Source organism: Sphingomonas donggukensis (assembly GCF_023674425.1).
In the GTDB taxonomy this organism is placed as follows: Bacteria; Pseudomonadota; Alphaproteobacteria; order Sphingomonadales; family Sphingomonadaceae; genus Sphingomonas; species Sphingomonas donggukensis.
This window is the reverse complement of the sequence record NZ_CP098401.1, coordinates 2,388,946-2,612,110: the sequence shown is the minus strand read 5'-3', so window position 1 is coordinate 2,612,110 and position 223,165 is coordinate 2,388,946. Positions and strand designations below refer to the sequence as shown.

The window sequence follows — 223,165 nt, the reverse complement described above, 5'->3', positions numbered from 1 at the left end:
GCCTCGAACAGCTTCAACAGCTGCTGGCGGGCGGCGCCCTCGTTCCAGTCCTTGTCGGTGTCGATCGAACGCAGCAGCGTTTCCGCCGCGGCATCGCGGTCGCCCGCCGCCATCTGGCCGCCGGCCAGCTCCATCGCGGAGGCATGGTCGTCGGGATCGCCGGCGACTTTTGCGGCGAGGCCCGACAGGTCGGCGACCGGGGTCGCGCTGCGGGCGAGATCGAGTGCCGAGCGAGCGCGGGCGACCTCGGGCGCCTTGGCGGCGTCCTCCGGCATCGCGGCGAGCGCCGCCTCGGCCTCGTCGAGGCGGTCGAGCGCCACGAGCGCACGGGCGCGACCGGCGGCGATGACCGCGTGGTCGGGCGCCATCTCGGCCAACTGGTCGTAGATCGACAGCGCCCGCGTCGCGTCGCCCTCGCCCAGCACCTGCTCGGCCATCGCGATCAGCGGCTCCAGCTCGGCTTCCTGCGCGGCGTCGTCGCTCTGGATCGGCAGCTGCTTCAACAGCTGGTCGAGCATCGCCTTCAGCTGCGATTCGGTGCGCGCGCTGGTCAGGTCGGCGGCGAGCTGGCCTTGGAACATCGCATAGACGGTCGGGATCGAGCGGACCTGAAACTGCGCGGCGATGAACTTGTTGGCGTCGACGTCGATCTTGACGAGCTTCACGCCCTTCGACGCATAATCCTCGGCGACCTTTTCGAGCACGGGGCCGAGCGCCTTGCACGGCCCGCACCACTCCGCCCAGAAATCGATGATGACGAGGTGGGTCATCGACGGATCGACGACATCGCGGCGGAAGGTTTCGACGGCGTCCTTGTCGTCGGGCGAAAGACCTAGCGTGGCCAAGACATGCTCCTGTACGCGGTGGGAATGCGAGTGCCCCACCATGTGGGCGCGCCGGGCGCACACGCCAAGTGTTTTCGCCGCGCGCCGGAAACGGGGTTGCGGGGGGTGGGAACCGCTGCTAATGGCCCGCCTCCACCCGCCCGGACCAAGTGTTCGGGCAACGCCAGAGCGGGCGTAGCTCAGGGGTAGAGCACAACCTTGCCAAGGTTGGGGTCGAGGGTTCGAATCCCTTCGCCCGCTCCAGTCGCCGCCAGGATTTGGCGGCGCCAAATCCTGTCTTGATCGGCGGCGACGGCCGGCACCGCTTGCGGTGACCGACGGCATGGCTTTGACATGCCGCGAACCCTCGAGTTCTTTTGTTGGCGCTCCGCCCTGCCGGGCTGCGCGGGTGGTTCGAATCCCTTCGCCCGCTCCAGGTCTTCGCCGAAAATCGGCGAAGACGATTTACGACATCGCGAAGACCTCGGCCGGCGGCGCATCGTGCTGACCGACGACGCGGCTTTGCCGCGGCGCTGCGCCTTGGGCATGTGCTTCGACTGCGCTCAGCACGAGCGGGTTAAGGGATAGGCGTCGCTTCGCCTCCTCACTCCCACTCCCCCAGCCTGAACGGCATGGCACACCCCAAGACGGAACCCTTTCCCCCCTCGCCACTTTGACTCCCGCGTCGCCACACAGGAGTCCGCCCATGCCCGCCCGCGCTTATTGGCAAGGCCAGATCCGGCTCGCGCTCGTGTCGATTCCGGTCGAGATCTATTCGGCGACCAAGTCGGGCGCGAGCGTCGCCTTCCGGCAGATCCACGAGCCGTCGGGCAAGCCGATCCATTACGAGAAGGTCGTCGACGGCATCGGCCCGGTCGACCGCGACGAGATCATGAAGGGGTTCGAATATGAGAAGGGCGAGTACGTCCTGCTCGACGAGGACGAGATCGCGGGCGTCAAGCTGGAGAGCAAGAAGACGCTGGAGCTGACCCAGTTCGTCGACGTCGGCGAGGTCGATGCGATCTACTACGACAAGCCCTATTACGTGGTGCCCGCCGACGATCTGGCCGAGGAAGCCTTCATCGTGCTGCGCGAGGCGATGCGGCGGGCGAAGAAGGTGGGGCTGGGCCAGCTGGCGATGCGGGGCCGCGAATATGTCATCAGCCTGAAGCCATGCGGGCGCGGCATGGTGCTGGAAACGCTGCGCTATGCCGACGAAGTCAATGCCGCCGCGAGCTATTTCCGCGACATTCCCGATGCCAAGCCCGATGCCGATTTGCTCGATCTGGCGACGACGCTGATCGACAAGAAATCGGGCAAGTTCGATGCGCGTGAGTTCCACGACCGCTATGTCGACGCGCTGAAGGACCTGATCGACCGCAAGCGCAAGTCGAAGTCGGGGAAGGTGTCGCTCGACAAGGACGATGCCCCGGCGAAGGGATCGAACGTGGTCGATCTGATGGCGGCGCTGAAGAAGTCGCTCGACAAGCCGGCGGCGAAACCGGCGGCGGCCAAGAAGGCTCCGGCGAAGAAGCGCGCCTGAGATGGCGAAAGCCGATCCGCTCGCGACGTACAACGCCAAGCGCGATTTCGCGAAGACGCGCGAGCCGAAGGGCGCGCGGGGGACTGCAGCTGGCCACAGCTTCATGGTCCAGAAGCATGACGCGACCCGGTTGCACTGGGATTTGCGGCTGGAGATGGATGGGGTGCTGAAGAGCTGGGCGGTGACGCGGGGCCCGAGCCTTGACCCACAGGACAAGCGGCTGGCGGTGCGGACCGAGGATCACCCGATGTCATATGCGACGTTCGAGGGGACGATCCCCAAGGGCGAATATGGCGGCGGCACAGTGATGTTGTGGGATCGCGGCACGTGGGAAGCCGTCGGCGGCAAGGATCCGGCGAAGATGATTCGTGAGGGGCACGTCCACGTCATCCTGCACGGTGAGCGGATGCAGGGCGAATGGCTGCTGGTACGGATGAAGCCGCGCGCCGGTGAAAGCCGAGACAACTGGCTGCTGAAGAAAGTCGATGATGCCCATGCCGGCGCGTCGGGCGGGCTGGTCGATACCGCACTGACCAGCGTGGCGAGCGGGCGGACGATGGCCGAGATCGCTGGTGGTGGCGACGCGGTGCGGCATTCGGATGCGAAGAAGGCGAAGGGCGCGCCCGCGCCCAGGGCGAAACGCGCCGCAAAGCCGGCACGCGGCACGCTGCCGAAGTTTCGCGACGTTCAGCTTGCGACGTTGGTCGATGCGGTGCCGGCGGGGTCGGGTTGGCTGCATGAGGTGAAATACGACGGCTACCGCGCGACGATCGCGGTGGGCGGGGGCAAGGTGCGGGCGTACACGCGCACCGGACTCGACTGGACGGAACGGTTCGGGCCGGTGGTAGCGGCGATCGCCGAGCTTAGACTGCCGGCGTGCCTGATCGATGGCGAGGTGGTGGCGCTGGATGCGGAGGGACGCCCGAGCTTTTCGGCGTTGCAGGCGGCGTTGAAGGACGGTCGCGACCTCCAGTATTTTGCCTTCGACCTGCTGAGCCAAGGCGGCGACGACCTGACTGCGCTGCCCAATGTCGAGCGCAAGGCGCGGTTGCAGGCGCTGCTCGCCGGGGCCGCGCCGCCCATTCACTATGCCGAGCATATCGTCGCGAACGGCGAGGGGCTGTTCGATCAACTCTGCCGCGAGGGATATGAGGGGATCATATCGAAACGCGCCGACGTGCCCTATCGCGGCACGCGCAGCCGCAGCTGGCTGAAGACCAAATGCACGCGGCGGCAGGAATTCGTGATCGTCGGATTTGTCGAGAGCGACAAGAAGGGTCGCGACCTGCGCTCTCTGGTGGTCGGCGTGAATGATGGCGGGCGGCTGCGCTATGCGGGGCGGGTCGGAACGGGCTTCGATGCCGACACCCGCGACATGCTGATGGCGAAGCTGAAGCCGATCGCGCGCAAAGCCGCGCCGGTCGATTATGTGCCGCGGGCTTCGGCGCGCGGGGTGACTTGGGTGAAGCCGGTGCTGGTGGCGGAGGTCGCCTTTGCCGAGTTCACCGCGGACAATGTCATCCGGCACGCAAGTTTCCTGGGGCTGCGTGAGGACAAGCCGGCGGGCGAGGTCGTGCCCGAGCGCGCGGCGAAACCGGTCGATGAGAAGCCGTTCGGGGTCACGATCAGCCATCCCGAGCGCGTCGTGTTTCCCGCGTCGGGCACGACCAAGGGCGAACTTGCGACCTATTATGCGCAGGTCGCCGAGCCGATGCTGACGTGGCTCGGCAACCGCCCGGTCAGCCTGGTCCGGTGCCCGCAGGGGCGCGGCAAGCACTGTTTCTTCCAGAAGCACGACGGCGGCAATTTCGGCGGCAAGGTGGGGTCGGTCGCGATCCGCGAAAAGGACGGCGGGAGCGAGGATTATCTGGTCGTCGACAGCGGCGAGGCGATCGTGACGTGCGTGCAGATGGGGACGATCGAATTCCACGGCTGGGGTGCGCCGGCCGACGATGTTGAGCATCCCGACCGCATGGTGTTCGACCTCGATCCCGACGAGGGGCTGGGGTTCGACGCGGTGCGCAAGGCGGCGGTGCAGTTGAAGGACTTGCTCGGCGAGCTGGGGCTCGTCAGCTTCGCGATGGCGTCTGGGGGCAAGGGCGTTCACGTCGTCGTGCCGCTCGATCAATCGCGCGACTGGGTGGCGGTGAAGGACTTCGCCGACCGCTTCTCACGCGCGGTGGCGCAGGCGCATCCCGATCGCTTCACCGCCAACATGCGCAAGAGCGAGCGCAAGGGGCGCATCTTCCTCGACTGGCTGCGCAACCAGCGTGGATCGACCGCGGTGCTGCCCTATTCGGTGCGCGCGCGGGAAGCGGCGACGGTGGCGGTGCCGATCACTTGGGAGGAACTGGATACGCTGGAGACGGCGCATCCGTACACGGTGGCGGACGTCGCGGTTCTGTTTGAGCGCGCGGCGGGCAGGGAGCTGGCCGGGTGGGGTGTCGCCGATCAGGCGCTACCCGATCTTTGATGGGCCGAACCGCGCCACCAGCGCATAGCGGTCACCGGGAAAAATCTGCGTCACCTGCGTGATCGGCTGGCCGCCCGCCCATGTCTCGCGGGCGATGCGCAGGCAGGCGGTGCCGCGCGGGATGCCGAGCGCGCGGGCGTCGGTGGCGGTGGCGGGGACGGCGTCGATGCGGTGGCTGGCCTCGCTCCACGGCACATGCGCGAGCAGCCACGATCCGGGGGAGTCGCGTTCGAACCCTTCGTCGGCAGCGGCGGGGACGGCGGCGAGCGCGATGGTGCGGCGTTCGACCGCGAAGGGATCGCCGCCGGCGAGGTGGACGCCCTCGAGATGCAGCGTATCGCCGTGCAGTTCGCGACGAGTGAGGCGCCAGGCATAATCCTCGCCGCGGTCGGCGACGATGCGGGCGATGTCGGGGACGGCGAGTGCGGCCTGTTCGAGGCGGGGGTGGGCGACGAAACTGCCGGCCTTGCGGCGGCGCTCGACCAGGCCCGCGGCGACGAGTGCGGCCATCGCCTTGCCCGCGGTGGCGCGCGCACAACCATAGTCGGCGGCGATCGCCTGTTCATTGGGCAGGCGGTGGCCGGGGCGCCAGTCCCCCGCCCTGATCCGCGCGGAATAATCAGCGACGATGCGCCGCGACGGCGTCACGCGATGAGACGCGCGAGCGTGGCGCGGTAGCGCGCACGGATCGCATCGCCGCCGACATGCCGCCCGTCCGCGACGCGCTGCACCCCGCCCCGCCACACGCCGTCGATGGCGCCGCGGCTGGCGAAGACCCAGCGATCGAGCGCGTCGTCGCCCGCGCCCGCCAGCGTTTCCGGGTCGGCCAACGTCACGAAATCGGCGGAGTTGCCGGGGGCGATGCCGGCGGCATGCTGCAACGCCTGCGCGCCGCCGGCGAGCGTCCGCGCGAACAGTGCCGCGCCGACCGAGGTTTCGGTTTCGTCGGCCAGCACCGCGCGGCGGCGGTGGGCCAGGCGCTGGGCATATTCCATCATGCGCAACTCGCCCGCAGCGTCGATGCAGATGTTCGAATCGGTGCCGATGGCGATGCGGCCCTGCGCCAGGCGGTACGTTTCCGCGGGGAAGATGCCGTCGCCCAGATTCGCCTCGGTCACCGGGCACAGCCCCGCGACCGCGCCGCTCTCCGCCAGCGCGCGCGTTTCGGCGTCGGTCATGTGGGTGGCGTGGATCAGGCACCAGCGCGCGTCGACATCGGCGTTGGCGAGCAGCCATTCGACCGGCCGCGCGCCGCTGTGCGCGACGCTGGCGGCGACTTCCTTCACCTGTTCGGCGGCGTGGATGTGGACCGGGCCAGTGCCGGCCAGCGGCAGGATCGCGGTGAGTTCGTCGGCAGTCACTGCGCGCAGCGAATGCGGCGCGATTCCCAGGTTCGCGTCGGCGGGCAGCAGCGCGCGGCTCGCCTCGACCAGCGCCACGAAACCGTCCACGTCGGACACGAACCGGCGCTGGCCGTGGACCGGTGCCACCCCGCCGAAATCGCTGTGCGCGTAGAAGACGGGGAGCAACGTCAGGCCGATGCCGCTCTCGCCCGCCGCCGCGACGATCGCCGCCGCCATTGCCGCGGGGTCGGCATAGCGGCGCCCGTCGGTGTCGTTGTGCAGATAGTGGAACTCGCCGACACGGGTGAAGCCGGTTTCCAGCATCTCGACGTATGCAAGCGCGGTAATTGCGGCGACGTCGTCGGGGGTCAGCCGGTCGAGGAAGCGGTACATGACCTCTCGCCACGACCAGAAATCGTCGTCCGGGCGACCGCGGCGTTCGGACAGGCCGGCCATGCCGCGCTGGAAGCCGTGGCTGTGGACGTTGGGCAGGCCCGGAATGGCGAGGGCGTGCCGCTGGTCGCCGGGAGCGGACTCGACGCCCACCGTCACGCTGCCGAACCGCGCGCCGTCGATCGTGACGCGAACGCCGCGCGCCCAGCCTGTGGGCAGCCAGGCCCGATCGAACCAGAATTGCGTCATCGGCGGCTCCCCTTCGATTATTATGTCTAGACATAATCAGGGGCGTGGGCAAGATTGCCGGCATGGATCGGCTGTGGACCAACGCGCGACTCGCGACGATGACGGGGAGCGGCCTGGGGCTTGTCGAGGACGGCTGCGTCGCGGCGATCGGCGAGCGCATCGCCTATGCCGGGCCGCGCGTGGGCGGTCCCCCGAGCGCCGGCGAGGTCATCGATTGCGGCGGCGCGTGGATCACGCCGGGGCTGATCGACTGCCACACTCATCTGGTCCACGGCGGCGACCGCGCGCAGGAATTCGAGCTGCGGCTGGCGGGCGCGTCCTATGAGGAAATCGCGCGCGCCGGCGGCGGCATCCTGTCGACCGTCACCGCGACCCGGGCGGCGTCCGAGGACGAACTGGTCGCGAGCGCGCTACCGCGGCTCGACGCGCTGATCGCCGAGGGCGTCACGACGGTCGAGATCAAGTCGGGCTATGGCCTGACCCCCGAGCATGAGGCGAAGATGCTGCGCGCGGGCCGCGCGCTGGCGGATGTGCGGCGAGTGTCGGTGGCGACGACCTATCTCGGCGCGCATGCGGTGCCGCCGGGGGTGGATGTGGACGCCTATATCGACGAGGTCTGCGCGCAGATCGCGCCGCTGGCCGCCGCGGGCCTTGCCGATGCGGTCGATGCGTTCTGCGAAGGCATCGGCTTTTCGCGCGCGCAGGTGGTGCGGGTGTTCGAGGCGGCGCGCGCTGCGGGGCTGCCGATCAAGCTCCATGCCGAGCAACTCTCGAACCTGCACGGCGCACAAGCCGCGGCGGAGATGGGGGCGCTGTCGGCCGATCACCTAGAATATCTCGACGCCGATGGCATTGCGGCGATGGCGGCGGCGGGCACGGTCGCGGTGCTGTTGCCCGGTGCCTATTATTTCGTGCGCGAGACGAAGCTGCCGCCGGTCGATGCCCTGCGCGCGGCGGGCGTCCCCATCGCGATTGCGACCGACTGCAATCCCGGTACGTCGCCGCTGACGTCGCTGCTGCTGGCGATGAACATGGGCGCCACGCTGTTCCGGCTGACGGTGGACGAGTGCCTGGCGGGCGTCACGCGAGAGGCGGCGCGGGCGCTCGGGCGGCTCGACAGCATCGGCACGCTGGAGGCGGGCAAATATTGCGACCTGGCGATCTGGGACGTCGAGCGGCCGGCGGAGCTGGTCTATCGCATGGGCCTGAACCCGATCCGGTCGCGCATCTGGAGAGGCGAATGACACCCGGCACCATGACGCTCGGCGACTGGCGCGGCATCTATCGTGGGGGCGCGATCGCGCTGCCCGAGGATGCGTTCGAAGCGGTCGAGCGGAGTGCCGCTGCGGTCACCGCGATCCTGTCGCGCGATGCGGCGGTGTACGGGATCAACACCGGCTTCGGAAAGCTGGCGAGCGTGCGGATCGGCGACGACGATCTCGCCACGCTCCAGCGCAACATCGTGCTGAGCCACGCCGCCGGCGTCGGCGCCCCCACCCCGCGCGCGATCGTGCGGCTGATGATGGCGCTGAAGGTCGCGAGCCTGGCGCAGGGGTTTTCGGGGGTGCAGGTGGCGACCGTCCGGCTGCTGCTCGACATGCTGGAAGGCGACCTGCTGCCGGTGGTGCCGGCGAAGGGATCGGTGGGTGCGAGCGGCGACCTCGCCCCCCTCGCCCACATGGCCGCGGCGATGATCGGCGTGGGGGAGATCGATCACGCCGGCACGCGCAAGCCCGCCGCACAGGCATTGTCGGACGCGGGGCTGGCACCGCTGACGCTGGGGCCGAAAGAGGGGCTGGCGCTGCTGAACGGCACGCAATTTTCCTGTGCGTGGGCGCTGGCACAGCTATTCGAGGTCGAGGCGCTGTTCCGCTCTGCGCTGGTGACCGGCGCGCTGGCGACCGAGGCAGCGAAGGGGTCCGACACGCCGTTCGACGCGCGCATCCATGTGCTGCGCCAGCACCGCGGGCAGCAGGAAGTGGCGGCGGCGCTGCGCGGACTGATGGCCGGATCGGCGATTCGCGCCAGCCATGCCGAGGGCGACGAGCGGGTGCAGGATCCATACTGCCTGCGCTGCCAGCCGCAGGTGATGGGCGCGTGCCTGGACCTGCTGCGCCAGGCCGGCGCGACGCTGGAGACCGAGGCGAACGGCGTTACCGACAACCCGCTGATCTTTGCGGACACGGGCGAGGCGTTGTCGGGCGGCAATTTCCATGCCGAGCCGGTCGCGTTCGCCGCCGACATGATCGCGCTGGCGATCTGCGAGATCGGGTCGATCGCGGAGCGCCGCATCGCGATGCTGGTCGATCCGGTACTGTCGGGGCTGCCGGCGTTCCTGACGCCGAAGCCGGGGCTGAATTCGGGCTTCATGATTCCGCAGGTGACAGCGGCTGCGCTGTGTTCGGAGAACAAGCAGCGCGCGCACCCCGCCAGCATCGATTCGATCCCGACCAGCGCCAATCAGGAGGATCATGTGTCGATGGCGGCACACGGTTCGCGGCGGCTGGAAGCGATGGCGCGCAACCTGCGCGATATCGTCGCGATCGAATGGCTGATGGCGGCGCAGGGCTGCGACATGCACGCGCCGATGGCGTCGGGGGCGGGGCTGGAGGCGGCGCGCGCCGCATTGCGCGAAGCGGTGCCGTTCCTGGAGGAGGACCGCCACATGCACCCCGATCTGGTCGCGGCATCGCGGCTGGTCGCCGACGGCGCGCTGACCCGCGTCGCCGATTTGCCGGGGTTGACGTGAACGACTGGCTGCGCGTCACGCGCGGCGATACGCCGCTGATCGTGTCGATGCCGCATGTCGGCACGCGCATTCCGGCGCCGTTCGACGCGGGCCTGATCGATCCGCACGCGGCGACGCGCGATGCCGACTGGCATATCGACCGCCTCTATGTCTTCGCCGCCGAGACGGGCGCGACGCTGATCGCGACCGATATCTCGCGGACCGTCATCGACCTGAACCGCGATCCCGCGGAGGTGTCGCTCTATCCGGGGCAGGCGACGACGGGGCTGGTGCCGACGACGCATTTCGACGGCTCGCCGCTGTACCGCGCGGGCGCCGAGCCGACCGACGTCGCGGCGCGGCGGGCGTCGTATTACGATCCCTATCATGCGGCGCTGAGCGAGGAGATCGCCCGGCTGCGCGCGGCGCACCCCGCGATCGTGCTGTACGACGCGCACTCGATCCTGAGCCGTGTCCCGCGTCTGTTCGAGGGCGAATTGCCCCAGTTCAACATCGGCACCAATTCCGGCGCGTCGTGCGCGCCCGCGCTGGCCGACGCGGTGTTCGACGCCTGCCCCGAACCGAAGGTGCGCGACGGACGCTTCAAGGGCGGGTGGATCACGCGCAACTACGGCGCGCCTGCGCGCGGCGTCCACGCCATCCAGATGGAGCTCGCCATCCGCGGCTATGCCGACGAGAGCGCGCCCGAGGTGTGGGACGCGGCCCGCGCCGCGCCGATGCAGGCGACGCTGCGCACCATCCTGTCCGCCGCACTCGATTTCGCGAAGGGTTGCCCATGAACCGCCTCGACAACAGCCGCCGCATCGCCAGCCCGCACGGCGCCGCGCTCACCTGCAAGAGCTGGCAGACCGAAGCCGCGCTCAGGATGCTGATGAACAACCTCGACGACGCGGTTGCCGAGAATCCGCAGGAGCTGGTCGTATACGGCGGCATCGGGCGAGCGGCGCGCGACTGGGCGAGCTACGACCGCATCGTCGAGACGCTGCGTCGCCTCGAGGACGACGAGACGCTGCTGGTGCAGTCGGGCAAGCCGGTCGGCGTGTTCCGCACCCACGCCGACGCCCCGCGCGTGCTGATCGCGAATTCGAACCTGGTGCCGAAATGGGCCGACTGGGCGCATTTCCACGAATTGGATGCCAAGGGGCTGATGATGTACGGCCAGATGACGGCCGGATCATGGATCTACATCGGCAGCCAGGGGATCGTGCAGGGCACGTACGAGACCTTCGTCGAGATGGCGCGCCAGCATTATGGCGGCGACTGGGCGGGGCGCTGGATCCTGACCGCGGGGCTGGGCGGCATGGGCGGCGCGCAGCCGCTCGCCGCAACGATGGCCGGGGCATCGTGTCTGGCGGTCGAATGCCAGCCGAGCCGCATCGCGATGCGGCTGGAGACCGGCTATCTCGACCGCGCGACCGACGATCTGGACGAGGCGCTGGAAATCGTCACGCGGGCAACCGCCCCGATCTCGGTCGGCCTGCTCGGCAATGCCGCCAACGTCTATCCCGAACTCGTCCGCCGCGGCGTGCGGCCGGGCGCGGTCACCGACCAGACGAGCGCGCACGACACGATCAACGGCTATCTGCCGCAGGGATGGAGCGTCGACCGCTGGCTGGCCGAGCGCACCGCCAACCCCGCCGTGGTCGATGCCGCCGCGCGCGCGTCGATCGCTACGCACGTGCGCGCGATGCTCGATTTCCACGCGGCGGGCGTGCCGACGGTCGATTACGGCAACAACATCCGCCAGGTCGCGAAGGACGAGGGCGTCGCCGACGCCTTCGCCTTTCCCGGCTTCGTCCCCGCCTATATCCGCCCGCTGTTCTGCCGCGGGATCGGGCCGTTCCGCTGGGCGGCGCTGTCGGGCGATCCCGAGGATATCTCGAAGACCGATGCCAAGGTGAAGGAACTGCTTCCGGACGACGCGCACCTCCACCGCTGGCTCGACATGGCGGGGGAGCGCATCCGCTTTCAGGGGCTGCCGGCGCGGATCTGCTGGGTGGGGCTGGGCGACCGCCACCGGCTGGGGCTCGCGTTCAACGCGATGGTCGCGTCGGGCGAGCTGAAGGCGCCGATCGTGATCGGGCGCGACCACCTCGATTCCGGATCGGTCGCGTCGCCCAACCGCGAGACCGAGGCGATGCTCGACGGCAGCGACGCGGTGAGCGACTGGCCGCTCTTGAACGCGCTGCTCAACACCGCCAGCGGCGCGACTTGGGTGTCGCTCCACCACGGCGGTGGCGTCGGCATGGGATATTCGCAGCATTCAGGCGTGGTGATCGTCGCCGACGGCACCGAGGCAGCGGCGCGCCGGCTGGAGCGCGTGCTGTGGAACGATCCCGCGACCGGCGTGATGCGCCACGCCGACGCCGGCTATGCCATCGCGGCGGATGCGGCGCGGGCGAACGGGCTGGATTTGCCGAGCCTTAGCTGACGCCCTCCAGCGCCAGCAGATATCGCTTGGCATCAAGGCCGCCCGCAAACCCGGTCAGCGCGCCGCTCGCGCCGATGACGCGGTGGCAGGGAGCGACGATCGAGATCGGGTTGCGCCCGTTGGCCGCGCCGACCGCGCGGGTCGCGGTCGGGCGTCCGATCGCGCGGGCGACCTCACCGTAGCTGCGTGTCGTGCCGTGAGGGATCGCGCACAGCGCGGCCCACACCGCCTTCTGGAATTCGGTGCCGCGAAAGCTGAGCGGCAGGTCGAACGCGGTGCGCGTTCCCGCGAAATACTCGGCCAGCTGTCGCGCCGCTTCCACCAGCACCGGGTGGTCGGCATCCTCGACCAGCGGCCCGAGCGGCACGCGGCGCGGATCGTCGTTTTCCCACAGGATCGCGACCAGCCCGGTGTCGTCGGCGACCAGGGTCAGTTTGCCCACCGGCGAGGCGATGCGCGCGTAGCGATCGGTCAAAATCCGTCTCCTTCGCCGGCAGCACTAGCGCACGGATAACCGTCGCGCGTCCCGCGGATTGCGCTCAATCAGCCCCGAGCATCTCATCGACCCACGCCGGCACCAGCGCGCTCGCCGGACCCATCTGACTTTCGTGAAACCAGACGCTACCCTCCGACGGATCGAGGTTCAGCTCCAGCGTGCGCGCGCCGTGGTAGCGCGCCGTCCGCACGAAACCGGCGGCGGGATAGACCGCGCCCGACGTGCCGATCGACACGAACAGGTCGGCCCGCGCCAGCGCCGCGTCGATCGCGTCCATCGCGTACGGCATCTCCCCGAAGAACACGATGTCGGGCCGCAGCGCCGCGGTGCCGCACGCCGCGCAGACGCTGCCCGGTGGCAGCGGCCCGTCCCATGCCGCCCGCTCCCCACACGCCGCACACAGTGCCGAGCGCAGTTCGCCGTGCATGTGCAGCATCCGCGTCGCGCCCGCACGTTCGTGCAGATCGTCGACGTTCTGCGTCACGATCAGCAGCTCGCCCGGCCATTCCGCATCCAGCCGCGCCAGCGCGACATGCGCGGCATTGGGCGCAACCGTATCGAGCGCCGCCCGCCGCAGGTCGTAGAAGCGGTGGACCAGCGCCGCATCCCGCGCGAGCGCCTCTGGAGTGCAGATGTCCTCGACCCTCTCCCCCTCCCACAGCCCGCCGGGGCCACGAAAGGTGGCGGGGCCGCTTTCGGCGGAGATGCCGGCGCCGGTCAGGACGACGATGTTGCGACTGTCGTGCATCGCCGCACCTTACGCGGCGCCCGCGATTCTGCCAGAGAGGCGGGCATGACCAGTATCGGCATCTACGGCAGCCGCGGGCGGATGGGGCAGGCGATCGTCGCGGAATTGGGCGAGCTCGGCGCGCGCCATGCCGGCGGGGCGGATGCCGAGGACGATCCGGCGATCGTTGCCGCTGCCGCCGACGTGCTGGTCGATTTCTCCTCGCCCGCGGCGCTCGACGCGCACCTGACCGCCGCCCGCGCCGCGCATACCCCGATCGTCATCGGCACCACCGGCCTCACCGAAGCGCAGCACGCGCTGATCGACGCCGCCGCCGCCGACATCGCGGTGCTCCAGACCGGCAATACCTCGCTCGGCGTCACCCTGCTCGCGCAGCTGGTGCGCGAGGCGGCGGCGCGGCTCGACACCGACTGGGACATCGAGATCGTCGAGATGCACCACCGTCACAAGGTCGATGCGCCGTCGGGCACCGCGCTGCTGCTGGGCGCCGCCGCCGCCGACGGGCGTGGTGCCACGCTTGCCGATGCGGCGGTCCACGACCGCGCGGGCGTCACCGGTGCGCGCGCGGAGGGCACGATCGGCTTCGCATCGCTACGCGGCGGATCGGTGACCGGTGACCACAGCGTGATCTTCGCGGGCGAGGGCGAGCGCATCGAGCTGACCCACCGCGCCGACAGCCGCGCGATCTTCGCGCGCGGGGCGGTCCGCGCCGCGCTGTGGCTGGCGACGCAGCCGCCGGGACGCTATGAAATGCGGCAGGTGCTCGGGCTTTGAAGAAGGCGGACATCGTCGAATTCTTCGCGCGGCTGGCGGCGGACGATCCGCATCCGGTGACCGAGCTCGAATCGGTCAACGCCTTCACATTGCTCGTCGCGGTCGTGCTGTCGGCGCAGATGACCGACGCCGGCGTGAACAAGGCGACGCGCGCGCTGTTCGCGATCGCCGATACGCCCGCGAAGATGGCGGCGCTGGGGCTCGCGACGATCCGCGAGCACCTCGCGACGATCAACTTCAACAACACCAAGGCGAAGAACGTGCTGGCGCTGAGCGAGGCGCTGGTCCGCGACCACGGCGGCGAGGTGCCGCGCACCCGCGAGGCGCTGGAGGCGCTGCCCGGCGTCGGGCGCAAGACCGCCAACGTCGTGCTGAATTCCGCGTTCGGGGAGGAGACGTTCGCGGTCGACACGCACATCTTTCGCGTCTGCAACCGCACCGGCCTGGCCAAGGGCAAGGACGTGCTGGCGGTCGAGACGAAGCTGGAGAGGGCGGTGCCCCAGCCGTTCCGCCTGCACGCGCATCACTGGCTGATCCTGCACGGCCGCTACACCTGCAAGGCGCGCAAGCCCGAATGCTGGCGCTGCGTCGAGGTCGACCTGTGCGCGTTCAAGCCCAAGACCCCGGCCCCGCCGCCACCCAAACCCGCCCGCTAAGGGGCTGGCGCCGCGCCCGAGCCGCTGCTAGGCACAGCCCCGCGCCGGCACCCGTAGCTCAGCTGGATAGAGCGCTGCCCTCCGAAGGCAGAGGCCACAGGTTCGAATCCTGTCGGGTGCGCCAATCGCCGATGAAATTGCCAAACTTGTCTTCGGACGGCGCCCGACCGGCGACGCGTTACTCACCGCGACTGCTGCCGCCCGGCCAGCGGGCGAGCGTCTCGCCGGTGGCGGCATTCTCGATCGCGATTTCGTCGAAGGTCGCGGTCAGCAGGCAGATCGGGCGCTGGTCGGGTCCGCCGGGCTGGCGGCATCGAGCGGCACCGCCGGGCACGTCGGCCAGCTGCCCCGTCAGGCGGACGCGGAAGCCCTTCTCCGCGCGCACCGCATCGGGTGCGGTTCGCACCACCGCGACGTAGGGGGCACCGTCGCGCCGGTCCTGCCGCGCCCCGCCCGACCGGAACATCTGCCCGATCGCCAGCGACTGGCCCGCGAGCGTGACCGGCTCGATCCCCTCTGCCGCTGCCGGCGCAGCGGCGGTGGGACAGGCTTCCGAACCCGTCCACGGTCGCGGCACCCAGAAGCCCTCGACCGCCTCGATGTCGGCGGGCGGCGCGTCGCCGAGCCACTCCTGCGGCGCCCAGCGCGTCGATGCGACCTGAAGCCGCAGCGCGCCGCGCTCCGCATCGTAGCGCCAGCCCGTGCCGGTCGCGTCCGCATCCCCCAACGGGCCCCCGCACCCGAACGGCAGCGCGATCGAGAAGCGGCGACCTGTCACCCGCGCTGTATCGGACGCGAGCGGTCGACCGCTCGCGGTGGCATCGGCGGCGGCGGACGCGAACGCGAGCAGTCCGGCGCGATCCAGCCGCGCGGGCGTCGCCGGCGACGGCACGGGTTCGGGTAAAGGCGCGGTGGCGACGGTGGCGCTCGGCGCCGGAGCCGGCGCGACCGACCCGCGTCCCGCCACGAATCCCGCACCCCCGACCGCCAGCACGGCAAGCGCGCCGCCGGCCAGGGCGAGGCGGCTGGTGCGAGGCGTCGGTTCCTTCATGGACACCGCATAGCAAGGTCCGGCAAGAGGTTCACCATGACAATGCTCCTGCCCCTCCGCACCGGGCGTCACGGGTGACCGCGGACCAGATTCTGACGCTGGCAGTGCTGATCGCGGTCGTAGCGGCGCTGATCTGGGACCGGGTGCGTTCGGATGTGGTGGCGCTGTCCGGTGCGGCGGTGCTGCTGGTCACCGGCGTCGTCCGGCCGGTCGAGGTGCAGGGCGCCTTCGCCAGCCCCGCGATCATCGCCCTCGCCTCGCTGTTCGTCATCGCCTACGCGCTCGAACTGTCGGGATTGCTCGACCGCGCGATCACCGGGGCGGTCGCGATGTGCAGGCGGCTGGGTGCTGCCGGGCTCTGGCTGATGCTCGGCGCGATCGGGTGCCTGTCCTGCTTCCTGAACAGCACGCCGATCGTCGTGCTCGGCGCGCCGGTGGTGCGCGACGTCGCGACCGCGCTCCGGCTGCCGCCCAAGCGGTATCTGATGCCGCTGTCCTATATCACCGTGCTGACCGGCTGCTGCACGCTGATCGGCACGTCGACCAACCTGCTCGTCGACGACATGGCCCGGATCGCCGGCCAGCCGCGCTTCGGCATCTTCGAGATCACGCCGGTCGGGCTGCCGATGGCGCTGGTCGGCGGGCTCTACCTCTTCCTGTTCAGCGGCAAGCTGATGAAGCAAAGCCTGGCCGAGCCCGACGCGCCGCGCGGCGGCGACATCCAGGTCGACAGCGCGCAGGTGGGCGACGCCGAGCTCTTCGCCGAGCAGCGCGCGTTCAACCCCCGCCACGCAGCCATCGCCGCGGCGGTCTTCGTCGGTGCGATCGCCGCGGCGGCGCTGAACGTCGCGCCGATCGCCGCGACGGCATTTGCCGGGGCGGTGCTGCTGATCCTGCTGCGCGTCATCACCCCGGACGAGGCTTACGGCGGTTTGCGCCCGCAGATCCTGATCCTGATCGCTGGGATGGTCGTGATCGGGATCGCGATGGAGGAAAGCAAGCTGGCCGGCATGGCAACCGAGGCGCTGATCGGATCGCTGAACGGCGTCGGCCCGCTCGCCGCGCTGATCGTGCTGTATCTGGTGACGATGGTGCTGACCGAGCTGCTGTCGAACGCCACGGTTGCGGTCCTGATGACGCCGATCGCCGTTGCGCTGGCCGAGAGCCTGGGTGTCAGCGCCCGCCCGTTCCTGGTCGCCGTGATGATGGCCGGCAGCGCCGCCTTCGCCACGCCTTTCGGCTACCAGACGAACGTTATCGTCTATCAGATGGCCGGCTATCGCTACATGGACTTCGTGCGCGTCGGCCTGCCGCTCAACCTGATTACCTTCGCAGTCGCGGTCGCGGCGATCCGGATAGTCTTCCCCTTCTGACGCGCGCGCCATGCCTTCCGGGCCTAGCAGCTCATAAATCGCGGGCCAGTCGGCCCGCCCCTAGGCGCAAGGGCTCGATGCGCCTATCATGGGGGTTTCGACGCTTTCTCCAGGACTCGCGACCATGCTCGACACTCCCCAGGCCCAGGTTCCGCTGCTCGACATGGGCACGCAAGGGACCGACCCCGCCGGCTTTGCCAAGGCGCTCGGCACGTCGTTCGAGCGGTTCGGCTTTGCGATGGTGTCGAACCACGGCGTGCCCGACGCCATCGTCGAGCGCGCGTGGGCGATGACCAAGGCGTTCTTCGGCCTGCCCGAGGATCAGAAGCGCGCCTATTTCCAGGCCGGCGGCGGCGGGGCGCGCGGCTATACGCCGTTCAAGACCGAGATCGCCAAGGGTGCGACGCACGTCGACCTGAAGGAATTCTGGCACGTGGGGCGCGAACTGGCGCGCGGCCACCGGTTCGAGAAGGAGATGGCCCCCAACGTCTGGCCCGATCAGCCCGAGGGATTCAAGGAGACGTTCCTGGCGCTGTTCAAGGCGCTGGACGACGCAGGTCTGCGCCTGCTGTCGGCGATCGCGGTGCATCTAGGGCTCGAGCCGAACTGGTTCGAACATGCTGTGGACGACGGCAATTCGGTGCTGCGCCTGCTCCATTATCCGCCGGTCCCCGCCGATGCCCCCGAAGTGCGCGCCGGCGCGCATGAGGACATCAACCTGATCACCCTGCTGCTCGGGGCCGAGGAAGCGGGCCTCGAACTGCTCGAGAAGAATGGCAGCTGGCTGCCGGTGAAGCCGCCCGCGGGCGCGATGGTCGTCAATGTCGGCGACATGCTGCAGCGGCTGACCAACCACGTCCTGCCCTCCACCACCCACCGCGTCGTCAACCCGGCGCCCGAGCGACGTGGTTTCTCGCGCTATTCGATGCCCTATTTCCTTCACCCCGCGCCCGATTTCATGATCGCGACGCTGCCCGGCACGATCACCGCGGACAATCCCAACCGCTACGAAACGCCGATCAGCAGCCACGATTACCTGCACGAGCGGCTGGTCGAGATCGGGCTCATCAAGAAGTAGAAATCCTTCGTCGCCCCGGCCTTGTGCCGGGGTCCACTCCTCCGCTAGCGCAACGCCCGTCGATGGGTGGACCCCGGCACAAGGCCGGGTGACGGAGGTAACATGGTCGAGCCGTTACGAATTGCGCTTGCCGGGCTCGGCACCGTTGGCGGCGGGGTCGTCCGGCTGCTCGACACCAACCGCGACCTGATCGAACGCCGCGCCGGTCGCGCGATCGAGATCGTCGCGGTGTCGGCGCGCGATCGCACCAAGGACCGCGGCATCGACCTGTCGCGGTTCGACTGGACCGACGATACCAGCGCGCTCGCCCATCACCCCCGCGCCGACGTGGTGGTCGAGCTGATCGGCGGATCGGACGGCCCCGCCCTCACCCTCGCCCGTGCGACGCTGTCCGCGGGCAAGGCATTCGTGACCGCCAACAAGGCGATGCTGGCGCACCACGGGCTGGAGCTGGCGCAGGCCGCCGAGGCGTCGGGCGTGGCACTGAAGTTCGAGGCTGCGGTCGCGGGCGGCGTGCCGGTGGTGAAGGGCCTGCGCGAGGGCGCGGCGGCCAACGCCATCGACCGGGTGTACGGCATCCTGAACGGCACATGCAATTTCACCCTGTCGAAGATGGAGGCCGAGAACCGCGACTTCGCCGAGGTGCTGGCCGAGGCGCAGGCGCTGGGCTTTGCCGAGGCAGACCCCAGTTTCGACATCGACGGCATCGACGCCGCGCACAAATTGTCGATCCTGGCGAGCCTGGCCTTCGGTACGCAGCCGGCGTTCGGCGACGTCGCGATCACCGGCATCCGCCACGTGCTGGGCGCCGACATCGCCGAGGCGGCGGCGCTGGGGTACCGCGTGCGGCTGGTGGGCGTCGCGGAGGCGGGGGCGAGCGGGCTGTTCCAGCGCGTTCACCCGCATCTGGTGCCGATCGACCACCCGCTGGCGCACACGACGGGGTCGCTCAACGCGGTCGTCGCCGATGGCAATTTCGTCGGGCGGCTCTTCTTCCAGGGGCGCGGGGCGGGCGACGGACCAACCGCCAGCGCAGTCGTCGCCGACCTGATCGACATCGCCCGCGGCGAATATGGCGCCCCCTATGCGATGCCCGCCGCCGCCCTGACCAGGCCCGCCACCGCCGATGCCGGCGATCGCCGCAGCCGCGCCTACCTGCGCTTCGCCGTGGTCGACAAGGTCGGCGTGCTGGCCGAGATCGCCGCGGCGATGCGCGATGCCGGTGTGTCGATCGAAAGCCTGATCCAGCGCGGCGCCAGCCCCGACGGCCATGTCTTGGTCGCAATCGTCACCCATGAGGGCCCCGAACGCTGCGTCGCCGCCGCGCTCGAAAAGCTTCGCGGATCGCAAAGTCTGGCCGGCGAGCCGATGTGGATGCACATCCTCGCCTGAGCGTGTGTCAGGGCAACTCCATTGACCAGATCTTGCGGCCCTTGCGCGGACACACGGGCGCACCCATCACCCCGCATTCGCGCCAGCGCTGCGTGAGTGCCGCCGACTTCGCATCGGTCGCCTGCTCCGCCGGATCGACGGCTCGGAAACGGTAGCGATCCTGTGCAAGCGGGCGACACGCCTCGCCGGTGCAGACCGACGCCGTACGCACCACCGGCGCAGGGATCGTGGTGGCGAGTGGCAGCGCGACAAGTTGCAGAAGCATCATCATCGACGGCATCGTATGATCCTCGCCTGTTTCCCCAGCGCCTTAACGTGCTCCGCCCGCACGAGTTGCACGCGCCGCCGTCAGTCGAGGACAATCGGTTCGCGCTTGCCGGGATGCTTGCGTTTCGCCGCGTAGCCGATCTCGTCGACCAGCGTCTTGCCGATCGCGAGCAGATTGATGCCGCCGCTCATGCAGCCGCGCGGCGGACATGGGGGTGCGGCGTTGTCCAGCGCGGCGCGCGGATCGCCTGCCGGCTGGCGCGGACGGGCGGGCGGTTCGCGCTCTTCCGGCAGCGGCAGGCGCTGGAGCATCTCGGGCGCGCAGACCACTATCTCGCCGTCGCGACCGACGGGACAGGGGCCGGCGAGCACCGACCATCGCTGCGGCGCGGGCCCTGCGGCGGCGGCCTGGAGCAGCGCGAGTGCCAACGCGATCACGGCGCCAGCTTGCGCGTCTTCACCTGCGTGCCGCCCGCGCCGCTGGTCATCGTCACCCCGACGAACCCGCAATTGGCGAGGAACGCCGCCATGCCGCATGCGGGCGGGTGCTGATCGAGCAGCCGGTCGCGTTCCAGCGGCACCGAATCGCGCTCGGCGGGCAGGACGAAGCTGATGCGGTAGCGCCGGTCTGCCTGCCGCCGGCCGCACACGGTGATGTCGGCGCTGTCGGGACTGGAGCGGCACGGCACCTCGGCGCGGGTCAGGGCGCGCGCGGTGGCGACGGCATCCTGCGGGGCGGCGAGCATCAGCATCAGCGCGAGCATGGCCGCAGCATGATCCCGCCGCGGCGCGGGCGCAAGCCCCGCCCCGCGACCCTCGACAAGGCGCGGCCACCCCCCTATCGCCCCGGCAAAACAGACTTAGGGGATTCCGGATGACCGACACCGCCAGCAAGGTCCTGGACCGCGTCCTCGTGCTCGAGATGGTGCGCGTGACCGAAGCCGCCGCGATCGCCGCGGCCAAGCTGGTCGGGCGCGGCGACGAGAAAGCCGCCGACGCCGCTGCGGTCGAGGCGATGCGCGCGGCGCTGAACGAGCTGGCGATGGACGGCACCGTGGTGATCGGCGAGGGCGAGCGCGACGAAGCGCCGATGCTGTTCATCGGCGAAAAGGTCGGCTCCGCGATCGGCTCGGGTCCGAAGATCGACATCGCGCTCGACCCGCTGGAGGGCACGACGATCACCGCCAAGGCCGGACCGAACGCGCTCGCCGTGCTGGCGATCGCCGAGGAAGGCGAACTGCTGAACGCGCCCGACGTGTACATGGAAAAGCTGGCGGTCGGCCCCGGCTATCCCGACGGCGTCATCGACCTGGCGAAGTCGCCGACCGAGAACATCCACGCCATCGCCGCCGCCAAGGGCGTCGAACCGCACGAGATCATCGCCTGTGTCCTCGACCGCCCGCGCCACGAGGCGCTGGTCGCCGAGCTGCGCGCGATCGGGTGCGGAGTGATGCTGATCGGCGACGGCGACGTTGCGGGCGTCATCGCGACGACCGATCCCGACACGACCGTTGACGTGTACATGGGGTCGGGCGGCGCGCCGGAGGGCGTGCTGGCCTGCGCGGCGCTCAGGTGCATCGGCGGGCAGTTCAAGGGCCGGCTGCTGTTCCGCAACGACGCCGAGCGTGGGCGCGCGGCGAAATGGGGGGTCACCGACCTCGACCGGATCTACGACCTGACCGATCTCGCCAAGGGCGACTGCATCTTCGCTGCGACCGGCGTCACCGACGGATCGCTTCTGGCCGGTGTGAAGCGCAAGGCTGGCAAGATGACCACCGAGAGCGTGGTGATGCGCGCATCGTCGGGCACGGTGCGCTGGGTGAAGGGCGAGCACCGGCTGGGGTGAGTCGCGGCGTTCGGCGCGGCGTCGAAAGTTCCGCGAAACGGCGTGATGTCGGAAACTTCGGTGCGCTCCGGCAACGGTGCTGGAGAGCATCGTCGCAGGCGCCGGGTCGGTCATCGTCGAGGTTGTGGCAAATCCTAGCCGTGTAGGACAGCGTGCTGATCCTCCCCTGCGAGGGGAGGATCAAACTAGTTTTTGAGCCGCCACCCGCTTTTGAAGATCCACGCGATCACTCCCAAACACAGGCCCATGAACCCCGCGGTGAAGCCCAGGCTCCACGCGATGCTGACGTCCCCCTGGCCGAAGAAACTCCAGCGGAAACCGCTGACGAGGTACACGACCGGGTTGAACAGGCTGACCGTGCGCCACGGTTCGGGCAGCATGGAGATCGAGTAGAATGCACCGCCGAGGAAGGTCAGCGGGGTAATCAGCAGCGCCGGCACGAAGTTCAGCTGTTCGAACCCCTTCGCCCACACCCCGATGATGAAGCCGAACAGGCTGAACGCGACCGACGTCAGGATCAGGAACGCGACCATCGCAAGCGGGTGTTCGATGCGCAGATCGACGAAGAACGCCGAGGTGCCGAGGATAATGAGCCCCAGCACCACCGACTTGGTCGCGGCGGCGCCGACATAGCCGATCACCATTTCGAATGGCGAGACGGGGGCCGACAGCAGTTCGTAGATCGTGCCGGTGAACTTCGGGAAGTAGATGCCGATCGAGGCGTTGCCGATACTGTTCGTCAGCAGCGCGAGCATGATGAGCCCCGGCACGATGAAGCTGCCGTAGCCGACGCCATCGACCGACTGCATCCGGCTGCCGATCGCGCCGCCGAACACGATGAAATACAGGCTGGTGGTGATGACCGGCGTCACCAGGCTCTGCCACAGGGTGCGCAGCGCGCGCGCCATTTCGAAGCGATAGATCGCCCAGACGCCGTGGGTGTTCATGGTCACTTTCCCCGTTTGTTTCGAGCGTAGTCGAGAAACGCTTGCGCGCCGCCCGCGACGGTATCTCGACTTCGCTCGAAACGAACGGAATTGCGTGCAGCAGGCCCGCTCACGCGGCCACTCCTTTCGTCTTCACCAGGTCGACGAAGATGTCCTCGAGGCTCGACTTCGACGTCTCCAGATCCTTGAAGCCGATCCCGAGTTCGGCGAGCTTGCGCAGGAGCGAGGGGATGCCGGTGCGTTCGGCCTGCGCGTCGAATACGTAGCGCAGCGTGTGGCCGTCGTTCTCCAGCGTCAGGTGCCATTCGACAAGCTCGGCGGGCACAGCGTCCATCGGGTCGGTCAGCGCGATATCCATCTCGCGCTTGCCGAGCTTCTTCATCAGCGCGGTCTTCTCCTCGACCAGCAGCAGCTTGCCGCCGTTGATGACGCCGACGCGGTCGGCCATTTCCTCGGCCTCCTCGATATAGTGCGTGGTCAGGATGATCGTCACGCCGCGTTCGCGCAGCGACCCGATCAGCTTCCACATGTCGCGGCGCAGCGACACATCGACCCCCGCGGTCGGCTCGTCGAGGAACAGCAGGTCGGGCTCGTGGCTCAGCGCCTTCGCGATCAGCACGCGGCGCTTCATGCCGCCCGACAATTCCATGATCTTCGCGTCGCGCTTGTCCCACAGCGACAGGTCTTTCAGCAGCTGCTCGAGGTATGCGTCGTGTCCCGACCGCCCGAACAGCCGGCGCGAGAAGCGCACCGTCGCCATCACCGTTTCGAACATGTCGACCGACAGTTCCTGCGGCACCAGCCCGATCATCGCGCGGGCCGGCTTGTAGTCGGCGATCGCATCGTGTCCGCCGACGGTGATCGTGCCCGACGACGGCGTGACGATGCCGCACACGACCGAGATCAGCGTGGTCTTGCCCGCCCCATTGGGACCGAGCAGCGCGAAGATCTCTCCGCGGCGGATGTCGAGATCGACCGCGTCGAGCGCGCGCTGGCCGGAGCCGTAGGTCTTGGACACGCCGCGAACGGCGAGGATGGTATCGGACATGGCGGCCCCCTTGTGCCGCCGCAAGCTAGGGTGCGTGACCGCCGCTCACAAGGTCGGGAGCCGAGGTCAGCGCGCGGCGCGCGCCGCCGCCACCGCCTTTTGCAGGGCATCGTGCCCGACCGCGCCCGACAGGATACGGTCGCCGATCACCCAGGCGGGCGTGCCCGTCATGCCGAGCGCGCGCGCCATGTCGAGGTTGCGGGACAATTCGGTCGCGACCGCGGGCGACGCGATGGCGGTACGGGCGCGGGCGAGGTCGAGGCCTGCCGCATTCGCGGCCTGCGCGATGCTCGCCGCATTGGGACGCCCGGCGGCGAAGAGCGCGGTGTGGAACGGCATATACTTGCCCTGCTCGGCGGCGGCGAGCGCCCAGGCGGCGGCGTCGCGGCTCTCCGCGCTCAGGATCGGCAGTTCGCGGTACACGACGCGGACCTTCGCATCCTCACCCACCAGCTTCGCCAAATCGGGCAGGCTCGCGCGGCAGAAGCCGCAGGCATAGTCCATATAGGTGACGATGGTGACGTCGCCCGCCGGGTTGCCCCCTACCGCACCGGGGAAGGGCGTGGTGACCGCGGCGCGGTTGGCCGCGACCAGCTTGCCGGTTTCGCGCTCCTGCAAGACCTGGATCGCTTCGGGAATCACTTCGGGATGCGCCATCAGATAGCCGCGGACGTCGCCCGCCGCGGGCGCCGGGCGCAGCGCCTGCCCGGCGAGCACCACCGCGCCGCCGATCGCTCCTGCCGCCAGCAGCAGGAGCGCGAGAATCCACGGGCGCAACGTCATCGGCGGTTCTTCCGGTCCTTTTCCATCTCGGTCTGCGAGACGAGGTAGATGTCCTGCGCGCGAATCCAGTCCGCACTGCCCTTAGGCAGGCCCGCCATCGCCGCGCGCGACGAGACCAGCGCGGTGCGCGAATCGCCGGTCAGATTGGCCCGCTCGGCGGTGGCGAGCGCGGTGCGGGGCTCGTCGCCCTTGCGTTCATAGACGGTGCCGAGCTGGGTCCAGCCCCACGGATTGTCGTCGTCACGCTGCACCGCCAGCCGCAGGACGCGCTCGGCTTCGGGCAGATTGGCCGGATCGTCGGTCGCGAGCAGCGCGTGGCCGAAGGTGGTGGCGATCAGCGGCGACGAGCGCGAGCCCTCGGTCGCGCGGCGCAATGGACCGAGCGCCGCCTTCGGATCGCCGCCCTCCATCAGGATCTGGCCCTGAAGCTCGAGGATATAGGGGTCGGTCGGCAGCGCCTTCACCAGCGCCGCCGTCTCGACCGCGGCCTGATCGGGATAGCCCGACAGGTGATAGGCATAGGCGCGGGCGTAATGCGCGGGCACCGACTGGTCGGTCGGCGGATATTTGACGAGCGTCGCGCGCGGTTCGTTGACGTAGCCGCGCAGCTTCGCCTGCACGCGCTTGAAACGCGCCTCGATGCCGCTGTCGGCCGCCTTCGCGAACGACGGCGAGGCGCGGGTCACCTGGTCGAGCGCCGCGAGGCGCTCGGCGGTCAGCGGGTGGGTGCGGTCGTAGCTGCCCTCGTTCTGGGCGACACCGTAGCGATATTCCAGGTTCTGGAGCTTCTTGAAGAAGCTGAGCATGCCGCGGCCGGTGATGCCGGCGGTGGCGAGATAGCGCGCGCCCGCCGCATCGGCGCTCGATTCCTGGACGCGGGTGAAGGCGAGCAGCTTGCCGAGCGCGGCGCGCTGGCCGGCGGCGAGGATGCCTGCCCCGGCCTCGCCCGCCCCCGCGGCGATCGCCGCGACGCCGAGCACGAGGCTGAGGATCGAGACGCCCATCGCCCCGCTATAGCCGGCGTCCTGCAACGGGATGTGGCCGTTGGCGATATGCCCGACCTCGTGCGCGATGACGCCCTGGACTTCGTTGGCGTTGTCGGCGGCGTCGATCAGCCCGGAATGGACATAGACGATCTGCCCGCCCGCGACGAAGGCGTTGATGCTGGGATCGTTGATGACGACGACGCGGACGTTCGCGGGCGACAGCCCGGCGGCGACGATGATGTCGCGCGACATGTCGTGGAGCAGCGATTCGGTTTCGGCATCGCGCAGGATCGATTGCGCCGTCGCCGGCTGGACGGCGAGCATCGCGACCGCCGCGAGGGCCGCAACCAGCCTGGTCGTCAGCCGTCGCATCGTTTCGAACCCGCGCATCGCCATCATCGCTTCCCTGTCCAGCCGCGACTGAACCGCGGCTGAAGCGGCCGCTCCCCGTGACCGCACGGGGAGCGGCGCGGCATCATGCGCCGAACGTGCGCTGCCACCAGCCGCGGCGCGGGGTGCCGTCGGCATCGTCCCCGCCGTCCGGGCCGGCAGCGTCGTCGACCGGCGCGGCGCCGTCGGCGGCACCGTCCACCGCGACCGCCTCGGTGGTCGCGACGTCGTCGGCGATCGGGGCGACCGGATCGGCCTTCTTGCGGCTGGTCCGACGACGCGGCTTGGGTGCGTCCTCGGCGGCGTCGGCCTCGGGCGCAGCCTCGGCGACCGGCGCGGCCTCGACAGCTTCGACCGGCGCCGCGGCCTTGCGGCGCGAACGCTTGGGCTTCTCGACGGGCGCGTCCTCGGCGGGTGCCTCGACCTCGGCGACCGGAGCCGGAGCCTCGTCCGCCACCGGCTTGCGGCGGCGCGAGCGGCGCGGCTTGGGCGCTTCGGCTTCGGGCTCGGCCTCGACCACTTCGACGTCCGGTTCGGAAACGTCCTCGACAGGTGCCTCGGCGTCGGCGATCACCTCGCCCCCACCCTCGCGGCGGCCGCCACGACGGCCACGACGGCGACGGCGGCGCGGTTCGCCGCCCTCGTCGGTGCGCGGAGCGGTCGGCGCGTCGCCGGTATCGACCGGCTCGTCCTCGGCGGCATCACCCTCGACCGGTTCGCCGGACGCATCGTCGTTCGACGGCGCCGCCTGATCCTCGTCACGCCCACGACCACGACGGCCACGACGACGGCGGCGACCGCGGCCACGACCGCTGCCTTCCTCGCCCTCTTCGCGCTCGCGGCGGGGACGGCGCTCGCGCGGTTCGTCCTCGGCCTCGGTCTCCTCCTCGACCTCTTCCTCGTCCTCGTCCTCGGGCAGGTCGTCGTCGAAGTCCTGCATCGGCGCGTCGAAGCGCGGGGCGTGCGCGGGCGGCGGGCCCGACGCCTCGACCGACATGCGCGCGCCCTCGACCTCGCCATCGGACAACACCTCGACGCGGACGCCGTAGCGGTCCTCGATCTCTGCCAGTTCGGCGCGCTTGTTGTTGAGCAGGTAGAAGGCCGCTTCCTGGCTGGCGCGCAGCGTGATCTGCGAGCCGCGACCGCGGGCGGCCTCGTCCTCGATCAGGCGCAGCGCGCTCAAGCCCGCCGACGATGCGGTGCGAACCAGGCCGGTGCCCTCGCAATGCGGGCACTGGCGGGTCGATGCCTCCAGCACGCCGGTGCGCAGGCGCTGGCGGCTCATTTCCATCAGGCCGAACGACGAGATGCGACCGACCTGGATGCGGGCGCGATCGTCCTTCAGCGCCTCCTTCATCGCCTTCTCGACCTTTCGGACGTTCGATCCGTGATCCATGTCGATGAAGTCGATGACGACCAGGCCCGCCATGTCGCGCAGGCGCAGCTGGCGCGCGATTTCCTGCGCAGCCTCAAGATTGGTCGCGGTCGCGGTCTGCTCGATCGAATGCTCGCGGGTCGAGCGCCCTGAGTTGATGTCGATCGACACCAGCGCCTCGGTCGGATTGATGACCAGATAGCCGCCCGATTTCAGCTGGACGACCGGATGGTACATCGCCGCCAGCTGGTCCTCGACATGCGCGCGCTGGAACAGCGGCACGGGGTCGCTGTAATGCTTCACGCGGCGCGCGTGGCTGGGCATCAGGAGCTTCATGAACTCCTTGGCCTGGCGGTATCCGGCCTCGCCCTCGACGATGACCTCGTCGATTTCCTTGTTGTAGATGTCGCGGATCGCGCGCTTCATCAGGTCGCTGTCGCCATAGACGAGCGCGGGGGCCGCCGACTTCAGCGTTTCCTCGCGGATGCCGTCCCACAGACGCGCGAGATAGTCGAAGTCGCGCTTGATCTCGGTCTTGGTGCGCTGAAGCCCGGCGGTGCGGACGATGCAGCCCATCGACGGCGGCAGCGTCAGGTCGGCCATGATCGACTTCAGCCGCTTGCGGTCGCCCGCGTTGCTGATCTTGCGCGAAATCCCGCCGCCATGCGCGGTGTTGGGCATCAGCACGCAGTAGCGCCCGGCGAGCGACAGGTACGTCGTCAGCGCCGCACCCTTGTTGCCGCGCTCTTCCTTCACGACCTGGACCAGCAGCACCTGGCGGCGGCGGATCACGTCCTGGATCTTGTAGCGGCGGCGCAGGTTCATGCGGCGCTCGCGCAAATCCTCGACCGCAGCATCGTCATGCCCGCCGCCGCGCCGCTTGCGCCGCGGCGAATCCTCGCCGGTGCTCACTTCCTCGTCGTGCGACTCGTCGTCGTCATGGTCGTCGGACGCATGATCGCCCTCGCCCTCATGCTCGTCGTCGTGATCCTCGTCGCCGTCATGCTCGGCGCGCAGCGCGGCCTCCTCGGCGGCGTGCTCGGCCTCCTCGCGCAGCAGCGCGTCGCGATCCTCCTTGGGGATCTGGTAGTAATCGGGGTGGATTTCGCTGAACGCCAGGAAGCCGTGGCGATTGCCGCCGTAATCGATGAACGCGGCCTGGAGCGACGGCTCCACGCGCGTCACCTTGGCCAGATAGATGTTGCCCTTGAGCTGCTTGCGCTCGGCGGACTCGAAGTCAAATTCCTCGATTCGATTTCCGTTGACGACGGCGACGCGGGTTTCTTCCCGGTGGCGTGCGTCGATCAGCATACGCATGGTCATGTAATGGTCTCCGGGCGCGCGCCGGCCCGCCCGAAGGGGCCGTCGCGCGCGATGATGTCGTCCGCGGCCCACCCGAAGGTCGGGCAGGTGCGGCAAGGACGTGAAGGTGGAAAAGTGCGTCTGCTGGCATGGCACGCCCGGAGGCTTGGTCCTGAGCGACCGCACCGCGCACGGTACCGCCGGCGGCGGTTTCGTGGAGGCGGAGCGGGATATGCCTCATGTCAGCATCAACCTGGACTGGCGCACGTCGCTTTCGGTTCGGCGACGGCGGATTCGAACGTTCGGCATAGGGGACCAGCGCCTGGCTGCCCCCTGCCGACATTTCCGTGCCTAGCACCGGGATGACAACGCGGCAACAGGCGCCCCGTGCACGCCGTCCCAGTCCGTCGGCCCCGCCCCCGTCGGCAAGGGCTTGCCGGGGTTGCCGGCAATAACATGCCGAACGGCAAATTAACCCTGACTCTGAACCGCGATTTGACCCCCGGCTGGCTAGGCCGTGGTCATCACGAGGGTGAGGGACACGCGGGGATATGGATTTTGGCTGGACCGTCGCCACGGCGACGCGGCATAGCATCAGGGTGTTCGCCGCCCTTGCCCTCATCGCCGGCTGGCTGTCGGGCGTGCCGAGCTGGGCCGGCACGATCCGCGGCATTCACGTGTCATCGAACAGCATCACCCTGACGTTCGACGGTCGCGTCGCCGATGCGTCGAGCTTCGTGCTGAACACGCCGCGCCGCATCGCCATCGACGTCGCCGGGGCGACACCCGGCGGTCATGCGACCACCGGCGAAATGGTCGCCGGCGTCCGCCAGGCCGCGAGCGCCGGCGGCGCGCGCATCGTCCTCGACCTCGCCACGCCGGCGATCGTGACCGAGGGCAGCTTCGCCGCCGACGGCCGCACGCTGACGCTGGCGCTCAGCCCGGTCGACGATGCCCGCTTCGAGCGTGCCGCCGCCGAGGGGCGGATGAGCTTCCTGCCGCCCTTCAGCTACGCCGCGACGCCGGTGCGCCAGGGCTACGGCGTCGCGGTGGCGGTGCCCGCGGTCGCGCGCCGGCTGAAGCTGCCGCACATCGACGGCCCGGCCGGTCGCCCGCTGGTGGTGATCGACGCCGGCCACGGCGGGCACGACCCCGGCGCGCTGTCGCCGGACGGGTCGCTGCAGGAAAAGGATCTGACGCTGAAGGTCGCGCAGGCGATCCGCGACGACCTGATCGCGTCGGGCCGGGTGCGCGTGGCGCTGACCCGCGACGACGACCGCTATCTGATCCACCGCGAGCGGTTCGAGGTCGCGCGGCAGCTGGGCGCGCAGCTGTTCATCTCGATCCACTGCGACAGCGCGGGCAATGTCGATGCGACCGGCGCCACCGCCTATACCCTGTCCGAGATCGCGTCCGACAAGGAAGCGGCGCGCCTTGCCGCGCGCGAGAACAAGGCCGACATCATCGCCGGCATGAACCTGGGCGATGCGCCCGCCGACATCTCGTCGATCCTGATCGACCTGACGCAGCGCGAGACGATGAACACGTCGGCCAGCTTCGCGCGGCTGCTGGGGCGCGAGGCCAAGCCGCTGATGCCGACCAAGGCGGCGTTCCACCGCATGGCGTCGTTGTTGGTGCTGAAGGCGCCCGACATGCCCTCGATCCTGTTCGAAACCGGCTATATCTCGAATCAGCGCGACGCCGACTTCCTGAATTCGCGCGAGGGCCGCGAGAAGGTCGCCGAAAGCGTGCGGCGGGCCGTGGACGTCCATTTCGCGACGCGCATGGCCGGGCGCAGCGGCGGGAGCGTCGAGACGGCGCTTCGGTAAGGGGGCAAATGGTTCAGAGAAGGCGCGAAGGCGCGAAGGAAGAGTGAAGGATTCACGCGGAGGCGCAGAGGCGCAGACGCGCGAAAAAGCCCGGTGCGCTGCGCCCTGATCTTGAAAGCGATGAACGCCTGCGGCGCCTCTCGCGAGTGATCTCCGCGTCTCTGCGCCTCCGCAAGAACAATTTCCTTCGCTTCTTCGCGCCTTCGCGCCTTCTCTGAACCGTTTTCCCTTCCCCCGCCCCCCCCAATCGCACCGCTTCGCCGTCGCACCTTCCCCCACCGCCCGCGCCCCGCTAGAACGCCCGCGCGATGCCAGAAACCGACACGCCTGACCTGCGGCTGCGCCTGCAGCGCGAGCCCCGCAGCGAACCGGGTCGATTCGCCCGCGCCTGGCAGAGGCGCTGGGTGCGGATCGTCGCCTATCTTGCCGCGATCGGCCTCGGCGGCATCCTGATCCTGTGGATCCTCGTGTCGCGCGACCTGCCCTCGGTCGACAAGCTGCGCGCCTACGAGCCGCCGCTGCCGACGAACGTCCGCGGCGGCGACGGCACGCCGATCCACAGCTATGCCCGGCTGCGCCGCGTCGAGCTGAGTTACCCCGAGTACCCGCCGCTGCTGGTGAAGGCGTTTCTGGCCGCCGAGGATCGCACCTTCTTCGAGCATCACGGCGTCGACTATCCGGGCATCGCGTCGGCCATCCTCATCAACCTGAAGAGCGACAAGCGCCCGGTCGGCGCGTCGACGATCACGCAGCAGGTCGCGAAGAACCTGCTCGTGGGCAATCAGGTCAGCTATATCCGCAAGGCGCGCGAGGCGGTGCTCGCCTACAAGATCGAGGATGCGCTGACCAAGCAGCAGATCTTGGAGCTGTACCTCAACCAGATCGAGCTGGGCCGGAATGCCGCGGGCGTCGAGGCCGCGTCCCACGCCTATTTCGACAAGGAGCTCGACGAACTGTCGCTGGCGCAGCTCGCCTATATCGCGATCCTGCCCAAGGGGCCGTCGAACTACAGCCCCGAGCGCAACTACGACCGCGCGATCAAGCGCCGCAATTTCGTGCTGAGCGAAATGCTGCGCAACGATTTCATCACCCAGGCGCAATATCAGGGCGCGATCACCCAGCCGCTCGGCACCGTAGCGCGGCGCGCGCCCAAGATGGAGCGCAACGCCGGCTATTTCGTCGAGGAAGTGCGCCGCCAGCTGCTCGACCGCTTCGGCGAAACCGACAAGGCGGGGCCGTACAGCGTCTATTCGGGCGGGCTGTGGGTGCGGACATCGTTCGATCCGCGGCTGCAGGGCTATGCGCAGGATGCCTTGCGCGAAGGGCTGCTGCGCTACGACGGCGGGCGCGGCTGGTCGGGGCCGATCCGGCACCTCGACGATATCACGCCCGACCGCTGGTTGCAGCCGCTGCTCGATACCAACATCGGCCTCGATTATTCGAACTGGCGCGCCGGCATCGTCATCGCCAAGGACGGCGATACCGCGACGCTGGGATTTGCCGATGGCACCACCGGGCCGCTGCCGCGCTATGCCGCGCAGATGCCGGTGCGCGGCGTCGGCGGCACCGCCTTCCCCGCGCTGAAGGTCGGCGACATCCTGGCGGTTGCGGAAAACGGCAACAGCTATGCGCTGCGCAGCATCCCGCGGGTGTCGGGCGCGTTCGTGGTCGAGGAACCCAGCACTGGGCGTGTGCTCGCCATGCAGGGCGGGTTCGACAGCCGGCTCGGCAGCTTCAACCGCGCGACGCAGGCGATGCGCCAGCCGGGATCGACCATCAAGCCGATCGTCTATTCCGCCGCGCTCGGCACCGGCATGACGCCGGCGTCGATCGTCGTCGATGGGCCGTTCTGCGTCTATCAGGGCGCGCGGCTCGGCAACAAATGCTTCCGCAACTTCGGCAACATGCGCGCAGCCGGCCCGCACACGATGCGCTGGGGCATCGAACAGTCGCGCAACCTGATGACGGTCCGGACCGCCGCCACCGTCGGGATGCCGAACGTCGTCGACTATATCCAGCGGCTGGGTGTCTCGTCCACAAAGCTGCCGCCCTACCTCTCCTATGCGCTGGGCGCGGGCGAGACGACGGTTTCGCGGATGGTCAACGCGTACGCGATGCTGGTCAACCACGGGCGCCAGATGAGCCCCACGCTGATCGACTATGTCCAGGATCGCCGCGGGAAAGTGATCTGGCCGGCGAACTGGCGCGCGTGCGACCGCTGCAACGCGCGCGACTGGGACGGCCAGGCAATGCCGCGTCCGACCCAACGCTGGCGCCAGGCGATCGACGCGATGACCGCCTACCAGATGGTCCACATCACCGAAGGCGTGATCCAGCGCGGCACCGCGACCGTGCTGCGCGATCTCGGCCGCCCGATCATGGGCAAGACCGGTACCACCACCGGCCCGACCGACGTGTGGTTCGTCGGCGGCACCCCGCAGATGGTCGGCGGCCTCTACATCGGGTTCGATTCGCCGCGCAATCTGGGCGGCGCGGTGCAGGGCGGCACGTTCGCCGCGCCGATCTTCAAGTCGTTCGCGGTCAAGGCATTCAAGGATCTGCCCGTTCTCCCCTTCCGCGCGCCGCCGGGCATCCGCATGGTCCGCATCGACCGCGCGAGCGGGCGCCCGGTGTTCGGCACATTCCCGACCGACAGCGATCCCAAGGCGGGCGTGATCTGGGAAGCGTTCAAGCCGGCGAGCGAGCCGCGCCGGACGCGCCGCGGGACCGAGGATGCGCTGCCCAAGGCGACCGCGACCAGCGCCGCCCGCCCGACCGAGCGCCCCCGCGACAGCGATTTCTTGCAGCGAGAGGGCGGAATCTACTAGGCCGCCTGGAGTCGCGGACGCCCCCGCCCCAATTCAATTCTGGAGTTGCCCCATGCGCGCCGAAGCGCAGGCCCATGTCGATACGATCAACGACGCGCTCGCGCTGCTGCGCCGGTTCCTCAATTGGGACCAGGCGCTCAGGCGGCTCGACGAGCTGAACGCTCGTGTCGAGGATCAGGCGCTGTGGAACGATCCGAAGGCCGCGCAGGAGGTGATGCGCGAGCGCCGCCGCCTGGACGAAGCGATCACCGCCACCCGCGCGATCGAAAGCGAACTCAGCGACACCGTCGAACTGATCGAGATGGCCGAGGCCGAAGGCGACACCGAGATGGAGGCCGAGGCGGTCGCCAGCCTGGGTGCGCTCGCCAAGCGTGCCGATACCGACAAGGTGAAGGCGCTGCTGGCCGGCGAGGCCGACGCCAACGACACCTATGTCGAGATCAATTCGGGCGCCGGCGGCACCGAAAGCCAGGACTGGGCCGGCATGCTGCAACGCATGTACACCCGCTGGGCCGAGCGCCACGGCATGAAGGTCGAGCTGATCGACTATCACGCCGGCGAACAGGCGGGGATCAAGTCGGCGACGCTGCTGCTGAAGGGCGAGAACGCCTACGGCTATGCCAAGACCGAAAGCGGCGTCCACCGCCTGGTCCGTATCAGCCCCTATGACAGCGCCGCGCGCCGCCACACCAGCTTTTCGAGCGTGTGGGTCTATCCGGTGATCGACGACAATATCGAGGTCGAGGTCAACGACGGCGACCTGCGCATCGACACCTATCGTGCATCGGGCGCCGGCGGGCAGCACATCAACACCACCGATTCGGCGGTGCGCATCACCCATCTGCCGACCGGCATCGTCGTGCAGTGCCAGAACCAGCGCAGCCAGCACAAGAACAAGGCGGAGGCCTACAACCAGCTCCGCGCGCGGCTGTACGAGCGCGAGTTGCAGATCCGCGAGCAGGCCGCGAACGCGGAGAACGCTGCCAAGACCGACATCGGCTGGGGCCACCAGATCCGCAGCTACGTCCTCCAGCCGTATCAGCTGGTGAAGGACCTGCGCACCGGCGTCACCTCGACCGCGCCGTCCGACGTGCTCGACGGCGACCTCGATCCGTTCATGGCCGCGGCGCTGTCGCAGCGCGTGACCGGCGAGGCGGTCGAGGTGGAGGACGTCGATTGATCCGTCGCGCCGGCCTGTTTGCTGTCGCTATCGCCACGACGCTCGCGGCGTGCAGCGGCGCGCCGGTGAAGCTGACCAACACGCAGGACGAGCCCGAATTCCCCGCCGCCGACCGCCCGGTCGCGCGGATCGTATCGTCGCGCTGGTCGACCGAGGAAGCCCGCGACCGGCTGAACGAGGCCGAGGAAGTGATGAACCGCGCGCGCATCGCGCCGGGCATGACGATCGCCGATATCGGTGCGGGCGAGGGCTATTATACCATCCGCATGGCCGCGCGCGTCGGCGCGAAGGGCCGGGTGCTGGCCGAGGATATCGTGCCCGAGGTCCGCGACGCGCTCGCCAGCCGCGTCGCGCGCGAGCGGTTGCAGAACGTGAGCGTGCGGCTGGGCGAGCCCGACGATCCGAAGCTGCCCGGCAACAGTTTCGACCGGGTGATGATGGTCCACATGTACCACGAGATCGCCGAGCCCTATGCGTTCCTGTGGCACCTGCGCCCGTCGGTGAAGGCGGGCGGCGTGGTCGTGGTGGTCGACGCCGACCGCACGACGCAGAACCACGGCACCCCGCCAGCGCTGCTCGAATGCGAATTCGCCGCGGTCGGGTACGAGCGGATCGACCAGCAGGATATGCCGTCGGCGGGCGGCTACATCGCGCTCTTTCGCCCGGTCGGCGCGCGGCCCGCACCCGAGAAGATCATCCCCTGCCGCGCGGCATCGAGCGTCGGGACTTGACGCCGAGAGCTAGAGCGCCCGCATCACCTCCGCCGCGATGGTCAGGCTGCGCTGGCGGGCGGACTGGTCGTAGATCGAACTCGTCAGAATGATCTCGTCTGCGCCGGTGCGCGCGATGAACGCAGCGATGCCGCGCGCTACCGTCTCCGGCGATCCGATCGCGGTGCATTCGAGCACCTGGTCGAGCATCGCCGCAGCCTGCGGGGGCAGCGTCTCTCGGTAGCCGGGCAGCGGCGGCGGCAGCTTGATGCCTGTGCCGGTCGTGCGGATCGCGACGAATGCCTGCTGCTGCGACGTCGCGAGCACCTCGGCCTCCGCGTCGGTGTCGGCGGCGATCACGTTGAACGCAGGCATGAAATGCGGCTTTTCGAGCACGTTCGAGGGCCTGAAATCGCGCTTGTAGATCATCGCCGCGGCATCGAGCGCGGCGGGCGCGAAATGCGAGGCGAAGGCGTACGGTAGCCCGAGCATCGCCGCGAGCTGCGCACCGTAGGTGCTCGACCCCAGGATCCACAGCGCGACATCGGCGCCCCCGCCCGGCGTCGCGTGGATGCCGGTCTGGCCGTCGTCGGCGAACAGGCTCTGCAATTCCAGCACGTCCTGCGGGAAGGCATCGGCGCTGGTTTCGAGCGTCCGGCGCAGCGCGCGGGCGACGCGCTGGTCCGATCCCGGCGCGCGGCCCAGCCCCAGGTCGATGCGCCCAGGATACAGCGCGTCGAGTGTCCCGAACTGCTCGGCAATGACCATCGGCGCATGGTTGGGCAGCATGATGCCGCCCGCACCGACGCGCATCCGGCTGGTCGCGGCGGCGAGGTGCCCGATGACGACCGACGTGGCAGCGCTGGCGATGCCGGGCATGCCGTGATGCTCGGCGACCCAGTAGCGGGTGAAGCCCAACGCCTCGGCATGCGCGGCGAGCGTCGCGGCATCGGCGAGCGCCTGGGACACGGTGCCGCCGTCGAGGACGGGGACGAGATCGAGGAAGGAATAGGGGATCATGGCCGGGGATGTAGGAAGCCCGGCGGCGTTCGCGAGGGTGGCGCTGGTTTGCGGGCGCCAACAAATCCTTCGCCTTTGCGCCGCCGTCGCTCTAATCGCCCGCGCATGCTCGCCGCGCTTGCCCATATCGACGCCTGGGTCTTCGACATGGACAATACGCTGTACCCGGCGTCGGCGAACCTGTTCGCGCCGGTCGAGCGGCGGATGACCGATTATATCGTGCGGCTGACCGGCCTTGCCGAGCCCGAGGCCGCCGCGCTGCGCGAGGGATATTTCCTCGAACACGGCACGACGCTTGCCGGACTGATGGCGGCGCACGGCGTCGATCCGCACGACTTCCTCGATTATGTCCACGACGTCGAGATGGACGTGCTGGAGGAGAATGCGCCCCTCGCCGCGCTGATCGCCAAGCTACCCGGCCGCAAGCTGGTCTTCACCAACGGCGACCTGCCCTATGCCGAGCGCGTGCTGGGTCGGCTCGGCCTCGGTGACAGTTTCGAGGGCGTCCACGACATCCACGCGATGGCGCTGCAGCCCAAGCCCGCCGCGTCCGCCTATGCGGGGCTCTGCGCCGCCTACGGCATCGACCCGGCGCGCAGCCTGTTCGCCGACGACATGGCGCGCAACCTGGCGCCGGCCAAGGTGATCGGCATGACGACGCTGTGGATCGACAACGGATCGCAGCAGGAAAACTCCGTACTGCGCCCGGATGGCGCGCACGCCTTCATCGATTATACGACCGCCGACCTGACCGGCTGGCTCGCCGAGATATTGGGAGACACAGTGTGACCGACCTGCAATCGACCATCGATACCGCCTGGGAGGATCGCGCGACGCTGAGCCCCGCGACGACGGGCGCGGTTCGCGATGCGGTGAACGACGCGCTCGCCGGGCTTGATGCCGGCACGCTGCGGGTCGCCGAGCCGGACGGCGACACGTGGCGCGTCAACCAGTGGCTGAAGAAGGCGGTGCTGCTGTCGTTCCGCCTGAACGACAATGCGGTGATGGCGGGCGCCAAGGGCGGAATCGGCTTCGACAAGGTGCCGCTGAAATTCGCCGACTGGGACGAGGCGGCATTCCGTACGGCGGGGTTCCGCGCGGTGCCCGGCGCCGTCGTCCGCCGCGGCGCCTATGTCGCCAAGGGCTGCGTGCTGATGCCGAGCTTCGTCAACATCGGCGCGTATGTCGGTGAAGGCACGATGATCGATACCTGGGCGACCGTCGGCAGCTGTGCGCAGATCGGTGCGGGCGTGCACATCTCGGGCGGGGCCGGCATCGGCGGCGTGCTCGAGCCGCTGCAGGCCGATCCGGTCATCATCGGCGACGGCGCCTTCATCGGCGCACGCGCCGAAGTGGCGGAGGGCGTGCGCGTCGGCGAGGGCGCGGTGCTGTCGATGGGCGTGTACCTCGGCGCCTCGACCCGCATCATCGACCGCGCGTCCGGCAAGGAATATCGCGGCGAAGTGCCGCCCTATTCGGTAGTCGTGTCGGGCAGCGCACCGTCGGCGACCAACCCGAACGGCCCGGCGCTGTATTGCGCGGTGATCGTGAAGACGGTGGACGCGCAGACGCGGAGCAAGACCGGGATCAACGAATTGCTGAGGGACTGAGGGCGGCGCGCGATAATCGAGGATCACGGCAATCTGAGGGCTGCTTCCACGCCGATCGCGCACTCTCCACCGTCATGCCAGCGAAGGCTGGCATCTCGTGCGGTGGCGCATATCATCGCCCCATGCGCGGCGGGTGGCTCTACATCATGACGAATAGGCGTGGCGGTGTGTTGTACGCCGGGGTCACAGCAAACCTCGCGGCACGGATCGACCAGCATCGCTCTGACCGCGGTTCGGCCTTTTGCCGGCAATACGGCTTGCATCGCCTCGTCTTTGCAGAGCGTTTCGCCACGATCGAGGAGGCAATCGCGCGCGAAAAACAGGTCAAGGCTTGGCGTCGGGCGTGGAAGATAGCGCTGATCGAGCAGGCCAATCCCGACTGCGCCGATCTGTTCGAGCGGATCGTGTGACGGGCTTGAGACCCCAGCCTTCGCTGGGGTGACGGATCGGGGAGGCGATGGTCCGCACCCCCGCGGGGTCGCCGCTAGTCCTGCTCCACCCTAGCCACCCCCAGCCGCGGAATGTCGATCGCCGGGCACCTATCCATCACCACCTGCAACCCAGCCGCCTCGGCGCGGACGGCGGCGGCTTCGTTGACGACGCCCAGCTGCATCCACACCGCCTTCGCGCCGATCGCGATCGCCTCGTCCACCGCGTCGCCGGCGGCTTCGCTGCGGCGGAAGATGTCGACGATGTCGATCGGGTCACCCAGTTGCGCCAGCTCGCGGAATACGAATTCGCCGTGGACATGCTCGCCGGTGATCTGCGGGTTGACCGGGATCACACGGTAGCCGTGGTCCTGCAGATGCTTCATCACGCCGTAGCTCGGGCGGTTCGGGCGGTCTGACGCGCCGACGACGGCGATGGTGCGCGCGCCTTCCAGCAGCGCCTTGATATCCTCGTCGCGGGTCAGCGGCATCTCTATCCTCCGTGCGCAGCCAGCCACGCATCGAGCCGGCCCGCCACCGCATCGAACGCCGCGGCCCCCTCGCCGTTCCCGGCGGCGGGCGGCGTGCCGGCATCGGAGGCGAGGCGCACCGCGATGCTGAGCGGCACGCGCCCGAGGAAATCGATGCCGAGCTCCCGCGCCGCGGCTTCCGCCCCGCCCGACCCGAACGGATCGGACACTTCGCCGCAATGCGGGCAGGCGTAGCCCGCCATGTTCTCGACCAGCCCGACGATCGGCACCCCCGCCTTGTTGAACAGGTCGATCGCGCGGCGCGCGTCGATCAGCGCCAGGTCCTGCGGGGTAGAGACGATGACGGCGCCGGCGGGCCGATATTTCTGCACCATCGTCAGCTGGACGTCGCCGGTGCCGGGCGGCAGGTCGAGCAGGATCGGATCGACGCCGTCCCAATGTCCGTCAATCATCTGGCCCAGCGCATTGGCGACCATCGGCCCGCGCCACGCTATCGCCTGGTCCTGCGGCACCAGCATCCCCATCGACAGGATCGGTACGCCGGCGGGCGTCATCACCGGGATCATCCGGCTGTCGCGCGCGGCGGGTTTCTGGTCCTCGACCGCGAACAGCCGCGGCTGCGACGGGCCGTAGATATCGGCATCGACCAGCCCGGCCCTGCGCCCGCGGCGGGTGAGCGCGACCGCGAGATTGGCAGACAGCGTCGACTTACCCACCCCGCCCTTGCCGCTGGCGATCGCGATCAGCCGCTTCTGCGCGCGCTGGCTGGTGCGGGCGACGCGGACCTCGCTGACGCCGCTCGCCAGTGCCGCGGCGCGCGCCGCAGCCTCGCGCGCGTCGGCCTCCGCCGCTGTCAGGCCGGTCACGTCGAGGATGATGCTGGCGCGGCCATCGGCCACGCGCGCAGTGGCGCCGGGGGGCAGGGTGTCGATCATCGGCGCGATTTAGGGGGATCGGCGGCGCTCGCCACTGTTTTTCGCCGGTAAGACACCTATAAAGGTCGCATGAGATGGATGGACGGATGGCGCTCGCGCGCGGGCGCAGTCTTCAACGAACCGCCGAAGAGCCCGTGGGGCGGGAAACCCGGCGGCGGGGGAAGCGGCGGCTCGGGTAGCGGCGGCGGCTCCGGTGGCGGGGGCAACGACGGCCCGCGCAACCCCTGGGCCTTCCCGCCCGAGGGCGGTCGTCCGCGCCACGGCACGTCGAGCACGCTCGATGAGCTGCTGAAGCGCGCCAAGCGTGGCGGCGGCCCCAATTTCACCGGCGGTTCGGGCTTTCCCGGCGGCGGGGCGGGCATGGGCAAGCTGTGGGCGATCGGCATCGCGCTGATCGTGGCGCTGTGGGTCGTCTTCACCAGCTTCCATTCGATCAGCCCGCAGGAACGCGGCGTCGTCACCTTCTTCGGCAAATATTCGGGCACGCTGGAGCCGGGCATCCGCCCGACCCTGCCCGCGCCGTTCAACCAGGTGACGGTCGAGGATGTGCAAAACATCCGCGAGGAGAATTTCCCGGCCAGCGGCACGGGCGAGAATCTGATGCTGACCCGCGACCAGAATATCGTCGACCTGGCCTATTCGGTGCGCTGGAACATCGCGAACCTTCAGGACTATGTGTTCCAGATCAAGCTGCCCAAGGAAACCGTCCGCGCCGCCGCCGAAAGCGCGATGCGCGAGGTCGTGTCGTCGGTGACGCTCGACCAGGCGCTGGGTGTCGGGCGCACAGTGATCGAGGCGCGCGTGCAGGAGCGGCTGCAGCAATTGCTCGACGATTATAATTCGGGCGTCCGCATCCAGGGCGTCGCCATCAGCAAGGCCGATCCGCCGGCGCAGGTGAACGACGATTTCAAGGCGGTGTCGGCGGCGCAGCAGCAGGCGCAGGCCGACCTGAACAACGCCCGCGCCTATGCCCAGCAGGTGCTGGCACGCGCGCAGGGCGAATCGGCGCAGTTCGACAAGATGTACGAGCAGTACAAGCTCGCGCCCGAGGTGACGCGCCGCCGCATGTATTACGAGACGATGGAGCAGGTTCTGGCGAAATCGAACAAGACGATCGTCGAGGCGCCGGGCGTGACGCCGTACCTGCCGCTGCCCGATGCGGCGCGGCGCACGCTGCCCGAGCCGTCGGGCACGACGCCGCCCGCGGTGCAGCAGGCCCAGCCTGCCGCGGGAGGCGCACAATGATCGCGTGGCGCAACCCGATGACCGCGGGCATCCTGGCGCTCGCCGGGCTGATCGTGCTGGCCAGCACCTTCACCATCGTGCCGGAGACGCGGCAGGCGGTGATCCTGCGGTTCGAGCAGCCGGTCGGTCGCCCGATCAACGGCTGGGCCCCGGGGCAGCAGTTCGGCAACACCGGCGCCGGGCTGATCGCCAAGATTCCGTTCGTCGACAAGATCGTGTGGGTCGACAAGCGCGTGCTGGACGTCGATCTCGACAATCAGCAGGTGCTCTCCACCGACCAGCTGCGCCTGCAGGTCGATGCGTTTGCGCGGTTCCGCATCGTCGATCCGCTGAAAATGGTCATCACCGCCCGGACCGAGGACGGCGTGATCGCCGCGCTCCAGCCGCTGTTCTCGTCGTCGCTGCGCGCCGAACTCGGCAAGCGCGACTTCGCGGTGCTGCTGAGCCCCGAGCGCGGCGAGGTGATGGACAACATCCAGAACCGCCTGCAGCGCCTAGCCAGCCAGTACGGCGTCCAGATCGTCGATGTGCGCATCAAGCATGCCGACCTGCCCGACGGCACCCCGCTCGAATCGGCGCTGAACCGCATGCGCACCGCGCGCCAGCAGCAGGCGCTGACCATTCGCGCGCAAGGGCAGAAGGCGGCGCAGATCGTCCGCGCCGATGCCGATGCCAACGCATCGCGCATCTATGCCGACGCGTTCGGAAAGGATCCGTCCTTCTACGACTTCTACCGGTCGATGCAGTCGTATCGCTACACCTTCGGCGCCGATGGCGGCGCGGATGCGGGTCGCGGCGGCACGTCGATCATCCTCAGCCCGCAGAACGGCTATCTGCGCAATTTCCAGGGGCGGTAGCGCACGCCCCCACGAAACTGTCGAACCATTCATCTTCAGTCAGCGTTCAGCATGGGGGACGGCATAAGGACCCTGCCGAACCCCGCGACAGCTTGAGAGGACAAACCTGACCGTGCGTTACGCCTACGCCCTTACCGCCGCCCTCCTCCTCGGCGGCACCGCCGCATCAATGGCGCTGCAGCCGCCCGCCGGCGCGCAGGTCGCCCAGAACGAACCCGGCACCATCACCGCGAGCGCGCCGCGCGCCGGCGCGCCGATGAGTTTCGCCGACATGGTCGCAAAGCTCCAGCCCGCGGTCGTCAACATCTCGACCACGCAGCGCGTGACGCTGAACCAGCAGCAGAATCCGTTCGCGGGCACGCCGTTCGGCGACCTGTTCGGCTTCGGCCAGGGCCAGGGCGGCGCGCAGGGCGGTGCTCCGGTCACGCGCGAGGCGCAGTCGCTGGGGTCGGGCTTCCTGATTTCCGCCGACGGCTATGTCGTCACTAACAACCACGTCGTGTCGGCGGGCGGCGGCGAGCGTCCGGGCCAGCGCGGTATCGGGTCGGCGGTGGTCGAATCGATCACGGTCACGCTGCCCGATCGTCGCGAATTCAAGGCACGGCTGATCGGACGCGATCCCGCGTCGGACCTGGCACTCCTGAAGATCGACGGCGCCAACCTGCCGTTCGTCCGCTTCGGCGATTCGGCGGCGACGCGCGTCGGCGACTGGGTGGTCGCGATCGGCAACCCGTTCGGCCTGGGCTCGACGGTGACCGCGGGCATCGTGTCCGCCGTCCACCGCATCACCGCGGGCGGCGGCGCCGGCGATCGCTTCATCCAGACCGATGCCTCGATCAACCAGGGCAATTCGGGCGGGCCGATGTTCGACCTGAACGGCAACGTCATCGGCATCAATTCGCAGATCTTCTCGCCCACCGGCGGCAATGTCGGCATCGGCTTTGCGATCCCCGCGGAGGAAGCCAAGCCCGTCATCGACACGCTGATGAAGGGTCGCAGCGTCGCGCGCGGCTACCTTGGCGTCGGCATCCAGTCGCTCGACGACGGCATTGCCTCCGCTCTGGGCCTGCCCAAGAACCGCGGTGAGCTGATCAGCCGCGTCGAAGCTGCCGGCCCCGCCGAGAAGGCCGGGCTGAAGCAGGGCGACGTCGTGGTGAAGGTCGGTGGCCGGGACGTGACGCCCGACACCACGCTCAGCTACCTCGTCGCCAACCAGGCGCCGGGCAGCCGCGTGCCGCTGTCGGTGATCCGCGACGGCAAGCCGCTGACGCTGACCGCGACCGTCGGCACGCGTCCGTCCGAGGAGCAGCTGGCGCAGATCGGCGGCGGTCAGGACGAGGACGGCCTGCCCGACCAGAACCAGCCGACCCAGCCGGCCGCCAACCCGCTTGGCGTGCAGGTCGTGCCGCTGACGCCGCAGATTGCGCGGTCGCAGGGCTTCGACGCCACCGTCCGCGGCGTCATCATCGCGCAGGTCGATCCGTCGAGCGACGCCGCGCAGAAGGGCCTGCAGCGCGCCGACGTGATCTCCTCGGTCGATCGCACCCCGGTGACGACGCCTGCGGAACTGGCCGCGGCATTGAGCGCGGCCCGCGCCGCCAAGCGCGATACCGTGCTGCTGTACTTCCAGCGTGCCAAGCGCGGCGGCCTCTACGTCGCGGTGAAGCTCAAGTAGGATTGAGCCGCCTCGCCAATCCGCTATCCCGGTCGCCTGACAGCGAGAGGGATAGCGGATGGCCGACTCGATCTTCATTGGCGCCAGCGGCGATGGCACCCGCCAGGAACTGGTCCTCAAGCGCGCCAATCGTCACGGGCTGATCGCCGGAGCCACCGGCACCGGCAAGACCGTCACGCTCCAGGGCATCGTCGAGGGTTTCTCGCGCGAAGGCGTGCCGTGCTTCGTCGCCGATGTGAAAGGCGACCTCTCCGGCCTCGCCATGGCCGGCTCGCCGCAGGCCAAGACCCACGAAATCTTTGCCGCGCGCGCTGCCGAGATCGGCATGACCGACTGGGCCTATGCCGATACCCCGACCCAGTTCTGGGACCTGTTCGGCGCGCAGGGCCACCCGATCCGCACCACCGTCAGCGAGATGGGGCCGCTGCTGCTCAGCCGCCTGCTCGACCTGAACGAAGTGCAGGAAGGCGTGCTCAACATCGCCTTCCACGTCGCCGACAAGGAGGGTCTGCTGATCCTCGACCTCGACGATTTGCAGGCGATGCTCGCCGAATGCGCCAACCGCGCCGACGAACTGACCGTGACCTACGGCAACGTCAGCAAGGCGAGCGTCGGCACGATCCAGCGGTCGCTGCTGCAACTGCGCTCACAAGGCGGCGAGCATTTCTTCGGCGAACCCGCGCTCGACATCCACGACTTCATCGGCGTGGATGATAAAGGCCGCGGCATCGTCAACATCCTCGCCGCCGACAAGCTGATGGCGAGCCCCAAGCTCTACTCGACGTTTCTGCTGTGGCTGCTGTCCGAACTGTTCGAGACGCTCCCCGAGGTTGGCGACCCCGACAAGCCCAAGCTCGTGTTTTTCTTCGACGAGGCGCATTTGCTGTTCAACGACACGCCCAAGGCGCTGCTCGAAAAGGTCGAGCAGGTCGTCCGCCTGATCCGGTCGAAGGGCGTCGGCGTGTATTTCATCACGCAGAACCCGATCGACATTCCCGATACGGTCGCCGCGCAGCTGAACAACCGGGTGCAGCACAAGCTCAACGCCTTCACCCCGCGCGATCAGCAGGCGGTGCGCAGCGCGGCGGAGACGTTCCGCGCCAACCCCGGCGTCGATGTCGCGACCGCGATCACCGAGCTGAAGGTCGGCGAGGCTCTGGTGTCGCTGCTCCAGCCCGACGGCGCGCCTGCCCCCGTCGAGCGCACGCTCATCAAGCCGCCGTCGAGCCGCGTCGGTCCGGTCACCCCGGTCGAGCGCGGGGTGCTGATCCAGACCGATGCGATCGGCACCAAATACGACACGCTGGTCGACCGCGAATCGGCGGAGGAACTGCTCGCCGCCAAGTCGAACGAAGCCGCCGCCGCCGCCGCCGAGGCCAAGGCCGCGGGCGATGCCGACAAGGCCGCCGCCGCGCAGGCGAAGCTGGATGCGCAGGCCGCGAAACAAGCCGAACGCGACCGGCTGGCCGCCCAGCGCGAGGCCGACCGCGACGCGCGCTTGCAGGCGCAGGCGCAGCGTGCAGCCGAACGCGAGGCCGCCAATTCGCCGTGGAACAAGGCGATCACATCGGCCACCCGATCGGCCAGCTCGACCGTCGGGCGGACGATCGCGAACGAAGTGACGAAGGCAGTGCTGGGCGGATCGTCGCGCAGCCGTTCGTCGTCGGGCGGCGGCCTGCTCGGTGGGCTGGTGCGCGGCGTGCTCGGGGGCTTGTTCAAGGGCTAGCGATTTGGCGCGACTCGGGGCGCCGTGGTAGTCATCGCGGGTGCGAAACGCTTCGGGAGACGCCCCGTGTCGCGCCCGCTCTACCTGCTCTACGCCGCCGCCGCTTACGCGGTGTTCTTCGCGACGTTCCTATACCTGATCGCGTTCGTCGGCAATATTCCGGTCGTGCCGCGAACGGTGGACGTCGGCCCGGCGCTGCCCGCCGGTTCCGCGCTCGCCATCGACCTCGGCCTGATCGCGCTGTTCGGTATCCAGCACAGCGTGATGGCGCGCGCCGGGTTCAAGGCGTGGTGGACGCGCACCGTGCCCGCCCCGATCGAGCGCAGCACCTATGTGCTTTTCGCCAGCATTGCGCTGATCCTGCTGTTCGCGCTGTGGCACCCGATCGCAGGCACGGTGTGGGCGGTGTCGGGCATTCCCGCGGTGCTGGTTTGGGTCGTGTTCGCCAGCGGCTGGGGCATCGTGCTGCTGACCACCTTTCTGCTGGATCATTTCGAGCTGTTCGGGCTGTCGCAGGTGTTCCACCACTGGCGCGGGTCGCACGCCCCCACACCGCAATTGCGCCAGCCGCTGTTCTACAAGCTCGTCCGTCATCCGCTCTACAGCGGCTTCTTCCTCGCCTTCTGGGCGACGCCGGTGATGAGCGTCGGGCATCTGGTGCTGGCGCTCGGCATGTCGGCGTACATGCTGGTCGCGATCACCTATGAGGAGCGCGACCTGGTCCGGCTGTTCGGGCAGGATTACGAGGCCTATCGCCGCCGCGTCGGCAAGCTGGCGCCGCGCATCCGACGCGCGTAGATCGGTGGCCCGACTGACGAGAGGCCGTGCCGATGAATGCTCCCACCAAGGACTGGACCGCCGCCGGCGCCGCCGAGCTGGATGACGTGATTGCGCTGCGCCGCGCGATCCACGCCGATCCCGAGATCGGGCTGCATTGCCCGCGCACCACCGCCAAACTCCGCGCCGCGCTGGAGGGGCTGCCGCTCGAGATCTACGAATCGACCTCGACCACCGGCTTCGTCGCGATCCTGCGCGGGGGTGCGGGGGGCGCCGGCGACAATGGCCGCACGGTATTGTTGCGCGGCGACATGGACGCACTGCCGCTGCCCGAGGAAACCGGGCTCGACTTCGCCAGCAAAACGCCCGGCGCGATGCACGCCTGCGGCCATGACAGCCATTCGGCGATGCTGGTCGGCGCGGCACGGGCGCTGTGTGCGCGGCGCGAGACGTTGCCGGGAACGGTCGTCTTCATGTTCCAGCCGGGCGAGGAGGGCTATCACGGCGCGCGCTTCATGATCGAGGACGGCCTGATCGACGTCGCCCGCCCCGACGCGGCGTTCGCGCTGCACATTTCGCCCAACATGCCCGCGGGCATGGTCGTCAGCCGCGCGGGGCCGCTGCTCGCCTCGACCGATGCGCTCAACATTATTGTCCACGGCAAGGGCGGGCACGCCGCGATGCCGCACGAATGCGTCGATCCGATTCCCGTCGCGTGCGAGATCGTAACCGCGCTCAATGCCTTCGTCGCGCGGACAATCGCGGTCACCGACCCGGCGGTGCTGTCGATCACGAAGATCGCGGCGGGCTCCGCCTACAATATCGTGCCAGGCGAAGTGACGATGCTCGGCACGCTGCGCACGCTGTCGCCCGAGACGCGCGAGAAGGCGCGCGCCGGGCTGACCCGCGTGGCGACGCACGTCGCACTCGCCCACGGCTGCATGGCCGAGGTCCGCATCGACGAGGGCTATCCGGTGACGATGAACGACCCGCGCGCGATCCAACTGGTGCGCGACATCGCCGAGGACATGGACGAGGGCGGCTGGCGGACGATGCCCGCGCCGATGATGGGCGGCGAGGATTTCAGCTATGTCCTGCGCGAGATACCCGGTGCGATGGCGTTCATCGGCGTGGCGCCCGAGGGGACCGACCCCGACACCAACCCGCCGCTCCACAACACGAAGATGACGATTGACGAAAGCGTGATGGCGAAGGGCATCGCGATGCACTGCGCGGTCGCGGCGCGGGTGCTGGAGAGCGGGCTGCCAGGGTAGCCGGCGTTTGCGCGCAGGCGGGAATCCAGAGCCACGGGCGGCGCGTATGTTGCCCTGGGCTCCCGCCAGCGCGGGAGCACGGTGATCAGTCGGTCGGTGCGGCGGTCCGTCTGCGCTGACGATCAAGCACCCTCCCAACCCCTCCGTTCGTTTCGAGCGCAGTCGAGAAACAGGTCGCAGCACCACAATCCGTTTCTCGACTACGCTCGAAACGAACGGGGTTAGGAATACTGCGCTCGCGCGCGACGATCACCCCGCCCCAAACACCGCTGTTGGTTTGCCGCGTTCGATGCGCTAGGCGCGCCGTCATGGCGCTGGTGGGCATCATCATGGGTTCGACGTCCGACTGGGACACGATGCGCCATGCCGCGGAGGTGCTCGACACGCTGGGCGTCGCGTATGAGACGAAGGTCGTCTCCGCGCACCGCACCCCGCAGCGCCTGTACGACTATGCGACCGGAGCCGCCGACCGCGGGTTGAAGGTCGTGATCGCGGGCGCGGGCGGGGCGGCGCATCTGCCGGGCATGGCGGCGGCGATGACGCACCTGCCGGTGCTCGGCGTGCCGGTCGAATCCAAGGCGCTGAAGGGCATGGACAGCCTGCTGTCGATCGCCCAGATGCCCGGCGGCATTCCCGTGGGCACGCTCGCAATCGGCAAGTCGGGCGCGATCAACGCCGGGCTGCTGGCCGCCGCGATCCTCGCCACCGCCGACGCGGCGCTCGAGGCGCGGCTGATCGCGTGGCGAGAGCGCCAGACCGACGGCGTGGCGGACGCGCCGAACTGATGCCGCGGCTCCCAAACCCCGTTCGGGCTGAGCTTGTCGAAGCCCTGCCCTTCTTAACGGTGGCCAGGTTATGACCGTCCCCCTGCCCCCCGGTTCGACCATTGGCATCCTCGGCTCGGGTCAGCTCGGGCGGATGCTCGCGGTGGCCGCGGCGCAGCTTGGCTATCGCACCCACATCTACGCGCCCGAAACCGGCCCGGCCAACGACGTCTCGCCGCTGATGACGCGCGCGCGCTACGACGACGCCGGGGCGCTCGCCGCGTTCGCGCGCGCGGTCGACGTCGTGACCTATGAGTTCGAGAATGTCGCCTTCGCCCCGATCGCGGCGCTCAGCCCCATCGTGCCGGTCCGCCCTCCGGCGCTCAGTCTCGCCACCGCGCAGGACCGGGTGAACGAGAAGGGCTTCGTGGAGGGCTTGGGCGGGCGCACCGCGCCGTGGCGCGCGGTCACGTCGCTCGCGGAACTGGAAGAGGCGATCGCCGCGGTCGGCTGGCCGGCGATCCTGAAGACCTCACGCTTCGGTTATGACGGGCACGGACAGGCGCGCATCACCGCGCCCGATCAGGCGACCGCGGCGTGGGAGTCGATCGGCGCGGCCCCGGCGATCCTGGAGGGGTTCGTCACCTTCGACCATGAATTCTCGATCGTGCTGGCGCGCGGCGTGGACGGCACGATCGTCAGCTATCCGCCGCCGCTGAACGTCCACAGGGACGGCATCCTGGCCACCTCAACCATCCCTGCGCCCGCCGAGGTCGCGGCGTGCTGGACCGAGGCCGCGACGCTCGCCGGCCGCGTCGCCGACGCGCTCGGCCATGTCGGGGTGCTGACGCTGGAGTTCTTCGTCACCGCGGACGGCCCGGTGTTCAACGAAATGGCACCCCGCGTCCATAATTCGGGCCACTGGACGATCGAGGGCGCCGTCACCAGCCAGTTCGAAAACCACATCCGCGCGATCTGCGGCCTTCCGCTCGGCTCGACCGACGTGACAGGCTCGGGCGTGGAAATGGAAAACCTGATCGGCGAAGACGCCGCGCGCTGGCCGCAAATCCTGGCCGAGCCGGAAGCCCACCTGCACCTCTACGGCAAGCACGAGGTCCGCGCCGGCCGCAAGATGGGGCATGTGACGCGGGTGCGGCGGTAGGGGTTTCGTCTGGAGTTGGGTGGATAGCCATCCGTCCAGTCTAGAAGGCTCGCGCAGGTTTAGATGGCACGGGCAAGTCAGTAGGTGCGCACATCATATCTACCCTGACGTGCCGCAATTCATTTGGCCGACTGGACTGAAAATACCACACTCCGTGGCCTGTTAAGCGGTCAAGCTTCAGGCTCCATTGCCATTGCAAGACGTCGCTTTTTGGCTGCCAGAAAAGGTCAACTGTAGTGTCAGTGAACGTCGCAATGCAGCTTGCGTCATCGCACATCTGATCGCGCTTGCTCAGCGGCGCGAGCCATCTCCAAACGCGCTTCTTATCATCGTCGATGATGAAAATTTGGTCTGGAGCTAGTTCGGACTTTACCGATGGCTCACTTCTCGGTGAAGCATTAAAGGTGGTGCTCTCACCCTTACATTTCACCGCGATCTCGCTTGCTACCGCTGATGAGGAAAGGCCTATAGAAACCACGGTGAGCAGCGTGCGAAACATATCACACCTTAATGTGCCCCCCCCTTTAGGTCAATTGTCCCGCCAAAGATGGAAGTTTACCTAGTGGGGCATTAGCCGCCATCGCCGTAAGCATCCCTATTGAAAAAGGACGCGCCCTCTCGGACGCGCCCTTTCGCGATTCATTACAGCCGGAAACTCAGGCCCGCGTCCCCGTCATCGGGAAGCTGCCGAAGGCACCCGCGGTCACCTGGCCGTCGAGGGCGTCGCCGTTCACCGTCGCTTCGGCGGTCAGGGTCATCGGCATCGGCACGGTGATGTCGAGGCTCCAGGTCAGCTTGTCGCCATCGACCTTGCCGTTCTTGATCTCGGTCGTGCCCATCGCGCCCGAATACTGGCCGGCGAAGGTGTCGCCGCTGCTCGCGATCGTCAGCGTCGCCTTCTGGTCGCCCATCGGCGAGCGCGTCACGGTGTCCCAGGTGCCGTCGATATTTGCCATGTCGCGTCTCTCCTACTTCCGCGCCGGCGCCGTGGCGGGCGTGGTTGCCACCGGGGCCGCTGCGGGGGTCGCAGGGGTCGCCGGGGCTGCGCCGACCACCTCGACAGGGATGCCCAGCGTGTCAAGCTGCGGCTTCACCTTCGCCGCGTCGCCGACGACGATCCACGTCAGCACCTTCGGATTGATCGCGGCGCGCGCGGCGGCATCCATCGTCGCAGGCGTCATCGCGCGGTAGCGGGCGGGCAGCTTCACGTAATAATCGTCCGGGCGCCCGAACTGTTCGATCCGCATCAGCGCGCCCATCAGGTCGCTGCCCGTCTCGAAACTGCCCGGCAGCGACAGCACCGAACTGCGGATCGCGCGGCCCGCCTCGTCCTGCGTGGTGCCGCTGGTGCCGAGCCAGCTGGTCAGGTCCTTGCGCGCCTCGGCGATCGCCGGGCCGGTCTTGTCGGTCTGGACCGGCGCGATGACCATGAAGGGCATGCGATCCTTCACCGTCTGCACCGAAGTGCCGGCGTAATAGGCCCAGCCCTTGGTCTCGCGCAGGTTGCTGATCAGGCGCGAGGTCGCCGATCCGCCGATGACGTCGTTGGCGGTGGTGAGCGCCAGCGGATCGTCGCTGCCCTTCACCGGCAGCACTTCGCCGCCGATAATCATCGACTGCGGGCTCTGCGGCTTGTCGATCAGGACGATCTTCTCACCCGTCACCGCGGTCGGCGCGGCGAACGCCTTCACGCCCTTGGGGCTGGCGGCGGCCTTCCAGGTGCCGAAGCGGCTTTCGAGCAGCGGCTTCATCTCGGCGAGCGACGTGTCGCCGACGACGAAGATCGTGCCGTTGTCGGGGCGGATCCACTTGGCGTGGAAAGCGACGAGGTCGTCGCGGGTCACCGCCTTCGTCCCCTGCGGCGTGCCCGATCCGGTGAAGGGAATGCCGTAGGGATGCTGGCTGCCGTAGATCATCGGCGGCAGCATCCTGAGCGCGATCGATTGCGGCTGCGTCATTTCCGCAGCGATCCGCGCCATCTGCGTCGCGCGCAGCCGCTCGACCTCGGCGGGCGCGAAGGCGGGATTGCGGACGATGTCGGCGAACAGGTCGAGCGACGGCGCGAGGTTCGATTTGAGCGCCGACAGGCTGACCGCAGTATTGTCCATCCCGCCCGACGCCTGGATCGTCGCGCCCAGCCGCTCCTCGTCCTCGGCGATCTGCGCGGAGCTGCGCGTCGTCGTGCCCTCATCCAACATCGACACCATCAGCGCGTGGGTGCCGAGCTTGGCATGGTCGTCGGCGGCGTTGCCCGCGTCGAAGCCGACCGCGACGCGCACCACCGGCACCGTCGTCCGCTTGGCGAACACCACCTTCATCCCGTTCGACAGCGTGGTGCGCTCGATCGCGGGAAACTGCAGGTCGGCGACCTGGCCGACCGCGGGCTGCTGGCGCGTGGCGGTGGCGGGCGGCGTGGTCGATGCCGGCGCGGTCACCGCCTTCGCCTCGACCGCCGCGGTGTCGTTGCCGGCCAGCGCCTGATCGGCGGCGGAGCGCTCGCCCGGCTCCAGCGTCAGCTTGAACACCGGGCGCCCGAGCCACTTGCGCGCGACCGCGAGCACGCTGGCGGGCGTCGCCGACGCGATGGTCTGCAGGTCGCGCTTATATTCGGCCGGGTCGTTCGAATAGACCGCGCCTTCGGCCAGCGCGACCGCCTTGCCGCCGAAGCCGCCGACCTGTTCCAGCCCCTTCACGCGCGCGGCCAGCGCCGTCGTCGCCGCGCGGCGCACTTCGTCCGCGGTCGGCCCGTCCTTCAGGAACTGGGCGATGATCTCGTCCATTCGCTTGCCGACCAGCGCGGCGTCCACGCCCGGCTTCACCCGCGCGTTGATCTCGACGAACGACAGATTCTCCTGCTGTTGCAGGTTCGCGCTGACGCCGACCGCGACCGCTTCCTTGCGGACCAGCGCGTCGTACAGCCGCGAGCTGCCCAGCCCACCGATGATGTCGAGCGCGAGGTCGAGCGTGTTGCTTTCCTGGTCGACCGCACCCGGCGCGGTCCATTCGCGCGACAGGCGGGTCTGGGCGACGCGATCCTTCATCACCTTCTCGACCGGGGCGGCGAGCGTCGGGATCGGCACGGCGGGGCGCGTCGTCACCGGACCCTTGGGGATGTCGCCGAAGAATTTCGTGACCTTGGTCTTGGCGGTCGCGAGGTCGATGTCGCCGGCCAGCACCAGCACCGCATTGTTCGGGCCGTAATGCTCGCGGAACCAGTTCTTGACGTCCTCGAGGCTCGCCGAGTTGAGGTCGGCCATCGATCCGATCGTCGAGTGGCGATACGGATGCCCCTCGGGCAGCAGCGCGGCGAGCTCGGCATATTCGACCAGGCCGCCCGGCTCGTTCTCGCCCATGCGCTTCTCGTTCTGGACGACGCCGCGCTGGTTATCGAGCTTTTCCTGCGTCACCGCGCCGAGCAGATGCCCCATGCGGTCGCTTTCGAGGAACAGGATCCGGTCGAGCGCGCCGGTGGGCACGGTCTGGAAATAGTTGGTGCGATCGAACCAGGTCGTGCCGTTCCAGTCGGTCGCGCCGATTTCCTCCAGCCGCCCGAAGAACGCGCCCGGTGCATTTTCCGACCCGTAGAACATCATGTGTTCGAACAGATGCGCGAAGCCCGTCTTGCCCCTCGGCTCGTTCTTCGATCCGATGTGATACCAGATCGACGCGGCCACCACCGGCGCCTTGCGGTCGGTGTGGACGATGACGCGCAGGCCATTGGGCAGCGTGAACGTCTCGTACGGGATGTTGACCTGCGCGACGAGGCTCTGGAGCGACGGGCCGGACGCGGGCGCCTGCGCATGGGCGGGCGCAGCGAGCGCGAGCATCGACGTGGCGGTGGCGAGGCCGAGAGTGCGGATCATGGGGGTCAGGTTCCATCGCGAGAGGAGGATGGGGACCAGCGTACACAGCAGCTCCGCTCCCGCGCAAGCACGGGCGATGCAGTTCGCATCCGCCGGCTTGCGCCCGGCAGGTCTTTCACCGAAACCCTTCGCAAAAGGGGAGAGTTTCCATGCGCCGTATCGCCACCATCCTGCTTGCCGCCACCGCAGTACCCGCCGCCGCCCAGACCGCAGCGCCCGCCCCGGTCATCCGCCCCGAGGAAATGCGCGCCCATGTCGCTTTCCTGGCCGACGACCTGCTGGAGGGGCGCGATGCGGGAACCCGCGGCTATGACATCGCGGCGAAATATGTCGCCAGCCGCTTCGACGGCTTCGGGCTGAAACCGGGCGGCGACGCCGGCGGCTGGTATCAGTCGATCGCCTTCCAGAAGGCGCGGCTCGATCCCACCAAACCCGCCGCACTCACCATCGGCGGGCGCCGGTTCGACAATGGCGGCGACGTTGCGATCCTGCCCGACGGGCGCTTCCAGGACCAGCGGCTGAGCGCGGACGCGGTCTTCGTCGGCTACGGCATCGACGCGGCGGCACAAGGCTTCGACGATTATCGCGGGCTCGACGTGCGCGGCAAGTTCGTCGTCGTGCTGCCGGGCGTCCCGACCGGCACACCGAGCGAAATCGGCGCCAGCCTGTCGGCGGAGAAGGCCAAGATGGCCGAGCGCCGCGGCGCGATCGGCATCCTGACGCTGCCGACGCCGACGATGCTGAAGCAATTCCCTTGGGAGCGCGCGCGTGCCTCAGTCGGCGCCGCCCGCCAGCGCGTGGTCGAGCCCGATGGGACCGTCCGCCTGCCCGCGCCGGGGATCAAGGCCAGCGCCTATGTCCACGGCCCCGCCGCCGACGCGCTGTTCGCCGGCAGCGGGACGACCCCGGCCAAGGTCTTCGCCGCCGCTGCAAAGAAGAACGCGCGCCCGCGCGGCTTCGCGCTGGTCCCGGCGCTGGAACTCGCCCAGTCGAGCCTGGTCGAAAAATCGCGCAGCCCCAACGTCGTCGGCGTGTTGCCGGGCAGCGACCCGAAACTGCGCGACGAATATGTCCTGCTGACCGCGCACCTCGACCACAATGGCGTCAACCCGGCGGCCAAGGGCGAGGACAAGGTCTTCAACGGCGCGATGGACAATGCCGCCGGCGTTGCGACCATGCTGGAGGCGGCGCGCGCCTTCGTCGCCAGTGGACAGGCGCCCAGGCGCAGCGTGATGTTCGTCGCGCTGACGTCGGAGGAGGACGGCCTGCTCGGCTCCGACTATCTCGCGCGCCATCCCGCGGTGCCGCGCGGCGCCAGCGTCGTCGCCGACGTCAACCTCGACATGCCGGTGCTGCTCTACAAGCTGGACGACGTGGTCGCGTTCGGCGCCGAGCATTCGACCGTCGGCGAAGCGGTCGCGCGCGCGGCGGCCAGGACCGGCATCGCGCTGTCGCCCGATTTCATGCCCGAGGAAAACGTCTTCGTGCGGTCGGACCACTACAGCTTCGTGAAGCAGGGCGTGCCGTCGGTCATGCTCGCGACCGGATCGAAGAACGACGGCGCGCGCATCTTCAAGGAGTTCCTGGGCAAGACCTACCACACCCCCGCCGATCAGCCCTCGCTGCCGTTCGACTGGGTGTCCGCGGCGAAGTTCGCGACCGTGAACTACGAGGTCGCGCGCGATCTGGCCGACGCGCCCGAACGCCCGCGCTGGTACGTCGGCAGCCCGTTCGGCGAGCAGTTCGCCAAGGACCAGCCGAAAGCCGTGCGGCCCAAGTGAGCCCCTTGTGTTGCCCAAAAGCAACACCATCTTCGCCGGTGACACGCACAGGATGGCCCCATGAACCTCGAGAAATTCACCGACCGCGCCCGCGGCTTCCTCCAGTCGGCACAGACCGTCGCGATCCGCATGAACCACCAGCAGATCGCGCCGGAGCATCTGCTGAAGGCGCTGCTGGAGGATGAGCAGGGCATGGCCGCCGGGCTGATCGGCGCGGCGGGCGGCGATGCGAAGCGCGCGGTCAGCGAAACCGACCTCGCGCTCAGCAAGATCCCGGCGGTCAGCGGCAGCGGGGCGCAGACGACCCCCGGCCTCAATAACGACGCCGTTCGCGTGCTCGACCAGGCCGAACAGATCGCGGGCAAGGCCGGCGACAGCTTCGTCACCGTCGAGCGCCTGCTGGTCGCGCTCGCGCTGTCGCTCAACACCCCCGCCGGTCGGGCGCTCAAGACCGCAGGCGCGACGCCCGAGGCGCTCAACACCGCGATCAACGCGACGCGCAAGGGTCGCACCGCCGACACCGCCGGCGCCGAGGACCGCTACGACGCGCTCAAGAAATTCGCGCGCGACCTGACCCAGGCCGCGCGCGACGGCAAGCTCGACCCCGTGATCGGCCGCGACGAGGAAATCCGCCGCACCATCCAGATTCTGGCGCGCCGCACCAAGAACAATCCCGTGCTGATCGGCGAGCCCGGCGTCGGCAAGACCGCGATCGCCGAAGGCCTCGCGCTGCGCATCGCCAATGGCGACGTGCCCGACACGCTGAAGGACCGCCGCCTGATGGCGCTCGACATGGGGTCGCTCATCGCCGGTGCGAAATACCGCGGTGAGTTCGAGGAGCGGCTGAAGGGCGTGCTCGACGAAGTGCGCGCCGCCGAGGGCGAGGTCGTGTTGTTCATCGACGAGATGCACACGCTGGTCGGCGCAGGGAAAACCGATGGCGCGATGGACGCATCGAACCTGCTGAAGCCCGCGCTCGCCCGCGGCGAACTCCACTGCATCGGCGCCACCACGCTCGACGAATATCGCAAGTATGTCGAGAAAGACCCCGCGCTGCAGCGGCGGTTCCAGCCGGTCTATGCCGACGAGCCGACCGTCGAGGACACCATCTCGATCCTGCGTGGCCTCAAGGAAAAATACGAGCTCCACCACGGCGTCCGCATCACCGACGGCGCGATCGTCGCCGCCGCGACGCTCTCCAACCGCTACATCACCGACCGCTTCCTGCCCGACAAGGCGATCGACCTGATGGACGAGGCGGCGTCACGCATCCGGATGGAAGTGGAATCGAAGCCCGAGGAGATCGAGACTCTCGACCGCCGCATCATCCAGCTGAAGATCGAGCGCGAGGCGCTGAAGCGCGAAAGCGACCAGGCGTCCCGCGACCGGCTGGCGACGCTGGAGGGCGAGCTCGTCAATCTCGAGGAGCAGTCCGGCGGCCTGACCGCGCGCTGGCAGGGCGAAAAGGACAAGATCGCGGGCGAGGCAAAGATCAAGGAACAGCTGGAGGCGGCGAAGCTGGAGCTCGAGCAGGCGCAGCGGGCCGGTGACCTCGCGAAGATGTCGGAGCTTTCCTACGGCACGATTCCCGCGCTCACCAAACAGCTCGAGGACGCGCAAGGTCAGACCGGTGCGGCGATGCTGCGCGAGGAAGTGACCGCCGACGACATCGCCGGCGTGGTCGGGCGCTGGACCGGCATCCCGGTCGAACGCATGCTGACCGGCGAGCGCGAGAAACTGCTCAAGATGGAGGAGACCATCGGCAAGCGCGTGATCGGCCAGGCCGATGCGGTCCGCGCCGTCGCCACCGCCGTCCGTCGCAGCCGCGCAGGGTTGCAGGATCCGAACCGCCCCCTGGGCAGCTTCCTGTTCCTCGGGCCGACCGGCGTCGGCAAGACCGAGCTGACCAAGGCGCTCGCCGAATTCCTGTTCGACGATTCCAGTGCGATGGTCCGCATCGACATGAGCGAGTTCATGGAAAAGCACACCGTCGCCCGGCTGATCGGTGCGCCGCCGGGCTATGTCGGTTACGAGGAAGGCGGCGTGCTGACCGAGGCTGTCCGCCGCCGCCCCTATCAGGTGGTGTTGTTCGACGAGGTCGAGAAGGCGCACGCCGATGTGTTCAACGTGCTGCTCCAGGTATTGGACGACGGGCGGCTGACCGACGGCCAGGGCCGCACGGTCGATTTTTCGAACACGCTCATCATCCTCACCAGCAACCTCGGCAGCCAGTATCTGGCGTCGCTGGGCGACGGCGAGGATGTGGCAAGCGTCGAGCCCCAGGTGATGGACGTGGTGCGCGCCCACTTCCGCCCCGAATTCCTCAACCGGCTGGATGAAATCATCCTGTTCCACCGGCTGGCCGCGGAGCACATGGCCCCGATCGTCGACATCCAGGTCGCTCGCCTCGGCAAGCTGCTCGCCGACCGCAAGGTGACCGTGACCCTCACTGACGCCGCCAAGGCGTGGCTCGGCCGCGTCGGCTACGACCCCGTGTACGGCGCGCGTCCGTTGAAGCGCGCGGTGCAGAGGTATCTGCAAGACCCGCTGGCCGACCTGATCCTCCGCGGCGAAGTCCGCGACGGCGCGACGGTGACGGTGGACGAGGGCGACGGGAAGCTGGCGCTGGGCGTGGGGTAGCCCTCAGTCGATCGTCCCGCCCGCCGCGCGATAGGCGTCGATGAAGGGCTGGAGATGGGCGCGGTAGGGCTCGGCGGCACCGATGGCATCGCGGCTGATCGGCTGGCGAACCTGCGCAACGCTGGCCGTCGTGACGGCACGCGCGCTTTCGTGCGGGCGCAGCTGCTGCGGCTCCAGATCGAGTCCGCAGTGCGCGACGATGCGGCGGACCTCGGTGTCCGGGTCCGAGACGAGGTCGGCATAGTGCACGGGTAGAATCTGTTCGGGGCGCAATTGCATCCAGTGCGCGAACAGTCGGTCTTCGTCGGCCATCTGTCGCCCGATCGCGGCGAGATCGAACGTCCAGGCGAGATCCTCGATGAAATATGTGCGAAAGATCGACCACGCCGTGTCGAGCGGATCTCGGCGTAGCCAGACCACCGGGACATCGGGAAGCAACGTCGCGACCAGCCCCATGAAGCGGCTGATCTGCAACGTCTTGTCGACGATCCGGCCGGAACCGGGAAAGCGTTCGTCGATAAGGTGATCGTAGAGCGCAACGAGCGCATCACCCTGACCGCGTGCCAGCGCCTGGCGGACGGCATCATACCCGACACCCCCGATCTCCCGCCCCAACACGGCAAGCCGGCCCAGTTCCTCGCCGCCCTGCACCGCGCTGTGACTGACGAGGATCTGCTCTACCAGCGTGGTACCCGAACGCGGCAGTCCCGAAACGATGATCGGGCGGACGCTGCGAGTCCCAGGCGTAGCCAGGGCATCCAGGCTCTCTCCAGTCCAGCCGTCGATGGCCGCGGCGGTTGCCGCCCGTTCCGTGGCCTCTGCAGGGGGGCGCGTCGCACGCACCGCAGCCGCACCTTCGAAAAACGCCGCGAATGCCGCATCGTGGTCGCCGACCTCATCGAGGGCCTTGCCGACCGCATAGTGATAGGCGCCGCGCTCGATCGGCGCTGCTCCGGCCATCGCGTGCCTCGCCTCGAGCATCGCGGTGCGATCCGCGTCCTCGACCCTGCCAGCCATGGCCAGAGACAGCCAGGCCTGGCCCGAACCCGGAGACGTCGCGACGGCGCGGCGAAGGTGTCGCTTGGCGGCGTCGAACTGGCCGAGATTGGTCGCAAGCGTCCCGGAAATATAGGCGTTGCCGACCGGATCGGGGACATCATCGGGCAGGCTCGCCATGATCGCCTGCGCTTCGGCCAACAAACCGGTCCGTGCGTAGGTTGCCGCCTGCTCGAAGCGTCCGAGCGCGCTGTTGCCGGTTTCGGCTGCCAGAATATCGGCTGCGGCCCTGGCGAGCGTGAGCTCGCCGTTGCGCAGCAGGACGAAAATGATCGAGCGCCACTGGCCGCGAAGCGGTGCGCGCGCGGCGACGAGACCGCGACATGCGGTATTTATGGCGGCCCGGTCCTGGCGTTCGAGGGCCGCCTTCAGCTGGGCGATCAGTGTCGGAACATCGGGCATCAATCGGCCTTTCACATCGCCGCCAAGGCGCACCGTTGCAGGCAAGAAAAGGGGGCGGTGCCGACCGGCACCACCCCCAGAAGTGTCAAACGCGTTTCTGTCGAAATCGACTTAGCGCGCGGCTTCACCGAAACGCAGACCCAGCGTGAACCGGACGAAGCGCGGCGGCTGGTAGCTGAGCGGCTGTGCATAGCGCGTGTTGAGCGTGCCGTCCGCGTTCTCGCCAAACTCGTTGTAATCGAGCTTCGACTTGAAGTTGAACACGTTGAACACGTCAACGCCGATGAAGCTGCCCGGGAACTGGGCGATATCGTACTGGACGGCGACGTCGATCTGCTTGCGCCAGTCGCTCTTGAACGCGCTGCCGCGCGGCACGAGGACGCTGGCACCGGTCTTCGAGAACTGCGGCTGCTTACAATAGTAGCTCGCGTTGGCGTAGGCCGCTGCAAATGCATCGGTCGGATGCACGCCGTAGCACGAGAAGCTGCGCGGGCTTTCGAACAGCATGTTCGCGCCGACACGGAAGCTGTTGAACAGCTGATAGGTCCCGTACAGCTTGAACGAGTGCTTACGCTGGTTCGGGTTATCGCCGTACGCGCCGTCGAGCAGACCCGGCTGATCGAAGTCCTGCGTCAGGCCGGCGTCGGTCTGACCGTTGTCCGACTTGACCGCACCCTCGTAGTTACCACGCAGACGGGTATACGCATACGAGCCGCCGACGCCCCAACCGTTCTTGTACGGGCGGTTGAACTGGAACTGAACGGTGTCGTAGTTGCGCGTCGCCTTCGGGTAACCGAGATCGGCGGCCTTCAGCGTGACGACCTGGCACTGACGGGCGTCCGCCGCGCAATCGCCATCGAGACGAACGGTGATGTCCGAACCCGGGTTCGCCAGCACATACTGGTGGAAGCCCGAGAAGGTGCTGGCGCAGCCGGCGATACCGTTGGCCGTGCAATACTTCAGCACCGCAGCATCGATCGCCACGTCGTCCAGGGTACGACCCAGGCGACGGTTGATGTAGGTGACGTTGAAGTCCCAGTCACCCAGCCGCTGCTGCGCGCCGATCGTCCACTCGTCGGTGTAGCTCGGCTGCAGCGACGCCGACACCAGCGTGTCCGTCGGGCCCTGGATACCATCGCTGAAGATGGTGCGGCAGGTCAGGGCGTTGGCATCCGGACCGACCGACGGGCAGCGGTTGGTACTGCCGGCGACCGGCGTTGTCAGACCGACGATGTTGCCATTTGCGTCGAACTGCAGGCCGTTGACCAGGCCCTTCGAGTCGAAATTCGCCGAGCTGACACCGGCCGGATAGGCGAAACGCTGCTCGTAATAAAGCTCGGCGCCGCCCAGACGGATGTTGGTGTTGGTCGCAACCGGGAAGAAGTAGCGGCTCCAGCTGCCACGAATCGTGGTGCGCTTGTCGCCGAAGACGTCGAACGACGCACCCAGGCGCGGGCCCCACTGATCGCCAGACTTGAAGTAGGTGTCGCCGTTCAGCGCATCGTTCGAGAAGCGGTCGTTGCGGACGCCGAGCTGCAGGTTCAGACGCTCGTTGAGCAGCGACCAGCTATCCTGGATGTAGAACGATTCGTTCTGGCTCTTCCAGGTACCGACGTTCTGATACAGGCGGCGACGGACGTAGCCTGCGGTCAGCAGGTACGCGTAGTTGCCGGCATAGCGCGTGTCGGTGGTCGAGCTGAGATCTTCACGCTCGTAACCGGCACGGAAGTGATGGGTGCCAAGCAGGTTGACGTACACGTCGGCGTCGGCACGATAGAACTTGCGGACGTCGGTGTCGGTCGAGTTGGCGGTGCTGAAGCCGCGCGCGGTGGTGGTGATACCGGTGCGCGTGCTCTGCACCAGCGAAATCAGCGGCGACGAAGCAGCCGCCTGGTCGTCGTGGCTTTCGCCATAGGCCGCCGACAGCGTCAGCCACGGCGTGAACTGGCCGGTGTAGGTGCCGACGAAATTGTCGCCGCCAGCCTTCTGGATCAGCGAGCCCTGCGGCGCACCGATCGCCAGCGAGCCTACCGGCGTGATGCTGTTGCCGTTCGGATTCACCGACGCCGCGAAGTCGTCATACTGCGTTATCGCCGTACGCGCGTTGCGGAAATAAGTACCCTCCAGGCGGTGCCCGTCGGCGATGATGAAGTCGAGCTTGCCGCCGAAGAACGGCGAGTTCTGCGTCGTCGTCAGGCGCTGGCTGGTGCTGATGCTGCTGTCCTGCACCTTGCTGTAGTTCGGGTTGTACAGCGCGTAGAAGAACAGGCGATCCTTGATGATCGGGCCGCTGACGTAGAAGTTGGTCTCGATGGCCTGCGAATAATCGTTGCGGTTGTACGCCGCATAGGTGTCCGGCGAATCGTCACGCAGCGCGTCGGGCGCGAAGGTGACCAGCGCACCGGCCTTAAACGAGTTCGAACCCGACTTCGTCGTCGCGGTCGTGAAACCGCCGAGCGCACGACCGAATTCGGCCGGAATGCCGAACAGCTTGACGTCGAGCGACTGGTAGAACTCGATCGGCGGGTTGTTCGAGCCCAGGAAGTTGCGGAAGTTCGTGACGTTCAGGCCGTTCACGTAATAGGCGTTCTCGGCGACGGTCGCACCGCCGATCGAGGCCAGGTTGCCGAACGCGGTGTCGCCCTGCGACGCACCCGGCGACAGCAGGATCAGCGCGGTCTGGTTACGCGCGATCGGGGTGGTGTTCAGCAGCTCGCTGACGTCGCCGATGGTCAGACCGCCGGTGTTGCTGGCGAAGTCGTTGACGCGCTCGACCGAGCCGACGACGACGATTTCATCGCCGTCTGCCGAAGCGGTGCTGGCGGGAGCGGCGCTCGCCCGGAAGGTGTAGGCGGTGTTCTGAGCCGGGTTGACGGCAACCGTCTGGTTGACGACTTCCTCACCCGATGCGGTCGCGACCGTCACGTTGTACGAGCCGGGCGGCAGCGCCTGCACGCGGAAGCTGCCGTTGTCGTTGGTGCTGACCGTGCGGGTGAAGCCCTGCGCGGTCGAACGCACGGTCACGCTTGCGCCGACGAGCGGAGCGCCGTTCGCGTCAAGCGCGGTACCGACGAGCGCGCCGGTATTGAAATCCTGAGCCGAGGCCGGGGTCGCGAGGACCGCGCCGGTCGTCAGGCCCGCGCCGAGCAGCGCGAGCGCCTGCAGTGCTGCGCCGCCGCGCAGTGCCTTGCGCTTGAAAATGGAGTTGCTGGTCACGAAATCTTCCCTCGCATTTGGCCTGTCTTCGACGCGTCGCCGCATCGCCCCTTGGCCGTTTGAACGCCACAGCACGCGCGCAATGTGCGCGTGGTGACATGTGCACCGGATGAGCCGCCGTTCATTGGGTGTAAAGCTACCAATCGCGGCATGCCGCGGCTTTTCGCGGGCCTGTAGCGAAAATGCCACAGAAGTCTGCTTCGGATCGCCCAAATATGCTGCGTTGCAGCGGTGAAACCGGTTACCGCTGATACATTATTTCAGCGGTGCGGAGAAAACGCCGTCAACCGCCCCCCATCGCCCCCGCCAGCAGCAGCGGGTCGAGTCGGGCGCCGCGCCACTTCATCCCCCAGTGCAGGTGCGGGCCGGTGGCCCGGCCGGTGCTGCCGACGTAGCCGATCACGTCGCCCTGGCGCACGCGCTGGCCGGGGCGGACGGCGATGCGCGAGAGGTGCAGGAAGGCGCTGTTCAGCCCCATGCCGTGGTCGAGCATCAGCAGATTTCCCTCCAGCGTGAAGGGGTGGTCGGCGGCGAGGATGACGACGCCGTCGGCGGGCGCGACGATCGGCGCACCGGCGGGTTTCGCGACGTCGACGCCCGAGTGATAGGCGCCGGGCTCCCCCTTGTAGATGCGCTGCGCACCGAACAGGCCGGAGATGCGGCCCGTCGCCGGCCAGACGAACCGCTGGCGCCAGCCGTCGACGGCGTTGTCCTGCGCACGGGCGCCGTTGATCTGCGCCAGTTCGGGCGGACGCAACCGCACGAATTCGGCGTCGGGCTGCGGCTGCTTTGGCAACGTGTCGAGCCGCTCGATCCGCCAGGCGCGGGGGGACACCGCCAGCGCCTCGACCACGCTCGATCCGTCGCTGCGGGTCGCGACCAGCCGCGCGGCGGGCGCGGCGTCACGGTCGAAGGCGATCAGGAAACGCCCGTCGCGTGCCACGACGACGTCTTGCCCATCCAGCCTCAGCCGCACGGTGCCGGTCGGGGCGGTGCCGAGCACCACGCCGCCCTGCGTCATCGCGCCCTCGAGGACGAAGCGCGCCGGCGGCAGGGGCTCGGGCTGCGTCATCGGCAGCGGCGCAACCGCGCCTACCGCGACCGGCTGGGCATCGCCCACGCACGCCGTAAGCAGCCCCATGACGGCGACGACGATTCCCCGCCTCGCCCCGCGCATCATCGCGGTGCCATCGCCTCGCTGGCCAATTGCGCGGTGGCATAGGGCGCCTGGGCGGCGACGTCCCAGTAGCGCAGCACGTCGAGCGGAATGCGCGAGCCCGAGGCCGCACAGACGACATGGTCGCCCGCGGCCAGCACGCGAAAGCCGTTGGCCATGTAGTGCAGCCGCGCCGGGCGGTCGGAATTGGACATCAGCATCGCTCGCGCACTCTCGTCTTTTACAGCAGGCTCGGCTGCTCGGGCGGCTCCGCATAAGCCTTGCCGGTCCCGCGCTCAAGCCGGGCGGGCACCGCGCCGTCGCGGAAGGTGATAGTCAGCGCGCCTGCCGCACGCGCGTCCGCGGCGCTGGCGACGACGCGGCCCGTCGCCCGCGCCTCGACGCGCGCATAGCCCCGGTCGAGCGGCTTGTCGGGATCGACGCTTTCCAGCAGCCGCCCGAGATCGCCCAGCCGTGTGCGAGCCGCGGCCAGCCGCGCGTCGAGAATCGCCGGGCGCAGCGCCCCGCCCGCGCGGTCGAGATCACGCCGCCCCGCCGCCAGCCGCCGTTCGAGCGCGAGGCCGAGGCGCGCAGTCAGATCGTCGGCGCGCTGGCGCTGCGGCCCCAGGATCGCATCGCGCCGCGGCAGCACCCGCACCAGCGCCGCCAGCCGCTCCGCCCCGCGTTCGTGATAGCGCCGCGCGCAGCGTTCGGTTCGCAGCGACAGTGCGGCGATATTCGACTGCAGCTCGGCCTTCACCGGTACCGCGAATTCCGCGGCTGCGGTGGGCGTCGGCGCGCGTACATCGGCGGCGAAGTCGCACAGGCTGGTGTCGGTTTCGTGCCCCACCGCCGAGATGATCGGGATGGTGCAGTCCGCGACCGCGCGGACGACGGCCTCCTCGTTGAAGGCCCACAGATCCTCGATCGAGCCGCCGCCGCGGGCGACGATGACCAGATCGGGCCGGGGCACCGGCCCGCCGGGAACGATCGCATCGAACCCGCGCACCGCCGCCGCGATCTCCGCCGCCGCGCCCGCACCCTGCACCTTCACCGGCCAGACAAGCACGTGACAGGGGCAGCGATCCTCCAAGCGGTGGAGGATGTCGCGGATGACCGCGCCGGTCGGCGAGGTGACGACGCCGATGACGCGCGGCAAATAGGGAATGTCCTTCTTGCGCTCGCGGTCGAACAGCCCCTCACCGGCAAGCTTCGCCTTCAGCTTTTCGAGCAGCGCCATCAGCGCGCCTTCGCCGGCCAGCTCCATCCGGTCGATCACGATCTGGTATTTCGACCGCCCCGGATAGGTCGTCAGCTTGCCGGTCGCGATCACCTCGACCCCGTCGGCGGGGGCGAATTGCAGCGCGGAGGCGGAGCCGCGCCAGATGACCGCGTCGATCACCGCGCCGTCGTCCTTCAGCGCCAGATAGGCATGGCCCGAGGCCGCACGCTTCCACCCCGAAATCTCGCCGCGGATGCGGACGTGGCCGAATTCGCCCTCGACCACGCGCTTCAATTTCGCCGACAGCTCGGTCACCGACATATCGGGTGCGTTGCTGCCCGGCGCCGGCTCGGCTACCAGCCGGCTCGCCGTGAAATCGTCTGCAAAAGGGTCGGCCATGAACGTCCTGATACTGGGCTCGGGTGGCCGCGAACATGCGCTGGCGTGGAAGCTGGCGCAATCGCCGCGCCTCACCAAATTGTTCGCAGCGCCCGGAAATCCGGGCATCGCAGCCCATGCGACCTGCGTCGATCTGAACATCGCCGATCACCGCGCGGTCGTCGATTTCTGCCGGCGCGAACATATCGGCTTCGTCGTGATCGGCCCGGAAAAGCCGCTGGTCGATGGCCTCGCCGACAATCTGCGCGCGTGCCGGATCGGCGTGTTCGGCCCCGGCAAGGTCGCCGCGCAGCTCGAGGGGTCGAAGGGCTTCACCAAAGATCTTTGCGCGCGCGAGACCATCCCGACCGCGCACTACGAGCGGGTCCATGCCCTCGACGGTGCGCGCGCGGTCGTCGGCGAATTCGGGCTGCCGGTGGTCATCAAAGCCGACGGGCTGGCCGCGGGCAAGGGCGTGACGATCGCCACCACCGCGGCGGAAGCCGACGCCGCGCTGGTCGCGCTGTTCGACGGCCACGGCGGCGAGGCGGTGATCGAGGAATTCCTGCAAGGCGAGGAAGCGAGCCTGTTCGTGCTGAGCGACGGCACACACCTGCTCCCGTTCGGCAGCGCGCAGGACCACAAGCGCGTGGGCGAGGGCGACACCGGCCCCAACACCGGCGGGATGGGCGCGTACAGCCCGGCGCGGGTGCTGACCCCCGAACTGGAGGCGCGCGCGATCGACGAGATCGTCCGCCCGACCATCGCGGCGATGGCGCGGATCGGTCACCCGTTCCAGGGCGTGCTGTACGCCGGGCTGATGCTGACCGCCGAGGGGCCGAAGCTGATCGAATACAACGCCCGCTTCGGCGACCCCGAATGCGAAGTGCTGATGCCGCGGCTGGAGAGCGACCTGCTCGACCTGCTGATCGCCACCGACGACGGGACGCTGGGGACGCGCACCGCGACGTGGCGCGACGACACCGCGCTGACGGTGGTGATGGCGGCGCGCGGTTATCCCGGCACGCCTGAGGCCCGCGGCGCGATCGCGGGAATCGACGCGGCGGAGGCGGCGGGCGGTATCGTCTTCCAGGCCGGCACCGCGGGCGCGGGCGACGCGCTGGTCGCCAGTGGCGGGCGCGTGCTGGCGGTGACGGCGCTCGGACAGGACGTCGCCGCGGCGCAGGCCGCCGCCTACGCCGCGGTCGACGCCATCGATTTTCCGACCGGTTTCTGCCGCCGCGACATCGGCTGGCGCGCGGTGGCGCGCGAGCGCGGCTAGACGGCGGCAGGGACGCCGCTATCCTTGGCCGCTCCAGTTTCAGGAGCGTTCACGATGGGCACCACTTCGACCGACCACGGCGTGCAGGCCTATGCCTGGGTGACGCCGGCCACGCTGATCGCGATCGCGGTGTTCGCGGTGCTGGTCATCGCCGCGATCATCTGGGGCGCGCGGCTGAAGGCGCAGCGCAAGGCCGCCGAAGTCGAATTGCGCGACGAGGCCGAGGCGATCGTCGCGAACACGCCAGTCGATGACACCGCGCCGACCGAAGTGCTGGTGGTGCCCCCGCCTCCGGTCGCCCCCGCCCCGCCGCCACTGGCTGCGAGCGAGACGCCCGCGACATACGAACCCGCGCCAGTGGCTACGCCCGCTCCGTCCGCGAGCCCTTCCGCAACCGGCGCGGACGATCTGACATTGCTGAAGGGTGTAGGCCCGAAGCTCGCGGCGCGGCTGGCCGAACTCGGCGTCACCCGCTTTGCACAGGTTGCGGCACTTTCGTCGGCGGAGGCCGATGCCCTCGACGCGCAGCTCGGCACGTTCCGCGGGCGGCTGACGCGCGATCGCTGGATCGATCAGGCCGCCTATCTGGCAAAGGACGACCGCAAGGGGTTCGAGGCGGAATTCGGCAAGCTGTAAGGCGCGAAAGCTGCGCGGTCAGTCGATCCGGCTGACCAGCAGCTTGTCGATCTTGCGCCCGTCCATGTCGACGATCTCGAAGCGCCACCCCTGCGTCTCGAACCATTCGCCCTCGACCGGCAGGCGCTTCAGCACCGCCAGCGCAAGGCCGGCGACCGTCGCGTAGTCGCGGTCGCCGTCGAGATCGAGGTCGAGCCGGTCGGCCAGCGCATCCGCCGCCATCTGGCCCGACACCAGCAGCGACCCGTCCTCACGCACCGTCACCGCGGCTTCCTCACCCTCGGCCACGTCGGACACGAAGTCGCCGGCGATGGCGGCGAGCAGGTTGGCGGGCGTCACCACCCCTTCGAAATGGCCGTATTCGTCGTGGACCAGGCCCATCGGCACCTCGGCGCGGCGCAGGCTGACGAGCGCGTCCATCGCGTCGAGCTGGTCGGGCAGCACCGGCGCGCTGCGCATCAGCGTGCGCAGGTCGAGCGGCTGGCCCCGGACCAGTGCCTCGACGATGTCGCGCGCCTGCACCACGCCGATGACGGCATCGACCGAGCCTTCGGCAACCGGCAGGCGGCTGTGTGGCGTCTCGAGCAGTTTCGCGCGCAACCCCGCCTCGTCCAGCCCGACGTCGAGCCATTCGATATCGGTGCGCGGGGTCATCACTTCCCGCACCGGGCGATCGGCCAGCCGCACCACGCCCGAGATGATCGTGCGCTCATGCTCCTCGATCACGCCCGACTTCGACGCCTCGGCGACGATCAGGTGCAGTTCCTCCGCGGTCACCTGGTTTTCCGATTCGCGGTTGAGGCCGATCAGCTTGAAGATCAGCGCGCTCGACGAATCGAGCAACCACACGATCGGCGCCGTAATCCGAGACAGCCACAGCATCGGCACCGCCATGATCGCGGCGATCGGTTCGGGACTGCGCAAGGCGAACTGCTTGGGAACCAGCTCGCCGACGATCAGCGAGGCATAGGTGGTCAGTCCTATGACGATCGCGAAGCCGACGGTTTCCGCCGTGGCGTGCGCCAGCCCGAGCATCTCCAGCCGCGCCGCGGTCGGGCTGCCGAGGCTCGCGCCCGAATAGGCACCGGCGATGATGCCGATCAGGGTGATGCCGATCTGGACCGTCGACAGGAACTTGCCGGGATCGGACGCCAGCAGGATCGCGGTGCCGGCGCCGGGCTTGCCGACCTTCGCCATCGCCTCCAGCCGGGCTTTCCGCGCCGACACGATCGCAAGCTCGCTCATCGCGAACACGCCGTTCAGCGCGACGAGCGCCAGGATGATCGCGACGTCGATCCAGGGAAAGGGGGGAAGCGCGGTCATGGCGAGTGGCCAGCCATATGCGGTATCCTTGCGGTTGCACAACCGTCTCTACAGGCGATGTTCAGTGCGCAGGTGGAACAAGCACGCCCGAGCGCGTGTTTGGGGGCGCGACATCAAAGGGAGTTTGAAGACCATGATCCGTTCGAAACTGCTGCTGGCCGCAGCGCTTGGCGCGACCGCGCTGACCAGCGCGTGCGTCACCGACCCGGAAACCGGTGAGCGCAAGATTTCCAAGACCGCGATCGGCGGTCTGGGCGGTGCGGTCGGCGGCTATCTGCTCGGCGACCTCGTCGGCGGGCGCCGCGACCGGACCGAGAAGATCGTCGGCGCCGGCATCGGCGCGCTCGCGGGTGCGGGCATCGGCGCGTACATGGACAAGCAGGAGCGCGACCTGCGCGCCCGCACCGCCGGCACCGACGTCCAGGTGATCCGCCAGGGCGACGACCTGGTGCTCAACATGCCGTCGGGCATCACCTTCGGCTACGACAGTTCGAACGTGCAGCCGCAGTTTCAGCCGACGCTGAACCAGGTCGCGCAGGTGCTGAGCCAGTACAACCAGACCTATGTCGACGTGTACGGGCACACCGATTCGACGGGTGCCGACGCCTATAACCAGAGCCTGTCGGAGCGGCGCGCGGCGTCGGTCGCCGACTATCTGGCGGGGCGCGGGGTGATTCGCGAGCGGCTCGGCACGCGCGGCTATGGCGAAACCCAGCCGGTCGCATCGAACGCCACCGAGGACGGCCGCGCCGCCAACCGCCGCGTCGAGATCAAGATCGTCCCGATCACCCAAGGGGCATAACTACTCCTCCCCGGCACGGGGAGGTGGCGCGCGAAGCGCGACGGAGGGGGCGGGCCGCAAGCGTTTCCTGTGCGCCCCGCCCCCTCCACCAGCTTTGCTGGTCCCCCTCCCCGTGCCGGAGGAATTTTATCGCCGCGCCGCGAAGAATTCCCGCAGCATCGCGCCTGCCGCGCCCGCGCCGATACCGGCGTACACCTCTGGCCGGTGGTGGCAGGTCGGCTGGGCGAAGAACCGCGGACCGTGCTCGACCGCGCCACCCTTCGCGTCGCTGGCGCCGTAATACAGCCGGGCGATCCGGGCGTGGCTGATCGCCCCGGCGCACATCGCGCAGGGCTCCAGCGTCACCCACAGGTCGCAGTCCTCCAGCCGTTCGCGGCCCAGCACCTCGGCCGCGGCGCGAATCGCCAGCATCTCGGCATGGGCGGTCGGATCGTTGAGCGCGCGCGGGGCATTGGCCGATGTCGCCATCACCTCGCCCGCCAGCGTCACCACCGCCCCGACCGGCACTTCGCCCGCCGCCGCCGCCTCGCGGGCGGCGGAGAGCGCGAGGCGCATTGGTTCGGGAAGCGGGAACATGTCAGGCGACTAGGGGCAACCGCCGCGCCCGCGCAAGTCGGTCACACGTCGGCGCGCAGCACGATCCACAGCGCGAAGATCAGGCCGGGCACGAAGCCGATCAGCGTCAGGATCACCGCGATCCAGAATTCCTGTCCCAGCCCCCGCTTCAGAAACACGCCGAGCGGGGGCAGCAGGATCGCGGCAATCACCTGGAGAAAGGTCACTGCGCGGTGGCCGCGTTGTCCGCCTTCGTCACTTCGATCTTCGGCACGGCCACCGTCTTGTTGACGGTACCGACGTCGATCGTGCCGACATCGACCTTGGGCGCGGTGCCCGACTGGACGCTGACCCTGGGCAGGCTGCCGCCGCCGATCGACACCATGCCGAGCGACATCAGCACGATCAGGACGATGGCCGCGAGGCCGATGAGGACGAGCAAGGCGCGCATGGATGAAAACTCCCCGGACTGTTTTATGACGAGCCGCTTTTTTCGAATCGTTCGCGTAATCAAACGTCGCAGGCTTGCGGTAGGTTGCATGCGTCTGCGGTGAATCGGTTGACGCCGGACGCCTGGTTGGGTAGGGGCGCGACCTTTCCGGGGTTCTTTGGACCCCAAGAAACTCAGGATTGCATCATGTCGCGCATTTGCGAGCTGACCGGCAAGGGCCGGCAGGTGGGTAACAATGTTTCCCACGCCAACAACAAGACCAAGCGCACGTTCCTGCCCAACCTGCAGAACGTCACGCTGATCTCGGACGCGCTGGGTTCCAGCGTGCGCCTGCGCGTATCGACCCACGGCCTGCGCTCGGTCGAGCATAACGGCGGCCTCGACAACTGGCTGATGAAGACCAGCGACGACGACCTGTCGCTGCGCGCGCGTCGCCTGAAGCGCGACGTCCGCAAGAAGCTGGCGGAGACGCAGGCGGCGTAACGCCGCTTTCGCGACCGTCTTTCCTCGCGAATCGAACGAAACGCCGCGCTGGCCCCAAGTCAGCGCGGCGTTTCGTTCGTCCGCGCGTCGTCCAGCCGGAATTTCAACAGCAGCGTGCGCTGGAAGAGGCTGGGGGCATTGTCGTCACTGACCAGCCACAGGATCGTCGCCCCGCCCTCGCGCGTCACCGCCACCCCTTCGAAATTGTCGTGGATCAGCGGGGCTGCGAGGCGCGCGACCTCTCGCCCGGTCACCAGCGCCCCGGGCCGAACCGCACGCGCGTCGACCAGCGACACCGTCGCGGTGAAGCCGTCGCGAATCGTCGCCGCGCGGTGCAGCACCACCAGCCGCCCGTCGGGCAATTCCGCCGCATCGGTCACGCGGTATCCCGGCGGCGCGCGGTAGCGGAAGGCGAAGGCCCGTGCGCCACCAAGCGTCGGATCGCGGTCGAACGCTACGGCCTGCGTGCCCCCGCCCTTCGCCCGCGCGCTTTCGGCGAACACCAGGAAGCGTCCGTCGCGCAGGCGCACCAGCGCCTCGGCCCCGCCATTGTCGGGCCAGTGCCGCATCGGCGCGGGACGCGCGCTGCGCTCTACGCGGGCGAAGCCGGGAGCGTAGCGCCAGATCGCGTCGGCGCGCTCGAACCCCACCCAGACCCGCCCGCTCGCCGGATCGACCGCCATGCTTTCCGAATCGCGGTCCTCCTTCTTCCATCCGACGCCCGGCCCCGCCGGCAGCGCGGCGAATCGATAGTCGTGCGGGCGCAGGTCGCCCCCCATGCGAAAGCCGAAGGTCAGTCCGCCGTCGCTCAACAGGTCGAATCGGTCGCCCGTCACCGTCAGCGCCGAAAAGCCGCCGAACGCCGGATCGCGGCTCGAGAAATGCAGGCCGCCGAGGAAGGTGAGCGCCCCGACGCGGCGCACCGCGGGATCGTCGGCCAGCGTCACGCGCGCGACCGTAACGCCCGGCGTACCGTCGTACAGGGCCAGGCGCGGCTCCCCCGACCAGCCGGGGACGAGCATCAGCACCAGCAGGACGATCAGCAACGCGCGCATCGCGCTGCGTCATAGCCGCGCCCGCGCCCCAGCAAAGCGGTTTCGCTGAACGAACGATAACAGACGCATTCAGCATCGGGCCAATGCCCGGGGCCTAGACCGTCTCTTGTCGAGGGCGGCTGATTCGCACCCGCGCCGAACGAAACGAAGTCGAAGGAGACGTTACATGTTCAAGAAACTGACGATCGCCGGCGCTGCGTTCGCACTGGGTGCGACCGCGCTGATCCCCGTCGCTCCGGCGATGGCCCAGCGGTACGACCGCGGCTATTCGCAGTACGATCAGGGCTATGGCTACAACGGCTATAACCGCGGCTACCGCGGGCAGGACCGCCGCTACTACAACAACCGCCGCAACTATAACGGCTGCAAGGACGGCGACGGCGGCACCGTGATCGGCGCGATCGCCGGCGGTCTGGCCGGCCATGAGCTCGCAGGGCGCCGCGGCGACCGGACGCTCGGCGTGATCCTGGGCGGTGCGCTTGGCGCAGTCGCCGGGCGCGCGATCGACCGGGCGGACCCGCCGCAGGGTTGCCGCCGCAGCCGCTAACCGCGCGGCCTTAACTTTTCACGAGATTCCCCGCCGTGTTGCGTATCGGCTGGGAGCGTTCCCCGGGTGGCGTATCGGGGGCATGGGCCGGTTCTGAAAGGAACCGGCCCATGTTTGTTGGCGCGAAGGTGCGTCGGCGAAGCGACGGCACCGATGCGCAGCATCGCGCCGACCGGCCGGCGGGCGAAGCCCGACCGACGACGCGGGCTTTGCCCGCGGCGCGCGATGGCAGCGGGACTTAGCCCACCGTTCGTGCTGAGCGAAGTCGAAGCACGTGCCGCACGCGGGGCGCTGCTACCAAGGCCCCGCCGCGGGCAAAGCCCGCGTCGTCGGACGGGCCTTTGGCCCGCCGGCCGTGCCGGGCGCTGCGCGGCCGAGCCGCGCACCGGGGCGAACGCCGTCGCCCCTGCGCCCGTCAGTACATATGCTGCCCGCCGTTGATCGACAGCGTCGAGCCCGTCACGAACCCACCCTCCTCCGAGCACAGAAACGCAACCCCGCGCGCGATCTCGCTCGCCTGGCCCAGGCGCCCGACCGGAATCTTCGCGACGATCTTTTCCAGCACGTCCGCCGGCACCGCTGCGACCATGTCGGTGTCGATATAGCCGGGCGCGATCGCGTTGACGGTCACGCCGGCCTTTGCGCCTTCCTGAGCCAGCGCCTTGGTGAAGCCGTGGATGCCGCTCTTCGCCGCGGCGTAGTTGACCTGGCCGTATTGCCCGGCCTGGCCGTTGATCGAGCCGATGTTGACGATCCGCCCCCATTTGCGCTCGCGCATGCCGGGGAAGGTCGCCTTCGCCATGTTGAAGCACCCGCCGAGGTTGGTGCGCATCACGTCGTCCCACATCTCGTAGGTCATTTTCAGGATGGTGCCGTCGCGGGTGATGCCGGCGTTGTTGACCACGACATCGACCGGGCCGAGCTCGGCGGCGACCTTCGCGCAGCCGTCCTGGCAGGCCTGGAAGTCGCCAACGTCCCATTTGTAGGCGGCGATGCCGGTGCGGTCGGTGAATTCCTTCGCCCGCTCGTCGTTGCCGGCGTAGTTGGCGGCGACCGTGAAGCCCAGATCCTCCAGTGCAAGGCTGATCGCCTCGCCGATGCCGCGCGTTCCACCTGTGACGATCGCTACCCGTGCCATGCATCGCTCTCCCAGAATTAATGTACGTTACGCTAGGGAACGTCCACCCAGCCCGCAAGCTCCCGTCCGATGATGCTGCGCAGCATTGCGATCCCGTTGTCGCTGGCATTCAGGCACGGGATGTAGGCAAAATGGGTGCCGCCCGCTCCCTCGAAGCTTTCGCGCCCGCGGATCTGAAGTTCCTCCAGTGTCTCGAGGCAGTCGGCGGAAAAGCCCGGCGCCAGGATCGCGACCTTCTTCACGCCGGTGGCGGGCAGCGCCTCCAGCGTCGTGTCGGTCGCCGGCTCCAGCCACTTCGCGCGCCCGAACCGCGACTGGAAGGTGACGACCAGCTCGCGGCCCAGCGCCTCGCCAAGCAACCGCGCGGTCTTGCGGCAGTGGCAGTGATACGGATCGCCCATCTCCAGCGTCCGCTGCGGCATGCCGTGGAAGCTGGTCAGGATCGCATCGGGCACGAAATCGAGCGCGGCCAGCCCCGCTTCGACCGACGCCTTCAGCGCAGCGATATACGCCGGGTCGTCGTGATACGGCGGCAGCGTGCGGATGGCGGGTTGCCAGCGCATCGCGGCCAGCGCCTCGAACGCCTTGTCGTTGGCGGTCGCGGTCGTTGCTGCGCAATATTGCGGGTAGAGCGGCGCCAGCAGGATACGCTCGCACCCGGCATCCTTCAGCGCAGCGATGCGGTCCGCGATCGATGGGTTACCGTAGCGCATTGCCCAGTCGACCATCACCCCCGGCCCGAACGCCCCCTGCAGGCTGCGATGCTGCGCCTTGGTGATCGCGGCGAGCGGCGAGCCCTCCTCGCTCCACACCAGGCCGTAAGCGTGCGCCGACTTGGCGGGCCGCGTGGTCAGCACGATGCCGCGCAGGATCGGCTGCCACAGGATCTGCGGAATCTCGACGACGCGGCGGTCGGACAGGAATTCGCCGAGGTAGCGCTTCACCGATTTCGCATCGGGCGCATCGGGCGTGCCGAGGTTGATGAGCAGCACGCCCACCTTCCGCGGCGGGATAGGCGGATGCTCGGCCGGGGTCATAGGGGCAGTGTCCTGAGGCGGCGTCCAGAGGACGCGAAGATGGCGTTGGCGAGCGCGGGCGCGACGACGGGCACGCCCAGTTCGCTCGCGCCGCCGGGGTCGGCCTTGCTTTCGATGATCTCGACGGTGATGTCGGGCGTGGTGGACAGGCGCGGCAGGCCAAGATCGCGGAAGCCGCGCACGTCGGGGATGCCGTTCGCAAAGCCGGTCGCCGCGCCGATTGCGGCGGCCATGCCGAAGATCAGACCGCCCTCGATCGCCTGGCGGACCAGGTCGGGATTGATCGTGCGCCCGACGTCGACCGCGGCGACCATGCGGTCGATCCGCGGCACCGCGCCGTCGCCCATCCCGCCCTCGACCATCAGCGCGATGTAGCTGCCGCGCATGGCATGGGCGGCAATGCCCTGCCCGCTGCCGGCGACGCCGCCCTGCCATCCGCCGAGCGCGGCGACCGTCGACAGGCACCGCGCGAGCCGCGGCGCGCCGCCAAGCATCGCGATGCGGTACGACACCGGCTCCGCGCCCGCGGCATGGGCGAGTTCGTCGAGGAAGCATTCGGTGAAGAAGCACGTCGCCGCATGCGCGCCCGACCGCCACCAGCCGCTCAGGCTGCCGATGTCGGCGGCGTGGTGATCGACCGCCCAATTGGCCAACCGGTACGGCGGCGCGGCGCCATCGACCGCGACCGCATCGCTGTCGCCCTTCAGCCACGGCCCCGACCCGGTCAGCCGCGTGCGCAGCTCCGCGCCCAGCGCCGGGGTGACGATCGCGGCGTGCCAGCCCTGGATCACCCCGCCAGCGGTCTTGGCGGTCATCCGAGCGATCGCGGGCGGGCGCACCGGCGTCTGGATCAGGCTTTCGGAGCGCGACCATGTCAGCTGCACAGGTCGCTTCAGCTGCGTCGTCAGCAGCGCGGCCTGTTCGGCGACACGCACTTCCAGATTGGCGCCGAACGACCCGCCCGCCATCAGCGGATGCAGCACGACCGCGCTTTCCGGGACGCCCGCCGCGCGGGCGGCGGCGGCGCGGGCGAGGCCGGGGGCTTGCGTCGCGACCCACAGGATCAGCTTGCCGTCCTCGAAACTCGCGGTCGCGGTGACGGGCTCGATGGCGGCATGGACGCCGGGTGCTACACGGTACTCCGCGCGCACCACGCCCGCCCCGGTCACCGTCGCGGCAATGTCCCCCGACCCCGCGACGCGCGCGCCCGACGCGGCCAGCGCATCGGCCAGCGCGCGATCGATGCTGGCGGTCGTGACCGGCGGCGCGGCGCTCTCGAATCGCGGGTCCAGCACGGCCAGCGCGCGGTTCGCCGCCCACCACGTCGTGCCGATCGCGGCGATCCAACCCGGATTCTCGACCAGCGCGACCATCCCCGAAACCGCCTCCGCCGCCTTGCGGTCCAGCCCCACCAGCCGGTTGCCCCCTGCCGGCCCCTGCCGCAGGCTGGCGAAGACCATGCCGGGCAGGCGAATGTCGCCGGCGAAATTGACCGATCCGTCGACCTTTGCCGGCGCATCGAGCCGCGGCGCGGGCGTGCCGGTCAGCCGGCCGACATCCCCGATCCTGAGCGTCGGCGTCGCCGGCAGGCTCTCGCGCGCCGCCGCCGCCGCCAGTTCGCCGAAGCGGGCGCGGTTCTGGGCTAGGATCACGAAGCCGCCCTCGGTCCGGCACGCCTGCCAGTCGCCGCCCCAGCGCGCGACCGCCGCCTTGCACAGCAGCGCGCGTGTCCCGGCGGCGGCACGGCGCAGCGGGCCTTCGAACATCCGCACCGACGACGATCCGCCGGTCAGCATCGGCGCATGACCCGGCAGAGCGCGCGCGATCGCATCGCCCGCGCCGAACACCGCCTCCGCCGCCAGCGGATTGGCGTACAGCACCGCCACCGGTGCCGCTTCGACCCCGACGGTGCGCCAGTCGGCCCCCATCTCGTCGGCGACAATCTGCGGCAGCGCGGTATAGACGCCCTGGCCATGTTCGCACTGCGGCACCGCGACGACGATGTGGCCGTCCGCGCCGATCTTGATCCACCCGCCGAACGCGGTCTCGCCGTCCGCCACCGGCAGGCCGGCGACATCACCCTCGGGCCACAGGCTCCACGCGACGACCAGCCCCACGCCGACGCCCCCGACCATCAGCGCGCGGCGGCTTATCTGCATGGGTGGCGCTTCGATCGCATGCCGCTCGCTCTATCGCGCGCCGACGCGCCTCGCTAGAGGTTGCCCCAACGCATTCACCGGGGACGATCATCTTGCTGCTGCCCATGCTCGCCGACGCCGCCGGCCATATTCGCTACGATCAGCTCGGCATTGGCCCCGTCGCGCTCGACCTCGGCGTGTTCACGCTCAAATGGTATTCGCTGGGCTATATCGCCGGCATCATGCTCGGCTGGTGGTACCTGCTGAAGCTGATCGACCAGCCCGGCAGCCCGATGGCGCGGCGCCATGCCGACGACATGGTGTTCTACGCGACGCTCGGCATCATCCTCGGCGGGCGGATCGGCTATGTCCTGTTCTACGCGCCGCAGATGCTGCTCAATCCGCTGTCGGTGCTGAAGCTGTGGGACGGCGGCATGTCGTTCCACGGCGGGGTCATCGGCACCAGCATCGCGATCATCTTTATGGCGCGCAAGCACGGGCTGAACTGGCTGCGCATCCATGATTACGTCGCGTGCTGCACGCCGTTCGGCCTCGGCCTCGTCCGCCTCGCCAATTTCGCCAACGGGGAGCTGTGGGGCAAGCCAACCGACGTCGCCTGGGGCGTGGTGTTCAACCGCACCGTCGCCTTCGGCGCCGAGCCCGCACGCCACCCGAGCCAGCTGTACGAGGCGCTGCTCGAAGGGCCGGTGCTCTTCGCGATCCTGTGGTTCCTGTTCTGGCGCACCGACGCGCGCTACCAGCCGGGCAAGCTCGTCGGCACGTTCATCCTGGCCTATGGGTGTTTCCGCTTCTTCGTGGAATTCTTCCGCGAGCCTGACGCGCAGTTCGCCGGCACGTTCCTCGCGACGACGATCCACATGGGGCAGATCCTGTGCCTGCCGATGATCCTCGGCGGTCTGTACCTGATCGCCACCGCCAAGCGCCGCCGCGTCCGCGTCGAGCCGATCGCCGGCGGACCGAGCGTTGCGTGAGCGACCGTTCGTTTCGAGCGAAGTCGAGAAACATGACCCGGGCGCCACGACAGGTTTCTCGACTTCGCTCGAAACGAACGGAGGGGAAGTGATGACCGACACCCTCCTCCCCGAACGCCTCGCCCGAGCGATCACGCTGGGCGGCGCGATCCCGCTGTCGCAGTACATGGGGGCCGCGAACACGCATTATTACGCGACCCGCGATCCGCTCGGCGCCCGCGGTGACTTCACCACGGCGCCCGAGATTTCGCAGATGTTCGGCGAGCTGATCGGCGCGTGGATCGCCGACCTGTGGGACCGCGCCGGCCGGCCGAAGCTGGATTACGTCGAGCTCGGCCCCGGTCGCGGCACGCTCGCCGCCGATGCGGTGCGGGCGATGGCGGGCGCGGGGCTGACGCCGGCGCTCCATTTCGTCGAGAATTCGCCGGTGCTGCGCGCGGCGCAGGCTGAACGTCACCCGGACGCGGAGTGGTGCATGGACCTGGTCGGCCTGCCCGACGATGCGCCGTTCGTCGCGGTCGCCAACGAATTCTTCGACGCGCTGCCGATCCGCCAGCTGGTGAAGACGGTCGAGGGCTGGCGCGAGCGGCTCGTCGCCTGTCAGGACACGCTGTTCCTGCCGGTCGTCGGCAACACCATCTTCGATCCGATCATTCCCGAAGATTTGCGCGACGCCGCCGACGGATCGATCATCGAAACCTCTCCGGCCAGTGTCGCGATCGTGCGCGAACTGGTCCGCCGCGTGGTGGCACAGGGCGGCGCGGCACTCATTGTCGATTATGGTTATGAAGGCCCGGCGATCGGCGACACATTGCAGGCCGTGCGCGGCCATGCCGTCGCCAATCCGTTCGAGGATCCGGGCGAGGCCGACCTGACCGCGCACGTCGACTTCGCGACCTTGGCGGAGGCAGCACGGGCCGAGGGCGCGGTGGTCCACGGACCCGTCGCCCAAGGCGCGTTCCTCCGCGCACTCGGCATCGACGCGCGTGCGGCGACGCTCAGCGCAAAGGGCGGCAAGGACGTGCTGGTCGCCGCCAAGCGGCTGATCGACGACGGCCAGATGGGCGACCTGTTCGGCGTCGTTGCGATCACCCATCCCGACTGGCCGGTCCCGGCGGGGTTCGCATGATCGCCTACCGCGACGCGATGCCCGGCGACGGCCCAGAACTCTCGGCGATGGCGCAGCGGTGCTTCACCGACACGTTCGGCAGCCTGTACCGCGCCTCCGACCTCGCCGCGTTCCTCGATCGCGCGTTCGGGGCCGACGGCTTGCCGAGCCAGATCGGCGCGCCCGATTTCGCGATCCGGCTGGCGACCGACGATGGTCGCATCGTCGGCTTTGCGAAGGTCGGCCCCAATGCGCTGCCCTTTCCCCAGGCCGAGGACGCCAACGCGGTCGAGCTCTACCAGCTGTACGTATTGGGCGGTTATCAGGGCGAAGGCGTCGGCCCCGCGCTGATGGACTGGGCGATCGCCGAGGCCCGCACCCGCGCCGCGGATACGCTGGCGCTGTCGGTCTACGTCGACAACCACCGCGCGCAGGCGTTCTATCGACGCTACGGCTTCGTCGATGTCGGGCGGTTCGACTTCCCGGTCGGCGAGCATGTTGACGAGGATCGGCTGATGGTGCTGGCGTTGTGAGCACGCTTCCCCCTCCACCGTTCGTGCTGAGCCTGTCGAAGCACGTGCTCCAGGCGGCGCGTCCGGTACATGTGCTTCGACAGGCTCAGCACGAACGGAAGGGCTTGTGATTCCCGCTCCGCTCACCGCCCCAGCCCTCGCCGGTATCCCGCACGGCTTCCTCGGGCGCACCGGGGGCGTATCGACCGGCGCCTACGCCAGCCTCAACACCGGCATCGGCTCGCACGACGATCCCGCACTGGTCGCCGAGAACCGCCGCCGCGCGGTCGAGGCGGTGGTGCCGGGCGCGCGGCTTGTCGGGCTGTACCAGGTCCACGGCGCCGACTGCGTGACGGTGCTGGAGCCGTTCGCCGACGGCATCCGCCCGCAGGCGGATGCGCTGGTCACCGATCGCCCCGGCCTCGCGCTCGGCATCCTCACCGCGGACTGTGCGCCGGTGCTGTTCGCCGATCCTGCCGCGGGCGTGATCGGCGCCGCCCACGCCGGGTGGAAGGGCGCGCTCGCCGGGGTCACCGACACGACTTTGCTGGCGATGGAGGCACTGGGCGCCCGGCGCGACCGCATCGTCGCCGCGATCGGGCCGTGCATCGCGCAGGGAAGCTACGAGGTCGACGCCGCCTTCCGCGCGCGCTTCATCGCGGATCAGGCCGAGGCCGACCGCTTCTTCGCCGATGGCGCCGCTGGCCACGCGCATTTCGACCTGCCCGGCTATGTCGCCCACCGCCTCGCCCGCGGGGGCGTGCGCACCGTCGCCATCACCGGCGCGGACACCTATGCCGACGAAGCGCGTTTCTTCAGCTATCGCCGCGCCACGCACCGCGGCGAAGGCGATGCCGGACGCCAGATCAGCATCATCGGCCTCGGCTGACCGCGTCGTGCCACCGAACTGGTTTCGTTTGCGACGATCCGGTAGAGCGCGCGCAACGCTTTCCACGGAGACGACCCCATGACCGACAATACCGAAGCCGACGTCACCGGCGCCCCCGCCCCGCAAGGCAAAGGCGACACCGGCCCCAAGACGATCGGCGGGCGCAAGCTGAAGCCCTCCACGCTGATGATGGGCCACGGCTACGACCCGATGCTGTCGGAAGGGTCGCTGAAACCCCCGATCTTCCTGACCTCGACCTTCGTCTTCCCCAACGCCGCCGCCGGCAAGCGCCATTTCGAGGGCGTGACCGGCAAGCGACCCGGCGGGGCCGAGGGGCTGGTCTATTCGCGCTTCAACGGCCCGAATCAGGAAATCCTCGAAGACCGGCTGGCACTGTGGGAGGAGGCCGAGGACGCTCTCGCCTTCTCGTCCGGCATGTCGGCGATCGCGACGCTGTTCCTGGCGATGGTCAAGCCCGGCGACACCATCGTCCATTCCGGCCCGCTCTATGCCGCGACCGAGACGCTGATCGGCCGCATCCTCGGCAAGTTCGGGATCAAGTGGCTCGACTTCCCCGCCGGCGCGACCCGCGAGGAAATCGACGCGGTGATGACCAAGGCGCGCGAGAGTGGCGACGTCGCGCTCGTCTATCTCGAAAGCCCGGCCAACCCCACCAACGCGCTGGTCGATGTCGAGGCGGTCGCGGCATCGCGCGACGCGATTTTCGCCGACCTCGACGTGAAGCCGCCGATCGCGATCGACAACACCTTCCTTGGGCCGCTGTGGGCGCAGCCGATGCGGCAGGGCGCCGACATCGTCGTCTATTCGCTGACCAAATATGCCGGCGGACACAGCGATCTGGTCGCGGGCGGCGTGCTGGGATCGAAGGCGCAGATCAACACGATTCGGCTGATGCGCAACACCATCGGCACGATCTGCGACCCCAACACCGCGTGGATGCTGCTCCGCAGTCTCGAAACGCTGGAGCTGCGCATGACGCGCGCGGGCGAGAATGCGGCGAAGGTCTGCGATTTCCTGAACGCGCATCCGAAGGTCGACCGCGTCGGCTATCTCGGCTTCCTCGATCAGCAGGGCGACGCGCGCCAGGCCGACATCTACCGCCGCAATTGCCTGGGCGCGGGCAGCACATTCTCGCTGTACCTGAAGGGCGGCGAGACCGAGGCATTCGCGTTCCTCGACAACCTCAAGATCGCGAAGCTCGCGGTCAGCCTCGGCGGGACCGAGACGCTCGCCTCGCACCCGGCCGGCATGACCCATCTGTCGGTGCCGCAGGAGCGCAAGGACGCGCTTGGCATCACCGACAGCCTGGTCCGAATCTCGATCGGGGTCGAGGATGCCGACGATCTGATCGCCGATTTCGAAGCGGCACTCGACGCGATCTGAGCGGGTACGTGACCGACATCGATCCCGCTGCGGGTCTGGGCCCGGTCGCCGATGGCGTCTGGCTGCCCCGATACCGCGCGGGTCGATGCAGGGACTGGACGATCGACCTCGTCACCCTCGCCGGCACGCGCGGCTATTGGGGGGAGACGTTCGCGCTGGCCGACACCGCGGTGCTCACCGGCCCGAGCCAAGGCGGGCGCGAGACGTGGATGTCGATCGTGCCGATGGAGATCGAAAGCCAGCAGATCGGCATCGCCGCGAGCTATGGCCACACCGTCGTCATGGGGCTCGGCATGGGGTGGTGCGCGGGCAGCGTGGCGCTGCGCGAGCGCGTGACGCAGGTGACCGTGATCGAACGCGACCCCGCGGTCATCGCGCTGATCGCCGACCTCGCGCTGTTCGATCAGCTGCCGGCGCACTGCCGCGACAAGATCACCGTGGTCGAGGCCGACGCGCTGGAGTGGCGCCCCGACACACCGGTCGACAGCCTGCAGGCGGATTTCTGGGCGAAGCTGCTCGAACCGCAGAAATGGGACGACGTGCGCCGCATCCAGGCGAATGTGCGCGCGGAGTCGCTCTATTTCTGGGGTCAGGAACTGGAGCTGTGGCGGCTCATATGCCGCGGCGGCGGGGCGGTTCCGTCCACATTGTCGCGCGATGTCCTCGACCGTGCCGTCGCCGACACGGGTCTGCCGATCGTGCTGGGCGACGACCGTGCACTACCCGAGAAGATCGTCGCCGCCGCGCGGTGGTGGGCACCGCGCGACGACGACTGGTATCGCTGATCAGGCGAGATCGCGCAGCTTCGGCTCGCGGTCGTAGAAGCGCCGCGCCGCGGCCTTGACGAAATCCTTGCCGAGCCCGGTGACGCCTTCGTCGGGCTCGACGCCGGCCTTGTCGAGCAGCGCCTGCGCGCCGTCACTCGCGCCGATCGCCTTCAAGTGACCGAAAGCATCCATCACGAAGCCGACTGCGGCGCCCTGTTTCGCCAGCATCGCCGCCGCGTCCGCCGACAGCACGATCGCCACCGCGTCGAACAGTTGCGACGGCGTGCCGGCGAGCTGGCCGTCGGCTTTCCTCACGGAGCCGTCCGACAATTTCGCGCCACCGACCTTGGGCGCGATCACGACCGCCTTGGCCTTCGCGCCCTCAATCGCCTTCACGACCGATGCGAGTTCGCCCGCGTCGGTGCCGTCGGCGATAAGGACGCCGACCGCGCGACCCTCCAGCGTCGGCTTCATGTTCTTGTGGATCGACAGTGCGTCGGACGGCGCCATGTCGACCGGCGCCTTGGCTGCCTTGGCCTTCGCCGGCAGATCGATGCCGAGTCCGGCGGCGACGCGCTTCGCCAGATCCTCGTCGACGTTGCGCAGATTGGCGACCATCCGCGGCGGCACCTGGTCGAGCACGCCGACCTTCGACAGTTCGAACACGAACGACGACGCGATGTGCGCCTGCTCATGCGCGTCCTGCGAGCGGTAGAACAGCCGTGCCTGGCTGTAATGGTCGGCGAAGGTGTCCGCGCGGATACGCAGCTTGTCGCCCTGCTCGTCCGGCCCGGTAGCGGCGTTTGCCGTTGCGAACCCCCTGGGCGCCTCGCGCGGGCCTCCCTCCTCGCCATGTTCGGCCAGGCTGTTCGGCTCGTAATTGGCGCGGCCCTTGGGCACCATCGTCTGCATCATCCCGTCGCGCTGCATGTTCGCGAACGGGCAGCGCGGCGCGTTGATCGGGATCTGGTGGAAGTTGGTCGTCCCCAGCCGCGACTTCTGCGTGTCCATATAGCTGAACAGCCGCCCCTGCAGCAGCGGATCGTTCGAGAAGTCGATGCCCGGCGGAATATTGGTCGGCAGGAACGCGACCTGTTCGGTTTCCGCAAAGAAATTGTCCGGATTGCGGTTGAGCGTCAGCGTGCCAATGATCCGCACGGGCACGTCGTCCTCCGGGATCAGCTTGGTCGCGTCGAGCACGTCATAGGGCTGCGCGTTCGCGAAATCCTCGTCGAACACCTGGATGCCCAGATCCCACTGCGGGAAGTCGCCGCTGTCGATCGCCTCCCACAGGTCGCGGCGGTGATAGTCGTTGTCGGCCGCCTGCAGCTTCAGCGCCTCGTCCCAGATTGTCGACTGGATCCCCAGCCGCGGCTTCCAGTGGAATTTCACGAAGCTGGCTTGGCCGGCCTCGTTCACCAGCTTGAAGGTGTGGACGCCGAACCCCTCCATCATGCGCAGCGATCGCGGGAGCGTGCGGTCGGACATCGCCCACATCAGCATGTGCGTCGTCTCGGGCATCAGCGACGCCCAGTCCCAGAAGGTATCGTGCGCGCTGCCCGCCTGGGGATAGGCGCGGTCGGCCTCCATCTTCACCGCGTGGACCAGGTCGGGGAATTTGATTGCGTCCTGGATGAAGAACACCGGGATGTTGTTGCCAACCAGATCCCAGTTGCCTTCCTTCGTATAGAATTTGACCGCGAAGCCGCGCACGTCACGCGGCGTATCGACCGACCCGGCACCGCCCGCGACCGTCGAGAAGCGGACGAACGTCTCGGTCTTCTCGCCCTTTTTGAACACCGCGGCCTTCGACAGGTCGGAGATGTCGGCGGTCGCCTCGAACACGCCGTGCGCGCCCGATCCGCGGGCGTGGACGATCCGCTCCGGAATGCGCTCGTGGTCGAAGTGGAAGATCTTTTCGCGGAGAACGAAATCCTCGAGCAAAGTCGGGCCGCGCGCGCCGCTCTTCAGGCTGTTCTGGTTGTCGCTGATCGGAACGCCGTGGTTCGTCGTCAGCACCGGCGTATCGCCGCCGGCCTGCTGATGGGTCTCGCCGCCGTTGCCGGGATTGCGCGTGTCGGTCATGTCATGGCCCCTCGTTGAGTCGCACCCCCAACGAGCCGCCGTGCGACAAGTGCCGCGGCTAGATTTCGATCAATACGATCGTATCCGGCGATCAGCCGTCGCCGGCCCGCTCGATATCGGCGCCGACGCCCTGCAGCTTTTCCTCCAGCCGCTCGTACCCGCGGTCGAGGTGATAGACGCGGGCGACGCTCGTCTCGCCCTCGGCGGCGAGCCCCGCGATGATGAGGCTCATCGATGCGCGCAGGTCGGTCGCCATCACCGGCGCGCCTGCCAGCCGGTCGACACCGCGCACCACCGCGGTGCGGCCCGACACATGGATGTCGGCGCCCATCCGCGCGAGCTCGGGCACGTGCATGTAACGGTTTTCGAAGATCGTCTCGGTCAGCATGCTGGCGCCGTCGGCCTTGCAGAGCATGGCCATGAACTGCGCCTGCATGTCGGTGGCGAAGCCGGGGAAGGGGGCGGTCGACAGCTCGATCGGCTTCAGCTTCCCGTCCGAGGCGATGCGGATCGCGTCGCGCTTTTCCTCGACGGTCACGCCCGCGTCCTCCAGCGCCGACAGAGTCGCGCGCATGTCGGCGGCGCACGCGCCCACCAGCTCGACGTCGCCGCCGGTGATCGCCGCCGCGCAGGCATAGCTGCCCGCCTCGATCCGGTCGGCCATCACCGCATAGGTCGCGCCGTGCAGCCGATCGCGCCCCTCGATCGTCAGCGTTTCCGTGCCGATGCCGTCGATCGACGCGCCCATCGCCACCAGCAGGCGGCACAGGTCGACGATTTCCGGCTCGCGCGCGGCATTTTCCAGCACGCTGGTGCCGCCTGCGGTCGCCGCGGCCATCAGCGCATTCTCGGTCGCGCCGACCGACACCACCGGAAAGCGGTAATGCCCGCCCGGCAGCCGCCGCACGCCGTTCGTCGTCGGTGCCGTCGCCTTGACGTACCCCGCGGTCATCTCGAGCTCGGCGCCCAGCGCCTCCAGCACTTTCAGATGCAGGTCGATCGGGCGGTTGCCGATCGCGCAGCCGCCGGGCAGCGACACCCGCGCCTCACCCATCCGCGCCAGGATCGGCCCCAGCACCAGGATCGACGCGCGCATCTTGCGGACGATATCGTACGGCGCCTCGGTCGAGGTCAGGCGCCCCGCGCGCACCGTCATCACCCGCCCGAAATCTTCAGGACGCGTACCCTCGATCGCGGTCGACGCGCCCAACTGGTTCAGCAGATGCCCGAAGCCGTCGACGTCGGCCAGCCGCGGCAGGTTCCTGAGCGTCAGCGGCTCGTCGGTCAGCAGCGCGCACGGCATCAGCGTCAGCGCGGAATTCTTCGCGCCCGAAATCGCGATGCGGCCCTTCAAAGCGTTGCCGCCGCGGATGAGAATACGGTCCATGTCCGGGCTTCTACCCGGCGCATCGCGGCACGCCAAGCGTTCGCGCTTTGTTACGCGCCTTGATCGACTTTAATGCATGGAATCCAGCGCCCTGCTTTGCATCGCGGGGTACGGGGGGAAAGCGTCACGTGGTTGCGAGTTGTTTCGCCGAGTTGCTGGGCGAGCGCGTCGATCTGACGGCAGGCGAAGTCGCGGCCCTCGCGCGGCTGGAGGAGCGCACCCGCGAGGTGCGCCGCGGCGCCATCCTCCAGCGCGAGAACGAACCCTGCGGCGAGCTGTTCGTCCTGCGCCGCGGGCTGATGATGAGCTATGTCCTGCTCGACGACGGCAGCCGCCAGATCCTGCGCTTCCTGTTTCCCGGCGACCTGATCGGCGTGCCCGGCATGATCTATCGCGACAGTCCGGAGGCACTGGCCGCGCTGACCGACTGCACCGTCTGCCCGTTCGAAAAGACGATGCTGAGCCAGCTGTTCGAGGAACATCCCCGCCTGGCCGCTTTGGTCATGGCGCTTAACCAGGTCGAGCGTGTCGCGCTGACCGACCGGCTGGCCGCCCTCGGGCGGACATCGGCCAAGGCGCGGGTGGCGGCGCTGCTGCTCGACATGCGCAACCGCCTGCGCTTCGCCGACAAGGCGATCGGCGACACCTTCACGCTGGGCCTGACGCAGGAGGAGGTCGGCGACGCGACCGGCCTGACCGCGGTCCACGTCAACCGGATGCTGCGTCAGCTCGAGGAAGGTGGCCTGATCCGCCGCGAGGCCGGGCGCTGCACGATCCTCGACGAACGCGCCCTGCGCCGTGCCGCAAACTACGTCGACCGCTACGAGCGGCTGGAACTCGGCTGGCTGCCGACGGCGCGGTGATGCCCTGACTCCGGTCGTTTCGAGCGTAGTCGAGAAACTGCTTCGGACACTCCGATCGGCGAGCCCACCTTCACTTCAGCAGCTTCGGCCCCTCGCGCCCCAGCATCTCGCGGACCTTACCGGCGAACAGCGACAGCATCGGCGGCAGCATCACCGCCAGATGCGCCTTGTCCTCCAGCACATCGACGGTCGCATGCGCCTTCTGCCCCAGCGCGCTGACGGTGAAGCTCAGCCGATCGCCTTCCCAGCGGTTGTCGGTCACGCTGCCGCCGGGGATATAGCTTTCCAGCTTGCCGATCCCCGCGGCGATCTTCGTCTTCGCCGCCTCGCGGCCCAGCTTGTGGGGGATATCGACTTCGACGGGATCGGTCATGAATCTGCCTTTTTCTCGGTCGCGAACAGCATCGCGTCGTCGCCGAACGCCTTGAACTCCAGGGCGTTGCCGCTGGGATCGCAAAAGAACATCGTCGCCTGCTCGCCCGCCTGCCCCTTGAAGCGGACGTGCGGCGCGATCCCGAACGCGACGCCCGCCGCCTCGACGCGCGCGGCCAGCGCCTCCCAGTCGGCCATCGTCAGCACGACTCCGAAATGCGGGACCGGCACGTGGTGCCCATCGACCGCGTTGGTTACCGCAACGGCCCGCGCCGCAGGGTCGAGGTGGGCGACGATCTGATGCCCGTAGAAATCGAAGTCGATCCACTGTTCCGACGACCGCCCCTCTGCGCACCCCAGCACGTGGCCGTAGAATTGGCGGGCGGCGTCTAGGTCGTGGACCGGGAAGGCGAGGTGGAACGGGCGGAGCGTCATGCTCTGCTCATACACTTGCGATGGGGCGGGCGGAAGAAGGGGTTCAGAGAAGGCGCTACGGCGCGAAGAGAAGGTGGATTCGCGCGGAGGCGCGGATGCGCGGAGATGTCGCTCATGAACCGCCGGAGGCTTCTCAATCTGGCAGGTCAAGGGCGCTACGCGCCGTCAGAACGCCGAACCCTCCACGTGAAAATCTTCTTCGCGCCTTTGCGCCTTCCCTGAACGATTTCCTTCCTTCCCCGAACCGCCCCCGATCCGCTACGGCCAGGGCAGATGCGCGTCCTCCTCCCCATCCTCCTCGGTGCCGCCGCCGCGACCGGGTTCGCTCCGCTCGAGCTGTTGCCGCTGACGCTGCTCGCCTTCGCCTGGTGGCTGAAGCTGGTCCACGACGCACCGACGCTGCGCCGGGCGCTCGCCTCCGGATGGCTGTTCGGGCTTGGCCACTTCACGATCAACAACAACTGGATCCAGCACGCCTTCGATTTCCAGGACCGGATGCCGCCGGTGCTCGGCTATGGCGCGGTGGTCGGGCTGGCGCTCTACCTCGCGGTCTATCCGATGCTCGCCGCCGGCCTCGCGTGGCGGCTCGCGAGCCAGCGCGCGGTGGGGGCGAGCGGCGGCATCGGCGCGCCGTTCGTGCTCGTGGCGGGCGCGGCGTGGATCGCCACCGAATATCTGCGCGCGACGATGTTTACCGGTTACGCCTGGAACCCGCTCGGCACCGCGTGGCTGGCGTGGCCCGGCATCGCCCATGCCGCGCGCTTCGTCGGCACCTACGCGCTGTCGGGCCTGCTGGTGGTGAGCGCCGGTGCGCTCGTCCTGCTCTACGCGCGACGCTGGGCAGTGCCGGCGGGCGTGGCGGCGACGCTCACCCTGTGCGTCGCCCTCGATGCCGCTCGCCCGCCGCTCGTCGCCGTGACGAGCGCCAACACCCCGCGCGTCCGCGTCGTCCAGCCCAACACGGCGCAGCAGATCGAGGTCACGTCCGAGCATGCCCGCGGCGTCCTGCGCACGCTCGCCGCGCTGTCGGGCCGCCCCGGCCCCGCCCCGCGACTGGTGGTCTGGCCGGAGGGCTCGGTCGATCCCTATGTCGAGGACGGCTATCCGCCCGAATGGTATTACCGCGGATCGTCGCTCGCGACGCGGTCCACCGTCGCCCGCGCGCTCGGCCCGCGCGATACCGCGTTGATCGGCGGCACCGCGCTCAATTTCGATTCGCGCGGCGAGCTTGCCAGCGCCGGCAACAGTGTCTTCGCAATCGACGCGTCGGCGCGGATCGGCGGACGCTACGACAAGGCGCATCTGGTCCCCTACGGCGAGTATCTGCCGATGCGGCCGCTGCTCGGGCCGCTCGGCCTGTCGCGGCTGGTCGCGGGCGATGTCGATTTCCGCCCCGGCCCCGGCCCGGCCACCATCGACGTGCCGGGGTTCGGCCGCATTGGCTTGCAGATCTGTTACGAGATCATCTTCTCCGGCCAGGTCGTCGATCGCGCGCACCGCCCCGCGCTGCTGTTCAACCCGTCGAACGACGCGTGGTTCGGCGACTGGGGCCCGCCCCAGCACCTCGCCCAGGCGCGGATGCGCGCGATCGAGGAAGGGCTGCCGATCGTGCGCGCGACCCCCGACGGCATCTCCGCGATCATCGCCGCCGACGGGCGCATCCTGGCGCACGTGCCGCGCCACGTCGCCGGCGCGGTCGAGATGCCGGTGCCGCCGGCCTATCCTCCGACGATCTTCGCGCGCGCGGGCAACTGGATGGCGCTTGCCGCGGCGCTGCTGCTGCTCGGGCTGGCGCTCGTCGCCCGCCGCCGTTGACGATTGGGCGGGGGCCGCCTATCTGCATGATATAAGGAAAGCTTTATATCAGGGCATGGCAACGGCCCGCCGGCTTTCCCTCGGCACTCATTTCTCTGAGGAATCCCATGCGTTCCAATTACCTCTTCACGTCCGAATCGGTTTCGGAAGGCCATCCCGACAAGGTCTCCGACCAGATTTCCGACGCCATCGTCGATCTGTTCCTGTCCAAGGATCCCGAAGCGCGCATCGCGTGCGAGACGCTGACCACCACCCAGCTGGTCGTGCTGGCCGGGGAAATCCGCGGGCGCGGCATCATGGACGAGAGCGGCAACTGGGCGCCGGGCGTGCGTGAGGAGGTCGAGGCGACCGTCCGCGAGACCGTGAAGCGCATCGGTTACGAGCAGGACGGCTTCCACTGGGAAACGCTGCGCTTCGAGAATAATCTGCACCCGCAGTCGGCGCACATCGCGCAGGGCGTGGACGCGAGCGGCAACAAGGACGAGGGCGCCGGCGATCAGGGCATCATGTTCGGCTTCGCCTGCGACGAGACGCCCGACCTGATGCCGGCGACGCTCTACTACAGCCACAAGATCCTCGAGCGGATGGCCGCCGATCGCCACTCGGGCGCAGCCCCCTTCCTCGAGCCCGACACCAAGAGCCAGGTGACGCTGCGCTTCGAGAACGGCAAGCCCGCCGCCGCAACCGCGATCGTCGTCTCGACCCAGCACGGCAAGGGCTATGACGAGGGCGACAAAGAAGCCGAGCTCCACGCCTATGTGAAGTCGGTGGTCGCCGACGTGCTGCCCGCCGACCTGCTGGGTGACGAGACCGTCTATCACATCAACCCGACCGGCAGCTTCGAGATCGGCGGGCCGGACGGCGACGCCGGGCTGACCGGCCGCAAGATCATCGTCGACACCTACGGCGGTGCCGCCCCGCACGGCGGCGGCGCGTTTTCGGGCAAGGATCCGACGAAGGTCGATCGCTCGGCGGCGTACATCACCCGCTATCTGGCGAAGAACATCGTCGCCGCCGGCCTCGCCACGCGCTGCACGATCCAGCTCGCCTATGCGATCGGCGTGTCGAAGCCCTTGTCGCTCTACGTCGACACCCACGGCACCGGCACCGTCGGCGACGACGCGATCGAGGCGGCGATCGGTCGCATCGAGAAGCTCGGCAACCTGACCCCGCGCGGCATCCGCACGCACCTGGGCCTCAACAAGCCGATCTACGCGAAGACCGCCGCCTACGGACATTTCGGCCGCAAGGCAGAGGGCGATCATTTCCCGTGGGAGCGCACCGACCTGGCCGACGACCTGAAGGCCGCGCTGGCGTAACGCCGGCTCCGAATCGGCGATGAGCCCCGTCGCGGAATCGTCCGCGGCGGGGCTTTTCTTTGGCGGTCCACCGAACACTGCGCATGTACAACCGCAGTCCTGCGTCAGAATTGTACATTCATGGCACCGCTCACGCACGCAAGTCGCGATTCACGATTGCTTAAGGCATCGCCCCCCGGCATGTTGCCGAATGCAAAACTCGCCAACAGCGCGAGATCTACGACAGGGAGAAGACGCGTGTTCAACATCCATGACGCACCCCAGACGTCCGCCACTTCGGCCGATCGCAAGGTCTGGACGGCCCCGCAGGTCGTGAAGATTCGCGCCGGCGATGCTGAGCTCGGCGCCAATCCCGTGATCCCCGAGGGCCAGTTCGGAAAGGGTAGCTGAACCTCAGGTTTTCGGCATGTTTCGGACCGCCGCCGATTGTTGGCGGTCTCTTACAATTCGATCACCGTCGCTGACGATCGATCGCGGGAGCACGTGAGGCGGGGTAGCAGCAAGGCCACCGGCCTTTGCGCGCGCGACCTGCTGGCCGGCGATTCACGGTCCCTCTTGGCGTATCGACGATGACGAGCCTAGCCGCCTGCCTGCGCCCGGGCGATGCCGCGTCGGCGGAGCGCCTGTTGGGCGCGATGCTTGTTGCACAACAGGCCGCCGCGACGCGCGAATCGGCAGTGGAAGGCGCGTTCGCCGCCGCGGCTGCGGTCGTGCCGCTTCTGGCCGGCGGCGATCGCTCCGCCCTTGGCACGTCGCCCTGCGGTCGCTGGCTCGTCGCGATCGACGCGCGACTGACGAACCGGCAGACGTTGGCGGCGACGCTTGGCGTCACCTCGACCAGCGGCCGCGAACTCGTGCTCGGCGCCTTCACGCGCTGGGGCAGCGAGGCACCGTCGCGACTGTCGGGCAATTTCGCGATCATCGCCTGGGATCGCGACGCCCACCGCTTGCACCTGATCCGCGATCCGCTGGGGCAGCGCCCGCTGTTCTTTCGCGCCGTCGCCGGGGGCTATGCCGCAGCGTCGATGCCCGCGGGACTGGCGGCGCCGTTCGGTGACCCGCTCCGTCCCGACCCGGGCAGGCTCTGTCGCCTGCTCAACCATCGCATGGAGCTGGACGATGCCAGCCACTACGCGGGCATCCTGCGCGTGCGGCCCGGGGAGATCGTCACGCTCGCCGGCGACGCGCCACCCCGCGCGCGCCTGTATTGGCGACCGGATACCGACCCCGACAGCCGACTGACGACCCGCGACTGCGCCGACGCCTTTGCCGGGTTGCTGCCGATCGCGGTGGCCGACCAAGTCGATCGCGGACGTGCTGTCGGCGCTCATCTGAGTGCGGGGCTCGACAGTTCCGCGGTGACCGCGCTCGCCGCGCGGGCGACCGATGCCCGCATCCTCGCCATAACCGCGGCGCCGGCCGACGGTGCGCCTATCACCGCGCCGCGCGGTCGGCTGGTCGACGAATCGCCGCTCGCCCGCCTGGTCACTGCAGGCGGGCGCGTCGATCATCATTGCATCGCCGGCGGCGATGGCTTCGCCAGTTTGCTCGACAATGCGCACGCGGCCCTCGCACAGCCCATGCCCTCGCCGCAGAATTACGGCTGGGTCGCCGCAAGTTTCGACCTGCTGCGCGCGCACGACATCGCCGTCGTCCTGATCGGTCAGGCCGGCAATTTCACTTTCAGCCGCGATGGTCAGCCGGGCCTGCGCGAATTGCTGCGCGCCGGACGATGGGGCGGCGTGCTGCGCCGGCTGCTCGATCCAGCGCAGATCGGCGCGCGGCTGGCGCAGGTGCAGCAGCGCCTGGCGTCGCGCGGCAGCGAAGCGGATCGCGCGGCCCGCTGGACGTTGGCACGCACGATCATCGACGATCCGGCCACGCCACTGGCGCCGCCCGAGCATAGTCTCGCCATCCTTCAAGGCATGGACCCGGGCGCGTTGTTGCGCAGCTTCTTCACGCGGTGGGGTATCGACATGCGCGATCCAACCGCCGACCAGCGACTGGTGGAATTGGCGCTGCGCATCCCGACGTCGGCGCTGCGCAGCGGATCGCTCGACCGCGCGCCTGCGCGTCTGTCGCTTGGTGGGATCGTGCCCGATGCGGTGCGCCTCAATCGTCGCCGCGGCTACCAGTCATCCGACTGGCTCGACCGGATGACGCGGGAACGGTCGCTGATCGCGCAGGAAGTGGCGGCGCTCGGTCGATCGGCGGTCGCGCAAGACATCATCGACGTGCCGCGGCTGCGGCGCCTCGTCGAGGATTGGCCCACCGACATGCGCTACACCCCCGATGTCGAGCGCGTGTACCGCCACGTCGTGCCGCAAGCGATCACGATCGCGGGCTGGGCACGGCGCGTCGCCGGGGAGTAGGCGCCCGCAGAGCGGATCGACCGGCGCCGGTGAGCAGTATGAGGCCCTGCTCGGCTCAGGAGGCCATGCCGAACCGCTTGTTCCTGATCCGGAAGTGGCGGTCGAGGTGCATGTCGACCGCGACGCTGGCGAGATACTGCTGCGCGCTCGTGCGAGTGCTGCCACCATCGCCATCCAGCGACACCGTCGGGGGACCGAGCCGCAGCCGCTCGGCGATGGTCGCGCCGGTCGGCGCGCCATCGGTCGCGCGGGCGATGAGACGCTTGGCCTCCGCCACGCGAGCCAACCCTTCGTCGATGCCAACCTCGCCCGCGGTGACCCGACGCAGCAGGGCGCAGCGAAAGCTTCGGCAGATGCCGAAGCGCGTCTCGTAGATCGAGCAACCGGCATCGGTGAGAAGCGGGCAGGGCAGGTGGAACGCCGGCCCGCCCTCCGGCGTCGTGGTGCTGCTCGGTGCGCGATCGGTTTCGGACGGCTCGAGCTTCGCATGGGTGAACAGCGCGCCGTTGCAGCACAGCCCGCATTCGACGCACAGTCGGGCAGCATCGTCGGGTTGCCCTGAATCCTCATCCGGCACGGCATTGTCCTGTCGTCGCATGAGCCGCGGCGTCGCCCGGCGGCTGTGCAGCTTTCGGGCCGAGCCTAGGCGAGTTTCGTCGGCTTTGCATGCCTGTTGTGGTGGCAGCCGGCCATACCTCCGACAGCCACCGACCGCGCGTGTGAAGGTTCGGCAGTCACATGGCGGAGACCAAGCCGGGCGAACAGGCCCTGCGCCGTTCCCGAGAATCGACGATGTGCGGGCGGTCGCGTTATCGGTGGCGAAGACTCACGCTTGGCCGCGAAATAGCAGGCGCCCGTCCCTCAAATGAAAACGCCACCCGCGCAGGTTCTGCACAGGTGGCGCTTTCGCACGTTGATCTGCCGCGCACCCCTTGCCCGACGAGCAGGCTCGGCCGGGCGCGGGCGACGCGTCCTTACATCACGACGTCGCTGGCGACGATCGGCGCCTGGCTGACGAACAGCGTGTGGCCGTCGAAGACCGACACGTCCGGCGTCACGAACATGCTCGGGCTCATGAACGCGCTCGTGTTCGGCGCCGTCAGGCCGATGAAGTCGTTGGCCGTCAGCGCATGGTCGCTGGTGACCAGGATCGACAGGTCGGCCTGGCCGTCGCCGGTGGTTTCCGCTTCGACCAGATAGTTGCCGCTGCCCTGGTCGGTCACGCGTACCTGGTTGGCGGCGGTGAACCCGCCGCTGACGTAGGTGAACGTCGCGATGCCGCTCAGGTCGATGTGATCTCCGTTCGAGAAATCGAAGATGTGATCCTGCGACGTCGCGGTCGAGTCGGACACCAGCAGATAGCCGAACGTGTCGTTGCCCGCACCGCCGCGGAGCTGGTCGGCGCCGCCGTTGCCGTAGATCACATCGTCACCGGCGCCGCCGAACACCGTGTCGCCACGGGCACCCATGCGGATCTGGTCGTTGCCGGCGCCCGAGAAGACGGTGACGGCAGCGTTGGTTTCGGCGGTATCGTTGAAGATCAGCGATTCCCCCGCGCCGAGCGTGTTGGCGCTCACCGCGAAGTTGGCACCCGCCGCGACGTTCGCATCGCTCATGGTGATGTTGTAGGTGTAGGCGGTCGAACCGCCCGACAGCAGGACGAGGTTCTCGATCGAGAAGAACTGCCCGGCGCCGATGGTCCCGGAGAAGCTGCCCCTGAAGGCGACCTGGTCGAAGTTGCCACCCTGGCCGTCGATCACGTCGCCGGTCCCGAACGCACCCGCCCCGAAGAAGAAGGCATCACTCTGCTGACCGCCGGTGACGACATCGGTTCCGAGGCCGCCATAGTACACGATCGCGCCATCGCTTTCGGCGCGTGCGTCGAAGAAGACGCTCTCTGCCGCGGTCAGGGAGTTGGCGTTCACCGACAGGGTCTGGCCGGCGGCGATGTTCGCGTCGTCGGTGCGGATGTTGTAATAGTAGGAATTGCCCGCGACGTCGCCGAAGCTGGTGTTGCTGCCCGAGAGCAGGAAGATGCTTTCGACGCCGGTCAGGCTGGTCGCGCTGAGCGCCAGGTTAAAGTAGTTCCCCTGAAGGCCGAGCTGGTCGAAGCTGCCGACGCCGCCATTGACCTTGTCGTCGCGGGTGAACTGGCTGCCGAAGAAGAAAGCGTCGTCACCGCCATTGCCGTTCACGGTGTCGTTGCCACCCTGCGACAGGTTGAAGAAATCCGCCGTCTCGGAACCGATGATGACGTTGTCTGCGCTGTTGCCGCTCAGATTGCCGCCGGTGGTGCCGATGTAGGTCAGGTTCTCGAAATTGGCCTGAAGCGTATAGTTCGTCAGCGTGGTGATGACGGTGTCGGTCCCCTCGTTCGCCTGTTCCGTCACCGTATCACCGGTCGAATCGACATAGTAAGTGTCGTCGCCAGCGCCGCCAGTCATGGCGTCGTCGCCGGTGCCGCCGTCGAGGACGTCGTTGCCGTTCCCGCCGATCAGCGTGTCGTTGCCGGCCAGGCCGAACAGCGTGTCGTTGCCGTCACCACCGTTCAGCGTGTCCGCCTTCGACGCGCCGGTCAGCGTCTCGTTGAGCGCGCCGATACCGGTCAGGTTGAGCTGGCCGACCATGCCGTCGAAGTTGAACTCGGTGAAGCCGCCCGTGTAGGTGCCCTGGAGCACGGCGATCGTGACGAAGGTGTTGGTCACACCGGCTGCACCGTCGCGATCGACCTGCAGCAGGATGTCGGTCCCCGACTGCACCAGACGCATATGGCCGCTGTCGAACAGGTCGGAATTGACGCCACCGGTCGCCAGATTGATGAAATTGGTGGTGTTGATGTAGCTCGTCGCCGCGGTCGCGTTGCGCAGTTCGAACCGGTCACCCAGGTTACCGACCGTGAAATCGCGGACGATGTTGGCGCGCGCCGTGGTGGTCGCCGCCGCACCGGTCCCGGCGAGCCAGATGACGTCCTGGCCCGTACCGGTGGTGATATCGTGGTCATTGAACCCGGCGCCGCCGAGCGTGCTGATGCTCAGCACGTCGTTGCCGTTGCCTAGATCGACGACTGCCGCATCGACGCCCGTGAGGACGACGCGGTCGTTTCCGGCGCCGCCGCTGACGACCACGTTGTCGAGCGCGCGGGTGCCGGCACGGCCCGGAAGGGCATAGGCAGCGCCCGAGGACAGGCCGTCAGGATCGGTAGTCGTGGTCGTCACCGTCCCAGAGACGAGCTGGATGATATCGTCACCATCGCCGCCATCCATCAGGATATTGGTCGCCACATCTGCAGCGGCACGGGTCACCAGTATGCTGTCGTTCCCGCCGTAGCCATAGAGCGCGTCGGTCTGGCTGAAGGCCGTCGCCGCCGGGTTCACGGCGTTGTCAATGAGCAGGTTGAAGTCATCGTTGCCGCGCAGCGTGTCGCCGAACTGCGAACCGGTGATGTATTCGATATCGGTCAGGGTATCGATGCCTTCTCCGCCCGTGTCCTGCGCCGTGGTGATGCGCAGGTCGACATTCACACCGGCCGTGGCGTTGACGTAGGTAACGGTGTCGAGCCCCTCACCACCCCGGAGGATGTCGTTGCCGGCGCCGCCCGACAGCGTGTCGTTGCCGTACCAGCCGTCGAGAACGTCATCGCCAGCGCCGCCGATCAGCGTGTCGAGATAACCGGTACCGCGAACGACGTCGTTGCCCGAGCCGCCGCGGAAGATCACGCGCTCGATGCTCGTGAACGACCCATATGCTGCGCCGCCCATCGTGATCGCGCTGTTGCCCGCCACATTGGCGAGGTCGAAAGCGATGCCGCCGGTCTGGTCGGTATAATAGGCATAGGCGGTGTCCGTACCCTCGCCGCCGTCGAACACGTCCGCGCCGCCGCCGTCGTTGGTATAGACCGTGGAGAGGCCCGCGACCGTGCCGTTGGCCAGGCCACCGACGAGGATGTCGTCGCCGTCGCCGCCGCGCAGGATGTCGGCGCCGAGGCCGCCGACCAGGCTGTCGTTACCGGCGCCGCCCTCCAGCACATCGTTGCCGTCGGCCATGCCCGCGGTCGCGCTGAAGGTGTTAACATAGTCGCCGAAGATCACGTCGTTGCCAGCGCCGCCGATGAGCGTGTCGCCGAGGCCGCGGCCGATCAGGAAGTCGGCCGCCGCGCCGCCGACCAGACGGTTGGCCGTCGTGTCGCCGCCGGTCAGCGTGTTCGCCGCGGTCAGCGATCCGACGACATTCTCGATGCCCGACAGAATGTCGCCGCCCGTCGACGCTGCCTGCGCAGTCGTGGTGTTCAGGTTGACCGTCAGCGCGGCGGTGATGTTCGTGTAGTCGACCGTGTCGGACCCGGCGCCACCATTATAGGTGTCCGCCCCGCCGCCGTCGAAGAAGATGTTGTCGTTGCCGTCGCCGGTAATGGTATCCGCGCCCGAACCGGTGCGCACGTTTTCGAACCCGACGAGCGTGTCGTTGCCATAACCGGTCGCCTGCGCGGCCAGGATGGACAGGTTGACGGTCGCGCCGATCGTGCCGCGGTACGACACGGTGTCGTTGCCGGCGCCGCCGTCGAGGACGTCGTCGCCGAGCCCGCCGTCGATGACGTTGTCGTTGGCGTCACCGGTCAGCGTGTCGTTGCCGTCGCCGCCCGTCAGGTTTTCGATGCTGCGCAGCACCGCGACCTGCTGGCCGCCGACGCTGGCGCTGCCGTCCAGGGCACCCGCGAGCGTCGCGGTGACGCCGGCGGTGAAGCCCGCGAAGGACGCCGTGTCGGATCCGGCGCCGCCGTCGAGCAGGTCGACGTTGCCGATCGCATTGGCGCCCGGATTAAGCGTGTCGTCGCCCGCACCGCCGGTCAGGATATTCTCGCCCGAGTTACCGGTCAGCGTGTCGGCGAAGGCCGAGCCCAGCAGGTTCTCGAACCCGCTCAGCGTGTCGTTGCCGGTGACGCCGGTGTTCTGCGCGGCACCCTGCAGTGCCAGGCTGACGGTCACGCCCGCGCTGGCGCCCGCATAGGATGCGGTGTCGTTGCCGAAGCCGCCGACCAGCGTGTCGTTGCCGAGACCGCCTTCGATGACGTTGTTGTTCGCGTCACCCGTCAGCGTGTCGTTGTACTGCGAACCGACCAGATTCTCGATGCCGGTCAGCGTGTCGGTGCCGGCCGCCCCGGTGTTCTGCGCCGATCCCTGCTGGTTCAGGTTGACGGTGACGCCGGTCGCCGAATTGCTGAACGCGGTCGCGAACGACGCGGTGTCGTTGCCGTTGCCGCCGATGAGCGTGTCGTTGCCGAGCGTGCCCATCAGGAAGTCGTTGCCCTCACCGCCGTCGGCGGTGACACTGCTGCTGTTGATCGCGGTGAAGGGCGCGGTGTTGACCGTGGCGCTGCTCAGCGAGATGTTGAGCGTGTAGGTCGTGCCCGCGTCCAGGGGATCGGCGAAATTGCCGTTCGCCGCGGTCCAGCGACCGACCCGGATGTAATAGGTGCCAGCGGTGGCGAACGTGTAGGTCAGATAGGAGTTGCCCGTCTGGCTACCCGCGTCGGCGGTGCTGTCGTCGTTCTGCGCCAGCAGCTGGCCGTTCGAATCGACCAGTTCGATCCAGGTGTCGATGCTGCTGAAGTCGATGTCGAAGATCGCGGTCGAACCGGCCGCCACGTCGAGACGGTAATATTCCAGCCCGCCGCCGGTCGCCGTCGCATTGACCTGCGCATGCGGCACGGTGGTCGAATTGGTGACGTTGGAGTCGGCCGCGAGCGTATAGGCATTGCGCGCCTGGGGATTGATCGCCGATCCCGCCGAGAGGTTCGATTCGGACTGCGCCTTGGTGATGATCGCGCTGTTCACGACGGTGAAGCCGCCGCCGATCAGCCGGTCGTCGCCCGCGCCGCCCGACAGCACGTCGGCACCGCCGACGCCACCGCTCAGCGTGTTGTTCTGGCTGTTGCCGGTCAGCGTGTCGTTGCCGACCGTGCCCTGGATGTTTTCGATGCTGCGCAGCGTGTCGGTTTCGCCGTCATGCGTGACGATGACGTCGGCGCCGGTGTCGTTCAGCGTGGCATTGATGCCGGTCGTGCCGGTGAAGATCACCGTGTCGCTGCCCGCGCCGCCGTCGAGGATGTTGTTGGCGCTGTTGCCGATGAAGATGTCGTTGCCGGCACCGCCCTTCACATTCTCGATCAGCGAGCGCGCGTCGTTGTTGTAGAGCAGCGACATGGCGATGTTGCCGGGCGCCAGGTTCGTCAGGCCCTGATAGGCCAGGTTGTTGGCCAGCTGTGCCTGGTCGAAGGTCGAGAATTCGCCCGGACGCAGGTCGACCGTGACGCCGTTCGCATAGTTGCTGACGTCGATCGTGTCGTTGCCGCCGCCATCCCAGACGGTGAGGAAGATCTTGTTGCCGGACGGCGCACCCTGGCCGACGCCGTTGATGAACATCTCACCGGTCGTCAGGCTGAACGTATAGACGCTGTCGCCGGAATTGGTGTTGAAGTTGGCGCCGTAGAGATACTGGAGCGCAGCCAGATCATACTGCATGTACGTCTGCGGCTGGTTGACCTTCTCGCCGGCGAAGTTGCTGTTGGTGAACGGGGCCGGCGTGTAGGTCATCAGCGACCACGCCTGGCCGTCGCGATCGGGCGTCAGCGACTGGGTACCGTACTGCGGGAAGGTGCCGAAATAGAACGACAGGTCGCTGTTCGTGTAATCTTGGTGCCCGTGCTTCAGCCCCATCGTGTGGCCGATCTCGTGCATCATGGTGGCGTAGCCCCACGTACCCTTCACCGCGAGGTCGTAATAGGGCTGGTTGGTGCGGCCGAACCAGATGTCCCCTGCCGCACTCTGCTTGTCGGACGGGAAGCCGCCATAGGCCGAGCCGACCTCGGAATCCGCCGTCTGCGAGATGCGGATGTTGGCGTGGACCGTATCGGTTTCGGTAATCTCGGTGAAGGTCAGTCCGGTCGCCGCCGAAAGCTGGGCGAATGCCGCGCGCGCCGCCGCCTGCTGCTGCGTACCGAGATCGATGTGGTAGTTGCTGACGCCGTTGGTGAGCGGGGTGGAGCCGTTGTAGTTCGAGCCCGAGGTCGGGAAGCTGTAGGTGAGGTTGGTCGTGCCCCACTTCGAACCGATCAGGATCGCATCGACGTTGCGGATGCCCGTGAAGAAATGGCTACCGTCGGGATTGGTGCCGAGCGGCAGGACCACGCCGATCGGACCGGACTGCGGATTCGCAGCCGTCGGATCGACGCCCTTCTGCGCCGCGCTGTCCTCTCCGTTCGCATTGGCGCCTTCGCGCATGCCCTGGCACAATGCGCAGCCGCAGCCCTCGACGACCGTGACGTGGGCGATGTCGGACAATCCGTCGGTCGTGCCGACGCCCCACTCGCCGCCGTTCAGTTCCTGCGCCGGCGCATCGCCGGTCGTCAGGTCGCCGCCCGAGGAAACACCGATGCCCGGCTCGCTGATGCCGACCTCGAACTTGGGACCACCGGTTTCGACGTCGGAAACTACATTGCCGGATTCGGAATTGCTCATCGGTGATCCCCCCAAAGACTGTGTTGCCACATCGTCGTTGCCGCGATGCCCACTCGGACACACCGATTCTGTCGGATGCCGGTGACAATTTGTTCATATATTCATGGATTTCCAACGCTGGCAAGCACTTGATTCGCAGCGCGTATCCCGTGCTTGGGACGGCAGCGTACCGCGACGGGACGAAGCCATAAGACGTCGAGCCGCTGCGATCCCAATGGCTTGCGCCGTCCGGGCGACGTGCTTGCCGCACGCCCGGGCGTGACAGCGCCCTTCGTTTATCGTATCGCTTGGCGGTGTTCAGGCGTCCAAATAGAGCGATGGAACATCCGGCGCTGGCAGCCCTGGCGCTCGCACCTCTGGCGACACTAGCCGCCTGTACTCCTGCACCCGCGGACACCCCGATGCGCAATCACGCCCCCGCTTCTACTTCCGATGTTCAGGCCGCGGCGCCGAACGAGAACGAACCTGCGGGCCGCAGCCCGCAGGCGGCGCAGGGTCCGATCGTCGAGCCCGTCTCCGCCGCCGGGATCGCCGCACCGGTCACGCCCCCGTCCGCCACGCCCGCGCCTCCCACACCTGCGTCGCCCACGCCCGCCGATCTCGGCCGCCGCATCCTGTCGACTGCCTTCGTCCGGGTGGGGCCGGGCGGCCATCTGACCATCGCGCACCGCGACGGCACCACGCACGTGCTACGCGACGTCGTGATAGGCCCGAAGGACTATTGCGGCACGCGCCTCGACGGCCACGCCCCCGGCGCACGCTATTGCGGCGCCTACGCCGACGTCACAGCCGCCCGGCCAGGCGACGCGCCCGTCGGCGCCGCCCCGATCGATGCGGCCAACCCCCGATAGACACGCGCCCGCGCACGCCGCGCGCAGGCCGGGATCATGGATGACCGAAAAGGTGGCGGAGCGGGAGGGATTCGAACCCTCGATACGCTTTTGACGTATACTCACTTTCCAGGCGAGCGCCTTCGACCACTCGGCCACCGCTCCGCATGCTTGGAAGGCTGCGACCTAAGGGGTGGCGGGCGGTTCGGCAAGTCGATTGCGCATGTCGCGCGCGCATGTAACCTTGCGCGCCATGCTGAACGCCCTTTTGCCGCTGTTGCTCGCGCAGGCCGCGCCTGCCGCCGCCCCGCCGCCCAAGCCCTATGATGCGACCCCTGCCGACTGGAAGGCGATCCCCGACGACGAAGTGCTGATCTTCACGCTCGCCAACGGGCGGCGCGTCGTGGTGCGGCTGGCGGCGCGCTATACGCCGGTCCACGTCGCCAACATCCGCGCGATCGCCCGCGCCAAATGGTGGGACGGCGAGACCGTGTACCGCGTGCAGGACAATTATGTCGCGCAATGGGGCGACGCGACCGAGAAGAAGCCGCTGCCGCCCGGCGTCGTCGCCAATCCGCCCGCCGAATATGTCTGGCCGCGCTTCGATGCGGTAGCGACGCTGACCAAGCCCGATCCCTATGCGACCAAGGCCGGCTACAGCCGCGACGGCTGGCCGATCGCCACCAACGGGCGCGAGGCGTGGATCCCGCATTGCTACGGCATGGTCGGCGTCGCGCGCGACCTGGCGCCCTCGACCGGCAGCGGCGGCGACCTGTACGCGAACATCGGCCACGCCCCCCGGCACCTCGACCGCAACATCGCGATCGTCGGGCGCGTGATCGAGGGGATCGACGCGCTGTCGACGCTGCCGCGCGGGACTGGCGGCGGCCTGGGGCTGTACGAAGACCCCAAGCAATACGTCCCCATCGCGACCGCGCGGCTGGCGAGCGACCTGCCCGCCGCCGAGCGCCCGCGCTACCAGTATCGCGACACCACCAACGCCCGCTTCAAGCTGTGGATCGCCGCGCGCGAGAACCGCGAGCCGCCGTTCTTCACGGTGCCGGCGGGTGGCGCGGACATCTGCAACGCGCTGCCGCCGGTGCGCAAGGCGCCGTAGGGGGGGGCTTAGCTTTTCCCCCCTCCGTTCGTTTCGAGCGTAGTCGAGAAACCGTATGCTGCGCGTGCGGCCTGTTTCTCGACTACGCTCGAAACGAACGGATCTGGGAAGTGCGCGCGCTTGCGGCGTCCAAGCGGACGGTATCAACTCATCCGTGTGTGCTAGCGAAGTCGAAGCACATGTCCCGGGGCACAGCGGTCTTTGGAGGTGCTTCGACTTCGCTCGGCACGAACGGCGTGGGCGTCACGCCTATCCGATCGACCCCTTACCGCCCGACCCAGTCCGCGACTTCCGCCGCGACCTGGTTCGCGCCCTGGTTGAGCGCGACGCCGACCGCGTTTGGCAGCACCGCGGCCACCGGCACGCGCGCTTCGAAGCGGCGCTTTTCGAGCGCGCCGCCGCTGGTGCGGATGATGGCGGCGTCGAAGGTCACCACCGCGCTCGACGTGGCGGCATCGACACCGAAGCTGCGCAATTCGCCGTTCAGCGTCGCGCCCGGATCGCCCATCATCCGGCTGCCGATGACGACGCGGCCGGTGCGCGCGGTGACGGCGTCGGACAGCAGCCGCGCGAACAGGCGGTTCGGCGGTTCGACCCACTGCGCATCCTTCAGATAGGCGACACTGGTGTCGGTCGCGCGGACGGGCACGCGCAGCGAGGCGATTTCCTGCGGCACCGTCGGCACGGCGATCGTGATCGTGCCCGCGCCCGGCGCACGTTGCGTCGTGCCCGCGGCGATCGGCGTCGCGCTGCTGAGCGTCAGCAGCGAGGGCGGCGGCTTTGCACCGAAGCTGATGCAGCCCGACAGCGGCAGGGCGACGGCGGCGGTCAGGGCCAGCGAGAGCGCGGGGCGCAGGGTCATGGGATGCCTCATGGATTGGCCTTATTTCTTGGGTTCGTAGTCGGGCAGCTTGGGCGACCCGATCAGCGAAGACGCGCCGCCCTGGTTCACCTTCTCGGCCACGTCGGCGAGTGCTGCCGACATCACACGCAGGTCCTTCACCAGCTGGTTCACCTCGGGCAGCGTCTGGCGGGTGAAGCCCTTCACTGCGGGCTTCGCGTCGGTGATGACCTCGTTCAGCGACTCCATGCTTTTCTGCGCGGAGCCGATCGCCTTGTTGAGGTTCTGCATCGCCGGCTTGAAGTCCGACGTCATCGTCGCGTTGGTGGTGTCGGCGAGATTGCCGATCTGCTGCGCGGCGATGCCCGCCTTTTGCAGCGTCTCGCGCGTTTCGGCGAGCGTCGCGGCGATCTCCGGCCCGCGATCGGCGAGCGCGGTCGACAGGCGCTCGGTGTTGGCGAGGATGCCGGCGATCGAATCCTGATTGCGCTTGGAGAGCAGTTCGCTCAGCCGCTCGGTGAGCGTCGAAATCCGCTCGAGCAGCTGCGGCGCAGAGCTGAGCAGTGCGCCCAGACCACCGGCCTTGGGCGGGATGATCGGCACGCCGAACGGACACGCGCGCTGCGGGTCGGGCACGTCGCAGGTGATCGGGGGCGCATTCTTGATCGCGCCATCGAGCTGCACCGTGCTGGTGCCGGTGAAGCTGCCCTGCACGGTCGCGGTGGTGCCTTGGAGAACCGGCGTTTCCGGCTTCACGCTGACGCGCACGCGCACCAGCGAGGGATCGGGCTTGAACAGCGCGATGTCCTTCACCTGGCCGACGGGCACGCCCGAGAAGGCGACGATCGACCCCTTGTTCAAACCGTCGACCGACTGTTTGAAGAAGATGTCATATTCCTTGTCGTCGGCGACGCCGAAACGCGACAGCCACACCGTGAACAGCGCGAGCACCAGCAGCAGGATCAGCACGACGGCGCCGACAAGGACGTGATTGGACCGGGTTTCCATGTGCTTACCTCACCGCCCCTGCGGGCCTGTCGTCTGTGGTGTCGGCGCCGGCGGGGCGCGCATGTGTCTGGTCGGGCGCGGGGGTCTCGGCCTCGCCGCGCTCCTTGCTGGCGGTGGCGGCGCGACCGCGCGGGCCGTTGAAATATTCCTGGATCCACGGATGGTCGAGCGCGAGCAGCTCGGGGATCGTGCCGACCGCGATCACCTTCTTGTCGGCCAGCACCGCCACGCGGTCGCAGATGGCGTAGAGCGTGTCGAGGTCGTGGGTGATGAGGAACACGGTCAGCCCCATCGTCTTCTGGAGCGAACGGGTCAGCTCGTCGAAGGCCGCCGCGCCGATCGGGTCGAGGCCGGCGGTCGGCTCGTCGAGGAACAGCAGTTCGGGATCGAGCGCGAGCGCGCGGGCGAGGCCGGCGCGCTTCTTCATGCCGCCCGACAGTTCGGAGGGGTATTTCGGCCCGGCCTCGGGCGGCAGGCCGGTCATCACCACCTTGTACGCCGCGATCTGGCCCATCAGCACGGGATCGAGATCAGGGTAGAATTCGCGCAAGGGCACCTGAATGTTCTCGGCGACGGTCAGCGTCGAGAACAGCGCGCCCCCCTGAAACAGCACGCCCCAGCGCTTGCGGACCTTCACCGCCTCGGCGGCTTCCTCGTCGGTGTCGGCATCGCCGAACACGCGCACGGTGCCGGCATCGGGCGTCTGCAACCCGATGATCGAGCGCATCAGCACCGACTTGCCGGTACCCGACCCGCCGACCACGCCCAGGATTTCGCCGCGCCGAACCTCCAGGTCGAGATTCTCGTGAACCACCTGATCGCCGAAGCTGTTCTTCAGCCCGGTGACCTTGATGATCGCCTCGTCGCGGCGGCGGTTGCCGGCGGCCATCAGTTCCACCCGATCCAGGTGAAGAACACCGCGAAGAACGCGTCGAGCACGATCACGAGGAAGATCGCCTGGACGACCGCGGCAGTGGTGCGCGACCCGACCTGTTCGGCGTCGCCCTCCACCTGCATGCCCTGGAAGCAGCCGGCGACCGCGATGATCGCGCCGAACACCGGCGCCTTCACCAGCCCGACGTACAGGTCGGTGATCGGCACGACTTCGCGGATGCGCTGGATGAAAGTGACCGGTGGGATATCGAGGCTGATCCAGCAGAGCAGCCCGCCGCCGATGATCGCGATCAGCGAGGCGTAGAAGCCGAGCAGCGGCATCAGCACGATGGCCGCCAATGTGCGCGGCACGACCAGCGCCTCCATCGGCGACACGCCGATCGTGCGCATCGCGTCGATTTCCTCGGTCAGCTTCATTGTGCCAAGCTGCGCCGCGAACGCCGACCCCGATCGCCCGGCGACCATGATCGCGGTCATCAGCACGCCGAGTTCGCGGAGCGTAATGCGTCCGATCAGGTTGATCGTGAACACCTCCGCGCCGAACTGGCGCAGCTGCACCGCGCCCTGCTGCGCGATGACGATGCCGATCAGGAAACTCATCAGTCCGATGATGCCGAGCGCGGAGACGCCGACCACCTCGAACCGCTGGACCACCGCGTTGAAGCGGAACTTGCTGTCGCCGCTGAACAGGCTGCGGATGACGGTGCCGAACGCCAGCACGGTCGCGCCGAAGAAACCGAGCAGGCCCTTGAGCGTCTGCCCGGCGGTGACCGTGGCATCGCCGATCTCGTCGAGCACGCGGAAGAACGACGGAAGCGGCTTCGGCGTGACCGCGGCGGGCTCGTCGGCGGCGCTCACCTGCTCCATCAGATGCCGGCGGTCGTCGTCTAGTCCCGAAATGCGGGCGCCGCGCGCCTCGGCGAAGCGATGGATGACCCAGGCGCCGACGGTGTCCATGCTGTCGATCGTCGACAGGTCGATCGCCTGCGCATCGCCCACCCCGTCGAGCCGGTCGGGCATGTCGCGCAGGTTGGCCAGCGTCAGCCGCCCGGAAAAGCGCAGCGTACCATTGTCCTCGGTAAAGTCGGCATCGGCGCTCATCGTCGGCCCTCATCCCCGATTCCCGCTGGCGCGGCAAGCGCCGTCATGCGTACAGACACATGATGCCGACGCGTATCGCCATCTACGACATGGATAAAACCATCACCCGCACGCCGACGTGGACGCCGTTCCTGGCGTTCGCGATGCGCCGGCGCGCGCGCTGGCGGCTCGCGCTGCTGCCGTGGGCGGCGCTGGCCGGCACCGCCTATGTCCTGAAGCTGATCGATCGCGCCAGGCTGAAACAGACCACGCAGAAATGGCTGCTGGGTGGGTCGCTTGCCGCCGATCACGTCGCCTCGGTCACCGCCGCCTTTGCCGATCACATCGTCGCCACCGGCGTGCTCGATGCCGCCCGCGCGCGCATCGCCGCCGATCGTGCCGACGGGTGCCGGCTGGTGATGGCGACCGCCTCCTACGCCTTCTACGCGCGCGCGATCGCCGAGCGGCTGGGCTTCGACGACGTCATCGCGACCGAAAGCGAGCATGACCCGGCAGGCGCGCTCACCCACCGCATCGCCGGGGAGAATGTGTACGGCGCGGCGAAACTGCGCGCGGTGAAGGCGTGGATGGCGCAGCAGCGGCTGGACCGCGGCGACGCGCACATCCGCTTCTACAGCGATCACGTCTCCGACGCGCCGGTGATGGAGTGGGCGGACGAGGCGTTCGCGGTCAACGCGCACGGGCCGCTCAAGACGCTGGCGCGGCGGAGAGGCTGGCCGATCCTCGACTGGCGGGGCGACGCCTGAATCGTCACGAGCAACGCGACTGCGCGTGGCTCTGCGGATCGGTGTGGTGGCGGCCCGGCGACCGCGCACGATCGCCCTCACAGAACCGTTCCGACGGTGTGGATCACCACGCCGACCAGCCCGCCGACCAACGTGCCGTTCACGCGGATATATTGCAGGTCGCGCCCGACCGTATTCTCCAGCCGCGTCGTCAGCGTATCAGCATCCCAGCCGCGGATCGTGTCGCTGACCAGCCGGACGATGCCGTCACCGTAATCCGACGCCGCGCCGACCGCCGCGCGTCGCACGAAGCGGTTGATGGTGCGAGCAAGCCGCGGATCGTCCTGGAGCGACGTGCCGAGCTGGCGCAGCGCCTCGCCCAGCTTGCCCGCCATCAGCTTTTCCGGATCCTGCGCCGCCTTCAACAGACTGGTGCGGATATTCTCCCACACCCCCTGCCACCAGTCGCCGAGCGCCGGGTTCGCAAGCATGTCGTTCTTGAACGCCTCCAGCTTGGCGCGCACCGGCGTATCGTGCTGCAGGTCGATGGCCAGCGTCGCCAGCCCCTCCTCGGCCTTGGCGCGCAAGGGGTGCTCGGGGTCGTTCGCCATCTCCAGCATCAGCTTGTAGATGCCGTCGAGGATCGCGTTCCCCAGATTCTCGTCGAGCCCGGTCCAGCGCAGCACGCTGCCGGCCTTGCTGCTGATCATGTCGCGCAGGATCGGTTCGTTCGCCTCCACCGTCCGCCCGGCCCAGCGCACCACCGCGTCGATCAGCGGCACGTGGCGGTTCTCGGCGATCGCGGCGTGCAGGCCCTTGCCGATCAGCGGCGCGACCTGAAGCTGGCGGAGCTGCGACGACAGGCCGGCGCGGACCATCCCGCCCAGCCGCTCCTGATCGAGCGATTCGAGCATGTCGACGGCGAGACGAGATGCCCCGCGCCGCAGCCGCCCCTGCCCGATGCCCGATGGGTTGGCGAGCCAGCGCCCGGCGGCACCCGCAACGTCGATCCGCCCCATCCTCCGCGCGACCACGCGCGGAATCAGGAAATTGTCGCGCAGGAACTGGGCGAGCGTCGTCGCGATTCGATCCTTGTTACGCGGGATGATCGCGGTGTGCGGGATCGGCAGGCCGAGCGGGTGGCGGAACAGCGCGGTGACCGCGAACCAGTCGGCCAGGCCGCCGACCATCGCCGCCTCGGCAAAGGCGCGGACGAAACCGACCCACGGATACGCCGCCTCCTGCGACCGCGACACGCCGTACACGACCGCCATCACCACCAGCAGGCCGGTGGCGACGATGCGCATACGCCGCAGCGCAGGAGGGATCGCGCCTCCGTTGGCGAGAGGCAGGGCGGATGCTGTCATCCCTGCGACAATCCCCGAACCGCGGGTTTGTTCAAGGGGCGCGGCGAAAGCGCGAGGGGGCGGGGAGCCAAAGACAAGCGGGTTGCGCACTCACCCATTGAAACCGGTGCTCCCGCGCAGGCGGGAGCCCAGGGCCAAGAACGCTTTGACCGGTAACTCTGGGCTCCCGCCTGCGCGGGAGCACAACTCGTGCACATGTCCGGGCGCGCCGTTCCGCGCCGCGCCAACCACGCGCTTCCTCAGGGTAAGAGTCCCCCAGCCCCTATTCCGCCGGTTGCGGGTCGTCGCCCGGACGGTGCCCGATCCGCGCCGGACCGCGACCCAGTTGCGGTTGGTCGGGTCCGGCGCCGTCGAGCACCGGCTGGCCATCGTCGCCGGGACGATAGGTCAGCAGACGGCGCCCGAGCTTCGGCCCCATCCAGCGTTCGATCCCGACCGCCAGGCTGAAGCTCGCCGGCACGATCAGCAGCGTCAGGATCGTCGACAGGATCAGCCCGCCGATCACCACCACGCTCATCGGCTGGCGGAACGATCCGTCGCCCGACAACGACAGCGCGGTCGGGATCATGCCCGCGACCATCGCCACCGTCGTCATCACGATCGGCTGTGCGCGCTTGTGCCCGGCGTCGATGATCGCATCGACCGGGTGCACGCCCTTTTCCATTTCCTCCAGCGCGAAATCGATCAGCAGGATCGAGTTCTTGGCGACGATGCCGAGCAGCATCAGGATGCCGATATACACCGACAGCGAGATCGGCATGCCGCAGATCCAGAGCGCGATCAGCCCGCCCAGGGGCGCCAGCAGCAGCGAGCCCATGTTGACGAACGGCGGCATCACGCGGCGGTAGAGCAGCACCAGCACCGAGAAGACGAGGAAGATACCCGCCAGCACCGCGCCGACGAAGTTCTGGATCATCTCCGCCTGCTGCTTCGATTCGCCCAGTTTCAGCTCGTTCACCCCGACCGGCAGGTTCTGCATCGCCGGCAGCGCGCGGATCTTCTTCATCGCCTCGCCCGATACTTCGCCGGGAGCGAGATCGGCGCCGATGGTGATGCGGCGCTGCTGGTTCGATCGCTCGATCTTGGTCGGGCCGGCACCAAAGCCGATGTCGGCGACGACCTTCAGCGGGATCGACCCGCCGGTCGAGGTCTGCACGGGCAGGTTCTCGATCGTCGACAGTTTCTGCCGCGCGCTCTGGTCGAGCGCGACGCGGATCGGAATCTGGCGGTCGGAAAGCGAAAAGCGCGCCGAATTCTGGTCGATGTCGCCCAGCGTCGCGATGCGGATCGCCGACGACAGCGCGCTGGTCGTCACGCCGAGCGATGCGGCGAGATCGAGCCGGGGCCGGATCGTGATCTCGGGACGTTGCAGATCGCCGGTGATCAGCGGGCTGCGGATCGTCGGCAGCGCGCGCATCCCGTCGACGATCGCGACCGCGGCCTTGTTCAGCGCGACCGGGTCGCTGCCGCCCAGGGTAATCGTCAGGGCACGGCCCGATCCGCCGCCCCAGCCGCCGGCGCGGAACGACACGCGGGCATCGGGGATCGCCGACAATTGCGGCCCGATCGCGCGCTGGAACTCATAGCTTTTCTGCGCGCGGTCGTCCTTCAGCTGCGCGGTGACGCGGCCCTGGCCGACGAAGGCGCGGGTATAGACCGCCGCCACATCGCTCTGGCGGCGCAGCACGTCGGCGGTGCGCTGTACCACCGCCTCGGTCTGTTGCAGCGTCGATCCCGGCACCAGTTCGACGATCGCGGTGACCGAATCATTGTCTTCCTCGGGCAGGAAGGTGTTGGGCAGCACCATGAACATCAGCACGGTCGCGACCAGCGACACGATGCCGCCGACCACCGCCGACCAGCGATGCATCAGCGTCCAGCGCAGGATGCCCATGTAGCGGTCCATCAGCCAGCCCTCGCCGTGGCTGGCATGGCCCTTCGCCTTCAGGAAATAGGCGGCGATCATCGGGGTGAGCAGGCGCGCTACCGCGAGGCTCATCAGCACCGCGGCGACGACGGTCAGGCCGAAGTTCTTGAAGAACTGCCCCGACACGCCCGGCATCAGGCCGACGGGCAGGAACACCGCGACGATCGACATGGTCGTGGCGAGCACCGCGACCCCGATTTCGTCCGCCGCGTCGATCGATGCCTGGTAGGCCGATTTGCCCATGCGCATGTGGCGGACGATATTCTCGATCTCCACGATCGCATCGTCGACCAGCACGCCCGCGACCAGACTCAGCGCGAGCAAAGTCATCTGGTTGAGGTCGAAGCCGAGCAACTCCATGAACCAGAAGCTCGGGATCGCCGACAGCGGGATCGCGAGCGCCGAGATGAACGTCGCGCGCCAGTCGCGCAGGAACAGGAACACGACGAGCACCGCGAGCACCGCGCCCTCGATCATGGCGTCGATGGCGACGTGATACTGGGTCTCGGCGTATTTCGAATAGTTGAACAGCAGGTGGAACTGGACCTGTGGGTTGCGCTTCTGGAGCGCGTCGAGCTTGGCCTGCGCTTCCTTGTACACCGTGACGTCCGACGCGCCTTTCGCGCGCTGGAAATCGAAGCTGAGCACTTGGTGCCCCTCCGACGTCGAAAGCGACCGCTGCTCGGCATAGAGGTCGCGCACGTTGGCGACATCGGCCAGCCGCACCGATCGCCCACCGACCGAAATCTGCGTCTGGCCGAGCGTGTAGGCGTCCTGCGCATTGCCGAGCACGCGCACCGACTGTTCGGACCCCGCGATTTCGGCGCGACCGCCGGCGGCGTTCAGATTGACCTGGCGCAGCGCCTGGTTGACCTGGCTCGCGGTCAGCCCCTGCGCCTGCAGCTTCAGCGGGTCGAGGATGACGCGGATCTCGCGATCGACGCCGCCGTTGCGGTCGACCGTCGCCATGCCGGGCACCGCCAGCAGTTCCTTGGTCACCGTGTTGTCGATGTACCAGCTCAGCTCCTCCAGCGTCATCGACGTGGTCGATGCGGTGAAGCTCGCGACATCGTTGCCGCTGGTGTTGATGCGCCCGATCTGCGGCTCGAGAATGCCGTCGGGCAGGTCGCCGCGGATCTGCTGAATGGCGTCGCGAATGTCGTTGACGGTGCGGTCGATCGGGGTGCCGAGGTCGAGCTGGACGACGGTCTGCGAATTGCCCTCGGTAACGGTCGAGTTGATCTCGTCGATGCCCTGCAGCGATCGCACCGCAGCCTCGACGCGCTGGGTGATCTGCCCCTCCAGCTCGGTCGGCGCGGCGCCCGGCTGGCTGATCGAGATATAGGCGACCGGGAAATCGATATCCGGCTGGTTGTTCACGTCCATCCGCATGAAGCTGACCAGCCCCATCACGGTCAGGAACAGGAACAGGACGATCGGCGGAACCGGGTTGCGGATCGCCCAGGCCGAGATGTTGCGGAAGCCCATGTCAGCGCGCCTTCTTGAGTTCCGGCTTCACCGTCTGCCCGGGGTTGAGGAAGGCGCCGGCCGACAGCACCACCCGTTCGGTCCCGTCGAGCCCGCCGGCGATCGAGACGCCCGCGTCCGACACTTCGCCGACGCGGACGTCGCGGCGCACCGCCTTGTTCGCGCCGTCGACGATATACACGAAGTTACCCTTGCCGTCGCTCAGCACCGCCGATTCGGGGAGCAGCGGCGCCTGGCTGCCGCCGACGTTGATGCTGGCGCTGGCGAAGCCGCCGGGACGCAGCGCAGGGCTATAGCTGAGCGCGATGCGGGCGATGCCCTGGCGCGACTGCGGGTCGATGATCGGCGACACCTGCCACACCTGTCCGGTGAAGCCCTGCGTCGCGCCGACCGGCGTGACCTGCGCCTGGACGCCGGTGTGGACGCGAGCGAGATCGGTTTCGGCGAGCTGCGCGCGCATTTCCATCTGGCCGCCCATCGCGACGCGGAACAGCATGCCGTTGCCGGCACTCACGATCTGCCCCGGCTCGACGCCGCGGGTCAGCACCAGCCCCTCGGCGGGTGAGCGGATGTCGAGGCGACCGTTGCGTGCCCGCGTCTCGGCCAGCTGCGCCTGTGCGACGCGGACCCGCGCCGTCGTCTGCGCCAGCGTCGCCTCGCGCCGCTGTACGTCCGCCTTCGAGATGAAACCGCGATCGACCAGCTGGCGCGCGCGGTCGAGCTCGGCCTTCGCCAGATCGGCATCGGCCTGCGCGACGCGGATGCTCGCCGCCTGACTCTCGGCAGTCTGCGTCTGGACCGAGCGGTCGATGGTGGCGAGCACCTGCCCCGCCTTCACCCAGCTGCCCGGTTCGACCAGCACGCGGGTCACCATGCCGCCTTCGCCGGCGATGCCGACCGGCATCTCGCGCCGCGCCGCGATCGTGCCCGTACCGGTGACGATGGTCGCGACCGCCGAGCGGCCCGGAACCATGACCGACACGACCGGCACCTGCTGCGCGCCCTTCGCCCCGACGGCACCGGTCTTGGCCGCGGCACCGTCGCTGCCGCCGCGCATGACCATGATTGCCGCCACGACCACGACCAGCGCGACGACGACCGCGCCGACGATGATCCACTTGCGACGTTTCGAGGCGACCTCGCCCTCGATCAGATATGCGCTGTCCCCGGTCATCCTGCTCTCGTAGTTCATGGTTCGCACCCCCGGTCTTCGCCCCCCGGGACGCGCCGTCGATGCTGTATTATCCGAATAACTCACCAACCTCAAGCGTTGAGAAACGGCTGGTGTCCGAAGGTTGCCGGATCATTGCCAGCCTTTGCCGCCCGCGCCAAGGTCACGGGCAGCGAACTGCCGCTTCGCGCGCGTGAAGCGCAGGCGGGAAACCGCCGCGCAACTCGACGACGCCCGAAGCGGCAGGCGAGATCGGGAACGCATAGCCACGCGTTCATCCGCCGTTGCCCTGCCGCCGCTACACCCCCACGGCATGACCAACCGGGAGACACGCATGATCCGCCACCTGACCGCCACCGCCCTCGCGCTGGCGCCCTTCGTCACGCCGCTGTCCGCCGCCGCACAGGTCGCGACCGTGCCGCCGGTGATGATCGACGGCACGCTGCTCGACGTGTCGGCGACGGGCGTATCCACGCGCACGCCCGACATCGCGACGATTCGCGCGGGCGTGGTGACGCAGTCCGCGACCGCCGCCGCGGCGCTGTCGGCCAATGCCGATCGCATGGCGGGGGTGCTTGCGGCGCTGAAATCCGCAGGGGTCGAGGCGCGCGACATCCAGACCTCGACCATCTCGCTGCAGCCGCAGTACCGCTATACCGAGGGGCAGGCGCCGGCGATCACCGGATATCAGGCGTCGAACACCGTTTCGGTGCGCTTCCGCGACATCGCGCGCAGCGGTCGCATCCTAGACACGCTGGTGAAGCAGGGCGCGAACCAGATCGAGGGACCGGCGCTGTCGATCGACAAGGCCGATGCCGCGACCGACGAGGCTCGGGTCGATGCGGTGGCGAAGGCGCGGGCGCGCGCCGAACTCTATGCGAAGGCCGCCGGCCTGCGTGTCGACCGCATCGTCTCGATCGGCGAATCGGGCGATTCCTTCCCCCAGCCGCCGATGCCGGTGATGATGATGCGCGCCGAAAAGGCCTCCGCCGACACCGCGGTCGCCGCAGGCGAGCAGGACGTGAAAGTGACGATCGCCGTCCGCTTCCTGTTGAAATGACGCAAAAAAGGGACCGCGCGATACAGTCGCGCGGCCCCTTCCTTGTTCTCAACCGCCCGGCGTCAGCCGAGCCGGGCGATCAGCGGACCGAACCGCGACGCACCAGGTTGACGATCGCCAGCAGCACGATCGCGCCGATGAGCGAGTAGAGGAAGCTCATCACGGTAATGCCGTTGTTGATGTTCGCACCGGTCACGAACCCTGCGATCACCGCGCCCACGATGCCGACGACGACGTTCAGGATGATGCCCTGCTGCCCGTCGGTGCGCATGATGATGCTTGCGAGCCAGCCGACCACGCCGCCAACCACCAGCCAGATGATGATACCCATGTCCAATCCCTCCGTTACATCCGGCCCTTTCCGGATTGCGTAGGTGCATGACTCGCAAGAGGGGGATTTTGTTCCGGGCGCGTTTTGATGTTTTCGCATATGAAACGGCCCGCCTCCCTGGGGGAGACGGGCCGTTCCTGCGGTCGACACCAGGGGAGAAGTGTTGGCGCCGATCTGGTTGCCGTTCGCGCGGCGTCAGTATTTCTGCTGGCGCTCGTACAGCGAACGATAATGCTGGATGCGGGTGACGCGCAGGCCGGGCATGCCCGACCGGTCGATCGCGCGCTGCCACCCGGCGAATTCCTCCGCGGTCAGGCCGTAGCGGTCGCACACCTCGTCGACGCTCAGCAGCCCGCCGTTCACCGCCGCGACGACTTCTGCCTTGCGCCGCACGACCCAGCGGGTCGTCTCGGGCGGGGGCAGCGTGTCCAGCGTCAGCGGCTCGCCGAGCGGGCCGATGACTTTCGCGGGACGGATTTTCTGGTTCTCGATCATTCGTACCTCGATGCGGAGCCGGGGGTCTCCGAAAACTCTAACCCTGTGTAACGACCGTTAGTGCGGGAGCTTGAACATCGTCTCAAACCACGCGGTAAACGGGCGCTTCATTCCTGTTGCCAGCGCGTTAGCGCCTGTGCCGTCGCGGCATCGAACGCCCCCGCACGGGGCGCCAGGCGCGCATGCGCCGATGCGCCGCGCGACAGCAAAGCCTGGACCCGTGCCGTCGGGCTTGCCGCCTGGCGGCTGACGACGCCGACCAGCAGCACCGCCAGCTCGACCGGCAGCACCGTGACGTGCGTGCCGAGCGACCGGGCGAAATTCTGGCTGCGGGCGAAACTCAGGTCCAAACCGACTCACTCGAACGACATGACGGGAGGGCGGGTGTGCGCCGCCAGTGCTGAAGGGCGCGTAAAGGCGCCCGGATTTTTGCGTCGCGGCGCCGGCGGCGCTATGGCGCGCGGCATGACCGACAGCATCGATTTCCAGCTGCCCGAGCCGGTGGCCGCGCGCCGCATCGTCGTGGCGATGTCGGGCGGGGTCGATTCGTCGGTGGTCGCGGCGCTCGCCACGCGCACCGGCGCGGAAGTGATCGGCATCACGCTGCAGCTCTACGATCACGGCGAGGCGGTCGGGCGTGCCGGTGCGTGCTGCGCGGGGCGCGACATCCGCGACGCGCGCGCGGTGTGCGACACGCTCGGCATCGCGCATTACGTGTTCGACCATGCCTCCTCGTTCCGCGAGCAGGTGATCGAGGATTTTGCCGACGAATATCTCGCCGGCCGCACGCCGATCCCGTGCGTGAAGTGCAACATGGGGCCGAAGTTCACCGACCTGTTCGCGCTCGCCCGCGATCTCGGCGCCGATTGCCTCGCCACCGGTCACTATGTCCGCCGCGTCGTCGGCGCGGACGGCGCGGAGCTGCACCGCGCGCATGATCCCGCGCGCGACCAGAGCTATTTCCTGTTCGCGACCACGCGTGCGCAGCTCGACTATCTGCGCTTCCCCCTGGGCGACCTGCCCAAGGCCCGCGTGCGCGAAATCGCCGCCGAACTGGGGCTCGGGGTCGCCGCCAAGCCCGACAGCCAGGACATCTGCTTCGTGCCCGCCGGCAATTACGCCGACGTGGTGCGCAAGGTTCGGCCCGAGGCGGCGACGTCGGGCGCGATCGTCGACGAGGGCGGCCGCGTGCTCGGCACCCACCGCGGGCTGATCCACTATACCGTCGGCCAGCGCCGCGGGCTCGACATCGGCGGCGGGCATGATCCGATGTACGTCGTGCGATTGGACGCAGCGACCCAGTCGGTGGTGGTGGGGCCGAAGGCGGCGCTCGCGGTCGATGCCGCGCGGCTGACCGAGATCAACTGGCTCGGCGGCGCGTTCGCCGGCCCGCTCACCGCCAAGGTGCGCAGCCTCGCCAAGCCGGTCCCCGCCCGTCTGGACGGCGACCGGCTGGTGTTCGACGCCCCCGAATATGGCGTCGCGCCGGGGCAGGCCGCGGTACTCTACGCCGGCGACCGCGTGCTCGGTGGCGGCTGGATCGCGGAAACGGAGCGCGCACGGGTGGCGGAGGCAGCCTGAAATCCTCCCCGGCACGGGGAGGGGGACCGCGCAGCGGTGGAGGGGGCGGGCCGCAAGCGGATCGCTCGCGGATACCCCCCTCCGTCAGCGCTGCGCGCTGCCACCTCCCCGCGAGCGGGGAGGAATTCAGAACGAAAACACTCCCTCGATCACCGTCACGCACCCGCCGCGCAGCACCACCCTGTCACCCGCCAGCGTACATCCGACATGCCCGCCGCGCGCGCTCGCCTGGTATGCGGCGAAGCTCGTCTTCCCCAGTTTCTCCGCCCAATACGGCACCATCACCGCATGCGCCGATCCGGTCACCGGGTCTTCGGGTATGTCGAAATAGTCGGTGAACACGCGGCTGACGACGTCGGTGGTGTCGCCGCGCGCCGACACGATCAGCACAAACGGCCCCAGCGCCTTGACCGCGCGACCATCGGGCGCGGCGGCGCGCACTGCGGCCTCGTCCTTCACGATCACCAGCGCATAACCCTTGTCGTGCCACAGCGTCTCGACCGGCTCGACCCCCAGCGCCGCGACGATCTCGGGCATCGCCTTGGGCACCGGTGCCCACGCCGGCAGTTCCATCGCATAGCCGTCGCCGTCACGGGCGACTTCCAGCACGCCGGCCTGCCGCGTGCGGAACGCGACCCGGTCGATCGAGGGGTCCGCCGACAACAGGAAATGGCCGCTCGCCAGCGTCGCATGACCGCATAGCGCGACCTCCGCGGCGGGGGTGAACCAGCGGAGTTCCCAGTCGCCCTCGCCCTGCTCCCCGCCGACGACGAACGCGGTTTCGGACAGGTTGTTCTCCTCGGCGATCCGCTGCAGCGTCGGATCGGGCAACCAGGAATGCAGCGGCATCACCGCCGCCGGATTGCCCTCGAATGGCGCGCGCGCGAACGCATCAATCTGCGCGAAAGGTATCTTCACATCCGTTTCCCGAACCAGTGCGGCGTCACGTCGGCCTCGACCAGCGGATTGTCGGTATCGACATGCCCCTCCGGATCGAGGTGGATCAGCACCTCGACCTTTGGATACGCACCCCGCAGCGCGCGCTCGACGCCCTCGACGATGTCGTGGGCCTGCCCCACCGTCAGATCGCGCGCGACTTCCATGTGAAACTGCGCGAAATCATGCGTGCCGGCGCGCCGGGTGCGGAAGTCATGGATGCCCTTCAGGCCCGGCTGGCGCGCGGCGACCTCGATGAAGCGGTTGCGCTCGGGCTCGGGCCATTCCTTGTCCATCAGCTGGTCGATCGCATTCGAAGACGCCTTGAACGCTCCCCACAACAGCCACAGCGCGATCGCGATGCCGAACACCGGGTCGGCGCCAGTGAGCCCGAAATACTGGTCGAGCGCCAGCGCGGCGATGACCGCCAGATTCAGCAGCACGTCGGACTGATAGTGGACGTTGTCGGCCATGATCGCGACCGATCCGGTCTGGCGGATGATGCGGCGCTGGTACCAGAGCAGGATCGCGGTCGCGCCGATCGCGATCATCGACACGCCGATGCCGAACGCGGCGTCCTCGGCGCGCGACGGGTTGGCGAAGCGATCGATCGCGCGCCACGCGATGCCGATCGCGGACGCGGTGATGAGGCCGACCTGGAACAGCGCCGCCAGCGCCTCTGCCTTGCCGTGGCCGAAGCGGTGGTCGTGGTCGGCGGGCTCGCCGGCGAGCTTCACGCCGTACAGCGTGACGAGGCTGGCGAGCAGGTCGAGCCCGGTGTCCGCCAGCGACCCCAGCATCGCCACCGATCCGGTATGCCACGCGGCAAACGCCTTCAGTGCCAGCAGGAATGTCGCCATCGCGACGCTGAACAGCGCCGCGCGGATGGCGAGCGGGATGATCCGCCGGCGTTCGCTTTCGGTCATCATGGGTACAGCAGTCCTTCGTCCCAGCCGCCATCGGTGCGCGTGAACAGTCGCCGGTGGTGCAGGCGTCCCGGGCGGTCCTCCCACAGCTCGATGGCGGAGGGCGCGACGCGGTAGCCGCCCCAGTGCGGCGGGCGTGGCACGTCGCCCGGAAACCGCGCCTCGACCTCGGTATAGCGCGCCTCGAACGTCGCGCGATCGTCGAGCGGTCGCGACTGGTCCGACGCCCAGGCGCCGACCTGCGACGCCCGGCTGCGGGTCGCGAAATAGGCGTCCGATTCGGCATCGGTCACGCGGGTAACCGGGCCTTCGATGCGGACCTGACGGCGCAGCGACTTCCAGTGGAACAGCAGCGCGGCATGGCGGTTTGCGGCGAGTTCCCCCGCCTTGCGACTCTCACGGTTGGTGTAGAATACGAAGCCGCGATCGTCGTGGCCCTTCAGCAGCACCATCCGCACCGAAGGCTGGCCGTCTGCGTCCACGGTGGCGAGCGCCATCGCGTTCGGATCATTGGGTTCGCTCCGCCCGGCGTCGGCAAGCCAGGCGTCGAAGATGGCAATGGGATCGTCGGCCATCCCCGCGCCTTAGCGCCATCGTCTGCGAAGTGCGAGCGGGGGGTTTGCGCAGGGTTCGGAAGTGAAAGCGTTCAGAGAAGGCGCAAAGGCGCGAAGAAGCGCGGGTCCCCGCGGAGACGCGGGAAGGGGGCGGGGCCGTGCGCAGCGCCTTGATCATCGTCGATGCCGAAGCGCCTTCGGCGTCCCCGATCGCAACACCTCCGCGCCTCCGCGCGCGCGCATCTTCCTTCTATCTTCGCGCCTTCGCCTCCCCTGAACCGCCTTCCTTCTCTGCCTATTCGACCCAATCCAGCCCGATATCGCGGTACAGCCCGCGGTCTTCCTGCCACTTCGGGTTGACCTTGATGTGCAGGTACAGATGCACCGGCACCCCCAGCAGCTCCTTCAGCTGGGCGCGCGATTTCGCGCCGATTTCCTTGATGCGCGCACCGCCCTTGCCCAGCACGATCGCGCGCTGGGTGTCGCGGGCGACCAGGATCTGCTGGTGGATTTCGACCGATCCGTCGTCGCGCTCGGTATATTTCTCGGTCTCAACCGCGCTGTCGTAGGGCAGCTCGGCATGGAGCTGCAGGTACAGCTGCTCGCGCGTCACCTCGGCGGCGAGCATGCGGTCGGTCATGTCGGCGACCTGGTCATCGGGGAAATGCCATGGCCCCACCGGCATCTTTGCCGCCAGCGCCGCCTTCAGCTCGGGCACGCCGTCACCGGTCGTGGCGCTGATGAAATAGGTGTCGTCGAAGGCGAGCAGGTCGTTCAGCTTCTGCGCGGTCGCCAGCAGGCGCGGCTTGTCGGCGATGTCGACCTTGTTGAGGATCAGCAGCTTGGGCTCCTTGCGGTGCTTCAGCGACTCGATAATCTCGGTAACCTTGGCGGCGACTCCGCCCTTGCCGTCGATCACCAGCGCGATCAGGTCCGCCCCCTCGGTCCCGCCCCACGCCGCCTGCACCATCGCCCTGTCGAGACGGCGTTTCGGCTCGAAGATGCCCGGCGTATCGACCAGCAACAGCTGCGTCGCGCCCTCCACTGCGATCCCCATCAGGCGGGCGCGGGTCGTCTGCGCCTTGGGGCTGACGATCGCGACCTTCTGACCGACGAGCGCGTTCACGAGCGTCGACTTGCCCGCGTTCGGCGCCCCGACGACGGCGATCAGGCCGCAGGATTGGTCTGTCACTTCTGTAATTCCTTGAGCAGGGCGGTGGCCGCCGCGGTTTCCGCCTGATGCTTCGATGAGCCCTCGCCGGTCGCCTCGGCGAGCTTGCCGACCGACACCTTCACCGTGAAGCGCGGGGCGTGGTGGGGGCCGGAGCGGTCTACGATCTCGTAGGCCGGGGGGCGGCGGTTGTGGGCGGCGGCCCATTCCTGGAGGGCGGATTTGGGATGCTGCGGCGCGCGGGCCTGGTGGTCGATGCGGCCTGCCCAGTGCGCGCGGACGAAATCGCGTGCGGCCTCGGCTCCCGCGTCGAGGTACAGCGCGCCGATCAGCGCCTCCATCACGTCGCCGAGCACATTGTCGCTGTTGGCCGCGCCATCGTCGCGGGCCTGCTTGCCGAGGCGCAGGTACGGCACGACGCCCAGCTCGCGCGCGACCTCTGCACACACCGCGCCGGTCACCAGCGCGTTCAGCCGCTTCGACAATTGCCCCTCGGCCTCCTTCGGGAACCGCGCGTACAGCCATTCGGCGACGGCGAGGCCCAGCACCCGGTCGCCCAAGAATTCCAGCCGCTCATAAGTCTCGGTCGCCTGGCTGCCGTGGGTCAGCGCGCGGTCGAACAGCGCGCGGTCGGCGGGGTCGCGCCCGAGCGTGGCGCGCAGCCACGCGTCGAGATCGCCGGCGGGCCCGCCGCTCAGAAACCTTCCCCGATGCGGTTCCAGCGCGCGGCGGAGAACCACGTCCACGGCTTCACCCACTGCGCATTGCCGTCGGTCGACCAGAAGCCGACGATCGCCTTGCCCTCGACGTTGATGATCGGGACGAGGCCGATCGCGCCGCCGTCCATCGCCGGGAAGCGGCTGTCGGCGGAGGCATCGCGGTTGTCGCCCATCAGGAACAGATGATCCGCGGGCACGGTGAAGACTTCGGTATCGTCGGTCTGCGGATCGTATCCGCGGTCGAGCACCGCGTAACTGCGCCCGCCCGGCAGCGTCTCGCGGTACTGCTGGTAGCGGCACACCGGCTTGCCCGCGACGACGTCCTGGAAACGCGCGTCGCAGCCGTAGTTGGGCGTCACCGGAATGACGAAATCGGCGACGCGCTGCTTAGGAATCGCCTTGCCGTTCAGGAACAGCTGGCCGGCGCGCATCTGGATGGTGTCGCCCGGCACGCCGATCACGCGCTTGATATAGTCGGAATTGGCTGACGGCGGCGCCTTGAACACCACCACGTCGCCGCGCGCGGGCGTCGAGGGGAAGATGCGCCCCGGAATCAGCGGCAGGCTCCACGGCAGCGAATGCTTCGAATAGCCGTAGTTCCATTTCGAGATGAACAGATAATCCCCGATCAACAGCCGCGGCAGCATCGATTCGCTGGGAATCGAAAACGGCGAGAAGAAGAAGCTGCGGAAGATGAACACCACGATCGCCAGCTTCGCGAGGAAGGAAAGCGTATCGCGCAGTTCCGATTTCGGCTTCGCGCGCGTGCCGTCGGAGGTCGTGACCTGGTCTGCCATATCCGCGTCCTGTGGCGGAGCGCCTTGCGCGTCAAGCGTTGAGGGGTAGAGGCAGGCATCCCGCACGGAGAATGACGATGACGGACTGGTCCACGGTCGATGCGCTCGACCCACCGAAGCTGACGACACTGTTCGAGCGCGATCCCGGTCGCGTCGCCGCGTTTTCGGTCGATGTCGCGGGCATCCATTTCGATTTCTCCAAGACCCATCTCGACGCCGCCGGCCTCGCCGCGTTCGAGGGGCTGGCGAAGTCGGCCAATCTGGCGGCGAAGCGCGACGCCCTGTTCGCAGGCGAGCCGGTCAACACCAGCGAAGGCCGCGCCGTGACCCATGTCGCCGAGCGTGGCGAGGGCAGCGAGGAGGATTCGGCGCACGCGGCCATGCTCCACGCCCGGATGCGCGCGCTGATCGACGCGATCGAGGGCGAGGCGCTGGGGCCGGTGCGCCACATCCTCCACATCGGCATCGGCGGATCGGCGCTCGGTCCCGACCTGCTGGTCGACGCGCTTGGCCGCGATGCCGATCGCTACGATGTCGCGGTCGTCTCCAACGTCGACGGCGTCGCGCTGGAGGAGGTGTTCGACGCGTTCGATCCGCACGCGACCATCGTCGTCATCGCGTCGAAGACCTTCACCACGACCGAGACGATGCTGAATGCCGACAGCGCGCTCGCCTGGCTGAAGGAGGACGGGGTCGAGGATCCCTACGGCCGCGTCATCGCGCTGACCGCGAACCCGGATGCCGCGATCGAGTGGGGCGTGGACGAAACCCGTATCCTGCCGTTCGCCGAGTCGGTCGGCGGACGCTATTCGCTCTGGTCGTCGATCGGCTTTCCCGCGGCGATGGCACTCGGCTGGGACAGCTTTTCGGAACTGCTGGAGGGCGCGGCCGAGATGGACCGCCATTTCCGCCTGACCGCGCCCCACGCCAACGCGCCGATGCTCGCCGCCTTCGCCGACCTCTATTACGCGCAGGTGAAGCGGTGCGAGACCCGCGCGACCTTCGCCTATGACGAGCGGCTGCGCCTGCTCCCGAGCTACCTTCAGCAACTCGAGATGGAATCGAACGGCAAGGGCGTAACCATCGACGGCACCCCGCTCGACCGCCCAAGCGCACCGATCACCTGGGGCGGGGTCGGCACCGATGCCCAGCATGCGGTGTTCCAGCTGCTCCACCAGGGCACGCACCTCGTCCCGGTCGAGTTCGTCGCGGTGGTCGAGGGCGGCGACGCGCTGGAGGAAGCGCATCACTCGTCGCTGCTCCTGAACGCCTTCGCGCAAGGCGCCGCGCTGATGACCGGTCGCGCCAGCGACGACGGCGCGCGCAATTATCCGGGCGACCGCCCGTCCTCCACGATCCTGCTCGACCAGCTCGACGCGCGGACGTTGGGCGCGCTGCTGGCGTTCTACGAACACCGCACCTTCGTGTCGGGCGCGCTGCTCGGGATCAATCCGTTCGATCAGTTCGGGGTCGAGCTGGGCAAGGAAATGGCGAAGAAGGCGGGGGAAGGCGGCGGCGACCTTGATGCCTCCACCCGCGACCTGATCCAGCGGGCGTTCGGCGAGTAGGCGCGTCGGCAATTGACTTGGCCGCCCGCTCTCGCCAAGGCTCGCGCCCGTCGAGGCCCGGGCAACCGGGTCGATACACGCGCGGGAGAGTAGTCCTTTCAGGACTCGCCGAAGGAGCAACCGCCCCGGAATCTCTCAGGCACCAGGGACCGCGCGTGAATACGACACTCTGGAAAGCGTCCGCCTTCGCTCGCACGAGCTTCGGCGGACCACCGAAGGGGTAACCCGCCTTCGCTCTTACGAGCTACGGCGGGGAAAGCTCTCAGGTTTCCGTGACAGAGGGGGCGATGGCGCGCGGCACTCGGCTGGCGTCGTCGCGACTCTGTTTGGAAGGCCCGTGATGATGAGCGACGACGACACCCCGGTCGAAACCCCCGAAACCCTCACCCTGCCGCTCGACGCGTGGCACCGCGCGAAGGGTGGCCGCATGGTCGCCTTTGCCGGCTATCACATGCCCGTCCAGTACGAAGGCATCATGGCCGAGCATCTGTGGGTGCGCGAATCGGCCGGGCTGTTCGATGTCAGCCACATGGGCCAGCTGATGATATCCGGCCCCGGCGCGACCGCGGCGCTGGAGGCCTTGATGCCCGGCGACTTCGCCGCGCTGAAGGAAGCGCGCATCCGCTACTCGCTGCTGCTCGCCGACAATGGCGGCATCCTCGACGACCTGATGGTCACCCGCCTGGGCGACGAATCCTTCTACGTCGTGGTCAACGGCGCGACCAAGTGGGACGACATCGCCCATCTGCGCGAGCACATGGCCGACGAGATCGGCATCAACCACCTCGACGACCAGGCGCTGTTGGCGCTGCAGGGGCCGAAGGCGGTCGATGCGCTGGCGCGGGTCGTGCCGGGGGTCGAGTCGCTCGGCTTCATGCAGGGCTCGGCCTACGACTTTCAAGGCGCGCAGATCGGCGTCAGCCGGTCGGGCTACACCGGTGAGGACGGGTTCGAGATTTCGGTGCCCGGTCACCTCGCGACCGCGCTGGCCGATGCGCTCACCGACCAGCCGGAGGTCAAGCCGATCGGCCTCGGCGCGCGCGATTCACTGCGGCTGGAGGCGGGGTTGCCGCTCTACGGCCACGATCTCGACCCCGACACGACGCCGGTCATGGCCGACCTCGGCTTCGCGCTCTCCAAGCGACGGCGCGAGGAAGGCGGCTTCCCCGGCCACGCCCGCATCATGGCCGAGCGTGACGGCGCCGCGATCACCAAGCGCGTCGGCCTGATGGTCGATGGCCGCCAGCCGGTCCGCGAGGGCGCGCTGGTCCTCGATGCCGAGGGCAGCGAGGTCGGCAAGGTCACCTCGGGCGGCTTCGCCCCGAGCGTCGGCGCGCCGATCGCGATGGCCTATGTGCCGGTCGCGATGGCCGAGCCCGGCACGACCGTCACCCTGTCCCAGCGCGGCAAGGTCCATAGCGCGACCGTCGCCGCCATGCCCTTCGTCCCCCACCGCTATGTCCGCAAAGGAGCTTCCGCATGAGCCGCTATTTCACCGAAGATCATGAGTGGATCGACGTCGACGGCGCGACCGGGACGGTCGGCATCAGCGACTATGCGCAGGGGCAGTTGGGCGACATCGTGTTCGTCGACGTCCCCGCCGAGGGCCGCACGCTGGCCAAGGGCGACGAGGCCGCCGTGGTCGAATCGGTCAAGGCCGCGTCCGACGTCTATTCGCCGGTCGGCGGCACCGTGATCGAGGGCAACCCGGCGCTCGCCGACCAGCCCGATCTCGTCAATTCGGACCCGGAGGGCGAGGGCTGGTTCTTCAAGCTGACCCTCGCCGACCCGAGCGAGGTCGAGGCGCTGATGGACGAAGCCGCCTACGCCGAGTTCGTCGCGAAGCTGTAATCCCCACCGTCATGCCAGCGAAGGCTGGCATCTCCCGCCGTATCGCTTGCGGCCCGAGACCCCGGCCTGCGCTGGGGTGACGCCTTAGGAAGTCGTCATGCGCTACCTGCCCCTCACCGACACCGACCGCACGGCCATGCTCGCCACCATCGGCGCCGCGTCGATCGACGACCTGTTCGCCGACGTGCCCGAGGCCGCGCGGCTCGATGGCCCGATCCACGGCCTGCCCAACCATGCCAGCGAACTCTCTGTCGAGCGCCACATGGCCGCACTCGCCCGGCAGAACACGGTTGCCGGCGACGTGCCGTTCTTCCTCGGCTGCGGCGCCTATCGCCATCATGTGCCCGCGTCGGTCGATCACCTGATCCAGCGCGGCGAGTATCTGACCGCCTACACGCCCTATCAGCCCGAGATCGCGCAGGGCACGTTGCAGATGCTGTTCGAGTTCCAGAGCCAGGTCGCGCGCCTGCTCGGCACCGACGTCGCCAACGCGTCCATGTACGACGGCTCGACCGCCTGCTGGGAGGCGATCGGCATGGCGCGGCGGATCACACGGCGCAGCAAGGCGATCCTGTCGTCGGGGCTGCACCCGCACTATGTCTCGGTTGCGAACACGATGGCGAAGTACACAGGCGACACGCTCGAGACGTCGCTGCCGACGCTTGCCGCCGACACCGACATCGACGCGCTGATCGCCGCGATCGACGACGATACGTCGTGCGTGGTCGTGCAGTATCCTGACATTCTGGGTCGTATCGCCGACCTGACCCCGCTCGCCGATGTGTGCCACGCGAAGAAGGCGCTGCTGATCGCGGTCGTGACCGAGCCGGTGGCGCTGGGCGCGATCACGTCGCCGGGCGAGATGGACGCCGATATCGTCGTCGGCGAAGGCCAGTCGATCGGCGTCGGGCTGCAGTTCGGCGGACCCTATGTCGGGCTGTTCGGCTGCAAGGAAAAATACGTCCGCCAGATGCCGGGCCGCCTGTGCGGCGAGACCGTCGATGCCGACGGCAAGCGCGGCTTCGTCCTCACCCTCTCGACCCGCGAGCAGCATATCCGTCGTGAGAAGGCGACGTCGAACATCTGTACCAACAGCGGGCTCTGCGCGCTCGCCTTCTCGATCCATATGACCCTGCTCGGCGAAGCGGGGCTGCGCGGTCTCGCCGAGCTCAACCACGCCGGCGCCAGCGCCGCCGCCGACCGGCTCGCACAGGTGCCGGGGGTCGAACTGGTGACGCCGGTGTTCTTCAACGAATTTACGCTGAAGCTACCGCGGGAGGCCCGCCCGATCGTTCGCGAACTCGCCGATCGCGGGATCCTCGCCGGCGTGTCGCTCGGCCGGCTCTATCCGGGCGAGGATGCGCTCGAAAACGGCCTGGTCGTCGCGGTGACCGAGACGACGACCGCGGAGGACCTCGAAACCCTTGCGACCGCTCTTCAGGAGGTGCTGGCATGAACGCGATCAACCAGAGCGGCTGGCGTCCCGAGATGGGCAAGGGCGGTGACGCCGCCCCCGCGACCTTCACCGGCAACCGTGCGCTGATGCTGGAGGAAGCGACGATCTTCGAGATCGGATCGACCGCCACCACCGGCGTCGACCTCGCCGACGCACCGGCTGCGCCCAGCCGCCTCGGCAGTCTCGCCCGCTCCGCCCCGATCGGCCTGCCCGGCCTGTCGGAGCCCGAGACGGTGCGCCACTACACCCGCCTCAGCCGCCAGAATTACGCGATCGACCTCGGGCTCTTCCCGCTCGGGTCGTGCACGATGAAGCACAACCCGCGCCTCAACGAACGCGTCGCGCGGATGCCGGGCTTCGCCGACGTCCACCCGCTCCAGCCGGTCGACACGGTGCAGGGCGCGCTGGGCGTCATCAACGAACTGGCGGTCTGGCTGATCGAGCTGACCGGCATGCACGGCGTCGCGATGAGCCCCAAGGCCGGCGCCCACGGCGAGCTGTGCGGCATCCTGTGCATCAAGGCGGCGCTGGAGAAGCGCGGAGAGGGCCACCGCAAGGTCGTGCTGGTCCCCGAATCGGCCCACGGCACCAACCCCGCCACCGCCGCGTTCGCCGGTTTCCAGGTCGAGGACATTCCCGCCACCGCCGAGGGCCGCGTCGACACCGCGGCGCTCAAGGCGCGGCTGGGGCCGGACGTCGCCGCGGTGATGATCACCAACCCCAACACCTGCGGCCTGTTCGAGCGCGACCTGAAAGAGATTTCGGACGCGGTCCATGCCACGGGCGGCTACGTCTATTGCGACGGCGCGAACTTCAATGCGATCGTTGGGCGGGTACGTCCGGGCGACCTCGGCGTCGATGCCATGCACATCAACCTCCACAAGACCTTCTCGACCCCGCACGGCGGCGGCGGGCCGGGCTCGGGGCCGGTGGTGCTGTCGGAGGCGCTGTCGCCGTTCGGCCCCCTCCCCTTCACCGAACGCCATGCCGACGGCCACATCACATTGGTCGAGGAAGAAACCGTCGAGGATCGTCACCCCGATTCGTTCGGCCGCATGGTCGCCTTCCACGGCCAGATGGGCATGTTCACGCGCGCACTGGCGTACATTCTCAGCCACGGCGCGGACGGGTTGCGCCAGGTCGCCGAGGACGCCGTACTCAACGCCAACTACGTCCTGCGCAGCCTGGAGGACACTCTCGATGCGCCCTTCGCCGCGTCGGGGCCGTGCATGCACGAGGCGATCTTCAGCGACGCCGGCCTGCCCGACGGTTTCTCGACGATCGACATCGCCAAGGGGCTGATCGACGAGGGCTATCACCCGATGACGGTGTATTTCCCGCTGGTCGTCCACGGCGCGATGCTGGTCGAGCCGACCGAGACCGAATCGAAGGCGGCACTCGACCAGTTTATCGGCGCGCTGCGTTCGGTGGCGGAGCGGGCGAAGGCCGGCGATGCGTCGCTGAAGTCCGCGCCGTACTTCGCTCCCCGCCGCCGCCTCGACGAGACGCTGGCGGCGCGCAAGCCGGTGCTGGCGTGGAAGGACGCGGTCGCCTGAGCGGGCACGCCCGGCGGTCGGTCAGTCGCTGACCGCCGGGGCGCTGCGAGCGATGCCGCGGGCCAGGCGCTGCTCGCGCCAGACGATATAGAGCCCGCTCGCGACGATGATCGGTGCGCCCGCCCAGGTCGCCGCGCCCGGCAGCACGCCAAACAGGGCCCAGCCGTAGAGCGTCGCCCACAGCAGCCCCGAATAATCCATCGGCACCACCACCGACACTGGCGCGAGGCTGAGCGCGGTCGTCATCGCCAACTGCCCGACCGCGCCGACCATGCCGATCGCGACCAGCATCGCCCATGTGCCGGCATCGTGCGCGGTGAACGTCCACAGGAAGGCCGGGACCAGCGGCACCATCGACAACAAGGCGAAGTAGAACACGATCGTCGCCGGCGGCTCGCTCGACCCCATGCGGCGGATCAGGATCGATACGCTCGCCGACAGGAATGCCGCCCCCAGCCCGGTCGCGGCGCCCAGCAGCGGGATGTGACCACTCCCCGGCTGCGCAACGACCAGCACGCCGGCAAAGCCCAGCAGCACCGCGCTCCAGCGATGCCTCCCCGTCGCCTCGCGCAGCACCACCGCGCCCAGGATCGTCGCGAAGATCGGCACCGTGAACTGCAGCGTGGTCGCCTCCGCCAGCGGCAGCAGCAGCAGGGTCGCGAACATCAGCGTCATGCTCGACAGCCCGACCACGCACCGCAGCGCATGCGCGCCGATCCGCTGCGTCCGAAGCGTCGCCAGCCCCGGCCCCAGCGCCACCCAGCCGACGATGACCGGCAGCGACCCCGCCTGCCGAAAGAACAGCAGTTCGGCGAGCCCCGCCCCGCGCACCTCCGCCAGCTTGATGAGCGCGCCCATCGTGGCGAACGCCAGCACCGACACGAGGCGATAGGCAATCGCGGGCAGGATGCGGTCGGCGGCGGTCGTCACCCCGCCGCCCTATGCGGTCAGGCCTGCATTGCAAGCCAAGCGTTGCCCGCCGGACGCGACACCGGCGGCGCGGGAGCAGGCGCGCATTCGGGAAATACGTCATGCGCGTCGATGTCGATCTTGATCGGCCCGCGACGGGGCACGGCGATGCGCAGTTCGAGACGGTGGACATGGCTCATGGGAATCCCCTTCGATCAACGTCTGGCGGATGCCGGACGACCGCACCACTATCCGCAATTCGCCGGCTCTCGGCCAAGGCGATCGCATCCAATCCGGATGTATTTCCGCAGCGCGCGCCGTACAGCCTGTTATGAACAATATGGGAACATATGGAGAATAATTGTGGCAGTCTGCGTGCATCTGGCCGGCGACAGGGCGCTGTTCGCACGCCCGGAATTCCAGCGTGACCTGATCAGTTACGACATCATTACTCCGCATGCCGCGCGCGGGATACTCGACGCGATCTACTGGCGACCCGGCATGACCTGGGTCGTCGACACGATCCGGGCGATTGCCCCGGTCCGGAACGAGCAGGGCGAGGAGGATGGCCGCCGCATCCTGTCGCTGCGAGACGTCGGCTATGTCGTCGGCGCGCATTTCGAGCTGCACGCTGGCGAACCTGCCGCAGAGGCCGGGCGTCATGCAGCGATGTTCAAGCGCGCGATCAGGACAGCGCCCACAGTGTTCCTTGGGCGCGCGGGGTTCGCCGGCGTGGCGCGGGCGATCGATCCGGATAGCGTGGCGGACGCCGCTGCGGGCGGCGCCGATATCGATTATGGATGGATGCTGCACGGCATAGATTTCGCCGGTGACCGCCGCCGTCGCTTCTTCCGCGCCGTCGCAGTGGCCGGGGTCGTCCACGTGCCGCCTGCCGACAGCCCGCTGGTGTTCGGGTAACGGCGTCGCGCAGGCGTGACGAACCGCGCGAACACCGCTATCCGCGCCCCATGATAAAGCGCGCCCTGCCCGTCACCCGCGAAGCCGACTTCGCCGCCTGGTACCAGTCCGTCATCACGGAGGCCGATCTCGCCGAGGAATCGGGCGTGCGCGGATGCATGGTCATCCGGCCGTGGGGCTACGGCATCTGGGAGCGGATCCAGCGCCTGCTCGACGACCGGATCAAGGCGACGGGGCACGAGAATTGCTATTTCCCGCTCTTCATCCCGCTCTCCTATTTCGAGAAGGAAGCCGAGCACGTCGAGGGCTTCGCCAAGGAAATGGCGGTCGTCACGCATCACCGGCTGGTCAGCGACGGCAAGGGCGGCCTCACCCCCGATCCCGAGGCGAAGCTGGAGGAGCCGCTGGTCGTGCGCCCGACCAGCGAGACCGTAATCGGCACCGCATTCGCCCGCTGGATTCAGTCGTGGCGCGACCTGCCCGTGCTCATCAACCAATGGGCCAACGTCGTGCGCTGGGAAATGCGGACGCGGATGTTCCTGCGCACCAGCGAATTCCTGTGGCAGGAGGGCCATACCGCCCACGCCACGCCGCAGGAGGCGCGCGACGAGACGCTGAAGATGCTCGAAGTGTACCGCGAGTTCGCCGAAACCTGCCTCGCGCTGCCGGTCGTCGCCGGCGAGAAGCCCGAGAACGAGCGCTTCCCCGGCGCGGTCGCGACCTACAGCATCGAAGCGATGATGCAGGACGGCAAGGCGCTGCAGGCCGGCACCTCGCACTTCCTCGGTACCAATTTCGCCCACGCCCAGAACATCCGCTTCCAGAATGCGGAAGGGCAGTTCGAGCATGCCAACACCACCAGCTGGGGCGTGTCGACGCGGATGATCGGCGGGGTCATCATGGTCCACGGCGACGACGCTGGCCTGCGCGTGCCGCCGCGCATCGCGCCGTGGCAGATCGTGATCGTGCCAATGCTGCGCGACGCACCCGAAGACGCGGCGCTGGTCGACTATTGCAAGGCGTTGCAGGCCGAGCTGGCGAAGGGCGTGGCGCTCGGCGAGCCGATCCGCGCGCTGCTCGACCTGAAACCCGCCAAGGCCGCGACCAAGCGCTGGGGCTGGGTCAAGAAGGGCGCGCCGATCGTGATCGAGGTCGGCGGGCGCGACATGGCGGGCGGCAACGTGTCGGTGATCCGCCGCGACCGGCTGTACCGCGAGGACGGCAAGCTCGATTCGCAGGTGGTCGCCAAGGACGCGCTGGTCGCCGACGCTGCGGCGATGCTCGAGGGCATCCAGGCCGGGCTGTTCGAGGAAGCGCATGACCGCCTGCGCGCCAGTATCGCACCCGTCGAAGACTGGGCGGGGGTCGAGGCGATGTTCGCCGACGCGACCAAACCCGGCTGGGCCGACGTCCGCTGGTCGAAGCCGACCGGCGCCGCGCTCGACGCGGTGGTCGCGCGGCTGAAGGCGCTGAAGCTCACGATCCGCAACGCCCCGATGGGCCAGACGGGTGCTGATTCCGGCCCGTGCATCTTCACCGGCGAACCGGCGGTCGAGCGCGTGCTGATCGGGCGCGCCTACTGATGGGCGTGTGGCAGCGGGCTTTCGAACTGGCGGACCTGACCGCGCTCGGCGCGGCGACGTTGCCGGGGCATGTCGGCATCGAATTCACCGCGCGTGGCAACGACAGCCTGACCGCGCGCATGCCGGTCGATGCGCGAACGCACCAGCCGTTCGGGCGGCTGCACGGTGGCGCTTCGGTCGTGCTGTCGGAGACGGTCGCGTCGGTGGCGGCGACGATGGCGCTGCCCGAGGGCAAGGTCGCGGTCGGGCTGGAGATCAACGCCAACCACATCCGGCCCGCCATGTCCGGCCACGTCCATGCCACCGCGACCGCCGAGGCGATCGGGCGCACGACTCAGGTGTGGACGGTTCGGATCGTCGACGACGCGGGCAAGTTGGTGTGCCTCTCGCGGATCACGCTCGCGGTGATCGAGGCAGGGTGATTCAGTCCGTCGCGCTACCGATGCGCCCGTTCGCCCTGAGCGAAGTCGAAGGGCTTAGTTTGGGGCATGTGCTTCGACTGCGCTCAGCACGAACGGAAAAAAGGACGTGAGCGCGCCGGCTTTCGACGCCATCATCCTCGGCGGCGGCGCTGCCGGGCTGATGTGCGCCGCGGTCGCCGGGCAGCGCGGGCGGCGCGTGCTGGTGATCGACCATGCCCCCCGCGTCGGGCAGAAAATCCTGATCTCGGGCGGCGGGCGGTGCAATTTCACCAACATCCACACCGCGCCCGACCGCTACATCTCCGCCAACCCGCATTTCGCCAAGTCGGCGCTCGGTCGCTACACCGCCGCGGATTTCGTGGCGCTGGTCGATAGCTATGGCATCGCGTGGCATGAGAAGACGCTCGGGCAATTGTTCTGCGACGGCTCGGCGCAGGCGATCGTCGATCTGCTGCTCGCCGAATGCGCGAAGGGCGGGGTCGAGATAGCGACCGGCCACGCGATCCGCGACGTGACCCACGCCGACGCGTGCTACGCGGTGACGTTCGGACCCCACACCGCCTCCGCGCCGGCGCTGGTCATCGCCACCGGCGGGCCGTCGATCCCGAAGCTTGACGCGACCGGCTTCGCCTATGATCTCGCGCGCCGTTTCGGGCTGAAGATCGTCGAGCCGCGTCCGGCGCTCGTCCCGCTGACGCTGGCGGGCGAAGACATGCTGTTCCGCGAGATCGCCGGCGTTTCGACCGAAGTGACGGCACGCGCCGGCAAGGCGGCGTTCCGCGAGGCGGCGCTGTTCACCCACCGCGGCCTGTCCGGTCCCGCGATCCTTCAGGCGTCATCCTATTGGCGTCCCGGCGAGAGTATCGCCATCGACCTCACGCCTGACCGCGCGCCCGGCTGGCTGCGCGAGGCCAAGCGCGCCGCCCCGCGCATCGGCGTGAAGCGCGCGCTCGGCTTGCCCGAACGCCTCGCCGACGCGCTGGCCGACCGCCTCGCGCTGCCCGGCGAGCTCGCCAACATCGCCGACCGCAAGCTGGAGGACGCCGAGCGCCGCCTCGCCGACTGGCGCTTCACCCCCAACGGCAGCGAGGGATTCGCCAAGGCCGAAGTAACGGTGGGCGGCATCAGCACTGCCGAGCAGTCATCGCAGACGATGGCCGCGAAACGCGTGCCCGGCCTGTACGCGATCGGCGAGGCGGTCGACGTCACCGGATGGCTCGGCGGCTATAATTTCCAATGGGCCTGGGCGAGCGGCTGGGCGGCGGGGCAGGCGCTCTGACCTGACCTAGACCCGGAACCCCGAGAGCAGTTTGGGCACATGCCCGCTCTCGCCCCGCGCCTCGGCCATGAAACGGTCCTTCAGCGCCGGCACCTTCTGCACCGCCGACAGCCCCATCCGCCGCACCGCGCTCGCGGTCCGGCCGGGCACGCCGAACAGCCGCGTCAGCCCGTCGGTCGCGACCGACACCATGAACGTGTCGAGGCTGCGCCAGCGTTCGTAACGCTGGAGCAACTGCCGGTCGCCGAGATCGAGCCCGGCGCGTTTCCCCTCCACCAGCACCTCGACCAGCGTCGCCACGTCGCGGAAGCCGACGTTGACGCCCTGTCCCGCGATCGGGTGAATGCCGTGGGCGGCGTCGCCGACCAGCGCCAGCCGATCGGCGGTGATGGTCGCGGCGTGATGGAAGCCGAGTGGATAGCTCGATCGCCGGGTCAGCCCGCTGAGCTGCCCGAGGAAGCCGCCCATGCGCTTCTCCGCCTCCGCCAGCCAGCCCCGCTCGCTCAGCTTCAGCATCCCCGCCGCGTCGCCCGCGCGCACCGACCATACGATCGCCGAGCGATGCCCCTTCTCATCGTCGATCAGCGGCAGCAGCGCGAACGGGCCGCTGGGGTAGAAGATTTCGTAGGCGATGTTTGCGTGGCTCTTCTCGTGGTGGAAGGACGAAACCATCGCCGCGTGATCGTACGACCACCGCGCGACCGACAGATGCGCCGCCTCGCGCGTCGGCGAATTGCGCCCCTCCGCCGCGATCAGCAGCGGGGCGTGGACGGTGGTGCCATCGCTCAGATTCGCGGTGACGCCGAACGCCGTGCGCTCCACCGACACCGCGAGCGTCTTCATCCGCACGTCGACCAGTGGTGCTGCCTGTGCGACATCATACAGCGCGCGGCGCAGGTTGCGGTTCTCGACCATGTGGCCGAGCGCGTCGCCGGGCTCGTCCGACGCGAAGTCGAGTGCACCGGGCTCCAGACCGTCGCTGACACGAATGCCCTCTATCGGGCAGGTCATCCCCGCCAGCCGGTCGATCACCCCGATCGCGGTCAGCATCCGGTGCGGGGCGCTGGCGATCGCCGACGCGCGCCCGTCGAAACCCGCGGCCAGGATGGTGTCGGGGTCGGCGATATCGACGATGATGCTGGAGAGGCCATGCGCGTCGAGCGCGACGCCGAGCGCGCTGCCGACCAGCCCGCCGCCGAGGATGAGTACGTCCGCGCGTTCCATGGCCCCGCTCTACGCGCCCGCCCGCGCGCTGCCAACCGTCGCTTGGGGGCGCCCGCTGCCTTGACGTCGAGTCCCGCGAGGCCGAAACTGCGCGCGTTCCTCGGGGGTGTATGAATCATGGCGAGCCGCGCGGCGCCGTTCCTTTGGCGTGATACGATGAAGGCGGGGGCGAGACGGTCGGGCGCGATGCTCGGCGCGGTCGCGCTGCTGCTCGGCACGATCGCGCTGGCGCTGTCGCTGGCGAGCTTCCACCCCGGCGATCCCTCGCTCAACACCGCCGCGGGCGGGCCGCCGCGCAATCTGCTGGGCGGTGGCGGAGCGATGGTCGCCGACCTGTTGCTGACGCTCGCCGGGCCGGCGGTGGCGCTGATGCTGCCGCTGGGCCTGGTGTTCGGCAACCGGCTGTGGCGCGACATTCCGGTCGGGCGCTGGGGCCGGATGACGCGCACGACTGCGCTCGGCGTGGCGCTGATGGCGAGCGCGTTCGCATTCCTGTCGTCCGATTCGGTGCTGTACCTGCCCGGCGGGTGGGGCGGCGTGATCGGCCTGTCCGTGGCTGACGCCTGCAAATGGGCGATCGGCTTCATCGGCAATTCGGTCGCGATCCTGTGGACCGAGCGCGCGATCGGCGTCGCGCTTGGCATCGCCGGCATCGTCGTCTGGGCGAAGGGCGTCAATTTCGACATGCCCGAGCGCCGGCTGGCGCTGCCGCGCCTGCGCCGTGGCGAATCGCGCGACGCGGTGCCGTTCGACATCGAGGAGGAGGACGACGCCCTTCCCGCCCCTACGCCCGCCCCGCGCAAGGTCGCGATGCCGAGCGACCGCCCCGCCCCGGTCATCGCCGACCGCACCACCGCGCCTGCACCGGCGAAGCGCGAACAGCGCCAGACCTCGCTCGACCTGCGCGACAACTACAAGCTGCCCCCGCTCGAACTGCTGACGCCCGCACCCGCCAACGCCAAGACCGTCGTCGACAAGGCCGCGCTGGAGCGCAACGCCCGCCTGCTCGAAAGCGTGCTCGACGACTTCAACGTGAAGGGCGCGATCACCGAGGTGCGCCCCGGCCCGGTCGTGACGATGTACGAGCTGGAGCCCGCCGCGGGGATCAAGGCCAGCCGTGTCATCACGCTGGCCGACGATATCGCCCGCAACATGTCGGCGATCTCGGCGCGCGTCGCGACCATTCCGGGGCGCAGCGTGATCGGCATCGAGCTGCCCAACGCCCGGCGTGAGGCGGTGGCGCTGCACGAACTGATCGGCAGCGACGCGTTCGACGCCGCGCAGGGGCTGCCCATCGTGCTCGGCAAGAACATCGCCGGCGACCCCGTCGTCGCCGACCTTGCACCGATGCCGCATCTGCTGGTCGCGGGTACCACCGGATCGGGCAAGTCGGTCGGCCTCAACTGCATGATCCTGTCGCTGCTGTACCGGCTGACACCGGATCAGTGCCGGATGATCATGATCGATCCGAAGATGCTCGAACTCAGCATCTACAAGGGCATCCCCCACCTCCTCGCCGACGTCGTCACCGAACCGCAGAAGGCGGTGCGCGCGCTCAAATGGGCGGTCGAGCAGATGGAGGACCGCTACCGCATGATGGCGAGCGTCAACGTCCGCAGCCTGGCGAGCTTCAACGAGAAGGTCCGCGCCGCCAAGGCCAAGGGGCAGAAGCTCGGCCGCAAGGTCCACGTCGGCTACGACGACAATGGCAAGCCGATGTACGAGGAGGAAACGCTCGACCTCGCCGCGCTGCCGCAGATCGTCGTCATCGTCGACGAGCTCGCCGATCTGATGATGACCGCGGGCAAGGAAGTCGAATTCCTGATCCAGCGGCTGGCGCAGAAGGCGCGTGCGGCGGGCATCCACCTCATCATGGCGACGCAGCGCCCGTCGGTCGACGTCATCACCGGCGTCATCAAGGCGAACCTGCCCACGCGCATCAGCTTCCACGTCACGTCCAAGATCGATTCGCGCACGATTCTCGGCGAACAGGGCGCCGAACAGCTGCTGGGTAAGGGCGACATGCTCTACATGCCGGGCGGCAAGGGCACCGCGCGCGTCCACGGTCCGTTCGTCAGCGACGAGGAGGTGCAGGCGGTCGCCGACTTCTGGCGCGGTCAGGGCGAGCCCGACTATATCGACGCCGTCACCAACGACCCGGAGGGCGACGGCGGCTTTTCGATGGAAGGCGCGCCGACCGGCGACGACAGCCCCGAGGACCAGCTGTACCGCAAGGCGATCCAGCACGTCGCGCAGAGCCAGAAGGCATCGACCAGCTGGCTCCAGCGCCAGATGCGCGTCGGCTACAACTCTGCAGCCCGCCTGATCGAACGCATGGAAAAGGACGGCCTGGTCAGCCGCCCCGACCACGTCGGCCGCCGCGAAGTCCTGATGGACGAGGACGGCCGCCCGCTGGCGTGACCGTCGCGCAGCGGGAACGCCGCGGGTTCACGCCGCGTTCAAGCCGGCCTGACCAGGGGATCATAATGTTCAAATCGATTTTCGCCGCCATGCTGGCGCTCGCCGCCGCGCCTGTCCTTGGCCAATCCGCCATCGCCCAGTCCGCGCCCACGCCCGCTTCGCAGCTGGCGCAGGTGCAGCGGCATCTGGCGGGTGTGTCCTCGATGACCGCCAGCTTCACCCAGACCGATCGTGCCGGCAAGGTGCTGACCGGTACGCTGACGCTGAAGAAGCCGGGCAAGGTACGGTTCCAGTATGAGAAAGGCGTGCCGCTGCTGGCCGTCGCGGACGGCAATTCGCTGTATTTCATCGACTATTCGGTGCGGCAGGTGTCGCGTTGGCCGATCGGCCAGTCGCCGATGCGAGTATTGCTCGATCCGTCGAAGGATATTTCGGGCATCGCCACGCTCGTGCCGACCGCGAATCCCGACGTCGTCAGCGTCGAGGTGCGCGATCCCAAGCATCCCGAATACGGTCGCATCACGCTGATCTTCGCGCGCGACGCGAGTGGGCCGGCGGGGTTGCAGATGCAGGGCTGGGTCGCGCTCGATTCCCAGAACAACCGCACCACGATCCGCCTGTCGAACCAGAAGCTGAACGTGCCGGTGAGCGACGGAGCGTTCCGCTGGAACGATCCGCGGAGGTCCTCGCCCCGCGGCTGACAGTTTTCTGTATGCGCGTTCATCGGAGCGACAGGAAAAACTGCTAGTGGGCGAGGTGCGGAGGCGGGGGCTTCCCGTTTCGGGATTTTCCCCCTGTTGCCCGGAACGCTATCCGGCTCCCCCTCCTGCCTGCGTGACCAACACCAGGTCGGCCCTCGCTCCATGCCCCCGGAGCGGGGGCCTTTCCTTTTGTGGACCGCGCGCCCCCGTGACGTCCGCGCGATAAACCCCTACATCGCCGCGCAATGACACTCTCCATCGCGTCCTGGAACATCAACTCGGTGCGGTTCCGCATCGGCATCGTCGAGCAATTCCTGGCCGAGGAAGCGCCCGACGTGCTGTGCCTGCAGGAAACCAAGGTCATCGACGGCGATTTTCCGACGGCTGCGTTCAAGGCGATGGGCTACACGCACATCGTCGTCCACGGCCAGCGCATGCACCACGGCGTCGCGATCGTCAGCCGGGTGCCGCTGGTCGAGGACAACCGGCTCGACTGGCAGGCGAATGGCGAGGCGCGGCATGTCGGCGTGCGGCTGGAAAACGGTCTGCGGCTGGAGAATGTCTATGTGCCGGCGGGCGGCGACATTCCCGACCGGGAGTTGAACCCGAAATTCGGGCAAAAGCTCGATTTCCTTCAGCGCATGACCGAGTGGTCGTCGGGGCTCGATTATCCCACGCTGCTGGTCGGCGATTTCAACGTCGCGCCGCTCCCTGAGGATGTGTGGAGTCACAAGGCGCTGCTCGACGTCGTCAGCCATACGCCCGTTGAGGTCGAGGCGCTGGCGCGGTTGCAGGCGGCGCATGATTGGGTCGATCTGGGGCGGCACTTCCACCCCGCGCCGGCGCGGCTGCATACGTGGTGGAGCTACCGCGCGAAGGAGTGGGCGGCATCGGATCGCGGGCGGCGCCTCGACCATATGTGGGCGAGCCCTGCGCTGGCCGCAAATGCGGTGGCGCACCGCGTGTGCGAGCCGTGCCGCAGCTGGCTGAAACCCTCCGATCATGTGCCACTCATCACCGAGTTCGACCTATGACGGAGACGCGCGACGTCGCGAAAGCGATCGACGCGCTGCGCCGCGGCTGGCCGATCGCGATTGCCGCGCCCGGCGAGGATGCGCTGACGCTGCTGGCAGTGGAGACCGCCGATCCGCGCCGGCTGGATGCGTTCGCGTCGACCGGACAGGCATCACTGCTGATCTCCAACGGCCGCGCCGCGACCCTGAAGCTGACCAATCAAATCGCCGCCGCCGATCCCGATCACCCCGTCGTCATCGCGCCGGCGCCGTGGATCGATTTCGCAGCGGCGACGGCGATCGCCGACCCGCAACTCGACCTGTCGACGCCGCTGAAGGGGCCGTTCCGCACCCAGGAAATAGCCCGGCCGCTGGCCGCCGCCGCGGCGCTGCAACTGGCGCGGATCGCCGGGCTGTTGCCGGCCTTCTTCACCGACGGCATCTATCCCGAGATCACGATCACGCCCGAAGCGATCCGCGCACATGAATCGGCCACGCGCCTGCACATCGCGACGCGCGCGCGCCTGCCGATCGCGGGGGAGGAGGATGCCGAGATCGTCGCGTTCCGCACGCCCGAATCCGCCGGTGAGCATATCGCGCTCATCATCGGCCAGCCCGACGGCACGCTCCCGCTCGTCCGCCTGCACAGCGAATGCCTGACCGGCGACGTGCTGGGCAGCCTGAAGTGCGACTGCGGACCCCAGCTGCACGAGGCGCTGCACCGTATCGGCGGCGCCGGCTGGGGCATATTGCTGTACCTGCGGCAGGAGGGGCGCGGGATCGGGCTGGTCAACAAGCTGCGTGCCTACGCGCTGCAGGATCAGGGGTTCGACACCGTCGACGCCAACACGCGGCTGGGATTCGCGGTCGATGCGCGCGATTTCGCGGTGGCGGCGCGGATGCTCGACCTGCTGGGGCAGCGCCGGGTGCGGCTGCTCACCAACAATCCGGCGAAGGTCGCGGGGCTGGAGGCGCAGGGCATAACGGTTGCCGAGCGGGTGCCCCTCGCGCTCCCCGCCAACCCTCACAACGCGCGCTACCTCGCGACCAAGCGCGATCGCACCGGTCATCAGTTGTGACATGCGCCGGCTGATCGTGGTGTTCGGCGCGGCGGTGCGCGCCGACGGATCGGCCAGCCCGACGCTGGCGCGGCGGATCGCGATCGCCGAAAGAGCCGTACTGGCCGACGACCAGAACGAAATCCTGTGCTCGGGCGCGGTCGGCGATCACCCGCCATCCGAAGCGGCGGTGATGGCGGCGCTGCTCGCGCGCAGCATCGATCCGGCGCGCATCCACCGCGACGACCGCAGCCGCGATACCTTGCAGACCGTGGCGGCGGCTGTCGCCTTCACCCGCGCCCACGGCTTCGACCGCTGCGTCGCCTGCACCGACCGCTATCATCTGCCGCGGGTGCGCATGCTGTTCTGGCTGTTCGGCATGCCTGGCGACACGGTGTCGAGCGCGCGCGGCGAGCATCGCGGGTCACGCGCCTACCTTACCAAGATGCGCCTGCGTGAGGCGGCGGCGCTGCCCTATGACCTTGTCGCCGGCGCCTGGGCGGTCAGGCGAGCAGCGCGGCGACGGCGGTGAAGTCCGCTGCGACCGCGTCGGCGCCGAGCGCGCGGAGGCGGTCGGCGTGGCCGATGCCGCAGTGGGTGCCGGCGCACAGGCCGATGACATAGCCGCCCGACGCCACCGCGCCGGTCACGCCCACCGGCGAATCCTCGATGATCGCGCAGGCCCCGATGGCGACGCCGAGCACGGCGGCGGCGTGGAGGTAGAGGTCGGGCGCCGGCTTCCCGCGCACGACATGCTCGCGGCCCGAATAGATGTGATCGCCGAACGCGTCGGACAAACCGATGTGGGCGAGGTGCGCGCGGATCCAGGCGGTCGAGCTGGACGACACCACCGCTTTCGGCAGGTCCGCGGGCAGCGCGCGGATGAAATCGACCGCGCCCGCGACCGATCCGACCCCTTCCGCAAGCGCCCGAGCATCCTCGGCGGCGCGGGCGGTGTGAAAATCGTCGGGAACCACCCGCCCGATCCACCGCTCGATCGCGCCGATGAAGTCCGCGCCGGCCAGCCCCATGAAGTTCGCCATCGAATCCTCAGGCGACGTCGGATGGCCGATGCCGGTCAGATAGTCGGCGATCTGGGCGTTGCCGGCGGCCTCGCTTTCGACCAGCACCCCGTCGAAATCGAACAGCAGCGCCTCGAACCGCACCGGCAGAGTCACGCGCGCGTACCGAACAGCGCGGTGCCGACGCGGACATGGGTCGCGCCGAGCGTCACCGCAGTCTCGACATCGTCCGACATGCCCATGCTGAGGCCATCGAGCCCGTGGTCGCGTGCGAGCTTTGCCAGCAGCGCGAAATAGGGTGCCGGCTCCAGCCCGACGGGAGGCACCGCCATCAGCCCGGCGAGCGGCAGGTCGGCGGCGCGCGCCTCCGCCAGCAAAGCCGGCAGATCGGCGACCGCGCAGCCGCCCTTCTGCTCCTCGTCGCCGATGTTCACCTGGATGAAGCATGCCGGGCGGCGGTCCTGCCCGTCCATTGCCTTGGCGAGCGCCGCGACCAGCGACGCCCGGTCGACCGAATGGATCGCGTCGAACAGCGCGATCGCTTCGGCGGCCTTGTTCGACTGGAGCTGACCGACGAGGTGCAGCGCGATGCCGGGCGTTTGCTCGCACAGCACCGGCCATTTCTCGGCGGCTTCCTGCACGCGATTCTCTCCGAACACGCGCTGGCCCGCCGCGATCAGCGGGCGGATCGCGGCGACGTCGTGCATCTTCGATACCGCAATCAGCGTGACGTCGTCGGTATCGCGACGCGCGATCTTGGCGGCGCGGGTGATCCGGGCGTGGACATCGGCCAGGCGGCGGGCGGCATCGTCGGACTGCATCCGCGGCGCTATAGGGAGCGTCATGCCCCGCCGCCACCCCACGTCTACGCGCGCTCTGCCCCGCGTCTGGCTGATGACCGACCCGCGGCTGGGCGATGCCCTGTGGACGGCGCTGGAGCGGTTACCGCGTGGCGCAGGCGTGGTGTTCCGGCATTATGACGCCCCCGAGCGCGCCGTGCTGTGGGCGCGCGTGCGCCGGATCGCGCGACGGCGGGGGTTGATGCTGATGTCGGCGGGAGAGCCGCTGCGCGGCGCCGATGGCGTGCACAATGGTCGCGGCACGGGGCTGCGCAGCCGGGCGGTGCATTCGCGGCGCGAGATGGTCGCGGCGGCGCGCGAAGGGGCCGATGTGGTGTTCGTGTCGCCGATATTCGCCACCCGATCGCATCCCGGCGCGCGGACGCTCGGGCGCATGCGCCTTGCGAGCCTAGTCGGCGCCGCGCCCATGCCGGTGATCGCGCTGGGCGGAATGACCGCGGCCCGTTTCGCGTCACTGAAAATGACGGGCGTGTATGGTTGGGCGGGAATCGACGCGTGGATTTCCGCGCCCGATGCCGATTAGGGAGCCGACCGCCATCCGGCAGCCGGATCAGAAGCGGAAGGCGGTTCCGACGTACACCGACTGGCTGTCGCGACGATTGTCGGTCAGCTGCGGCAGGCGCTCACGCTCGCTCTTGTAGCGCACGCCCGCGGTCAGATCGAGATTGCGGGCGATCGAATAGGCGCCGCCGACATCGACCGAATAGCTGGGCTCCTCCGCGACCAGACGCGGCTGGTTGGCGAGCGGACGGGCCGCCTCCGCCTTCACGCGACCGCTGAAGGCCTTGCCGGTGTAGCTGACGCCGACGTCGGCGCTCTCCCGACTGCCCGGCTGCCCGGCGAGATCGACCTTGGCGAGGTCGCCCGACAGCGCGAACCGCTTCCAGCTGACCGCGACGCCCAGATTATAGGCGATCGGCGCGAGAGCGACCGCCGCGGGCTGCGCCGCCGATTCGCCGGCGACATTGGCGCCGCGCGTCGTCCGCGCGCGAACCGCGACGCTCAGCGCACGACCGCCGCGACCGGCGCTCGACGGGGTGAAGCGGAAACCGCTGCCGGTGGTGCCCGCACGCGCCAGAACGGCGGCGAGTCGCGGATCGGCGGAAGCGGGCGTGAACGACCCGATGTCGCTGGTCGGCACCGTCGCCGCACGGCGCGGCACCAGCGTGCGCGCGTCCTCCGCACCGATCGCGGGCGCGACAGCAGCCGCCACGGCGATGGCCGCGGCGAGCGTCGTTCCGGCAATGATGCGATTCGCGACCATGCGAGCCCCGGTTCCTTGCGTTGCTATGCGGTACCACGGAAGAAGCGCGATGTTCCACCGCAGAGAATCTTTTCGTGCGAGTGTTGCAGCTTATCCACAGGTCGCCGGGATGCTTGCGGCCATGCCCCCAGCTTCTATAGAGGCGTGTCGGGCCGGTTCGCCATGCGGACGGGCCCGCGAACAGATTTTTGCCCTGCCTTCGAGGATGTGCCGATGACCCCCCGTACGCGTATCGCCCTGATGAGTGTCGCGATGCTGGCGCTGGCCGCCTGCGGTCGCGGCGGCGATCGTCCGAAGGCCGATCTGGCCGCGTCGCAGGTGACGACGATCGGCGTGAACAGCTATCTGTGGCGCGCCAGCCTGGAGACGCTGCGCTTCATGCCGCTGCTCCAGACCGATTCCAACGGCGGCGTCATCGTGACCGACTGGTATCCGAACCCGAGCCAGCCGAACGAGCGGATGAAGGTGACGGTGACCATCCTCGACCGCGACCTGCGCGCCGATGCGCTGAGCGTCGCGGCGCTGCGTCAGGTCAACCAGGGCGGCCAGTGGGTCGCGGCGCCCGTCCAGGCGGCGACCGTGCAGAAGCTGGAGGACATCATCCTCACCCGCGCCCGCGACCTGCGTCGCGGCGCGGTGGCGGGCTGATCCGCCGGTGGGCGGTCCTCGCCGCCCGGACCCGTTTTTCGATAAGGTGATGTGAACATGTCGCGTTTCAACGCGCTGTCGGCCGACGCCCGCTGGCAAGCGGTGTGGGACGAGCGCGCGACCTTTGCCGCCCGCGACGACAGCCCCCGGCCCAAGAGCTACGTGCTCGAGATGTTTCCCTATCCGTCGGGAAAAATCCACATGGGCCACGTCCGCAATTACACGATGGGCGACGTGCTGGCGCGGTTCCGGCGGATGACCGGGCACGAGGTGCTCCACCCGATGGGCTGGGACGCGTTCGGCATGCCCGCCGAGAATGCGGCCATGGAAAAGGGCGTGCATCCCGGCGCCTGGACCTACGACAATATCGCATCGATGAAGGCGCAGCTGAAGCGGCTGGGCTTCGCGCTCGACTGGAGCCGCGAGCTCGCGACCTGCGACCCCGCCTATTACGGCCACGAACAGGCGCTGTTTCTCGACCTGCTGGCCGCGGGCCTCGTCTATCGCAAGGAATCGTCGGTCAACTGGGACCCGGTCGACATGACCGTGCTCGCCAACGAGCAGGTGATCGATGGCAAGGGCTGGCGTTCGGGCGCGACGGTCGAGCGGCGCAAGCTGAACCAGTGGTTCCTGAAGATCACCGACTTCGCCGACGAGTTGCTCGACGGGCTGGATACCCTTGAGCATTGGCCCGACAAGGTTAAGCTGATGCAGGAAAACTGGATCGGCAAGTCGCAGGGTCTGCAATTCCGCTTTGCCCTCAGTGACGGCGGTTCGGTCGAGGTCTTCACCACCCGCCCCGACACGATCTTCGGCGCCAGCTTCGTCGCGGTGGCGGCGGATCATCCGATCGCGCAAGGCTTGGCGAGCGACCCCGCGGTCGCCGACTTCATCGCGGCGTGCAAGGCGGGCGGCACGTCGGCTGCCGAAATCGAGACGCAGGAGAAGCTCGGCTACGACACCGGCCTGACCGCGCAGCATCCGTTCGATCCCGCGATCCAGCTGCCGGTGTACATCGCCAACTTCGTGCTGATGGAATACGGCACCGGCGCGGTGTTCGGCGTGCCGGCGCACGACCAGCGCGACCTGGATTTCGCGCGCAAGTACAGTCTGCCGGTGCGCCGCGTGGTGTCGGACGGCGACGCCACCGATCCGTTGTTCGCCGGCGACGAGGCCTATACCGGCCCCGGCACGCTGGTGAACTCGCACTTCCTCGACGGAATGGACGTCGCCGACGCCAAGCGCACGGTAATCACTCGCGCGGAGGACGACGGCTGGGGCCGCGGCACGACCGTGTGGCGCCTGCGCGACTGGGGGGTGAGCCGCCAGCGATACTGGGGCACGCCGATCCCGATCATCCACTGCGATGCCTGCGGCGTCGTGCCGGTGCCCAAGGATCAGCTGCCGGTCGTGCTGCCAGAGGACGTCAGCTTCGACGTTCCCGGCAACCCGCTCGACCGCCACCCGACCTGGAAGCACGTCGCCTGCCCGACCTGCGGCGGCGATGCGCGGCGCGAGACCGACACGCTCGACACCTTCGTCAATTCGAGCTGGTACTTCATCCGCTTCGCCAGCCAGCCCGACGACCAGCCGTTCGACAAGGCCGTGGCCGAGCAATGGCTGCCGGTCGGGCAATATATCGGCGGGGTCGAACATGCGATCCTGCACCTGCTCTACGCCCGTTTCTGGACGCGCGCGCTGAAGCATATCGGCAAGCTCGACGTCGCCGAGCCGTTCGCCGGCCTGTTTACGCAGGGCATGGTGACGCACGAGACGTACAAGGATCCCGCCGGCATCTGGCTGGCGCCCGAACAGGTCGAGGGCGGCACGGTCATCGCGACCGGCGAGCCGGTGACGGTCGGCCGCGTCGAGAAGATGTCGAAGTCGAAGAAGAACACGGTCGACCCCTCGCCGATCGTCGATCGCTACGGTGCCGACGCAGTCCGGTGGTTCATGCTGTCCGATTCGCCGCCCGAGCGCGACCTGCCGTGGAGCGAAGCCGGCATCGAGGGCGCGTGGCGCTTCGTCCAGCGCGTGTGGCGGCTGGTCACCGCGGAGGGCGCGACGACCGCCGCCGGCGACGACACCGCGATCACCCGCCTGCTCCACCGCACGATCGCCGGCATCGCCGAGGATGTCGAGGCGCTGGCCTTCAACAAGGCGGTGGCGAAGCTCTACACGCTGGTCGCCGCACTGGAAAAGGCGCAGCCGTCCGCCGCCCGCGCCGACGCGATCGCGACGCTCCCGCGGCTGGTCGCGCCGATGATCCCGCACGTCGCAGAGGAATTGTGGGAAGCGCTCGGCAACCTCGGCCTCGTCGCCGATGCCGCCTGGCCCGAGGTGGACCCGGCGCTGCTGGTCGACGATTCGGTTACCGTTGCGGTGCAGGTCAACGGCAAGCTGCGCGACACGCTGACCGTCGCCAAGGGGTCGGCGAAGGACGCGCTGGAGGCCGCGGCGCTCGCCTCGCCGCACGTCCAGCGCATCCTCGACGGCGCGGCACCGAAGAAAGTGATTGTCGTCCCCGACCGACTGGTCAACATCGTCGCATGATCCGCCTCGCTGCCCCGCTCGCCCTGATGCTCCTGCTGTCGGCGTGCGGCCTGCGCCCGCTGTACGGCGGGGTGAACAGCCCGGCACGCGCGACGCTGGGCGCGGTGCAGGTCGCGCCGATCGAAGGGCAGGCAGGCTATCTCGTTGCGACCGCGCTGCGCGACCGGCTGGCCGCGGGCGATGCCGCGGCACCGCGCTACCGCCTCGACGTGCGGCTCGACGACCGCATCACCGGGCTTGGCGTGCGGCGCGACGACAGCATCTCGCGCGAGCGCCGGACGCTGCGCGCACGCTACCAGTTGGTCGATCTCGCCCGCGGCACGACGCTCCTCGATGCCACCGCGGGATCGGATGCGGGTGTCGATGTCGTCGGCTCCGAATATGCGACGATCGCCGCCGAGCAGACCGCGCTGGAGCGGCTGTCGGGAATTATCGCCGACCAGATCGTCGCGCGCCTGGCGCTCTATGCCGACCGCGCGGCGGAGGCCGCGCCGACCGCGACGCCATGAAGGCCAACGCCGGCCAGATCGCCACCGCGATCGACCGCGCCGCCGCGGGCAACGGCGATATCCGACTGTTCCTGATCCACGGGCCCGACGAATCGGGTGCGATGGAGCTGGCCGCGCGCATGGCCCGCGCGATCGGCGCCGATGCCGAGCGTATCGACCTCGACGGCGCGTCGCTGAAGGCGCAACCCGGGCGTCTCGCCGACGAGGCGGCATCGCTGTCGTTGTTCGGCGGCAAGCGTTTCGTCCGCGTGACCGCGATGGGCGAGGAATCGCTCGAGGCCGTCACGCTGCTGCTCGGCCTGCCGGTCGCGGGGACGCCGGTGGTGGCCATCGCCCCCAGCGTTAAGGCCAGCGGCAAGCTGGTGAAGCTGGCGCTGTCCGCTCCCGCGGCGATGGCGTTCGCCTGCTACGTGCCCGAGGGTGCCGACGCCGCGCGCATCGCCGCCAACATCGCGCGCGAGCAAGGCGTGCGCCTGACCGGGTCGACCGCCGCGACGATGGTCGCCGGGGCTGGCGGCGACCGCGCGATCCTGACGCGCGAGATCGAGAAGCTGGCGCTGTACCTCGACGCCGCGCCCGACCGTCCGAAGGAAGCCGACGAGGATGTGCTGGCGCGCATCGGCGCCAACATCGACGACAGCGAAATGGCGCGGGCGATCGCTGCGGTAATCGACGGCGCGCCTGCCGTGTTCGGTCCGGAGATGGCGGGCGTCGAAGCGGCGGGGATGGCGATCCCGATGCTGCGCGGACTCTCGCGGCGGCTGATCGCGCTCGCCGACATGCGCGCCGAAGTCGACAGCGGCGCCTCAGCGGAATCGGTGGTCGAGAAGCACCGGGTGTTCTGGAAGGAAAAGGCGAGCACGATCCGAGCCTTGCGCCGCTGGACCGCGCCGCAGATCGCCGCCGGCGTGGCGCGGGTACGGCGTGCCGAGCGCGGCATCCTGTCGGGCGGCGGCGCGGCATCGGTGACGGTCGCGCACGACACGCTGGCGATCGCGGGCGCCGCCGCGCGTCGCTAGATCCGCTCCCCGCGCGTGAGCTTAGATCCGCTCCCCCCGGCGTAGGTTAAATCCGCTCCCCGCTCAGGCGTTGGCAGACCATGTCGAGCTGATCGAGCGTCGAGTATCCGAGCGACAGCGTGCCGCCCTTCTCGCTGTGCGCGATCTTCACCCGCAGGCCGAGCAGGTCGCCCAACTGGCGTTCGAGCGCGGCGATATCGGCATCGCGCTCACCGCCGCCTTCCTTCGCGCGCTTGCCGCTGGCCGGTGCCGGCTTCACCGCGCGGGCGAGGCGCTCGGTGTCACGCACCGACAATCCCTCGTCCGCAACGCGCCGCGCGAGCCCTGCGGCGTCGGGGGTCCCGATCAGCGCGCGGGCGTGGCCCATCTCGATTTCGCCGGTTACCAGCATAGCCCGCACCGGCGAAGGAAGATCGAGCAATCTCAACAGGTTGGAGACGTGGCTCCGCGACTTGTTGACCAGCTTGCCCAGCGCGTCCTGGGTGTGGCCGAACTGCCGGATCAGCCGCGCATAGGCTTCGGCTTCCTCGATCGCGTTCAGGTCCGCGCGCTGGATATTCTCGACCAGCGCGATTTCCATCGTCTCGGCATCATCGAGCTCGCGCACGACCACCGGGACCTCGTGCAGCCGCGCGCGCTGCGCCGCGCGCCACCGCCGCTCGCCCGCGACGATCTGATAGTCGTGGCCGTGCGGGCGCACGACGATCGGCTGGATCAACCCACGTTGCGCGATCGAGCGCGCCAGCTCCTCCAGCGCATCCTCGTCGAAATGGCGACGCGGCTGGTCGGGATGCGGGGCAAGCGCGCTGACCGGCAGCATGCGCAGCCCCGACGGCATCGACGCCGAGCCGTCGGCGGCGATCGGCGCCTCGATCACCGCATCGCCGAGCAGGGCACTCAATCCGCGCCCGAGGCCGGGGCGCGCCTTGCGGGACGGGGCAGGAGCGGGAGCGGGTTCGGTCATGCTGCCTTCGCCAATCGGGGGAGCCGGGAAATCACTTCGCGGGCCAGTGCGATATACGCCTGCGATCCCGTGCAACGATGATCGTAGATCAGGGCGGGCATGCCGTGGCTCGGCGCCTCGGAGAGACGGACGTTGCGTGGGATGACGGTGTCGAACACTACGGGGCCGAGCACGGCGCGGACATCGTCGGACACCTGGTCGGTCAGGCGGTTGCGGCGATCGTACATGGTCAGCACCACCCCCAGGATCGACAGTCCGGGATTGAATCGCGAACGGATGCGCTCGACCGTGGTGAGCAGCTGGCTCAGGCCCTCCAGCGCAAAAAATTCGCATTGCAGCGGTACCAGCAGCGCGTGCGCGGCGATCATCGCGTTGATCGTCATCAGCCCCAGCGAGGGCGGGCAATCGATCAGGACCACGTCCCACCGTGCATCGCTGCGCGCGATGGTGCGGTCGAGGCGGTGCGTCCGCTCCTCGAACTCGATCAGCTCGATCTCCGCGCCCGACAGATCGACCGTCGACGGCACGATATCGAGCCGCGGAACCCGCGTCGGGATCGCCGCTTCGATCAGGCTGCAATCGCGGATCAGCAGGTCATAGCTCGACAGCGTCCGATCGGCGCGCGCAATGCCGAGACCGGTCGAGGCGTTGCCCTGCGGATCAAGGTCGATAAGCAACACGCGCGATCCGGTCGCGGCGAGCGCCGTGCCGACGTTGATCGCGGTCGTGGTCTTACCCACTCCGCCCTTCTGATTGGCGATCGCGATGACTTTCATCGCCGCCGCACCTGCGTCGCCACCACGATTCCCGAGTTCGGATTTACGATGCTCTGTTTCACGTGGAACGTACCGTGCCACGATCGCTCCGCAGCCGCTACCTCGGATTGCGCCGACGCGCCCTTTGGCAGGATGAAGCAGGTCGAGCGATCGGAGAGATGGCGGGTGGCGTCGAACAGCGCCGGCATCGTTGCCACCGCCCGCGCCGATATCACATCGAACGGCCCCCCGGTCGCATTCTGCGCCTTGGCCGGCACGACGGTGACGCGATCAGCGATACCGAGCGTCTCGGCGCATTCTTCCAGAAACGTCACACGCAACCGGCGCGGTTCTATAAGGGTGACAGCCAAGTCCGACAACACCGCCACCACCAGGCCTGGAAGCCCCGCGCCCGACCCAACGTCTGCCCAGGTTGCGGCCCCTTGCGGCGCGAGCGGGAGCAGCTGCGCCGAATCGACGAGGTGGCGGCTCCACATCGTCGCCACCGTGGACGGCGCGATGAGGTTCTGCTGGTCGGCGCCGACGGTGAGAAACGCCGCGTAGCGATCGAGCCTATCTTCGGCCGCTGCGCCGAAACGATCGGCGATCCAGGCGCGTGCCTCCTCTTCGGTCACGCGGCGCGCCGTTTCACGTGGAGCAGGATGGCGGACAGGGCTGCGGGCGACACCCCGCGGATACGCCCCGCCGCGCCGAGCGAAGGCGGACGCGCCGCGCTCAACCGCTCGACCATCTCGGTGGAGAGCCCAGGGATCAGCGCATAATCGATATCGGGCGCGAGGGGGGTCGCTTCGCCGGTCGCGAGGGCTGCGACTTCCGCCGCCTGCCGCTCGATATACGGGGCATAGCGCGCGTCCTCGACGAACTCGGCGAACAGATCGGGCGCGATGGCGTCGAGATTTTCCGCCAACGAACCCGGGTCGATGCCGGGCACGCGCAGCCACTCGCGCGCGCTGCGGCGGCTGCCGTCGCGCGTCACCGGCGCGCCACGGTCGGCGACCGTATCGGCTGTCATCATGTGCGCGAATGCGGCATCGAGGTGCGCACGGTGCGCAGTCCGTTCGCGCAGCCGGGCACTGCGCTCGGTTCCGATCAGGCCGTGGCGCTCGCCGATTGCGGTCAGCCGCGTCTCGGCATTGTCGGCGCGCAACGACAACCGGTGCTCGGCGCGCGCGGTGAGCATGCGGTACGGCTCGGTCACGCCCTGCAACACCAGATCGTCGATCATCACGCCGAGGTAGCTGGTCGCGCGGTCGAGCCTGAGCGGCGCGGCGCCGAGCGCGTGGGCAGCGGCATTCGCGCCCGCCACCAGCCCCTGCCCGGCGGCTTCCTCATACCCGGTCGTGCCGTTGATCTGGCCCGCGCAGAACAGCCCGGGCAGCATCGCCACCTCCAGACTGTGGTCGAGCGCCCGCGGATCGATATGATCATATTCGACCGCATAGCCCGGCACCACGATCCGCGCCGCTTCCAGCCCAGGAATCGAGGCGATCATCGCCGCCTGCACGTCGCGCGGCAGCGAGGTGGAGATGCCGTTCGGATAGACCAGCGGATCGTCGAGCCCTTCCGGCTCCAGGAACACCTGGTGCCCGGTGCGGTCGGCGAACCGGCGCACCTTGTCCTCGATCGACGGGCAATAGCGCGGCCCGTCCGCGGCGATCGCACCGCTATACAGCGGCGAGCGATCGAACGCGGCGCGGATCAGGTCGTGCGTGTGCTCGGTCGTGCGCGTGATCGCGCAGGCGAGCTGCGGCAGGGCGCGATCCTGAGACATGGGCGACATCGTCCAGTCATGGGCATCGGACGGCTGCGCCTCCAGCGCACCCCAATCGATCGTTCGCCCGTCCAGCCGCGGCGGCGTGCCGGTCTTCATCCGCGCGATCGGGAGGTCCATCGCGCGCAGCCGCTGGCCAAGCATCGTCGCGGCACGCTCACCGGTGCGCCCACCCGCCTCGCGCTCGTCGCCCCGGAAAATTCGTCCGCCCAGAAACGTGCCGGTCGCGAGCACGACGGCGTGCGCGTCGATGACGGTGCCGTCGCCGAGTAACAGTCCGCCGACGCGACCGCCGCGGACAACCAGATCGGCGGCCTCGCCCGCGACGATGGTGATGCTTGGCTGATCGCCCAGCAAACCGGCGATGGCCGCGGCGTAGCGGCGGCGGTCGGCCTGGATGCGCGGGCCGTGGACGGCAACTCCCTTGCTGCGGTTGAGCATCCGGTAATGGATTGCCGCTCGGTCAGCAGCGCGTGCCATCAACCCGTCGAGCGCGTCGACCTCGCGCACCAGATGCCCCTTGCCTATCCCGCCGATCGCCGGGTTGCACGACATCGCCCCAATCATACCCGGGTCCAACGTGACCAGAGCCACCCGCGCACCGCAACGTGCCGCAGCGGCGGCGGCCTCGGTGCCGGCGTGGCCGCCGCCGACTATGATGACATCGAATTGCGACATGGCACCGCTCTACGCATCCGCACCGCCCCGGTCAAAAAAGCCGGGCACGTTTCACGTGGAACATCATTTGCCGATGCAAAATCCCGCGAACAGAGCGTCGAGCACCGCCTCGGTATCGGCGCGCCCGGTCAGCCGATCGAAAGCGCGGCGCGCCGACCGCAAATCCTCAGCGACCAGCAGCGGATCGCTCGCCTCCGCTGCATCGCGCAGGTTCGATGCTGCACCGCGGCATAGCTCGCGTTGCCGGGCGTTGAGCGCCGGCACATCCGCGGTCGGCAACAGCGTCGCCGCTCGGTGCTCCAACGCGGTCCACAGCGCGGCCTCGCCACCCGGTCGCACTCCGGACGCCGCGATCCGGCCTTCTGGCGTGATCTCTCGGCCCGCCACATCCACCCGCGCATGCACCGCTAGCGCGTCGGCGCGGGGCGGCGCAGCATCGCCCAGCCAGAGGAGGATATCGGCCTCGGCGATGCTCGCCTGCGCGCGCGCGATCCCAACCGCCTCGATCACGTCGTCCGTCTCCACCGCCAGACCGGCGGTGTCGGTGAACAGCCACGCGATGCCGCCGCGCACCACCGGTGCTTCGATCCGGTCGCGCGTCGTGCCCGCGATCGGCGAGACGATCGCCGCATCGCGCCCGACCATCGCGTTGAGCAGCGTCGACTTGCCGCTGTTCGGCGGTCCCGCCAGCACCACCCGGATGCCGTCGCGCAGGCGCTCGACTGGGGGCTGGTCGAGCAGCATGGCGATCTCGCGCGCCAAGTCATCGGCGTCGCGCGCGACGCGCGCCAGAAGCGCCGCCGCGTCGCCGACGTCGTCCTCGTCGTCATGGTCGATCGCCGCCTCTACCAGCGCGGACAGCGCGACGGCGCGGGCGCTCCATGCCTCGATCCGGCGGCGGAGGGTGCCGTCGGCGGCGCGCATCGCGGCACGGCGCTGCCCTTCGGTTTCGGCGGCGAGCAGGTCGGCGAGCCCCTCCGCCTCGGTCAGGTCGATGCGCCCCGCTTCCAGCGCACGGCGGGTGAATTCGCCGGGCTCGGCATCGCGCAGTCCGGTCATATCGCGTAGCGCGCCCGACACCGCCGCGACGACGGCGCGCCCGCCGTGGAGGTGAATCTCTGCAATATCCTCGCCGGTCACGCTCGCCGGGCCCGAAAAGGTCAGCACCACCGCCCGGTCGATCAGCGCCCCGTCCGCCCCCCGGATCGCGCGCAGACCGGCGTGACGCGGCGGCGGCAGGGTGCCGGCCAGCCGGGCCACCGCCGCGAATGCTCCCGGCCCACTCACCCGCAGGACCGCGATCGCCGAGGGCACCGCGCCGCTCGACACCGCAAAGATCGTGTCAGTCATGTCGGTTCGACATCAGGATTTGGCGCCGCCCTCGAACAACTTGCGCCACATCGCCATGCCGGCCTCGCCCATCGGCGCCCAGCTGCGCATCATCGTTTCGAGCATTTCGGGCGGCACCCCGCCCTGCATCGTCTCCATCATCATCGACACATATTTGTCGTGGAGCGGGGTCAGGTCCGGCAGCCCGACCGCGCGGCGCGCTTCCTCCGGCGTGCAATCGACCTCGACGTTGATCTTCATGGCCCATCCCCTAATCTGGCGAGCATGACCTATGCCCGCGATACAGCACTCCTCGCAACGCCTGTCGGCATGGTCCGGATCGAGGGCGATGCGGCGACCATCCACCGCATCGCCATCGAAACCGAGCGCCAGGCGCCGCGCCGTCCGGATGGCGCTGCGGTGCTGGCGGCGGCGGAGCAGCTCGAGGCTTGGTTCGACGGCGCGCTCCGCGACTTCGACCTGGCGCTCGCCCCGGCCCGCACACCGCGCGGGCAGGCGTTGCGCGACGGGCTGATAAAGGTCGGCTACGGCACCAGCATGACCTACGGCGCGCTCGCGCGGCAACTCGGCTCGTCGGCGCGCGCCATCGGTCAGCTGTGCGCGCGCAACCCCTTCCCCATCGTCGTGCCGTGCCACCGCATTCTGACGAGCGCCGGTCGCGACAACTATTCGGCGGGAGCCGGCGTCGAGACCAAGCGTTGGCTGATCGATCACGAGACCCGGTTCGGAGAACACCGCTGATGCTGCCCATCCTCACGCTCGCCGGCGACGGCCAATTCGACGCCTATGTCGCGCGGCCCGCAGGCACGGCGCGCGCCGCGATCGTCGTCATCCAGGAAATCTTCGGCGTGAGCGCCGGCATCCGCCGCAAATGCGACCGGCTGGCGCAGGACGGCTATCTCGCCATCGCGCCCGACCTGTTTTGGCGACTTAACCCCGGTATCCAGCTCGATCCCGATGTGCCCGAGGAGATGCAGCAGGCGCTGGACCTGATGGGCAAGTTCGACCAGGACCAAGGCATCGCCGATATCGAAGCGACGATCCGCATCGCGCGGGCGGAAATCGCCGGCGGCAAGGTCGGCTGCGTCGGCTACTGTCTGGGTGGGCGGCTGGCCTATATGACTGCGGCGCGCACCGACGTCGATGCCAGCGTCGGCTATTATGCGGTCGGCATCGATGGCCTGCTGGGCGAAAAGCACGCCATCGCCCACCCGCTGCTGCTCCACATCGCCGGGGCCGACCATTTCGTGAGCGCCGAGACACAGGCCGCGATGCACGACGGGCTCGACGACCATCCGAAGGTCACGCTGATCGATTATCCGGGCGAGGACCACGGCTTCGCCACCGAAATCGGCGCGCGCCGCTCGCCCGAGGCCGCGGACCGCGCGGATGCGGCGACAGCGGCGTTCTTCGCCGAGAACCTGGGATAGCCCGCACGCCCCGGCGTGCGGGCAATGTCAGAACAGCGTGCCGAGGCCGACTGCCGGATCGACGAACCCCTCGTAGATCATCTTGCCGGCGACGTAGAGGATCACCAGCAAGCCGATATAGGCGATCCACCTGTAGCGTTCGATGTACTTGGCGATTGCAGTGGCGGCGAGGCCCATCAGCGCGACCGACAGCAGCAGGCCGACGATCAGGATGCCGGGATGCTCCTTGGCCGCGCCAGCGACGGCCAGCACATTGTCGAGGCTCATCGACACGTCGGCGATCGCCACCGCCCAGGCGGCACCGACGAAGCTCTTGGCCGGCTTCAGGTCGACGGTTTCCTCTGCGGTCTTGCCGGGGTCGTGACGCAGCTCGCGCCACATCTTCCACGACACCCACAGCAACAGCAGCCCGCCGGCGAAAATCAGCCCCACGACCTGCATCAGCTGCGTGACCGCCAGCGCGAACACGATCCGCAGGACCAGCGCGGCGATGATGCCGATCAGGATGACCTTCTTGCGCTGGTCGGCGGGCAGGCCCGCGGCCAGCGCGCCGACGACGATCGCATTGTCGCCCGCCAGCATGACGTCGATCATCAACACCTGCAGGAACGCCGACAGCGCCGATGGGCTGCCGATGTTGGCGAAGTCGTTGACGATGTGCTGCCAGAGGTCGGTCATGCGGGCGTCCTAGTCATAAAAAAGGCGTGGGCAAAGCCCACGCCGTCGGCCGGATTGCATCCGCCGGCCGTGCCGGTGCGAGTCCAGGCGCAGCGTGCGCCGGGCCGCAGCCGTCACTGATTCATGGAATCGAAGAAATCGTCGTTGGTCTTCGAATTCTTCATCTTGTCGAGCAGGAATTCCATCGCGTCGATGGTGCCCATCTGCATCAGGATGCGGCGCAGCACCCACATCTTGCTGAGCTTGTCCTTCTCGACCAGCAGCTCTTCCTTGCGGGTGCCGGACTTGCCGACGTCGAGCGCCGGGAAGATGCGCTTGTCGGCGACCTTGCGGTCGAGGACGATTTCGGAGTTGCCGGTGCCCTTGAACTCTTCGAAGATCACCTCGTCCATGCGGCTGCCGGTGTCGATCAGGGCCGTCGCGATGATCGACAGGGACCCGCCCTCCTCGATGTTGCGCGCCGCGCCGAAGAAGCGCTTGGGCCGCTGAAGCGCGTTCGCATCGACGCCGCCGGTCAGCACCTTGCCCGATGACGGCACGACCGTGTTGTAGGCGCGACCCAGGCGGGTGATCGAGTCGAGCAGGATCACGACGTCCTTCTTGTGCTCGACCAGGCGCTTGGCCTTTTCGATAACCATTTCAGCGACTTGCACGTGGCGCGTGGCGGGTTCGTCGAAGGTCGAGGATACCACCTCGCCCTTCACGCTGCGCTGCATGTCGGTGACTTCTTCCGGGCGCTCGTCGATCAGCAGGACCAGCAGGAACACTTCGGGGTGATTGTCGGTGATCGCCTTGGCGATGTTCTGCAGCATCACCGTCTTGCCGACGCGCGGCGGCGCGACGATCAGCGTGCGCTGGCCCTTGCCCTGCGGGCTGACGATGTCGATGACCCGCGCCGACTTGTCCTTCTGGGTCGGGTCGAGCTGGTCGAGCGTCAGCTTGCTCTCGGGGTAGAGCGGCGTCAGATTGTCGAAATTGACGCGGTGGCGGACGACGTCGGGGTCGTCGAAATTGACGCTGACGAGCTTGGTGAGCGCGAAATATCGCTCGCCGTCCTTAGGGCCCCGGATCTCGCCCTCGACCGTATCGCCGGTGCGCAGCCCGAACTTACGGACCTGGTTCGGCGAGATGTAGATGTCGTCGGGACCGGCCAGGTAATTGGCCTGGGCGCTGCGCAGGAAGCCGAAGCCGTCCGACAGCACCTCGATCGTGCCCTCGCCCATGATCTGGTCGCCGTTCTCGGCCTGGATCTTCAGGATGGCGAACAGCAGATCCTGCTTGCGCAGCGTCGAGGCGCTTTCGACGCCCAGCTCCTCGGCCATGCTGACCAGCTCGGCGGGGGCTTTCTTCTTCAGGTCTTTGAGATGCATTTCGGGCGTCCGGGGAATGGGAGGCTGAGGAGGTTTCTTGGCCGCTGATCTGTCGGAAGACGACTGCGCTGGCAAAAACGGGAGGGTGCGCGCCCGCCGGGGCCGGCGGGGTCGCGTTCTCCTCGCGAATTAGGTGGCGGGCGGGGTCAAGTCAAGCAGGGCCCCGCCCCGGTTTCAGAACGGGCGAACGATCACCAGCACGACGATCGCGAAGGCGGCGAGCGCCGGCACTTCGTTGACCATGCGCAAGGTACGGCCCGAGAGCCGCCCCTCGCCGGTCGCCAGCCGCTTCGCATAGCTGACCGCCCAACCGTGATAGCCGCTCAGCAATACCACGATCAGCAGCTTGGCATGCAGCCAGCCGAGCCCCGCCCCGCCGTCGAACAGCCCGAGATTGGCGGCAAGCAACAGACCCAGCAGCCACACCGCGACCAGCGAGGGCGTCAGGATCATTCGGCGCAGCACGCCCTCGCGCTTGATCCAGCGGGCCTCCTCGGCGGCATCACCCAGTCCTTCCTGATGATAGACGAGGTAGCGCGGCAGCATGAACAGCCCGGCCATCCAGAAGATGACGAACACGACGTGCGCCGCCTTCACCCACGGATATGCGGCGCCGAGCAACCCGGTCACGCGGCGCCCCTGACGCGAGCGATCGCCTGTTCGACATGCGCGATCGGCGTGTCCTGCTGGATACCGTGCCCGAGGTTGAAGACGTGCGGGCGATCGCGGAACGCACCCAGCACGCGGTCGATCGCGGTGTCGAGCACGTCGCCGCCCGCAATCAGCGCCAGCGGGTCGAGATTGCCCTGTACCGGCAGACCGGAAGGCAACGCGGCGTCGGCCCACACGGGGTCGACCGTCTCGTCCAGCCCGATCGCGTCGGGGGCGACGCCAGTCGCATAGGCGGCGAGCTTGCCGCCCGCGCCCTTCGGAAAACCGATGATCGGCGTGTCGGGGTGAAGCGCGCGCAGGCGGCGCACGATCTCCGCATTCGGCGCGATGACCCAGCGCTCGAACTCGGCGGGGCTGAGGCTCCCGGCCCAGCTGTCGAACAGCTGCACCGCCTCGACCCCCGCGGTGATCTGCCCCGAGAGATAAGTGACAGTCAGCGCGACGATCGCGTCGATGATCGACTGGAATGCCTGCGGGTCACGGTAGGCGAAGCGCCGCGTCTCGGCCTGGTCGCGACTGCCTTGGCCGGCGACCATATAGGTCGCGACGGTCCAGGGGCTGCCGGCAAAGCCCAAAAAGGTGACCTGTGGGGGCAATGCCGCAGCCACCCCGCGGACGGTCGCATAGACCGGCTCGAGCCGCTCAGGTGCCGGCTGGAGCGTCTCCAGCGCATGATCGACCAAGGTCGGCGCCAGACGCGGCCCCTCGCCCACCTCAAACCACAGATCCTGGCCGAGCGCCCACGGCACCATGAGGATATCGGAAAACAGGATGGCGCCGTCGAAGCCGAAGCGGCGGATCGGCTGGAGCGTGATCTCGGTCGCCGCCACCGGATCGGTCGCCAGCGCCAGGAAACCGCCCTTCTCGGCCCTGAGCGCGCGATACTCGGGCAGGTAACGTCCCGCCTGACGCATCAGCCAGATCGGCGGCGCCGACAGCTTTTCCCCACGCAGCGTCGCGAGCAGGGGCTTGGGGGCGTGCGTATCGCTCAAGTCCGGTCCCAACATAAAAGAAGAATCTAGATATAAGGGTTGTTGAAGGTTGTTGGTCCGTGGGTAGCGGGGTTTACGGCGGCGTCCAGACTCTGCCCACAGATTGACCGGAGCGGCGGCGCGATTCCGCGGCGATTCGAAGTGGCGATCCCCGTTATCCACAGGCGGTGGACGAAATCGGGGGCTGTCGGCGGGACTGTGGACGAAGCGGCATGGATCGCCCGGTTTTCGCGTGCTTGGCGGCTTGGCCGAGTTGCGCTAGCCCCCACCCCCATGTTGTCCACAGATCGCTCCCGGTGATGCGTCTGCACCTCCATCTGCTGTCGGATTCGACGGGCGAGACGCTGGAGAACATCGCCAAGGCGGCGCTGGCGCAATATGACGACGTCGATACGCAGCGGCATTTCTGGCCGATGGTGCGCAACGAGGCGCATCTGGAGCGCATCCTGACCGAAGTCGCGCAATTCCCGGGCCTCGTCCTGTTCACGCTGGTCAATCCCGCGATCCGCACGATGCTGGAGGATCGCTGCCGCGCGATGGGCCTGCCCGCGGTCGCCCCGCTCGACGGAGTGAACGACGCGCTGTCGGGGCTGCTCGGGCAGGAGGCCAAGGCCCGGCCCGGGCGCCAGCATACCCTCGACGCCGCCTATTTCGCGCGGGTCGAGGCGATCCAGTGGACCATCGCCCATGACGACGGCATCGCGTCGGACGATTGGGAGGCCGCCGATATCGTGCTTGCGGGCGTTTCGCGCTCTTCGAAGACGCCGACCTCGATCTACCTCGCCAACCGCGGGTATAAGACCGCGAACATCCCGATCGTGGTGGAATCGCCGCCGCCGCCGATCCTGTTCGCACTCAAATCGCCGCTCGTTGTCGGGCTGACCACCAGTGCCGACCGGCTGGTCCAGATCCGCCGCAATCGCCTGTTGTCGCTCAACCAGAAGACCGAGACCGCCTATGTCGAACAGGAATCCGTGATGCGCGAGGTCGCCTACGCGCGGCGGATGTTCGCCGACAACGGCTGGCCAGTGATCGACGTCACCCGTCGCTCGATCGAGGAAACCGCCGCCGCGATCATCGCGCTGGTCGGCGAGCGTACCCTGGCCGGGGTCGAGGCGTGAAGCTGATCCTCGCCAGCGGCAGTGCCTCGCGCCGGGTGATGCTCGAACAGGCGGACGTCGCGTTCGAGATTGACCGGCCCAACGTCGATGAGGACGCGGCCAAGGCTGCGCTCGCCGCCGCGGGCACGTCGGCGCGCGATACCGCCGATGCGCTGGCGCAGCTGAAAGCAATCAAGGTCTCAGCCCGCCACCCCCGCGCGCTGGTGCTCGGCAGCGACTCCGTGGTCGAGCTCGATCACGGCATCCTGCTCGACAAGCCGGTCGACCGCGCCGACGCCGCCGACCATCTGCGTCGCCTGTCGGGGCATCGCCACCGGCTGCACAGCGCCGCGGTGATCGTCGAGGATGGCCGCCCGGTGTGGCGCGAAGTCGATACCGCGACGCTGTTCGTGCGTCCGCTGTCGGATGCGTTCATCGACGCCTATCTCGACGCCGAATGGCCGGCGATTGCGGGATGCGTCGGCTGCTACCGGATCGAGGGGCCGGGCGCACAATTGTTCGCGCGGATCGACGGCAGCCAGTTCACGATCCTCGGCCTGCCGCTGTTGCCGGTGCTCGATTACCTGCGCGTCCGCGGAGTATTGACGTCATGAGCGTGCGCTATGCCGAGGTGATCGGCGATCCGATCGCGCAATCCAAGTCGCCGCTGATCCACCGTTTCTGGCTGGAGGCGCTTGGGCTGGAGGGCGAGTATCGCCATGCCCATGTCACCGCCGAAGCCCTGCCCGGCTATATCGCCGACCGCCGCGCCGATCCCGATTGGCGCGGGTGCAACGTGACGCTGCCGCACAAGCTCGCCATCCTCGACCTGGTCGACGATCCGGGCGACGTGCGCGGCAGCATCGGCGCGATGAACACCGTGCTGCACCAGGGCGACGGGGCATTGGTCGGCACGAACACCGACGCCGCCGGCTTCGTCGCACCGATCGCCGGTCTCGATCTCGCCGGACGCCGCATCACCGTGATCGGTGCCGGGGGGGCGGCGCGAGCGGTGCTGTTCGCATTGTCGAAGCTCGGGGTCGGCGCAGTTACGGTGCAGAACCGATCGCCGCTGAAGGCCGCGGGGCTGCTCGCCCGCTTCGGACTGAAGGGCGACGTCGCCGCGATCGGCGCGCCCTTGGCCGGAGATACCGCGTTGCTGGTGAACGCCAGCGCGCTCGGCATGGCGGGGCAATCCCCGCTGTCGCTCGACCTGACGCCGATGGGCGAGGACGCCGTGGTGTACGACATCGTCTATTCACCGCTCGAGACGCAGCTGCTGGCGGACGCGCGGGCGCGCGAGCTCGATACGGTCGACGGGCTGGAGATGCTGGTCGGCCAGGCCGCGCTCGCCTTCGAGCTGTTCTTCGGGCGCGAACCGCCGCGCGATCGCGACGAGGATCTGCGCGCGCTGCTGACGTCATGACCGGCCCGCGCCCGCTGGTGATCGGCCTGACCGGGTCGATCGGCATGGGCAAATCGACCGTCGCGGCGATGTTCGCCGACGAAGGCGTGCCGGTGTTCGACGCCGACGCCGCCGTCCACGCCCTGCAGGGGCCTGCGGGGCGTGTCGTCGCGGCGATCGAGGCGCGGTTCCCCGACACCACCGGGCCGCAGGGCGTAAACCGCACCGCGCTGGCCGAAGCCGTGTTCGGCGATCCCGCCGCGCTCGCCGCGCTGGAGGCGATCGTCCACCCCGCGGTCGCCGACGAGCGTCGCGCATTCCTGGCGCGCCACGCCGATGCGCCGCTGGTCGTGCTCGACATCCCGCTGCTGTTCGAAACCGGCGGCTGGCGGTCGGTCGATCGCATCGTCGTCGTCTCCGCCCCCGCCGATGTGCAGCGCGCGCGTGTGCTCGCCCGGCCCGGAATGACGGTCGCGCGGTTCGAATCGATCCTCGCCAAGCAGACCCCCGATGCCGAAAAGCGCGCGCGCGCCGATCACGTCGTGCCGACCGACGGCGCGCTGTCCCGCACCCGCACGCGCGTGCGTCAGGTCATCGCTTGCCTAGCGGGCGCGACGGGAGGATAAGGTCGCCATGCGCGAAATCGTGTTCGACACCGAAACGACGGGGCTCAGCTTCGCGGGCGGCGACCGGCTGGTCGAGATCGGCTGTATCGAGATGGTCAACCGCGTCGAGACCGGACGCAGTTTTCACGCCTATATCAATCCCGAACGCGACATGCCGGCGGAGGCGGAGGCGGTGCACGGCCTGTCGGCGGTGTTCCTGTCGGACAAGCCACTGTTCGGTGCGGTCGTCGCCGACCTGCTCGAGTTCGTCGGCGACGCGCCGCTGGTCGCGCACAATGCCGGTTTCGACTTTTCCTTCCTGAACGGCGAGCTGAAGCGGGCCGGCCGGGTCGAGATCTGCCGCTCGCGCATGGTCGACACGCTGACGATCGCGCGCACGCGACACCCCGGTGCCAAGCATTCGCTCGACGCGCTGTGCGTGCGCTTCGGCATCGACCGGTCGCACCGCGTCGTCCACGGCGCGCTGCTCGACGCGCAATTGCTGGCGCAGGTCTATGTCGAGCTGACCGGCGGGCGGCAGATCGGGCTGGGGCTGGCGGTCGAGCCGGTCGCCGACACGGTGGTCGAGCTGGTCGCGGTCCGCGCCGAAATCCGCCCGCCGCGCGCACATGCCGCTTCGGCGGAGGAACTGGCCCGGCATGCCGAATTTATGAAGACCGTGAAGGAACCGCTCTGGGGGGCGTCTGCGTTCGGTTGACCCCGGCGGCGCGGGTTTCGGCGCGCACCGCCCAATCCAAGAAGGAGAAACAGGCATGGATATCCGTGTATCGGGCCATCAGGTCGACACCGGCGATGCTTTGAAGCGCCACGTCGAGGATCGGCTACAGGGTATCGCCGACAAATATTTCTCCCGCGCGATTTCCGCGCAGGTGACCTTCGGCAAGGGCCCGCACGATCACGGCTTCGTCTGCGACATCGTCGCGCATGTGATGCAGGGCCTGGTGCTGAAGGGCAGCCACACCAATCCGGGCAGCGAGGCGCATCTGGCGTTCGATGGTGCCGCCGACAAGATCGAGAAGCAGCTGCGCCGCTACATGCGCCGGCTGAAGGATCGCAACGCCGGCCAGGCCGCCGCCTTTGCCGAGGCCGACGGTCGCGACGGCGCGGGCTACACCGTGTTCAACGGCGGCGGCGAGGAGGAAGAGGCGACCGACGCCCCGCTTATCATCGCCGAGACCCGCGTCGACGTGCCCGACGCCAGCGTGTCGGACGCGGTGATGATGCTCGACCTGCGCAACACCGCCGCGCTGCTGTTCAAGAATAGCGGGACGGGCAGTTTCAACATGGTCTATCGCCGCCACGACGGCACCATCGGCTGGGTGGAGCCCAACCGCGCGGGCTGAGCCGACGGGATCGAACAGGCCGGGCGGCGCGAGGAGCGTCGCCCGGAAAGGGGGACGATGTGACCGACCTGAGCGACATGATCGCTCTCGACTGCGTGTTGCCGGACGTGTCCGTGGGCACGAAACGCGCGCTGTTTACGGCGCTGGGCGCGGCATCGGCGAGTGCGCTGGGGCTCGATGCCGGACTAGTCGCGACGCGGCTGGCGGATCGCGAGAAGCTGGGCACGACCGGGTTCGGCGGCGGCATCGCCGTGCCGCATGCGCGGATCGAGGGCTTGCCGGAGGTGCGCGGCATCTTTGCGCGGCTGACGCGGGGGATCGATTTCGCTGCGGTCGACGACCTGCCGGTCGATCTTGTGTTCATGCTGCTGTCGCCGCCCGATGCCGGTGCGGACCATCTGAAGGCGCTCGCGCGCGTGTCGCGGCGGTTGCGCGATCGCGGCCTCGCAGAAAAGTTGCGCGGCGCAGGTTCGCGCGACGCGCTGTATGCGCTGCTGACCGGGATCGGCGCGCGTGACGCCGCCTGAGCTGCCGGCGGGTGCCGAGGCGCATTTCCGCGCGCTCGAATCGCTCTATGCCGCGGCACCCGTCAACGGGCTGTTCGAATCGCGGCTGACGATCGTCGAGGCGGGGCGCGCGCGGATCGACTTCACCCTCGACGAGCGCCATTTCCATGCCGCCGGCGCGGTCCACGGCACCGCTTATTTCAAGATGCTCGACGACGCCGCTTTCTACGCGGCGAACAGCCTGGTGACCGACCGGTTCCTGCTGACGACGGCGTTCAACCTGTTCTTCACCCGCCCGCTGGGGCCGGGACCGGTGGTGGCGGAGGGACGCTGGGTCAGCGGCCAGCGCCGGGTGTTCGTGGCCGAGGCGCGGATCATCGATGCCTCCGGCGAAGAGGCGGCGCGCGGCACCGGCACCTTCATGCGCTCGCGCATCGGGCTCGCCAGCCTGCCCGGCTATGCGGCCTGATCGATGCGACTGACGTCGGAATTCCGAGTGAAGGCGCTCATCCGCCGTGTCCACGACGCCGGCGGATCGGCGATGATCTTGGCGCGCGGCGATGCGATGGGCGGCGCGGTGCTGGCGATCGCGCAGGTGCCGGGCGCACCACCGCGCGCGCTGGAGCGCGGGCTGGGCGATGGCGGGTTGATCGCCGCGGGTCCGGCGGAGGCCGACGATTCCGCGCTGCTGGATTATTGGCGCCGCCGCCGCGCACGCGATCCGGACCTGTGGGTGGTCGAGGTGATCGTCGCGGATGCCGAACGATTCGTCGCTGAAACGATCGCCGCCGATTGACTCTGTTGCACTGCGGTAACAAACGCCGGGTTCCAGAAGTTCGCGTTGTGCTGCCCGGGGTGCGATCCCGTTCGGTTACGCAGTCGGGGGGTTATTCGGGTCGGCCGGTTTCGAAGGGTGTTCGAAACACGCGTGCCGCATCCGCATGCCAACCGCACAGTATCGAAGTTGAATGTCGCTTGTCGCTCGCGCCGCTACCTTTGCGGCGGTTACTTTTTGTGCCGGCTTCCTGCTTGGCACCACGACCCCGGGGTTCGCGCAGGAGCTGAGCCCCGTGCAGATGTCGACCTTGAACGCATTGGCCGTTCCCCAGGTTCCCACGATTCAGTCCCCCGCTGCCGTACCGCAGGACGCCGCGCCCGCAGTCGCCCGCCCCGCCGTGGTGCAGGTCCAGCCGATCCCGACCGAAACCGCGACCGCGCCGGATGAGGAGGATTTCGATTCGCTCTCCGAAGCCGTCGCCGCGCAGGATCACGCCATCGAGGACCGCGAGATGCGCTGCCTCGCCGCCGGCGTGTTCTTCGAATCGAAGGGTGAGCCGCTCACCGGCCAGCTCGCCGTCGCCCAGACCATCATCAATCGCACGAAGTCGGGCCGCTTCCCCAAGTCGATCTGTTCGGTGCTGACCCAGCGCGGCCAGTTTTCGTTCGTTCGCGGCGGCGTCGTGCCGTCGGCGGAGGGGCGTTCCGGCTGGACCACCGCGGTCGCCATCGCCAAGGTCGCTGCGCGCGACCTGTGGGACGGTGCCGCCGACAGCGCGCTGTTCTTCCACGCCCGCCGCGTCGCGCCGGGCTGGCGGATGCAGAAGGTCGCCGCGATCGGCAACCACGTCTTCTATCGCTGATACGAAACGCTCGTCCGGGCGCGCGCGGGGTTCCCCGCGTTCCCGGCTTGTTCTATGAGGGGCGCGATGGCCGACATCGCGCCCCTCGACGTATCTGCGCCCCCCGCACCTTCGGTTGCCGAGCGGCTGATCGCCGCTGACGTCGCGCGCGGCGTGTGCCGGATGCTGCTGCGCCACGATATCGTCGCCATCGGGGAGATGCCGCTCGACGGCGGGCGCCGCGCCGATCTGATGGCGGTGGGGCCGAAGGGCGAACTCGTCATCGTCGAGATAAAGGTGTCGCGCGCCGACCTGCTCGGCGACGGCAAATGGACCGACTATCTGCCGCATTGCGATCGGTTCTTCTGGGCGATCCCGACCGGGTTCGACGCCGGCCCGCTCGACACCCCGGCGTTCCTGCCCGAGCGGTCGGGCGTGATCGTCGCCGATCGCTATGACGCGGCGATCGTGCGGGAGGCGGCGACCGTGGCGATGCCGGTCGCGGCGCGTCGCCGCTGCACCCTGGCGCTCGCCCGGCGCGCGGCGCGGCGTGTGATCGGCCTGGTCGATCCGGATGCGTTCGCGGGCTTTCCGCGGGGTTAGAGCTTGGGCCCCGACACCGCGCGCTTTGCGGTCTTGGGCGCGTCGTTCAGCAGCTTCGTGATCGCGGGCGACCGGTTGTCGACCTTGGCATAGTCGCGCGCGGTCATGCCGGCCACGCGATCGGCCTGGTCGGGATTGGCGCCCGCGGTCAGCAGCGTGCGCGCGAAATCGAGGTTGCGCAGCTGCACCGCGCGGATCAGCGGCGTCTCGCCCGATGCGTTGGCGAGGTTCAGGTTCGCTTTGCGCGCCACCAGCGTGTCGATGCACGCGCCGCACCCGCCGTTCACCGCCAGCAGCAGCGGCGTGTTGCCACGTGCGTCCTGCGCATTGGCGTTGGCGCCGCGCGACAGCAGGAAGCTGAGATAGGTGTTGTCGCCGCGCTTCACGACGATGTGCAGCGCGGTGTCGCCCGAATCCTTGTCGCGGGTGTTGACGATCGACGCGCCGGGCTTGTCGAGCATCTGCGTCACCTTGGTGCCGTCCTCGTCGCGCACGGCCTTCAGGAAGTCGTAGCTTTCCGACATCTGCTGCGCGGGCGATGCCACTGGGGCGGCAAGAACGGCGGCGGCAAGGAGCAGGCGGAGCGGACGGATCATCGATAACCTCTGGCGTCAGGGGAGATGGCTTGCACGGGCGCGCCTATCAGATCATGGCTGGCCATGCCATGAACAGCTCATTCCTCCGCTATTTCCCTGTCGCCGCCGCGATATTGCTCGGCGCGTGCAATCCTGCGGCGACCACACCGGCGCAGGATCCGCCGCTCGCCGGAGCACGCATCGGCGGCGCCTTCAGCCTGACCGATCAGGACGGGCGCGCCGTCACCGACCGCGATTTCGCGGGCAAGTACCGGATCATGTATTTCGGCTACACCTTCTGCCCCGACGTCTGCCCGGTCGACGTCCAGCTGATCGGCGCGGGGCTGAAGGCGTTCGAGGCGCGCGACGCGGCGGCGGGTGCGAAGGTCGTGCCGGTGTTCGTGACCGTCGATCCGGAGCGCGATACCCCCGCGGTGGTCAAGCAGTTCGTCGCCGCGTTCCACCCGCGCATGGTCGGCGTGACCGGCAGCGTGCCGGCGATCGCCGCGGTCGCCAAGGCGTACGGCATCTATTTCGCCAAGCAGGCGCCCGCGCCCGGCGGCGGCTATATGGTCGATCACAGCCGCCAGGCTTACCTGATGGGCCCGGACGGCGCGCCGATCGCGCTGCTGCCGGTCGAAAAGGGTGCCGACGCGATCGCCGACGAGCTGCACCGCTGGGTGCGATAGCGCCGGGGCGATGATGGGCGCGCGATGACGATCGACCGCTTCTGGGAAACCACCCCGCTCGGCAAGATGGACCGCGCGCAGTGGGAGGCGCTGTGCGACGGCTGCGGCAAATGCTGCGTCCACAAGCTGGAGGACGAGGATAGCGGCGAGCTGCACGCCACCAACATCGCCTGCCGCCTGCTCGACCGGCGGATGGGGCAATGTTCGGACTATAAGCATCGCCATGCCTATGTCGCCGAATGCGTGCGGCTGACCCCGCGGCTGGTGCGCACGCTCGAATGGCTGCCGCAGACGTGCGCGTACCGCCGCCTGGACGAGGGCAAGCCCCTGCCCGACTGGCATTATCTGGTGTCGGGGGACCGCGAAGCGGTGCACGCGGCGGGCGAATCGACGCGCGGCTGGACGATCAGCGAGGACGATGCCGGCGATTTCGAACATCACATCGTCGATCGCGAATTGTGACGCCGCACGACATCGACATCGTCCGCAACCCGCGCGCGCGGCGGATGAAGCTGGCGTTCGATCCGTCGAGCGGGCGGGTGCGGCTGGTGTTGCCGCAGCGCGCGGCAATTCGGGCGGCGCTGGTCTGGGTCGAGGAGCATCGCGACTGGATCGAGGCGCAGCGCGCGAAACTGCCAGCGGCGCGACCCTTCGTACCCGGCGCAGTCGTGCCGTTCGGCGGTGTCGACCATGTGCTCGACTGGCAGCTATCGGCCCCGCGCACGCCGCGTGTCGTCGGCGATCATATCGTCGTCGGCGGGCCGGCGGACGGGCTGGACCAGCGCATCACTCGCTGGCTGAAGCGCGAGGCGGCGGCGCTGCTGGCCGAGGAAACCCGCCACTATGCCGCCCGCGCGGGCGTCGGCGTCACGCGGGTCGGGGTCGGCGATACCAGTTCACGCTGGGGGAGTTGCTCGTCGTCGGGCACGATCCGCTACAGCTGGCGGCTGATCCTGGCGCCGGCGTGGGTGCGCCGCGCGACCGTCGCGCACGAAGTCGCGCACCGCGTCCACATGAACCATTCGCCCGCGTTCCACGCGCTGGTTGCGCAGTTGTACGAAGCCGATCCGACCCCGGCGCGCCGTTGGCTAAGGGCCAACGGCGCCGCGCTTCACTGGTACGGGCGCTCGCCGTCCTGATCGCGCGGCGGGGGCTCGCGCGGGGGCTGCGCTGACACGGGCGGACGGTTCGGCGGGGTGCCGCGCCCGGTCATCCGGTCCAGCCATTCCTGGTCGAGCCGCTGCGTCTCCGACGGGGTCTCTCCGGTGACGGGATCGGGCTGTTCCTCGGTCGCCTGCGGTGTCGGCGCGGGCTGGTCGACCGGATTGCCGTCGGCATCGACCATCATCGCGCCATTGTCGGGCTCGCCGAAATACGTCTCCTCGTCGGGCTCGAGCTGCCATTCGGGCAAGGTCACTTCGGTTTCGAACTGCTCGATTGGGCGGTTGGCGACCGCGCGCTTCATGAAGCTCGCGAAGGCGCGGGCGGGCGCGGTGCCGCCCTGTAGCCCGGAAATCGGGCGCGCATCGTCGCGGCCCATCCACACGCCGGTCGTGATCCCGCTGGAGAAGCCCAAGAACCACCCATCCTTGTTCGAGCTGGTCGTGCCCGTCTTGCCGGCGACCGGGCGACCGATCTGCGCCGCGCGCGCAGTGCCGGTGCTGACCGCGGTCTGGAGCAGGTCGGTCATTTCCGCTGCGACATAGGGCGCGACGAGCACGCGGCTGGTATCGACTTCGTGCGCGTAGATCACCTGGTTGTTCGCGGTGACGCGGGTGATGCCGTAAGGGGTCACCGCCACCCCCTCCTGCGCGACGCTCGCAAAGGCGCGGGTCATGTCGATCAGGCGGACGTCGGACGTGCCCAGCACCATCGACGGGTGGGTGTTGACCGGTGTGGTGATGCCGAAGCGGCGCGCCATGTCGGCGATCGTTCCGAACCCGATCTCCTGCCCCAGCTTCGCCGCGATCGTGTTAATCGAATAGGCGAAAGCGGTGCGGATGTTGATCGCGCCCGAGAAACGGCGCGAGCTATTGCGCGGGCTCCACCCGTTGATCGTCACCGCTTCGTCGACGACCTGGTCGTCGGGCTTGTGCCCAGCCTCCAGCGCGGCGAGGTACACGAACAGCTTGAACGCCGATCCGGGCTGGCGCGTCGCCTGGGTCGCGCGGTTATAGATCGACGACACGTAATCCTTGCCGCCCACCATCGCACGGACTTCGCCGCCGCGGTCGAGCGCGACCAACGCGCCTTGGGCGCCTGCCGGGGCATTGGCGCGGATCGCCTCGTCGGCGGCGCGCTGCATGCCGAGGTCGAGCGTGGTCCACACGTCGATCGGCTCGACCGTCTCGTCGATCAGCATCTCCAGCTGCGGCAGCGCCCAGTCCGTAAAGTACCGGACGCTGTTCTGCATCGGCTCCGGCGCCAGCTTCACCGCCTGGATGTCCGATTCCTCGACGCCGGCGGCGCTTGCCACGCCCTGCTGCTTCATCAGCCGCAGCACGACGCGACCGCGGGCGACCGCGGCGTCGGCGTCGGCGGTGGGCGAATAATTGCTCGGCGCCTTCACGAGGCCGGCGACGATCGCGGATTCGGAGGTCGAGAGCGTCTGCGCGGGATGGCCGAAGAACTTGCGCGACGCGGCATCGACGCCGTAGGCGCCACCGCCGAAATACGCCTTGTTCAGGTAGAGCTCGAGGATCTGGTCCTTGGTGAACTTGCGTTCGAGCGCGAGCGCCAAAATGCCCTCGCGCAGCTTGCGGCCATAGGAGCGGTTCGACGTCAGGAAGACGTTGCGCGCCAGCTGCTGGGTGATCGTCGAGACGCCGGCGACGCGCTTGTCGCGCTGAAAGCTGACCTGGATGCCGCGGGCGATGCCGACCGGATCGACGCCGATATGGCTGCGGAACCGGCGATCCTCGACCGCGACCATCGCGTCGCGCATCGGCGCGGGGATTTCGGCATAAGGAATCCATTCGCCGTAGCTCGGGCCCAGTGACACCAGGATCGTGCCGTCGGCGGCATGGACGCGGATCATCTGGCCGTTGGGCGACGACTTCAGCTCGTCGAAACTCGGCAGCGACGACCGCGCGGTATAGACCGCGATGACCAGCGCAATGAGCCCGAGAATCGCGACGGTCAGGCCGATCCCGAACGTCCAGCCGAGAACGCGCTTCCAGCGGTTGGGCCGGCGCGGTGGCTGCGCTTTGCGGGAGGATCGTGATCGTGTCGCCATCGCGTGGCTCAAGCGACTACCCGCTTAGCGAATCGTGAACAAGCCTCACGCGAATGGCGCTTCGCGCGATTCAGCCCATGCCGGGGGCATGGGCGGCGTGAGGCTCAAATCCCGCACCCAGTGTGAACAGACATGCGCCGCGCCAACCGCACCGCTACTTCCGCGCCTCAAAATTCAGCGCCACCGAGTTGATGCAATGCCGCATCCCAGTCGGCGGCGGGCCATCGGGGAACACATGTCCCTGATGCCCGTCGCACTTGGCGCAGCGGACCTCGACCCGGGTCATGCCGTGGCTGACGTCGCGGTGTTCGGTCACGCGGTCGGGCGCGATCGGCTGGGTGAAGCTCGGCCAGCCCGATCCGGAATCGAACTTGTCCTCACTGTCGTACAGGTCGTTGCCGCACCCGGCGCAGCGATAGATGCCGTCGGCCTTGTTGTTGTCGTACTTGCCCGCGAACGCGCGCTCGGTCCCGGCCTCGCGCAGCACGTGATATTGTTCGGGGGTCAGGCGCTTGCGCCATTCGGTTTCGGACAGGGTGACATGTTCCATGACCGCGATGTGTGGCGCGCATGCGCCGACGTCAACGCCCTACATGTTGATGCGGGTTAGGCGTGCGGCGGCGCGGACCACCGGGGCATAGGATAGCGCGACCAGCGGCGCGGCGGTCGCCGGATGCTCGGCGGCGTGCCAGATCGCCGACGCCACTGCGACCGGACGGCGGGTCGCGCGGGCGAGGTCGGCCTGGAATGTCGGCGCCGGCGTACCCGCGGCCAGTGCGCGGGCGGCGCGGATGCCGCTGGCGATGGCGATACCCATGCCCTCGCCGGCGAGGGAGGGGATGACCGCGGCCTGGTCGCCGATGCGGTACACGCCGGCCTCGGTCGTCGTCGCGCGCCAGCCATAGGGGACGTTGGCGACGGCATCGGCCGCGGGCAGCGCGTCGACGTGCGCCAGCCGCTCGCCCAACCGCGGCGATTCCTGCGCCAGCGCCGCGATCAGCGTCGCGGGATCTCCGCTCTCGCGCAGCCGCGACCGCCGCACCGCCAGGCAGAGGTTCGCGCTGCCGTCCTCCTGCAGCACCAGCCCTGCATAGCCGCGGTCGAACAGATGCAGCTCGACCGCGTCGCCGACCAGCCGGGTCACGTGCGGCGAGGCGGGCAGGCGCAGCCGCAGGCCGAGTGTCGGGTCGGTGACGTCATGCGACCGCTGCGATCCACGGACGTCGTGCTTGCCGGTGGCGAGCAGGATGCGGTCTGCGGTGAGGACCGTCGCGTCGGCCAGCCGCACGGTGCCGGAGGCGACTTCGCGCACCGTCACGCCGCGCTCGACCGCGACGCCCGCCGCCTGTGCCCGCGCCAGCAGCAATGCGTCGAGCCGCCGCCGCGATACGCCGAGCGCGGGCGCCGGGAGGCGCACCTCGGCGGCCCTCGTCGCGGTCGTCAGACGGACGCGGGTCACCGGCCTCGGGTTCAGCGCCGCGGCTTCGATCCCGAGCGTCGCGAGCGATTCGAGTGTCCGCCAGCTGAGGAACCCGCCGCACAGCGCATCCTCGGCCTCACGCGACCGTTCCAGCAATGTCGCGGCGATGCCGGCGCCGACCAGCGCGATCCCGGCACTCGCTCCCGCCGGGCCGCCGCCCAGGATCAGCGGATTTTCGCGACGCATAGCCGGAACGGGAAGACGCGCTGGACGACCGCGCCGGTGACGCCGGCTTCGGCCAGGATCGGCGGCCATTCGGCGGGGCGGTACGATCGCGCGATCGACAGCGTGCCGTCGGCGCGCACGATCTCGTGCCAGCCGGCGACCGTCGCGAGGATCGGGAAGCCCCAATGCGCGAAACCGTGGCGGTGCAGGTCGTTGACGAACCAGCCGACACGGGCGTTCGCGTCCATGAAGCGCACGAAATCGACGAGCTGCGCATGGCTCATGTGGTGCGCGACCAGGCTGCTGACGACGACGTCCCACGGCTCGTCGGCCAGCGCGGCGTAGTCGCCGGTGCGATAATCGATGTCGAACGCCGGCGGCGTATGCGCGCGAGCGGCAGGGGCGGCATTGGGGTTCAGGTCGATGCCGACCAGATCTGCGGCGACCCCGCGTCGCTGTGCCCAGCGCGCGATCCGGCGCAGCATGTCGCCGTCGCCGAACCCGACGTCGAGCAGGCGAAAGGAACGCCGGTCGCCGACCGCGCGCTTCAGGAAGCCAAGCGTCGGGCGCGCCGCCATCGTAACGGTGTTGACCTGCGCCAGATCGGCCAGCACCGCGGCCAGCACGTCGGCGGGCAGATCCTCTGCATCCATCCGCTCCTCGGCCTGGGCGCGTACCGACAGGGTCATCCCGCGGACCTGAATCCGAAGCCCTCGGCGGCTAGGCCGGGACCGAACGCCAACGCGACGCCGCTTGCGACCGGACGGTCGAACAGCCGCGCAAGCACGAACATCAGCGTCGCCGACGACATGTTACCATAGTCGGCCAGCACCGCGCGCGATTCCGCCAGCGCAGTGGCGGGGAGATGTAGCGCCCCCTCGACAGCGTCGAGGATCGAACGCCCGCCGGCGTGGACTGCCCAGGCGTCGACCGGCATGCCGCCGGTGATCGTCGTCGCCAACGCCGGATCGGCGAGTGCGGCGGCAATCCGCCCCGGCACTTCGCCCGACAGATGCATCGCAAAGCCGCGGTCGGTGATGTCCCAGCGGATCAGGTCAGCGGATTCGGCGAGCGTGGTCGCGAACGGCCGCTCGATCGCCAGCCCATGCGGGGCCGCCGACACCAGAGCCGCCGCCGCGCCGTCGCCGAACTGCAGCATCGCCAGCAGCGGCTCGATCGCGGTCGCGGCTTGAAGGTGCAGCGTGGAGAGCTCGACACAGACGACCAGCACGCGCGCCGCGGCGTCCGACCGGACGATGTGGTACGCGCTGCGCAGCGCGGCGACCGCGGCGTAGCAGCCCATGAATCCGACCAGCAGCCGCTCGACATCGGGGGCGAGGCCCAGTCGCCGCGCGATGATCTGGTCGATTCCGGGCGCGGTGAAACCGGTGCAGCTCGCGACGACGATGTGCGTGATGCCGGAGAGGTCGGTACGCTTCGCGAGGTCGTCGATTGCGGCGAGGCTGAGATCGGGTGCTGCCGCGGCATATAGCGCCATGCGGTCGCCGGTGCCGGGATGTGGGTCGACCGCGTAGAACCCGCCTGGATCGACCGGCGACCCGCCGTCGCTGCCGACGGGCAGCACCGACCAGCGATGCGCGATGCCGGCGCGGTTCGCCATGCGGTCGAACAGCTTCGCCTCGCGCGGATCGGCGATGCGCGGGCGCGCCCAATCGACGAACGCCCGATGGATATCGTGCGACGGGACCGCGGTTCCGATCGCGTGGATGTGCGGGGTCGTGGCGGTTACGCCTTCCATGCCCAGTACAGCTGGGCGGGCGGCACGTTCCACCATTCCATGCCGTGATCGATGCGTTCGAAATGCGGGCTCAGGAAGTCGCGCACCTTCGGGCTGAACTGATAGACCAGGAATGCACCGCCGCTGCGGATCACATGGTGCGTCGCGCGCCCGATGGCGTCGCCGACGCCCGGGGGCAGCGTGGAGAAGGGCAGGCCCGACAGCACGTAATCGGCGCTGTCATGGCCGTGCTGGCGCACGATATCTTCGACGTCGGCGGCGGAGCCGTGGACGACCGAGAAACGGGAATCGCGGATGCCGTCACGCAGATATTCGACGAAATCCTCATTGGTATCGATCGCGATCAACAGCGCGTCAGGCGCCATGCGATCGAGGATCGGCTGGCAGAAAGTGCCGACGCCGGGGCCATATTCGACGAACACCTTGCACGCGTCCCAATCGACGCGGTCGAGCATCTTGGCAATCAGCTTGTCCGACGACGGGATCACCGATCCCACCATCACCGGGTGCTTCAGAAACCCCTTGAAGAACATGCCCCACGGCGAAGGCCGACCGGATCGCTTGCGCGACCGAGCCGCGGTGGTGGCCGAACTGTTCATCAAATTCCCTGTTCAATCGAAGGACGATAGCGGGCGGTTGCGTCGCAATTTTGCGCGCAACATGCAAGCACCTGCGCGATGGTATGAAGCGCACGTCGGCCTGAAAGGTTGCGACACGCTCTCCGCGCGGCCAAGCTGGCGCGCGATGGCCCTTCCCGCTCCCCGCCTAGACCGCACCTTTTCGCTGATGTTCGCGGTGATGCTGACGATCGCGGCGGGCAACACCGCGCTGCAATCGGTATTGCCCGCGCTGGGGCGCTCGCTCGGGGTCGCCGACAGCGCGGTCGCCGCCGCTTTCTCGGTCTCTGCGCTGATGTGGGTGATCGCCGCGCCCTTCTGGGCCAATCGTTCGGATCGCTACGGCCATCGCTCGATGATCCTGCTGGGGCTCGCCGGATTCTGCGCATCGCTGCTGGTGTGCGGGCTGTTCCTGATGATGGGGATCAACGGCTGGATATCGGGTACCGCGGCGTTCGTCGCCTTCGTCGTCGGGCGGATGCTGTACGGCAGTTTCGGGTCGGCGGCGCCGCCGGCGGTGCAGGCGATCGTCGCCGGGCGGACCAGCCGCGACGATCGCACGCGCGCGCTGGCGCTGCTGGCGTCAGCGTTCGGCCTGGGTACGATCCTGGGACCGGCGGTCGCGCCCTATCTCGTGCTCGGCCATATCGGCACGGTCCAGGTGGGACTGGCGGGGCCTGCGTTCTTCGCGCTCGCGATCGGCGCGGCGATGCTGGTCGCGGTGTTGCAGATGCTCCCCGTCAGCGGCGGCAATGCCGGGCACGGCGCGGCGTCGGCCTATCCCTCGATCGGCGGCCAGCCATCGGGCGCCAGCGTGACCGCTGCGACTGCCGAGGGGAGCGAAAGGGTCGGCTTCCTCGATTCCCGTATCCGCGTGTGGGTCGTGATCGGGCTGATCATGGGGCACGCGCAGGCGATGACCGGACAGGCGATCGGGTTCCTGGTGATCGACCGGTTGCAGTTGGCTCCGGCGGACGCGCTGCAACCGACCGGCCTTGTGCTGATGATGGGCGCGGGTGCCGCGCTGCTGGTGCAATGGGGATTCATCCCGCTGCTCGACCTGAAGCCCAGGACGCTGGCGATCGTCGGGCTGGTGATCGCCGCGGTCGGCTGTGCCGCGACCGGCATGGCGACGACGCTGTACGGCATCGCCGGCGGCTATGCGCTGTCGGCGATGGGCTTCGGCTTCGTCCGCCCGGGCTATACCGCGGGCGCGTCGCTGGCGGTCGGGCAGGCGGCGCAGGGGTCGGTCGCGGGCAAGGTCACGTCGGTGAACGGCGCGTCGTTCGTGCTCGGCCCGTCGATCGGGGTCGGGCTGTACGAACTGTCGCGACCGCTGCCGTATCTGACGGCAGCGGTCGCGCTGGTCGCGCTGTTCATCTACGCGATCGTCAGTCTGCGCCCTTCGGCCCGCGCCCCTTGAGCATGCCCGGCGCGACGAAGCCGATCGGCTGGATCGCCATCGATTCCTGCTTCAGCCGTGCCGACATCGCGCGATACTCCTCTTCCATCTCGGGCGTCACCGACGCACGGGAATCGGAAAGCGCCTTGTCGAAATCGGCCATCGTCACGTTGGTCGCCGTCAGCGAATGGCGGAGAGCAATCAGGCCGGCGCGGCGGACCACGTCCTCAAGGTCCGCACCGGTATAGTGGTCGGTGCGGGCCGCGACCGCATCGAGGTCGACATCGGCGCCGAGCGGCATCTTCTGCGTCTGGATGCCGAGGATCCGCCGGCGCCCGGCCTGGTCGGGAACGCCGACGTAGATCAGCTCGTCGAACCGCCCGGGCCGCAACAGCGCCGGATCGATCAGGTTGGGGCGGTTGGTCGCGCCGATGACGACGACCGACTGTAATTCCTCCAGCCCGTCCATCTCGGCGAGGATGGTGTTCACCACCCGCTCGGTCACCTGCGGCTCGCCCATGCCGCCGCCGCGCGCGGGCACCAGCGAATCGAGTTCGTCGATGAAGATGATGCACGGCGCAACCTGACGCGCGCGGGCGAACAGGCGAGCGATCTGCTGCTCGCTTTCGCCATACCATTTGGACAGCATGTCGCTGGCCTTGGTGGCGATGAAGTTCGACTGCGATTCGCGCGCGACCGCCTTGGCAAGCAACGTCTTGCCGGTACCGGGCGGGCCGTAGAGCAGGAACCCCTTGGCCGGACGAATCCCTAAACGCCGGAACGCATCGGGATCCTTCAGCGGCAGTTCGACGCCTTCTTTCAGCCGCTCCTGCGCGTCGTCGAGCCCGCCCACGTCGCTCCAGCGGACGCTCGGCGCCTGCACCATGACCTCGCGCATCGCCGACGGCTGCACGCGCTTCAGCGCCTCGACGAAATCGTCGCGCGTGACCGACAGCGTATCGAGCACCTCGGGCGGGATCGACCGATCCTCGAGGTTCAGCTTCGGCATGATCCGCCGCACCGCCTCGATCGCCGCCTCGCGCGTCAGCGCCGCCATGTCCGCCCCGACGAAGCCGTAGGTGGTCCGTGCCAGCTCATCCAGGTCGATGTTGGGCGCCAGCGGCATGCCGCGGGTGTGGATGCCCAGGATCTCGCGGCGTCCGCGCTCGTCGGGCACGCCGACCACGATCTCGCGGTCGAACCGACCCGGACGCCGCAGCGCCTCGTCGATCGCCTCGGGACGGTTGGTCGCGGCGATGATGACCACGTTGGCGCGTGCCTCGAGTCCGTCCATGATGGTGAGCAGCTGCGCGACCAGGCGCTTCTCCGCCTCGCCTGAAACCTGCCCGCGCTTGGGCGCGATCGAATCGATCTCGTCGATGAACACGATCGAGGGCGCATTGGCGGACGCTTCCTCGAACACGTCGCGCAGGCGCTTTTCGGATTCGCCATAGGCCGACCCCATGATCTCGGGACCGTTGATCAGGAAGAACGCCGCGTCCGATTCGTTGGCGACGGCGCGCGCCAAGCGCGTCTTGCCGGTACCGGGCGGGCCGTGGAGCAGCACGCCCTTGGGCGGATCGACGCCCAGCCGCTGGAACAGCTCGGGGTAACGCAGCGGCAGCTCCACCATTTCGCGCAACTGGTCGATCGTCGCGGCCATCCCGCCGATGTCGTCATAGGTGACGTCGGCGCGCCGCGATTCCTTGGGCTCCTCGTAATCCGCGCGCAGCTCGACCTCGGTATTCTCGTCGAGGTGGACGATCCCCTTCGGCACGGTCGACACGACGACCATGCGGATTTCCTGCAACGCATATGCCGGCGCGTTGAGCATTTGCGCGATGTTCGGCGGCAGGTCGGCGCCGGTCACGCGCTGCTGCCCGACGATGGCGACGGTATCGCCCGCGCAGACCGGACGGTCGGCGAAACTGCGCTTCAGCGCGCCGGGCTGGCCCTGCAACCGCACGTTCTTGGCGGCGGGGGCGAAGACGACGCGGGTCGCCGGCTTCGACTGGGCGGCGCGGACCTCGACGAAATCGCCCGATCCGACGCCGGCGTTGGCGCGCTGGAGCCCGTCGATGCGCAGGATCTCCAGCCCCTCGTCCTCGGCGTAGGGCAGGACCGCGGTGGCGGGGGTCGATCGCTTGCCGACGATCTCGATCACGTCGCCCTGGGTCACGCCCAGCGCCGCCATCATCGTCCGCGGCATATGCGCAAGCCCGCGCCCGCTGTCCTCGGGTCGCGAATTCGCGACCTGCAGTTTCCGAACCGGTTGTTCGTCGTCGGCCATCATGCCCCTTTCACGCTGCGCTCGATTGGCAAGCGCGTCAGATAGGGTGGCGGTTCCCCGCCTGCGAGGGGCAAAAAAATGGCCGATCCCAAGGGACCGGCCGGAAAAGTTTTAGGAGAGGATGCCTGAAAGGCCTGCTCTATGTGCGGCGCAGCACGATCTTGTGCAAGTGCGAAGAACAGGCTCGCGGTTGCAGAAACTGCAAGATGGAACCGGTTACAGCGGCGTTTCGGACAATCGCTCTGTTGCATCGCACCCACACCCGACGCATCATGGCGACACGATGCGCAGGCTCCCCCCGCTCACCGCGATCGAGGCATTCGTCCAGGTCGCGCGGCTCGGCTCGATCAAGGCCGCCGCCGAGGAACTCGCGCTGTCCTCGCCCGCGCTCAGCCGGCGCGTACAGGCGCTGGAACGCTTCATCGGCAAGCCGCTGTTCGAGCGGCGGCATCAGGCGCTCAGGCTGAACGGCGACGGCGAACGGCTGCTGGCCGGCATCGCCCCCGCGCTGGACGCCATGTCCGACACGGTCGAGGCGATGACGAGCGGGGTCGAGTTGCTGCGGCTGCGGCTGGGCGTGCTGCCGCTGTTCGCGACCCAGCGCCTGCTGCCGCGGATGGGCGAGCTGAAACGACTGCATCCCGAACTCCACCTCGACGTCGATACCGCGGGGCATGGCACCACCCGGCTCGGCGACGGGCTGGATGTGGCGATCGTGCTGGCGCGCGAGATCGACCCGACGCTCTACGCCCGGCGTCTCGACCGCAACCGCGTCTATGCGATCGGGCACAAGTCGCTGCGCGAGGGGGCGACGCCGGTGACCGACCCGGAGCAGATGCGCGGGCTGACCGCGCTGCTCCACCGCGACATGCCCGATACCTTCACCCAGTGGCGGCGCGCGGCGGGCTTCCCCGACCTCGAGCCGCTGGCAGTCGATCATTTCGATTCGGGGTCGCTGATGCTGGAAGCGGCGGCGCAAGGGCTCGGCGTCGCGTTCATGCTCGAATCGCATTTCGAGGCGGCGAACGACGACCGGCTGGTGCAGCTGTTCGATGTCGTGACCGAAAGCGACTACAGCTACTGGTTTGCGTGCCGCCCGCGCGCGTTGCAGACGCGGCCGGTACGGATTTTCCACGACTGGATTGTCGAGACGGTGGCAGCGGATTAGCGACGCTAATCCGCGGCTCGACCACCGTCGCCGGCCGGCGATGCGGAGCGATCGGCCGACGGCGCGGCTTTGCCGCGTCGCTTCTGGATCCTCCGATCGCGAATCCGCGGCGTGGCAAAGCCACGCCGTCGGTCGTCGCGTTCGCGTCGCCGGCCGCGGCGAGCGCCGAGACAGCGATTTAGCGGTCGCTAGATCGCCTTCGCTCGCACGATCTTGCCCGGATTGCGCGGCGGCTCGCCCTTGGGCAGCGCGTCGACATGCTCCATGCCCGACGTCACCTCGCCCCACACGGTGTACTGGCCATCGAGGAAGGTCGCGTCATCCAGGCAGATGAAGAACTGGCTGTTGGCCGAATTGGGGGCCATCGTGCGCGCCATCGAGCACACGCCGCGTGCGTGCGGCTCCTTGCTGAACTCGGCCTTCAGGTCGGGCAGCTTCGATCCGCTGGTGCCGGTGCCGGTCGGGTCGCCGCCCTGCGCCATGAAACCGTCGATGACGCGGTGGAACACCACGCCGTCGTAGAAACCCTCGTTCGCCAGCGTCGCGATCCGCTCGACATGGCCGGGCGCCAGGTCGGGGCGCAGGCGGATGGTGACGTCGCCACCTTTGCCGTCGCCGGCGTCCAGCGTCATCGTCAGCGTTTCGAAAGTTTCGGCCACGTGCAACTCCTCAGGGCGTTTGGAAAGGTCGCGCCGTAGGCTGGCGCGCGGCGGGTTGCAAACCGCAAAGCCGCCGCGCACGGCGCTCAACCACCGCTGAAGCCATGATTTTCGCGCCTTATCGAGAAGTTGCAGCCGGTCGTTGGCAGAACCCGCCCAACGCACGTGTTGGCAGGCCGGGCGCACGCGGTTAGGGACCGGTCTGCAACGCCGACGGGAGGCCGGGACATGAGCGAAACCGAGCATCCCGCCGACGCGGGCGTGACCGAAGTCAGCGAGCTGGACGAGGACGACCGGCTGAAGCCCGAATTCGTCCGCGCGGTGCTCGATGCGGTTGAGGACGGCGACGTCGAGCGCGCGCGCGATCTGGTCGAGCCGCTGCACCCCGCCGACATCGCCGACCTGTTCGAGCTGACCGGGCACGAGGACCGCGCGAGCCTGGCGCATGCGCTGAGCGGGCTGGTCGACGGCGACGTGTTCGCCGAGATGAACGATTACGTCCGCGAGGACCTGATCGACGCGCTCGAGCCGCAGGAAGTCGCCGACCTCGCCGCCGAACTCGATACCGACGATGCCGTCGCGATCATCGAGGACATGGACGCCGCCGACCAGCGCGAAGTGCTGCGCGCGATGGAGCCCGACGACCGTGCCGCGATCGAGGAGGCGCTCTCCTACCCCGAGGAATCCGCCGGCCGCCTGATGCAGCGCGAGCTGATCGCGGTGCCCGAGCACTGGAGCGTCGGCGACGCGATCGATTACCTGCGCCACAACGAGGATCTGACGACCGATTTCTGGGAAATCTTCGTCGTCGATTCGCGGCACAAGCCGGTCGGCACGTGCCAGCTGTCGTGGATCCTGCGCACCCCGCGCGGCATCGCGATCGCCGACGTGATGAAGCGCGAGCAGACGCTGATCCCGGTCGACATGGACCAGGAGGAAGTCGCATTGCGGTTCCAGAAATACGCGCTGATCTCCGCGGCGGTCACCGACGCGTCCGGCCGGCTGGTCGGCATGATCACCGTCGATGACGTCGTCCACATCATCCAGGAAGAAGCGGGCGAGGACGCGCTGCTGCTGTCGGGCGCGGGCGATGGCGACATCAACGAACCGATCCGCGATTCCTACACCGCGCGCGTGCGCTGGCTGATCGCCAACCTCGGCACCGCACTCGTCGCCGCGACGATCATCACCATGTTCGAAGGCACGATCAGCAAGATGGTCGCGCTCGCCGCGCTGATGCCGATCGTGGCGGGCGTCGGCGGCAACGCCGGCACGCAGACGATGGCGGTGACGGTGCGCGCGCTCGCCACCAACCAGCTTACCCGCTCGAATACCTGGCGCACCATCCGGCGCGAGATCGCGGTCGCGATGATGAACGGGCTGACGGTCGCGGTGGTGATCGGCACCGCGGTCGGGCTGTTCTACGCCAACCCGCTGCTGGGCGCGGTGATCGCGACGGCGATGCTCGGCAACATCATCCTGGCCGGCCTGTCGGGCGTCGTCGTGCCGCTGACGCTGGAGCGGCTAAAGCTCGATCCCGCGGTCGCCTCATCGATCTTCGTGACCATGATGACCGATTCGATGGGCTTCCTCGTTTTCCTCGGCCTCGCGAGCGCGAGCGGGCTGGTGGGTTGAGCCGCGAGGCCGCGCTCCCCAGATTACCGGCGTGCCGCTGCATCTGACAAAGGTCGCCTTCGGGCACGACAGCCTCGCCTCGCTGCAGGAGCGTGCGCGGTTGCGCGCGGCGGAGGGATCGGGCCTGATCCTGACGACGCGCTACCTGCCCAAGCGGGCAAGCGAGATCGCGAGCGACGAGGGTCCGAACGGATCGCTCTATTGGATCATCAAGCACCAGCTGGTCGCCCGCTCCCCGATCCTGGGCTTTGGCGAGGCCGAGGGCGGGCGCGTGGCGATCACCCTCGCGCCGAAGCTGATCGTGGTACAGCCGCGCGGCAAGCGCGCGCACCAGGGCTGGCGCTATCTGGAGGATGCCGATGCGCCGATCGATCTCGGCGGTGGTGCGGACGGGGTGGCGGAGATGCCGGCGGCGCTGATCGGGCGCCTCAACGATCTGGCGCTGATCTAGCCGACCAGCGCCGGGAAGGCCGCCTTGAACGCCGCGACCTTCGGCTTATCCCAGCGGGTGATATACGGATGGTTCGGATTGCGCCGGGCGAAATCCTGATGCTCCGCCTCGGCGGGGAAGAAGCCGCCGGCCTCGATCTTCGTCGCGATCGGCTTGGCGAAGGCGCGGGTGTTCGACAGCTGGGCGATGTAGGTCTGCGCGACCATGCGCTGCGCCGGGGTCTGCGGGAAGATCGCCGAGCGGTAGCTTGGGCCCGAATCGGGATATTGCCCATCCACCTGCGTCGGATCGTGCGCGACCGAGAAATAGACACGCAGCAGCGTGCCGTAGCTGACGACGCGCGGATCGTACGTGATGCGGATCGCCTCGGCATGACGGGTGCGTTCGGTCGAGACGGCGGCGTAGGTCGCGGTGTCGCGGGTGCCGCCGGCATAGCCGCTGACCACCGATCGCACGCCCTTCACGCCCTCGAACACCGCTTCCATCCCCCAGAAGCACCCGCCGGCGAGCACCGCGGTCTGCATCCCCGGCGTGGGCGGAGCGTCACGGGCCGGCGCGGGGATGGCGACCGCCTTTTCGGCGCGACCGGGGACCGCACTGGCGGCGATGGCGACAGCGGCCAGGACGATGGCAACGGGGGCGGCGTGCTTGAACATCATGACCCTATATTCGCGCGAGCGGACCGAAAAGTTTCATCGGCGCGCGACGTCGGCTCAGCGGGACGTGGCGGCGTGGGCGGCGGGCACCAGCGCGGTGTCGTCGGCATGGACCACCTGCACCGACACCAGCGCCGCGGCGCCGAGGGCAAAACCGCCGACGAACAGGCGGAGGAAGCTGAGCTTGGTCTTGGCAGTCATGGGACTTGTCCTTTGAGGCACGCCGGCACGTACCGGTTGCGATTCGCTACTTATGACGGGCGCCAGATGTGCATCCGGCATCCGTCGTTCAAGATGCTATGAAGATTCGCCACTGAACGGCGCGTGGATGCACCGTTCACGCGAATGTCAGGCGCAGGTCGACTCGGGTCAGCCGGCGTACCGTGTCAGCGCAGCGCCGCGCAGGCTTCCTGGATGCGCTGGCACGCCTCGGTCAGCACATCCTCCGACGTGGCATAGCTGATCCGCATGGCGGGAGAGAGGCCGAACGCCGCGCCGTGCACGGCGGCGACGCGCGCATCGTCGAGGAAATAGCCGATCAGATCCTCGTCGGTCTCGATGCGCTTGCCCCTGGGCGTGGTCTTGCCGATCGTGCCCGACACATCCGGATAGACGTAGAACGCGCCCTCGGGCCGCGGGCAGGCAATGCCCGGCGCCTGGTTCAGCATCGACACCACCAGATCGCGGCGCGACTGGAAGGCACGGGCGCGATCTTTCAGGAACGACTGGTCGCCGGTCAGCGCTGCGACCGCCGCGGCCTGCGCGATCGAACACGGGTTCGACGTCGACTGCGACTGGAGTTTCGCGATCGCCTTGATGAGCCAGGGCGCGCCACCGGCGAACCCGATCCGCCACCCGGTCATGCTGTACGCCTTCGAACAGCCGTTCACGGTCAGCGTGCGCTCGTACAGGTTAGGACACACCTCGGCGATCGTGCGGAATTTGAAGCCGTCGTACACGATATGCTCGTACATATCGTCGGCGAAGACCCAGACGTGCGGATGCCGCTCCAGCACCTCGCCCAGCGCCTTCAGTTCGTCCTCGCTGTACGCCGCACCGGTCGGGTTCGACGGCGAATTCAGGATAACCCATTTGGTACGAGGGGTAATCGCTGCCTCAAGCTGTTCGGGGCGCAGCTTGTACCCCTGTGCCGCGCCCGCCGCGACGAACACCGGGGTGCCGCCGGAGAACTGGACGACATCGGGATAGCTGACCCAATAAGGCGCCGGCACGATCACCTCGTCGCCGGGGTCGATCGTTGCGACGAAGGCGTTGAACAGCGTGTGCTTGCCGCCGACGTTCACCGTCACCTGATCGCAGCCGTAGGTCAGGTTGTTGTCGCGCGCGAACTTGTCGACGATCGCCTGCTTCAGCTCCTGCGTGCCATCGACGTTGGTGTATTTCGTCTTGCCGTCGCGGATCGCGGCAATGCCGGCGTCCTTCACGAAATCGGGGGTGTCGAAATCGGGCTCGCCCGCGCCCAGCCCGATCACGTCGATGCCGGCGCGCTTCAGCTCGAACACGCGCGCGGTCATCGCCAGCGTGGCGGAGGGCTGGATACGTCCGAGCGCGGCGGAGGGCTGCATGGGTGTGTCCGTGTCGTGGAAAGGGCGTGTCGTCCTTTAGCGCCGACGCCGGTTCTTTCGCAATCGCAACATATGTTACCGGTTTGGCGACGCCTCGATCGCCAGCGCACCGCTCGGCGACAGCAGCAGGCGGATCGTGCGCGCGTCCCTCAGCCGAAAGGTCGCGGCCTGCAATTCGTTGCGGACGTCGTGGCGATCGAACGGATAGACGCGCGCCGCCGCCTCGGCCTTCATCCCCGACAGATGCTCCTCCAGGTCGAGGATGCCGGCCATCGGGTCGAAGGTCATGGTGACGATCAGATCGGGGGGTGGCAGGTCGGGGCAGGGCGCGGCGTCGTCCATCGCGCGATGTGTGACGCCCCGGCGCGCGATCGGCAAGCCCGTTGCGGTGCCCTCGACCGACCGCTACGCCTCGCGCCCAGAACGATACGGGGATATCCGACCATGCGCCTGCTGCTCGCCGCCACGCTCCTCGCTTCCGCTGCCGCGCCCGCCGCCGCCCAGATCGCCAAGCCCGCGGCGATCACCGCCGATGGCGTGCCCGCGCTGCCGGTGAGCCTCGCCGAAGCGATGCGCCCCTATGCCGAAAGCCGCAGCGCCGCGCCGGTCGCGTGGAACCCGGTGACTAAGGCGCTGGTGGTGTCGACGCGCTTCGCCAATGTCGCCCAGTTGCACAGCGTGGCCGGCCCGATGATGGACCGCCGCCAGATCAGCTTCGAACCCGATCGCACCAGCGAACTGCACTATTCGCGCTCGGGCGACGTCGCGCTGGTGCAGAAGGACGTCGGCGGCAACGAATTCTTCCAGCTCTACACGCTGAAGGACGGGCGGCTGACGCTGCTGACCGACGGCAAGAGCCGCAACAATTTCGGTGCGTTTTCCGCCGATGGCCGGCTGGTCGGCTATACCTCGACGAAGCGCACCGGCGCCGACAACGACATCTACGTCATGGATCCGCGCAATCCCGGCAGCGCGCGCCTGGTCGCGCAGGTGAAGGGCGGGGGCTGGAGCTTCGTCGATTTCCTGCCCGGCAACACCCATGCCGTCGTTTATAATTATTCTTCGATCCAGAAGAGCGACCTCTACGACCTCGACCTCGCGACCGGGCGGATGACGCCGCTCAATGATCTGGCGAAGCCGGTGTCCTACGGCTCGGCGCAGGTATCGCCCGACGGCACCTTATGGGTGTTGAGCGACGAGGGGTCGGACTTCCAGCGGCTCGGCATCCTGAAGGGTGGCAGTTTCACGCCCGTCGCGCCCGAGCCGAAGTGGGGTGTCGAGGAATTCTCGATCGCCGACGACGGCGGCTTCATCGCCTATCTGGTGAACGAAGGCGGGACGAGCCGGCTGAAGCTGCTCGACACGAAGACGCGCCGGGTGCGGACCGCCGCGCTGCCGACGGGCGTGGCGAGCGGGCTCGAGATTGCGCCGTGGGGCGCGGTGGCGTTCTCGTTCAGTAGCCCGAAGGTGTCGGGTGACGCCTTCGTCCTCGATCCGCGCAGCATGAAAGTAACGCAGTGGACGGCGAGCGAGACCGGCGGGCTCGATCCGGCGAAGAACGTCGACGCGCAGCTGGTGGCCGTGAAGAGCTTCGACGGAGAGGACGTCTCGGGCTTCCTGTTCCGCCCCGACCCGGCAAAATTCCCCGGCAAGCGCCCGCTGCTGATCGACATCCACGGCGGGCCGGAGGGGCAGACCCAGCCATCCTATCGCGGCGCCGCCAATTACTATCTCAACGACCTCGGCATCGCGATCTTCTACCCCAACGTCCGCGGCTCGACCGGCTATGGCAAACGCTTCGTCAGCCTGGATAACGGGCCGTTCAAGCGCGAGGATTCGGTGAAGGACATCGGTGCCTTCCTCGATCATTTCGCCCGCGACGGCGCCATCGACAGCGCGCGGATCGGTGTGCAGGGCGGCAGCTACGGCGGGTACATGTGCTACGCGAGCGCGATCCGCTACGGCGACCGGCTGAAGGGCGCGAATTGTATCGTCGCGATCTCGAATTTCGTCACCTTCCTCGAGAATACGCAAAGCTATCGCCGCGACCTGCGCCGGGTCGAATATGGCGACGAGCGCGTGGCCGAGCAGAAGGCGAAGCTGATCGCGATCTCACCCATGACCAGCGTGTCGAAACTGCGCGTGCCCTTGATGGTGGTGACCGGCGGCAACGACCCGCGCGTGCCCGCGTCGGAGGCCGACCAGATGGTGAAGGCGGTGCGCGCGAACGGCGGCACCGCGTGGCACATCCTCGCCGCCGACGAGGGCCACGGCTTCGCCAAGAAGGAAAACCGCGACTATCAGAATTACGCGACGCTCTATTTCTGGAGCAAGAACCTGCTCGGCAAGACCCCGAAATGAGCCAGCCACCTCTTAAGGCGACGATCATCCCGGTCACGCCGCTCCAGCAGAATTGCACGCTCTTCTGGTGCACGAGAACCATGCGCGCGGCGGTGGTCGATCCGGGCGGCGACCTGCCGCGGATCAAGGCGGCGATCGCCGAAGCCGGGGTGACCGTGGAGAAGATCCTCATCACCCACGGCCACGCCGATCACTGCGGCGAGGCGGGCGTGCTCGCGAAGGAACTGAGTGTGCCGATCGAGGGGCCGCACGAGGCCGATCGCTACTGGCTCGCGCGGCTGGAGGATGACTGCCGCAAATGGGGGCTGCGCGGCGAAGCGTTCGAGCCCGACCGCTGGCTCGACGACGGCGAGCAGGTGACCGTCGGCAACCTGGTGCTCGACGTCTATCTCTGCCCCGGCCATACGCCGGGACACGTCGTGTTCCACCATCCGCCATCGAAACTGGCGATCGTCGGCGACGTGATCTTCCAGGGATCGGTCGGTCGCACCGATTTCCCGCTGAGCGATCCCGACGCGCTGGTGACGTCGATCGTCACGAAGCTGTGGCCGCTCGGCGACGATACCGTCTTCCTCCCCGGCCACGGCGGCGTCAGCAGCTTCGGGCGCGAGCGGGCGAGCAATCCTTTCGTCGGCGACGCCGCGCTGGCACGCGGCTGACGGCGCATCAGGCGGTCGCGGGCAGCGTGACCGCCATCGGCGCGGTGATGTTCGGTGTCGACAGCGCCACCCAGGCGCAATGTCCAGCAAGCGCGACCATCACCAGCATCGTCACGACGACGCCGATGCCGCGCCCCGGCTTCCACGTGTCCATGCCGACCCCGTGGCACAGCCGCGCGACGACGAAGGCGAATCCATAGCCCCACACGATCCAACTGGTACCGCGCGCGAGTTCGAGCAGCGCCAGCAGGATCAGCACGACCGGCGCATATTCGGTGAAGTTCGCATGCGCCCGCATCCGCGCGATCACCGCCATGTTGCCGCCGTCACCGACCGAGACGTTGTGCAACCGGCGCATCTGGCCGACGCGAATCGCCAGCCACAGGTTGATGAGTGCGCAGGCCGCGGCGGTGCACAGGCTGGCCGGCAGGATGATCGTCATGATATGGTCCCCTCTATGTGGCGCAACCTGTCATCGGGGCACGCGGGTTGCAACAATGTGCGAAATCGCTATAGGCGCGCCTTCGCTCTGCGGTCCGTTCCTCCGCTTGCTCCGTCGGAGCATGCGCTGTAGCGCGTTCGCAGACCCAGAAATTACCGTTGCTAGAAGGTTGCCGAAATGGCCGTCCCCAAGAGAAAGACCTCGCCGTCGCGGCGTGGCATGCGCCGCAGCCACGATGCGCTGTCGGTCGAAGCGTTCCAGGAATGCCCGAACTGCGGCGAGCTGAAGCGCCCGCACAACCTGTGCACTGCCTGTGGCCACTATAACGGCCGTGAGATCGTCTCGGTCGAGGGCTGATCGCCCGACAGCAACGGAAGCAGGTACCCGCAATGTCCCCTGATGCGCGGATCGCCGTCGATGCGATGGGCGGCGACGAGGGGCTTGCGGTCATGCTCGCTGGCGTCGCGCGGGCGCGGCGCAAGTTCGACGGCCTGCGGTTCTTCCTGGTCGGCGACGAGGCGCGGATTCGCGATGGCCTGGCCACGCATCCGAACCTGACCGCGGCTTCGGAGATCGTCCACGCGCCCGACGTCGTCACCTCCGACGAGAAGCCCAGCCAGGCGATTCGCCGCGCCAAGACGACGTCGATGGGCGTCGCCATCGACCTGGTGAAGCAGGGGCGCGCCGCGGCTGCCGTGTCGTCGGGCAACACCGGCGCGCTGATGGCGATGGCGAAGCTGTCGCTACGCACCATGCCCGGCATCGACCGGCCCGCGCTCGCCGCGCTGCTCCCCAGCCTCGGCGAAACCGACCTCGTCATGCTCGATCTCGGCGCCAATACCGAGTGCGACGCCCGCAACCTCGTCCAGTTCGCGGTGATGGGCGCCGCCTATGCGCGCACCGCGCTCGACCTCGAAAGCCCGCGGGTCGCGCTGCTCAACATCGGTACCGAGGATATGAAGGGCACCGACATCATCCGCGATGCCGCCGCCCGCCTGCGTGACGCGACCCATCTGCCGATGACGTTCAGCGGCTATATCGAGGGCGATCGCATCTCGCGCGGCCATGTCGATGTCGTCGTGTGCGACGGCTTCTCGGGCAATATCGCGCTGAAGACGGCGGAGGGCACGGCGCGCTTCGTCGCCGACCTACTGAAGCGCGCGTTTCGCTCGTCGATCCGCTCGAAGGTCGGCTTCCTGATTTCGAAGCCCGCGACCGAATTGCTGCGCGGGCACCTCGACCCCAACAACCACAATGGCGCGGTCTTCCTCGGGCTCAACGGCCTGGTGGTGAAGAGCCACGGCAGCGCCAGCGAGGTCGGCGTGAGCCACGCACTGTCGGTCGCGGCGAAGATGGTTCGCGACGACCTGACGCGGCGCATCGCTCAGGACCTCGGCAATTTCGAGAAGCAGGCGGCATGACGGTTCGGCGATCGGTGATTCTGGGGACCGGATCGGCGCTGCCCACCCGCCGCGTGTCGAATGCCGAGCTGGCGCAGGAAGTCGACACCACCGACGAATGGATCGTCGAGCGCACCGGCATTCGCTTCCGCCACCTCGCCGGCCCGCACGAGACGACCGGTACGCTGGCGATCGACGCGGCGAAGGCCGCGCTCGCCGCCGCCGGGGTGCATGCGCAGGACATCGACCTGATCGTGCTGGCGACCGCGACGCCCGACCAGACGTTTCCCTCGACCGCAACCAAGGTGCAGGCCGCACTCGCCATCGACGATTGCGTCGCGTTCGACGTGGCGGCGGTGTGCTCGGGCTTCCTTTATGCGGTGCAGGTCGCCGACGCGATGATCCGCGCCGGCGCGCACACCCGTGCGCTGGTGATCGGCGCCGAGACCTTCAGCCGCATCCTCGACTGGGAGGATCGCACGACCTGCGTTCTGTTCGGCGACGGCGCCGGCGCGATCGTGCTGGCGGCGGAGGAGGGTTCGGATCGCGGCATCCTCGCCAGCAAGCTCCACGCCGACGGGCGGCACAACGAACTGCTCTATGTCGATGGTGGGCCGTCGACCACGGGCACGGTCGGCAAGCTCAGGATGAAGGGGCGCGAGGTGTTCCGCCACGCCGTCGTCAATCTGGCCAGCGTGATGACCGAATCGCTCGAAATCGCCGGGCTGACCGCCGCAGACGTCGACTGGGTCGTGCCGCACCAGGCCAACGCCCGCATCCTCGATGCGACCGCCCGCAAGCTCGGCCTGCCGGCGGAGAAAGTCGTGATGACGGTCGATCAGCACGCCAACACCTCCGCCGCATCGGTGCCGCTCGCGCTCGACGTCGCGGTGCGCGACGGACGCATCAAGCGCGGCGACGTCGTGGTGCTCGAGGCGATGGGCGGCGGCTTCACCTGGGGCGCCGCGGTCGTCCGGTATTGAGACTCGGTACGGCTCCGCAATAATCCCCGGCTTTGCTTGGACAGCGGGGATGTGTTAGGTTTCCTGTCCGGACCGGATCGCTCGAAAGGAAGCCTCGTAATGGATGAAGCCGCGGGAACGCTGACACGTGCCGACCTGGCCGAGTCGCTTCATCGCGAAGTCGGTCTGTCGCGTGCCGATTCGTCCAATTTCGTCGAGCAGATCCTGCGTCACATGTGCGAGGCGCTGTCGAATGGCGAGAACGTCAAGATTTCCGGCTTCGGCAGCTTCATTCTGCGCGACAAGGGCGAGCGCGTCGGTCGCAATCCCAAGACTGGGGTCGAAGTGCCGATCGCGCCGCGCCGCGTCCTCACCTTCCGTGCCAGCCAGATGATGCGCAACCGCATCGTGGCAGGCCGATAGGCGCCGGCGACATGGCCGCGCCGGACAAGGCGGCGGACGCCTTCCGGACGATCGGGGAATTGTCGCGTGAAACCGGCATCCCCCAGCATATCCTCAGATATTGGGAGACGCGTTTTCCGCAGCTGCGTCCGCTGCAGCGCGCGGGCAACCGCCGTTACTACCGGACCGAGGATGCCGCGCTCGTCCGCCGCATCCAGGCGCTGCTCGATACCGAGGGCTATACGATCCGCGGCGTGCAGAAGCTGCTGGGCGAAGAGGCACCGGTGAAGCGCGGGGGCAGCAGTAGTGGCGGCGGGGGCGGTCGCAAGACCGCGCTGCTCGAAATCCGCGATGCGCTGGCCGCGGCGTTGACCGCCGACTGAATCCGGGGGCCGCCGCCTGCGTGGCGGCCCGGTGGGTCGCCGCCGATGGCGTGCCGGGCCTAATCCTCGTCCGGACCGAGCGCGGGGTCGAGGTCGCGGGGGCGGGTGAAGGCCATCAGCGTGCCGCCGCCCGCCACGACATCGGCCCAGCGATCAACGGCGAAGGTCAGCACCGCCGCGCTCGCGGTCGGGAATTTGTGCGCGACGCTGTCCCGCAGTGCGCCCGGCCCATCGGGCGCCAGCAGCAGCACCAGTTCCTCCAGCCCCGGGTTGTGGCCGACGACCATCACGCTTCCCAAGGCATCGTCCTGTTCGTGGACCACGTCGAGGATCGTCGCCGGCGCGGCGAGGTACAGGCGGCGGTCCCATGCCGGCGCCAACGTGCGGCCATAGGCCCGACCGAGATGCTCGAGCGTCTCGACCACGCGTACCGCCGGCGATGCTACCACACGGTCGTAGGCTTGGCCGCCGCGCTTCATGCTGCACCCGACCGCCACGGCGGCGCGCTGTCCCTTGGCATTCAGCGGACGGTCGAAATCGCGCAGGACGGCGTCGTCCCAGCCCGATTTGGCGTGGCGGAGCAGGGTCAGCGTCTTCATGCAGTCGCGTTGTGCCGGATCGGCGTGGTCGAAGGAAGGCCGGAAACGCGGGCCACCGCCTCGTCCAGCGTCACCCGCTCGACCGGGGTGCCGGGCGGGAAGGCGGTGAGCAGGCGTGACGGCATGGCGGCACCGAGCAGCACGAAGGCGCCGCGATCGTCGGCGCGGCGGATGAGGCGACCGAACGCCTGCGCCAGCCGCGCCCGCACGATGCGGTCGTCATAGGCGCTGCCCCCGCCCGCCAGCCGCCGCGCGGCATGGAGCACGCTGGGCTTGGGCCAGGGCACGCCCTCCATCACCACCAGCCGCAGCGAATGGCCGGGCACGTCGACCCCGTCGCGCAAGGCATCGGTGCCGAGCAGGGAGGTGCGGGGATCGTCGCGGAAGATGTCGACAAGCGTACCGGTGTCGATCGGATCGACATGTTGGGCGAGCAGCGGCAGGCCGTCGCGCGCCAGCCGGTCGGCGATGCGGGCGTGGACGCCGCGCAGCCGCCGAATCGCGGTGAACAGCCCCAGCGTCCCGCCCCCCGCCGCGACGATCAGCCGCGCATAAGCGTTGGCGAGCGCCGCCAGGTCGCCGCGTTTCACGTCGGTGACGATCATCACGCGGGCGTGGGCGGCGTAGTCGAACGGGCTCGGTGCTTCGAACCGCGCAGGGGGCTGGAGCAGATGGGCGGCCCCGCTGCGTGCCTCCGCCACATCCCAGTCGCCGCCCGCTTTCAGCGTGGCCGAGGTGACGAGGGCACCGTGGGCGTGTTTCAGCACGGCGTCGGCGAACGGGCGCGACGGGTCGAGCCAGTGGCGGTGGAGGCCGATATCCCATTCGCGCCCCTCCGCGCGGTCGACCGCCAGCCAGTCGACGAAATCGGGGTCGGCGGGGCCGCCGATGCGCGCGATCAGTGCGAGCCAGGCAGCGACCGTCTCGCTGCGCCAGCCGAGCGAGGCGATCGCGCCCTCGATCCGGGCGCGCGCCGGGCCGTCCATCCAGTCGGGGCCGTCGGTCAACAGCGCCTCCAGCCGGCGCGACAGGGTGACGAGCGGACGGATCAGCGCGTCGAGCGCGGCGGCGGCGGGGCCGGCGGCCTCGACCAGCGCGGCGTCGGGCTCGGCCAGTTCGGTTTCCAGCGCATAGCCGGCGTCGTCGTCCTTGGCGGCGCGGGCGTAGGTCAGTCCGCGGACGGCTGCGAGCAGCGCCTCGATCGGGCCGAACGGGTCGCCATCGGCGATGCGCGCCAGCCAGCCGTCGCTCGGTAGCGCGCGGGCGGCATCGACCGCATCGGTGATCGCGCGGCCACCCTCCTCGTCATAGCTGGCAACGTCGGACAGGCGCGCGGCAAGGCCACGGCGGCGCCCGCGCGCGGTGCCTTCGGGGCCGGTGATCCAGCGGCGGATCTCGATCGCCTCGGCGCCGGTGAGCGCGGCGGAGAACATCGAATCGGCGGCGTCGAAGACGTGGTGCCCCTCATCGAAGACATAGCGGGTCGGGCGGTTCGCGATCTCTCGCCCGCGTGCGGCGTTGACCATGACGAGTGCGTGGTTGGCGACGACGATGCTAGCCCGCGCCGAATCTCGCGCGGCGCGTTCGATGAAGCATTTCCGGTAGTGCGGGCATCCGGCGTAGATGCATTCGCCGCGGCGGTCGGTCAGCGCGGTCGATCCGTTGCGGCGAAACAGTGTGGGCAGCCAGCCGGGCAGGTCACCGCCGACCATGTCGCCGTCGGCGCTGTACGCCGCCCAGCGCGCGACGAGCTGCGCCAGTACCGCGGCGCGGCCCTGGAAGCCGCCCTGCAACGCGTCCTCGAGGTTGAGGAGGCAGAGGTAGTTTTCACGCCCCTTCCGCGTCACGACGCGGCGGCGGCGTTCGGCAGGGTTGGGGTAGAGGCGCGCGGTTTCGTGGTTCAACTGGCGCTGCAACGCCTTGGTGAAGGTCGAGACCCACACCGCGCCGTCGGCGTGCTCGGCCCAGAGCGACGCGGGGGCGAGGTAGCCGAGCGTCTTGCCGATGCCGGTCCCGGCTTCCGCCAGCACCAGGTTCGGCGTGTCGCGGACCATGCGCGGGGCAAAGGCGCGGGCGGCGGCATCGGCGAAGGCGCGCTGGCCGTCGCGGCGCTCGGCCCCGTCGCCGGTCAGGCTGGCGAGGCGATCGGCGACCGCATCGGGCGGGATGGTGACGGTACGTGGGGCAGGGCGGGGGGCGGCATCCTCCCATTCGGGCAGCTTCGAAAACAGCCAACGCTCGGCCTGCGCCGGCTTGTCGAGCTTCGCGGTGACCAGCGGCGCCCACGGCCAGCGCAGCCGGAACAGGCTTTGCGCCGCGGTCCACGCACCCTCGCGCTCGGGCCATGCCCCGCCCAGCGTCGCCAGCAACGCGCTCGCCGCATCGCGCAGCATCGGCGCGATCGCGTCGTCACTGTCGGGCGTGGCCAATCCCAGTGCAGCGGCCAGCCCCTTGGGAGTCGGCACCGCGAAGCGCGCGGGATGGACGAAGGCGAACAGCTCGAGCAGGTCGAGCCCCGACAGCTCTGGATGCCCCAGCCGCTGGCCGACGACGGCGGCGTTCAGCAGGATGACCGGCGTATCTGCGGCGATCCGCACCGCCTCTCCCCGTCCGATCGCGCGGCACCCATCCGCATCGGCGATCCAGACGCCCGAATGGCTGGCGTGAAGGGCGGGGTAGGGGAGCATCGTATTCCCCCTTAGCGGCGGTGGAACGATTGGGGAACGTGTTTGCGCCGTGCCGATTCGGTCAACCGGACGCCCTCACCACAGCACGTCGCGCTCGGGTGCCAGCGGCGCGGGCGCGGCGTCCCCGATCGCCTGCAACAGGTCGATCTCGATCGTCCGGCACATCGCCGACAGCGGCACATCGTGGACCGAATTCGCGAACGGGTCGGTCAGGTCCTCGCCGATCTGCAGGACGGCGAGGAACATCAGGCCGGCGATCGTCGATCCGACCGGGGTTGCCCAGCCCAGGGTCTCTACCAGCCCGATCGGCAGCAGGATGCAGAACAGCCGCGTGAACAGCGTCGGGAAGAACCGATACTGATTGGGCAGCGGCGTGTTCTTCAGCCGCTCCATGCCGCCTTGCGCATTGGCGATGTCGGTCATCGTCCGCTCCAGCTGCGTCTGCTGGATGGTGTCGATGAAGCCGCGGCGCTGCGCCTTGGCGATGCGCCCGGCGGTGCCGTCGAGCAGGCCGTTGGCGATGTTGGTCCGCGACAGCGGGCGCGCCGCTTCGTCCGCCGACAGGAAGCGCAGGATGTCGGGCGCGGGATCGATCCGCCGCAACTGGCAGCGCAGCGCATGGACATAGGCGATCTGGCGCAGGACGATGGTACGCTTCAAATCCCACAACTCGCCCTCGCGTGCGTAGGGCAGGAAGGTGACCACTTCGCGCGCCAGCGTGCGCGATGCGTTGATCATCGCGCCCCACAGTACGCGCCCCTCCCACCAGCGTTGATAGGCGGAGGTGTCGCGGAAGCCGAGGAACAGCGCGAGGGCCGAACCGAACAGCGTCAGCGGCAGGCTCGGCGCCTTGAACGGCAGGACGAAATACGCGACCGTCACCGCGACGTCCCACACGAACAGCGCGGTCAGCGGCTTCCAGACTTCGGCGATGATGCGTGTATAGCGCGGCGTGGCGGTGATGATCATTGCCGGGCGCTACGCATAACGTGGATCAAGGTTGCGGTGCCGCATGGAATATCGCGCGCGCAACGATTAGGGGGTGGCCGATGACCGACGATCTCCGCGCCGCCGCCCTCGATTCCAAAGCCTGGCCGTATGAGGAAGCGCGCAAGCTCTTGAAGCGCTATCCGGACGGCAAACCCAGTGGTGCGCCGATGCTGTTCGAGACAGGCTATGGCCCCTCGGGCCTGCCGCATATCGGCACGTTCAACGAAGTGCTGCGCACGACGATGGTGCGCAACGCGTTCCATGCGCTCAGCGACCAGCCGACGCGGCTGATCGCGTTTTCGGACGACATGGATGGCTTGCGCAAGGTGCCCGACAACGTGCCGAACAAGGCGATGCTGGCCGAGCATCTGGGCAAGCCGCTCAGCCGCATTCCCGATCCGTTCGGGAAGTTCGACAGCTTTGCCGCGCACAACAATGCGATGCTGCGGCAATTTCTGGACCGGTTCGGGTTCGATTACGAGTTCGCGTCCTCGACCGATTACTATACCGGCGGACGGTTCGACGGCGCGCTGAAAGTCGTGCTGCGCAACTTTGGCAAGATCCAAGACGTGATGCTGCCGACGCTGCGCGAGGAGCGGCGCGCAACCTATTCGCCGGTGTTGCCGATCAGCCCGACGAGCGGCGTCGTGCTGCAGGTGCCGATCGAGGTGATCGACGCCGATGCCGGCAAGATCGCGTTCGTCGACGAAAGCGGCGAGCGGGTGGTGCAGTCGGCGCTGGGCGGCCTCTCCAAGCTCCAGTGGAAGGTCGACTGGGCGATGCGCTGGGTCGCGCTCGGCGTCGATTTCGAGATGTACGGCAAGGACCTGATCGATTCGGGCATCCAGTCGTCGAAGATCGCCCGCATCCTGGGCGGGCGCCCGCCCGAAGGCTTCGTGTACGAGATGTTCCTCGACGAGAAGGGCGAGAAGATCTCCAAGTCGAAGGGCAATGGCCTCAGCCTCGAACAATGGCTGACCTATGGCCCGGACGAGAGCCTGGCGTTCTATGCCTACCGCGAGCCCAGGAAGGCCAAGCAGCTGCACATGGGCGTCATCCCGCGCGCGGTGGACGAATATTGGCAGTTCCGCGCCACTTACCCGACGCAGGAGCTGAAGCAGCAGCTGGGCAATCCCGTCCACCACATCCACGACGGCAAGCTGCCGGGCGGCACGCTGGCGGTGACTTTCGGGCTGCTGCTGAATCTCGTCGGGGTGATGGGTGAGGCGACGAAGGCGCAGGTGTGGGGCTATCTCGCCAACTACCTCCCCGATGCGACCGCGGAGACGCAGCCCGAGCTGGACCGGTTGATCGACCATGCGCTGGCCTATGCCCGCGATTTCGTCGCGCCGACGCTGGTGAAGCGCGCGCCCGAGGGAAATGAACGCGCGGCGCTTGAGCGGCTCGACGCGGAACTGGCGGCGCTGCCCGACGATGCGTCGGCGGAGGATATCCAGAAGATCGTGTACGAGATCGGCAAGACCGGCGACTTCGCCGAACTGCGCGACTGGTTCCGCGCGCTGTACGAGACGCTGTTGGGATCGAGCCAGGGGCCGCGGATGGGCAGCTTCATCCGGCTGTACGGCATCGCCAATTCGCGCACGCTGATCGCCGAGGCGCTGGCGCGGTGACGACGCGGCGCGGGGTCTGGAGCGCGGGCCGGGATTTCCTATCGACCGAGGCGGCCGGCGGCATCGTCCTGATGGCCGCAGCGGCGTGCGCGATGCTGGTCGCGAATCTGGAGGCGACCGCCGACAGCTATGTCGCGATGCTGCACGTGACGACCGGCCCGGTGCTGAACCCGCATCTCGGGCCGATGACGCTGCATTTGTGGATCAACGACGGACTGATGGCAGTGTTCTTCCTGCTCGTCGGCCTGGAGATCAAGCGCGAGGTCGTCGACGGGCGGTTGGCGAGTGCGGAGAAGCGTCGCCTGCCGGTGATCGCGGCAATGGCGGGGATGATCGTGCCGGCGCTCGTTTATCTCGCGGTCGCGGGTGGCGCGCCGGGGCTGGCGCGCGGCTGGGCGATCCCCGCCGCGACCGACATCGCCTTCGCGATCGGCGTGCTGGCGTTGCTCGGGGCCCACGCGCCGTCGTCGTTGAAGCTGTTCCTGACCACCATCGCGATCGTCGACGACATGGGCGCGGTGGCGATCATCGCGCTCGCCTACACCGACCATATCAACGTCGCCGCGCTCGCCGGGGCCGTCGCCGTGGTGGCCGGCATGTATGTGCTCAATCGCCGCGGCGAGCGGCGGTTGGCGCCCTACATGATCGGCTTTGCCGCGCTGTGGCTGCTGATGCTGGTATCGGGCGTGCACGCGACGATCGCCGGGGTCGTCACCGCGCTGCTGATCCCGGTCACCGTGTCGCCCGGCGCCCCCGACGCCGCGGAATCGCCGCTCCACCGGCTGGAGCATGCACTGCACCCGTGGGTCGCCTTCGCCATCGTGCCATTGTTCGGGTTCGCCAATGCCGGGGTCAGCCTGGCCGGGGTCAGCCTGTCCACGATCGCCGATCCGCTGGTGCTGGGGATCGCGGCGGGGCTGTTCGCGGGCAAGCAGATCGGCATCTTCGGCAGCATCTGGCTGGCCGAGAAGGCGGGCGTCGCGAAGCGGCCGGGCACGGCGAGCTGGGCGCAGATCTACGGCGTCGCGCTGATCGCCGGGATCGGCTTCACGATGAGCCTGTTCATCGGCGGCCTTGCCTTCCCCGGCGACGCATTGCTGGTCGAGCGGGTGAAGATCGGTGTGCTGGCCGGGTCGCTGGTATCGGCGCTGGCGGGCTATGCCGTGCTGCGCTTCGCAGGGCCGCGGTAGGTGCGGGTCGTCTTCGATCCGCGCCAGCTGGGCCATGCCCCGGCGCGCGAGTTTCACAACGGCGGCTGGACGCCCTATGCCGAGGTGCCGGCGCGTGCCGAGGCGATGCTGGCGGTGCTGGGCGCCAGCGAAGCACCGGTCGATCATGGCGAAGGCCCGATCCTGGCGGTCCACGACGCAGGCTATGTCGATTATCTGAAGACCGCGCCTGCACGCTGGGCCGAGGCGGGGCGCGAGGGCGACGTCATCGCCTATACCTGGCCGGTGGTGCGGCGGCGCGACATCGACCTGACGCGGATCGATGCGCTGGCCGGGCGCTACAGCATGGACGCTGCGACGCCGATCACCGCGAACACGTGGGATGCGGCGTATTGGAGCGCGCAGGCCGCGCTGACCGCACTCGATATCGTGCTGGACGGCGGGCAGGCGTTCGCATTGTGCCGCCCGCCCGGCCACCATGCCGGGGCGGATTATTGCGGCGGATACTGCCACCTGAACACCGCCGCGATCGCTGCGCAGGCTGCGCGCGACCGGGACCGCGCGCGGGTCGCGATCCTCGACATCGACTATCACCATGGCAATGGCACGCAGGATATCTTCTGGAGCCGCGGCGATGTGTTCTACGCGTCGATCCATGCCGATCCTGCCACCGATTATCCGTTCTACTGGGGCCATGCCGACGAGGTCGGCGAAGGCGCGGGAGTGGGCACGACGCTGAACCTGCCGTTGCCGCAGGGGACGACGCTTGAGGCGTTCCGGGCAGCACAGGGACACGCGCTGGCCGCGATCGCGCGGTTCGCGCCCGACCTGCTGATCGTGTCGCTGGGGGTCGACACGTGGGAGGGCGATCCGATCAGTGCGTTCCGCCTGACGACCGCCGACTATGCGGTGCTGGCGGGGAATATCGCCGCGGCGGGATGGCCGGTGCTGACGCTGATGGAGGGCGGCTATGCGCTTGAGGCGCTGGGCGCGAATGTGGCGAGTTTCCTGAGCGGGTTGTGAGAGCTGCGCGCTCCCGCGCAGGCGGGAGCCCAGGGTTACGGAGCGCAACGCTCTTGTCTCTAGGCTCCCGCCTGCGCGGGAGCACGGAGGTTACTCAGGCTCCGTTGCGTCGATCGGCTTCATCCCCCGCATCGACTTCGCCACTTCCTCCGCCCGCGCGATGACGCGCAGGACGTTGCCGGAGGTCAGTCCGGCGAGGTCGGTGTCGCTCCAGCCGCGGCGGGCCAGTTCGGCGAGGACCAACGGGTAGGAATCGACCCCCGACATCCCCTCCGGCCCGGTGCCGCCGATGCCGTCGTAGTCGCCGCCGAAGCCGACCGCGCCCTTGCCGGCGACCTTCGCGACATGCTCGATATGGTCGGCGACGGTCGATGCATCGACGCGGGGCATCGGATGGGTGCGGTCCCATTCGACGAGCGGCGCGGGCGATTTCGGGCCGTAGGCGTCGGTCGGCACGCCCACCGACTTGGCGTAGGCGCCGCGGGCGTTGTCCCAGTCGTTCCACGCCTTCGACAGGAAGGCCGGGTAGAAATTGACCATCACCACGCCGCCGCCCTGGCCGATCCGCGCGAGCAGCGCGTCGGGGATGTTGCGCGGGCGATCGGCCAGCGCACGGGCGGAGGAATGGCTGGCGATCACCGGCGCCTTCGTCACGTCGAGCGCGGCGGCCATCGTCGTGTCGGCGATGTGCGACACATCGACGAGCATGCCGATGCGGTTCATCTCCATCACCACCTTGCGCCCGAATTCGCTGAGGCCCCCGGCGCGCGGCGTGTCGGTGGAGGAATCCGCCCAGTCGAGGCTCTTGCCATGCGTCAGCGTCATGTAGCCGACGCCGAGTTCGCGCATCTGGCGCAGGACGGAGAGGCGCCCGTCGATCTGGTGCCCGCCTTCGATCCCCAGCAGCGAGGCGACCTTCCCCGCCTTCAAGATGCGGCGGACGTCGGCGGCGGTCGTCGCCATCTCGAAAATTGACGGATTCGCCGCCACGAAGCGGCGGACGATGTCGATTTCCTCGAGCGTCATCTCGACCGCGCGGGGGCCGGTGACGGTGGCGGGAATATAGACCGACCAGAACTGCCCGCCAACGCCGCCCTTCTTTAGCCGGGGGATGTCGGTCTGGAGCGGATAGGGCAAGGCGGCGGTGCTGGTGGTCAGGTCGAGGCTTTCGACCTTCGCCTCGTGCCGCTCGCGGATTTCCCACGGCAGGTCGTTGTGGCCGTCGATCACAGGTGCCTTGGCGAGCACGCGCGCGACTCGGCGCTCGATGGCCGGGTCGGGCGCGGCAGCGGCCTGGGGGGCGGCGAGCAGGAGCGCGAGGGTGGCGATCATGACGTCATCTGTCCTGAAAATGCGCGAAGGTTCCGCGAAACGGGGTGGTTTCGGAACTTTCGGCGGGGGGTGGTCGACCGCAGGCACGGGATGGTGGCGGTGGCACAGATCTGCATGGAGGCGAGCAAAGCAAATCGGCGCGCTGTAGGACAGCGAAAACCGGTTCAGATGTAGTGCGGTTCGCCGCGGATGTGCAGATCCTCGTAATGAACCAGCGCGGGTTCCGGGCCCAGCGCGACCGGCTGGCCGCCGCGGAACGCCCATTCGCCGCGGTCGCAATCCTCGGCGCGGACATAGCCGTTGATGTAGAGGCGGCGAAGGTGATCCGAGCGGTTCTCGCCCGAGGCGTGGACGAGATACGGGTTCCACAGCGCGAAATCGCCGGGCGCGAGGTCGAGCGGGACGATCGGGTGGTCGCCCAGCCCCGCGGCGCCGAGCACCGCATCGTCCATCGCGGTGCCGAGCACGTCGGTGGTCGTGTCGAGATCGACGTCGCCGGCGCGGTGGCTGTCGGGGACGAAACGCATCCCCCCGGTGGAGGGATTGTGCGGATCGATCGCGAGGCCGGTCTGGACATAGCTGCTGCCGAGGTTGCGATAGGCTGCGTCGGGCTTGCGGAAGCGCGAATCCTGGTGCCACGCGAAATCGCCACCGCCGAACGGCGTCTTCCAGTGGAGCTGGTTGATGATCTGTTTCAGGTCGCCGCCGATCAGCGGCGCCAGCACGCGGGCGATGCGCGGATCGGTGCGGACCGCGTTCAGCACGGGATCGTGATACGCCATCCACTGCACCATCCGCACCTGCGGCGGCGCGGCGTCGGTGGCGGGCGCGACGTTGTAGAAGAGATTGCCGTGACGAAAGCTGCGCCCGTGGGCGATGCCCTCGGCATGGACGCGGTCGATCGCGGCGCCGATCTCGGCGACTTCGGCTGGAGAGAAGAGGTTGCGGACGATGGCGTAGCCGTCGCGGTGGTAATCGGTGATGTAGGGGGGAGTATCTGAGCTGGCCGCCATGCCTGTCCTCGCGCGTCGCTGAGCGTGTGTACCGCGATAGAGTGCTGTCCCGCTAGACCCCAAGCCATTCGAGCGGCGCAGGAAGCGATTGCGCGGAGTAATCGACTTGCAAGACACGCCTGCGTCGTCCGTTGCTGGCCGCCGACGCGTGCAGGATCGGCGTGGCATAGACCCAGACATCGCCGCGTTCGGCGACGCACGCGAGTAATTCAGACCGCGCGACAATCGTTTCGACCTCGCGCACAGGGATACGACCGATCCGATGCGATCTTCTGGCGATCAGCAGCGGCGCATTGTCCGCAGGCACGACCTCGAGATGAATGCGCAGCGTAACCATTGCCTCGATCACCGCGAAGGGCGGCTCCACGTGGAGCAATCCGGCCTTGCGCGTCCAAGGGCCAAAACCGGCAACTTCGTGCTGGGCCTGGACCGCGATAGTCCGATCCTGGTGCCAGCCGAGTGCCCAGTTGGCGGCTGGCGTCTTGTCAAACAGGACGGCGCGGACGGGGCGGGCCGACGCACCGAGATAGGTCGCGGCGATGGCGGCGATCGCGCCACCTTGGGCGAGCACGTCGGCAAGCTTGGGCAGGCCGGTCAAGCGGATGCCCGGCTGGTTGGTGGCGACGTTGGAGAGCGCGGCTTCCAGGGCCGCAAGGCAGGGGACGGCGGCGCCTTTGTGTAGTGCCGCGCCGTCCGCCTCCATCGAGAGGGCCAACACGGGAGTAAATCCCGTGTCGTCGGACGCCGCTTTGGCGGCGCCGGCCGGCTGTTGCTTTATGCCCTCGCTTCGCTTGGGCACCACCGTGGAACTGTGTTCCACCGCTTAGAGCTTTTCGGTCAGCTCCGGCACCACCTTGAACAGATCCCCTACCAGGCCGATGTCGGCGACCTGGAAGATCGGGGCGTCCTCGTCCTTGTTGATGGCGATGATGGTCTTCGAATCCTTCATGCCGGCCAGATGCTGGATCGCGCCGGAGATGCCGACCGCGATATAGACTTCGGGGGCGACGATCTTGCCGGTCTGGCCGACCTGATAGTCGTTGGGGACGAAGCCTGCATCGACCGCGGCGCGGCTGGCGCCGACGGCGGCGCCGAGCTTGTCGGCGAGCGGCTCGATGATAGCATGGAAATTCTCACCGTTCTGCAGCGCGCGGCCGCCCGAGACGATGATCTTGGCGCTCGTCAGTTCGGGGCGCTCGAGCTTGGCGATTTCCGAGCCGGCGAAGGTCGACAGGCCCTGGTCGCCGGTCGAGGCGACCGCCTCGATCGTGCCCGAGCCGCCCTCAGGTGACGCTTTTTCGAAGGCCGTACCGCGGACGGTGATGACTTTCTTCGCGTCCTTGGACTGCACGGTGGCGATGGCGTTGCCGGCGTAGATCGGACGGGTGAAGGTATCTTCGCCCTCGACCGACAGAATGTCGCTGACCTGCATGACGTCGAGCAGCGCGGCGACGCGCGGGGCGATGTTCTTGCCGTTGGAGGTGGCCGGCGCGACGAACACATCGTGATGGCCCATCAGCGAGACGACCAGCGGCGCGACATTCTCGGCTAGCGCGTGGGCGAACGCCGCGTCGTCGGCGACATGAACCTTGCCGACGCCGGCGATCTTCGCGGCTTCGGCGGCGACGCCATCGACGCTCTGGCCGGCGACCAGCAGATGGACTTCGCCCAGCTGCGACGCGGCGGTGACCGCGGCGTAGGTGGCATCCTTGACGGCGGTGCCGTCGTGTTCGACCCAGACCAGGGTTTTCATCGTGTCATCCTCTCAAATCACCCCACCCGTTCGTTTCGAGCGAAGTCGAGAAACATAAGCCCGCCCGGATGCTTCTCGACTTCGCTCGAAGCGAACGGAGAAGGCCGGACGGTGGATTACTTCGCGACGCCCATCGCCTTCAGCTTGGCGACCAGTTCGTCGACATCGGCGACCTTGACGCCCGCGCTGCGCTTGGCGGGCTCGACGACCTTCAGAGTCGTGAGGCGCGGCGACACGTCGACGCCGTAGTCGGCGGGCGTCTTGGTCGCGAGCGGTTTCGACTTCGCCTTCATGATGTTGGGCAGCGACGCGTAGCGCGGCTCGTTCAGGCGCAGGTCGGTGGTGACGATCGCGGGCAGCTTCAGCGTGTCGGTCTCGGCACCGCCGTCGACTTCACGCGTGACGCTCACGCTGTCGCCCGACACCTCGACCTTGGAGGCGAAGGTGCCCTGGCCCCAGCCGGTCAATGCGCCGAGCATCTGCCCGGTCTGGTTGTTGTCGTCGTCGATCGCCTGCTTGCCGAGGATGACGAGCGAGGGCTGTTCCTCGTCACAGATCGCCTTCAGCAGCTTGGCGACGCCCAGCGGCTCGACCTTCTCTTCGCTGGTGACGAGGATCGCGCGGTCGGCGCCCATCGCGAGCGCGGTGCGCAGCGTTTCCTGGCTCTTGGGCTCGCCGATCGACACCGCGACGATCTCGGTCACCACGCCCTTTTCCTTCAGGCGGATGGCTTCCTCGACCGCGATCTCGTCGAACGGGTTGATGCTCATCTTGATGTTCGCCAGGTCGACGCCCGTCCCGTCCGCCTTCACGCGGGGCTTCACGTTGTAGTCAAGCACGCGCTTGACGGGGACCAACACCTTCATTGCATTCTCTCCATCTACCCATCCACGTCCCAGGGAGGATACGCGTCAGGCGGCGTTCTTCACCTCGGCGACGATCTTCTTCGCCGCGTCGCCCAGGTCGTTGGCGGGGACGATGGCGAGGCCGGAGTTCGACAGGATCGCCTTGCCGGCCTCCACGTTCGTGCCCTCGAGCCGAACGACCAAAGGCACCGACAGGTTCACTTCCTTCGCCGCGGCGACGATGCCCTCGGCGATGATGTCGCACTTCATGATGCCGCCGAAGATGTTGACCAGAATGCCCTTCACCGCGGGATCGGCAAGGATGATCTTGAACGCCGCGGTCACCTTTTCCTTGTTGGCGCCGCCGCCGACGTCGAGGAAATTGGCCGGGAACATGCCGTTCAGCTTGATGATATCCATCGTCGCCATGGCAAGGCCGGCACCGTTGACCATGCAGCCGATGTCGCCGTCGAGTTTAATGTAGGCGAGGTCGTACTTCGACGCCTCCAGCTCCATCGCGTCCTCTTCGGTGGTGTCGCGCAGCTCCATCAGATCCTTGTGGCGGAACATCGCGTTGCCGTCGAAGGCGACCTTGGCGTCGAGGACCATCAGCTTGCCGTCGTCCGTCACCGCGAGGGGGTTGATCTCGATCTGCTCGGCGTCGGTGCCGAGGAAGGCGTCGTACAGCTTCGAGGCGACATTCGCGGCCTGCTTGGCGAGGTCGCCGGTCAGTTCCAGAGCGGCGGCGACGGCGCGGCCGTGGTGGGGCATGAAGCCGGTCGCCGTGTCGATGTCGATCGAGTGGATCTTCTCAGGCGTGTCGTGCGCCACCGTCTCGATATCCATGCCCCCTTCCGTCGAGGCGACCATCGAGACGCGGCCGGTCGCGCGGTTGACGAGCAGCGCGAGGTAGAATTCCTTGGCGATGTCGACGCCGTCGGTCACGTACAGGCGATTGACCTGCTTGCCGGCGTCGCCGGTCTGGATCGTCACCAGCGTGTTGCCGAGCATGTCGGTCGCCGCGGCGCGAACCTCGTCCTCGGTCTTGGCCAGGCGGACGCCGCCCTTGGCATCCGGGCCCAGTTCCTTGAACTTGCCCTTGCCGCGGCCGCCGGCGTGGATCTGCGCCTTCACGACATAGAGCGGCCCGGGCAGCTTCTTCGACGCGGCGACAGCTTCGTCGACGCTCATCGCGGCGAAGCCTGCGGGCACGGGGACGCCGAATTTCGCCAGCAGTTCCTTGGCCTGATATTCGTGGATGTTCATGGGGAGGGCGCCGTCCTGTTTCGAAGATCGGGAATGTTGCAGCGGGCTAAAGCATATCGCTCCCCCCGAATCCAGCCTGCCTCGCGTTGCGGTGCGCCAGCGCCTATATGCCGGCCATGTCCTGGCCTGCCGGAATCGCCCTGTTCTTCGCCACCGTGGTTTTCATGGAGGGCTTCGCCTACGTCATGCACCGCTGGGTGATGCACGGGCCGGGGTGGTTCCTGCACGCCAGCCACCACGCGCCGCGACACGGCAACTGGGAGCTGAACGACCTGTATGCGGCGATCTTCGCGGTGCCGTCGATCTTGCTTATCCTGGGCGGGGTGCAACTGGGCTGGTGGCCGGGCTACGCGTGGATCGGGGCAGGAATCGCCGCCTATGGCGCGATCTATTTCGGTTTTCATGACGTCATCGTTCACCGCCGCATCGCCACGCGATATCTGCCGAAATCGGCCTATATGAAGCGGATCGTCCAGGCGCACCGGCTGCACCATGCGGTCGAGGCCAAGCACGGCACGGTCAGCTTCGGCTTCCTGTGGGCGCCCAAGCCCGAGGCGCTGAAGGCCGAGCTGAAACGGCGGGATCGCGCGGGCGTCCGCGCGCCGCGGGGCCGGGTGGCGGCGGAGTGAAAATCGTCGACTGGCTGGCGCGGACGATGATGCTGGTGCTCGCCAGCATGGCGACGCTAGCGCTGATCGGGTCGCTGGCGAGCGTATCGAACACGAACCTTCGCGATGCGTTTCCCGGCGCGGTCGAGCGGCCCGAGCCGGGCGGAGCGATGGAATCGCAGCCGACAGCGCCAGCCGCCCCGCCAAGCGCCGACCCGTCATCGGCGCAGGCCGGCCAGCCGGTGCGAGTCGCGGCCCCGCCGCCTGCCGACCGCACCGATGAGATCGCGCGCTGGCTGAAGGCGCTGACCTATGCGGTGCTGGCGCTGGCAGCGTTCGCGGCGGCGGGCGTCGTCGCGCTGGCGCGGATCGCCGGGCACCTCGGGCGGGTCGCCGACCGCTGAGTGCGCTCGCCACATTGGGAGCGGATTTCTGGATCGTCGCGGTGGGCGGCGTGGTTCTGCTTGGGCTGGCGAAGGGCGGGTTCGCCGGCATGGGCGCGCTGGCGCTGCCGCTGATCGCGATTACGATTTCGCCGGTGCGCGCGGCGGCTATCCTGCTGCCAATCCTGATCGTGCAGGATGTGGTCGGCGTGTGGGCGTTCCGGCGCGACTGGGACGGATATGTGCTGGGGTGGATGCTGCCGGGCGCGGCGATCGGCATTGCGCTGGGCTATGTGTTCGCGGCCAGCGTGCGGGTGGATGTGGTGCTGGCGATGGTCGGGGCGATTTCCGTGGTGTTCGGGCTGTACCGCCTGTGGATCGCGCGCCGGGGATCGGCGACGGCAGCGGGCGGGTCGCCTGGCTGGGTGGGAGCGATGTTCGGGGTCGCGTCAGGCTTCACCAGCCAGGTCGCCCACGCCGGCCAGCCGCCGTTCCAGCTCTGGGTGCTGCCCCGCAACTTGCCCCGCGACGTGCTGGTGGGGACGACCGCGATCTTCTTCGCGGTGGTCAACTGGATCAAGGTGCCCGCCTATGTCGCGCTCGGGCAATTCACGGCGGCGAATGTGATCGTGTCGGCGGTGCTGATGCCGGTCGCGATCGCGTCCACGTTTGCGGGGGTGTGGCTAGTGCGGCGGGTGTCGCCGGCGCGGTTCTACACCGCGATATACTGGCTGATGATCGCGGTCGGCATCAAGCTGGTGTGGGATGCCGCCGCCTGAAGCGTTGTCGGTTTCTCAACCACTTGGCTGCTACCGAGTCGCGCATGAGTACGGCAATCAGCGATCCGCGCGTTCCTGCGGCCGCCACGGGCGAGAACCGGTCGACCCTGCGCCGGGCGGTCCGCCTCGACGCCCGCGTGCGCGACCGCAGCGCGACGCGCTTCGCGATCCGCGTGCTCGACCTGTCGATGACCGGCTTCCGTGCGGAGACCGCCTTCACGATCCGCCCCGGATCGCTGGTGTGGATCACGCTGCCCGGATTGCAGGGACTGGAAGCGGAGATCGCCTGGCAGCGCGGCGACCACATCGGCGCGGCGTTCCGGACGCCGCTGCATGCCGCGGTGTTCGAGCATATTGTGGAGCTCAGTCGCTAGCGCGGCACGCGGCCATGCTGGCCGCGCGACTCGCGCAAGACCGGCCGGCGTAGCGAAGCTTACGTCCGACGGCGTGGGCTTTGCCCACGGCGGGCTATCAGCGTCGTGCCGCGGGCAAAGCCCGCGTCGTCGGCCGGACCAAGTCCGCCGGCCGGGCTTCGCGAGTCTGGCCGGACGTAGCCGGCCGCGCGCTGCGCCTCAGTCGAACAAACTACTCACGCTCGACTCATCCGCGATCCGCCGGATCGCCTCCGCCACCAGCGGTGCGATCGTCAAATGGCGGACTTTCTTCGACTCCGCGATCGTCTCGTGGTTGCCTATCGAATCGGTGATGACCAGTTCGGTCAGCGCCGATCCGTCGACCCGCGCCACCGCGCCGCCCGACAGCACGCCGTGGGTGACATAGGCGACGACTTCCTGCGCGCCGGCTTCCTTGAGAGCGGCGGCGGCATTGCACAGCGTGCCGGCCGAATCGACGATGTCGTCGATCAGGATGCAGAAGCGGCCCTCGACCTCACCGATGATGTTCATGACCTCGGATTCGCCGGCCCGCTCGCGCCGCTTGTCGACGATGGCGAGCGGGGCGTTGTCGAGTCGCTTCGAGAGCGCGCGGGCGCGGACCACGCCGCCGACGTCGGGGGAGACGACCATCCAGTTGGCGCCCGGGTAGCGACTGCGAATGTCCTGCGACATGACGGGGGCGGCGAACAGATTGTCGGTCGGGATATCGAAGAACCCCTGGATCTGCCCGGCGTGGAGGTCGACCGACAGCACCCGGTCGGCACCGGCGGTGGTGATGAGGTTGGCGACCAGCTTTGCCGAGATCGGCGTGCGGGGCCCGGGTTTGCGATCCTGACGGGCATAGCCGAAATAGGGCAGCACCGCGGTGATGCGCCGCGCCGACGCGCGTTTCAGCGCGTCGATGATGATGAGCGTCTCCATCAGATTGTCGTTCGCCGGGTAGGACGTCGACTGGAGCACGAACATGTCCTCGCCGCGGACATTCTCGAGGATTTCGACGAAGATTTCCTCGTCGGCGAAGCGTCGCACGCTCGCTTTCGTCAGTGGCAGTTCGCAATAATCGGCGATCGCCTGGGCGAGCGGGGTGTTCGAGTTGCCGGCGATCAGTTTCATGGTCGTGCGTGCTCCCGCTCAGGTGGCGCTCCCTTAGAATGACGGTTCGGTGACGGCTAGCCCTTGCGGGTCCGCCTGCCGTACAGCGCGCACATGACCGTCCTCACCCGCTTCGCGCCGTCGCCGACCGGCCATCTCCATGTCGGCAACATCCGCACCGCGCTCCACAACTGGATGTTCGCGCGGGCGAACGGCGGGCGCTTCATGCTGCGGATCGACGATACCGATGCGGTGCGCAGCGAGGAGCGGTTCGTCGACGCGATCCGCGCCGACCTCGACTGGCTGGGGATGGCGCCGGACGGCGAGGTGCGGCAGTCGGCGCGGTTCGACCTGTACGAGGCGCGGTTCGCGGAGTTGCGCGCGGCGGGACGGGTGTACCCGGCGTATGAGACTGCGCAGGAACTGGACCTGAAGCGCAAGATCCAGCTGGGGCGCGGATTGCCGCCGATCTACGACCGCGCGGCGTTGTCGCTGACCGACGCTCAGGTCGCGGCGTATGAGGCCGAGGGTCGGGCGCCGCACTGGCGTTTCCGGCTGGACGACACGCCGCTCGACTGGGACGATCTGGTGCGCGGACCCCAGCATTTCGCACCCGCGGCGATGGGCGATCCTGTCGTGCGGCGCGCGGACGGATCGTGGCTGTACCTGCTGCCGAGCGTCATCGACGACATCGACATGGGCGTGACCCATGTCGTGCGCGGCGAGGATCATGTGTCGAACACCGCGGTGCAGCTGGGGATGTTCGCCGCTTTGGGCGCGGTGCCGCCGCGGTTCGCCCACGCCGCTCTGCTGACCGGGAGCGAGGGGAAATTGTCGAAGCGGCTGGGGTCGCTGGGCATCGCGCATTTCCGCGAGGCGGGGATCGAGCCGCAGGCGGTGGTGGCGCTGCTGGCGCGGATCGGGACCAGCCAGCCGGTTGAGCCAGTGGTGGATGCGGCCCCGCTGCTCGCGGCGTTCGACTTCGCGCATTTCGGGCGCGCCCCGGCGCGGTTCGACGAGGATGAGCTGGCCGCGGTCAGCACCCGGATCATCCACCAGCTGCCCTATGAGGCGGTCGCCGACCGGCTGCCCGCGGGAATGGACGCCGAAGGTTGGGCGGCGATCCGCCCGAACCTGCACCGCGTCGGCGAGGCAGCGGACTGGTGGTCTGTGGTCGAGGGGCCGATCGAAACCGTGATAGCGGAAGAGGATCGCGCGTTCCTGGCCGAGGCGGGGGCGGTCGCGGCGGCGATGGATTGGGCGGGCGACCCGTGGCACGCGCTGACGGGTGCGTTGAAGGGGGCGACCGGGCGCAAGGGAAAGGCGCTGTTCCTGCCGCTGCGCCGTGCGCTGACCGGGCGCGACTCAGGCCCCGACATGGCGGCGCTGCTGCTGCTGATCGGACGGACGCGCGCGCTGCAACGGCTGGCGCGAGACATGTAACATTGTCTCTTGTTCGACAGATGAAATGATGTAACATTTCATTTCCGCCTGAGTCGGCGTTGGGAGAAACATTCGAGGGAGAGGTTCAGTGATCGTCAGCCGCTATCAACGCCCTAAGACCAGCCCCGGCACCGTCGCCGCGGCGATCGCGGTCAACGTCGGCATGGTCGCCCTGATCGCGACGTCCGCGCCGACGATTTTCGTGACGCCCGACGCGCCGTTCGAGGGCTATGCGGTGCCCCCCGAAGCACCCCCGCCGCCGCCGATTCCCGAGAAGCCGAAGCCCGAAGCGAAGGCGGCAACCCGCGACGTCCTGCCGACCATCCCCGACAAGATCGTCGAGGTCGATGTCGCGCCGACCAACACCGTCACCGGCACCGATACGCTCCAGCCGCCGCCTGGCCCGATCGGCCCCGCGACCGAGGGTACCGGCGTGATCGTCGATCCGCCTGCGCCCGCACCCGTGCTGACCGACGCCGCGCCCGATCCGCGCGCGCAGTTCCAGCCCGACTATCCCGCTTCCGAGCGCCGCGCCGGGACCGAGGGTAACGTCACCGTGCGCGTCCTGATCGGCACCGACGGGCGGGTGAAGGCGGTCGAACTCGTGCGCGCCGCCGCGCCCGCCTTCTTCGAGGCGACGAAGCGCCAGGCGCTTAGCCGCTGGCGGTTCCGCCCGGCTACACGCGACGGTGTCGCGGTCGAAAGCTGGCGGACGATGACGCTGCGTTTCGTGCTGGAAGACGCATGACGGAGCGCGGGGGTGGTCTGGCGCCGTCCCCGCGCCTATCTTGGGCGATGATGCCCACCGGTTTCTTCACCCGCTTCGCGCCGATCCGCGCGATCAACGACCTGCGGCACTTCATGGCGTTGCAGAAGCCGACCCATGTCGTGTTCCTGGTGCTGTCGCTGATGCTGACGATGGCCGTGCTGTTGGGCTTCGTGATCGATTCGCATGTCGAGCGGCCGTACAAGCGCAACATCGTCTATGCCGAAAACTGGCGCGCAGACCGGTCGGAGGCCGAGATCCGCGCTGCGCAGCTCCGCGAGATGGCGGTGAAGACACGCCGCGACATCGTGTACGAAAAGAAGCAGGCCGATCTGAAGGCGCAGTTCAAGCGGCTCGACGACAAGCTCGAAAAATGGGGGATCTGAGCGACCGTCGCTGGATGGCGGCGGCGCTGGCCCTGTCGGAGCGGGGGCGCGGGAGGACCGCGCCCAATCCGTGCGTGGGCTGCGTGCTGGTGAAGGACGGCGTGGTCGTCGGGCGCGGCTGGACGCAAGCCGGCGGGCGCCCGCATGCCGAGGCGATGGCGGTGGATGAGACCGGCGGAAAGTCGCGCGGCGCAACTGCCTATGTGACGCTGGAACCCTGTGCCGCACCGGGGCGAGGACCGGCGTGCGCGTCGGTGCTGATCGAGGCCGGGGTGGCGCGGGTCGTCGCGGCGCTGCGCGATCCGTTTCCGGCGGTGGATGGGCGCGGGTTCGAGCGGTTGCGCGAGGCGGGTATCGCCGTGACGGTCGGGCCGGGTGCTGCCGAGGCCGAGCGCGCGATGGCGGGATTCCTGACGCGGCAGCGCAACGGGCGCCCGCACGTCACGCTGAAGCTCGCGACGTCGCTCGACGGCTGCATCGCCCGCGCCGGCGGTGAGAGTCGGTGGATCACCGGTCCGCAGGCGCGCGCGCATGCGCATCTGGAGCGCAGCCGGCATGAGGCGATCCTGGTCGGGCGGGGGACGTATGACGCGGACGCGCCGGCGCTCGACGTGCGGCTGGCGGGGCTGGAAGCGCGAGCGCCGCGGAAAATCCTTTTGACCACCCATCCGTTCGTTTCGAGCGCAGTCGAGAAACCGCAGCCGAGCGCTAAGCCAGTGTTTCTCGACTGCGCTCGAAACGAACGGATGGGGTGGGAGGTCATTGGCGCGCCCGAAGACATCGCCACCCTCTCCGGCGTCGATCACCTGCTGGTCGAGGGGGGCGCGCGGACCGCGGCGGCGTTTCTGAAGGCGGGGCTGGTCGATCGCCTGCTGCTTTACCGCGCGCCAATCCTGATCGGCGGCGGGGTGGCGGCGCTTGGCGACATCGGCCTCGGCGCGCTTGCCGATGCGCATGGCCGCTGGACGCTGACCGACGCGCGCCAGCTTGGCAGCGACCGGCTCGAGGTCTACGGGCGCAACTGATGTTTACCGGAATCGTCAGCGACGTCGGCGCCATCACCGCGGTCGAGGATCGCGGCGACCTGCGCGTGACCATTGCCACCGCCTACGACACCGGCGGGGTCGACCTTGGCGCGTCGATCGCGTGTTCGGGCGTGTGCCTGACCGTGGTCGACAAGGCGCCGGGCTGGTTCGCGGTCGACGTCTCCGCCGAAACCACCGCGCGCACCGCCGACGGCATGTGGGCCGCGGGCCGCGCGCTCAACCTCGAGCGCGCGCTGAAGCTGGGCGACGAACTCGGTGGGCATATCGTCACCGGCCATGTCGATGGTGTCGGCACGGTCGTGTCGGTGACGCCCGAAGGCGCGTCGCACCGCGTCGTTATCGCCGCACCTGATACACTCGCGCCGTATCTCGCCGAGAAGGGATCGATCACCGTCGACGGCGTGTCGCTGACCGTCAACGCGGTCGAGGACGGCGCCGATGGCACCCGATTCGGCCTGAATATCATCCCGCACACTGCCGACCGCACGACGTTTGCGTCGCTGACGTCGGGGCAGGCGGTGAACCTCGAGATCGACGTCCTCGCCCGCTACCTGCAGCGCATGGAGAGCTATCGTGCCAAAGCCCGCTGAACTCGCCCGCCTGCGCCACGCCTTCCTGTCCTCGCCGGAAGAGATCATCGACGAGGCGCGCAATGGGCGCATGTTCATCCTGGTCGACGACGAGGACCGCGAGAACGAGGGCGACCTGGTCATCCCGGCGCAGATGGCGACCCCCGACGCGATCAACTTCATGGCGCGCTATGGTCGTGGCCTCATCTGCCTGGCGCTGACCAAGGGGCGGACCGAAGAGCTCGGGCTCGACCTGATGAGCCGCAACAACGGCACTCGCCACGAAACCGCCTTCACCGTGTCGATCGAGGCGCGCGAGGGGGTGACGACCGGCATCTCCGCCGCCGACCGCGCGCGCACCGTGGCGGTCGCGATCGACGCGTCGAAGGGCAAGTCGGAGATCGTGACGCCGGGCCATGTCTTCCCGCTGGTCGCGCGCGACGGCGGCGTGCTGGTGCGCGCCGGCCATACCGAGGCGGCGGTCGACGTGTCACGGCTCGCCGGGCTCAATCCCTCGGGCGTGATCTGCGAGATCATGAACGAGGACGGGACGATGGCGCGGATGGACGACTTGGTCGCCTTCGCGCAGTACCATAAGCTGAAGATCGGCACGATCCGCGACCTGATCGCCTATCGCCGCCGCCACGACCATCTGGTCGAGAAGACCGCCGAGGCGCGGTTCGAGAGCGACTGGGGCGGCGAATGGAGCGCGCTGACCTATTGGAACCGCGCGACCGGCACCGAGCAGGTGGTGCTGACCAAGGGGCGGATCGACCCGTCGAAGCCGACCCTCGTCCGCATGCACGCGCTGACCCCGTTCGGCGACATCTTCGGCGAAGGCGGCGCGCGCGGCGGGCTGCTCAGGCGGTCGATGGAGATCATCGGGGCGGAGGGCGCGGGCGTCGTCGTCGTCATCAACCCGACCCGCACCGACGCCTTCACAACCGCGCTCCAGGCGCGGCTCGGCACGCTGGCGCCCAAGGACATGGAGGAATTGCGCGACTACGGCGTCGGCGCGACGATCCTTGCCGAACTGGGCGTGCAGGACATGATCCTGCTCACCAATACCCACCACACCCTTGTCGGACTCGACGGCTACGGCCTGTCGATCGTCGGCGAGCGTCCGATTCCCGAAAGCGATTGATGGCCAATTTCCTGATTGTCGAGGCACGGTTCTACGATCACCTGAACGACCTGCTGCTGGCCGGCGCCCGCGCCGCGATCGAGGCGGCGGGCCATACCCACGAAACGGTGATGGTGCCCGGCGCGCTGGAGATTCCGGGCGCGGTGGCGCTGGCAAGCGAAAGCGGGCGCTACGACGGCTATGTCGCGCTGGGCGTCGTGATCCGGGGTGAGACCTATCATTTCGAGATCGTGGCGGGCGAAAGCGCGCGCGGGCTGATGGCTTTGAGCATGGACGGCCTGGCGATCGGCAACGGCATACTGACGACCGAGAACGAGGCGCAGGCGATCGTCCGCGCCGACCCTGCGCAGGCGAACAAGGGTGCGGGCGCGGCGGAAGCGGCGATCGCGATGCTGGAGCTGCGCAAGCGGTTTGGGTGAGGGGCGGGGCGGCGCGCCGCTCTGATTTCCGTTCGTGCTGAGCGTAGTCGAAGCACGTGCCCAAATCGCACCGCCCGCGGCACGTGCTTCGACAGGCTCAGCACGAACGGTGAGTTTTTGTCGTGCCCATCCGGCCGACGCAAGTCTTGCGCGCTCCACCACCCGGCGGCACTTTCACCGCCATGACCAGCCAGCCACCCCCGCCGCGCTACCGTGTGGTCGAGCAGGGACGGCGATTGGTGGTGATCGATACCGTGACCGGCGCGCCGGCTGCCCGTAGCCCGACCGCGCCCGAGCCGCCATCGGCGCCCAGCGGCCTGACCCGCACGGCATTCGACGGTCGCGCGACGCTGGTCACCCATCCGCTCTATGACGCCAAGGGTCCGCGCACGCTGACCCTGAGTGGGGAAGAAGCGCGGCTGATCGATGGCGTCCGCGTCGTCGCGATCGGGGGCGCGATGATGTTCGTGGCGCTCGCGCTGTTCTTCCCGTGGCTCCTCCTCGCCCCGCTCGCTTTCACCGACCGGCGGGTGCGGCGGGGCTTGCGCGCCGCCGTCACCCGCTGGCTCGACCGTTACGACACCCCGAGCGCGGGATAGTCGGTATAGCCCTCCGGCCCCGGCGTGTAGAACGTCCGTGGGTTGGGGGTGTTGAGCTCGGCGCCGGTACGCAGGCGCTCGGGCAGGTCGGGGTTGGCGAGGAAGGGCCGACCGAAGCTGATCGCATCGGCAATACCCGACGCCAGATCGGCCTGCGCGGTTGCGAGGTCGTAATCCTGGTTGAGGATCAGCGGGCCGGTGAAGGCCTTGCGGATCTGCGGGCTCAGCTTGGGCACGTCGGTGCTGCCGAAGGTGCCGTTCGCGCCGATCTCGCGCAGCTCGAGGAAGGCGATGCCGAGCGACTGGAGGTGGGCGGCGGCAGGCACGAATACCGCTTCCGGGTTCGAATCGTCGCAGCCTTGAGTCTCGCCGTTGGGGGAGAAGCGCACGCCGGTGCGATCGGCGCCGGCCTCCGCCACCAGTCGCTCCATCACTTCGCGCAGCAGGCGCAGGCGATTGTCGACCGACCCGCCGTATTCGTCGTCGCGGAAATTGGTGCCGTCGCGCATGAACTGGTCGATCAGATAGCCGTTGGCGGCATGCAGCGCGACGCCGTCAAAGCCGGCTGCGATCGCGTTGCGCGCGGCGCGGCTATAGTCGTCGAGCGTGCGGGCGATGTCGTCGCGGGTCATCGCCACTGCCTCGACATTGGCGTTCTCGGTCGCGCCGGGACGGGTTGGTGCGGTCGTTGCCGAGGACGAGAACGGCGCGCGACCGGTCACGTCCTTGCGGGCAAGGCGCCCCAGATGCCAGAGCTGGGGGACGATGCGCCCGCCCGCCTCGTGGACCGCGGCGACCACCGGCTTCCACGCCTCGACCTGCGCGTCGTTCCACAGGCCCGGCGCGGACGGCCAGCCGAGCCCTTCGTGGCTGATGCCCGTCCCCTCGGTGATGATGAGTCCCGCACTCGCGCGCTGGCGATAATATTCGATCATGATGTCGGTCGGGACATGGTCCGCGGTCGAGCGCCCGCGCGTCAGCGGCGCCATCACCAGGCGGTTGGGGGCGGAAATCGCGCCGTAGGCGATCGAATCGAACAGGGTAGGCATGGGGCAACATTCTCGCTTCGTTGATGGCGACGGGCGGGATGTAGGGCGCTACAGGGCGGCATGCACGCGCCTGTCCCCCAAACAATCGCTTCGCCGGTACCAAGCAAAGCCTTGCCGGTCGCGGCGCTGCTGATCGCCAACGTGGCGCTGGCGTTCGGGCCGTGGTTCGTGCGGCTGGCCGATGTCGGGCCGGTGGCGGCGGGCTTCTGGCGGATCGCGCTGGCGGTGCCGGTGCTGCTGGGCGCGGCGACGCTGCTGGGGCAGGCGCCGTTCCGGCAGGCACGCGGGCTGTGGGGTGTGCTGGCGCTTGGTGGCCTGGCGTTCGCCGCCGATCTGGCGAGCTGGCACGTCGGCATCCACCGCACCGTCCTCGCCAACGCGACGCTGTTCGGCAATGCCGCGACGCTGATCTTTCCGATCTATGGCTTCGTCGTGGCGCGGATGTGGCCGACGCGGATGCAGGGCGTGGCGCTGGGCATGGCCGCGGTCGGGGCGGCGTTGCTGATGGGGCGATCGGCGCAATTGTCGCCGCAGAATTTGATCGGCGACCTGTTCTGCCTAGCCGCGGGCGTGCTGTATGCGGTGTATTTCGTGACGATGGCGCGGGCGCGTGAGACGATGGCGCCGCTGCCGGCGCTGGCGCTGTCGTCGCTGCTGGGGACCCTGCCGCTGCTGTTCGCGGCGCTCGCGCTGGGGGAGCGGGTGTTGCCGGGGAACTGGACGCCGCTGATCGCGCTCGCCGTGGTCAGCCAGTTGGTCGGGCAGGGGCTGATGATCTACGCGCTCGGCCACCTGTCCCCGCTGGTGGTCGGCATCGCGCTGCTGGTGCAGCCGGTCGTCGCGGGGGCGATCGGATGGATCGCGTACGACGAGCGGCTGGGCGCGCCCGATTTTGCAGGCGCGGCGTTGGTGGCGGTGGCGCTGGTGCTGGTCCGGCGCGGGTCGGATGCGCCGCAACCGCTTGAACCGGCGGGCGCGGGGGACCACAAGGAAGCGTGATGGCACTCGAAGACGCAACCCTCGACGAAATCCGCGACGCGCTGGCCGGCGACGTCGCCGCCAATGCCGCGTTCGATGGCTGGGGCGAGGCCGCGGTGGCGGCAGCGGCCGGCGCGCGGGGTGTCGATGCCGACGTGGCGCGGCTCGCGTTTCCGGGCGGCGCGGTCGACATGATCGACGCTTGGTTCGCGAGCATCGATGCGGCGATGCTCGGGCGGCTGTCGCCCGAGCGGCTGGCCGCGATGAAGATTCGTGAACGCATCACCGCGCTGGTCGAGGCGCGGATCGACCTGGTTGCGCCCAACCGCGAGGCGCTGCGCCGCGCCTTCGCCGTCCTCGCCCAGCCGCAGAACCTGCCGCGCGCGGCGAAGCTCGCGTGGCGCGCCGCCGACGTGATGTGGCGCGCGGCGGGCGATACCGCGACTGACTATAATCACTATACCAAGCGCACGATCCTGGCGGGCGTGTATGGCGCGACGATGCAGGTGTTCCTGGACGACGAGAGCGATGGCTTTGCCGACACCGCTGCGTTCCTGTCGCGTCGGATCGACGGGATCATGCGGTTCGAGAAGGCGAAAGCCGGGTTCCTCGCCCGCACCGAGCACCGCCCGAGCCTCAGCCGCTTCATCGGACGGCTGCGCTACCGCATCGGTTAATCGCCTGCGCACAAAGGGCTGGCGTCGCTGCGCAGTTATTGATAATCAATCGCAGCAATGACGATGGCTTCCCCGATTCCCGTTCCCATGCCGCTGGCTGCGCTGGCGCGGCGGGCGCGCGCGACGGTTGCTGCGATCGACTGGCACATGCTGACGCCTGCCGAAGTGCGGCGGCTGCGCGAGTTCGGGCTGGACGAGGGCGTGGAGATCGAGATGCTCCAGCGCGCGGGGGTCGGCGGCGGCCCGCTTGCCTGCCGGATCGGGCGGATGGCGATCACGTTCCGCAGCCATATCGCGCGAGCGATCCACGTCACCCTCTAGATGACGCAGTAGATGACGGGCATTCCGCTGGTCGCTCTGGTCGGCAATCCCAATGCCGGCAAGTCGGCGCTGTTCAACGCGCTGACCGGTGCGCGGCAGAAGGTCGGCAATTATCCCGGCGTCACCGTGGAGCGGCATTCGGGCCGGCTGGCGCTGGATGACGGACGCCCGATCGAGCTGGTCGACCTGCCCGGCACCTACAGCCTCGACCCCTCCAGCCCCGACGAGGAAGTGACCCGCGACGTCGTGCTGGGCGCGCAGGCGGGCGAGAGGCGGCCCGACGCGATCGTCGTGGTGGCGGACGCGACGAACCTCGACAACCACCTCCGCTTCGCGCTCCAGTTGCGGCAGCTGGGGCTGCCGATGGTGCTGGCGCTCAACATGGTCGACATGGCGGCGCGCGACGGGCTGACGATCGACGTCGCCGCGCTGGCCGGCGAGCTCGGCCTGCCGGTGATCGAGACGGTGGCGGTGCGCAAGCGCGGCCTCGACGCGCTCCGCACCGCGCTGTCGGAGACACTGCGTACTCATGCGATTCCCGCGGTGCCGACCGGCGAGGTCGATCCCGATATCCGCCATTTCCAGCGCGAAGCGCGGCGCATCGCCCGCGCGGCGACGGTCGACGAGCCGCGCGCGCGCCAGGTCACCGCGTCGCTCGACCGGTTCGCGCTGCATCCGGTGCTGGGTCCGATCATCCTGCTGACTTTGCTGTTCGTGATGTTCCAGGCGGTGTTCAGCTGGTCGGAAGCGCCGATCGGCTGGATCGAGGGCGCGCAGGGCTGGCTGGCCGACACCGCGACCGCGATGCTGCCCGCGGGGTTCCTGCGCGATCTGCTGGTGCAGGGGGTCATCAACGGCGTCGGTTCGGTCGTCGTGTTCCTGCCGCAGATCGTGATCCTGTTCCTGTTCATCCTGGTGCTGGAAGCATCGGGGTACATGGTGCGCGCGGCGATGCTGATGGACCGGCTGATGGCGGGCGTCGGTCTGTCGGGGCGGGCGTTCATCCCGCTGCTGTCGAGTTTCGCCTGCGCGATCCCCGGCATCATGGCGACGCGATCGATCCAGGATCCGCGCGAGCGGCTGACCACGATCCTGGTCGCGCCGCTGATGACGTGTTCGGCGCGACTGCCGGTCTATGCCGTCGTCATCGGCGCGTTCATCCCGGCGCGCCGGGTGATGTGGGGGGTGGGGCTGCAGGGCCTGGTGCTGCTCGCGCTCTACGTCGCCGGCATCGTCAGCGCGATGATCGCGTCGGTGCTGATCCGGCGGACGGTCACGCGCGGCGTCGGTGGCGGTTTCCTGCTGGAGATGCCGCGTTATCAATGGCCGGCCGTGCGCGACATCGCGATCGGGCTGTGGCAGCGCGCCTACGTCTTCCTGCGCCGCGCCGGCACGATCATCCTGGGCGTGACGGTCGTGCTGTGGGTGCTGACCAGCTATCCGGTCGCGCCGGCGGGGGTGAAGCAGAGCGAATATTCGGTCGCGGGCCGGATCGCGAGCGGGCTGGAAGTCGTGCTGAAGCCGATCGGCTTCAACCACGAAATGAGCCTGGCGGTGATTCCGGCGATGGCGGCGCGCGAGGTCGCGGTGTCGGCGCTCCAGACGGTGTACGCGATCGATGCCGCGGACGAGGATCAGGGCGCGCAGGAACTGGGCGGAAAGCTCGCGTCGCGGTGGAGTCTGGCGACCGCGCTCGCTTTCCTCGCGTGGTTCGTCTTCGCGCCGCAATGCCTGTCGACGATCGCGGTGGTGCGGCGGGAAACCAACGGCTGGAAATGGCCGGCGTTTATGATAGGCTACCTGTTCGCGCTCGCCTATGTCGCGGCGGGCGCGACCTACTGGATCGCGGTCTGGGCGGGGCTGGGGTAGATAATCGTTCAGGGAAGGCGCGAAGGCGCGAAGGAAAGTGGTTCGCGCAGAGGCGCTGAGGCGCTGAGGCGAGCCGGGACTCCCGCCGCAGGCTTCTCACCCCCTTCGTGTTAGAGGCGTTGCACGCCGAAGCTCGATCCGACATCTCTGCGCCTCCGCGCCTTTGCGTGAGCCACTTTCCTTCGCGCCTTCCCTGAACCGTTTCTGCCTCACTCCGTCTTCGCCCCATCCAGCACGGCAGCGATACGCACCCGCTCAGCCGCATCGGCGGCTTTCTCCGCCTTCGTCCGTCCGAATTTCGCGCGATTGGCGTCGGCCTCGACCGCTTTTGCGGCCCTCGCTTTCGCCTTGCGAACGCGATTCAGTGATATGATTTCGGCCATTCCGTGCCTATCTAGCGCCTGAGATTTGCAAGCATTTGGAGCGAACATGGCGGGCAGCGTCAACAAGGTGATTCTGGTGGGCAATCTGGGGCGCGACCCCGAAAGCCGCAGCTTCCAGAATGGCGGCAAGGTCGTGAACCTGCGCATCGCCACGTCGGAATCGTGGAAGGATCGCAACACCGGCGAGCGTAAGGAAAAGACCGAGTGGCATTCGGTCGCGATCTTCAACGAGGGCCTCGCCAACGTTGCCGAGCGGTTCCTGCGCAAGGGCAGCAAGGTGTACATCGAGGGCGCTCTCCAGACCCGCAAATGGCAGGACCAGCAGGGCCAGGACAAATATTCGACCGAGATCGTGCTGCAGGGCTTCAACAGCGTCCTGACGATGCTGGACGGCGCGCCCGGTGCAGGTGGTGGAGCCGGCGGCGGTGGCGGTGGCTACCAGCGCGGCGGGGGCGATGACTTCGGCGGCGGCGACGATTTCGCCGGCAACTCCTCGCGCGGGGGCGGCAATTTCAACTCCGGCGCGCAGAAGAGTTCGGGCGCGGCGAAGAACGACTTCGGTGGCGGCTACGGCGACGACCTGGACGACGACGTCCCGTTCTAAGCGCAGCGCGGCGTGCGGGCCAAAGCCCGCGCGACTCGCGCCAGCCCGGCCGGCGGACGCAAGTCCGACCGACGGCATGGGCTTTGCACATGCCCGCCGACTCGCACGGCACGCCCAATGGGTATATCCTCCCCCATCGACACAAGCGGGAGGACGGCCATGCGCATGATCCTGGCGATTTCGGCCCTGATGCTGGCGGCACCCGCCGCGGCGCAGGGCGATGCGGTCGAGCGGGTCGACATTACCCTGTCGAGCTTCAAATTCGAGCCCAAGTCGATCCATTTGCAGCACGGGCGCCCGTATCTGCTGCACTTCACCAATAGCGCGAGCGGCGGGCATAATTTCGTCGCCAAGGCGTTCTTTGCGGCGGCCAAGGCGTCGGGCGTGGCCGATGGGCGGGTCGAGCTTGAACGCCATGCGTCTGCCGACGTGCGGATCGTGGCGCCGGCGGCGGGGCGGTATCCGGTCAAATGCTCGCATTTCCTGCATTCCACCTTTGGGATGACCGGGGAGATCGTGGTCGAATAGCGGCTAACGCGCCCAGCCCTCCGCAGCAGGTTTGAGCGATTCGAGGAACGCCTTAGCGCTAGCGCGCACGTCGCGCTTGTGAGCATCGTCCATCCGCGCCCAGGTGCGGTACATGTTCGCCATGCGTGGGTGATGTTCGAACCGCCGGGCGTGGCGGGCGAGAAAGTCCCAATAGAGGTAGTTGAACGGGCAGGCGTCGGGCCCGGTCTTCGCCTTCACGTCGTAGCGGCACCGGCCGCAATAGTCGGACATGCGGTTGATGTAGGCGCCGCCGCCCGCATAGGGCTTCGACGCCAGCCGCCCGCCATCGGCGTGCTGGCTCATGCCCAGCACGTTGGGCAGTTCGACCCATTGATAGGCGTCGGCATAGACGATCAGGAACCAGTCATCGATCGCCTTCGGATCGACGCCGGCGAGCATCGCGAAATTGCCGAGCACCATCAGCCGCTGGATATGATGGGCATAGGCGTGGGTGCGCGTGTCCTTCACCGCGATGTGCAGGCAGCGCATGTCTGTTTCGGCAGTCCAGTAGAATTCGGGCAGCGGGCGCATCGCGCGCAGGGCGTTGGCGTCGGCGAACCCGGGCATCTCCAGCCAGTACATGCCCCGGATATATTCGCGCCAGCCGAGGATCTGGCGGACGAAACCCTCTACCGCGTTGATCGGCGCGTCTTCCGCGTCGTAGGCCGCGACGGCCGCATCGCAGACTTCGCGCGGCGTGAGCAGGCCGCAGTTGAGCGCGGGGCTGAGCACGCTGTGGTAGAGCGTGTCCTGGCTGCTGAGCATCGCGTCCTGATAGTCGCCGAAGCCGGGCAGTGCGGTCGTGATGAAATGCTTAAGCGCATGGCGGGCCTGGGCGGCGGTCACCGGGAAGGCGAAGGGTTCGAGGTCGCCGAAATGTGTGCCGAAGCGCTTGGCGACCAGTGCGAGGACATCGCGCGTCATCTCGTCCGGGGTGAAGCGTGATGGCGCGGGGTAGTTGAGCCCGCGCGGCGGGGTCTTGCGATTGTCGTGGTCGTAGTTCCACTTGCCGCCGACCGGCGTGCCGTCCGCCGTCATGAGCAGCCCGGTCTGCTGGCGCATCTCGCGGTAGAAATACTCCATCACGAGCGACTTGCGGCCCTTCGCCCATCGCCTGAAATCGTCGGTCGAACAGAAGAAGCGATCGTCGGCGAGCACCTCGACCGGCACGCCGAGCGTTTGTTCCCATCCGAGGATCATTTGCTGCACGCGCCATTCGCCCGCCTCGACGATGCGGATCGCGCTCGCGGCGTGGCGCTTGACGGCGCGGGCGACTTCCCCGGTGAAACTGCCGGTGTTGCCGCGCGCATCGAGCGCAACATAGTCAACGCGCCAGCCGTCGCGTTTCAGTTCGACGGCGAAATGTCGCATGGCGGAGAGGATCAACGCGATCTTCTTGGGGTGATGGCGGACATAGGTCGTCTCGTCGGCGACCTCCATCATCAGGACGACCGCATCGGCTTGGTCGACCTCGCGCAGCGATGCGAGCCCGTGGCTGAGCTGATCGCCCAGGATCGGGATCAGGACTGTCATCGCCTGAGCAGAAACACCGCGTGTTCCGCGCGGAAATTGGCCGCGGCGGCGCTGGTCGGGCGACCGCGGTTGAGGAACCACGCGCCCTCCACGATGATGCCGCGCGCCGCAACGTGCGCGCGGAAATCGTCGACGGTGACGTGGTGGATGTTGGGTGTCTCGTACCAGGCGAGCGGCAACAGCGTCGTGACCGGCATCCGTCCGCCCCAGAGCAGCGACGCGCGCACCCGCCAGTGCGCGAAATTGGGGAACGACACGAACGCCCGGGCGCCGATGCGCAACAGTTCGTCGAGCACGACGTCGGGGCGCATCGTCGTCTGCAGCGTCTGGCTGAGGATCGCATAGTCGAACGCCGCGTCCGGATAATCGGCCAGGTCGGTGTCGGCGTTGCCCTGCACCACCGACAGCCCGCGTGCGACTGCGGTGGCGACGTCGCCGGCGTCGAGTTCCAGCCCGCGCGCGTCGCAGCTTCGCGTCTCCTCCAGCGCCGCCATCAGCGCGCCGTCGCCGCAGCCGACGTCAAGCACGCGCGATCCGGGCGCGACGTTGGCGGCGATGATCGCCAGGTCGGGGCGGAGGCTCACGGCGCCGCCCTCAGCATCGCTTCGGCCTCGGGCGACAGGCGCTCCATGAAGCGTTCGGGCCGGAGCAGCGCGTGGAAGCCCAGCGGTTCGTAAACGCCGTGGGCGTCGGCAGTGACCAGCCCGATGCGCCGGATGCCGGCGAAGTCGGGGTGATCGACGAACCAGCCGACCATCCGCCGCCCCAGCCCCTGCCCGCGCACGGCTTCGTCCACCCAGACATCGGCGATCCACGCGAAGGTGGCGTGGTCGGTGATCGCGCGCGCGAAGCCGACCTGCGCGCCGGTGTCGTCATAGGCGCCGAGGCAATGCGACCCGGCGATCGCCCGCGCGACCCGCTCGAGTGCGATGCCCGGCGACCAGTAGCTCGACGCGAGCCAGCCGTGGATGCGGGTGATGTCCAAGCGGGTGTCGTCGTCAGACAGGTCGATGGTCATGGGCGCGCTCTCTCACCGTTCGTTTCGAGCGAAGTCGAGAAACCAGTGCGCGGAACAGGTTTCTCGACTTCGCTCGAAACGAACGGGTCTGGGGGAACGGTCACCGTACCGCCTCCAGGAATCCCGTCATCACCCGGTCGAGTTCGGGGGAGTCGAGCAGGAAGGCGTCGTGGCCGTAGGGGGATGACAGTTCGACGAAGCTCGCGCGCGCGCCCGCCGCGTTCAGGGCGTGGACGATGCTGCGCGACTCCGCGGTGGGATACAGCCAGTCGGTATCGAAGCTGACGAGGCAGAAGCGCGTGGCGGTGCCGCGGAAGGCGCCCGCGAGGTGCCCGCCATGTTCCTCGGCCAGGTCGAAATAGTCGAGCGCGCGGGTGATGTAGAGGTAGGAATTGGCGTCGAACCGGTCGGTGAAGGCGATCCCCTGGTGGCGCAGATAGCTTTCGACCTGGAAATCGGCGTCGAAGCCGAAGGTCTTGGCGTCACGCCCTT

The 223,165-nt window shown here is 68.6% G+C and carries 217 protein-coding genes, 3 tRNA genes and 1 riboswitch (2 of these 221 running past the window's edge); of the genes, 119 read left to right on the top strand and 101 right to left on the bottom strand.

The genetic code is table 11. The annotated features are described in order from the left end of the window. Positions 1-845: the 5' portion of a tetratricopeptide repeat protein gene (locus M9980_RS12815; protein ID WP_250751558.1), read on the bottom strand. Its footprint begins 67 nt before the window's first position; the window shows 845 of its 912 coding nt (coding positions 1-845); the start codon lies at positions 843-845; its stop codon lies beyond the left edge, outside the window. A 168-nt stretch (positions 846-1,013) separates the two neighbouring features. On the opposite strand from M9980_RS12815, the gene M9980_RS12810 reads away from it, so the two are divergent. The 3 genes from M9980_RS12810 (at position 1,014) to ligD (ending at position 4,840) form a co-directional block, all read left to right on the top strand. Further along, positions 1,014-1,088, top strand: a tRNA-Gly gene (locus M9980_RS12810). A gap of 442 nt (positions 1,089-1,530) precedes the next feature. Then, complete coding sequence (gene ku, locus M9980_RS12805; RefSeq protein WP_250751556.1) at positions 1,531-2,367, top strand: non-homologous end joining protein Ku; 837 nt, start codon at positions 1,531-1,533, stop codon at positions 2,365-2,367. Between the two features lies 1 nt (position 2,368). Next, positions 2,369-4,840: a DNA ligase D gene (gene ligD / locus M9980_RS12800; protein WP_250751554.1), complete on the top strand. Its 2,472-nt coding sequence runs from the start codon at positions 2,369-2,371 to the stop codon at positions 4,838-4,840. Here ligD and M9980_RS12795 read toward each other — a convergent pair. Further along, positions 4,826-5,488 carry a UTRA domain-containing protein gene (locus tag M9980_RS12795; protein WP_250751553.1) on the bottom strand — a complete coding sequence of 221 codons (663 nt, stop codon included), beginning with the start codon at positions 5,486-5,488 and terminating at the stop codon, positions 4,826-4,828. The genes ligD and M9980_RS12795 overlap by 15 nt on opposite strands. After that, positions 5,485-6,825 (bottom strand): formimidoylglutamate deiminase, encoded by a 1,341-nt coding sequence (locus M9980_RS12790; RefSeq protein WP_250751551.1) that lies wholly within the window; start codon positions 6,823-6,825, stop codon positions 5,485-5,487. Before M9980_RS12790 ends, M9980_RS12795 begins: the two co-directional genes overlap by 4 nt. A 62-nt stretch (positions 6,826-6,887) precedes the next feature. Here M9980_RS12790 and hutI point away from each other — a divergent pair, with 62 nt between their 5' ends. The 4 genes from hutI to hutU are packed head-to-tail and all read left to right on the top strand — an operon-like array spanning position 6,888 to position 12,005. After that, the gene (gene hutI, locus M9980_RS12785) at positions 6,888-8,069 is read left to right on the top strand and encodes an imidazolonepropionase (RefSeq protein ID WP_250751550.1); all 1,182 of its coding nucleotides are present in this window, start codon (positions 6,888-6,890) and stop codon (positions 8,067-8,069) included. Then, positions 8,066-9,574 (top strand): histidine ammonia-lyase, encoded by a 1,509-nt coding sequence (hutH, locus tag M9980_RS12780; RefSeq protein ID WP_250751547.1) that lies wholly within the window; start codon positions 8,066-8,068, stop codon positions 9,572-9,574. The genes hutI and hutH overlap by 4 nt, the downstream gene beginning before the upstream one ends. After that, entirely contained in the window at positions 9,571-10,353 is a 783-nt protein-coding gene (hutG, locus tag M9980_RS12775; protein WP_250751544.1) for an N-formylglutamate deformylase, read from the top strand. Before hutH ends, hutG begins: the two co-directional genes overlap by 4 nt. Beyond that, a complete protein-coding gene (gene hutU / locus M9980_RS12770; RefSeq protein ID WP_250751542.1) occupies positions 10,350-12,005 on the top strand; it encodes a urocanate hydratase in 1,656 nt (551 codons plus the stop codon). Before hutG ends, hutU begins: the two co-directional genes overlap by 4 nt. Here hutU and M9980_RS12765 read toward each other — a convergent pair. Both M9980_RS12765 and M9980_RS12760 read right to left on the bottom strand, forming a co-directional pair. Continuing rightward, positions 11,998-12,480, bottom strand: a complete 483-nt coding sequence (locus M9980_RS12765) for a methylated-DNA--[protein]-cysteine S-methyltransferase (protein WP_250751540.1) — start codon at positions 12,478-12,480, stop codon at positions 11,998-12,000. The two genes, hutU and M9980_RS12765, sit on opposite strands and share 8 nt — an antisense overlap. A 64-nt stretch (positions 12,481-12,544) precedes the next feature. Beyond that, positions 12,545-13,249 carry an NAD-dependent deacylase gene (locus M9980_RS12760; protein ID WP_250751538.1) on the bottom strand — a complete coding sequence of 235 codons (705 nt, stop codon included), beginning with the start codon at positions 13,247-13,249 and terminating at the stop codon, positions 12,545-12,547. Positions 13,250-13,294: 45 nt separating this feature from the next. On the opposite strand from M9980_RS12760, the gene dapB reads away from it, so the two are divergent. The 3 genes from dapB to M9980_RS12745 all read left to right on the top strand — a co-directional run bounded on the left by dapB (position 13,295) and on the right by M9980_RS12745 (position 14,803). After that, positions 13,295-14,023 (top strand): 4-hydroxy-tetrahydrodipicolinate reductase, encoded by a 729-nt coding sequence (gene dapB / locus M9980_RS12755; RefSeq protein ID WP_250751536.1) that lies wholly within the window; start codon positions 13,295-13,297, stop codon positions 14,021-14,023. Beyond that, entirely contained in the window at positions 14,020-14,679 is a 660-nt protein-coding gene (gene nth / locus M9980_RS12750) for an endonuclease III (protein WP_250751534.1), read from the top strand. Before dapB ends, nth begins: the two co-directional genes overlap by 4 nt. Positions 14,680-14,726: 47 nt before the next feature. Further along, positions 14,727-14,803 (top strand) — tRNA-Arg (locus M9980_RS12745). A gap of 54 nt (positions 14,804-14,857) precedes the next feature. Here M9980_RS12745 and M9980_RS12740 read toward each other — a convergent pair. Continuing rightward, positions 14,858-15,736 carry a hypothetical protein gene (locus M9980_RS12740; protein ID WP_250751532.1) on the bottom strand — a complete coding sequence of 293 codons (879 nt, stop codon included), beginning with the start codon at positions 15,734-15,736 and terminating at the stop codon, positions 14,858-14,860. 68 nt (positions 15,737-15,804) lie between these two features. Here M9980_RS12740 and M9980_RS12735 point away from each other — a divergent pair, with 68 nt between their 5' ends. The 3 genes from M9980_RS12735 (at position 15,805) to M9980_RS12725 (ending at position 19,573) form a co-directional block, all read left to right on the top strand. Next, positions 15,805-17,103 carry an SLC13 family permease gene (locus M9980_RS12735; RefSeq protein ID WP_250751530.1) on the top strand — a complete coding sequence of 433 codons (1,299 nt, stop codon included), beginning with the start codon at positions 15,805-15,807 and terminating at the stop codon, positions 17,101-17,103. 124 nt (positions 17,104-17,227) lie between these two features. Beyond that, positions 17,228-18,181 (top strand): isopenicillin N synthase family dioxygenase, encoded by a 954-nt coding sequence (locus tag M9980_RS12730; protein WP_250751528.1) that lies wholly within the window; start codon positions 17,228-17,230, stop codon positions 18,179-18,181. 102 nt (positions 18,182-18,283) lie between these two features. Then, complete coding sequence (locus M9980_RS12725; RefSeq protein WP_250751526.1) at positions 18,284-19,573, top strand: homoserine dehydrogenase; 1,290 nt, start codon at positions 18,284-18,286, stop codon at positions 19,571-19,573. A gap of 7 nt (positions 19,574-19,580) precedes the next feature. Here M9980_RS12725 and M9980_RS12720 read toward each other — a convergent pair whose 3' ends face one another. The 3 genes from M9980_RS12720 to M9980_RS12710 all read right to left on the bottom strand — a co-directional run bounded on the left by M9980_RS12720 (position 19,581) and on the right by M9980_RS12710 (position 20,604). Continuing rightward, on the bottom strand, positions 19,581-19,844 hold the full coding sequence (locus tag M9980_RS12720) for a hypothetical protein (RefSeq protein WP_250751523.1): 264 nt from the start codon (positions 19,842-19,844) through the stop codon (positions 19,581-19,583). Between the two features lie 77 nt (positions 19,845-19,921). After that, the gene (locus M9980_RS12715) at positions 19,922-20,278 is read right to left on the bottom strand and encodes a hypothetical protein (RefSeq protein ID WP_250751521.1); all 357 of its coding nucleotides are present in this window, start codon (positions 20,276-20,278) and stop codon (positions 19,922-19,924) included. Continuing rightward, entirely contained in the window at positions 20,275-20,604 is a 330-nt protein-coding gene (locus M9980_RS12710; RefSeq protein ID WP_250751518.1) for a hypothetical protein, read from the bottom strand. Before M9980_RS12710 ends, M9980_RS12715 begins: the two co-directional genes overlap by 4 nt. A gap of 110 nt (positions 20,605-20,714) precedes the next feature. Here M9980_RS12710 and glpX point away from each other — a divergent pair, with 110 nt between their 5' ends. After that, entirely contained in the window at positions 20,715-21,686 is a 972-nt protein-coding gene (gene glpX / locus M9980_RS12705; RefSeq protein ID WP_250751515.1) for a class II fructose-bisphosphatase, read from the top strand. Between the two features lie 185 nt (positions 21,687-21,871). Here the strand turns inward: glpX and M9980_RS12700 are convergent, their stop codons facing one another. The 5 genes from M9980_RS12700 to M9980_RS12680 all read right to left on the bottom strand — a co-directional run bounded on the left by M9980_RS12700 (position 21,872) and on the right by M9980_RS12680 (position 28,538). Continuing rightward, entirely contained in the window at positions 21,872-22,633 is a 762-nt protein-coding gene (locus M9980_RS12700) for an ABC transporter permease (protein WP_250751513.1), read from the bottom strand. 109 nt (positions 22,634-22,742) lie between these two features. Continuing rightward, positions 22,743-23,681 carry an ABC transporter ATP-binding protein gene (locus M9980_RS12695; protein ID WP_250751511.1) on the bottom strand — a complete coding sequence of 313 codons (939 nt, stop codon included), beginning with the start codon at positions 23,679-23,681 and terminating at the stop codon, positions 22,743-22,745. A 66-nt stretch (positions 23,682-23,747) separates the two neighbouring features. Next, on the bottom strand, positions 23,748-24,464 hold the full coding sequence (locus tag M9980_RS12690; protein WP_250751509.1) for a DsbA family protein: 717 nt from the start codon (positions 24,462-24,464) through the stop codon (positions 23,748-23,750). Next, a complete protein-coding gene (locus tag M9980_RS12685) occupies positions 24,461-25,849 on the bottom strand; it encodes a M48 family metalloprotease (protein WP_479725554.1) in 1,389 nt (462 codons plus the stop codon). The genes M9980_RS12690 and M9980_RS12685 overlap by 4 nt, the downstream gene beginning before the upstream one ends. 76 nt (positions 25,850-25,925) lie before the next feature. Then, positions 25,926-28,538 (bottom strand): Rne/Rng family ribonuclease, encoded by a 2,613-nt coding sequence (locus M9980_RS12680; RefSeq protein WP_250751508.1) that lies wholly within the window; start codon positions 28,536-28,538, stop codon positions 25,926-25,928. Positions 28,539-29,068: 530 nt separating this feature from the next. Here M9980_RS12680 and M9980_RS12675 point away from each other — a divergent pair. The 4 genes from M9980_RS12675 (at position 29,069) to M9980_RS12660 (ending at position 35,085) form a co-directional block, all read left to right on the top strand. Beyond that, positions 29,069-30,346: an N-acetylmuramoyl-L-alanine amidase gene (locus tag M9980_RS12675; RefSeq protein ID WP_250751507.1), complete on the top strand. Its 1,278-nt coding sequence runs from the start codon at positions 29,069-29,071 to the stop codon at positions 30,344-30,346. Positions 30,347-30,654: 308 nt separating this feature from the next. After that, a complete protein-coding gene (locus M9980_RS12670) occupies positions 30,655-33,174 on the top strand; it encodes a penicillin-binding protein 1A (protein ID WP_250751506.1) in 2,520 nt (839 codons plus the stop codon). A 52-nt stretch (positions 33,175-33,226) separates the two neighbouring features. Beyond that, complete coding sequence (prfB, locus tag M9980_RS12665) at positions 33,227-34,354, top strand: peptide chain release factor 2 (RefSeq protein ID WP_250751505.1); 1,128 nt, start codon at positions 33,227-33,229, stop codon at positions 34,352-34,354. Then, positions 34,351-35,085 carry a class I SAM-dependent methyltransferase gene (locus M9980_RS12660; protein ID WP_250751504.1) on the top strand — a complete coding sequence of 245 codons (735 nt, stop codon included), beginning with the start codon at positions 34,351-34,353 and terminating at the stop codon, positions 35,083-35,085. The genes prfB and M9980_RS12660 overlap by 4 nt, the downstream gene beginning before the upstream one ends. Positions 35,086-35,094: 9 nt before the next feature. Here the strand turns inward: M9980_RS12660 and M9980_RS12655 are convergent, their stop codons facing one another. Continuing rightward, positions 35,095-36,084: an LLM class flavin-dependent oxidoreductase gene (locus M9980_RS12655; protein WP_250751503.1), complete on the bottom strand. Its 990-nt coding sequence runs from the start codon at positions 36,082-36,084 to the stop codon at positions 35,095-35,097. A gap of 105 nt (positions 36,085-36,189) precedes the next feature. On the opposite strand from M9980_RS12655, the gene M9980_RS12650 reads away from it, so the two are divergent. The 3 genes from M9980_RS12650 (at position 36,190) to M9980_RS12640 (ending at position 38,104) form a co-directional block, all read left to right on the top strand. Continuing rightward, positions 36,190-36,873 carry a pyrimidine 5'-nucleotidase gene (locus M9980_RS12650; RefSeq protein ID WP_250751502.1) on the top strand — a complete coding sequence of 228 codons (684 nt, stop codon included), beginning with the start codon at positions 36,190-36,192 and terminating at the stop codon, positions 36,871-36,873. Then, positions 36,870-37,694, top strand: coding sequence for a 2,3,4,5-tetrahydropyridine-2,6-dicarboxylate N-succinyltransferase (gene dapD / locus M9980_RS12645; RefSeq protein ID WP_250751501.1), 825 nt, complete (start codon positions 36,870-36,872; stop codon positions 37,692-37,694). The genes M9980_RS12650 and dapD overlap by 4 nt, the downstream gene beginning before the upstream one ends. Before the next feature lie 74 nt (positions 37,695-37,768). After that, positions 37,769-38,104: a GIY-YIG nuclease family protein gene (locus tag M9980_RS12640; RefSeq protein ID WP_250751498.1), complete on the top strand. Its 336-nt coding sequence runs from the start codon at positions 37,769-37,771 to the stop codon at positions 38,102-38,104. Between the two features lie 74 nt (positions 38,105-38,178). Here the strand turns inward: M9980_RS12640 and M9980_RS12635 are convergent, their stop codons facing one another. Further along, positions 38,179-38,613 carry a CoA-binding protein gene (locus tag M9980_RS12635; protein ID WP_250751495.1) on the bottom strand — a complete coding sequence of 145 codons (435 nt, stop codon included), beginning with the start codon at positions 38,611-38,613 and terminating at the stop codon, positions 38,179-38,181. A gap of 2 nt (positions 38,614-38,615) precedes the next feature. Further along, on the bottom strand, positions 38,616-39,548 hold the full coding sequence (locus M9980_RS12630; protein WP_250751492.1) for an Mrp/NBP35 family ATP-binding protein: 933 nt from the start codon (positions 39,546-39,548) through the stop codon (positions 38,616-38,618). Between the two features lie 69 nt (positions 39,549-39,617). Between M9980_RS12630 and hflK the strand changes: the two genes are divergently transcribed. The 8 genes from hflK (at position 39,618) to M9980_RS12590 (ending at position 49,028) form a co-directional block, all read left to right on the top strand. Further along, positions 39,618-40,793: a protease modulator HflK gene (gene hflK / locus M9980_RS12625; RefSeq protein WP_422921368.1), complete on the top strand. Its 1,176-nt coding sequence runs from the start codon at positions 39,618-39,620 to the stop codon at positions 40,791-40,793. Beyond that, on the top strand, positions 40,790-41,650 hold the full coding sequence (hflC, locus tag M9980_RS12620) for a protease modulator HflC (RefSeq protein WP_250751486.1): 861 nt from the start codon (positions 40,790-40,792) through the stop codon (positions 41,648-41,650). The genes hflK and hflC overlap by 4 nt, the downstream gene beginning before the upstream one ends. 112 nt (positions 41,651-41,762) lie before the next feature. Continuing rightward, positions 41,763-43,325 (top strand): Do family serine endopeptidase, encoded by a 1,563-nt coding sequence (locus M9980_RS12615; RefSeq protein ID WP_250751483.1) that lies wholly within the window; start codon positions 41,763-41,765, stop codon positions 43,323-43,325. A 58-nt stretch (positions 43,326-43,383) separates the two neighbouring features. Further along, the gene (locus M9980_RS12610; protein ID WP_250751480.1) at positions 43,384-45,051 is read left to right on the top strand and encodes a helicase HerA-like domain-containing protein; all 1,668 of its coding nucleotides are present in this window, start codon (positions 43,384-43,386) and stop codon (positions 45,049-45,051) included. A 66-nt stretch (positions 45,052-45,117) separates the two neighbouring features. Further along, a complete protein-coding gene (gene mddA, locus M9980_RS12605; protein ID WP_250751477.1) occupies positions 45,118-45,849 on the top strand; it encodes a methanethiol S-methyltransferase in 732 nt (243 codons plus the stop codon). Between the two features lie 32 nt (positions 45,850-45,881). Continuing rightward, on the top strand, positions 45,882-47,102 hold the full coding sequence (locus M9980_RS12600) for a M20 metallopeptidase family protein (RefSeq protein ID WP_250751474.1): 1,221 nt from the start codon (positions 45,882-45,884) through the stop codon (positions 47,100-47,102). A 308-nt stretch (positions 47,103-47,410) separates the two neighbouring features. Further along, positions 47,411-47,887, top strand: coding sequence for a 5-(carboxyamino)imidazole ribonucleotide mutase (gene purE, locus M9980_RS12595; protein WP_250751472.1), 477 nt, complete (start codon positions 47,411-47,413; stop codon positions 47,885-47,887). A 70-nt stretch (positions 47,888-47,957) separates the two neighbouring features. Then, positions 47,958-49,028: a 5-(carboxyamino)imidazole ribonucleotide synthase gene (locus M9980_RS12590; RefSeq protein WP_250751470.1), complete on the top strand. Its 1,071-nt coding sequence runs from the start codon at positions 47,958-47,960 to the stop codon at positions 49,026-49,028. Positions 49,029-49,684: 656 nt separating this feature from the next. On the opposite strand, the gene M9980_RS12585 is transcribed toward M9980_RS12590, so the two are convergent. Together M9980_RS12585 and M9980_RS12580 are read right to left on the bottom strand one after the other, a co-directional pair. Further along, positions 49,685-49,984, bottom strand: coding sequence for a hypothetical protein (locus M9980_RS12585; RefSeq protein WP_250751468.1), 300 nt, complete (start codon positions 49,982-49,984; stop codon positions 49,685-49,687). Positions 49,985-49,996: 12 nt separating this feature from the next. Beyond that, a complete protein-coding gene (locus M9980_RS12580) occupies positions 49,997-52,891 on the bottom strand; it encodes a M16 family metallopeptidase (protein ID WP_422921367.1) in 2,895 nt (964 codons plus the stop codon). 149 nt (positions 52,892-53,040) lie between these two features. On the opposite strand from M9980_RS12580, the gene M9980_RS12575 reads away from it, so the two are divergent. Further along, positions 53,041-54,672 (top strand): M28 family metallopeptidase, encoded by a 1,632-nt coding sequence (locus M9980_RS12575; protein ID WP_250751466.1) that lies wholly within the window; start codon positions 53,041-53,043, stop codon positions 54,670-54,672. Between the two features lie 60 nt (positions 54,673-54,732). Then, a complete protein-coding gene (clpB, locus tag M9980_RS12570; RefSeq protein ID WP_250751464.1) occupies positions 54,733-57,312 on the top strand; it encodes an ATP-dependent chaperone ClpB in 2,580 nt (859 codons plus the stop codon). 3 nt (positions 57,313-57,315) lie between these two features. Here clpB and M9980_RS12565 read toward each other — a convergent pair whose 3' ends face one another. The 5 genes from M9980_RS12565 to xseA all read right to left on the bottom strand — a co-directional run bounded on the left by M9980_RS12565 (position 57,316) and on the right by xseA (position 64,763). Further along, a complete protein-coding gene (locus M9980_RS12565) occupies positions 57,316-58,770 on the bottom strand; it encodes a tetratricopeptide repeat-containing sulfotransferase family protein (protein ID WP_250751462.1) in 1,455 nt (484 codons plus the stop codon). Between the two features lie 111 nt (positions 58,771-58,881). Continuing rightward, complete coding sequence (locus M9980_RS12560; RefSeq protein WP_250751460.1) at positions 58,882-62,199, bottom strand: TonB-dependent receptor; 3,318 nt, start codon at positions 62,197-62,199, stop codon at positions 58,882-58,884. 70 nt (positions 62,200-62,269) lie between these two features. Beyond that, the gene (locus tag M9980_RS12555) at positions 62,270-63,127 is read right to left on the bottom strand and encodes a M23 family metallopeptidase (protein ID WP_422921366.1); all 858 of its coding nucleotides are present in this window, start codon (positions 63,125-63,127) and stop codon (positions 62,270-62,272) included. 35 nt (positions 63,128-63,162) lie between these two features. Beyond that, positions 63,163-63,363, bottom strand: coding sequence for a DUF2093 domain-containing protein (locus tag M9980_RS12550; RefSeq protein ID WP_250751459.1), 201 nt, complete (start codon positions 63,361-63,363; stop codon positions 63,163-63,165). 20 nt (positions 63,364-63,383) lie between these two features. Then, the gene (gene xseA / locus M9980_RS12545; RefSeq protein WP_250751457.1) at positions 63,384-64,763 is read right to left on the bottom strand and encodes an exodeoxyribonuclease VII large subunit; all 1,380 of its coding nucleotides are present in this window, start codon (positions 64,761-64,763) and stop codon (positions 63,384-63,386) included. On the opposite strand from xseA, the gene purD reads away from it, so the two are divergent. Further along, complete coding sequence (gene purD, locus M9980_RS12540; protein WP_250751454.1) at positions 64,762-66,024, top strand: phosphoribosylamine--glycine ligase; 1,263 nt, start codon at positions 64,762-64,764, stop codon at positions 66,022-66,024. The genes xseA and purD overlap by 2 nt on opposite strands. 54 nt (positions 66,025-66,078) lie before the next feature. Then, on the top strand, positions 66,079-66,660 hold the full coding sequence (locus M9980_RS12535) for a hypothetical protein (RefSeq protein WP_250751452.1): 582 nt from the start codon (positions 66,079-66,081) through the stop codon (positions 66,658-66,660). 18 nt (positions 66,661-66,678) lie between these two features. Here the strand turns inward: M9980_RS12535 and M9980_RS12530 are convergent, their stop codons facing one another. Beyond that, the gene (locus M9980_RS12530; RefSeq protein WP_250751450.1) at positions 66,679-67,983 is read right to left on the bottom strand and encodes a hemolysin family protein; all 1,305 of its coding nucleotides are present in this window, start codon (positions 67,981-67,983) and stop codon (positions 66,679-66,681) included. 133 nt (positions 67,984-68,116) lie between these two features. Here M9980_RS12530 and M9980_RS12525 point away from each other — a divergent pair, with 133 nt between their 5' ends. After that, a complete protein-coding gene (locus M9980_RS12525; RefSeq protein WP_250751448.1) occupies positions 68,117-68,785 on the top strand; it encodes a YiaD family glycine zipper/OmpA-like lipoprotein in 669 nt (222 codons plus the stop codon). 126 nt (positions 68,786-68,911) lie between these two features. Here the strand turns inward: M9980_RS12525 and M9980_RS12520 are convergent, their stop codons facing one another. From M9980_RS12520 to M9980_RS12510, 3 genes are all read right to left on the bottom strand, one after another. Further along, positions 68,912-69,340, bottom strand: coding sequence for a nucleoside deaminase (locus M9980_RS12520; RefSeq protein WP_250754940.1), 429 nt, complete (start codon positions 69,338-69,340; stop codon positions 68,912-68,914). 62 nt (positions 69,341-69,402) lie between these two features. Beyond that, the gene (locus M9980_RS12515; protein ID WP_250751446.1) at positions 69,403-69,567 is read right to left on the bottom strand and encodes a YqaE/Pmp3 family membrane protein; all 165 of its coding nucleotides are present in this window, start codon (positions 69,565-69,567) and stop codon (positions 69,403-69,405) included. Next, a complete protein-coding gene (locus tag M9980_RS12510; RefSeq protein WP_250751444.1) occupies positions 69,564-69,791 on the bottom strand; it encodes a hypothetical protein in 228 nt (75 codons plus the stop codon). Before M9980_RS12510 ends, M9980_RS12515 begins: the two co-directional genes overlap by 4 nt. Positions 69,792-69,977: 186 nt before the next feature. Here M9980_RS12510 and rpmB point away from each other — a divergent pair, with 186 nt between their 5' ends. Continuing rightward, positions 69,978-70,274, top strand: coding sequence for a 50S ribosomal protein L28 (gene rpmB / locus M9980_RS12505; protein ID WP_250751442.1), 297 nt, complete (start codon positions 69,978-69,980; stop codon positions 70,272-70,274). Positions 70,275-70,333: 59 nt separating this feature from the next. On the opposite strand, the gene M9980_RS12500 is transcribed toward rpmB, so the two are convergent. After that, positions 70,334-71,329: an esterase-like activity of phytase family protein gene (locus M9980_RS12500; protein WP_250751439.1), complete on the bottom strand. Its 996-nt coding sequence runs from the start codon at positions 71,327-71,329 to the stop codon at positions 70,334-70,336. 166 nt (positions 71,330-71,495) lie between these two features. On the opposite strand from M9980_RS12500, the gene M9980_RS12495 reads away from it, so the two are divergent. Beyond that, positions 71,496-71,876, top strand: coding sequence for a glycine zipper 2TM domain-containing protein (locus M9980_RS12495; RefSeq protein ID WP_250751436.1), 381 nt, complete (start codon positions 71,496-71,498; stop codon positions 71,874-71,876). Between the two features lie 415 nt (positions 71,877-72,291). On the opposite strand, the gene phbB is transcribed toward M9980_RS12495, so the two are convergent. Genes phbB through M9980_RS12480 form a run of 3 tightly spaced genes read right to left on the bottom strand, consistent with a single transcriptional unit; the run spans position 72,292 to position 76,210 of the window. Beyond that, positions 72,292-73,014 (bottom strand): acetoacetyl-CoA reductase, encoded by a 723-nt coding sequence (gene phbB / locus M9980_RS12490; protein WP_250751433.1) that lies wholly within the window; start codon positions 73,012-73,014, stop codon positions 72,292-72,294. A gap of 32 nt (positions 73,015-73,046) precedes the next feature. Next, entirely contained in the window at positions 73,047-74,051 is a 1,005-nt protein-coding gene (gene hemH, locus M9980_RS12485) for a ferrochelatase (protein ID WP_250751430.1), read from the bottom strand. Continuing rightward, positions 74,048-76,210 carry a xanthine dehydrogenase family protein molybdopterin-binding subunit gene (locus M9980_RS12480; RefSeq protein WP_250751425.1) on the bottom strand — a complete coding sequence of 721 codons (2,163 nt, stop codon included), beginning with the start codon at positions 76,208-76,210 and terminating at the stop codon, positions 74,048-74,050. Before M9980_RS12480 ends, hemH begins: the two co-directional genes overlap by 4 nt. A 92-nt stretch (positions 76,211-76,302) precedes the next feature. Between M9980_RS12480 and lgt the strand changes: the two genes are divergently transcribed. The 6 genes from lgt to M9980_RS12450 all read left to right on the top strand — a co-directional run bounded on the left by lgt (position 76,303) and on the right by M9980_RS12450 (position 81,879). Further along, a complete protein-coding gene (gene lgt / locus M9980_RS12475) occupies positions 76,303-77,181 on the top strand; it encodes a prolipoprotein diacylglyceryl transferase (RefSeq protein ID WP_250751422.1) in 879 nt (292 codons plus the stop codon). Between the two features lie 91 nt (positions 77,182-77,272). After that, positions 77,273-78,310, top strand: a complete 1,038-nt coding sequence (locus M9980_RS12470) for a class I SAM-dependent methyltransferase (protein WP_250751419.1) — start codon at positions 77,273-77,275, stop codon at positions 78,308-78,310. Next, the gene (locus tag M9980_RS12465) at positions 78,307-78,822 is read left to right on the top strand and encodes a GNAT family N-acetyltransferase (RefSeq protein WP_250751416.1); all 516 of its coding nucleotides are present in this window, start codon (positions 78,307-78,309) and stop codon (positions 78,820-78,822) included. Before M9980_RS12470 ends, M9980_RS12465 begins: the two co-directional genes overlap by 4 nt. Positions 78,823-78,928: 106 nt before the next feature. Further along, entirely contained in the window at positions 78,929-79,690 is a 762-nt protein-coding gene (pgeF, locus tag M9980_RS12460) for a peptidoglycan editing factor PgeF (RefSeq protein ID WP_250751414.1), read from the top strand. A 78-nt stretch (positions 79,691-79,768) separates the two neighbouring features. Next, complete coding sequence (locus M9980_RS12455) at positions 79,769-81,094, top strand: cystathionine gamma-synthase family protein (protein WP_250751412.1); 1,326 nt, start codon at positions 79,769-79,771, stop codon at positions 81,092-81,094. 8 nt (positions 81,095-81,102) lie between these two features. Beyond that, entirely contained in the window at positions 81,103-81,879 is a 777-nt protein-coding gene (locus M9980_RS12450) for a polyamine aminopropyltransferase (RefSeq protein WP_250751410.1), read from the top strand. Here M9980_RS12450 and M9980_RS12445 read toward each other — a convergent pair whose 3' ends face one another. Further along, the gene (locus tag M9980_RS12445) at positions 81,880-83,946 is read right to left on the bottom strand and encodes a catalase (RefSeq protein ID WP_250751408.1); all 2,067 of its coding nucleotides are present in this window, start codon (positions 83,944-83,946) and stop codon (positions 81,880-81,882) included. It lies immediately after the preceding gene. Between the two features lie 91 nt (positions 83,947-84,037). Beyond that, entirely contained in the window at positions 84,038-85,333 is a 1,296-nt protein-coding gene (gene murA / locus M9980_RS12440) for a UDP-N-acetylglucosamine 1-carboxyvinyltransferase (RefSeq protein ID WP_250751406.1), read from the bottom strand. A 128-nt stretch (positions 85,334-85,461) separates the two neighbouring features. On the opposite strand from murA, the gene M9980_RS12435 reads away from it, so the two are divergent. Beyond that, entirely contained in the window at positions 85,462-86,196 is a 735-nt protein-coding gene (locus tag M9980_RS12435) for a Crp/Fnr family transcriptional regulator (RefSeq protein ID WP_250751404.1), read from the top strand. 70 nt (positions 86,197-86,266) lie between these two features. Here the strand turns inward: M9980_RS12435 and M9980_RS12430 are convergent, their stop codons facing one another. Beyond that, positions 86,267-86,569, bottom strand: coding sequence for a polyhydroxyalkanoic acid system family protein (locus M9980_RS12430; RefSeq protein ID WP_250751401.1), 303 nt, complete (start codon positions 86,567-86,569; stop codon positions 86,267-86,269). Next, a complete protein-coding gene (locus tag M9980_RS12425) occupies positions 86,566-87,003 on the bottom strand; it encodes a VOC family protein (RefSeq protein WP_250751398.1) in 438 nt (145 codons plus the stop codon). Before M9980_RS12425 ends, M9980_RS12430 begins: the two co-directional genes overlap by 4 nt. Before the next feature lie 273 nt (positions 87,004-87,276). Between M9980_RS12425 and lnt the strand changes: the two genes are divergently transcribed. The 4 genes from lnt to M9980_RS12405 all read left to right on the top strand — a co-directional run bounded on the left by lnt (position 87,277) and on the right by M9980_RS12405 (position 92,509). Continuing rightward, a complete protein-coding gene (lnt, locus tag M9980_RS12420; RefSeq protein WP_250751395.1) occupies positions 87,277-88,818 on the top strand; it encodes an apolipoprotein N-acyltransferase in 1,542 nt (513 codons plus the stop codon). A 107-nt stretch (positions 88,819-88,925) separates the two neighbouring features. Then, the gene (gene metK / locus M9980_RS12415; protein WP_250751392.1) at positions 88,926-90,137 is read left to right on the top strand and encodes a methionine adenosyltransferase; all 1,212 of its coding nucleotides are present in this window, start codon (positions 88,926-88,928) and stop codon (positions 90,135-90,137) included. Between the two features lie 237 nt (positions 90,138-90,374). Further along, positions 90,375-90,527, top strand: a complete 153-nt coding sequence (locus tag M9980_RS12410; RefSeq protein WP_250751389.1) for a hypothetical protein — start codon at positions 90,375-90,377, stop codon at positions 90,525-90,527. Between the two features lie 179 nt (positions 90,528-90,706). Beyond that, positions 90,707-92,509 carry an asparagine synthase-related protein gene (locus M9980_RS12405; protein WP_250751386.1) on the top strand — a complete coding sequence of 601 codons (1,803 nt, stop codon included), beginning with the start codon at positions 90,707-90,709 and terminating at the stop codon, positions 92,507-92,509. A 55-nt stretch (positions 92,510-92,564) separates the two neighbouring features. On the opposite strand, the gene M9980_RS12400 is transcribed toward M9980_RS12405, so the two are convergent. Together M9980_RS12400 and M9980_RS12395 are read right to left on the bottom strand one after the other, a co-directional pair. After that, on the bottom strand, positions 92,565-93,107 hold the full coding sequence (locus tag M9980_RS12400; RefSeq protein ID WP_250751383.1) for a YkgJ family cysteine cluster protein: 543 nt from the start codon (positions 93,105-93,107) through the stop codon (positions 92,565-92,567). 376 nt (positions 93,108-93,483) lie between these two features. After that, entirely contained in the window at positions 93,484-100,023 is a 6,540-nt protein-coding gene (locus M9980_RS12395; protein WP_250751381.1) for a M10 family metallopeptidase C-terminal domain-containing protein, read from the bottom strand. 401 nt (positions 100,024-100,424) lie between these two features. Between M9980_RS12395 and M9980_RS12390 the strand changes: the two genes are divergently transcribed. Further along, complete coding sequence (locus M9980_RS12390) at positions 100,425-100,874, top strand: hypothetical protein (protein WP_250751378.1); 450 nt, start codon at positions 100,425-100,427, stop codon at positions 100,872-100,874. 53 nt (positions 100,875-100,927) lie between these two features. Here M9980_RS12390 and M9980_RS12385 read toward each other — a convergent pair. Further along, positions 100,928-101,018 (bottom strand) — tRNA-Ser (locus M9980_RS12385). 88 nt (positions 101,019-101,106) lie between these two features. Here M9980_RS12385 and M9980_RS12380 point away from each other — a divergent pair. After that, a complete protein-coding gene (locus tag M9980_RS12380) occupies positions 101,107-101,970 on the top strand; it encodes a peptidylprolyl isomerase (protein ID WP_250751375.1) in 864 nt (287 codons plus the stop codon). Between the two features lie 265 nt (positions 101,971-102,235). On the opposite strand, the gene M9980_RS12375 is transcribed toward M9980_RS12380, so the two are convergent. The 4 genes from M9980_RS12375 to M9980_RS12360 are packed head-to-tail and all read right to left on the bottom strand — an operon-like array spanning position 102,236 to position 105,814. Further along, a complete protein-coding gene (locus M9980_RS12375) occupies positions 102,236-102,832 on the bottom strand; it encodes an ABC-type transport auxiliary lipoprotein family protein (RefSeq protein ID WP_250751372.1) in 597 nt (198 codons plus the stop codon). A 21-nt stretch (positions 102,833-102,853) separates the two neighbouring features. Beyond that, positions 102,854-103,819 carry an MlaD family protein gene (locus M9980_RS12370; protein WP_250751369.1) on the bottom strand — a complete coding sequence of 322 codons (966 nt, stop codon included), beginning with the start codon at positions 103,817-103,819 and terminating at the stop codon, positions 102,854-102,856. 4 nt (positions 103,820-103,823) lie between these two features. Further along, positions 103,824-104,708, bottom strand: a complete 885-nt coding sequence (locus M9980_RS12365) for an ABC transporter ATP-binding protein (protein WP_250754938.1) — start codon at positions 104,706-104,708, stop codon at positions 103,824-103,826. Then, positions 104,708-105,814: an ABC transporter permease gene (locus M9980_RS12360; RefSeq protein ID WP_250751366.1), complete on the bottom strand. Its 1,107-nt coding sequence runs from the start codon at positions 105,812-105,814 to the stop codon at positions 104,708-104,710. Before M9980_RS12360 ends, M9980_RS12365 begins: the two co-directional genes overlap by 1 nt. Positions 105,815-105,873: 59 nt before the next feature. On the opposite strand from M9980_RS12360, the gene M9980_RS12355 reads away from it, so the two are divergent. Continuing rightward, positions 105,874-106,560: an HAD family hydrolase gene (locus tag M9980_RS12355; protein ID WP_250751363.1), complete on the top strand. Its 687-nt coding sequence runs from the start codon at positions 105,874-105,876 to the stop codon at positions 106,558-106,560. A gap of 77 nt (positions 106,561-106,637) precedes the next feature. Here the strand turns inward: M9980_RS12355 and M9980_RS12350 are convergent, their stop codons facing one another. The 3 genes from M9980_RS12350 to M9980_RS12340 all read right to left on the bottom strand — a co-directional run bounded on the left by M9980_RS12350 (position 106,638) and on the right by M9980_RS12340 (position 112,513). Beyond that, the gene (locus tag M9980_RS12350) at positions 106,638-107,846 is read right to left on the bottom strand and encodes a DUF445 domain-containing protein (RefSeq protein ID WP_250751360.1); all 1,209 of its coding nucleotides are present in this window, start codon (positions 107,844-107,846) and stop codon (positions 106,638-106,640) included. Between the two features lie 322 nt (positions 107,847-108,168). Further along, positions 108,169-111,321, bottom strand: coding sequence for an efflux RND transporter permease subunit (locus M9980_RS12345; protein ID WP_250751357.1), 3,153 nt, complete (start codon positions 111,319-111,321; stop codon positions 108,169-108,171). Position 111,322: 1 nt separating this feature from the next. Beyond that, complete coding sequence (locus M9980_RS12340; protein WP_250751354.1) at positions 111,323-112,513, bottom strand: efflux RND transporter periplasmic adaptor subunit; 1,191 nt, start codon at positions 112,511-112,513, stop codon at positions 111,323-111,325. A 313-nt stretch (positions 112,514-112,826) separates the two neighbouring features. Here M9980_RS12340 and M9980_RS12335 point away from each other — a divergent pair, with 313 nt between their 5' ends. Then, positions 112,827-113,552 carry an SIMPL domain-containing protein gene (locus M9980_RS12335; RefSeq protein WP_250751351.1) on the top strand — a complete coding sequence of 242 codons (726 nt, stop codon included), beginning with the start codon at positions 112,827-112,829 and terminating at the stop codon, positions 113,550-113,552. A gap of 79 nt (positions 113,553-113,631) precedes the next feature. Here M9980_RS12335 and M9980_RS12330 read toward each other — a convergent pair whose 3' ends face one another. From M9980_RS12330 to M9980_RS12320, 3 genes are all read right to left on the bottom strand, one after another. Then, positions 113,632-113,883, bottom strand: coding sequence for a GlsB/YeaQ/YmgE family stress response membrane protein (locus tag M9980_RS12330; protein ID WP_250751349.1), 252 nt, complete (start codon positions 113,881-113,883; stop codon positions 113,632-113,634). A 195-nt stretch (positions 113,884-114,078) separates the two neighbouring features. After that, complete coding sequence (sciP, locus tag M9980_RS12325; RefSeq protein WP_250751347.1) at positions 114,079-114,378, bottom strand: CtrA inhibitor SciP; 300 nt, start codon at positions 114,376-114,378, stop codon at positions 114,079-114,081. Positions 114,379-114,485: 107 nt separating this feature from the next. Further along, positions 114,486-114,728 (bottom strand): hypothetical protein, encoded by a 243-nt coding sequence (locus tag M9980_RS12320; RefSeq protein ID WP_250751345.1) that lies wholly within the window; start codon positions 114,726-114,728, stop codon positions 114,486-114,488. A gap of 115 nt (positions 114,729-114,843) precedes the next feature. On the opposite strand from M9980_RS12320, the gene mnmA reads away from it, so the two are divergent. Next, positions 114,844-115,959, top strand: a complete 1,116-nt coding sequence (gene mnmA / locus M9980_RS12315) for a tRNA 2-thiouridine(34) synthase MnmA (protein ID WP_250751343.1) — start codon at positions 114,844-114,846, stop codon at positions 115,957-115,959. A 126-nt stretch (positions 115,960-116,085) separates the two neighbouring features. Here mnmA and M9980_RS12310 read toward each other — a convergent pair whose 3' ends face one another. The 6 genes from M9980_RS12310 to lepB all read right to left on the bottom strand — a co-directional run bounded on the left by M9980_RS12310 (position 116,086) and on the right by lepB (position 121,062). After that, the gene (locus tag M9980_RS12310) at positions 116,086-116,877 is read right to left on the bottom strand and encodes a PhzF family phenazine biosynthesis protein (RefSeq protein ID WP_250751342.1); all 792 of its coding nucleotides are present in this window, start codon (positions 116,875-116,877) and stop codon (positions 116,086-116,088) included. Further along, positions 116,874-117,821, bottom strand: a complete 948-nt coding sequence (locus M9980_RS12305; RefSeq protein ID WP_250754936.1) for a cation diffusion facilitator family transporter — start codon at positions 117,819-117,821, stop codon at positions 116,874-116,876. Before M9980_RS12305 ends, M9980_RS12310 begins: the two co-directional genes overlap by 4 nt. Further along, complete coding sequence (gene pdxH, locus M9980_RS12300) at positions 117,821-118,396, bottom strand: pyridoxamine 5'-phosphate oxidase (RefSeq protein WP_250751340.1); 576 nt, start codon at positions 118,394-118,396, stop codon at positions 117,821-117,823. The genes M9980_RS12305 and pdxH overlap by 1 nt, the downstream gene beginning before the upstream one ends. Positions 118,397-118,670: 274 nt before the next feature. Beyond that, positions 118,671-119,576: a GTPase Era gene (gene era / locus M9980_RS12295; RefSeq protein ID WP_250754934.1), complete on the bottom strand. Its 906-nt coding sequence runs from the start codon at positions 119,574-119,576 to the stop codon at positions 118,671-118,673. Next, positions 119,564-120,244: a ribonuclease III gene (rnc, locus tag M9980_RS12290; protein ID WP_422921401.1), complete on the bottom strand. Its 681-nt coding sequence runs from the start codon at positions 120,242-120,244 to the stop codon at positions 119,564-119,566. Before rnc ends, era begins: the two co-directional genes overlap by 13 nt. Beyond that, a complete protein-coding gene (gene lepB / locus M9980_RS12285; protein WP_250751337.1) occupies positions 120,241-121,062 on the bottom strand; it encodes a signal peptidase I in 822 nt (273 codons plus the stop codon). The genes rnc and lepB overlap by 4 nt, the downstream gene beginning before the upstream one ends. A 77-nt stretch (positions 121,063-121,139) precedes the next feature. On the opposite strand from lepB, the gene pgi reads away from it, so the two are divergent. The 5 genes from pgi to gcvPB all read left to right on the top strand — a co-directional run bounded on the left by pgi (position 121,140) and on the right by gcvPB (position 127,493). After that, entirely contained in the window at positions 121,140-122,630 is a 1,491-nt protein-coding gene (gene pgi / locus M9980_RS12280) for a glucose-6-phosphate isomerase (protein WP_250751334.1), read from the top strand. Between the two features lie 72 nt (positions 122,631-122,702). Beyond that, a riboswitch (glycine riboswitch) is annotated at positions 122,703-122,792 on the top strand. 181 nt (positions 122,793-122,973) lie between these two features. Next, positions 122,974-124,113: a glycine cleavage system aminomethyltransferase GcvT gene (gene gcvT / locus M9980_RS12275; protein WP_250754929.1), complete on the top strand. Its 1,140-nt coding sequence runs from the start codon at positions 122,974-122,976 to the stop codon at positions 124,111-124,113. Then, a complete protein-coding gene (gene gcvH / locus M9980_RS12270; protein WP_250751332.1) occupies positions 124,110-124,481 on the top strand; it encodes a glycine cleavage system protein GcvH in 372 nt (123 codons plus the stop codon). The genes gcvT and gcvH overlap by 4 nt, the downstream gene beginning before the upstream one ends. A gap of 97 nt (positions 124,482-124,578) precedes the next feature. Beyond that, a complete protein-coding gene (gcvPA, locus tag M9980_RS12265) occupies positions 124,579-125,937 on the top strand; it encodes an aminomethyl-transferring glycine dehydrogenase subunit GcvPA (RefSeq protein WP_250751329.1) in 1,359 nt (452 codons plus the stop codon). Next, a complete protein-coding gene (gene gcvPB, locus M9980_RS12260) occupies positions 125,934-127,493 on the top strand; it encodes an aminomethyl-transferring glycine dehydrogenase subunit GcvPB (RefSeq protein WP_250751326.1) in 1,560 nt (519 codons plus the stop codon). Before gcvPA ends, gcvPB begins: the two co-directional genes overlap by 4 nt. Before the next feature lie 21 nt (positions 127,494-127,514). On the opposite strand, the gene M9980_RS12255 is transcribed toward gcvPB, so the two are convergent. Together M9980_RS12255 and M9980_RS12250 are read right to left on the bottom strand one after the other, a co-directional pair. Continuing rightward, positions 127,515-128,423, bottom strand: coding sequence for a DMT family transporter (locus M9980_RS12255; protein ID WP_250751323.1), 909 nt, complete (start codon positions 128,421-128,423; stop codon positions 127,515-127,517). Positions 128,424-128,440: 17 nt separating this feature from the next. Next, complete coding sequence (locus tag M9980_RS12250) at positions 128,441-128,602, bottom strand: hypothetical protein (protein WP_250751320.1); 162 nt, start codon at positions 128,600-128,602, stop codon at positions 128,441-128,443. Between the two features lie 163 nt (positions 128,603-128,765). On the opposite strand from M9980_RS12250, the gene cas5c reads away from it, so the two are divergent. The 4 genes from cas5c to M9980_RS12230 all read left to right on the top strand — a co-directional run bounded on the left by cas5c (position 128,766) and on the right by M9980_RS12230 (position 132,604). Further along, the gene (cas5c, locus tag M9980_RS12245; RefSeq protein WP_250751317.1) at positions 128,766-129,320 is read left to right on the top strand and encodes a type I-C CRISPR-associated protein Cas5c; all 555 of its coding nucleotides are present in this window, start codon (positions 128,766-128,768) and stop codon (positions 129,318-129,320) included. Positions 129,321-129,370: 50 nt separating this feature from the next. Next, positions 129,371-130,903, top strand: coding sequence for an aminoacyl--tRNA ligase-related protein (locus tag M9980_RS12240; protein WP_250751315.1), 1,533 nt, complete (start codon positions 129,371-129,373; stop codon positions 130,901-130,903). Beyond that, positions 130,903-131,325: a hotdog fold thioesterase gene (locus M9980_RS12235; RefSeq protein WP_250751312.1), complete on the top strand. Its 423-nt coding sequence runs from the start codon at positions 130,903-130,905 to the stop codon at positions 131,323-131,325. The genes M9980_RS12240 and M9980_RS12235 overlap by 1 nt, the downstream gene beginning before the upstream one ends. 160 nt (positions 131,326-131,485) lie before the next feature. Next, positions 131,486-132,604 (top strand): BaiN/RdsA family NAD(P)/FAD-dependent oxidoreductase, encoded by a 1,119-nt coding sequence (locus M9980_RS12230; protein ID WP_250754927.1) that lies wholly within the window; start codon positions 131,486-131,488, stop codon positions 132,602-132,604. 6 nt (positions 132,605-132,610) lie between these two features. Here M9980_RS12230 and M9980_RS12225 read toward each other — a convergent pair whose 3' ends face one another. Beyond that, a complete protein-coding gene (locus tag M9980_RS12225; RefSeq protein WP_250751308.1) occupies positions 132,611-133,828 on the bottom strand; it encodes a UbiH/UbiF/VisC/COQ6 family ubiquinone biosynthesis hydroxylase in 1,218 nt (405 codons plus the stop codon). Between the two features lie 117 nt (positions 133,829-133,945). Between M9980_RS12225 and M9980_RS12220 the strand changes: the two genes are divergently transcribed. The 5 genes from M9980_RS12220 to M9980_RS12200 all read left to right on the top strand — a co-directional run bounded on the left by M9980_RS12220 (position 133,946) and on the right by M9980_RS12200 (position 139,553). Beyond that, positions 133,946-136,249 (top strand): DNA translocase FtsK, encoded by a 2,304-nt coding sequence (locus M9980_RS12220; protein ID WP_250751306.1) that lies wholly within the window; start codon positions 133,946-133,948, stop codon positions 136,247-136,249. A gap of 65 nt (positions 136,250-136,314) precedes the next feature. Next, on the top strand, positions 136,315-136,950 hold the full coding sequence (locus M9980_RS12215) for a LolA family protein (protein WP_250751303.1): 636 nt from the start codon (positions 136,315-136,317) through the stop codon (positions 136,948-136,950). 245 nt (positions 136,951-137,195) lie between these two features. Beyond that, positions 137,196-137,984, top strand: coding sequence for an exodeoxyribonuclease III (locus tag M9980_RS12210; protein WP_250751300.1), 789 nt, complete (start codon positions 137,196-137,198; stop codon positions 137,982-137,984). Further along, positions 137,981-139,042, top strand: coding sequence for a GTP cyclohydrolase II (gene ribA, locus M9980_RS12205; RefSeq protein ID WP_250751297.1), 1,062 nt, complete (start codon positions 137,981-137,983; stop codon positions 139,040-139,042). Before M9980_RS12210 ends, ribA begins: the two co-directional genes overlap by 4 nt. Before the next feature lies 1 nt (position 139,043). Beyond that, a complete protein-coding gene (locus M9980_RS12200) occupies positions 139,044-139,553 on the top strand; it encodes a YdcF family protein (protein ID WP_250751294.1) in 510 nt (169 codons plus the stop codon). Here M9980_RS12200 and M9980_RS12195 read toward each other — a convergent pair. Both M9980_RS12195 and M9980_RS12190 read right to left on the bottom strand, forming a co-directional pair. Next, positions 139,525-140,187 (bottom strand): HAD family hydrolase, encoded by a 663-nt coding sequence (locus M9980_RS12195; RefSeq protein ID WP_250754925.1) that lies wholly within the window; start codon positions 140,185-140,187, stop codon positions 139,525-139,527. The genes M9980_RS12200 and M9980_RS12195 overlap by 29 nt on opposite strands. Before the next feature lie 8 nt (positions 140,188-140,195). Then, entirely contained in the window at positions 140,196-140,888 is a 693-nt protein-coding gene (locus M9980_RS12190) for a YggS family pyridoxal phosphate-dependent enzyme (RefSeq protein ID WP_250751292.1), read from the bottom strand. Positions 140,889-140,937: 49 nt separating this feature from the next. On the opposite strand from M9980_RS12190, the gene M9980_RS12185 reads away from it, so the two are divergent. Continuing rightward, positions 140,938-141,426 (top strand): thiamine phosphate synthase, encoded by a 489-nt coding sequence (locus M9980_RS12185; protein WP_250751290.1) that lies wholly within the window; start codon positions 140,938-140,940, stop codon positions 141,424-141,426. A 27-nt stretch (positions 141,427-141,453) separates the two neighbouring features. Here the strand turns inward: M9980_RS12185 and M9980_RS12180 are convergent, their stop codons facing one another. After that, positions 141,454-142,167, bottom strand: a complete 714-nt coding sequence (locus tag M9980_RS12180) for a hypothetical protein (protein WP_250751287.1) — start codon at positions 142,165-142,167, stop codon at positions 141,454-141,456. Positions 142,168-142,380: 213 nt separating this feature from the next. Here M9980_RS12180 and M9980_RS12175 point away from each other — a divergent pair, with 213 nt between their 5' ends. From M9980_RS12175 to holA, 4 genes are read left to right on the top strand one after another with little or no spacing between them, the layout of a single operon-like run. Further along, on the top strand, positions 142,381-142,815 hold the full coding sequence (locus tag M9980_RS12175) for a DUF3576 domain-containing protein (protein ID WP_250751285.1): 435 nt from the start codon (positions 142,381-142,383) through the stop codon (positions 142,813-142,815). A 57-nt stretch (positions 142,816-142,872) separates the two neighbouring features. Beyond that, positions 142,873-145,368, top strand: a complete 2,496-nt coding sequence (gene leuS, locus M9980_RS12170) for a leucine--tRNA ligase (protein WP_250751283.1) — start codon at positions 142,873-142,875, stop codon at positions 145,366-145,368. Beyond that, positions 145,365-145,877, top strand: coding sequence for an LPS assembly lipoprotein LptE (gene lptE, locus M9980_RS12165; protein ID WP_250751282.1), 513 nt, complete (start codon positions 145,365-145,367; stop codon positions 145,875-145,877). Before leuS ends, lptE begins: the two co-directional genes overlap by 4 nt. Further along, entirely contained in the window at positions 145,874-146,896 is a 1,023-nt protein-coding gene (holA, locus tag M9980_RS12160; RefSeq protein WP_250751279.1) for a DNA polymerase III subunit delta, read from the top strand. The genes lptE and holA overlap by 4 nt, the downstream gene beginning before the upstream one ends. 46 nt (positions 146,897-146,942) lie before the next feature. Here the strand turns inward: holA and M9980_RS12155 are convergent, their stop codons facing one another. The 6 genes from M9980_RS12155 to M9980_RS12130 all read right to left on the bottom strand — a co-directional run bounded on the left by M9980_RS12155 (position 146,943) and on the right by M9980_RS12130 (position 152,675). After that, on the bottom strand, positions 146,943-147,860 hold the full coding sequence (locus M9980_RS12155; RefSeq protein ID WP_250751276.1) for a ParB/RepB/Spo0J family partition protein: 918 nt from the start codon (positions 147,858-147,860) through the stop codon (positions 146,943-146,945). Beyond that, positions 147,857-148,636 (bottom strand): ParA family protein, encoded by a 780-nt coding sequence (locus M9980_RS12150; protein WP_250751273.1) that lies wholly within the window; start codon positions 148,634-148,636, stop codon positions 147,857-147,859. The genes M9980_RS12155 and M9980_RS12150 overlap by 4 nt, the downstream gene beginning before the upstream one ends. Beyond that, positions 148,633-149,250, bottom strand: coding sequence for a 16S rRNA (guanine(527)-N(7))-methyltransferase RsmG (gene rsmG, locus M9980_RS12145; RefSeq protein ID WP_250751271.1), 618 nt, complete (start codon positions 149,248-149,250; stop codon positions 148,633-148,635). Before rsmG ends, M9980_RS12150 begins: the two co-directional genes overlap by 4 nt. Next, positions 149,247-151,085, bottom strand: coding sequence for a tRNA uridine-5-carboxymethylaminomethyl(34) synthesis enzyme MnmG (mnmG, locus tag M9980_RS12140; RefSeq protein WP_250751268.1), 1,839 nt, complete (start codon positions 151,083-151,085; stop codon positions 149,247-149,249). The genes rsmG and mnmG overlap by 4 nt, the downstream gene beginning before the upstream one ends. 63 nt (positions 151,086-151,148) lie before the next feature. After that, positions 151,149-152,435 (bottom strand): tRNA uridine-5-carboxymethylaminomethyl(34) synthesis GTPase MnmE, encoded by a 1,287-nt coding sequence (gene mnmE, locus M9980_RS12135; RefSeq protein WP_250751265.1) that lies wholly within the window; start codon positions 152,433-152,435, stop codon positions 151,149-151,151. Between the two features lie 12 nt (positions 152,436-152,447). Next, positions 152,448-152,675, bottom strand: coding sequence for a DUF6489 family protein (locus M9980_RS12130; RefSeq protein ID WP_250751262.1), 228 nt, complete (start codon positions 152,673-152,675; stop codon positions 152,448-152,450). A gap of 24 nt (positions 152,676-152,699) precedes the next feature. On the opposite strand from M9980_RS12130, the gene M9980_RS12125 reads away from it, so the two are divergent. Beyond that, complete coding sequence (locus M9980_RS12125; protein WP_250751260.1) at positions 152,700-153,176, top strand: methylated-DNA--[protein]-cysteine S-methyltransferase; 477 nt, start codon at positions 152,700-152,702, stop codon at positions 153,174-153,176. After that, positions 153,176-153,865, top strand: a complete 690-nt coding sequence (locus M9980_RS12120) for a dienelactone hydrolase family protein (protein ID WP_250751259.1) — start codon at positions 153,176-153,178, stop codon at positions 153,863-153,865. Before M9980_RS12125 ends, M9980_RS12120 begins: the two co-directional genes overlap by 1 nt. A 27-nt stretch (positions 153,866-153,892) precedes the next feature. Here M9980_RS12120 and M9980_RS12115 read toward each other — a convergent pair whose 3' ends face one another. The 4 genes from M9980_RS12115 to hemE form a co-directional block, all read right to left on the bottom strand. After that, entirely contained in the window at positions 153,893-154,543 is a 651-nt protein-coding gene (locus M9980_RS12115) for a TerC family protein (RefSeq protein ID WP_250751257.1), read from the bottom strand. Between the two features lie 113 nt (positions 154,544-154,656). Then, entirely contained in the window at positions 154,657-155,913 is a 1,257-nt protein-coding gene (gene rho, locus M9980_RS12110) for a transcription termination factor Rho (protein WP_250751255.1), read from the bottom strand. 174 nt (positions 155,914-156,087) lie between these two features. Beyond that, complete coding sequence (locus M9980_RS12105; protein WP_250751253.1) at positions 156,088-156,543, bottom strand: CopD family protein; 456 nt, start codon at positions 156,541-156,543, stop codon at positions 156,088-156,090. Then, on the bottom strand, positions 156,540-157,592 hold the full coding sequence (hemE, locus tag M9980_RS12100; protein ID WP_250751252.1) for a uroporphyrinogen decarboxylase: 1,053 nt from the start codon (positions 157,590-157,592) through the stop codon (positions 156,540-156,542). The genes M9980_RS12105 and hemE overlap by 4 nt, the downstream gene beginning before the upstream one ends. Positions 157,593-157,876: 284 nt before the next feature. On the opposite strand from hemE, the gene M9980_RS12095 reads away from it, so the two are divergent. The 11 genes from M9980_RS12095 to M9980_RS12045 all read left to right on the top strand — a co-directional run bounded on the left by M9980_RS12095 (position 157,877) and on the right by M9980_RS12045 (position 164,779). Then, positions 157,877-158,698, top strand: a complete 822-nt coding sequence (locus tag M9980_RS12095; RefSeq protein WP_479725558.1) for a pyruvate, water dikinase regulatory protein — start codon at positions 157,877-157,879, stop codon at positions 158,696-158,698. A gap of 38 nt (positions 158,699-158,736) precedes the next feature. Beyond that, positions 158,737-159,291, top strand: a complete 555-nt coding sequence (locus M9980_RS12090) for a Maf family protein (protein ID WP_250754923.1) — start codon at positions 158,737-158,739, stop codon at positions 159,289-159,291. Next, a complete protein-coding gene (locus M9980_RS12085; RefSeq protein WP_250751248.1) occupies positions 159,288-160,103 on the top strand; it encodes a shikimate dehydrogenase family protein in 816 nt (271 codons plus the stop codon). The genes M9980_RS12090 and M9980_RS12085 overlap by 4 nt, the downstream gene beginning before the upstream one ends. Continuing rightward, positions 160,100-160,708, top strand: a complete 609-nt coding sequence (gene coaE / locus M9980_RS12080) for a dephospho-CoA kinase (RefSeq protein ID WP_250751246.1) — start codon at positions 160,100-160,102, stop codon at positions 160,706-160,708. Before M9980_RS12085 ends, coaE begins: the two co-directional genes overlap by 4 nt. 7 nt (positions 160,709-160,715) lie before the next feature. Next, complete coding sequence (gene dnaQ / locus M9980_RS12075; protein WP_250751243.1) at positions 160,716-161,405, top strand: DNA polymerase III subunit epsilon; 690 nt, start codon at positions 160,716-160,718, stop codon at positions 161,403-161,405. A 55-nt stretch (positions 161,406-161,460) separates the two neighbouring features. Continuing rightward, complete coding sequence (gene hpf, locus M9980_RS12070) at positions 161,461-162,051, top strand: ribosome hibernation-promoting factor, HPF/YfiA family (protein WP_250751240.1); 591 nt, start codon at positions 161,461-161,463, stop codon at positions 162,049-162,051. A 59-nt stretch (positions 162,052-162,110) separates the two neighbouring features. Then, positions 162,111-162,578 carry a PTS sugar transporter subunit IIA gene (locus M9980_RS12065; protein ID WP_250751238.1) on the top strand — a complete coding sequence of 156 codons (468 nt, stop codon included), beginning with the start codon at positions 162,111-162,113 and terminating at the stop codon, positions 162,576-162,578. Further along, positions 162,565-163,026 (top strand): PaaI family thioesterase, encoded by a 462-nt coding sequence (locus tag M9980_RS12060; RefSeq protein WP_250751236.1) that lies wholly within the window; start codon positions 162,565-162,567, stop codon positions 163,024-163,026. Before M9980_RS12065 ends, M9980_RS12060 begins: the two co-directional genes overlap by 14 nt. Positions 163,027-163,029: 3 nt before the next feature. Then, positions 163,030-163,353 (top strand): DUF1491 family protein, encoded by a 324-nt coding sequence (locus M9980_RS12055; RefSeq protein ID WP_422921365.1) that lies wholly within the window; start codon positions 163,030-163,032, stop codon positions 163,351-163,353. Positions 163,354-163,525: 172 nt separating this feature from the next. Continuing rightward, complete coding sequence (locus M9980_RS12050) at positions 163,526-164,197, top strand: cell wall hydrolase (RefSeq protein ID WP_250751233.1); 672 nt, start codon at positions 163,526-163,528, stop codon at positions 164,195-164,197. A 66-nt stretch (positions 164,198-164,263) separates the two neighbouring features. Next, the gene (locus M9980_RS12045; RefSeq protein ID WP_250751231.1) at positions 164,264-164,779 is read left to right on the top strand and encodes an MmcB family DNA repair protein; all 516 of its coding nucleotides are present in this window, start codon (positions 164,264-164,266) and stop codon (positions 164,777-164,779) included. Here M9980_RS12045 and M9980_RS12040 read toward each other — a convergent pair. Continuing rightward, positions 164,776-165,375 carry an ankyrin repeat domain-containing protein gene (locus tag M9980_RS12040; RefSeq protein ID WP_250751229.1) on the bottom strand — a complete coding sequence of 200 codons (600 nt, stop codon included), beginning with the start codon at positions 165,373-165,375 and terminating at the stop codon, positions 164,776-164,778. The two genes, M9980_RS12045 and M9980_RS12040, sit on opposite strands and share 4 nt — an antisense overlap. Before the next feature lie 68 nt (positions 165,376-165,443). On the opposite strand from M9980_RS12040, the gene M9980_RS12035 reads away from it, so the two are divergent. From M9980_RS12035 to M9980_RS12025, 3 genes are read left to right on the top strand one after another with little or no spacing between them, the layout of a single operon-like run. Beyond that, positions 165,444-166,043: an SCO family protein gene (locus M9980_RS12035; protein ID WP_250751226.1), complete on the top strand. Its 600-nt coding sequence runs from the start codon at positions 165,444-165,446 to the stop codon at positions 166,041-166,043. A 24-nt stretch (positions 166,044-166,067) separates the two neighbouring features. Further along, the gene (locus M9980_RS12030; protein ID WP_250751223.1) at positions 166,068-166,505 is read left to right on the top strand and encodes a YcgN family cysteine cluster protein; all 438 of its coding nucleotides are present in this window, start codon (positions 166,068-166,070) and stop codon (positions 166,503-166,505) included. Positions 166,506-166,549: 44 nt separating this feature from the next. Then, positions 166,550-167,182 carry a M48 family metallopeptidase gene (locus M9980_RS12025; protein ID WP_250754921.1) on the top strand — a complete coding sequence of 211 codons (633 nt, stop codon included), beginning with the start codon at positions 166,550-166,552 and terminating at the stop codon, positions 167,180-167,182. Here M9980_RS12025 and M9980_RS12020 read toward each other — a convergent pair. The 6 genes from M9980_RS12020 to M9980_RS11995 form a co-directional block, all read right to left on the bottom strand. Then, positions 167,155-169,278 (bottom strand): transglycosylase domain-containing protein, encoded by a 2,124-nt coding sequence (locus tag M9980_RS12020; RefSeq protein ID WP_250751221.1) that lies wholly within the window; start codon positions 169,276-169,278, stop codon positions 167,155-167,157. The two genes, M9980_RS12025 and M9980_RS12020, sit on opposite strands and share 28 nt — an antisense overlap. 154 nt (positions 169,279-169,432) lie before the next feature. After that, positions 169,433-169,828, bottom strand: a complete 396-nt coding sequence (gene msrB / locus M9980_RS12015) for a peptide-methionine (R)-S-oxide reductase MsrB (RefSeq protein WP_250751211.1) — start codon at positions 169,826-169,828, stop codon at positions 169,433-169,435. Positions 169,829-169,867: 39 nt separating this feature from the next. Next, positions 169,868-170,944 carry an NAD(P)/FAD-dependent oxidoreductase gene (locus M9980_RS12010; protein ID WP_250751205.1) on the bottom strand — a complete coding sequence of 359 codons (1,077 nt, stop codon included), beginning with the start codon at positions 170,942-170,944 and terminating at the stop codon, positions 169,868-169,870. After that, the gene (locus M9980_RS12005) at positions 170,923-171,612 is read right to left on the bottom strand and encodes a methyltransferase domain-containing protein (protein ID WP_250751203.1); all 690 of its coding nucleotides are present in this window, start codon (positions 171,610-171,612) and stop codon (positions 170,923-170,925) included. The genes M9980_RS12010 and M9980_RS12005 overlap by 22 nt, the downstream gene beginning before the upstream one ends. Beyond that, positions 171,609-172,682 (bottom strand): type III polyketide synthase, encoded by a 1,074-nt coding sequence (locus tag M9980_RS12000; protein ID WP_250751201.1) that lies wholly within the window; start codon positions 172,680-172,682, stop codon positions 171,609-171,611. The genes M9980_RS12005 and M9980_RS12000 overlap by 4 nt, the downstream gene beginning before the upstream one ends. Next, positions 172,670-173,281 carry a class I SAM-dependent methyltransferase gene (locus tag M9980_RS11995; protein WP_250751199.1) on the bottom strand — a complete coding sequence of 204 codons (612 nt, stop codon included), beginning with the start codon at positions 173,279-173,281 and terminating at the stop codon, positions 172,670-172,672. The genes M9980_RS12000 and M9980_RS11995 overlap by 13 nt, the downstream gene beginning before the upstream one ends. A 145-nt stretch (positions 173,282-173,426) precedes the next feature. Between M9980_RS11995 and M9980_RS11990 the strand changes: the two genes are divergently transcribed. Then, complete coding sequence (locus M9980_RS11990) at positions 173,427-174,722, top strand: MFS transporter (protein WP_250751197.1); 1,296 nt, start codon at positions 173,427-173,429, stop codon at positions 174,720-174,722. On the opposite strand, the gene M9980_RS11985 is transcribed toward M9980_RS11990, so the two are convergent. Further along, positions 174,691-176,991 (bottom strand): CDC48 family AAA ATPase, encoded by a 2,301-nt coding sequence (locus tag M9980_RS11985; protein ID WP_250754919.1) that lies wholly within the window; start codon positions 176,989-176,991, stop codon positions 174,691-174,693. The two genes, M9980_RS11990 and M9980_RS11985, sit on opposite strands and share 32 nt — an antisense overlap. Before the next feature lie 283 nt (positions 176,992-177,274). On the opposite strand from M9980_RS11985, the gene M9980_RS11980 reads away from it, so the two are divergent. Further along, positions 177,275-178,159 (top strand): LysR substrate-binding domain-containing protein, encoded by an 885-nt coding sequence (locus M9980_RS11980; RefSeq protein WP_250751195.1) that lies wholly within the window; start codon positions 177,275-177,277, stop codon positions 178,157-178,159. Positions 178,160-178,347: 188 nt separating this feature from the next. Here M9980_RS11980 and M9980_RS11975 read toward each other — a convergent pair whose 3' ends face one another. Next, a complete protein-coding gene (locus M9980_RS11975) occupies positions 178,348-178,791 on the bottom strand; it encodes a peptidylprolyl isomerase (RefSeq protein WP_250754917.1) in 444 nt (147 codons plus the stop codon). Positions 178,792-179,046: 255 nt separating this feature from the next. Between M9980_RS11975 and mgtE the strand changes: the two genes are divergently transcribed. Both mgtE and M9980_RS11965 read left to right on the top strand, forming a co-directional pair. Then, positions 179,047-180,453 carry a magnesium transporter gene (mgtE, locus tag M9980_RS11970; RefSeq protein WP_250751193.1) on the top strand — a complete coding sequence of 469 codons (1,407 nt, stop codon included), beginning with the start codon at positions 179,047-179,049 and terminating at the stop codon, positions 180,451-180,453. Between the two features lie 31 nt (positions 180,454-180,484). Further along, entirely contained in the window at positions 180,485-180,904 is a 420-nt protein-coding gene (locus tag M9980_RS11965) for a DUF1489 family protein (RefSeq protein ID WP_250751185.1), read from the top strand. On the opposite strand, the gene msrA is transcribed toward M9980_RS11965, so the two are convergent. The 4 genes from msrA to M9980_RS11945 form a co-directional block, all read right to left on the bottom strand. Beyond that, positions 180,901-181,560 (bottom strand): peptide-methionine (S)-S-oxide reductase MsrA, encoded by a 660-nt coding sequence (gene msrA, locus M9980_RS11960; protein WP_422921400.1) that lies wholly within the window; start codon positions 181,558-181,560, stop codon positions 180,901-180,903. The genes M9980_RS11965 and msrA overlap by 4 nt on opposite strands. A 57-nt stretch (positions 181,561-181,617) precedes the next feature. Further along, on the bottom strand, positions 181,618-181,761 hold the full coding sequence (locus M9980_RS11955) for a hypothetical protein (protein ID WP_250751165.1): 144 nt from the start codon (positions 181,759-181,761) through the stop codon (positions 181,618-181,620). A 185-nt stretch (positions 181,762-181,946) separates the two neighbouring features. Beyond that, positions 181,947-183,146 (bottom strand): pyridoxal phosphate-dependent aminotransferase, encoded by a 1,200-nt coding sequence (locus tag M9980_RS11950; protein ID WP_250751163.1) that lies wholly within the window; start codon positions 183,144-183,146, stop codon positions 181,947-181,949. A 75-nt stretch (positions 183,147-183,221) separates the two neighbouring features. Further along, positions 183,222-183,488 (bottom strand): aminotransferase class IV, encoded by a 267-nt coding sequence (locus M9980_RS11945; RefSeq protein WP_340689101.1) that lies wholly within the window; start codon positions 183,486-183,488, stop codon positions 183,222-183,224. Between the two features lie 102 nt (positions 183,489-183,590). On the opposite strand from M9980_RS11945, the gene M9980_RS11940 reads away from it, so the two are divergent. Further along, complete coding sequence (locus M9980_RS11940; protein WP_250751161.1) at positions 183,591-185,507, top strand: S9 family peptidase; 1,917 nt, start codon at positions 183,591-183,593, stop codon at positions 185,505-185,507. Continuing rightward, entirely contained in the window at positions 185,504-186,166 is a 663-nt protein-coding gene (locus tag M9980_RS11935; protein ID WP_250751158.1) for an MBL fold metallo-hydrolase, read from the top strand. The genes M9980_RS11940 and M9980_RS11935 overlap by 4 nt, the downstream gene beginning before the upstream one ends. A gap of 7 nt (positions 186,167-186,173) precedes the next feature. Here the strand turns inward: M9980_RS11935 and M9980_RS11930 are convergent, their stop codons facing one another. Continuing rightward, on the bottom strand, positions 186,174-186,608 hold the full coding sequence (locus tag M9980_RS11930; protein ID WP_250751155.1) for an MAPEG family protein: 435 nt from the start codon (positions 186,606-186,608) through the stop codon (positions 186,174-186,176). A gap of 177 nt (positions 186,609-186,785) precedes the next feature. Between M9980_RS11930 and rpmF the strand changes: the two genes are divergently transcribed. From rpmF to M9980_RS11905, 5 genes are all read left to right on the top strand, one after another. Next, positions 186,786-186,965, top strand: a complete 180-nt coding sequence (gene rpmF, locus M9980_RS11925) for a 50S ribosomal protein L32 (RefSeq protein WP_250751152.1) — start codon at positions 186,786-186,788, stop codon at positions 186,963-186,965. A gap of 32 nt (positions 186,966-186,997) precedes the next feature. After that, entirely contained in the window at positions 186,998-188,029 is a 1,032-nt protein-coding gene (gene plsX / locus M9980_RS11920; RefSeq protein ID WP_250751151.1) for a phosphate acyltransferase PlsX, read from the top strand. Continuing rightward, a complete protein-coding gene (locus tag M9980_RS11915; RefSeq protein ID WP_250751140.1) occupies positions 188,026-188,991 on the top strand; it encodes a beta-ketoacyl-ACP synthase III in 966 nt (321 codons plus the stop codon). Before plsX ends, M9980_RS11915 begins: the two co-directional genes overlap by 4 nt. Before the next feature lie 99 nt (positions 188,992-189,090). After that, complete coding sequence (locus M9980_RS11910) at positions 189,091-189,393, top strand: integration host factor subunit alpha (protein ID WP_250751138.1); 303 nt, start codon at positions 189,091-189,093, stop codon at positions 189,391-189,393. An 11-nt stretch (positions 189,394-189,404) separates the two neighbouring features. Next, on the top strand, positions 189,405-189,755 hold the full coding sequence (locus M9980_RS11905) for a MerR family transcriptional regulator (RefSeq protein ID WP_250751136.1): 351 nt from the start codon (positions 189,405-189,407) through the stop codon (positions 189,753-189,755). A 59-nt stretch (positions 189,756-189,814) separates the two neighbouring features. On the opposite strand, the gene M9980_RS11900 is transcribed toward M9980_RS11905, so the two are convergent. The 3 genes from M9980_RS11900 to M9980_RS11890 form a co-directional block, all read right to left on the bottom strand. Next, positions 189,815-190,354: a SixA phosphatase family protein gene (locus tag M9980_RS11900; protein ID WP_250751134.1), complete on the bottom strand. Its 540-nt coding sequence runs from the start codon at positions 190,352-190,354 to the stop codon at positions 189,815-189,817. Then, a complete protein-coding gene (locus M9980_RS11895; RefSeq protein ID WP_250751132.1) occupies positions 190,351-193,041 on the bottom strand; it encodes an ATP-dependent DNA helicase in 2,691 nt (896 codons plus the stop codon). Before M9980_RS11895 ends, M9980_RS11900 begins: the two co-directional genes overlap by 4 nt. Before the next feature lie 75 nt (positions 193,042-193,116). Further along, on the bottom strand, positions 193,117-194,010 hold the full coding sequence (locus tag M9980_RS11890) for a bestrophin family protein (protein WP_250751129.1): 894 nt from the start codon (positions 194,008-194,010) through the stop codon (positions 193,117-193,119). A gap of 80 nt (positions 194,011-194,090) precedes the next feature. On the opposite strand from M9980_RS11890, the gene M9980_RS11885 reads away from it, so the two are divergent. The 3 genes from M9980_RS11885 to M9980_RS11875 are packed head-to-tail and all read left to right on the top strand — an operon-like array spanning position 194,091 to position 197,854. Then, positions 194,091-195,662, top strand: a complete 1,572-nt coding sequence (locus tag M9980_RS11885) for a lysine--tRNA ligase (RefSeq protein WP_250751126.1) — start codon at positions 194,091-194,093, stop codon at positions 195,660-195,662. Beyond that, on the top strand, positions 195,659-196,852 hold the full coding sequence (gene nhaA / locus M9980_RS11880; RefSeq protein WP_250751123.1) for a Na+/H+ antiporter NhaA: 1,194 nt from the start codon (positions 195,659-195,661) through the stop codon (positions 196,850-196,852). Before M9980_RS11885 ends, nhaA begins: the two co-directional genes overlap by 4 nt. Then, positions 196,853-197,854, top strand: a complete 1,002-nt coding sequence (locus M9980_RS11875) for a histone deacetylase family protein (protein ID WP_250751120.1) — start codon at positions 196,853-196,855, stop codon at positions 197,852-197,854. It abuts the gene before it with no gap. 90 nt (positions 197,855-197,944) lie between these two features. On the opposite strand, the gene M9980_RS11870 is transcribed toward M9980_RS11875, so the two are convergent. The 6 genes from M9980_RS11870 to sucC form a co-directional block, all read right to left on the bottom strand. Then, a complete protein-coding gene (locus M9980_RS11870; protein WP_250751118.1) occupies positions 197,945-199,186 on the bottom strand; it encodes a dipeptidase in 1,242 nt (413 codons plus the stop codon). A gap of 164 nt (positions 199,187-199,350) precedes the next feature. Continuing rightward, positions 199,351-200,199, bottom strand: coding sequence for a phytanoyl-CoA dioxygenase family protein (locus M9980_RS11865; protein ID WP_250751116.1), 849 nt, complete (start codon positions 200,197-200,199; stop codon positions 199,351-199,353). A 52-nt stretch (positions 200,200-200,251) separates the two neighbouring features. Continuing rightward, on the bottom strand, positions 200,252-201,019 hold the full coding sequence (locus M9980_RS11860) for a phytanoyl-CoA dioxygenase family protein (RefSeq protein ID WP_250751114.1): 768 nt from the start codon (positions 201,017-201,019) through the stop codon (positions 200,252-200,254). Between the two features lie 3 nt (positions 201,020-201,022). Beyond that, entirely contained in the window at positions 201,023-201,952 is a 930-nt protein-coding gene (locus M9980_RS11855; protein WP_250751100.1) for an electron transfer flavoprotein subunit alpha/FixB family protein, read from the bottom strand. Positions 201,953-202,068: 116 nt separating this feature from the next. Further along, on the bottom strand, positions 202,069-202,818 hold the full coding sequence (locus M9980_RS11850) for an electron transfer flavoprotein subunit beta/FixA family protein (RefSeq protein ID WP_250751098.1): 750 nt from the start codon (positions 202,816-202,818) through the stop codon (positions 202,069-202,071). Between the two features lie 45 nt (positions 202,819-202,863). After that, complete coding sequence (gene sucC, locus M9980_RS11845; RefSeq protein WP_250751097.1) at positions 202,864-204,063, bottom strand: ADP-forming succinate--CoA ligase subunit beta; 1,200 nt, start codon at positions 204,061-204,063, stop codon at positions 202,864-202,866. Between the two features lie 116 nt (positions 204,064-204,179). On the opposite strand from sucC, the gene M9980_RS11840 reads away from it, so the two are divergent. From M9980_RS11840 to M9980_RS11825, 4 genes are all read left to right on the top strand, one after another. Then, positions 204,180-204,692: a sterol desaturase family protein gene (locus tag M9980_RS11840; RefSeq protein ID WP_250751095.1), complete on the top strand. Its 513-nt coding sequence runs from the start codon at positions 204,180-204,182 to the stop codon at positions 204,690-204,692. After that, positions 204,689-205,075: a hypothetical protein gene (locus M9980_RS11835; RefSeq protein WP_250751083.1), complete on the top strand. Its 387-nt coding sequence runs from the start codon at positions 204,689-204,691 to the stop codon at positions 205,073-205,075. Before M9980_RS11840 ends, M9980_RS11835 begins: the two co-directional genes overlap by 4 nt. An 89-nt stretch (positions 205,076-205,164) precedes the next feature. Further along, complete coding sequence (locus M9980_RS11830) at positions 205,165-205,833, top strand: sulfite exporter TauE/SafE family protein (RefSeq protein WP_250754915.1); 669 nt, start codon at positions 205,165-205,167, stop codon at positions 205,831-205,833. 44 nt (positions 205,834-205,877) lie between these two features. Beyond that, positions 205,878-206,207, top strand: coding sequence for a PilZ domain-containing protein (locus tag M9980_RS11825; protein ID WP_250751080.1), 330 nt, complete (start codon positions 205,878-205,880; stop codon positions 206,205-206,207). A 198-nt stretch (positions 206,208-206,405) separates the two neighbouring features. Here M9980_RS11825 and M9980_RS11820 read toward each other — a convergent pair whose 3' ends face one another. Beyond that, entirely contained in the window at positions 206,406-207,341 is a 936-nt protein-coding gene (locus M9980_RS11820; protein ID WP_250751078.1) for a ribose-phosphate pyrophosphokinase, read from the bottom strand. Positions 207,342-207,434: 93 nt separating this feature from the next. Between M9980_RS11820 and M9980_RS11815 the strand changes: the two genes are divergently transcribed. From M9980_RS11815 to M9980_RS11780, 8 genes are all read left to right on the top strand, one after another. Then, positions 207,435-208,763, top strand: a complete 1,329-nt coding sequence (locus tag M9980_RS11815; RefSeq protein ID WP_250751075.1) for a glutamate--tRNA ligase — start codon at positions 207,435-207,437, stop codon at positions 208,761-208,763. Positions 208,764-208,851: 88 nt separating this feature from the next. Further along, positions 208,852-209,511: an energy transducer TonB gene (locus M9980_RS11810; protein WP_250751072.1), complete on the top strand. Its 660-nt coding sequence runs from the start codon at positions 208,852-208,854 to the stop codon at positions 209,509-209,511. A 47-nt stretch (positions 209,512-209,558) separates the two neighbouring features. Continuing rightward, positions 209,559-209,915, top strand: coding sequence for a hypothetical protein (locus M9980_RS11805; protein WP_250751069.1), 357 nt, complete (start codon positions 209,559-209,561; stop codon positions 209,913-209,915). Then, positions 209,903-210,940 (top strand): bifunctional diaminohydroxyphosphoribosylaminopyrimidine deaminase/5-amino-6-(5-phosphoribosylamino)uracil reductase RibD, encoded by a 1,038-nt coding sequence (gene ribD / locus M9980_RS11800; protein ID WP_250751066.1) that lies wholly within the window; start codon positions 209,903-209,905, stop codon positions 210,938-210,940. The genes M9980_RS11805 and ribD overlap by 13 nt, the downstream gene beginning before the upstream one ends. Further along, entirely contained in the window at positions 210,940-211,551 is a 612-nt protein-coding gene (locus M9980_RS11795; RefSeq protein WP_250751064.1) for a riboflavin synthase, read from the top strand. Before ribD ends, M9980_RS11795 begins: the two co-directional genes overlap by 1 nt. After that, a complete protein-coding gene (ribB, locus tag M9980_RS11790) occupies positions 211,535-212,674 on the top strand; it encodes a 3,4-dihydroxy-2-butanone-4-phosphate synthase (protein WP_250751062.1) in 1,140 nt (379 codons plus the stop codon). The genes M9980_RS11795 and ribB overlap by 17 nt, the downstream gene beginning before the upstream one ends. Then, on the top strand, positions 212,674-213,093 hold the full coding sequence (ribH, locus tag M9980_RS11785; protein WP_250751044.1) for a 6,7-dimethyl-8-ribityllumazine synthase: 420 nt from the start codon (positions 212,674-212,676) through the stop codon (positions 213,091-213,093). Before ribB ends, ribH begins: the two co-directional genes overlap by 1 nt. A 182-nt stretch (positions 213,094-213,275) precedes the next feature. Beyond that, a complete protein-coding gene (locus tag M9980_RS11780; protein WP_250751043.1) occupies positions 213,276-213,692 on the top strand; it encodes a hypothetical protein in 417 nt (138 codons plus the stop codon). Here M9980_RS11780 and M9980_RS11775 read toward each other — a convergent pair. Further along, positions 213,668-214,741, bottom strand: a complete 1,074-nt coding sequence (locus tag M9980_RS11775; RefSeq protein ID WP_250751040.1) for an alkene reductase — start codon at positions 214,739-214,741, stop codon at positions 213,668-213,670. The genes M9980_RS11780 and M9980_RS11775 overlap by 25 nt on opposite strands. Before the next feature lie 60 nt (positions 214,742-214,801). On the opposite strand from M9980_RS11775, the gene M9980_RS11770 reads away from it, so the two are divergent. The 4 genes from M9980_RS11770 to feoB are packed head-to-tail and all read left to right on the top strand — an operon-like array spanning position 214,802 to position 218,586. Continuing rightward, entirely contained in the window at positions 214,802-215,740 is a 939-nt protein-coding gene (locus M9980_RS11770; RefSeq protein WP_250751037.1) for a DMT family transporter, read from the top strand. Next, positions 215,740-216,396 carry a COQ9 family protein gene (locus tag M9980_RS11765; RefSeq protein ID WP_250751036.1) on the top strand — a complete coding sequence of 219 codons (657 nt, stop codon included), beginning with the start codon at positions 215,740-215,742 and terminating at the stop codon, positions 216,394-216,396. Before M9980_RS11770 ends, M9980_RS11765 begins: the two co-directional genes overlap by 1 nt. Before the next feature lie 57 nt (positions 216,397-216,453). Then, positions 216,454-216,717, top strand: a complete 264-nt coding sequence (locus M9980_RS11760) for a FeoA family protein (protein WP_250751029.1) — start codon at positions 216,454-216,456, stop codon at positions 216,715-216,717. Positions 216,718-216,729: 12 nt separating this feature from the next. Continuing rightward, positions 216,730-218,586 carry a ferrous iron transporter B gene (gene feoB / locus M9980_RS11755; RefSeq protein WP_250751026.1) on the top strand — a complete coding sequence of 619 codons (1,857 nt, stop codon included), beginning with the start codon at positions 216,730-216,732 and terminating at the stop codon, positions 218,584-218,586. A gap of 209 nt (positions 218,587-218,795) precedes the next feature. Here feoB and M9980_RS11750 read toward each other — a convergent pair whose 3' ends face one another. Further along, entirely contained in the window at positions 218,796-219,017 is a 222-nt protein-coding gene (locus M9980_RS11750) for a DUF4169 family protein (RefSeq protein WP_340689100.1), read from the bottom strand. On the opposite strand from M9980_RS11750, the gene ssb reads away from it, so the two are divergent. Continuing rightward, positions 219,016-219,573, top strand: a complete 558-nt coding sequence (ssb, locus tag M9980_RS11745) for a single-stranded DNA-binding protein (RefSeq protein ID WP_250751024.1) — start codon at positions 219,016-219,018, stop codon at positions 219,571-219,573. The two genes, M9980_RS11750 and ssb, sit on opposite strands and share 2 nt — an antisense overlap. A 159-nt stretch (positions 219,574-219,732) precedes the next feature. After that, a complete protein-coding gene (locus tag M9980_RS11740; RefSeq protein WP_250751021.1) occupies positions 219,733-220,101 on the top strand; it encodes a cupredoxin domain-containing protein in 369 nt (122 codons plus the stop codon). A 3-nt stretch (positions 220,102-220,104) separates the two neighbouring features. Here M9980_RS11740 and M9980_RS11735 read toward each other — a convergent pair whose 3' ends face one another. The 4 genes from M9980_RS11735 to metX form a co-directional block, all read right to left on the bottom strand. Further along, complete coding sequence (locus M9980_RS11735; protein WP_250751019.1) at positions 220,105-221,655, bottom strand: cryptochrome/photolyase family protein; 1,551 nt, start codon at positions 221,653-221,655, stop codon at positions 220,105-220,107. Then, positions 221,652-222,239 carry a methionine biosynthesis protein MetW gene (gene metW, locus M9980_RS11730; protein ID WP_250751018.1) on the bottom strand — a complete coding sequence of 196 codons (588 nt, stop codon included), beginning with the start codon at positions 222,237-222,239 and terminating at the stop codon, positions 221,652-221,654. The genes M9980_RS11735 and metW overlap by 4 nt, the downstream gene beginning before the upstream one ends. Next, the gene (locus tag M9980_RS11725; RefSeq protein ID WP_250751016.1) at positions 222,236-222,673 is read right to left on the bottom strand and encodes a GNAT family N-acetyltransferase; all 438 of its coding nucleotides are present in this window, start codon (positions 222,671-222,673) and stop codon (positions 222,236-222,238) included. The genes metW and M9980_RS11725 overlap by 4 nt, the downstream gene beginning before the upstream one ends. Positions 222,674-222,773: 100 nt before the next feature. Then, positions 222,774-223,165, bottom strand: the 3' portion of a protein-coding gene (metX, locus tag M9980_RS11720) for a homoserine O-acetyltransferase MetX (RefSeq protein WP_250751014.1). The gene runs 721 nt beyond the window's last position; 392 of the gene's 1,113 nt are visible here — the last part of the coding sequence; its start codon lies off the right edge, out of view — the gene reads right to left on this strand; the stop codon is at positions 222,774-222,776.

Excerpts from the sequence above, each read along its gene's own strand:
- ku (WP_250751556.1), top strand. The coding sequence starts at position 1,531 with ATGCCCGCCCGCGCTTATTGGCAAGGCCAGATCCGGCTCGCGCTCGTG.
- ligD (WP_250751554.1), top strand. The coding sequence starts at position 2,369 with ATGGCGAAAGCCGATCCGCTCGCGACGTACAACGCCAAGCGCGATTTC.
- M9980_RS12790 (WP_250751551.1), bottom strand. The coding sequence starts at position 6,825 with ATGACGCAATTCTGGTTCGATCGGGCCTGGCTGCCCACAGGCTGGGCG.
- hutI (WP_250751550.1), top strand. The coding sequence starts at position 6,888 with ATGGATCGGCTGTGGACCAACGCGCGACTCGCGACGATGACGGGGAGC.
- hutH (WP_250751547.1), top strand. The coding sequence starts at position 8,066 with ATGACACCCGGCACCATGACGCTCGGCGACTGGCGCGGCATCTATCGT.
- hutU (WP_250751542.1), top strand. The coding sequence starts at position 10,350 with ATGAACCGCCTCGACAACAGCCGCCGCATCGCCAGCCCGCACGGCGCC.
- M9980_RS12760 (WP_250751538.1), bottom strand. The coding sequence starts at position 13,249 with ATGCACGACAGTCGCAACATCGTCGTCCTGACCGGCGCCGGCATCTCC.
- dapB (WP_250751536.1), top strand. The coding sequence starts at position 13,295 with ATGACCAGTATCGGCATCTACGGCAGCCGCGGGCGGATGGGGCAGGCG.
- M9980_RS12730 (WP_250751528.1), top strand. The coding sequence starts at position 17,228 with ATGCTCGACACTCCCCAGGCCCAGGTTCCGCTGCTCGACATGGGCACG.
- M9980_RS12725 (WP_250751526.1), top strand. The coding sequence starts at position 18,284 with ATGGTCGAGCCGTTACGAATTGCGCTTGCCGGGCTCGGCACCGTTGGC.
- M9980_RS12720 (WP_250751523.1), bottom strand. The coding sequence starts at position 19,844 with ATGATGATGCTTCTGCAACTTGTCGCGCTGCCACTCGCCACCACGATC.
- M9980_RS12710 (WP_250751518.1), bottom strand. The coding sequence starts at position 20,604 with ATGCTCGCGCTGATGCTGATGCTCGCCGCCCCGCAGGATGCCGTCGCC.
- glpX (WP_250751515.1), top strand. The coding sequence starts at position 20,715 with ATGACCGACACCGCCAGCAAGGTCCTGGACCGCGTCCTCGTGCTCGAG.
- M9980_RS12700 (WP_250751513.1), bottom strand. The coding sequence starts at position 22,633 with ATGAACACCCACGGCGTCTGGGCGATCTATCGCTTCGAAATGGCGCGC.
- M9980_RS12695 (WP_250751511.1), bottom strand. The coding sequence starts at position 23,681 with ATGTCCGATACCATCCTCGCCGTTCGCGGCGTGTCCAAGACCTACGGC.
- M9980_RS12690 (WP_250751509.1), bottom strand. The coding sequence starts at position 24,464 with ATGACGTTGCGCCCGTGGATTCTCGCGCTCCTGCTGCTGGCGGCAGGA.
- M9980_RS12685 (WP_479725554.1), bottom strand. The coding sequence starts at position 25,849 with ATGATGGCGATGCGCGGGTTCGAAACGATGCGACGGCTGACGACCAGG.
- M9980_RS12680 (WP_250751508.1), bottom strand. The coding sequence starts at position 28,538 with ATGACCATGCGTATGCTGATCGACGCACGCCACCGGGAAGAAACCCGC.
- M9980_RS12675 (WP_250751507.1), top strand. The coding sequence starts at position 29,069 with ATGGATTTTGGCTGGACCGTCGCCACGGCGACGCGGCATAGCATCAGG.
- M9980_RS12670 (WP_250751506.1), top strand. The coding sequence starts at position 30,655 with ATGCCAGAAACCGACACGCCTGACCTGCGGCTGCGCCTGCAGCGCGAG.
- prfB (WP_250751505.1), top strand. The coding sequence starts at position 33,227 with ATGCGCGCCGAAGCGCAGGCCCATGTCGATACGATCAACGACGCGCTC.
- M9980_RS12655 (WP_250751503.1), bottom strand. The coding sequence starts at position 36,084 with ATGATCCCCTATTCCTTCCTCGATCTCGTCCCCGTCCTCGACGGCGGC.
- M9980_RS12650 (WP_250751502.1), top strand. The coding sequence starts at position 36,190 with ATGCTCGCCGCGCTTGCCCATATCGACGCCTGGGTCTTCGACATGGAC.
- M9980_RS12640 (WP_250751498.1), top strand. The coding sequence starts at position 37,769 with ATGCCAGCGAAGGCTGGCATCTCGTGCGGTGGCGCATATCATCGCCCC.
- M9980_RS12635 (WP_250751495.1), bottom strand. The coding sequence starts at position 38,613 with ATGCCGCTGACCCGCGACGAGGATATCAAGGCGCTGCTGGAAGGCGCG.
- M9980_RS12630 (WP_250751492.1), bottom strand. The coding sequence starts at position 39,548 with ATGATCGACACCCTGCCCCCCGGCGCCACTGCGCGCGTGGCCGATGGC.
- hflK (WP_422921368.1), top strand. The coding sequence starts at position 39,618 with ATGAGATGGATGGACGGATGGCGCTCGCGCGCGGGCGCAGTCTTCAAC.
- hflC (WP_250751486.1), top strand. The coding sequence starts at position 40,790 with ATGATCGCGTGGCGCAACCCGATGACCGCGGGCATCCTGGCGCTCGCC.
- M9980_RS12610 (WP_250751480.1), top strand. The coding sequence starts at position 43,384 with ATGGCCGACTCGATCTTCATTGGCGCCAGCGGCGATGGCACCCGCCAG.
- M9980_RS12600 (WP_250751474.1), top strand. The coding sequence starts at position 45,882 with ATGAATGCTCCCACCAAGGACTGGACCGCCGCCGGCGCCGCCGAGCTG.
- purE (WP_250751472.1), top strand. The coding sequence starts at position 47,411 with ATGGCGCTGGTGGGCATCATCATGGGTTCGACGTCCGACTGGGACACG.
- M9980_RS12590 (WP_250751470.1), top strand. The coding sequence starts at position 47,958 with ATGACCGTCCCCCTGCCCCCCGGTTCGACCATTGGCATCCTCGGCTCG.
- M9980_RS12585 (WP_250751468.1), bottom strand. The coding sequence starts at position 49,984 with ATGGCAAATATCGACGGCACCTGGGACACCGTGACGCGCTCGCCGATG.
- M9980_RS12580 (WP_422921367.1), bottom strand. The coding sequence starts at position 52,891 with ATGATCCGCACTCTCGGCCTCGCCACCGCCACGTCGATGCTCGCGCTC.
- M9980_RS12575 (WP_250751466.1), top strand. The coding sequence starts at position 53,041 with ATGCGCCGTATCGCCACCATCCTGCTTGCCGCCACCGCAGTACCCGCC.
- clpB (WP_250751464.1), top strand. The coding sequence starts at position 54,733 with ATGAACCTCGAGAAATTCACCGACCGCGCCCGCGGCTTCCTCCAGTCG.
- M9980_RS12565 (WP_250751462.1), bottom strand. The coding sequence starts at position 58,770 with ATGCCCGATGTTCCGACACTGATCGCCCAGCTGAAGGCGGCCCTCGAA.
- M9980_RS12555 (WP_422921366.1), bottom strand. The coding sequence starts at position 63,127 with ATGGGGCTGCTTACGGCGTGCGTGGGCGATGCCCAGCCGGTCGCGGTA.
- M9980_RS12550 (WP_250751459.1), bottom strand. The coding sequence starts at position 63,363 with ATGCTGATGTCCAATTCCGACCGCCCGGCGCGGCTGCACTACATGGCC.
- purD (WP_250751454.1), top strand. The coding sequence starts at position 64,762 with ATGAACGTCCTGATACTGGGCTCGGGTGGCCGCGAACATGCGCTGGCG.
- xseA (WP_250751457.1), bottom strand. The coding sequence starts at position 64,763 with ATGGCCGACCCTTTTGCAGACGATTTCACGGCGAGCCGGCTGGTAGCC.
- M9980_RS12535 (WP_250751452.1), top strand. The coding sequence starts at position 66,079 with ATGGGCACCACTTCGACCGACCACGGCGTGCAGGCCTATGCCTGGGTG.
- M9980_RS12530 (WP_250751450.1), bottom strand. The coding sequence starts at position 67,983 with ATGACCGCGCTTCCCCCCTTTCCCTGGATCGACGTCGCGATCATCCTG.
- M9980_RS12525 (WP_250751448.1), top strand. The coding sequence starts at position 68,117 with ATGATCCGTTCGAAACTGCTGCTGGCCGCAGCGCTTGGCGCGACCGCG.
- M9980_RS12520 (WP_250754940.1), bottom strand. The coding sequence starts at position 69,340 with ATGCGCCTCGCGCTCTCCGCCGCCCGCGAGGCGGCGGCGGCGGGCGAA.
- M9980_RS12510 (WP_250751444.1), bottom strand. The coding sequence starts at position 69,791 with ATGCGCGCCTTGCTCGTCCTCATCGGCCTCGCGGCCATCGTCCTGATC.
- rpmB (WP_250751442.1), top strand. The coding sequence starts at position 69,978 with ATGTCGCGCATTTGCGAGCTGACCGGCAAGGGCCGGCAGGTGGGTAAC.
- M9980_RS12500 (WP_250751439.1), bottom strand. The coding sequence starts at position 71,329 with ATGCGCGCGTTGCTGATCGTCCTGCTGGTGCTGATGCTCGTCCCCGGC.
- M9980_RS12495 (WP_250751436.1), top strand. The coding sequence starts at position 71,496 with ATGTTCAAGAAACTGACGATCGCCGGCGCTGCGTTCGCACTGGGTGCG.
- phbB (WP_250751433.1), bottom strand. The coding sequence starts at position 73,014 with ATGGCACGGGTAGCGATCGTCACAGGTGGAACGCGCGGCATCGGCGAG.
- hemH (WP_250751430.1), bottom strand. The coding sequence starts at position 74,051 with ATGACCCCGGCCGAGCATCCGCCTATCCCGCCGCGGAAGGTGGGCGTG.
- M9980_RS12480 (WP_250751425.1), bottom strand. The coding sequence starts at position 76,210 with ATGCAGATAAGCCGCCGCGCGCTGATGGTCGGGGGCGTCGGCGTGGGG.
- M9980_RS12470 (WP_250751419.1), top strand. The coding sequence starts at position 77,273 with ATGACCGACACCCTCCTCCCCGAACGCCTCGCCCGAGCGATCACGCTG.
- M9980_RS12465 (WP_250751416.1), top strand. The coding sequence starts at position 78,307 with ATGATCGCCTACCGCGACGCGATGCCCGGCGACGGCCCAGAACTCTCG.
- M9980_RS12455 (WP_250751412.1), top strand. The coding sequence starts at position 79,769 with ATGACCGACAATACCGAAGCCGACGTCACCGGCGCCCCCGCCCCGCAA.
- M9980_RS12445 (WP_250751408.1), bottom strand. The coding sequence starts at position 83,946 with ATGACCGACACGCGCAATCCCGGCAACGGCGGCGAGACCCATCAGCAG.
- murA (WP_250751406.1), bottom strand. The coding sequence starts at position 85,333 with ATGGACCGTATTCTCATCCGCGGCGGCAACGCTTTGAAGGGCCGCATC.
- M9980_RS12430 (WP_250751401.1), bottom strand. The coding sequence starts at position 86,569 with ATGACCGATCCCGTCGAAGTCGATATCCCCCACAAGCTGGGCCGCGAG.
- M9980_RS12425 (WP_250751398.1), bottom strand. The coding sequence starts at position 87,003 with ATGACGCTCCGCCCGTTCCACCTCGCCTTCCCGGTCCACGACCTAGAC.
- lnt (WP_250751395.1), top strand. The coding sequence starts at position 87,277 with ATGCGCGTCCTCCTCCCCATCCTCCTCGGTGCCGCCGCCGCGACCGGG.
- metK (WP_250751392.1), top strand. The coding sequence starts at position 88,926 with ATGCGTTCCAATTACCTCTTCACGTCCGAATCGGTTTCGGAAGGCCAT.
- M9980_RS12405 (WP_250751386.1), top strand. The coding sequence starts at position 90,707 with ATGACGAGCCTAGCCGCCTGCCTGCGCCCGGGCGATGCCGCGTCGGCG.
- M9980_RS12400 (WP_250751383.1), bottom strand. The coding sequence starts at position 93,107 with ATGCGACGACAGGACAATGCCGTGCCGGATGAGGATTCAGGGCAACCC.
- M9980_RS12395 (WP_250751381.1), bottom strand. The coding sequence starts at position 100,023 with ATGAGCAATTCCGAATCCGGCAATGTAGTTTCCGACGTCGAAACCGGT.
- M9980_RS12390 (WP_250751378.1), top strand. The coding sequence starts at position 100,425 with ATGCGCAATCACGCCCCCGCTTCTACTTCCGATGTTCAGGCCGCGGCG.
- M9980_RS12380 (WP_250751375.1), top strand. The coding sequence starts at position 101,107 with ATGCTGAACGCCCTTTTGCCGCTGTTGCTCGCGCAGGCCGCGCCTGCC.
- M9980_RS12375 (WP_250751372.1), bottom strand. The coding sequence starts at position 102,832 with ATGACCCTGCGCCCCGCGCTCTCGCTGGCCCTGACCGCCGCCGTCGCC.
- M9980_RS12370 (WP_250751369.1), bottom strand. The coding sequence starts at position 103,819 with ATGGAAACCCGGTCCAATCACGTCCTTGTCGGCGCCGTCGTGCTGATC.
- M9980_RS12365 (WP_250754938.1), bottom strand. The coding sequence starts at position 104,708 with ATGGCCGCCGGCAACCGCCGCCGCGACGAGGCGATCATCAAGGTCACC.
- M9980_RS12360 (WP_250751366.1), bottom strand. The coding sequence starts at position 105,814 with ATGAGCGCCGATGCCGACTTTACCGAGGACAATGGTACGCTGCGCTTT.
- M9980_RS12355 (WP_250751363.1), top strand. The coding sequence starts at position 105,874 with ATGATGCCGACGCGTATCGCCATCTACGACATGGATAAAACCATCACC.
- M9980_RS12350 (WP_250751360.1), bottom strand. The coding sequence starts at position 107,846 with ATGCGCATCGTCGCCACCGGCCTGCTGGTGGTGATGGCGGTCGTGTAC.
- M9980_RS12345 (WP_250751357.1), bottom strand. The coding sequence starts at position 111,321 with ATGGGCTTCCGCAACATCTCGGCCTGGGCGATCCGCAACCCGGTTCCG.
- M9980_RS12340 (WP_250751354.1), bottom strand. The coding sequence starts at position 112,513 with ATGAACTACGAGAGCAGGATGACCGGGGACAGCGCATATCTGATCGAG.
- M9980_RS12335 (WP_250751351.1), top strand. The coding sequence starts at position 112,827 with ATGATCCGCCACCTGACCGCCACCGCCCTCGCGCTGGCGCCCTTCGTC.
- M9980_RS12330 (WP_250751349.1), bottom strand. The coding sequence starts at position 113,883 with ATGGGTATCATCATCTGGCTGGTGGTTGGCGGCGTGGTCGGCTGGCTC.
- sciP (WP_250751347.1), bottom strand. The coding sequence starts at position 114,378 with ATGATCGAGAACCAGAAAATCCGTCCCGCGAAAGTCATCGGCCCGCTC.
- mnmA (WP_250751343.1), top strand. The coding sequence starts at position 114,844 with ATGACCGACAGCATCGATTTCCAGCTGCCCGAGCCGGTGGCCGCGCGC.
- M9980_RS12305 (WP_250754936.1), bottom strand. The coding sequence starts at position 117,821 with ATGACCGAAAGCGAACGCCGGCGGATCATCCCGCTCGCCATCCGCGCG.
- pdxH (WP_250751340.1), bottom strand. The coding sequence starts at position 118,396 with ATGGCCGACGATCCCATTGCCATCTTCGACGCCTGGCTTGCCGACGCC.
- lepB (WP_250751337.1), bottom strand. The coding sequence starts at position 121,062 with ATGGCAGACCAGGTCACGACCTCCGACGGCACGCGCGCGAAGCCGAAA.
- pgi (WP_250751334.1), top strand. The coding sequence starts at position 121,140 with ATGACGGACTGGTCCACGGTCGATGCGCTCGACCCACCGAAGCTGACG.
- gcvT (WP_250754929.1), top strand. The coding sequence starts at position 122,974 with ATGAGCGACGACGACACCCCGGTCGAAACCCCCGAAACCCTCACCCTG.
- gcvH (WP_250751332.1), top strand. The coding sequence starts at position 124,110 with ATGAGCCGCTATTTCACCGAAGATCATGAGTGGATCGACGTCGACGGC.
- gcvPA (WP_250751329.1), top strand. The coding sequence starts at position 124,579 with ATGCGCTACCTGCCCCTCACCGACACCGACCGCACGGCCATGCTCGCC.
- gcvPB (WP_250751326.1), top strand. The coding sequence starts at position 125,934 with ATGAACGCGATCAACCAGAGCGGCTGGCGTCCCGAGATGGGCAAGGGC.
- M9980_RS12250 (WP_250751320.1), bottom strand. The coding sequence starts at position 128,602 with ATGAGCCATGTCCACCGTCTCGAACTGCGCATCGCCGTGCCCCGTCGC.
- M9980_RS12240 (WP_250751315.1), top strand. The coding sequence starts at position 129,371 with ATGATAAAGCGCGCCCTGCCCGTCACCCGCGAAGCCGACTTCGCCGCC.
- M9980_RS12235 (WP_250751312.1), top strand. The coding sequence starts at position 130,903 with ATGGGCGTGTGGCAGCGGGCTTTCGAACTGGCGGACCTGACCGCGCTC.
- M9980_RS12230 (WP_250754927.1), top strand. The coding sequence starts at position 131,486 with ATGTGCGCCGCGGTCGCCGGGCAGCGCGGGCGGCGCGTGCTGGTGATC.
- M9980_RS12225 (WP_250751308.1), bottom strand. The coding sequence starts at position 133,828 with ATGGAACGCGCGGACGTACTCATCCTCGGCGGCGGGCTGGTCGGCAGC.
- M9980_RS12220 (WP_250751306.1), top strand. The coding sequence starts at position 133,946 with ATGGCGAGCCGCGCGGCGCCGTTCCTTTGGCGTGATACGATGAAGGCG.
- M9980_RS12215 (WP_250751303.1), top strand. The coding sequence starts at position 136,315 with ATGTTCAAATCGATTTTCGCCGCCATGCTGGCGCTCGCCGCCGCGCCT.
- M9980_RS12210 (WP_250751300.1), top strand. The coding sequence starts at position 137,196 with ATGACACTCTCCATCGCGTCCTGGAACATCAACTCGGTGCGGTTCCGC.
- ribA (WP_250751297.1), top strand. The coding sequence starts at position 137,981 with ATGACGGAGACGCGCGACGTCGCGAAAGCGATCGACGCGCTGCGCCGC.
- M9980_RS12200 (WP_250751294.1), top strand. The coding sequence starts at position 139,044 with ATGCGCCGGCTGATCGTGGTGTTCGGCGCGGCGGTGCGCGCCGACGGA.
- M9980_RS12190 (WP_250751292.1), bottom strand. The coding sequence starts at position 140,888 with ATGACGCTCCCTATAGCGCCGCGGATGCAGTCCGACGATGCCGCCCGC.
- M9980_RS12185 (WP_250751290.1), top strand. The coding sequence starts at position 140,938 with ATGACCGACCCGCGGCTGGGCGATGCCCTGTGGACGGCGCTGGAGCGG.
- M9980_RS12180 (WP_250751287.1), bottom strand. The coding sequence starts at position 142,167 with ATGGTCGCGAATCGCATCATTGCCGGAACGACGCTCGCCGCGGCCATC.
- M9980_RS12175 (WP_250751285.1), top strand. The coding sequence starts at position 142,381 with ATGACCCCCCGTACGCGTATCGCCCTGATGAGTGTCGCGATGCTGGCG.
- leuS (WP_250751283.1), top strand. The coding sequence starts at position 142,873 with ATGTCGCGTTTCAACGCGCTGTCGGCCGACGCCCGCTGGCAAGCGGTG.
- lptE (WP_250751282.1), top strand. The coding sequence starts at position 145,365 with ATGATCCGCCTCGCTGCCCCGCTCGCCCTGATGCTCCTGCTGTCGGCG.
- holA (WP_250751279.1), top strand. The coding sequence starts at position 145,874 with ATGAAGGCCAACGCCGGCCAGATCGCCACCGCGATCGACCGCGCCGCC.
- M9980_RS12155 (WP_250751276.1), bottom strand. The coding sequence starts at position 147,860 with ATGACCGAACCCGCTCCCGCTCCTGCCCCGTCCCGCAAGGCGCGCCCC.
- M9980_RS12150 (WP_250751273.1), bottom strand. The coding sequence starts at position 148,636 with ATGAAAGTCATCGCGATCGCCAATCAGAAGGGCGGAGTGGGTAAGACC.
- mnmG (WP_250751268.1), bottom strand. The coding sequence starts at position 151,085 with ATGTCGCAATTCGATGTCATCATAGTCGGCGGCGGCCACGCCGGCACC.
- mnmE (WP_250751265.1), bottom strand. The coding sequence starts at position 152,435 with ATGACTGACACGATCTTTGCGGTGTCGAGCGGCGCGGTGCCCTCGGCG.
- M9980_RS12130 (WP_250751262.1), bottom strand. The coding sequence starts at position 152,675 with ATGAAGATCAACGTCGAGGTCGATTGCACGCCGGAGGAAGCGCGCCGC.
- M9980_RS12125 (WP_250751260.1), top strand. The coding sequence starts at position 152,700 with ATGACCTATGCCCGCGATACAGCACTCCTCGCAACGCCTGTCGGCATG.
- M9980_RS12120 (WP_250751259.1), top strand. The coding sequence starts at position 153,176 with ATGCTGCCCATCCTCACGCTCGCCGGCGACGGCCAATTCGACGCCTAT.
- M9980_RS12115 (WP_250751257.1), bottom strand. The coding sequence starts at position 154,543 with ATGACCGACCTCTGGCAGCACATCGTCAACGACTTCGCCAACATCGGC.
- rho (WP_250751255.1), bottom strand. The coding sequence starts at position 155,913 with ATGCATCTCAAAGACCTGAAGAAGAAAGCCCCCGCCGAGCTGGTCAGC.
- hemE (WP_250751252.1), bottom strand. The coding sequence starts at position 157,592 with ATGTTGGGACCGGACTTGAGCGATACGCACGCCCCCAAGCCCCTGCTC.
- M9980_RS12095 (WP_479725558.1), top strand. The coding sequence starts at position 157,877 with ATGCGTCTGCACCTCCATCTGCTGTCGGATTCGACGGGCGAGACGCTG.
- M9980_RS12090 (WP_250754923.1), top strand. The coding sequence starts at position 158,737 with ATGCTCGAACAGGCGGACGTCGCGTTCGAGATTGACCGGCCCAACGTC.
- M9980_RS12085 (WP_250751248.1), top strand. The coding sequence starts at position 159,288 with ATGAGCGTGCGCTATGCCGAGGTGATCGGCGATCCGATCGCGCAATCC.
- coaE (WP_250751246.1), top strand. The coding sequence starts at position 160,100 with ATGACCGGCCCGCGCCCGCTGGTGATCGGCCTGACCGGGTCGATCGGC.
- dnaQ (WP_250751243.1), top strand. The coding sequence starts at position 160,716 with ATGCGCGAAATCGTGTTCGACACCGAAACGACGGGGCTCAGCTTCGCG.
- hpf (WP_250751240.1), top strand. The coding sequence starts at position 161,461 with ATGGATATCCGTGTATCGGGCCATCAGGTCGACACCGGCGATGCTTTG.
- M9980_RS12055 (WP_422921365.1), top strand. The coding sequence starts at position 163,030 with ATGCGACTGACGTCGGAATTCCGAGTGAAGGCGCTCATCCGCCGTGTC.
- M9980_RS12050 (WP_250751233.1), top strand. The coding sequence starts at position 163,526 with ATGTCGCTTGTCGCTCGCGCCGCTACCTTTGCGGCGGTTACTTTTTGT.
- M9980_RS12045 (WP_250751231.1), top strand. The coding sequence starts at position 164,264 with ATGGCCGACATCGCGCCCCTCGACGTATCTGCGCCCCCCGCACCTTCG.
- M9980_RS12040 (WP_250751229.1), bottom strand. The coding sequence starts at position 165,375 with ATGATCCGTCCGCTCCGCCTGCTCCTTGCCGCCGCCGTTCTTGCCGCC.
- M9980_RS12035 (WP_250751226.1), top strand. The coding sequence starts at position 165,444 with ATGAACAGCTCATTCCTCCGCTATTTCCCTGTCGCCGCCGCGATATTG.
- M9980_RS12030 (WP_250751223.1), top strand. The coding sequence starts at position 166,068 with ATGACGATCGACCGCTTCTGGGAAACCACCCCGCTCGGCAAGATGGAC.
- M9980_RS12025 (WP_250754921.1), top strand. The coding sequence starts at position 166,550 with ATGAAGCTGGCGTTCGATCCGTCGAGCGGGCGGGTGCGGCTGGTGTTG.
- M9980_RS12020 (WP_250751221.1), bottom strand. The coding sequence starts at position 169,278 with ATGGCGACACGATCACGATCCTCCCGCAAAGCGCAGCCACCGCGCCGG.
- msrB (WP_250751211.1), bottom strand. The coding sequence starts at position 169,828 with ATGGAACATGTCACCCTGTCCGAAACCGAATGGCGCAAGCGCCTGACC.
- M9980_RS12010 (WP_250751205.1), bottom strand. The coding sequence starts at position 170,944 with ATGCGTCGCGAAAATCCGCTGATCCTGGGCGGCGGCCCGGCGGGAGCG.
- M9980_RS12005 (WP_250751203.1), bottom strand. The coding sequence starts at position 171,612 with ATGACCCTGTCGGTACGCGCCCAGGCCGAGGAGCGGATGGATGCAGAG.
- M9980_RS12000 (WP_250751201.1), bottom strand. The coding sequence starts at position 172,682 with ATGGAAGGCGTAACCGCCACGACCCCGCACATCCACGCGATCGGAACC.
- M9980_RS11995 (WP_250751199.1), bottom strand. The coding sequence starts at position 173,281 with ATGAACAGTTCGGCCACCACCGCGGCTCGGTCGCGCAAGCGATCCGGT.
- M9980_RS11990 (WP_250751197.1), top strand. The coding sequence starts at position 173,427 with ATGGCCCTTCCCGCTCCCCGCCTAGACCGCACCTTTTCGCTGATGTTC.
- M9980_RS11985 (WP_250754919.1), bottom strand. The coding sequence starts at position 176,991 with ATGGCCGACGACGAACAACCGGTTCGGAAACTGCAGGTCGCGAATTCG.
- M9980_RS11980 (WP_250751195.1), top strand. The coding sequence starts at position 177,275 with ATGCGCAGGCTCCCCCCGCTCACCGCGATCGAGGCATTCGTCCAGGTC.
- M9980_RS11975 (WP_250754917.1), bottom strand. The coding sequence starts at position 178,791 with ATGACGCTGGACGCCGGCGACGGCAAAGGTGGCGACGTCACCATCCGC.
- mgtE (WP_250751193.1), top strand. The coding sequence starts at position 179,047 with ATGAGCGAAACCGAGCATCCCGCCGACGCGGGCGTGACCGAAGTCAGC.
- msrA (WP_422921400.1), bottom strand. The coding sequence starts at position 181,560 with ATGTTCAAGCACGCCGCCCCCGTTGCCATCGTCCTGGCCGCTGTCGCC.
- M9980_RS11955 (WP_250751165.1), bottom strand. The coding sequence starts at position 181,761 with ATGACTGCCAAGACCAAGCTCAGCTTCCTCCGCCTGTTCGTCGGCGGT.
- M9980_RS11950 (WP_250751163.1), bottom strand. The coding sequence starts at position 183,146 with ATGCAGCCCTCCGCCGCGCTCGGACGTATCCAGCCCTCCGCCACGCTG.
- M9980_RS11945 (WP_340689101.1), bottom strand. The coding sequence starts at position 183,488 with ATGGACGACGCCGCGCCCTGCCCCGACCTGCCACCCCCCGATCTGATC.
- M9980_RS11940 (WP_250751161.1), top strand. The coding sequence starts at position 183,591 with ATGCGCCTGCTGCTCGCCGCCACGCTCCTCGCTTCCGCTGCCGCGCCC.
- M9980_RS11935 (WP_250751158.1), top strand. The coding sequence starts at position 185,504 with ATGAGCCAGCCACCTCTTAAGGCGACGATCATCCCGGTCACGCCGCTC.
- M9980_RS11930 (WP_250751155.1), bottom strand. The coding sequence starts at position 186,608 with ATGACGATCATCCTGCCGGCCAGCCTGTGCACCGCCGCGGCCTGCGCA.
- rpmF (WP_250751152.1), top strand. The coding sequence starts at position 186,786 with ATGGCCGTCCCCAAGAGAAAGACCTCGCCGTCGCGGCGTGGCATGCGC.
- plsX (WP_250751151.1), top strand. The coding sequence starts at position 186,998 with ATGTCCCCTGATGCGCGGATCGCCGTCGATGCGATGGGCGGCGACGAG.
- M9980_RS11915 (WP_250751140.1), top strand. The coding sequence starts at position 188,026 with ATGACGGTTCGGCGATCGGTGATTCTGGGGACCGGATCGGCGCTGCCC.
- M9980_RS11910 (WP_250751138.1), top strand. The coding sequence starts at position 189,091 with ATGGATGAAGCCGCGGGAACGCTGACACGTGCCGACCTGGCCGAGTCG.
- M9980_RS11905 (WP_250751136.1), top strand. The coding sequence starts at position 189,405 with ATGGCCGCGCCGGACAAGGCGGCGGACGCCTTCCGGACGATCGGGGAA.
- M9980_RS11900 (WP_250751134.1), bottom strand. The coding sequence starts at position 190,354 with ATGAAGACGCTGACCCTGCTCCGCCACGCCAAATCGGGCTGGGACGAC.
- M9980_RS11895 (WP_250751132.1), bottom strand. The coding sequence starts at position 193,041 with ATGCTCCCCTACCCCGCCCTTCACGCCAGCCATTCGGGCGTCTGGATC.
- M9980_RS11890 (WP_250751129.1), bottom strand. The coding sequence starts at position 194,010 with ATGATCATCACCGCCACGCCGCGCTATACACGCATCATCGCCGAAGTC.
- M9980_RS11885 (WP_250751126.1), top strand. The coding sequence starts at position 194,091 with ATGACCGACGATCTCCGCGCCGCCGCCCTCGATTCCAAAGCCTGGCCG.
- M9980_RS11870 (WP_250751118.1), bottom strand. The coding sequence starts at position 199,186 with ATGATCGCCACCCTCGCGCTCCTGCTCGCCGCCCCCCAGGCCGCTGCC.
- M9980_RS11865 (WP_250751116.1), bottom strand. The coding sequence starts at position 200,199 with ATGGCGGCCAGCTCAGATACTCCCCCCTACATCACCGATTACCACCGC.
- M9980_RS11855 (WP_250751100.1), bottom strand. The coding sequence starts at position 201,952 with ATGAAAACCCTGGTCTGGGTCGAACACGACGGCACCGCCGTCAAGGAT.
- M9980_RS11850 (WP_250751098.1), bottom strand. The coding sequence starts at position 202,818 with ATGAAGGTGTTGGTCCCCGTCAAGCGCGTGCTTGACTACAACGTGAAG.
- sucC (WP_250751097.1), bottom strand. The coding sequence starts at position 204,063 with ATGAACATCCACGAATATCAGGCCAAGGAACTGCTGGCGAAATTCGGC.
- M9980_RS11840 (WP_250751095.1), top strand. The coding sequence starts at position 204,180 with ATGTCCTGGCCTGCCGGAATCGCCCTGTTCTTCGCCACCGTGGTTTTC.
- M9980_RS11830 (WP_250754915.1), top strand. The coding sequence starts at position 205,165 with ATGGGCGCGCTGGCGCTGCCGCTGATCGCGATTACGATTTCGCCGGTG.
- M9980_RS11825 (WP_250751080.1), top strand. The coding sequence starts at position 205,878 with ATGAGTACGGCAATCAGCGATCCGCGCGTTCCTGCGGCCGCCACGGGC.
- M9980_RS11820 (WP_250751078.1), bottom strand. The coding sequence starts at position 207,341 with ATGAAACTGATCGCCGGCAACTCGAACACCCCGCTCGCCCAGGCGATC.
- M9980_RS11815 (WP_250751075.1), top strand. The coding sequence starts at position 207,435 with ATGACCGTCCTCACCCGCTTCGCGCCGTCGCCGACCGGCCATCTCCAT.
- M9980_RS11805 (WP_250751069.1), top strand. The coding sequence starts at position 209,559 with ATGATGCCCACCGGTTTCTTCACCCGCTTCGCGCCGATCCGCGCGATC.
- ribD (WP_250751066.1), top strand. The coding sequence starts at position 209,903 with ATGGGGGATCTGAGCGACCGTCGCTGGATGGCGGCGGCGCTGGCCCTG.
- M9980_RS11795 (WP_250751064.1), top strand. The coding sequence starts at position 210,940 with ATGTTTACCGGAATCGTCAGCGACGTCGGCGCCATCACCGCGGTCGAG.
- ribH (WP_250751044.1), top strand. The coding sequence starts at position 212,674 with ATGGCCAATTTCCTGATTGTCGAGGCACGGTTCTACGATCACCTGAAC.
- M9980_RS11780 (WP_250751043.1), top strand. The coding sequence starts at position 213,276 with ATGACCAGCCAGCCACCCCCGCCGCGCTACCGTGTGGTCGAGCAGGGA.
- M9980_RS11775 (WP_250751040.1), bottom strand. The coding sequence starts at position 214,741 with ATGCCTACCCTGTTCGATTCGATCGCCTACGGCGCGATTTCCGCCCCC.
- M9980_RS11770 (WP_250751037.1), top strand. The coding sequence starts at position 214,802 with ATGCACGCGCCTGTCCCCCAAACAATCGCTTCGCCGGTACCAAGCAAA.
- M9980_RS11765 (WP_250751036.1), top strand. The coding sequence starts at position 215,740 with ATGGCACTCGAAGACGCAACCCTCGACGAAATCCGCGACGCGCTGGCC.
- M9980_RS11760 (WP_250751029.1), top strand. The coding sequence starts at position 216,454 with ATGACGATGGCTTCCCCGATTCCCGTTCCCATGCCGCTGGCTGCGCTG.
- feoB (WP_250751026.1), top strand. The coding sequence starts at position 216,730 with ATGACGGGCATTCCGCTGGTCGCTCTGGTCGGCAATCCCAATGCCGGC.
- ssb (WP_250751024.1), top strand. The coding sequence starts at position 219,016 with ATGGCGGGCAGCGTCAACAAGGTGATTCTGGTGGGCAATCTGGGGCGC.
- M9980_RS11750 (WP_340689100.1), bottom strand. The coding sequence starts at position 219,017 with ATGTTCGCTCCAAATGCTTGCAAATCTCAGGCGCTAGATAGGCACGGA.
- M9980_RS11740 (WP_250751021.1), top strand. The coding sequence starts at position 219,733 with ATGCGCATGATCCTGGCGATTTCGGCCCTGATGCTGGCGGCACCCGCC.
- M9980_RS11735 (WP_250751019.1), bottom strand. The coding sequence starts at position 221,655 with ATGACAGTCCTGATCCCGATCCTGGGCGATCAGCTCAGCCACGGGCTC.
- M9980_RS11725 (WP_250751016.1), bottom strand. The coding sequence starts at position 222,673 with ATGACCATCGACCTGTCTGACGACGACACCCGCTTGGACATCACCCGC.